Below are 230,686 nucleotides of genomic sequence, written 5' to 3'. Positions count from 1 at the left end.
GGCGACCGGGCACCGGAACGAGCGGACGCTGCGGCTGTACCGGGGCTGGGGCTACGAGCGGGTGGCGGTGGAGCGGGTCACGGGGAAGCGGTCCGTGGTGACGCTGGAGAAGGTGGCGGTGCCGGTGAAGGAGCCGGTGAACGCCTGAAGCTCAGGGCCGGGCCGCGCGGACTACGCGGGCCGGGCCGTGACGCCCCGCCGCAGCCACACCATCGCCGTCACCGGCAGGATCACCGGGATGAAGAGGTATCCCATCCCGTAGTCGGACCAGACCGTCGCGTCGGGGAAGGCCGACGGCGCGGCGAGGGTCCAGGTGCCGACGACGAGGACGCCGGCCAGCTCGGCGGCGCAGCACACCAGCGCCGCCTTGCGCGCGGCCGGGCCGCCGCGGACCAGGGAGTAGGTGATGAAGGCGTACACCACGGCGGCGATCGCCGACAGGACGTACGCCAAGGGGGCCCGGCCGAAGTCCATGAGCATCTGGACGACCGAGCGGGACGCCGCGGCCACGGTGAACACGCCGTAGAGCCAGACCAGCAGCCTTCCCGGCCCCTGGCCGAGGTCGAAGCCGGGCTTCTCGTCCGTCATGGGTCCGGACACGGTCAGCCTCCCCAGATGTCGTAGAGCCGTACTTCGAGCACGGCCAGGATGACGGCGCCCGCCGCCACGGTGGCCGAGCCCCAGCGGGTCCGCTCCGCGAGCGACATGAAGCCGGCGGCCGGGACGGCCGCGGCCGAGCCCAGCAGATAGGCGACGAAGATCGCGGTGCCCTGGGCGGGCCTGTCGCCGCCGCCGAGCCGGACGACCCCGACGGCGAGCTGGACCACGGCCAGCACGGACACCACGGCCATGCCGATGAAGTGCCAGTCCTTGGTCGGCTGGTCGCGCGAGAAGGCGAAGCCGCACCAGGCGGCCAGCGCGAGGGCGGCCAGACCGACCGCGAGCGTCAGCGCGTCGATCACCGTGGCCCCCGCGCGGCGCGGGCGTGCGGATGGGGCTTGACAAGCATGGGACGACTTTAATGGCCCGGCGCTCCCGCCCCGCGCGCGGCCCCGGCGCGGCGTGCGCGGGCGTGGCCTTGGCCACAGCGAGCCGGTCGGGCGACCGGTTCCGGGCCGGGCTTCCGGGCCTGTTCCCGCAGGCCGGAGCGGTGCCCCAAGATCATCGAGGGCGAGCGCCCGGTGTCCACGAGGTGATCATGGATGTCCGCTATTCGGACAGCCTTGGCCGGGCCGCACATCCGTCTGTTTTACTTTCCCGCATGACCACGACGAGCACCCGCACTCTTGCGACCGAGGCGATGACGACGCCCGGTGCTGCTCGTTGCATGTGTCGAATGTGTGACTGCTGAGGGCCCCCGTTCCGTGCCTCGCGCCCCGAAGCGAGACCCGTAGAGCCCCCGCCGCCGGTCCCCGACAGGACCCGACGGGTACGCTCCGCCCCCCGCGTCACCCTTGACCCCGAGAAGCCGCGCCACGCGCCGCCGGGGCTCACCGATGCCGCGTTCCGCAATGCATTCCCGTGCCGGCACACCACCGCCGCGCACTCGACAGTGACGGAAACCCCTGTGATCACCACTACGGGCCTGACAAAGGTCTACCGCTCACGCGGCCGCGAGGTCACCGCCCTCGACGGCGTCGACCTCCATGTGCGCGAGGGCGAGGTGTACGGCGTCGTCGGCCAGAGCGGCGCCGGCAAATCGACCCTCATCCGCTGCGTCAACCTCCTGGAGCGCCCCAGCTCCGGCACGGTCACCGTGAACGGCCGGGACCTCACGGCCCTCGCCGGACGCGGCCCCCGCGCCAACGCGGCGCTGCGCGAGGCACGCAGCCGCATCGGCATGGTCTTCCAGCACTTCAACCTGCTCTCCTCGCGCACCGTGCAGGCCAACATCGAGCTGCCGCTGGAGATCCTCGGCGTCTCCGGCAAGGAGCGCGAGCGCAAGGCACTCGAACTCCTCGACCTCGTCGGCCTCGCCGACAAGGCCAAGGCCTACCCCGCCCAGCTCTCCGGCGGCCAGAAGCAGCGCGTGGGCATCGCCCGCGCCCTGGCCGGCGACCCCAAGGTGCTGCTCTCCGACGAGTCGACGTCCGCGCTCGACCCGGAGACCACCCGCTCCATCCTCCAGCTGCTGCGCGACCTCAACCAGCAGCTCGGCCTGACCGTCCTCCTCATCACCCACGAGATGGACGTCGTCAAGACCATCTGCGACTCCGCGGCCCTCATGAAGGGCGGCCGCGTCGTGGAGTCCGGCACCGTCTCCGAACTGCTCGCCACCCCGGGCTCCGAGCTCGCCGCCGAGCTCTTCCCCGTCGGCGGCGAGCCCTCCGGCGCGGACCGCACCGTCGTGGACGTCACCTTCCACGGCGAGGCCGCGACCCAGCCCGTCATCTCGCAGCTGTCGCGCACGTACAACATCGACATCTCCATCCTGGGCGCCGCGATGGACACCGTCGCCGGCAAGCAGATCGGCCGCATGCGCATCGAGCTGCCCGGCCGCTTCGAGGAGAACGTCGTGCCCATCGGCTTCCTGCGCGAGCAGGGTCTCCAGGTCGACGTCGCCGACGTCGCGTATCCGGCGCCCGCGGACGCCGCGCTCCTCAAGGAAGGTGTCAAGTGAGCTGGGAAACGATGCGGCCACTGCTGTACAACAACTCGCTCGACACCCTGTTCATGGTGTGGTGGGCCACCTTCTACGCGGTCGTCGCCGGCGTACCGCTGGGCCTCCTGCTGATCCTCACCGACCGCGGCGGACTGCTCCAGAACGTCGTGGTGAACAAGGTCGTCGGCGCGATCGTGAACATCGGCCGCTCCTTCCCCTTCCTCATCCTGATGGTCGTGCTGATCCCCTTCACGCGCTTCCTCGTCAGCACCTCCATCGGCCCCTCGGGCGCGGTCGTCCCGCTCGCCATCGCCGCCATACCGTTCTTCGCGCGGCTGGTGGAGGCCGCGGTGCGCGAGGTCGACCACGGCCTCGTCGAAGCCGTCCAGTCGATGGGCGGCGGCACCTGGACCGTCGTGTTCAAGGTGCTCCTGCCGCAGGCGCTGCCCGCCCTCGTCGCGGCCGTCACGACCACCGTCATCACCCTGATCGGCTACTCCGCGATCGCCGGCGCCGTCGGCGGCGGCGGCCTCGGCAACCTCGCCTACACCTACGGCTTCCAGCAGTACGAGACCCGCCTGATGGTCGTCACCGTCGTCCTGCTGATCCTCCTGGTCACCCTCGTCCAGCTGCTCGGCGACCTGGTCGTCAAGCGCCTCGCCGGCCGCGGCAGCCGCTCCTCCGCCTCCGTACGCGTCGGCCTGCGCCGCCCGCGGACCGCCGGGGCACCCCAGGCCGGCCAGGCCCCCGTCACCGCGACCGAGGAGCCGGCCACCGCCCTGACCAAGACCCCCTGAGGCCCCGCGCCCCGGGACACCCACCTCACGAGCCCGGACCCTTTGCCGGGCGCACCACCTCGCGTGAACTCGTGTGATCAAGAAAGAGGCACTCTTCGTGCGCAACATCATCAAGATCTCCGCCGCCGTCGTGGCCGCCGCCACCCTCACCCTCGGCGCCACGGCCTGCAGCGCCCCCTCCGACACCTCCTCCTCCGGCAACAAGAAGAACGACGCGAGCTCCCCACTGGTCGTCGCCGCCAGCCCCACCCCGCACGGCGCCATCCTCAACTTCGTCAAGGACAAGCTGGCGGAGAAGGAGGGCCTCAAGCTGGAGGTGAAGGAGCTCAACGACTACACCCTGCCGAACCAGCTCACGGACAAGGGCGAGGTCGGCGCCAACTTCTTCCAGCACAAGCCCTTCCTCGACGAGTTCAACAAGAAGAACGGCACCCACATCGTGCCCGTCGTGAACGTCGCGATCGAGCCCCTCGGCCTCTACTCCAAGAAGCTCGACAAGCTCTCCGACCTGAAGCCGGGCGACACCGTCGCCGTCCCCAACGACCCCTCCAACCAGGGCCGCGCGCTCAAGCTGCTCGCCGACAACGGCGCCATCACCCTCAAGGCCGGCGCCGGCACCACCGCCAAGCTCGCCGACGTCGAGGACAAGAAGGGCCTCAAGCTCACCGAGCTGGAGGCGCCGCAGATCGCCCCCCGCCTCGCCGACGTCGACGCCGCGGTCATCAACGGCAACTTCGCCATCGGCGCCAAGCTCAAGCCCTCCGAGGACGCCCTCGCCCTGGAGAAGGCCGACGGCAACCCCTACGCCAACTTCCTCGCCGTGAAGCAGGGCAACGAGGACGACGAGCGCGTGAAGAAGCTCGCCAAGCTCCTCAACTCCGACGAGGTCAAGAAGTTCATCGAGGACAAGTACAAGGACGGCTCCGTCATCCCGGCCTTCGGCCCGGTCAAGAGCTGACACCCCGTCGGGCCGCCCCCGGGCCGGTCCGCCCGTACGGGCCCGGGCCCCGCCCCCGCGACATGCGGGCGCGGGGCCCGGGCGCTTGGCGCACCCACGCGCCCATGCTGCATGCTGGTGCACTCAGGAGCACCGGTCCCTCGGGCCCGGGTGCCCTCCCGATCCCGTCCAGACCGTTCCGAGCACCACCCGCCCCGGCGTTGGAGCAGCACATGACATCCACCTTCCCGGACATCTCCATCAGTACGGACCGGCTGGTGCTGCGCCCGTTCGAGGCCGAGGACATCCCCGCCCTCGCGGAGATGATGGGCGACGAGCTGGTCACCGCCTGGACCTCCGCACCGCACCCCTACACCACCGCACACGCCCGCGACTGGGCCCTGCGCGAGGCCCCCGCCGAGCGCACCCAGGGGCGCGGAATCGTCTTTGCGGTCACCGAGTTCCTCACCCACCGCCTCGTCGGCTGTGTGCACCTGCACCACACCGACTGGCGCACCCTCTCCGCCGAGATCGGCTACGTCGTCGCCCCCTGGGCCCGCGGCGAGGGCTACGCCTGCGAATCCGTCCTCGCCGTCGCCGAGTGGCTCTTCCGCGACCAGCGCTTCGAACGCCTCGAACTGCGCACCGCCGCCGACAACACCGCCTCCCAGCAGGTCGCCCAGAAGATCGGCTGCATCAGCGAGGGCGTCCTGCGGAACGCGTGGATAGCGCGCAGCCGCACCGAGGACGGCGGCTGGACCGAGATCCGCACCGACCTCATCGTCTGGAGCCTGCTGCCCGAGGACCTCGACGAGGCGCTCGAACAGCACACCGGCGGAACCGACTACGCCGGCGCCTTCCCCGACTGGCGCTGACCCGCCGCACCCCGCGCTCGCCCCCGGTCCGCACCGGCCGGGGTAGTCTCAGCCTGCCCGTACCCACCGAGGGCACCGACCCGCGACAAGCCCAGGAGAATGACGACGATGGCCGACCGGGTCACGGTGATCGGGTGGGACGGCTCGCCGCTGACGGACGCGGCCCGCTCCGCCCTCGCCGCCGCCACCCTCGTGGCCGGCGCGGCCCACCACCTGGCACTGCCCGAGATCCCGCCCACCGCCGAGCGGATCAGGCTCGGCAGCCTCGGCCTCGCCGCCCGCCGCATCGCCGGCCACCGCGGCGGCGCCGTGGTCCTCGCCGACGGCGACCCCGGCTTCTTCGGCGTCGTACGCACCCTGCGCGCCCCCGAACACGGCCTCGAGGTCGAGGTGGTGCCCGCCGTCTCCGCCGTCGCCGCCGCCTTCGCCCGCGCCGGCATGCCCTGGGACGACGCCCAGGTCGTCGTCGCCCACAGCCGCGACCTGCGCCGCGCCGTCAACGTCTGCCGCGCCCACACCAAGGTCGCCGTCCTCACCGCGCCCGGCGCCGGCCCCGCCGAACTGGCCCTCCTCCTCGGCCCCGTCCACCGCACCTTCGTCATCTGCGAGGAGCTCGGCACCGAGCGGGAACAGGTCACCGTCCTCACCTCCGACAAGGTCGCCGACCACAGCTGGCGCGACCCCAACGTCGTCATCGTCATCGGCGGCGCGGGCACCGGCGCCGCGGCGGGCGGCGGACAGCCCGCCGCCCAGGGCCGGGGCGCCGTCCGCACCCGGACCGGCGGCGGCTGGATCGCCGGCCGCGACCCCAACTACCCGCCAGCCGTCCGCGGCTGGGCCCTGCCCGCCGACGCCTACGGCGCCGGCCTCGGCGAGGGCGAGTCCGCCGAACTGAGGGCCGCGCAACTCGCCCGCCTCGGCCCGCGCGTCGGCGACCTCGTCTGGGACATCGGCTCCGGAGGTGGCGCCGCCGCCGTGGAGGCGGCCCGCTTCGGCGCCGCCGTCATCGCCGTCGACCGCGACGCCGACGCCTGCGCGCGCAGCACCGCCGTCGCCCGCCGCTTCGGCGTCCAGCTCCAGGTCGTCCACGGCACCGCGCCCCTGGTCCTGGAGGACCTCCCCGAGCCCGACGTCGTCCGCGTCGGCGGCGGCGGAGCCCCCGTGGTGGCCGCCTGCGCGGCCCGCCGCCCCGAGCGGATCGTCGCCCACGCGGCCACTCGTGACGACGCGGAAGCCATCGGCCGGGCACTCGCCGAAGGCGGCTACGCCGTCGAGTGCGCGCTGCTCCAGGCGGTGGAGCTGGACACCACCGCCTGGACCGAGCGCGAGCGGTCCGTGGCCTTCCTGCTGAGCGGGCGCCTCACCCACCTGTGACCTTGCTCCGCCGAGCGGGGGGTAGGCTGGCGGATCGTTGTACCGCCCCTCGGTGTCCGACACCACAGTCGTCAATGTCCCGAACGCACCCTCCTCTTGGCGGGAGCACGGCAAGGTAGGGGCGGGCGACGTGCAACGTGCCGCGAGGCATGGACGCTCGTTCTTGACTATGGGCGTGAGCGGTTGGAAGGAGCACTACCGATGGGCGAGGGGTACGCATGACCGACACCGGCCAGTTCCCGGGCGAGGGACAGCCGGAGAACGCAGGCGCGCTGCCCGGCCACCCGTTCCCCACGGACGCCGTAGCCCCTGCCGATCCGGGTGCCCCGGCCGCCTACACCTTCCACGACCACGTGGACGGCGGTGAGGCGGACGGTGCCGAGGAGGACGACCTGCTGCTGATGCCGGGCGCCCAGGGCGCCTGGATGGAGCAGCCGCCCGTCCAGGGCGGTACGCACGAGACGGGCGGCCGTGACACGGCGTCCGTCGACTACGGCGACGTCCGGACGCCCCCGCAGGCCCCGCCCGTGGCGCCCCGCCGCCCGCTGCACATGGGCCCGCCCGTGCCGGACCCCACCGGCGGCGTCGTCCGCTCCCTGGCCGACCGCGGCCCCGCGGCCCCGCACCCGGCCCCCGGCGCGCCCGTACAGCCGCCCGTGGCTCCGGTCCCGGGCCCCGGGTACCTCGACACCGTCCCCGGGGCCCCCGAGGCCGCGGAGGCGTCCGCGCCGCCGCGCCTGGGCGAGGTCCCGCAGCAGCAGCCGGGCACCTGGGACGCCCAGCCCCAGCAGGCCCCGATGGCGCCGCAGGCCGCCGTCGGGACGCCGGTCGCCGGGCCCGCCGACCACACGGCCGGATACGCGGCCGACCCCGCCGTGGCGTTCGTACCGCCGCAGGCCGTGGCGGCCGACCGGGACACGGCGCAGCCGATAGTCGCCGAGGACTCCGTGCCGGGGACCGCCGCGCCGGTGGCCCCGGAGCAGGTCGCCGTGGCGGCCCCCGCGGTGGAGGTCCCCGCCGCGGAGGTTCCGCGGACCGCGCCGGTGGAGCAGGCCCCGGCCGCCGCCACGGCGGAGGCCGTCGCGGCCCCCGTCGAGGCGGCCCCGGCCCCGGCCGTACCCGCGTCCGTGCCCGCCGCCACCGAGCCGCCGGCGCCCGCCGAGGCCGCGCAGCCCCAGGCCGCCGCTCCGGCGCCGGCCCCCGAGGCGGCTCCGGTCGCCGCGCCGCCCGTGGCGGAGCCGCAGCCTGTCGCCGATACCCCGGCCGTAGCCGATACCCCGGCCGTAGCCGATACCCCGGCCGTCGCCGGGACTCCGGCCGTTTCCGAGGCCCCCGCCGCCGAGCAGCCGCAGGCGCCCGCCGTGGTGAGCGCGCCGGCCGAGGCCGCGCAGGCGGCGCCCGCGCCGCCGGCGGACGGTACGCCGCAGGGCGCACCCGTGGCGGAAGCCGCCCCGGTGGAGCAGCCCCCGGTGGAGCGGCCGCAGACCGTCGCGGCCCCGGTGGCCGACGCCCCGGCACAGCCCACCGAGGCCGCCGAGGTGCCCCAGGCCGTGGCCGCGCCGATCGCCGACGCCGCCCCGCGGACGTCTCCCGCCGGGGAGGAACAGCCCGCACCGGCCGTGGACGTCCCGGTGGTACCGGACCCCGTCGTCGTGACCGGCGCGCCCGTGCCTCCCGCCGCCGTCGCGGCGCCGCAGGCGCAGCCCGCCGAGCAGCAGGCCGACATGACGGGGCAGCAGGCGGCCCCGGCCGAGCCCGTCGCGGCACCGCGGCACGCGGCGCCCGAGCAGGCACCCGAGGCCGAGGCGGCGCCGACGGCCGTCGCACCGGCCGGGACGCCGGTGGCGGAAGCCGCGCAGCAGCCGGTGACGCAGGCGGAGACAGCCGTGGAGGCACCCGAGGCCGTGGCGCCGACGCCGGTTGCGGAGCGGCCCGCGGAGCCGGTCCAGGCCGCCGTCACGGCCGTCACCACCCAGGTCCCGGTGGACGCGGCGCCGAGGGAGCAGACCCCGGTCGAGCCCGTAGCAGCGGTGACCGAACCTGCGGTCGTAGAGGCCGCTCCGGTGGCTGAGGTGGCTGAGGCGGCCCCGGCTCCGGAGCAGCCCGTCGCCGAAGCGCCGGTGGCGACTCCGGCCGAGCCTCAGGCAGCTGATCCTCAGGCAGCTGAGCCCCAGACAGCCGAGCCCCAGGCGGTGGACGCTCCGGAGCAGCCCGCTCCGGCAGCCCCGGCGGCGGAGGCCCCGGCGGTCGAGGCCGTGGCGCAGGAGCCGCTCCCCGAGGCCGTGGCGCCCGGGACGGTCCCGGCGGACGCCGCTGCGGCGGAGGTCGCCGGAGCGACGGCCGTGGAGGAGCCCGTAGCCCCGGCCGGGACGCTTGCCGATACCGCAGCCCAGCAGATCTCCGACGACCTGTCACAGGAGCAGCCCCCCGTGGCCGGTACGCCCGTGATCACTCCGGCGGAATCCGCGCCGCGGCCCACGTCCGGGGACGCCCCGGTGGAGCCCGCGCCCGCGACGGCCGACGTCCCGTCACAGGAGCGGCCGGCCGAGGCCGGTTCGTCGGAGGGAACCGTCACCGAGGCCGCGCCGCTGCCCGAGCAGCCGGTGTCGGTGGAGGCACCCGAGACGGAAGAGCCCGCGACCGTCGAGCCCGCCCAGGACAGCGCACCCGCGGCCGCCGAGTCCACGGAACCCGCTACGTCCGTGGAGCTGGAGCCGCAGCCGGAGCCGGCGGGCCCGGCGGCGGTCGGGTACGGCGACACCGAGCGCGACGCCGTGCACCGTGTGATGCGCGAGCGCCGGGACATCCGCAAGGGCTTCCGCCGCGACCCCATCCCGCACGAGGTGCTGCTGCGCGTCCTGGAGGCCGCGCACACCGCGCCCAGCGTCGGGCACTCCCAGCCCTGGGACTTCGTCGTCATCCGGTCCGCCGAGACCCGGCAGACGATGCACGAACTGGCCGCCCGGCAGCGCGACGCGTACGCGAAGTCGCTGCCCAAGGGGCGGGCGAAGCAGTTCAAGGAAATGAAGATCGAGGCGATCCTCGACACGCCCGTCAACATCGTCGTCACCGCCGACCCCACCCGGGGCGGCCGCCACACGCTCGGCCGGCACACCCAGCCGCAGATGGCCCCGTACTCCTCCGCGCTGGCGGTCGAGAATCTCTGGCTCGCCGCCCGCGCCGAGGGCCTCGGCGTCGGCTGGGTCAGCTTCTTCGACGAGCGCGAGATGGTCCGCGAGCTGGGCCTGCCCGAGCACCTGGAGGTCGTGGCCTACCTCTGCGTCGGCTACGTCGACGAGTTCCCGGACGAGCCCGAGCTGATGCAGGCCGGCTGGTCCAAGCGCCGGCCGCTGTCGTGGGTCGTGCACGAGGAGGAGTACGGCCGCCGCGCGCTGCCCGGCGAGGAGCCGCACGACCTGCTCTCCGAGACCCTGCGGGGCATCCGCCCGCTGGACGCCAAGGCGCTCGGCGAGGCGTGGGAGCGCCAGAAGCGGATGACCAAGCCGTCCGGCGCGCTCGGCATGCTGGAGATCATCTCCGCGCAGCTGTGCGGTCTGTCGCGCAAGTGCCCGCCGCCCGTCCCGGAGCCCGCCGCCGTGGCGATCTTCGCGGGTGACCACGGCGTGCACGCCCAGGGCGTCACCGCGTGGCCGCAGGAGGTCACGTCGCAGATGGTCGCCAACTTCCTGGGCGGCGGCGCCGTGTGCAACGCCTTCGCCGCACAGGTCGGCGCCGAGGTCTGCGTCGTGGACGTCGGCGTCGCGGGCGAGCTGCCCAGCACGCCCGGCCTGCTCCCGCGCAAGATCCGCCCCGGTACGAGCGACATCACCGCGGGCCCGGCGATGACCCGCGAGGAGGCGCTGCGCGCCGTCGAGGTGGGCATCGAGACCGCCCGCGACCTGGTCGCGGCGGGCAACAAGGCCCTGCTCACGGGCGAGATGGGCATCGCGAACACGACCGTGTCCGCCGCGCTCGTCGCCGTCTACACCGGGACCGACCCGGCCGAGATCACCGGCCGTGGCACCGGCATCAACGACGAGATGCACGCCCGGAAGATCGACGTCGTCCGGCGCGCCCTGGAGCTGCACCAGCCGGACCCGAAGGACCCGATCGGCGTCCTCGCCGCGATCGGCGGCCTGGAGCACGCGGCCCTCGTCGGCCTGATCCTCGGCGGCGCGTCGCTGCGCACGCCGGTGATCCTCGACGGCGTGAGCGCGGGCGCGGCGGCCCTGGTGGCGCGGGCCATCGCCCCCGAGGCGCTGGCGGCCTGCATCGCCGGGCACCGCAGCGCCGAGCCGGGCCACGTCGCGGCCCTCACCAAGCTGGGCCTCCGCCCGCTGGTCGACCTCGACCTGAGGCTGGGCGAGGGCACGGGCGCGCTGCTGGCCCTGCCGATCGTGCAGAGCGCCGCGCGCGCGATGCACGAGGTGGCGACGTTCGACTCGGCGGGAGTCACGGAGAAGGGCTGACGCCCGGTCCGTAGGCGGGGTGGTGCCGCGCCACGGCGGTGCACCACCCGCCTACGGACGGGTTGCGTACGGGTGCCGGCCACCTCCTCGGCGCGGGAGCCACCCGCTACCCTGGCGGCGCCGACGGACGGCCGGCGCTGACCGACTCACGTCGGACGTGCTCCGACGCGTGGCCGCGTGCTCACCGACGGCACGCGGCGGGGCCGGTCGCACGGGAGCACACGAGGTCACCATGACCGAGGACGTCGACGGCTCGGGGCGAGACGGGCCGTACGGGAGCACACTGCGCCGCCCGCCGCCCGCCGCCCGCCGCCCGCCGCCCGCCGCCACCCACCACGGCCGTGGCGGCGCCGACCACGCTGCTCGGGCTCACGGTGACGCTGCTCGGGCTCACGGTGACGCCGCTCGGGCTCACAGTGACTCCCGCGGCGGCGTGGCCGCGGATCGGGCGAGCTCGCTCCGGCTGCCCCTCCCGACCCGACCGCGGGCCCACCGTCACGCCGTCACGCCGTCACGACATGGCGAGGGGCCGCCCGTCCGACCTCGGCTTCGGACCCCCGAGCACCGGAGAGCGCATGGGACCCACCGGCAGGAGGGGGCGGGGCGGGACGGGCCCTGGGAGGGGCGTTGGGGGCACCCCCAGCGGTAGCTGGGGGAATGATTTGCGGCGGCTTGGGGGCTCGCCGGGCGCGTGACCTCACCCGCCGTAAATCATGCAGCCCCGGAAGGGCCCGTCCCGACCCGCCCCCGACCCGCCCGCGCACCGTAGGGTGTCCCCACCAGCGCATTCGCCCACGAGGAGACCCGCACCCCCATGGCCGAGCACAACGAATCCGCCGCCTACCCCGTCGGCCTGCGCCTCGCAGGCCGCCGCGTCGTCGTGCTAGGCGCAGGCCAGGTCGCCCAGCGCCGTCTCCCCGCCCTGCTCGCGGCCGGCGCGGACGTGCTGCTGATCTCCCCGTCCGCCACCCCCTCCGTCGAGGCGATGGCCGAGGCCGGCGAGCTCCGCTGGGAGCGCCGCCCCTACCGCGACGGCGACCTCACGGACGCCTGGTACGCCCTGATCTCCACCGACGACCCCGACGCCAACCGCGCCGCCTCCGCCGAGGCCGAAGCCCGCCGCGTCTGGGCCGTCCGCAGCGACGACGCCGCCGCGGCCTCCGCCTGGACCCCCGCGACCGGCCGCGTCGAGGGCGTCACCGTCGCCGTCCTCACCGGCTCCGACCCCCGCCGCTCCGCCGCCCTCCGCGACGCCGTCGTGGAAGGCCTGCGAGACGGCTCCCTGACCGCCCCGCACCACCGCGCCCGCGGCAAGGGCGTCTCCCTCGTGGGCGGCGGCCCCGGCGACCCCGACCTCATCACCGTGCGCGGCCGCCGCCTGCTCGCCGAGGCCGACGTCGTGATCGCCGACCGCCTCGGCCCCCGCGACCTGCTCGACGAGCTCCCGCCGCACGTCGAGGTCATCGACGCGGCGAAGATCCCGTACGGCCGCTACATGGCCCAGGAGGCCATCAACGAGGCCCTGATCGAGCACGCCAAGGCCGGCAAGGCCGTCGTCCGGCTCAAGGGCGGCGACCCCTACGTCTTCGGCCGCGGCATGGAGGAGGTCCAGGCCCTCGCAGAGCACGGCATCCCGTGCACCGTCGTCCCCGGCATCTCCAGCACCATCAGCGTGCCCGGCGCCGCCGGAATCCCCGTCACCCACCGCGGTGTGTCCCACGAGTTCACCGTCGTCAGCGGCCATGTCGCGCCCGACGACCCGCGGTCGCTCGTCGACTGGGAGGCCGTCGCCCGGATGCGCGGCACGCTCGTCCTGCTGATGTCGGTCGAGAACAGCGGCGCCATCGCCGCCGAGCTCGTCCGCCACGGCCGCGCCGCCGACACCCCTGTGGCCGTGATCCAGGAAGGCACCACCGCCGCCCAGCGCCGCGTCGACGCGACGCTCGCCACCCTCGGGGAGCGGATCGCGGCCGAGGGCATACGCCCGCCGGCCGTCATCGTGGTCGGCGACGTGGTCAAGGTGGGGACCGCAGGCCGCTGACCCGCGCCGGACCGCACTGAACCACTCCAGCCACCCCGGCCACCCGCCACCGCACGACCGCACCACACCGAGGACGACGAGAACCAGCATGGCCGAGCTCATCACCATCGAAGACCCCGACGACCCGCGCCTGCGCGACTACACCGGCCTGACCGACGTCGAGCTGCGCCGCCGCCGCGAGCCCGCTGAGGGGCTCTTCATCGCGGAGGGCGAGAAGGTCATCCGGCGCGCCCGCCAGGCCGGGTACGAGATGCGCTCCATGCTGCTGTCGGCCAAGTGGGTGGACACCATGCGGGACGTCATCGACGAGGTGCCCGCGCCGGTCTACGCGGTGAGCCCGGAGCTCGCCGAGCGGGTGACGGGCTATCACGTGCACCGCGGCGCCCTGGCCTCCATGCAGCGCAAGCCGCTCCCGGAACCGGCCGAGCTGCTCCGTGACGCCCGGCGCGTCGCCGTGATGGAGAAGGTCAACGACCACACCAACATCGGGGCGATCTTCCGCAGCGCCGCCGCCCTGGGCATGGACGCCGTCCTGCTCTCGCCGGACTGCGCGGACCCGCTCTACCGGCGGTCGGTGAAGGTGTCGATGGGCGCGGTGTTCTCGGTGCCGTGGGCGCGCCTGGAGACCTGGCCCCGGGACCTGGAGACCGTCCGGGAGGCGGGCTTCCGGATCCTCGCCCTCACCCCGGCCGAGGAGGCCCTGTCCCTGGACGACGTCGCGCCGCACCGGATGGAGCGGGTGGCCCTCATGCTCGGCGCGGAGGGCGACGGGCTGTCGGCGCGGGCCCTGCGGGCGGCGGACGACCTGGTCCGGATCCCGATGGCGCACGGGGTGGACTCGCTGAACGTGGGCGCGGCGGCGGCCGTGGCGTTCTACGCGGTGGCGACGGGACGGCCGACGGTCTGAGGGCTCAGAGCCCTCGGCCCAGGGCCACGGCGGACAGGGCTGCCGACCGGGCCGGACCGTACCGAGAAGGCTGGACGGCCCCGCCCGGAACGGCACGCTCCGCAGCGTCCTCGCCGACGACCGGACGCGTGCCGGACACGTCCACGGAGACCACCGGCACCCGGGAAATCTCACCCGCGCTGTGCGCGGGCCCCTGACACCCCTGCGCCACCGCGATCCCCAGCGCCACCAGCAGCGTCACCACCACGAACACCGTCAGCCGCTGCCGCAGCAGCCGCCGGTCCGGCCCCGGCCGCCGCGCGCCCGATCCCGTACGCGCGCCCGGACGTCCCTTGCCGCGGGCCGCGCCACCGACGGCACCGCCACGCGCCGCACCGCCACGCGCGGACCCGCCCGGGCGCCGGGCGCCGGGCGGCCGGCCCGTCGCGGGCCGCTGGGCCGGGGGCCGGGCCTGGTCGGGGTGGCGCCCGGGGGCCGGGGCCTGCGGACGCGGGGCGGGGGCCTGGAGGGTGCGCCGCTCGGTGCGCTGCTCCGCGTACTGCGCGGCACGCTGCCCCGACGGGCGGTCCGGCTGCCGGGCGACGGGGGGCCGGCTGTCCGGCAGCCCGTGCGCCTCGCGCGCCGCGATCTCCTTCAGCCGCAGGGACAGCTGGAGGGTGCTCGGCCGCTCCTCCGGATCCTTGGCGAGGCAGGCGTGCACCAGCGGCGCCAACGCGTCCGGTACGGCCATGAGCTGAGGTTCCTCGTGCACGACGCGGTAGAGCATGACCTCCGAACTGCCCTGACCGAACGGGGAGTCGGCCGTCGAGGCGTAGGCGAGGGTCGCGCCCAGCGCGAAGACGTCCGTCGCGGGCGTCACGGCCGCACCGCGCACCTGTTCGGGCGCGAGGAAGCCGGGGGAGCCGACCGCCGTGCCGACGTGGGTCAGAGTGCTCGCGCCGGTGGCCCAGGCGATACCGAAGTCGATGATCCGGGGGCCCTTGGGGGACAGCAGGATGTTCGACGGCTTGAGGTCGCGGTGCACGACCCCCGCGTCGTGCACCGCGAGCAGGCCTTCGGCCAACGCGGCCCCGATGGACGCGGTCTGAGCCGCCGACAGCGGCCCCTCCTCGTTCACCTTGTCGTGCAGCGAGGGACCCGGTACGTACTGGGTCGCGAACCAGGGGCGGTCCGCGTCGAGGTCGGCGGCCACCAGCCGCGCCGTACAGCCGCCGCGGATGCGCCGGGCCGCGGAGACCTCACGCGCGAAGCGCGAACGGAACTCCTGGTCCTCGGCCAGGTCCGGCCGGATCACCTTGAGCGCCACCCGCTGCCCGCGCCGGTCGGAGCCGAGGTACACCACACCCATGCCGCCCGCGCCGAGCCGGCGGTGGAGCCGGAACGAGCCGACGACTCGCGGGTCCTCGCGCCGGAGCCGCATCATCGCCATGTTCATCCCCGCTGCCCGGTCCGTCTGACGTGGCCCAGCTTACGGATTGACGGGCGGGCGCGCTGATAGGCCGCGCATGCGTCGGCGACCGGTTTGCCGGCGCGTGCGCGGAACGGTGACGGCCGGGTGCGCGGCGCCGGTTGCCGGGCCGCGGATGCCGGCCAGGGGGTCAAGGTGCCCTCCAGGCAGGGGGATTGGGTGTGGGGAGCGTCTCCGGCGGCCATGGATGCGGGAGGCGGAAGAGGCGTGTGAGGCCCGTGAAGCGCCGGGGGAGGGGGCCGGGGAGATGGGGATGATCTTGATGTGCGGGGGAGCGGCGGAAGTGAGCGAAGTCACCCGGGACGGCGGAAGTGTGCGGAGTGAGGGCTTCCGGGCCGACCCCTCCGGGAAGACCCCGGGGTCCCGGCCGTCCGTCTCCAACCAGAGGAGTAGCCGCCCCCGGATCCGCTCATCCTCGGGGAGGCCCGCGAGCGGTACGCACGCATGACGACCGGCTCGGTACCCCGCCCCTAATGTGGTGGAAGAGCGGCGGGTGGAGTACTCGTCCCCCGAGGTCAGACGCCCGCCGCTTGCACGGCACGACAGGGCGGCACAGGCACCGCGGGCACCACGGGCACAAGCGCGGCGCGGTCACGGGCGCCCGGGGCGCGACAGGCGCCCGGAGGCGCGACCGGACGGGAAAGGCGAGGAGAGGGACGATGGCGGACATCGCGGGGCGCACGGTGAGGGCGCGCGGCCGGCAGGCGGCGGACGCCTTCGGCACCGGCCCGTCCGGCACCCGTCACCCGCTCGTCGCCGCCGCCATGGTGCTGCCCCTCGCGGCGTTCCTCGCCGTGCTCTTCGGCGGCTGGGACGCCGTCGTCATCCAAGCGTCGTCCGTAGCCGGAATGCTGGGGCGCTGAGAGGCGCCCCGGGCCCGGGAGAGCGGCCCGGGCCGGGGACAGTCCCGGTGATCAACCCCGTGGGGACGGGGGTACGGCGGACGGCACGACGGGCCGGGTACCTGGGGAGGTACCCGGCCCGACGCGCGTCCGCACCCGGACCGGAGAGCTGGACGCCGGAGGGCACGGCCGCACGACACGTGGCAGACGGAACGCGGAAGACGGCACGCGGAAGCGGAAGGCGGAAGACGGAACGCAAAAGACGAAGGGCCGGAGCTCATAGCCCCGGCCCTCCGCCGATCATGTGCGCGATACTGGGATTGAACCAGTGACCTCTTCCGTGTCAGGGAAGCGCTCTCCCGCTGAGCTAATCGCGCGGGGAGATCCGTGAGGATCTCGGTGGACGATACTGGGATTGAACCAGTGACCTCTTCCGTGTCAGGGAAGCGCTCTCCCGCTGAGCTAATCGTCCGGGATCGCACCGCGTTTCCGCAGGTGCAGCGTGCGCGATACTGGGATTGAACCAGTGACCTCTTCCGTGTCAGGGAAGCGCTCTCCCGCTGAGCTAATCGCGCGGGAAGGTCCGTGAGGACCTTGGTGGACGATACTGGGATTGAACCAGTGACCTCTTCCGTGTCAGGGAAGCGCTCTCCCGCTGAGCTAATCGTCCTTGGAGGTGGAGACGGGATTTGAACCCGTGTAGACGGCTTTGCAGGCCGTTGCCTCGCCTCTCGGCCACTCCACCAGGAGTGAGGGGGTTCGGGAAGATCCCCCACAGCGAGCGGACGACGAGACTCGAACTCGCGACATCCACCTTGGCAAGGTGGTGCTCTACCAACTGAGCTACGTCCGCAGTGTCTGTCCGTTTCGCTTCCGCGTCCCGGCGACGTGTTGAACTCTAGCGGATTCCAGCGCCAGCTCAAATTCCGTTTCCGCAGCGTGCTGCCGTGATTGTCCGTCCCGGCCGCATCACCCGCCCCCGCCATAGACTCGATGACGTGCGCAAGCCCCCTCCGACGTTCCCCCCGACGTCCTCCCCGACGCTCCCGCCGATGGCCCGCTTCGGCGGCCTCCTCGCCACCGACCTGCGGGATGTCACCCGTGATCCGGCAGCCCTGGACTCCACGGGCTGGTGGGCGGTGGTCGCGGACTTCGAGGGACGGATGGTGTGCGCGCGCTTCGGTGACGTCCGCCCCGCACCGGCCCCCGCGGCCGTGCCCGGCCGCTGGCGCGGCCCCGCCCGCGAGGACTGGACCAGTTCCCTGGACCGGGACGCCTACACCGCGGGCGTACGGCGCATACGCGAGCACATCGCGGCCGGCGAGGTCTACCAGGCCAACCTCTGCCGGGTCCTCGGCGCGCCCCTGCCCCCCACCGGCACCGGCGCCCCCGCCGACATCGACGCCCTCACCGCCCTGCTGGCCCGCGGCAACCCCGCCCCCTACGCGGGCACCGTCCGTCTCCCCGCGCACGGCGTGGAGGTGGCCACCGCCTCACCCGAGCTCTACCTGCGCCGCACCGGCCGCGTCGTCGAGTCCGGACCGATCAAGGGCACCGGCCGCACCGAGGCGGACCTGCTGGAGAAGGACCACGCCGAGAACGTCATGATCGTGGACCTGGTCCGCAACGACCTCGGGCGTGTCTGCGCCACCGGTTCCGTGACCGTTCCCGCGCTCTGCGCCGTCGAACCCCACCCCGGCCTCGTCCACCTCGTCTCCACCGTGCGCGGCGAGCTCGCCCCCGGCGCCGGCTGGGCGGAGCTGTTCGCCGCCACCTTCCCGCCCGGCTCCGTCACCGGCGCACCCAAGACCAGCGCCCTGGAGATCATCGCCGCCCTGGAGACCGCGCCCCGCGGCCCGTACTGCGGCGGCGTCGGCTGGGTCGACGCCGACCGCGGCACCGGGGAACTCGCGGTCGGTATCCGCACCTTCTGGATCGACCGCGAGGCCGGCCCCGCGCCCGTCCTCAGATTCGGCACCGGAGCCGGGATCACCTGGGGCTCCGACCCGGAGCGCGAGTGGGCCGAGACGGAACTCAAGGCGGCCAGGCTGCTCGCGATAGCGTCGGGCACACATCAGCCGCTCGAAGGGACGAAACGGTGAAGATCTGGCTCAACGGCTCGCTCCGCGACCCCGACAGCGCCCGCGTCTCGGTCTTCGACCACGGGCTGACCGTCGGCGACGGCATCTTCGAGACCCTCAAGGCGCGGCACGGCAGGCCCTTCGCGCTCACCCGCCACCTCACCCGGCTCGCCACCTCCGCCCGGGGGCTCGGCCTGCCCGAGCCCGACCTCGACGAGGTGCGCCGGGCCTGCGCCGCCGTCCTCGACGCCAACCCCATGCCGCTCGGCCGGCTGCGCGTCACCTACACCGGCGGCCTCTCCCCGCTCGGCTCCGAGCGCGGCACCGCCGGCCCCACCCTCTGCGTCGCCCTCGCCCCGGCGGACCCCGCCCCCGACAGCACCGCCGTCGTCACCGTCCCCTGGACCCGCAACGAACGCGGCGCCCTCGCCGGCCTCAAGTCCACCTCCTACGGCGAGAACGTCATCGCCCTCGCCCGCGCCCGCGAGCGAGGCGCCACCGAGGCACTCCTCGCCAACACCACCGGCGCCCTCTGCGAAGGCACCGCCTCCAACGTCTTCGTGGTCCTCGACGGCGAGCTGCACACCCCGCCGCTCGCCTCCGGCTGCCTCGCCGGCATCACCCGCGCCCTCACGATCGAGTGGACCGGCGCCGCGGAGACCACCCTCCCCATGGACGTCCTCGACCGCGCCGAAGAGATCTTCCTGACCTCCTCCCTGCGCGACATCCAGGCCGTCCACCGCCTCGACGGACGCGAACTGCCCACCGCACCCGGCCCGGTGACCGCCAAGGCCATGCGGATCTTCGACGAGCAGTCGACGGCCGACCTCGATCCGTAAAGGGCGTGACGCGCGGCCGCGCGGCAGGTACAACACCAAGGTGACCACCACGCTGCGCCCCACCGCACCCGAACAGCGCACACCCGACGGAGGCCGGGCCCGCTCCTACGAGGTCTGCGTCAACAGCAGGCCCGTCGGCCGGATCGACCTCGCCACGGACGCCCGCTTCGGCTCCCGCGTCGGCCGGATCACCCACCTCCGGATAGACCCGCGCGACCGGCACCGCGGCCGGGGCACCGTCGCCGCGCTCGCCGCCGAGGAAGTGCTGCGCGGCTGGGGATGCGGCCGCGTCGAGATCTCCGTCGACGCGGGACGGGAGGTCGCCCTGGGCCTCGCCGGCGCCCTCGGCTACGTCGAGCGCAACCGCAATATGGCCAAGACGCTGACGGCCGCCCCCCGGCTGCCCGAGGGCACCGATGGGCGGCCGATGACCGCCGGCGAGTTCACCGCCTGGCAGCGGCACGCGAAAGAGGCGTACGCCCAGGACTGGATCGGCCGGGGCGTTCCGCCCGGGCAGGCCCACGCCAAGGCCGAAGCCGACCACCGGAGCGCCCTCCCCGACGGCCTGGAGACGCCCGGAGCGGTCCTGAGCGTCCTCACCCACGCCGGAGAGCCCGTCGGCACCCTCTGGGTCACCCTGCGCGCCTCCTCGGGCGCCGGCCCCGAGGCCCCGGGCGCGTACGTCTACGACATCGAGGTCGCCCAGGCCCACCGCGGCCACGGCCACGGACGGTCGCTGATGCTGCTGGCCGAGGGCCAGGCGCTGGCGGCGGGGACGACCCGGCTCGGCCTCAACGTCTTCGCCGGCAACACCCCGGCCCTGCGGCTCTACGAGTCACTGGGCTACCGGCCGACCGAGTTCCACCTCTACAAGCCGCTGATCTGACCGGCGGCCCGGCGCGCGGCCGTCAGCCCAGCAGACGGTCGGCGATCTCCTCGATCCGCTCCCGCAGCCCCGACTGGTCCTTGCTGCCGTCGAGCAGCTCCCCGCCGATCTCGTAGGTCGGGGTGCCCCGCACCCCGATCGCCTTGCCCTCGGCCTGGTCCGCGTCGACGACCAGCAGGTGCCTGCCGTCGACCAGCGCGGTGTCCACCTCCTCGGAGTCCAGCCCCAGCTCGGCGGCCACCGCGACGAGCAGCTCCTCGCCCCGCTCGGCCAGCTCCTCGGCCCGGCCCAGCACGGCCTCCGCGTACGGCCAGCCCTTGCCCTGCTCCGCGGCCTCCTCGGCGGCCTGCGCGGCGGCGTAGGAGTGCTTGTGCTTCTCCAGCGGGAAGTGCCGCAGCCGGATCTCCAGCCGGTCCCCGTAGCGGGCGCGCAGCGCGCGGAGGTCGTCGAGGGCGCTGCGGCAGTCGGTGCACTGGAGCTCGCACCAGACGTCGAGGGTGGCGCGGGCGGCGTCGGAATCGCTCATGGGGCCAGTCTCCCAGGCCCGGCGCCCGGCAGCCCCGGAGGGGACCGCCTCCGGGACGACCCGGAGATCTCCCTGAGGCCACCGCCCGGACCTGGCTGCCGGGGTACCGGCCGGTGCAGGATGGGAGAAGAGCCCCATTTCCGTACGGGAGCAGGAGAAGCCGGATGCTGACCACGATCATCTGCGCCGCGGTGACCGCGGCCGGCCTGGGCATCGCGGTGCTGACCGCCCGTCGCCGCCGCTACCGGGCCGCCACGCGCACCGCCGCCTACGCCCTGGTGCCCCTCGGGCTCCTCATGACCGGGATCCTCGACTGGATAGCCGGCCTGGTCCTCAAGCCCACCGTCTGGGCGGGCTTCGGGGTCCTGGCGCTCTCCGCCCTGCTGTTCACGGCGAGCAGGGTCGCCGAGCGGCGCGCCGTCGCGGCCACGGGCAGTGACGCCGTGGCCCCCGCCGCCTCCGCTCCGTCACTGGGCCCCGGCCGCCAGGCCACCGCCGCCCGCCCCGCCGCACGGAAATCCGGCGCGGGCGAGGACTTCTCCGACATCGAGGCAATTCTGAAAAAGCACGGAATATAAAACGAACCCGCTCACACGCCCGGCGCACTGCCGGGGCGTCAGCCCCGGGGGCGCGCTCCGCGCCCTCTCCCGCGCCTAATTCCGTACATTTATCGGGGCGCAGTACATTACCGGCCGCAGCGAATCACCGGTAGGGCCCGACCGGCCCCGACCAGTACCGCCCGACCGGCCCCCACCGGTGCCGCCCGGCCCGCCCCTCAGGGCGCCGCCGCGCCCTTGCGCCGCGCCCGGTACGCCGCCACGTGCAGCCGGTTCCCGCACGTACGCCCGTCGCAGTAGCGCCGCGAGCGGTTCCGTGAGAGGTCCACGAACGCCCGCCCGCAGTCCGGCGCCTCGCACCGCCGCAGCCGCTCCCGCTCACCCGCCACCACGAGGAAAGCCAGCGCCATCCCGCCGTCCGCCGCGAGGTGCTCGGCCACCGAGGCGCCCGGCGCGAAGTAGTGCACGTGCCAGTCGTAGCCGTCGTGGTCCGTCAGCCGGGGCGTCGTCCCCGCCGCCGCGACCATCGCGTTCAGCAGTTCCGCCGCGGCCGCCGTGTCCTTCGCGGCGAACACCTCGGTGAACCGGCCCCGTACGGCCCGTACGGCCGTGAGGTCCCGCTCCCGGAGGTCACCGACACCGCTGACGTCGTTGCGCTCGACGAAACCGCGCAGCGCGGCGAGGTCCGCCAGCTCCTCCCGGACCACGCCGTCCGGTCCGGGAGCCGCGGTGTTCACGAGATCGACGACGGCGTCGAGCGCGCACCGGGTGTCGTGGTTGATCAGCACGGTTCGTTCGCTCCCTGGCCGACTGGAGTGGCGCGGCAAGTGTTCGATCGGTTCGATCAGGGAGACGACTCTAGCGGCTCCGCAGCGCGACGGCGCCGTCGCCCGCGGTGGACCCGCGGCGACGGCGCCGCCGCGCCACGCCCTTCGTGCCGGTCGGCGCGCCCGACCCCCCGAGTGGGCGGGCGCGCCCGGTGTCACACCGTCCGGACTCAGCTCTCCGCGAGGATGTGCGAGAGCTCGGTGTCCAGATCGAAGTGACGGTGTTCGGTGCCCGGCGGCACCGCGGCGTCGGTCCGCTTCAGGAACGACTCCAGGGCCCGTGCCGGGGCCTCCAGCAGGGCCTCCCCCTCGGGGGAGCTCAGGGCGATGCACACGACGCCCTGACCGTGACTGCGGGACGGCCAGACACGGACGTCTCCGGTGCCGGTGGGCCGATGCAGGCCTTCGGCCAGCAGATCTCTGGCGAAGACCCACTCCACCGTCTCCTCGGCTCCGGTGTGGAAGGTGGCGTGAACGGCATACGGATCGGCCGTGTCGTACCGCAGGCCTGCGGGGACAGGCAGTGAGGATTCACTCGACACGACGAGGCGCAAGTGCAGCTCGCAGCTGACCGTGGTGTTCATAAGCGCCAGGGCCTTTCGCTCAGTGTGCGCTCGGGGATTCGCACGTCGGCGAAATCGACATGCCACCTACGGTGCCGTTGTAAACCCCTCTGACCGTTTTGAGACTCTTCGGATACCTCGTACGGCCCAGCCGCTCGCCCGCTAATACCGCCATTCCAGTGAGTTCCGGTTCGGTCCGGTAGGTTGGGGCGTATGAATGCGGAGAGTGACGAGCGGCGGCCCGACGCGAAGGCCGGGACCCCCGGGACCCCGGGCCCGGACGGAGGCGGCGCCCCCGCCGACGGGGACGGCGGCGGCACGGCGGACCCCGCCCTCGGATCGCGCGCGCCCCACTTCATCAAGCGCTCCCGGACCCTCCACGTCAGCTGGCAGGTCGGGGTCTTCGTCGTCGGCCTCGCCGTCGTCGTCGCCGGCATCATCATGCTGCCCCTGCCCGGCCCCGGCTGGCTGGTCATCTTCGGCGGCATGGCGATCTGGGCCACCGAATTCGTCTGGGCCCAGCTCGTCCTCCGCTGGACCAAGCGCAAGGTCACCGAAGCCGCCCAGCGCGCCCTCGACCCCGCCGTCCGGCGCCGCAACATCATCCTCACCACCGTCGGCCTGGTGATCGTCGCGGCCCTCGTCGGCGTCTACCTCTGGAAGTACGGCATGACCATGCCGTGGAACGCCGGCCGCTGACCGGTCCCCGCCATGGTTCGGGACACCGTCTGACATGCGGTAATGTTTGCGGTGCGCCCGGGCGATTAGCTCAGCGGGAGAGCGCTTCGTTCACACCGAAGAGGTCACTGGTTCGATCCCAGTATCGCCCACGTCGAAACCGGCGGTCCGTAAGGAACACCCCTTGCGGACCGCCGGTTTTTTGTGTGCCCTGAAGCCGTGACCGTCGAACCCCGCACCTCCCGGACCGGCCGCCACCACTACCGCTTCCGCAGCGAGTGGGACCTCGCCGTGGCCCCCGCCACCGTCTACGCCTGCCTCGGGGCCCCCGACGACTACCCGGCATGGTGGCCCCAGATACGCCAGGTCACCCGCACCGGCACCGGCCCGGACGCCCCGGAATCCGGCACCGCCCGCATCCGCTCCTTCCTTCCCTACGAGCTCACCGTCACCGTCCGCGCCGGCCGCCGGGACCCCGAGGCCCGCGTCCTGGAGGTCACCCTGACCGGCGACGTCGAGGGCTGGGCCCGCTGGACCGTCCTGCCCCGCCACCCCACCGGCACCCACCTCCGCTACGAACAGGCCGTCGAGGTCCACCGGCCCCTCCTCCGCCTCCTCGCCCTCCCCGCCCGCCCCCTCCTGCGCGCCAACCACACCTGGATGATGCGCGGCGCCCGGCGCGGACTCCGGGCCCGGCTGGCACCCCACGAGGAAGGAATTTGATGCGGCGGTGCCAGGGCCTGTATTGTTCAGTGCGTTGCCGGGGGAAACCCCGGGGACAGACCCGGGCGATTAGCTCAGCGGGAGAGCACTTCGTTCACACCGAAGGGGTCACTGGTTCGATCCCAGTATCGCCCACCCCGGCAAGGCCGGTCCGTCAGCAGACGGACCGGCCTTGCGCGTTCCACCCCAAGAACGCGAAAAGGAAGAACGACCGGCCGCCGCTCACCCCGCTCACCCGCTCACGCCGCCGCCGGCATCGCCGGCCGCAGCGGCCACGCCGGATCGCACGCCTCCTCCGTACCGTTCCGCGCGAACCACGCCTGGAGCCCCCGCGCCTGCGCCGCGTGCCACACCGCCTGCCGCGCGTGCAGCTCCGCCGGGCTCAGCCGCTCCAGCCGCTCCGCGAACCGGCGCCCCACCGCCCGGACGACCTCCAGCGCCGCCAGCGCGTCCGCACCCGCGTCGTGCGCCCCCGCCAGCTCCACCCCGTACTGCGCGCTCAGGTCCGAAAGCGTCCGCCGGCCCTTCCGGTACCGGTCCAGATGCTTGTCCAGCACCCAGGGGTCCAGCACGCACAGCGGAGCGGCCGCCAGATAATCCGCCAGCGTCGACGCCCGGTGCCGCCGCAACTCACGGTCCAGCAGCGTCAGATCGAACGGCGCGTTCATCACCACCAGGGGTATCCCACGCGCCGCGTGCCCCGCCAGCGCCCGCGCCACCTCCTCCATCACCGGCGCCGGCCACCGCCCCTGCCGCTGGAGGTGCTCGTCCGTCAGACCGTGTATCGCCGTCGCCCCCGGTGGCACCGGCACCCCCGGGTTCACCAGCCACCGCGTCGTGATCGGCTGCGCCCCCGCCGACGACTGCACCACCAGCGCCGCCGACACGATCCGGTCACGCTCGACGTCCACCCCGGTGGTCTCGGTGTCGAACGCGGTGAGCGGCCCCTCGAACCAGCACATGTCCCAACTCCTCGCGCTTGCCAGGGAACTGGCGTGATTCCGCCCTCCCGGCCAGGTGATACCCGGCCCGCGCACCCGGCGAACCGCCTTTGTTTGCAGTGGAGTTGCAAAGGAGACAACACATGTGTACGGACCGAAGGTCCTGACGCCCGGAGGGATTCGGACATGGCGTTCCCGCGCCCCGAACCGAGCGGGCTGCTGCCCGGGCGGACCGCCCCACCGCGCGGCGCGCTCGCCACCACCGCCTGCATGGAGACGCTCCAGGTCGGCTATCTGCACGCCGTCGCCGCCGCGGCGGGCTGCTCACTGGCCCAGCCGTTCCCCGACTACGGCATCGACTGGCACATCAGCCACACCGCCCCCGGCGGCCATGGCATCGACGACGAAGTCACCATCAAGGTGCAGCTCAAGAGCACCTACCAGCTCACCCCCGGCCCCACCGGGCCCACCTTCTCCTTCACCCTCGACAACGACCACCTGGCCAAGCTCGCCCGCACCCCCGTCTCGGTCCACAAGATCCTCGTCGTGATGATCGTCCCGCGCGCCCGCGACGACTGGCTGCGCGCCGGCCACGACCGCCTCGAACTGAGGCACTGCTGCTACTGGACCAACCTCGCAGGCCACCCCGTGACCGGCAGACGCAGGACCACCGTGCGGATCCCGACCGCACGCGTCTTCGACGACCGCGCGCTCTGCGAGATCATGACGCGGGTCGGAGCGGGAGGGAGACCCTGATGCACCGGCCGCCACACGAGCCCGTACGACCCGGCCGCACCCCCGCCCCCGAGCAGGCCGACCCCCTGGTCCTGGGCGCCCTGCTCGCCCGCCACGGCTGGCGGCGGCGCGGCGGGAGCCCCGGCACCTCCTACAGCCGCTGGACCCCGCCCGAAGGCGGCGGCACCAGCCTCCTCCTCCCCGCGAGCCGCTCCTTCCCCGACAGCGCCGACCTGCTCGCCGAAGCCCTCACCGCACTGGAGCGCAGCCCCGCCCCGTCGGCCCGCGACATCCTGCTGTCGCTGCGCGTGCCCGGCGACGAGATCCACTGGACCCGGGACGTACCCGAACCCGCCGTCCCGGCCGCTGCCTGGGCCGCCCAGGAACGCCTGCGGGCAGGCGCCCGCGCCCTGCTCCTGGCCGCCGCCCTCGCCGCCCACGACCGCGCCGGCTACCACGGGGCCCGCCACCGCCGCCCCGCCGAGGCGGTCCTCGACGGCCTCCTCGCCGGCCCCGCCCCCGGCGGCCGGGAGCTCACCGTCTTCCTGCCCGTGGGCCCCGGCGGCCCCGGACCGGAGCCCTCCGGCCGGACGGTCACCACCACCCTGCTGCGCGCCCTGTACGCCGCCCGCGACGCCACGGACCACCAGCGCGCGACAGGAGGCCGGGACGCCTTCGCGGCGGCGGTCGAGGACGGTGTCTGCCAGGAGCTCACCGAGGCCCTCGGCACCCTCCTCCGCGGCTCGGCGGGCATCCGCGTCACCCTGCACTGGTCCCCGGTCGCCGGCCCGCCCGAGGGCTTCGCCGCGCGTCCCGAGCCCGTGGAGTTCACCCCCGGCGACCTCCCCGCGCTCCGGGAGGCCGGCGCCCGCTACATACGCGACGAACCCTCGGTGCCCGTGCGGCTCACGGGCGCCGTGGTGCGCATGCGGCGGGACGACCCCGCCGGGCCCGGCGTGGTGCGGCTCCGGGTCCTCGACGGAGCGGAGGTCCCCCAGGTACGGGTCGCCCTCGGCGAGGACGACTACCGCATCGCGGGCCACGCCCACCTCGTCGGCGTCCCGGTCCGGGTCACCGGCCGGCTGGAGAGCCGGGCCGGCTTCCGGCGGCTGGCGGAGGCCTGCGACGTCACGCCCGTGCAGGTGGACGAGGCCGAGCGGGACCGCCTGCTGAAGTCGCTCCACGAGAACCTGGACCTCTTCCAGGACACCGGCGGCGACGACGGGTCCGACGGCTGACCCGGGACCTTGCCGAGGCCCCGCGCGGCGGCGCGTCCGGCGCCCGCCGGGAGCGCGACGCAACCGTTTCGCGACCAAGGGGCCGGGCTCGGTACGATTCAGGCGCGCGGCATCCGCCCGCGCGACCCCCTGAGTCAGGAGAGACCGGTGTCGGACGTCCGTGTGATCATCCATCGCGATTCCGAGCGGGAAGAGCGCGTGGTGACGACGGGCACTACTGCCGCCGACCTGTTCGCCGGGGAGCGCACCGTCGTGGCCGCACGCATCGCGGGCGAGCTCAAGGACCTCGCGTACGTCGTGCTCGACGGCGAGGAGGTCGAGCCGGTCGAGATCTCCTCCGAGGACGGCCTGAACATCCTGCGCCACTCGACGGCCCACGTCATGGCCCAGGCCGTGCAGGAGCTCTTCCCCGAGGCCAAGCTGGGCATCGGCCCGCCGGTCAAGGACGGCTTCTACTACGACTTCGACGTCGAGAAGCCCTTCCACCCCGATGACCTCAAGGCCATCGAGAAGCGGATGCAGGAGATCCAGAAGCGCGGGCAGAAGTTCTCCCGCCGCGTGGTGACCGACGAGGCGGCGCGCGAGGAGCTCGCCGACGAGCCCTACAAGCTGGAGCTCATCGGCCTCAAGGGCTCGGCCTCGCACGCCGACGGCGCGGACGTCGAGGTGGGCGCCGGCGAGCTGACCATCTACGACAACCTGGACCCGAAGACCGGCGAGACCTGCTGGTCGGACCTGTGCCGCGGCCCGCACCTGCCGACGACGCGGTTCATCCCGGCGTTCAAGCTCATGAGGAACGCGTCGGCCTACTGGCGCGGCAGCGAGAAGAACAAGCAGCTCCAGCGCATCTACGGCACCGCGTGGCCGACCAAGGACGAGCTGAAGGCGCACCTGGAGTTCCTGGCCGAGGCGGAGAAGCGCGACCACCGCCGCCTGGGCTCCGAGCTGGACCTCTTCTCCATCCCCGAGGAGATCGGTTCGGGTCTGGCGGTCTTTCACCCCAAGGGCGGCATTATCCGCCGGGTGATGGAGGACTACTCGCGCCGGCGTCACGAGGAGAGCGGCTACGAGTTCGTCTACACGCCGCACGCGACCAAGGGCAAGCTTTTCGAGAAGTCCGGCCACCTGGACTGGTACGCCGACGGCATGTACCCGCCCATGCAGCTCGACGAGGGCACGGACTATTACCTGAAGCCCATGAACTGCCCGATGCACAACCTGATCTTCGACGCGCGCGGGCGTTCGTACCGTGAGCTGCCGCTGCGTCTGTTCGAGTTCGGCACCGTGTACCGGTACGAGAAGTCGGGCGTCGTGCACGGCCTGACCCGTGCCCGTGGCTTCACGCAGGACGACGCGCACATCTACTGCACTCGCGAGCAGATGGCGGAGGAGCTCGACACGACGCTGACCTTCGTCCTCGACCTGCTGCGCGACTACGGTCTGAACGACTTCTACCTGGAGCTGTCCACCAAGGACCCGGAGAAGTTCGTCGGTTCCGACGAGGCGTGGGAAGAGGCCACCGAAACCCTGCGCAAGGTGGCCGAGAAGCAGGGCCTCGAACTGGTCGCCGACCCGGGCGGCGCCGCCTTCTACGGCCCGAAGATCTCGGTCCAGGCCAAGGACGCGATCGGCCGTACGTGGCAGATGTCGACCATTCAGCTCGACTTCAACCTGCCCGAGCGCTTCGACCTGGAGTACACCGGCGCCGACGGCACCAAGCAGCGCCCGGTCATGATCCACCGCGCCCTGTTCGGTTCGATCGAGCGGTTCTTCGCGGTCCTGCTGGAGCACTACGCGGGCGCGTTCCCGGCGTGGCTGGCCCCGGTCCAGGCGGTCGGCATCCCGATCGGCGACGCCCACGTCGACTACCTTCAGGAGTTCGCGGCCGACGCGAAGAAGAAGGGCCTGCGGGTCGAGGTCGACTCCTCGTCGGACCGTATGCAGAAGAAGATCAGGAACCACCAGAAGGCCAAGGTTCCGTTCATGATCATCGTTGGTGACGACGACATGGCGGCCGGCACGGTGTCCTTCCGCTACCGGGACGGGTCGCAGGAGAACGGGATCGCCCGTGACGAGGCGATCGCCAAGCTCGTCGATGTCGTGGAGCGTCGCGTCCAGGTGTGATCCGTTTCCCGCCTGTGCGGGGTTCCCGAGGGGCGGCCCATCAGGGCCGCCCCTCGGCGCATCCTCACCCACACGGGGAATATGCTGCTCACCATGACGACTGAGCCGGAGCAGCAGATCGGAGTCGGCGCACCGGACGCGTTCCAGCGCCTGTGGACGCCCCACCGGATGGCGTACATCCAGGGTGAGAACAAGCCCAGTGGCCCGGGTGCCGACGACGGCTGTCCGTTCTGTTCGATTCCGGCCAAGAGTGACGAGGACGGGCTGATCGTCGCCCGGGGCGAGCACGTCTACGCGGTGCTGAACCTCTATCCGTACAACGGCGGCCACCTCATGGTCGTCCCGTTCCGGCACGTCGCCGACTACACGGAGCTGGACGGGCCCGAGACGGCCGAGCTGGCGGACTTCACCAAGCGGGCCATGACCGCGCTCCGCAAGGCGTCCGGGGCGCACGGGTTCAACATCGGGATGAACCAGGGGCAGGCCGCCGGGGCCGGGATCGCCGCGCACCTCCACCAGCACATCGTTCCCCGCTGGGGCGGCGACACCAATTTCATGCCGGTGGTGGGCCACACCAAGGTGCTGCCCCAACTGCTCGCCGACACCCGCAAGATGCTCGCGGACGTCTGGCCCGGGGCGTAGCGGCCCCCTCCGCCCCCGCGTACGCGGGACACGCGTGAGACGAAAAAGGGCAAATATCCCCAAGCCTTAATAAAGAGCAGCTCTAATGGTGCGGTGACTTTCCTTCACCGCCGCACCGTGCTGCGCGCGGCCGCGGCCGGTGCCCTCGCCGGGGCGGGCGCCGTCGGCTGCGGCCGGTCCGATGGGGGCGAGGTCCGCGCGGCGGACCCGTCCGCGCGGGCGCCCGCGCCGCCCGGCGGGGCGGCCGCGTCCTCGCCCGTCTCCTCTCCTTCGGCTTCCCTTCCCCGGGTCTCCCGGGCGCCGGCCCCCTCGCTCGTGGGGCCCGTGGCCCCCGGTGCGTCCGCCCTGCCCCCGCTGCCGCCCCTGCTGCCCCCGCAGATCGAGTACGGGCCCCGCGAGGGATCCGCCGTAGCGCTCACCTTTCATGGGCAGGGTGACCCGAAGGGTGTCACCGCGCTGCTGGCCGAGGCCGAGCGGGCCGGGGCGCGGGTGACCGTGCTGGCGGTCGGTTCCTGGCTGGACGCCGAGCCGCGGATGGCGCGCCGGGTTCTCGACGGGGGGCACGAGCTGGGCAATCACACGATGCGCCATCTGGACATCTGCAAGATGGGTGAGCGTGCGGCCCGTGCCGAGATCGTCCAGTGTGCGGAGCGGCTGCGCGGGCTGACGGGCGGGATCGGCCGGTGGTTCCGGCCGTCGCGGGCCCGGCTCGCCACCGAGCGGGTGGTCCGGCTCGCGCGTCAGGCCGGTTATCCGCACGTCCTCTCGTACGACGTGGACTCCCTCGACCACACCGACCCGGGCGCGGAGGCGGTCCGGCGTACGGTGCTGGGCGCGGTGCGGCCGGGGTCGGTGGTGAGCCTGCACTTCGGGCACGCCGGCACGGTCGCCGCGCTGCCCGCGATCCTCGACGGCCTGCACCGGCGCGGTCTGCGCGCGGTGACGACAACGGAGCTGCTGACCCGATGAGCCAGTCCTCGATCCAGTCCTCCCGGTCCTCCCGAGACCGGCTGCCCGTGCGTTCCGGCCGGTCACGGCTGCGCCGGGTCCGCCGCGCCCTGTTGTTCGCCGCCGCGGGCGTCCTGCTGGCGTCCGGCTGCGGCGGTTCGGGTGACGACGCGGACGGCGGTACCGCCCGTGAGACCGGGACCCGTAAGGCAGGTGCCGCTCCGGCAGGCCTGCCGGGGATGCCGCCGCTGCTCGATCCGAACGACCTGTACGCGGCGGACCGGCCGAACGCCCTGTCGCCGGTGGTGAAGGGCTTCCCGTCGCGGGTGTACGTGCCCAACACCGAGTCGGACACGGTCAGTGTGATCGATCCGAAGACGTACAAGGTCATCGAGACGATCCCGGTGGGCAGGCAGCCGCAGCACGTGGTGCCGTCCTGGGATCTGAAGACGCTGTGGGTCAACAACGACCGGGGGCACACCCTCACGCCCATCGATCCGGCGACGGGCAAGGCGGGGAAGACGGTCGACGTCCACGATCCGTACAACCTCTACTTCACGCCGGACGGGAAGTACGCGGTGGTGATGGCGTCGATGGACCGGGAGCTGGTCTTCCGGGACGCGCACACCATGAAGCGGATGAAGACGGAGCCGGTGAACTGCAAGGGGGTGAACCACGCGGACTTCTCGCCGGACGGGAAGTACTTCATCGTCTCGTGCGAGTTCTCGGGGGAGCTGCTGAAGGTCGACACGGCGCGGATGAAGGTGATCGCCAAGCAGAAGCTGCCGTTCGAGGGGGCGATGCCGCAGGACGTGAAGATCTCCTCGGACGGTAAGACCTGGTACGTCGCGGACATGATGGCGGACGGGATCTGGGTGCTGGACGGGGACAAGTTCACCGAGCCGTCGCTGATGCGGACGGGGAAGGGCGCGCACGGGCTGTACGTCAGCCGGGACTCCCGGTCGATGTACATCTCCAACCGGGGTGAGGGTTCGGTGTCGGTGCTGGATCTGCCGAGCCGCAAGCTGGTGAAGAAGTGGGAGCTGCCGGACGGGGGGAGTCCGGACATGGGCGGGGTGTCGGCGGACGGCAAGGTGCTGTGGTTGTCGGGGCGGTACGACGGTGAGGTGTACGCCATCGACACCCGGGACGGGCATCAGATCGCGCGGATCCCGGTGGGGTCGGGGCCGCACGGGCTGGCGGTCTATCCGCAGCCGGGCCGGTACTCGCTGGGTCACACGGGGATCTTCAGGTGAGGTGAGTGACCGGCCGGAAGGGGCCGCCGTCCTGCGGGCGGCGGCCCCTTCCGGTGGCCGGTGGCCAGTAGCCGGTGTCCGGTCGTCCGACCCGGCCGGTCGTCGGGCGTTCCGGGCCGGTCGTCAGGCGTTGTAGACGTCTGCCTGGCCGGGCTTGGGGTCCTGGACGGCGCCGCTGAGGGACATCGCGCGGCCGGCGAAGCGCTCGGTGTTCACGCCGTTCTCGGCGAGGACGCGCAGGGCGGCCTCGTGGACGACGCGGAGGACGGGGGTGGTGGCGCGCAGGGCGTCGTCGGCCATGAAGCGGTGTCGCCAGGGCTTGTCGGCCCAGGCGTGGCGGAGGCCGAAGGGCTCGGGCAGGACGAGCTTGCCGCCCCAGTACTCCAGGAGGGGCGGGTACCAGGTGAGGGGGGCGCGGGCGGCGAGCCGGACGACCTCCTTGGCGGGGACGATCGACAGCTTGCGGGTCTTGGTCTCCCAGAACTTGACGGTCTTGGTGACGGTCTTGGTGCGGGGGGAGGGCTTGCCCATGAAGAGGCCGTGGACGGGGCCGAGGGCGTGGCCGGTGACCTCGATGCGCAGGGTCTTGTGGAGGACGGTGACGGTGATGAGGAGGGTGATGACCAGCTGGCCGTCCCAGAGGACGAACTGGACGCCGAGGTAGTGCCGGCTGCCGGCGCCGAACTGCTGTTCGTTGCAGATCTTCTGGAGCTCCGCGCCCCTTATCTGGAAGCCGTCGGTGCCCTCGGGGCGGGAGACGGCTCCGGCGCCCTCGCCGACGGGGGAGACGACCCAGTGCTCGACGGAGGGGGTGGGGAATCCTCCGGTGTGCAGGGGGCTGCGCTCCAGGAGGCGCAGCTGGTCGTGGATGGCGCGGACGACGTCCCAGCTGCGGAAGGGGTTGATCTCCTTGTCGGGGTCGGCGGGGACGAGCTCCTCGGCGAGCTGCCAGCTGCCCCAGCGGGTGCCCATGCCGAGGATGCCCTTGGGGCCGGCGTAGAAGGCGACGTTGCTGTGCTGTTCGGCGGCGAGCCGTTCCAGGGACTGGCGGAGCCGTTCGGCGGCGGTCTCGCCGGGGTTCTTGGGGACGGCTTCGGGGATCTTGGCGCCGATGCCGCCGCCGGAGAGGAGGCCGGTCCAGCGGTCGCGGAGGTCCTTGGCGGTGTTCTCGCAGACGTTCCTGGCCCAGACGCCGCCGATGAGGGGGGCGATGAGCATGGCCCGGAGGTAGAAGCCCCAGAAGCCGTGGAAGGGCAGTTTGACCATGAAGATCACGGCGAAGACGGCGAGGGCGGCGAGGAGGGCCATGCCGAGGGCGCCGGCCCGTTTGTTCTGTGCGCCGGCGAGGGAGCGGCGGAGCTGGAAGGCGCCCAGCCAGAGGAGCACGCCGGGGAGGAAGAGGAGGCCGCAGACGAGCATGATGACGGTGAGCCGGGTGTCACGCTGTTTGCGGATGCGGCTGGCCGCCAGACAGTGCTCGACGACGGGCTGGGGGTCGAGGCCGAAGGACTGGATCAGCGGCTTGCGGCCGCCGCCGAGGACCCGCAGCTGGACGGCGCGGGAGAACGCCTCGCCGAGGTTCGGCTCGAAGAGCGATATGCGGGGTGGCTTGACCTCGGAGGTGGCCCAGTCGGAGTTGGCCTTGAGGAGCTCGTCCACCGGGCCGTCGCGGTACGCGGCCGAGGCGAGTGCCTGGGTCGCCGCCGTCTGTCCCGAGGTGCCCGAGAGCGGGATCTGTGCGCCCGGGCTGAAGTCGAACGCGTCCCCTGCTGCCACCGCTGCCCCCAATGCCGCGCATGCCCGATCCTGCGGCCTGCCTGACGACGGCCGCCCGTGTCATACGTGTTGGTCCGCGTGCCCAGCGTATCCGTGCGGGGTACCGGCTGTCGCCGGAGATCGGAAAGCCGCCCGTCTCCTTCGAGTTGGGACGGGCGGCATGTGAACTATGCTCCGTTTTCCGGTAGTTCACGGAGGCGGTCGGCGACCTGGGCGGGCATCGGCTCGTGACGGGCGTAGTCCCGCGAGAACCGGCCGGTGCCGTGCGACAGGGAGCGGAGGTCCACCGCGTACCGGCCGATCTCGATCTCCGGGACCTCGGCCCGTACGAGGGTGCGGCCGGCGCCGGACTGCTCCGTGCCGACCACCCGGCCGCGCCGCCCGGAGAGGTCGCTCATCACCGGGCCGACGTAGGCGTCGGGAACCAGGACCCGGACCTCCGCGACGGGTTCGAGGAGGTGGATCCGGGTCTCGGCGGCGGCCTCGCGCAGGGCGAGGGCGCCCGCCGTCTGGAAGGCGGCGTCGGAGGAGTCCACCGAGTGCGCCTTGCCGTCGAGGAGCGTGACCCGCACGTCGACCAGGGGGTAGCCGGCGGCGACGCCGCGCGCCGCCTGGGCCCGGACGCCCTTCTCCACGGAGGGGATGAACTGCCGGGGCACCGCGCCGCCCACCACCTTGTCGACGAACTCGATGCCGGAGCCGCCGGGCAGCGGCTCGACCTCGATCTCGCAGATGGCGTACTGGCCGTGGCCGCCGGACTGCTTGACGTGCCGCCCGCGCCCGGCGGCCTTGGCGCCGAAGGTCTCGCGCAGCGACACCTTGTACGGCACGGCGTCGACGCGGACGCCGTAGCGGGTGCGCAGCCGTTCCAGGGCGACGTCGCGGTGCGCCTCGCCCAGGCACCACAGGACCACCTGGTGGGTCTGGGCGTTCTGCTCCAGGCGCATGGTGGGGTCCTCGGCGACCAGCCGGGCGAGGCCCTGCGAGAGCTTGTCCTCGTCCGCCTTGCTGTGTGCCTGGATGGCGACGGGCAGCAGGGGGTCGGGCATCTGCCACGGCTCCATCAGCAGGGGCTCGCCGCGGGCGGAGAGGGTGTCGCCGGTCTCGGCGCGGGTGAGCTTGGCGACACAGGCGATGTCGCCGGCGATGGCCTGGTTGAGCTGGCGCTGGTGTTTGCCGAAGGGCGAGGAGAGGGCACCGACGCGCTCGTCCACGTCGTGGTCCTCGTGGCCGCGGTCCTCCAGGCCGTGGCCGGAGACGTGCACGGTCTCGTCCGGGCGCAGGGTGCCGGAGAAGACCCGGACGAGGGAGATCCGGCCTACATAGGGGTCGGAGGAGGTTTTGATCACTTCCGCGGCCAGCGGGCCGGCCGGGTCGCAGGCCAGGGGTGCGCGGGGGCGGCCGTCGGGGGTGGTGACCGCCGGGACCGTCCGTTCGAGCGGGGTGGGGAAGCCGCCGGTGACCAGCTCCAGCAGCTCGACGGTGCCCAGCCCGTGCCGGGCGCCCTCCGCGGCGGGCGCGGCGGCCAGGACCGGGTGGAAGGTGCCGCGTGCCACGGCCCGCTCCAGGTCCTCGACGAGGGTCTTGACGTCGATCTCCTCGCCGCCGAGATAGCGGTCCATGAGGGTCTCGTCCTCGCTCTCGGCGATGATCCCCTCGATGAGCCGGTTGCGGGCCTCCTCGATCAGCGGCAGCTGGTCGGGGGAGGGCGGGTGCTCGGCGCGCTCGCCGGACGAGTAGTCGAAGACGCGCTGGGAGAGGAGGCCGATCAGGCCGGTCACGCCGCGGTGCCCGTCCGGGCCCTCGGGTCCGGGCAGCGGCAGGTAGAGCGGCAGCACGCTGTCGGGGGAGTCGCCGCCGAAGGCGGTGCGGCAGTTCTCCGTCATCTCGGAGAAGTCCGCGCGGGCCGCCTCCAGGTGGGTGATGACGATCGCGCGGGGCATGCCGACGGCCGCGCACTCCTCCCACACCATGCGGGTCGCGCCGCCGATGTTCTCGGCGCCCTCGGCCGCCGAGACCACGAAAAGGGCCGCGTCCGCGGCGCGCAGACCGGCCCTGAGCTCCCCGACGAAGTCGGCGTAGCCGGGGGTGTCCAAGAGATTGATCTTGATCCCGGCCCACTCCACGGGGACCAGGGAGAGCTGTACCGAGCGTTGCTGGCGGTGCTCCATCTCGTCGTAGTCGGACACCGCGCAGCCGTCCTCCACCCGGCCGGCGCGGTTGACCGCGCCCGTCGCCAGCGCCAGTGCCTCCACCAGCGTGGTCTTGCCGGAGCCGCTGTGGCCGACCAGCACCACGTTGCGTACGTGGCTCGGCCGGTCGGCCGACACTGCTCTGCCCGCGGCCCCTGGGTACGTGCCCGTCTTCTCGCCCATGTGCGCCTCCCGGTCGACACCTGCGGTCCTCCGAGCTTTCCACCGTCGTCACGCTGCGTCCATACGTCGCACACGGAGGCGGACCCGCGGTGGTGCCACCGGCGCACCGTCGGCGGCGCGCGGCCGGGTGCGCGCGCGGGGAGGCGGCGGCCGTGGGCGGGGTGCGAGCGGTGCGTGCGCGGGCGGCCCCGGCCGCCTGGCTACGATGGGCCAGCCGGTGGCCTTCCGACCACCCGGCCCGATTCGACCCTCCGGGAAGGCCATGCTGAACAAGTACGCGCGTGCGTTCTTCACGCGTGTTCTCACGCCGTTCGCCGCCCTGCTCATCCGCCTCGGCGTCAGCCCCGACGCGGTGACACTCATCGGTACCGGCGGTGTGATGGCGGGTGCGCTGGTCTTCTACCCCCAGGGGGAGTTCTTCTGGGGCACGGTCACCATCACCCTGTTCGTCTTCTCCGACCTGGTCGACGGCAACATGGCCCGCCAGCTCGGCCGCTCCAGCCGCTGGGGCGCGTTCCTCGACTCCACGCTCGACCGGGTCGCCGACGCGGCGATCTTCGGCGGGCTCGCCCTCTGGTACGCGGGGCGCGGTGACAGCCTCACCCTGTGCGCGGTGACGATCTTCTGCCTCGCCAGTGGCCAGGTGGTGTCGTACACCAAGGCGCGCGGTGAGGCCATCGGTCTTCCGGTCAATGTGAACGGCCTGGTCGAGCGGGCCGAGCGGCTTGTGATCTCGCTGGTGGCCTGTGGTTTCTCCGGGCTGCACAAGTTCGGGGTGCCGGGCATCCAGATCCTGCTGCCCATCGCCCTGTGGATCGTGGCGGTCGGCAGCCTGGTGACCATGGTCCAGCGTGTGGTGACCGTCCGCCGCGAGGCCGCCGAGGCCGACGCGGCGGCGAGCGGAGGCGGGGCCGGGTGAAGGAGAAGCTGACCGACGCGCTGTACGGGCTCGGCTGGGGCGCGGTGAAGAAGCTGCCCGAGCCGGTGGCCGCAAGGCTCGGACAGCGGATCGCCGACATCGCGTGGAAGCGGCGCGGCAAGGGCGTGCTGCGTCTGGAGGCCAATCTCGCGCGGGTGCTGCCCGACGCGGACCCCGGGCGGCTGGCCCGGCTCTCGCGGGCGGGCATGCGCTCGTACATGCGGTACTGGATGGAGTCCTTCCGGCTGCCGGCGTGGAGCCCGCAGCGGATCCGGGACGGTTTCACGCCGGAGGGCGTGCACCTTCTGGAGGAGAGCCTGGCCAGTGGGCGGGGCGTCATCGTGGCCCTGCCGCACATGGGCAACTACGACCTCGCGGGCGCCTGGGTCACCACCCGGCTGGGGGTGCCCTTCACGACCGTCGCCGAGCGGCTCAAGCCCGAGTCGCTCTACGACCGGTTCGTCGCCTACCGCGAGGGGCTCGGCATGGAGGTCCTGCCGCACGCCGGCGGCAGCGCGTTCGGCACCCTCGCCCGGCGGCTGCGGGCGGGCGGGCTGGTCTGCCTGGTGGCCGACCGCGACCTGTCGTCCTCGGGCGTCGAGGTGAAGTTCTTCGGTGAGGCGGCCAAGATGCCCGCCGGTCCCGCGATGCTGGCGGTACAGACCGGGGCGGCGTTGCTGCCCGTCACGCTCTGGTACGACAGTTCGCCGGTGATGCGGGGGCGGATCCACCCGCCCGTCGAGGTGCCGGAGACGGGCACCCGGCAGGAGAAGGCCGCCGCGATGACCCAGCGACTGGCCGACGCCTTCGCGGGGGGCATCGCCGAGCACCCGCAGGACTGGCACATGCTCCAGCGACTGTGGCTCGCGGACCTCCCGCAGGCCGGGGAGGGGACGCCGTGAGGATCGGGATCGTCTGTCCGTACTCGTGGGACGTGCCCGGCGGGGTGCAGTTCCACATCCGCGACTTGGCCGAGCACCTCATCCGGCTGGGCCACGAGGTGTCGGTGCTGGCGCCGGCGGACGACGAGACGCCGCTGCCGCCCTTCGTGGTCTCGGCGGGACGGGCCGTCCCGGTGCCGTACAACGGCTCGGTGGCGCGGCTGAACTTCGGCTTCCTGTCCGCCGCCCGGGTGCGGCGCTGGCTGCACGACGGCGACTTCGACGTCATCCACATCCACGAGCCGACCTCGCCCTCGCTGGGCCTGCTGACCTGCTGGGCGGCGCAGGGCCCGATCGTGGCGACCTTCCACACCTCCAACCCCCGCTCCCGGGCGATGATCGCGGCCTATCCGATCCTCCAGCCGGCGCTGGAGAAGATCAGCGCCCGGATCGCGGTGAGCGAGTACGCCCGCCGGACGCTGGTCGAGCACCTGGGCGGGGACGCCGTCGTCATCCCCAACGGCGTCGACGTGGACTTCTTCGCCCGCGCCGAACCCCGCAAGGAGTGGCAGGGCGGGGTCGAGGGCGGCACGATCGGCTTCATCGGCCGGATCGACGAGCCGCGCAAGGGGCTCCCGGTCCTGATGCGCGCCCTCCCGAAGATCCTCGCGGAGCGCCCCGGCACCCGGCTGCTGGTGGCCGGGCGCGGTGACGAGGAGGAGGCCGTCGCGAGCCTGCCCGCGGAGATGCGCGGGCGGGTGGAGTTCCTCGGCATGGTGAGCGACGAGGACAAGGCGCGGCTGCTGCGCAGCGTGGACGTGTACGTGGCGCCCAACACCGGGGGCGAGTCGTTCGGCATCATCCTCGTCGAGGCGATGTCGGCGGGCGCGCCCGTCCTCGCGAGCGACCTGGACGCGTTCGCGCAGGTCCTCGACAAGGGCGCGGCGGGCGAGCTGTTCGCCAACGAGGACGCGGACGCGCTGGCCGCGGCGGCGGTGGGCCTGCTGGGCAACCCGGACCGCCGCGCGGAACTGCGCGAGCGCGGCTCGGCGCACGTGCGCCGCTTCGACTGGTCGCGGGTCGGCGCGGACATCCTGGCGGTCTACGAGACGGTGACGGCGGGCGCGGCGTCGGTGGCCACGGACGAACGCCCGGGCTTCCGCGCGAGGTTCGGCCTGGCCCGGGACTGAGGCCGGCCGCCGGGGCTCGTACCGCCACGGTCCGGAAGCCCGCCGCACCCTTACGGCGGTCCGGAAGCCCGCCGCACCCTTACGGCGGTCCGGAAGCCCGCCGCACCCTTACGGCGGTCCGGAAGTCCGCCGCACCCTTACGGCGGCCCGTAGGCCCCCGGCACCGTCGCGGCGGCGGCAACGCGGTGAGCGGTAACGTGAGCTCGCGTGACCACATTGATCTGGATCGTCGTCGCGCTGGTCGTTATCGGCGTCTACCTGAGCTGGACCGCCGGCCGTCTCGACCGCCTGCACAGCCGCATCGACGCGGCGCGGGCCGCGCTCGACGCCCAGCTGCTGCGGCGCGCGTCGGTCGCGCAGGAGCTCGCCACCGCGGGGGTGCTCGACCCGGCCGCCTCGATCGTCCTCTACCAGGCCGCGCACGCCGCCCGGCAGACCGAGGAGGAGCACCGGGAGGTCGCCGAGAGCGAGCTGAGCCAGGCGCTGCGGGCCGTGTTCGCGGAGCCGCCGCAGGTCGAGGCGGTCCGGGAGGCGCCGGGCGGCGAGGAGTCGCTGACGGAGCTGGGGGAGGCCGTGCGCCGGGTGCCGATGGCGCGGCGGTTCCACAACGACGCGGTGCGGGCCGCGCGGGCGGTCCGCAAGCACCGGGTGGTGCGCTGGTTCCGGCTGGCGGGCCACGCGCCGTTCCCGCTGGCGTTCGAGATGGACGACGAGCCGCCGGTGGCGCTCGGGGACCGCACAAGCCACTGACCTCGAATTGGCTCTTTTTTCGCCCATCCGGCGGCGGATTGGATGACCGTGCAGCATCACCGCCCTTGATAGTGAGGTCACCACGTGTCCAGCACGGTCCCCAGCACGTCCACGAACCCCGAGACCGGCACCGCACGCGTCAAGCGCGGCATGGCCGAGCAGCTCAAGGGCGGCGTGATCATGGACGTCGTCACGCCGGAGGAAGCCAAGATCGCCGAGGACGCCGGCGCGGTCGCGGTCATGGCCCTGGAGCGCGTGCCCGCCGACATCCGCAAGGACGGCGGCGTGGCCCGGATGTCCGACCCGGACATGATCGACGGCATCATCAACGCCGTCTCCATCCCGGTCATGGCCAAGTCCCGCATCGGCCACTTCGTCGAGGCCCAGGTGCTCCAGTCCCTCGGTGTCGACTACATCGACGAGTCCGAGGTCCTCACCCCGGCCGACGAGGTCAACCACAGCGACAAGTGGGCCTTCACCACCCCCTTCGTCTGCGGTGCCACCAACCTGGGCGAGGCGCTCCGCCGCATCGCCGAGGGCGCGGCCATGATCCGCTCGAAGGGCGAGGCCGGTACCGGCAACGTCGTCGAGGCCGTGCGTCACCTGCGTCAGATCAAGGGCGAGATCGCCCGTCTGCGCGGCTACGACAACAACGAGCTGTTCGCCGCCGCCAAGGAGCTGCGCGCCCCGTACGAGCTCGTCAAGGAGGTCGCCGAGCTCGGCAAGCTGCCGGTCGTGCTGTTCTCCGCCGGTGGCGTCGCCACCCCGGCCGACGCCGCGCTGATGCGCCAGCTGGGCGCCGAGGGCGTCTTCGTCGGCTCCGGCATCTTCAAGTCCGGCGACCCGGCCAAGCGCGCCGCCGCCATCGTGAAGGCCACCACGTTCTACGACGACCCGAGCGTCATCGCGGACGTCTCCCGCAACCTGGGCGAGGCCATGGTCGGCATCAACTGCGACACCCTCCCCGAGTCGGAGCGCTACGCCAACCGCGGCTGGTAGTCCCCGCCCCGGATGTTCCGGTGGGCGGCCCGCTCCCAGGGGCCGCCCACCGTCCGTACACCGCGTCCCCGCCGTGATCCCGCCGTGAGAGGTACCCCGTGACAACCCCCGTCGACAGCCCGGTCATCGGCGTACTCGCCCTCCAGGGCGACGTCCGCGAGCACCTGATCGCCCTCGCGGCCGCCGGGGCCGTGGCCCGCCCGGTCCGCCGCCCCGAGGAGCTCACCGACCTCGACGGCCTGGTCATACCCGGCGGCGAGTCCACCACGATGTCCAAGCTGGCGGTCGCCTTCGGGATGCTGGAGCCGCTGCGCGAGCGGGTGCGGGCCGGGCTGCCGGTCTACGGCACCTGCGCCGGCATGATCATGGTCGCGGACAAGCTCCTGGACGGCCGGGAGGACCAGGAGACGCTCGGCGGCATCGACATGATCGTGCGCCGTAACGCCTTCGGGCGGCAGAACGAGTCCTTCGAGGCGGCCATCGAGGTCGCGGGGATCGAGGGCGGTCCCGTCGAGGGGGTCTTCATCCGCGCCCCCTGGGTGGAGTCGCTGGGCGCGCGGGCCCAGGTGCTGGCCACGTACGACGGCCACACCGTCGCCGTGCGGCAGGGGAACGTGCTGGCGACGTCCTTCCACCCGGAGCTGACGGGCGACCACCGGGTGCACGGACTGTTCGTCGACATGGTGCGCGCGGCGTAGCGGCGAGGTCCCGGTAGGATCTCAGTCGTTCGTTCAGAATTGGTTACGCGAAGGAGACAGGCGGATGTCCGGCCACTCTAAATGGGCTACGACGAAGCACAAGAAGGCCGTGATCGACGCCAAGCGCGGCAAGCTCTTCGCGAAGATGATCAAGAACATCGAGGTCGCGGCCCGGACCGGCGGTGCCGACCCGGCGGGTAACCCGACGCTGTTCGACGCCATCCAGAAGGCGAAGAAGAGCTCGGTCCCCAACAAGAACATCGACTCGGCGGTCAAGCGCGGCGCCGGCCTCGAGGCCGGTGGCGCCGACTACGAGACGATCATGTACGAGGGCTACGGCCCGAACGGTGTCGCGGTGCTCATCGAGTGCCTCACCGACAACCGCAACCGCGCCGCCTCCGACGTGCGCGTCGCCATGACCCGCAACGGCGGCTCGATGGCCGACCCGGGCTCGGTCTCGTACCTCTTCAACCGCAAGGGCGTCGTGATCGTCCCCAAGGGCGAGCTCACCGAGGACGACGTCCTCGGCGCGGTCCTGGACGCGGGCGCCGAGGAGGTCAACGACCTGGGCGAGACCTTCGAGGTGCTCAGCGAGGCCACGGACATGGTCGCGGTGCGCACCGCCCTCCAGGAGGCGGGCATCGACTACGACTCCGCCGAGGCCAACTTCGTCCCGACCATGCAGGTCGAGCTGGACGAGGACGGCGCGCGCAAGATCTTCAAGCTGATCGACGCGCTGGAGGACAGCGACGACGTGCAGAACGTCTTCGCCAACTTCGACGTCTCCGACGACGTGATGGCCAAGGTCGACGCGTAAGCGGCGATCCGCCACGGCTCTCCGGGGACACAGGCCGAGAACGGGCCGACGGGACACCGACCCGTCGGCCCGTCGGCATGATCGGGCGTTGTCGGTGGCAGCCGATAGTCTGCGGACGGACGACGGAGGAGGGGCGCGATGCGCGTGCTGGGCGTGGACCCGGGGCTGACCAGGTGCGGCGTCGGCGTGGTCGAGGGCGTCGCCGGGCGGCCGCTGCGGATGCTCGGCGTCGGCGTGGTCCGCACCCCGGCCGAGGCCGAGGTCGCCGACCGCCTCGTCCTGATCGAGCGCGGCATCGAGCGGTGGCTCGACGAACACCGCCCCGAGTTCGTCGCCGTGGAGCGCGTCTTCAGCCAGCACAACGTGAGCACGGTCATGGGCACCGCCCAGGCCAGCGCGGTCGCCATGCTCTGCGCCGCCCGCCGCGGGCTGCCCGTCGCCCTGCACACCCCCAGCGAGGTCAAGGCCGCCGTCACCGGCAGCGGCCGGGCCGACAAGGCACAGGTCGGCTCCATGGTCACCCGCCTGCTCCGGCTCGACGCGCCGCCGAAGCCGGCCGACGCGGCCGACGCCCTCGCCCTGGCCATCTGTCACATCTGGCGGGCCCCGGCGACCAACCGCCTCCAGCAGGCCGTCGCCGCCCACCGCCGCACCGCGCGTCCCCAGGACGCCACCGCACGAACCCTGAAGGGCAGCGCATGATCGCCTTTGTCTCCGGCCCGGTCGCGGCCCTCGCCCCGGACACCGCCGTCGTCGAGGTCGGCGGCGTCGGCATGGCCGTCCTGTGCACCCCGGACACCCTCTCCGCCCTCCGGGTCGGCGAGCACGCCAGGCTCGCCACGTCCCTCGTGGTGCGCGAGGACTCCCTCACCCTCTACGGCTTCGCCGACGACGACGAACGCCAGGTCTTCGAGCTGCTCCAGACGGCCAGCGGCGTCGGCCCCCGCCTCGCCCAGGCCATGCTGGCCGTGCACCGGCCGGACGCGCTGCGGCGCGCGGTCGCCACGGGCGACGAGAAGGCGCTCACGGCCGTGCCGGGCATCGGTAAGAAGGGGGCGCAGAAGCTGCTCCTGGAGCTGAAGGACCGGCTGGGCGCCCCCGTAGGGACCGGCGCGGCCCCCGCGCGCGCGGCTGCCGCCGCCGGCTGGCGCGACCAGCTGCACGCGGCGCTCGTCGGGCTGGGATACGCGGCCCGCGAGGCGGACGACGCGGTGGCGGCGGTGACGCCGCAGGCGGAAGAGGTCGTCGCGGGCGGCGGCACACCGCAGGTGGGGCAGCTGCTCCGGGCCGCGCTCCGGACCCTGAACCGCGCCCGCTGACGGTGGCCGCACCCGGTCCCACCCCCTCCCGGCCCGTGGCCCGGACGCCCGACGGGCCGACTCGTCGTCCGGACCGGGCCCGAATCCAGCCTGTCCGGCGTTCGAGGACACCGCGCGTCAGCGCGGAAAGGGGGCCCGGGGGCCCGCCCCCGGTTCCGGGAAGGGGCGGGTAGGGGAAAGCCCCGCCCCCGACCGACCCACCCGCACCCGACCCCGCTCCCCCGAGAGGCCCCCGTGAACTGGGACGACGACTCCGCCCCCACCACCACCGGTCCGTCCGCCGCCGGCGACCGCCTCGTCGGCGCCGCCGCCGACCGCGAGGAGCAGGCCGTCGAGGCCGCCCTGCGCCCCAAGGACCTGGAGGAGTTCGTCGGGCAGGAAAGGGTCCGCGAGCAGCTCGACCTGGTGCTCAAGGCCGCCCGGCAGCGCAACGCCACCGCCGACCACGTCCTGCTCTCCGGCGCTCCCGGCCTCGGTAAGACCACCCTCTCGATGATCATCGCGGCGGAGATGGGCGCGCCCATCCGCATCACCTCCGGCCCCGCCATCCAGCACGCCGGCGACCTGGCCGCGATCCTCTCCTCCCTCACCGAGGGCGAGGTCCTCTTCCTCGACGAGATCCACCGCATGTCCCGGCCCGCCGAGGAGATGCTGTACATGGCGATGGAGGACTTCCGCGTCGACGTGATCGTCGGCAAGGGCCCCGGCGCCACCGCGATCCCGCTGGAGCTGCCGCCCTTCACCCTCGTCGGCGCCACCACCCGGGCCGGCCTGCTGCCGCCCCCGCTGCGCGACCGCTTCGGCTTCACCGGGCACATGGAGTTCTACGCCCCCGCCGAGCTGGAGCGGGTCATCCACCGCTCGGCCCGCCTCCTCGACGTGGAGATAGACGCGGACGGCGCGGCCGAGATCGCGGGCCGCTCCCGGGGCACCCCCCGCATCGCCAACCGCCTGCTGCGCCGGGTGCGCGACTACGCCCAGGTCAAGGCCGACGGTCTGGTCACCCGGGAGGTCGCCGCCCAGGCCCTCGCGGTCTACGAGGTCGACACCCGCGGCCTCGACCGGCTGGACCGGGCCGTGCTCACCGCCCTGCTGAAGCTCTTCGGCGGCGGCCCCGTGGGCCTGTCCACACTGGCCGTCGCGGTGGGGGAGGAGCGCGAGACGGTCGAGGAGGTCGCCGAGCCGTTCCTGGTCCGGGAGGGTCTGCTGGCCCGGACGCCCAGGGGCCGGATCGCGACCCCGGCGGCCTGGAACCACCTCGGGATGGTGCCCCCGCAGCAGGCCGCGGGCGCCCCCGGCCAGCAGGGACTCTTCGGCGGCTGAACGGCGCGGGTACTGGTCCGGTCAGGAACCACGGTGCCATGCTGGGCGTTGTTCCATAGGCGCGGACTCGCTTAGACTCCGCCGATGCCCGTCCGTACAGACGCGGCATACCACCCCCGTAGACCAGGCCGCGCCCTCCCGTGGTCGTGCGAAGGAAACCCCGTCCCGTGAATATCATGACTCTCCTGCCGTTCATCGTGCTTATCGGGGCCATGTTCCTGATGACCCGGTCGGCCAAGAACAAGCAGCGCCAGGCGGCGCAGATGCGCGACCAGATGCAGCCGGGCACCGGCGTGCGGACGATCGGCGGTATGTACGCCACCGTCAAGGAGGTCAGCGACGACTCGGTCCTCCTCGAGGTCGCCCCGGGCGTCCACGCGATCTACGCGAAGAACGCCATCGGCGCCGTCCTGGAGGACGAGGAGTACAACCGCATCGTCCACGGGATCGAGCCGGACGAGTCCGACACCCCGGTCGTTCCGGACGACGCCTCCTCGCTGACCGAGGCCGCCGAGGGCGACGCCCCGGCCGAGAAGAAGATCGACCTCGGCAAGGACACGACCGCCGACTCCAAGGCCGGTGCCACGGACGCGGCTGCGAAGGCCGAGAAGACCGAGGACGCCAAGCGGGACGGCAAGCAGGACGGCGACGCCGACGCGAAGTAGCCCCTTCAGGGAACCGCGGAGCACTGCGTGAGCGGTGCGCCGCGGTTCCTTTACGGTCTAGGCTCCGGCGGGGGGCACGTCCCCACAAGACTTCGTGGCCGTCCGGCGAACACCCGACGCCGGGCGGTTGGACAGGGAGAAACGACAAGGTGGCAGCACCGAAGAAGGGCCGCAGGTCCCCGGGCGGCCAGGGCAGGCCGGGCCGTGTCCTGGTCCTGATCCTGATCGCCATGGTGGCGCTCACGGCGGGGATGTTCGCCTCCGGGCGCACCACTCCACGGCTGGGCATCGACCTCGCGGGTGGCACCAGCTTCACGCTGGAGGCCAAGAACGAGCCCGGCAAGCCCAATGCGATCAATCAGACCAATATGAACACGGCCGTGGGCATCATCGAGCGCCGTGTCAACGGTCTCGGTGTCTCCGAGGCCGAGGTCCAGACGCAGGGCGAGAACCACATCATCGTGAACATCCCCAAGGGGACGAACGCGAAGCAGGCCCGTGAGCAGGTCGGTACCACCGCCAAGCTGGGCTTCCGCCCGGTGCTGACCATCGCCGACGCCGCGGCCCCGGCGCCGAACCCGTCCCCCAGCTCCTCCGCCTCGGACAAGGACGGCAAGGACGGCAAGAACGGCGACAAGAGCAAGGACGACAAGACCAAGCCGTCCGGCTCCCCGTCCGCTTCGGCCTCCGCCTCCGCTTCCGCGAGCACCGCCCCCAAGGGCCGCGCCGTCTCCGACGCCCTGAAGGCCGACGGCACGCCGAGCCCGAACGCGACCGCCTCCCTCAAGGACGGTGCGAAGGACGACAAGGCCAAGGACGACAAGTCCAAGGACAAGGACGCCAAGAAGGACCCCACGCCGTCCCCGGCCGACATCGCCGCGCTCCAGAAGAAGCTCGAGGCTCTGGACTGCACCACCAAGGAGGGCATGGCCGCGGCGAGCAAGGCCGCCGCGAGCGCCCTCCCCACCGACACGATCGTCGCGTGCAAGCGCGACGGCTCGGCCAAGGAGATCCTCGGCCCGGTGGCCGTCGAGGGCACCGGCGTCACCGACGCCGACGCCGTCTTCGACAGCCAGCAGGGCAAGGGCTGGATCGTCCAGCTGAAGTTCGACTCCAGCGGCTCCAAGAAGTTCGCCGACATCACCGGCCAGCTGGCCACCAAGGCCCCGCCGCAGAACCAGTTCGCGATCGTCCTCGACGGTTCGGTCGTCTCCGACCCCTCGGTGTCCACCTCCATCGCGGGCGGCCAGGCGGAGATCTCCGGCGGCTTCACCCAGGAGAGCGCCCGCGACCTCGCGAACGTGCTGTCCTACGGCGCCCTGCCGCTGTCCTTCGACGTCGTCACCGAGCAGACGGTCACCGCCGCGCTCGGCGGTGAGCAGCTGCGCGCGGGTCTGCTGGCCGGCGCCATCGGCCTCATCCTGGTGATCATCTACCTGGTGGCGTACTACCGCGGTCTCGCGCTCGTCGCCCTCGCCAGCCTCCTGTGCTCGGCGATCCTCACCTACACGATCATGGTGCTGCTCGGCGAGGCCATCCAGTTCGCGCTGAACCTGCCGGCCGTCTGCGGTGCGATCGTCGCGATCGGCATCACGGCCGACTCCTTCATCGTCTACTTCGAACGCATCCGGGACGAGATCAGGGAGGGCCGCACCCTGCGTCCGGCCGTCGAGCGGGGCTGGCCGCGCGCCCGCCGCACGATCCTGGTCTCCGACTTCGTGTCCTTCCTCGCCGCCGCGGTGCTCTTCATCGTCACCGTCGGCAAGGTCCAGGGCTTCGCGTTCACGCTCGGTCTGACCACCCTCCTCGACGTGGTCGTGGTCTTCTTCTTCACGAAGCCGCTGATGACGCTCCTGGCCCGGCGGAAGTTCTTCGCCAGCGGCCACCCGTGGTCCGGGCTCGACCCCAAGCGGCTCGGCGCCCGCCCGCCGCTGCGGGCCCGCCGTCGCCCCTCCGCCCCCGTCGACCCCAAGGAGGCGTGAGATGTCCAAGCTCGGCAATCTCGGCGCCCGGCTCTACCGCGGCGAGGTCGGCTACGACTTCGTCGGCAAGCGGAAGATCTGGTACGGCATCTCGATCCTGATCACCATCACGGCCATCGTCGGCCTGGCGGTGCGCGGCCTCAACATGGGCATCGAGTTCTCCGGCGGTGCCGTCTTCACCACCCCGAAGACCTCCGTCTCGGCCACCCAGGCCCAGCACACGGCGGAGGAGGCATCCGGCCACACCGCCATCGTCCAGAAGCTCGGCGGCGGCTCGCTGCGCGTCCAGGTCAGTGAGCTCACCACCGAGCAGTCGCGGGAGACCCAGGAGGCGCTGGCCAAGAAGCTGGGCGTCTCCACGGACAAGGTCAACACCGACATCGTCGGTCCCAGCTGGGGTGACCAGATCGCCGACAAGGCCTGGACGGGCCTGGCGATCTTCATGATCCTCGTGGTGATCTATCTGGCGATCGCCTTCGAATGGCGGATGGCCATCGCCGCGCTGATCGCCCTGATCCACGACCTCACCATCACGGTCGGTGTGTACGCACTGGTCGGCTTCGAGGTCACCCCGGGCACGGTGATCGGTCTGCTGACCATCCTCGGCTACTCCCTCTACGACACCGTCGTCGTCTTCGACGGTCTGAAGGAGGGCGCGAAGGACATCACCAAGCAGACCCGCTTCACCTACAGCGAGATCGCCAACCGCAGCCTCAACGGCACCCTGGTGCGCTCCATCAACACCACCGTCGTGGCGCTGCTGCCGGTCGCCGGCCTGCTCTTCATCGGCGGCGGCTTCCTCGGCGCGGGCATGCTCAACGACATCTCGCTCGCCCTGTTCGTCGGCCTCGCGGCCGGCGCCTACTCCTCGATCTTCATCGCCACCCCGCTGGTCGCCGACCTCAAGGAGCGCGACCCGCAGATGAAGGCCCTGGCCAAGCGGGTGCGCGCCAAGCGCGCCGCCGCTGCCGCCAAGGGCGAGTCGATCGAGCAGGAGCCGCAGGACGCCGGGTTCGGCGACGAGCCGGAGGACGCGTCCCCGGCCGGTGTCGTCCCGCAGTCCGACACCCGTGGCCGCGGTGGCCGCGGCCGTCCGTCGGGCAAGCGCCGATGAGCGCCGTGGGCGTCGGCACCGCCGACGAGAAGCTGCGTGACCTGCTCCTGGCGCACATCCACGACGTGCCGGACTACCCGGAGCCGGGCGTGATGTTCAAGGACATCACCCCGCTGCTCGCCGACGCCAAGGCGTTCGCCGCGCTGACGGACGCCCTCGCCGGGCTGTGCGAGAAGTACGGCGCCACCAAGGTCGTCGGCCTGGAGGCCCGGGGCTTCATCCTGGGCGCCCCGGCGGCCGTCCGTGCCGGGCTCGGCTTCGTGCCCGTCCGCAAGGCCGGCAAGCTGCCCGGTGCCACCCTCGCCCAGGCGTACTCCCTGGAGTACGGCACCGCCGAGATCGAGATGCACGCCGACGCCGTGGGCGCCGGCGACCGGGTCCTGGTCATCGACGACGTCCTGGCCACCGGCGGCACCGCCGAGGCGTCCCTGCGGCTGATCCGCCGGGCCGGCGCCGAGGTCGCGGGCGTCGTCGTGCTGATGGAGCTCGGCTTCCTGCCCGGCCGCGCGCGGCTGGCCGAGGCGCTCGACGGGGCGCCGCTGGAGGCCCTGATCACCGTCTGAGCCGACGGCGCGGCACAGGGGGCGGGCCCGGGGGAGAACCCCGGGCCCGCCCCCTGCGTCGTACGGGGCACAGCCGGGCGCGCGGCGGTCGGCCGCCGTGGCTCGATACCATGGCAGTCCCGGACCTGATCGGGGGCCGGACCCCGCTTGAGGAGTGCTCTTGCCAGACGAGGCCCAGCCGCTCACCGCCGCACAGCAGGACAAGCCGTCTCCCGAGGCCGCGGCGGGCCCGGGCACGCCCCAGGGCCGCCCGCAGAGCGCCCCTGAGCCCCCGGACGCCCCAGGCGGCCCGGACCAGGCCGGCCGGACGCGCCCGGCCCCCACGACGGCCGCCGAGGCCCCTCTCCCGAACCTCTCGAACAGCCGCCCCGCGGAGAAGCCGGCCGGCGCCGCCCCGGCGGGCGTCTCACCCGTCCGGCCCACGCCGACGCCGGGCCCTTTGCCCCGCTCCGGCTCCTCCAGCCGCGTCCGGGCCCGACTCGCCCGCCTGGGCGTCCAGCGCTCCAGCCCGTACAACCCCGTGCTGGAGCCCCTGCTGCGGATCGTCCGCGGCAACGACCCCAAGGCCGACGCCGGCACCCTGCGCCAGATCGAGCGGGCCTACCAGGTCGCCGAGCGCTGGCACCGGGGCCAGAAGCGCAAGAGCGGCGATCCGTACATCACCCACCCCCTCGCGGTGACCACGATCCTCGCCGAGCTCGGCATGGATCCGGCCACCCTGATGGCCGGGCTGCTGCACGACACGGTCGAGGACACCGAGTACGGCCTGGACACCCTGCGCCGCGACTTCGGCGACCAGGTCGCCCTGCTGGTCGACGGCGTCACCAAGCTCGACCGCGTGCAGTTCGGCGAGGCCGCGCAGGCCGAGACCGTCCGCAAGATGGTCGTCGCCATGGCCAAGGACCCCCGGGTCCTGGTCATCAAGCTCGCCGACCGCCTGCACAACATGCGCACCATGCGCTACCTCAAGCGGGAGAAGCAGGAGAAGAAGGCCCGCGAGACGCTGGAGATCTACGCCCCGCTGGCGCACCGGCTGGGCATGAACACCATCAAGTGGGAGCTGGAGGACCTCGCCTTCGCGATCCTCTACCCCAAGATGTACGACGAGATCGTCCGCCTCGTCGCCGAGCGTGCCCCCAAGCGCGACGAGTACCTGGCCGTCGTCACCGACGAGGTCCAGGCCGACCTGCGCGCCGCCCGCATCAAGGCCACCGTCACCGGCCGCCCCAAGCACTACTACAGCGTCTACCAGAAGATGATCGTGCGAGGCCGCGACTTCGCCGAGATCTACGACCTGGTGGGCATCCGCGTCCTCGTCGACACCGTCCGCGACTGCTACGCGGCGCTCGGCACCGTCCACGCCCGGTGGAACCCGGTCCCGGGGCGGTTCAAGGACTACATCGCGATGCCCAAGTTCAACATGTACCAGTCGCTGCACACGACGGTCATAGGCCCCAGCGGCAAGCCCGTAGAGCTCCAGATCCGCACCTTCGACATGCACCGGCGCGCGGAGTACGGCATCGCCGCGCACTGGAAGTACAAGCAGGAGGCCGTCGCCGGCGCCTCCAAGATCCGCACCGACGTCCCGAAGAACGCCGGCAAGAACCAGGACACCGTCAATGACATGGCCTGGCTGCGGCAGCTCCTGGACTGGCAGAAGGAGACCGAGGACCCGGGCGAGTTCCTGGAGTCGCTGCGCTTCGACCTCTCGCGCAACGAGGTCTTCGTCTTCACGCCCAAGGGCGATGTCATAGCGCTGCCGGCCGGGGCCACCCCGGTCGACTTCGCCTACGCCGTCCACACCGAGGTCGGCCACCGCACCATAGGCGCCCGGGTGAACGGCCGCCTCGTCCCGCTGGAGTCCACGCTCGACAACGGCGACCTGGTCGAGGTCTTCACCTCCAAGGCGCCCGGCGCCGCCCCGTCCCGCGACTGGCTGGGCTTCGTCAAGTCGCCCCGCGCCCGCAACAAGATCCGCGCCTGGTTCTCCAAGGAGCGCCGCGACGAGGCCATCGAGCAGGGCAAGGACGCCATCGCGCGCGCCATGCGCAAGCAGAACCTGCCGATCCAGCGGATCCTCACCGGCGACTCGCTCGTCACCCTCGCGCACGAGATGCGCTATCCGGACATCTCCTCGCTCTACGCCGCGATCGGCGAGGGGCACGTCGCGGCGCAGGGCGTCGTCCAGAAGCTCGTCCAGGCCCTCGGCGGCGAGGACGCGGCGACGGAGGACATCGAGGAGGACGCCCCGATCCGGGCGCGCTCCAAGCGCCGCTCCAGCGCCGACCCCGGCGTGGTCGTCAAGGGCGTCGACGACGTGTGGGTGAAGCTCGCCCGCTGTTGCACCCCGGTGCCGGGCGACCCGATCATCGGCTTCGTCACCCGCGGCAGCGGCATCTCGGTGCACCGCGCCGACTGCGTCAACGTCGACTCGCTCTCGCAGCAGCCCGAGCGGATCATCGACGTCGAGTGGGCGCCCACCCAGTCGTCCGTCTTCCTGGTCGCCATCCAGGTGGAGGCGCTGGACCGGTCGCGGCTCCTGTCGGACGTCACCCGCGTCCTGTCCGACCAGCACGTCAACATCCTGTCGGCCGCCGTGCAGACCTCCCGGGACCGGGTGGCCACCTCGCGCTTCACGTTCGAGATGGGCGACCCCAAGCACCTGGGCCACGTCCTGAAGGCGGTGCGCGGCGTCGAGGGCGTCTACGACGTCTACCGCGTCACATCGGCACGCCGGCCCTGAGCATCGCTCCGGTCCACGCATGAGTAAGGGGCTCCGGCTGTTGCCGGAGCCCCTTACTCATGCGCACGGCCGACTTCAGCCGCCGAACTCCTCAAGGCCCTTCAGGGCCTGGTCCAGCAGGGCCTTGCGGCCCTCCAGCTCACGGGTGAGCTTGTCGGCCTTGGCGTCGTTGCCCGCGGCACGCGCCTTGTCGGCCTGCTCCTGGAGCTTGTCCACGGCCGCCTGGAGCTGCCCGGTCAGACCGGCCGCACGGGCCCGCGCCTCCGGGTTCGTCCGCCGCCACTCGGACTCCTCGGCCTCCTGGATGGCGCGCTCGACGGCGTGCATCCGGCCCTCGATCTTGGGCCGAGCGTCCCGCGGCACATGGCCGATGGCCTCCCAGCGCTCGTTGACCGAGCGGAACGCGGCCCGCGCCGCCTTCAGGTCCGTGACGGGGAGCAGCTTCTCGGCCTCGACGACCAGCTCCTCCTTCCGCGTCAGGTTGACCTGCTGCTCGGCGTCGCGCTCGGCGAACACCTCGCCGCGCGCCTGGAAGAAGACGTCCTGGGCGCCGCGGAAGCGGGTCCACAGGTCGTCCTCCGACTCGCGCTGCGCCCGGCCCGCGGCCTTCCACTCGGCCATCAGCTCGCGGTAGCGCGCGGCCGTCGGTCCCCAGTCCGTGGACCCGGAGAGCGACTCGGCCTCGGCGACCAGCTTCTCCTTGGCCTTACGGGCGTCCTCGCGCTGCGCGTCCAGCGACGCGAAGTGCGCCTTGCGCCGCTTGGAGAACGCCGAGCGGGCGTGCGAGAAGCGGTGCCACAGCTCGTCGTCCGCCTTGCGGTCGAGGCGCGGCAGGCCCTTCCAGGTGTCGACCAGGGCGCGCAACCGCTCACCCGCCGACCGCCACTGCTCGCTCGCCGCCAGCTCCTCGGCCTCGGCGACCAGCGCCTCCTTCGCCGTACGGGCCTCGTCGGACTGCTTGGCCTTGGCGGCCTTACGCTCCTCGCGGCGGGTCTCGACCGTGGCGACGAGCTGGTCGAGCCGCTTGCGCAGCGCGTCCAGATCGCCGACCGCGTGGTGCTCGTCCACCTGCGTGCGCAGGTGGTCGATCGCGGTCGTCGCGTCCTTGGCCGAAAGGTCGGTGGTCCTGACCCGGCGTTCGAGGAGGCCGATCTCGACGACCAGGCCCTCGTACTTGCGCTCGAAGTAAGCGAGGGCCTCCTCGGGGGAGCCCGCCTGCCACGAACCGACGACCTTCTCCCCGTCGGCGGTACGCACGTACACAGTCCCCGTCTCATCGACGCGGCCCCATGGGTCGCTGCTCACAGCGCCTCCTCCACATGATGCCGGGGCCGGTGCGCGGCCCCTCGGGCATCGTCCACAGTTGTTCCGGCAGGGCCGCGCCCTGGCCGGTCCGACGGCCTGATCGATTCGGGTGTCGATGGGTGCTTCGCAGCCGTCGGAGCAGGCACCCTACACAACGCCAACATAGGCGACCGGCGGCCCGGCTGTCCGTATCCCGCGCGACCGAAATTTCGCCGGGCGGGCACGTGGCGGACGGCCGGCGGCCGCCGGAACGGCGTCAGGACTTGGTCACCGACGCCTTGTTGACGACGACCGTCGCGTTCGGGGCGCCGTCGCCGCCGCCCTGCCGCTCACCCGCGGCGGCGATCTTCCGGAGCACCTTCATGCCCTCCGGTCCGACCTTTCCGAACGGGGTGAAGTTCGGCGCCAGCTTGCTGTCCTTGTAGACGAGGAAGAACTGGCTGCCGCCGGTGTCCGGCCCGGCGTTGGCCATCGCGAGCGTCCCGGCGGGGTACACCCCGTCCTTGACGGCGGGGTCCTTGAGGTTCTCGTCCTTGAGCCGGTAGCCGGGGTCGCCCATGCCGGTGCCCTTGGGGTCGCCGCACTGGAGCACGAAGATCTGGGATGGGTCCGTGGTCAGCCGGTGGCAGGTGGTGTGGTCGAAGTAACCCTGCCCGGAGAGGAAGTTGAAGGAGTTGACCGTGTGCGGGGCCTTGGCGGCGTCCAGCGTCAGGTCGATCGTGCCGCAGGTGGTGTCGAGCTTCGCCGCGTACGACGCCGAGGTGTCGACGGTCATCTCCGGCTCCGTCTTCCACGTCTTGGCGGCGGGCGTGCCCGGGGCGGCCTTCGCGCACGGGTCGGGGCCGCGGCTCGGCGTGACCGAAGGGGCCGCCGCGTCCGCGCTGTCCTTCTTGTCACCCTTGCCGGAATCGCCCGACAGTGCGCCCGTGGCGAACGCGGTAGCGCCCGCGGCCACCACCACGGCGAGACCGGCGGCGATCACCGCGTTGCGGCGGCGGGCCTTGCGGCGCGCCGCCTCCCGGCGCTCCTGCTGGCGCTCGAACTTCTCCCGGGCGAGCTGCCGCCGCCGCTGCTCGTTACTGACCACCGGGTGTCTCCTCGTGCCGTGTCGTCCAGATGGTGAGCCCGTGTTGCGTGTGTGCCCGTACCGTATACGGGTTCGCGGCGGCGGGAGTGCCGCCGGTAGGCTCTGTAGCGGCCGGGTTCCCCGCCGGGGGCCCGGTGATCCACTGCTGGATTCTCCGCTGGTCGATCTCTAAGGACGAACGTGCTCATTGCCGGGTTCCCCGCCGGGGCCTGGGGGACCAATTGCTATCTGGTCGCCCCTGCCGCCGGCGAGGAGTGCGTGATCATCGATCCGGGCCACCAGGCGGCCCAGGGCGTCGAGGACGCACTCGCGAAGCATCGGCTCAAGCCCGTCGCCGTCCTCGTCACCCACGGCCACATCGACCACGTCGCGTCGGTCGTCCCGCTGTGCGGCGCGCACGACATCCCGGCCTGGATCCACCCCGGGGACCGCTACATGCTGAGCGATCCCGAGAAGGCGCTGGGCCGCTCCCTGGGGGAGCGTCTGATGGGCGAGCTGACGGTGGGAGAGCCGGATGACCTCAAGGAGCTGTCCGACGGCACCCGTCTGGAGCTCGCGGGCATGGAGTTCACCGTCGCGCACGCGCCCGGCCATACCAAGGGGCTGGTGACCTTCAGGATGCCCGAGACCGCCGACGTCCCGTCGGTGCTCTTCTCGGGGGACTTCCTGTTCGCCGGCTCCATCGGACGCACCGATCTGCCCGGCGGCGATCACGCCGAGATGCTCCGGTCGCTGGCCCGCGTGGCCCTGCCGCTGGACGACTCGACCGTGGTGCTGTCCGGCCACGGCCCCCAGACGACCATCGGCCGCGAGCGCGCCACCAACCCGTTCCTGCGGGAGGTCGCCGACGCGCAGCGCGGCATCGGAAGCGGTTCTACCGCCGCTCCGCGACGAGGAATGTGACGATTTTTCCGTGAGTACGTTCAAGGCCCCCAAGGGCACCTACGACCTGACCCCGCCCGACTCCGCGATCTACCTCGCCGTGCGCGAGGCCATCGCCGCGCCGCTCAAGCGCTCCGGATACGGCTACATCGAGACGCCCGGCTTCGAGCAGGTCGAGCTGTTCTCCCGCGGCGTCGGCGAGTCCACCGACATCGTGTCCAAGGAGATGTACACCCTCACCACGCGCGGCGGCGACGAGCTCGCGCTGCGCCCCGAGGGCACCGCCTCCGTGCTGCGCGCGGCCCTGGAGGCCAACCTGCACAAGGCCGGCAACCTCCCGGTCAAGCTCTGGTACTCCGGCTCGTACTACCGCTACGAGCGCCCGCAGGCCGGCCGCTACCGCCACTTCTCGCAGGTGGGCGCCGAGGCCATCGGCGCCGAGGACCCGGCGCTGGACGCCGAGCTGATCATCCTGGCCGTCGACGCCTACAAGTCGCTCGGCCTGAGCGACTTCCGGCTGCTGCTCAACTCGCTGGGCGACAAGGAGTGCCGCCCGGCCTACCGGGAGGCCCTCCAGGGCTTCCTGCGCGGCCTCGACCTCGACGAGGACACCCGGCGCCGGATCGAGATCAACCCGCTGCGGGTCCTCGACGACAAGCGCGAGGCCGTCCAGAAGCAGCTCGTCGGCGCCCCGATGCTCCGCGACCACCTCTGCGAGGCCTGCAAGGCCTACCACGAGGAGGTCCGCGCGCTGCTGACCGCCGCCGGCGTCGACTTCGTGGACGACGAGAAGCTGGTCCGCGGCCTGGACTACTACACCCGCACCACCTTCGAGTTCGTCCACGGCGGCCTCGGCTCGCAGTCCGCGGTGGGCGGCGGCGGCCGCTACGACGGCCTCTCCGAGATGATCGGCGGCCCCGCGCTGCCGTCCGTCGGCTGGGCGCTCGGCGTCGACCGCACGGTCCTGGCGCTGAAGGCCGAGGGCATCGAGCTCGACCTGCCGGCCGCCACCCAGGTCTACGCGGTGCCGCTGGGCGAGGAGGCCCGCAAGACCCTCTTCGGCCTGGTGACGGAGCTGCGCCGGGCCGGGGTCGCCACGGACTTCGCCTTCGGTGGCAAGGGCCTGAAGAACGCCATGAAATCGGCCAATCGTTCCGGTGCCCGCTTCGCGCTCGTCGCGGGCGAGCGTGACCTCGCCGAGGGCGTGGTGCAGCTCAAGGACCTGGAGAGCGGTGAGCAGACCGCTGTCGCGTTCGACGCGGTGGTGAGCGAACTCCTCGCCCGGCAGGGCTGATTACCGGGCGCTTGGGGCAGAATGGGCGGCGACGACCGACTGATGGGATCAACGGCGCTATGACCACTTCGGCACTTGACCGCTCGGCGACCGACGGAGCGGAACGGGACGGCCCGGCCACGGGGCCCGTCGGCGGCAGCCGCGCGTTCGCACTGCTGCTGGTGATCACCGGCGCCATGGGGCTGCTCGCGGCCTGGGTCATCACGATCGACAAGAACAAGATCCTTGAGGCCAAGGTCGCGGGCAAGACCTACACCCCCGGGTGCAGCCTGAACCCCATCGTCTCCTGCGGCAACATCATGGAGAGCGAGCAGGCGCACGCCTTCGGGTTCCCCAACCCGATGCTGGGCCTGGTCTGCTACGGCGCGATCATCGCGATCGGGCTGGCGCTGCTCTCCGGCGCCCGCTTCGGCCGCTGGTACTGGCTGGGCATGGAGGCGGGCTGTCTCTTCGGCGTCGGCTTCGTGACCTGGCTCCAGTACCAGTCGCTGTACGTCATCGGCTCGCTCTGCCTGTGGTGCTGCCTGGCCTGGGTCGCCACGATCGTGATGTTCTGGTACGTCACCGTGCAGAACATCCGGCACGGCTTCCTCCCCGTCCGCGGGGCGGTGAAGAACGGCCTGCTGGAGTTCCACTGGGTGGTGCCGGTGCTGTGGATCGGCGTCATCGGGATGCTCGTCCTCACCAGGTGGTGGGACTTCTGGACGGGCGGCTCGGCCTGACCGCCCCCGCACTCCACTGACACGTCGACGCCGCCGGACATCCCTGTCCGGCGGCGTTGTCAGTGCGGTGGCATAGGGTTTTCGACGTGGAACCCGACCTGTTCACCGCCGCCGCGGAGGACCGCCAGGAGAAAGACCCGGCGAGCAGTCCTCTGGCCGTCCGCATGCGCCCGCGCACCCTCGACGAGGTCGTCGGCCAGGGGCACCTCCTCAAGCCGGGCAGCCCCCTGCGCCGCCTGGTCGGGGAGGGCAGCGGAGGGCCGGCCGGCCCGTCCTCGGTGATCCTCTGGGGCCCGCCCGGCATCGGCAAGACGACGCTCGCCTATGTCGTCAGCCAGGCCACCAACAAGCGCTTCGTGGAGCTGTCCGCGATCACCGCCGGGGTCAAGGAGGTGCGGGCCGTCATCGACGGCGCCCGCCGCGCCTCCGGGGGCTACGGCAAGGAGACCGTCCTCTTCCTCGACGAGATCCACCGCTTCAGCAAGGCCCAGCAGGACTCCCTGCTGCCCGCCGTCGAGAACCGCTGGGTCACGCTCATCGCGGCCACGACGGAGAACCCCTACTTCTCGATCATCTCCCCGCTGCTCTCCCGCTCCCTGCTGCTCACCCTCCAAGGGCTCACCGACGACGACCTGCGCGGCCTGCTGCGCCGCGCGCTCACCGACGAGCGCGGCCTCGGCGGCGCGGTCACGCTGTCCGAGGACGCCGAAGGGCATCTGCTGCGGATCGCCGGCGGCGACGCGCGCCGTGCCCTCACCGCCCTGGAGGCCGGTGCCGGTTCGGCCATCGCCAAGGGCGAGCCCGAGATCACCCTGGAGACCCTGGAGGACTCGGTCGACCGGGCCGCGGTGAAGTACGACCGCGACGGCGATCAGCATTACGACGTGGCCAGCGCCCTGATCAAGTCGATCCGCGGCTCGGACGTGGACGCCACGCTGCACTACCTCGCCCGGATGATCGAGGCGGGGGAGGACCCCAGGTTCATCGCGCGGCGGCTGATGATCTCGGCGAGCGAGGACATCGGCATGGCCGACCCCACCGCTCTGCAGACGGCGGTCGCCGGTGCCCAGGCCGTGGCGCTGATCGGCTTCCCGGAGGCCCGGATCGTGCTGGGCCAGGTGGCCGTGGCCCTCGCGCTCGCCCCCAAGTCCAACGCGGCGTACCTCGCGATCGACGCGGCCCTCGCGGACGTCCGCGCGGGTCTCGCGGGCCCGGTCCCCCCGCATCTGCGCGACGGGCACTACAAGGGCGCGGAGAAGCTGGGCCACGCCCAGGGCTATCTCTATCCGCACGACCTGCCCGGCGGCATCGCCGCGCAGCAGTACGCGCCGGACGCGATCCACGGCAAGCGTTACTACGAGCCGACGCGGTACGGCGCGGAGGCGCGGTACGCGGACGTGGCGGAGCGCGTCCGGGCCCGCCTGCGCGGTGAGCCCCCGCCGGGGCCGGGCGAGTGATCCGACGAGTGATCCGAGGGCCGCGCCCCGGGACTCCCGCCGCGCTTCGCGCGGTGTCCTCGGACGCCGGACGGGCTTGATCGAGCCCGGTCCGGGCGATCCGTGTTCAAGCCCGTCCGGCGTCCGAGGGCCGGGCCCGGGGCGTAGCCCCGGTGTGACGGGCCGCGCCTACCCCAGCGCCGCTTCGAACAGCGTGTGCATCGCCCTGCGCAACTGGGCGATGTCCCGCACCGGCTCCGGGAACTCGAACCGCGCGTCGAAGGTGCGGTCGGCCGCGCCCGTGCCCCCGCCCGTGCCCTCCGTGAAGCGGATCCGCAGGCCGAAGCGGTCCAGCGAGAGCGGCACCGCCCGGTGCTCGGCCGCCGAGCCGCGCTCGCCGAGCAGCGCGGACAGTCCGCGCACCTGGTCGCCGTGGGCCGAGTGCAGGTGCTGGAGGAGCTCCGCCTCGTGCGACACCAGCGGATCGGGCTCCGCCCGCGCGAAGTCGTCCGGCTCGACGCTCTCCGCGCCCCACAGGTCGTCCACACTGGTCTCGCCGACCTCCAGCCGCAGCATCATCCGGCCGGGCTCGGTGACCCCGGGGACACAGGTCAGCCAGCCGGAGATCCAGGCGCGGCCGCGGATCCGGTGGGGCACGGAGACCGGCGCGACGTCCGTGATCTCCAGCACGGCGGCCAGCTCGTCGTCCTGCGCGTGCGTGGCGGCCCGGACGGCCGGGGAATCGGCCGGGAAGACCAGGAAGATCTCGCCGTCGGGGCCCACGCTGCGCGCCTCGGGGGTCAGCTGGTCCACGCGCGTGGCGGCACCCCCGGCCAGCCCCGGGATGAGGAGCACGGCGGAGCATGTACTCTGTACGAGAGTTCGTGTGCGCTCGGCTGCTGACGGCATCCGCGCGATTTCAAGCCCGCTGGGACGCGGCAGACCATGAGCTGATCGGACCTCCGTCGAGTCGATGCGCTGTGCCGCGTCGACATTCTCGTCTGTGTTGTCTGTGGCGCGCGTGGTTTTCCCAGGGCGAGACATGCGATCTCCTTGAGTAAGGTGAGCCTAACCTAACCTACAACGGAGGTCTGGAGAACGTGCCTAACCAGTCGCGTCCCAAGGTCAAGAAGTCCCGTGCGCTCGGTATCGCGCTGACCCCGAAGGCTGTCAAGTACTTCGAGGCCCGCCCCTACCCGCCGGGTGAGCACGGCCGCGGCCGCAAGCAGAACTCGGACTACAAGGTCCGTCTGCTCGAGAAGCAGCGTCTGCGCGCCCAGTACGACATCAGCGAGCGCCAGATGGCCCGCGCCTACGACCGCGCCAAGAAGGCCGAGGGCAAGACGGGCGAGGCGCTGGTCGTCGAGCTCGAGCGCCGCCTCGACGCCCTGGTCCTGCGTTCGGGCATCGCCCGCACCATCTACCAGGCCCGTCAGATGGTCGTCCACGGCCACATCGAGGTCAACGGTGGCAAGGTCGACAAGCCGTCGTTCCGCGTCCGTCCCGACGACGTCGTGATGGTCCGCGAGCGCAGCCGCGCCAAGCACCCCTTCCAGGTCGCCATGGCCGGCGGCTACGCCGGTGAGGGCGAGACCCCGCGCTACCTGCAGGTCAACCTGCAGGCGCTGGCCTTCCGCCTGGACCGTGACCCGAACCGCAAGGAAATCCCGGTCATCTGCGACGAGCAGCTCGTCGTCGAGTACTACGCCCGCTGATCCTCGGAGCGCCCCCCGGCCGTAGCCGGGGGAGCGGCTCCCGCGAGATCGGTTCAGCCCGCCGTCTCCCCGGTCCCCGTGACCGGAGAGCCGGCGGGCCGGTGCGTTTCCGGGGACCGTGAGCGGGTGCGCGCGCCCGGCACCCTGCCCCGGTCCGGCAGGCTCTCGTGGTCCGGCCGGGGCCCGCGCAGCGCCCGCGCCGTCACCGCGTCAAGATCGAGCCGGGCCCCCTCTCGGACGTGGTTCTCGTACCGCCGGGCGCCCAGCCGGTCCCGCAGCCGCCGCTCGCACAGCGCGTGCGGACCGTTGAAGTACCGCGAGCCGAACAGCGGCAGCCCCACCGAGCGCCACAGCCGCCCCGCGGCCCCCTGGAGCACCGCGGCCTCCACCGCGTCGCCCTCGTGCGCCCCGCCGTCGCCCTCCAGGGTGATCAGCGCCAGCAGTTCCAGCGCCAGCACCGAACCCACCAGGTCGTGGAAGGCGTGGTCGATGGCCAGGCACTCCTCCAGCAGCGCCCGGGCCCGCACGCCGTCGCCGCCGCCGAACGCCGCGAACCCCAGCACGTACAGCGCGTAGGCCAGCGTCCAGCGCTCGCCGTGCTCCTCGCAGACGTCCCGCACCTCCTCGCACAGGCGCACCGCGTCCGCCAGGTCGCCCCGGAACGCCACCGCCATCGCCAGCTCCACCTTGCCCATCAGCACATTGCTGTTGAGCTCGCCGATCTCCTCGTAGCGGGCCAGCGCGCCGCGCAGCAGCGCCTCCGCCCGCGGCATGTCGTCCGAGACCAGCGCCAGACAGCCGGTGCGGTGCTCGGCGTAGGCCAGGGCGCGGGCGTTCCCGGTGCGCTCCGCGGTCCGGCGGCACTCGTCCAGCGCGGCGACCGCGCCGGCCGGGTCGCCCTGGAGCACCGCCACATAGCCGAGCACCCACAGCGCCTTCAGCCGGGTCTCCTCGGTGGCCGGATTGTCGGCGGGCACCGCCACGGCCCGGTCCAGCCAGTACCGGCCCTCCGCGAGCCGGCCGCAGCCCACCCAGCAGAACCACAGCGTCCCCGCCAGATACTGGCCGATGTGCGCCTCAGCGCTGTCCTGCAGGCTGTGCTCCATGGCGAGGCGCAGGTTCGGCAGCTCGGCGTCGACCATGGCCGCCACCTCCGCCTGCCGCGGGCTGAACCAGTCCAGCTCGCACCAGGTCGCGAGGCCCATGTACCAGTCGCGGTGCCGGCGCCGCATCCGCTCGGAGTCCGCCAGCGCGTCCAGCCAGCCCGCCCCGTACATCCGCACGCTGTCCAGCAGCCGGTAGCGCGGCCCCGGCGGGGTGTCCTCGCGGACCACCACGGACTGCGCCACCAGCTCCGCCAGGACGAGCGGGAGGTCCTCGGCGGGCAGCTCCGGGCCCGAGCAGACGTATTCCGCCGCCTCCAGGTCGAAGAGGCCCGCGAAGACCGTCAGCCGGGCCCACAGCAGCCGCTCGGCGGGCGTGCACAGCTCATGGCTCCAGCCGATGGTCGTGCGCAGCGTCTGGTGGCGCGGCAGCTCCCCGCGCGCGCCCCCGGTCAGCAGCCGGAAGCGGTCGTCCAGCCGCTCCAGCACCTGGGTCACCGACAGTGCGCCCAGCCGCGCCGCGGCCAGCTCCAGGGCCAGCGGGATGCCGTCGAGCCTGCGGCACAGCTCCGCCACGGCACCCGGCTCGGCGCGGGCGGACCGGGGCCGCAGCGAGGACGGCCAGGCCGCCGCCGCCCGGTCCTCGAACAGCGCGGCGGCCTCCGGCTCCGTCATCGGCCGCAGGGGGAAGACCTGCTCTCCCGCGATCTCCAGCGGCCGCCGGGACGTCACCAGGACCCGCAGCCGGGGTGCCCGCCGCAGCAGCTCGCGCACCAGCGGCGCGCACTCCTCCACGAGGTGCTCGCAGCCGTCGAGGACGAGCAGCAGGCGGCGGTCGGCGAGCTGCTTCAGCAGACAGGCGCGCGGCGGGCGGTCGGTGTGGTCGGTCAGGCCCAGCGCGCCGGCGATCGCGTGGTCCAGCAGCGCGGGGTCGGTGAGCGTCGACAGCTCCGCCAGCCACGCCCCGTCGCAGAAGCGATACTGCACCTCTCTCGCCACCCGGCCGGCCAGCCGCGTCTTGCCGACGCCGCCGACGCCCGTGACCGTCACCACCCGGGACCGCGCCAGCTCGTCCGCCAGCGCCGCCAGCTCCTCGGCGCGGCCGACGAAGCGGCCCGGCTCGGCCGGGAGGTTGCCCGGCGGGGCGAACCGGCCGGAACCAGGCGTCGCGCCGTGCGACGCCGAGCCCGGTCGCGGGGGGAACTGTGAGGACGGTGGGAACGCGGAGCCGGAGTGCGGTGACATGGCACACAGAGCGTACTGATGAGGATGCGCACCGTAAACTCCGGCTGGTGGGCACCGGTTCCGCCCCCGGCGGGGCGCCGTCAATGCGGTACGGGTGCCGAGGCCCGGCGCGATAAGGTCGTACCGGACGTCCAGGGACGTCCGCAGACGTCATTGAGCAAGCAGCAGGCAACCGACGACGACCAGCAGGGAGCGGTGCAGCGTGTCCGGTGGAGAGGTGGCCGGGATCCTCGTGGCCGTCTTCTGGGCGATCCTCGTGTCCTTCCTCGCCCTTGTGCTCGTGCGCCTCGCGCAGACGCTGAAGGCCGCCACCAAGCTGGTGGCCGACGTCTCCGAGCAGGCCGTCCCGCTCCTCGCCGACGCCTCCGCCACCGTCCGCTCCGCCCACACCCAGCTCGCCCGCGTCGACTCGATCGCCGCGGACGTCCAGGAGGTCACGGCGAACGCCTCCGCGCTCTCCTCGACCGTCTCCTCCGCCTTCGGCGGTCCGCTGGTCAAGGTCGCCGCGTTCGGGTACGGCGTGCGGCGCGCGATGGGCCGCAAGGCCGAGCCCGCCCCCGAGCGCTCCGCGTTCGTCGGCCGGACCGTCGACCGGACCCTGCCGTCCGCCCGGCGCGGCAGCCGCCGCGCCCGTGGGAAGGGTTGACCCCAGAAATGTTCCGCCGCACCTTTTGGTTCACCACCGGTGTCGCAGCCGGTGTCTGGGCCACCACCAAGGTCAACCGGAAGCTCGCCAAGCTCACCCCCGAGAGCCTCGCGCTCCAGGCCGCGGACCGCGCGGTCATCGCCGGCCGCCGGGTCAAGCTCTTCGCACTCGACGTACGCGACGGCATGGCGCACCGCGAGGAGGCGCTCAAGGACGCGCTCGGCCTCGGCACCGCGCCCGGCCCCGAGCACCACGAACTGCCCGAGCAGCGCCGCCTGGCCGCACTCGAACCGAACCACACCTACCACTTCACCCGGAAAGAGGACCACTGATGGAGTCGGCTGAAATCCGCCGCCGCTGGCTGCGCTTCTTCGAGGAGCGCGGGCACACCGTCGTGCCGTCGGCGTCGCTCATCGCGGACGACCCCACGCTGCTCCTGGTCCCCGCCGGCATGGTCCCCTTCAAGCCGTACTTCCTCGGCGAGGTCAAGCCGCCCTTCCCGCGCGCCACCAGCGTGCAGAAGTGCGTCCGCACCCCGGACATCGAAGAGGTCGGCAAGACCACCCGCCACGGCACGTTCTTCCAGATGTGCGGCAACTTCTCCTTCGGCGACTACTTCAAGGAAGGCGCCATCAAGCACGCCTGGGAGCTGCTCACCAGCTCCGTGGCGGACGGCGGCTACGGCCTGGAGCCGGAGAAGCTCTGGATCACCGTCTACCTCGACGACGACGAGGCCGAGCGGATCTGGCGCGACGTCATCGGCGTCCCCGCCGAGCGCATCCAGCGCCTGGGCAAGAAGGACAACTTCTGGTCCATGGGCGTCCCCGGCCCCTGCGGCCCGTGCTCCGAGATCAACTACGACCGCGGCCCCGAGTTCGGCGCCGAGGGCGGCCCCGCCGTCAACGACGAGCGGTACGTGGAGATCTGGAACCTGGTCTTCATGCAGTACGAGCGCGGCGCCGGCGAGGACAAGGAGAACTTCCCGATCCTCGGCGACCTGCCCAGCAAGAACATCGACACCGGCCTCGGCCTCGAGCGCCTCGCGATGATCCTGCAGGGCGTGCAGAACATGTACGAGACCGACACCCTGCGCGTCGTCATGGACAAGGCCACCGAGCTCACCGGCGTGCGCTACGGCGCCGCCCACGGCACGGACGTCTCGCTGCGCGTGGTCGCCGACCACATGCGCACCTCCGTCATGCTCATCGGCGACGGCGTCACCCCCGGCAACGAGGGCCGCGGCTACGTCCTGCGCCGCATCATGCGCCGCGCCGTGCGCAACATGCGCCTGCTCGGCGCCACCGGCCCGGTCGTGGCCGAGCTGGTCGACGTCGTCATCCGCACGATGGGCGAGCAGTACCCGGAGCTGGTGACCGACCGCAAGCGCATCGAGACCGTCGCGCTCGCCGAGGAGGCCGCCTTCCTCAAGGCCCTCAAGGGCGGCACCAACATCCTCGACACCGCCGTCACCGAGACCAAGGCCGCGGGCGGCACGGTCCTCGGCGGCGACAAGGCGTTCCTGCTCCACGACACCTGGGGCTTCCCGATCGACCTCACCCTGGAGATGGCCGCCGAGCAGGGCCTGTCCGTGGACGAGGACGGCTTCCGCCGCCTGATGAAGGAGCAGCGGGAGCGCGCCAAGGCCGACGCCAAGGCCAAGAAGACCGGCCACGCCGACCTGTCCGCCTACCGCGAGGTGGCCGACAGCGTCGGGGAGACCGTCTTCACCGGCTACACCGGCACGGAGAACGAGGCCACCGTCGTCGGCCTGCTGGTGGACGGCGTGCCCTCGCCCGCCGCCACCGAGGGCGACGAGGTCGAGGTCGTCCTGGACCGCACCCCCTTCTACGCCGAGGGCGGTGGCCAGCTCGCCGACCAGGGCCGCATCAAGCTCGACAGCGGTGCGGTGATCGAGGTCCGCGACGTCCAGAAGCCCGTCCCGGGAGTCAACGTCCACAAGGGCGTCGTCCAGGTCGGCGAGGTCACCGTCGGCGCCACCGCGTACGCCGTCATCGACGTCGCCCGCCGCCGGGCCATCGCCCGCGCCCACAGCGCCACCCACCTCACCCACCAAGCGCTGCGCGACGCCCTGGGCCCGACGGCCGCCCAGGCCGGTTCGGAGAACTCCCCGGGCCGCTTCCGCTTCGACTTCGGCTCCCCGGCCGCCGTCCCCGGCAGCGTCCTCACCGACGTCGAGCAGCGGATCAACGAGGTCCTCTCCCGCGAGCTGGAGGTCCACGCCGAGGTGATGAGCCTCGACGAGGCCAAGAAGGCCGGCGCCATCGCCGAGTTCGGCGAGAAGTACGGCGAGCGCGTCCGCGTCGTGACCATCGGCGACTTCTCCAAGGAGCTGTGCGGTGGCACGCACGTCGCCAACACCGCCCAGCTGGGCCTGGTGAAGCTGCTCGGCGAGTCCTCGATCGGCTCCGGCGTGCGCCGCGTCGAGGCCCTCGTCGGCGCCGACGCCTACAACTTCCTGGCCAAGGAGCACACGGTCGTCGCCCAGCTCCAGGAGCTGGTCAAGGGCCGTCCGGAGGAGCTCCCCGAGAAGATCTCGGGCATGCTCGCCAAGCTCAAGGACGCCGAGAAGGAGATCGAGCGGTTCCGCGCGGAGAAGGTCCTCCAGGCCGCCGCGGGTCTCGCCGAGGGCGCCAAGGACGTCAAGGGCGTGGCCCTGGCCGTCGGCCGGGTGCCGGACGGCACCGGCGCCGACGACCTGCGCAAGCTCGTCCTCGACGTGCGGAGCCGCATCAACGGCGGCCGTCCCGCCGTGGTCGCGCTGTTCACCGTGGCGGGCGGCCGCCCGCTGACGGTCATCGCCACCAACGACGCCGCCCGTGAGCGCGGCCTCAAGGCCGGCGACCTGGTCCGTACGGCCGCCAAGACCCTCGGCGGCGGTGGCGGCGGCAAGCCGGACGTCGCCCAGGGCGGCGGGCAGAACCCCGAGGCCGTCGACGAGGCCATGGCCGCCGTCGAGCGTCTCGTGGCGGAAGCGGCCTGATCGTGCGACGAGGCAGGCGTATCGCCGTGGACGTCGGGGACGCCCGGATCGGGGTCGCCTCGTGCGACCCCGACGGGATCCTCGCCACCCCGGTCGAGACCGTCCCGGGCCGTGACATCCCGCAGGCCCACAAGCGGCTCGTGGCGATCGTCGCGGAGTACGAGCCGGTCGAGGTCGTCGTCGGTCTGCCCCGCTCCCTCAAGGGGGGAGAGGGGCCGGCCGCGGCCAAGGTGCGGACCTTCGCCCGGGAGATGGCCCGGCGCATCGCGCCGGTGCCGGTCCGGCTGGTCGACGAGCGCATGACGACCGTCACAGCGACGCAGGGGCTCCGCGCCTCCGGGGTGTCCTCGAAGAAGGGGCGCTCGGTCGTTGACCAGGCGGCCGCCGTGGTGATCCTCCAGAACGCGCTGGAGATCGAGAAGGTCTCCGGGCGGCCTCCGGGCGAGGCCGTCGAAGTGGTCATCTGATCGCAATACGGTAACGTTCCGCGCGACATGGCAGCTGTCCGCGCGTCGTCCCGGTAGAACCGGACGATTCGGACTCGCGCTCACGAGAACGCGCCGGCTGCCGCTGTGCGGCTCTAGGGGATCGATGACTGAGTACGGCCGGGACTCCGGCTCCCACCCGTGGCACCCCGGGGACCCTCTGTACGGGGACCAGGGGTACGGCGGACAGCAGCAGCACCCGCAGTCGCAGCAGCAGTCCTCGTACGGCCAGCAGCACGGTCAGCAGCAGTACGACTGGGACCCCTCGCAGACCGCGGGGGGCCAGTACGGCCACCAGCAGGGCGGCCAGCAGCAGTACGGGCAGTCCGCCGGCGCCTACGCCGGCGGCGGCCCCGACTACTACGCGCAGCAGGACGCCTCCTACCCGCCGCACGCGCAGCCGCAGGTGCCGCAGCAGCACCAGGGTCAGCAGCAGGGGCAGCAGCAGGCGTACGAGCAGCAGCGGGCGCCCGAGCCCGAGCCGGCCGTGCGCTGGGAATCCGAGCCCGACGAGGAGAAGATCTCCCTCTTCGACGACGAACCGGCGGCCCCCCCGGCGCCCGCCGGTAGTTCCGGTGACGCCGCCGACGAGCCCCGCGACGGGTCCCGGCGGGACCGGCGCGGCAAGAAGCCCAAGAAGAAGAACAAGCGCCGCAGCGGTACGGCCTGCCTGGTCGTCGCCGTGGCGCTGGTGGGCGTGGTCGGTGGCGGCGGCTATCTCGCCTACGACTACTGGCAGACGCACTTCGGCGCCGCGCCGGACTACGACGGCGAGGGCACCGGCCAGGTGCAGGTCGAGATCCCCAAGGGGGCCGGCGTCGGCCAGATGGGCGAGGTCCTCCAGAAGGCGGGCGTCGTGAAGAGCGTCGGCGCCTTCACCGAGGCCGCCGGCAAGAACCCCAAGGGCGCGGCCATCCAGCCCGGCACGTACACCCTGCACAAGGAGATGTCGGGCAAGGCGGCCGTCGAGATGATGACCAACGCCGCGAACTTCCTCACCATCGCCGAGGGCCGCCGCGCCGTCCAGATCTACGCCGCCATCGACCAGAAGCTCGGCCTCCCGGAGGGCACGACCAAGGGCGTCGCGAATCGCGAGGCGAAGAACCTCGGGCTGCCGGACTGGGCGAACAGCGACCCGAAGATCCAGGATCCGCTGGAGGGCTTCCTCTTCCCCTCGCAGTACAGCGCGGGCAAGGGCACCAAGCCGGAGGCCGTCCTCAAGCAGATGGTGGCGCGGGCCAAGGAGACCTACGCCAAGCAGGACCTGGAGGGCAAGGCCAGGGAACTCGGCCTGAAGTCCCCGCTCCAGCTGATCACCGTGGCGAGCCTGGTCAACGCCGAGGGCAAGACGCACGACGACTTCCGCAAGATGTCGCGCGTCATCTACAACCGCCTCAAGCCCAGCAACACCCAGACGAACGGCAAGCTGGAGTTCGACTCGACGTACAACTACGCGACGAACCAGAGCAAGCTGAACATGAGCCAGGCGGCGATGCGCTCCCTGGACCACCCGTACAACACGTACTTCACCAAGAACAAGGGCCTGCCCCCGGGCCCCATCGGCAACCCCGGCGAAGAGGCGCTCAAGGCGGCCATGGACCCGGAGCCCGGTGACTGGTACTACTTCGTCTCCCTCGACGGGAAGACCACGACGTTCACCGCGACCTACGCGGAGCACCAGAAGCTCGCCGACGAGTTCGCCAGGAAGCAGAAGAACCAGGAATGAGTGACCTGAGGGAGCACCGCCGCCGGGCGGCCGTGCTCGGATCGCCGATCGCCCACTCCCTCTCCCCGGTCCTGCACCGCGCGGCCTACGCGGAGCTCGGCCTGGGGGAGTGGACGTACGACCGCTTCGAGGTCGACGAGGCGGCGCTGCCCGCCTTCCTGGACGGGCTGGACGGCAGCTGGGCCGGGCTCTCGCTGACCATGCCGCTCAAGCGGGCGGTGATCCCGCTGCTGGACGAGGTGCGGGAGACCGCCGGGTCCGTCGAGGCCGTCAACACCGTGGTGTTCACGCCGGACGGCCGCCGCGTCGGCGACAACACCGACATCCCGGGCATCGTGGCGGCGCTGCGCGAGCGCGGTGTCGGGTCGGTGCCCTCCGCCGCCGTCCTCGGCGCCGGGGCCACCGCCTCCTCCGCCCTCGCCGCCCTCGCCCGGATCTGCTCCGGCGAGGTCACCGCGTACGTCCGCAGCGAGGCACGGGCCGACGAGATGCGCCGGTGGGGCGAGCGCCTCGGCGTGTCCGTGCGCACCGCCGACTGGTCCCGCGCCGCCGAGGGCCTCGCCGCGCCGCTCGTGATCGCGACCACCCCGGCGGGCGCCACCGACGGCCTCGCCGGCGCCGTCCCGGACCGCCCCGGCACCCTCTTCGACGTGCTGTACGAGCCCTGGCCGACCCCGCTGGCCGCGGCCTGGTCCGAGCGCGGCGGAGCCGTCGTCGGCGGCCTCGACCTGCTCGTCCACCAGGCGGTGCTCCAGGTCGGCCTGATGACCGGCCGCGACACGTCGCCGCTGGCGGCCATGCGCGCCGCGGGCGAGGCGGCGCTGGCGGCCCGTGCCGCGGGCCGCGAGCTGACGGAGTAGCCGCTTCCGGCCGCTCCTATCTGACGCAGTAGGCCCGGCGGGCGGACCTGCGGCGGGGAACGCCCTCCCGGCATGGGAGGATCAGAGGCGGCGGGCCAGGGCCGCGCGCCCCCAGCTGCGCTGGGCGGCGCCCCCGCGGCGCGCCACTGCATGATCCGTGGTGCGAGTAGAGGAGTCCCGTTGAGCAGGTTGCGCTGGCTGACGGCCGGGGAGTCGCATGGTCCGGCACTGGTGGCGACGCTGGAGGGTCTCCCCGCCGGTGTGCCCGTCACCACCGACTTGGTGGCGGACGCCCTCGCCCGGCGCCGGCTCGGCTACGGCCGCGGCGCGCGGATGAAGTTCGAGCGCGACGAGGTCACCTTCCTCGGCGGGGTGCGCCACGGTCTCTCCCTGGGCTCCCCGATCGCGATCATGGTGGGCAACACCGAGTGGCCCAAGTGGGAGAAGGTCATGGCGGCCGACCCGGTCGACCCGGCCGAGCTCGCCACCATGGCCCGCAACGCCCCGCTGACCCGCCCGCGCCCCGGCCACGCCGACCTCGCGGGCATGCAGAAGTACGGTTTCGACGAGGCCCGCCCGATCCTGGAGCGCGCCTCCGCCCGCGAGACCGCCGCCCGCGTCGCCCTCGGCGCCGTCGCCCGCTCCTTCCTCAAGGAGACGGCCGGCATCGAGATCGTCTCCCACGTCGTGGAGCTGGCCGCCGCCAAGGCCCCGTACGGCGTCTACCCGAAGCCCTCCGACGTCGAGCGCCTGGACGCCGACCCGGTGCGCTGCCTGGACGAGGCCGCGAGCAAGGCGATGGTCGCCGAGATCGACCAGGCCCACAAGGACGGCGACACCCTCGGCGGCGTCGTCGAGGTCCTCGCCTACGGCGTGCCCGTCGGCCTCGGCTCGCACGTCCACTGGGACCGCCGTCTCGACGCGCGGCTGGCCGCCGCCCTGATGGGCATCCAGGCCATCAAGGGCGTCGAGGTCGGCGACGGCTTCGAGCTGGCCCGGGTGCCCGGTTCCAAGGCGCACGACGAGATCGTGGCCACCGACGAGGGCCTGCGCCGCACCTCCGGCCGCTCCGGCGGCACCGAGGGCGGTCTGACCACCGGTGAGCTGCTGCGCGTCCGGGCGGCCATGAAGCCCATCGCCACCGTGCCCCGCGCGCTCGCCACCGTCGACGTCACCACCGGTGAGGCCACCCAGGCCCACCACCAGCGCTCCGACGTCTGCGCGGTGCCCGCCGCGGGCATCGTCGCCGAGGCCATGGTCGCGCTGGTGCTGGCCGACGCGGTGACGGAGAAGTTCGGCGGCGACAGCGTCACCGAGACCCGCCGCAACGTCCAGGGCTACCTCGACAACCTGGCCATCAAGTGACCCCGCCCCTCGTCGTGCTGGTGGGCCCGCCGGGATCCGGCAAGTCCACCACCGGTGCCCTGCTCGCCCAGCGGCTGGGCACCGGTTACCGCGACACGGACGCCGACATCGAGCGGCGGGCCGGCAAGTCCATCCCGGAGATCTTCGTCGACGAGGGCGAGCCGCACTTCCGCGAGCTGGAGCGGCAGGCCGTCCGCGACGCCGTGGCCGAGCACCCCGGGGTGCTCGCCCTCGGCGGCGGCGCGATCATGGATGACGGCACCCGCGCCCTGCTCAAGGGCCTGCCGGTGGTCTTCCTCGACGTCGAGCTCGCCGACGCCGTGCGCCGGGTGGGCCTGGACGCCCCCCGCCCGCTCCTCGCGGTCAACCCGCGGCAGCGCTGGCGCGAACTGATGGCGGCGCGCCGCCCGCTGTACACCGAGGTCGCCCGCGCCACCGTCAGCACCGGCGACCGGACCCCGGCCGAGGTGGCCGACGCCGTGCTCGACGCGCTGGCCCTGCCCCGGGACCGTACCCCCGACACCCCGCAGTGAGGAACGCATGACCGACGCCCCCACCCGCATCCAGGTCGCCGGCAGCGCGGGCACCGCGCCGTACGAGGTCCTGGTCGGGCGCCAGCTGCTGGGCGAGCTGCCCGCACTGATCGGCACCCAGGCCAAGCGCGTGGCCGTGCTGCACCCCGAGGCGCTCGCCGAGACCGGGGAGGTGCTGCGCGCGGACCTGGCCGCACAGGGTTACGAGGCCATCGCGATCCAGCTCCCCAACGCGGAGGAGGCCAAGACCGTCGAGGTCGCGGCCTACTGCTGGAAGGCGCTCGGCCAGACCAGCTTCACCCGCACCGACGTGATCGTCGGCGTCGGCGGCGGCGCCACCACCGACGTGGCCGGCTTCGTCGCCGCGACCTGGCTGCGCGGGGTGCGCTGGATCGCCGTGCCCACCACCGTGCTGGCCATGGTCGACGCGGCCGTCGGCGGCAAGACCGGCATCAACACCGCCGAGGGCAAGAACCTCGTCGGCGCCTTCCACCCGCCGGCCGGGGTGCTGTGCGACCTGGCGGCGCTGGAGTCGCTCCCGGTGCACGACTACGTCAGCGGCCTCGCCGAGATCATCAAGGCCGGTTTCATCGCCGACCCGGCCATCCTCGACCTGATCGAGGCGGACCCGGAGGCGGCCCGTACGCCCGAGGGCCCGCACACCGCCGAGCTGATCGAGCGCGCGATCCGGGTCAAGGCCGAGGTTGTCTCCTCCGACCTCAAGGAGTCGGGCCTGCGGGAGATCCTCAACTACGGTCACACCCTCGCCCACGCCATCGAGAAGAACGAGCGCTACAACTGGCGGCACGGCGCGGCCGTCTCCGTCGGCATGGTCTTCGCCGCCGAGCTCGGCCGGATCGCCGGCCGGCTGGACGACGCGACCGCCGACCGGCACCGCGCGATCCTGGAGGCCGTGGGCCTGCCCGTCACCTACCGTGGCGACCAGTGGCCCAAGCTGGTCGAGAACATGAAGGTCGACAAGAAGTCCCGCGGCGACCGGCTGCGCTTCATCGTCCTCGACGGTCTCGCCAAGCCGACGGTCCTGGAGTCGCCGGACCCGGCGATGCTGCTGGCCGCGCACGCCGAGATCGCGGCGTGAGCGCCGTGGGCGAGCAGGCGCGGGCACGCAAGGTCCTCGTGCTCAACGGGCCGAACCTCGGCCGGCTCGGCTCCCGCGAGCCCGATGTGTACGGCGCGACCTCCTACGCGGGCCTGGTCGAGGAGTGCGCCCGGCTCGGCGAGGAGCTCGGCTTCGCCGTCGACGTCCGGGAGACCAACGACGAGGGCGAGCTGATCCGCTGGCTGCACGAGGCCGCCGACGGCTCCCTCCCGGTCGTCATCAACCCCGGCGCGTTCACGCACTACTCCTACGGGATGCGGGACGCGGCCGCGCAGCGCACGGCACCGCTGATCGAGGTGCACATCTCCAACCCGTACGCCCGGGAGGAGTTCCGCCACACGTCCGTGATCGCGGCGGTCGCGAGCGGGACGGTCGCGGGGTTCGGCATCGGTTCGTACCGCCTGGCGCTCCGCGCGCTCGCGGAGGAACTCGGCGGCTGACACGGGCGTTCCCACGACGGTGGTCGCGGGAACGGGCTCGGGTACGCTCCCGTCTGGCCGGGGGGTTGTTCTCCCCAGCCCCGCCCCTTCCCGTCCCGGGGCTCCGCCCCGGACCCCGGTCCTCAAGCTCCCCCGGCTACCTCCCCCAGCTACCGCTGGGGGTGCCCCCAGGAGGTGCCCCCGGACGGGCTGGAGAATCCAGCCCGTCCGGCGCTTGAGGACGCCGCGCGTCAGCGCGGAAAAGGGGGGCCCGGGGGCTTGCCCCCCGGTATCGGGAAGGGGCGGGTAGGGGAAAGCCCCGTACGCCACCACCCCCGCGCCCTGCCACCCGCCGCAAGAGACGGAGCCACCGGATGCAGCACCCCGTGGGACCGCCACCACCCCACACGCCCGGCCTCCTCGGTCACCCCCCGATGCCCCCCGCACCCCCCGCGGGGCCCACCGGCCACTTCACCCTGCCCGCACCCCCTCCCCTCCCCGCCGCCCCGGCCCTCCCGCAGCCCCCGCCCGTCGCCGACCCCGCGCACGCCCCCGTGGCCGTGCTCCTCATCGGGGCGGCCGGCGCGGGCAAGACGACCGTGGCCCGGCACTGGGCCGACACCCGCCGGGTGCCCACGGCCCACATCAGCCTCGACGACGTCCGCGAATGGGTGCGGTCCGGCTTCGCCGACCCGCGGTCCGGCTGGAACGACCACTCCGAGGCGCAGTACCGCCTCGCCCGCCGCACCTGCGGCTTCGCCGCCCGGAACTTCCTCGCCAACGGCATCTCCTGCATCCTCGACGACGCCGTCTTCCCCGACCGGCCCGTCGTCGGCCTCGGCGGCTGGAAGCGGCACGTCGGCCCCGGCCTGCTGCCCGTCGTCCTGCTGCCCGGCCTGGAGGTCGTCCTGGAGCGCAACGCCGAGCGCTCCGGCAACCGCCGCCTCAGTGACGAGGAGGTCGCCCGGATCCACGGCCGGATGGCCGGCTGGTACGGTTCCGGGCTGCCCATCATCGACAACTCCCAGCAGGACGTCGCCACCACCGGCCGCCTCCTCGACGACATCGTCGCCCGCGCCCTCGCCGCGCCGCCCGGCCCCGGCCGGTAGCCCGGCCCGCGCCCGGTCGGACGCGCTGGGACGGCCGGGCGTCCCGCCCCGCCGTACGCTCGGAGGCATGTCCGAGGTGTACGCGGCTCGCCGCGCGCGGCTGCGTGAGCGCTGCGAGGCGGCCGGGAGCGAGGCCGCCCTGGTGTCCGGCGACGCCAACGTCCGGTATCTGGCCGGTGGCGCCCCGCCGGGCGCCACGCTGCTCCTGGGGGCCGGTCAGGACCTCCTGTGCTGTGTCACGGACCCCTTCGGATACCGGGCGACCGACCACCCCGCGGAGGACGTACGGGTCCTGGTGCTGGCCGCGCCCGAGGCGGATCCGGCCGTCGCCGCCGCCGAGCGGGCCGTGGAGGCGGGCGTCGGCTCGCTGGCCGTCGAGGAACACCACCTCACCGTCGCCCGGCACCGTGCCCTGGGCTCGGTCGCGCCCGGATTGCGCCTGGACGACCTGGGCACGGCCGTGGAACAGCAGCGGCTGGTCAAGGACCCCGAGGAGATCTCCGCGCTGCGGATCGCGGCGGAGATCGCCGACCAGGCCCTCGGCGAGCTCCTGGAGTCCATCCTCGTCGGCCGCACCGAGCGCCATCTGGCGCTGGAGCTGGAGCGCCGGCTGGTGGACCACGGCGCGGCCGGTCCGGCCTTCCCGACCTCGGTGGGGGCCGGGCCGAACTCCGGCCTCGCCGGTCACACGCCCACCGACCGGCGGGTCGAGGAGGGCGATTTCCTCAGTGTCTGCCTGGGCGCCGACTACCGCGGTTACCGCAGCGAGATCGCCCGCACCTTCGTCATCGGCACCACCCCGGCGGACTGGCAGATCGAGCTGTACGACCAGGTCTTCGCGGCCCAGCGGGCCGGCCGGGAGGCCCTCGCGCCGGGCACCCCGTACCGCGATGTGGACCGCGCGGCGCGGGTCGTGCTGGAGGCCGCGGGGCACGGCGAGCGGCTCGGACCGGGCATCGGACACGGCGTGGGACTCGAAAACGACGAGGACCCTCGGCTGACGCCTTCGGCAATGGGTAAACTGGACGCTTGCGTGCCGGTCACCGTAGATCCGGGGGTTCACCTCCCGGGGCGCGGCGGGGTCCGGATCGATGACACGCTCGTCGTCCGCTCAGAAGCGGATGGCGGACCCGAGCTACTCACCATTACGACCAAAGAGCTGCTCGCGCTCTGACGGGCGCACCGCACTTTCTGGTTCCACCAGCCCAGGAGATACCGCAACCGTGGCATCCACGAACGACCTCAAGAACGGCATGGTGCTCAAGCTCGACGGGGGCCAGCTCTGGTCCGTCGTCGAGTTCCAGCACGTCAAGCCCGGCAAGGGCCCCGCCTTCGTCCGTACGAAGCTGAAGAACGTGCTCTCCGGCAAGGTCGTCGACAAGACCTTCAACGCGGGCGTGAAGGTCGAGACGGCCACCGTCGACAAGCGCGGCATGCAGTTCTCGTACATGGACGGCGAGTACTTCGTGTTCATGGACATGGACACGTACGACCAGCTGCACGTCGACCGCAAGACCGTCGGCGACGCCGCCAACTTCCTGCTCGAGGGCTTCGAGGCCGTCGTCGCGAAGCACGGTGACGAGGTGCTCTACGTCGAGCTGCCCGCCGCCGTCGAGCTCGTCATCGAGCACACCGAGCCGGGTGTCCAGGGCGACCGCTCCACCGGTGGCTCCAAGCCCGCCAAGCTGGAGACCGGCTTCGAGATCCAGGTCCCGCTCTTCATCACCACTGGTGAGAAGATCAAGGTCGACACTCGCACCGGTGATTACCTCGGTCGGGTGAACAGCTAACCGTGGCCGCTCGCAGCAAGGCCCGTAAGCGCGCCTTCCAGATCCTCTTCGAGGCCGATCAGCGCGGGATCACCGTGCAGAACGTCCTCGCCGACTGGATCCGGCACTCGCGGTCCGACGACCGGCAGCCGCCGGTCAATGAGTACACCATGCAGCTGGTCGAGGGGTACGCCGAGCACGTCGCCCGTATCGACGAGCTGATCGCCACCTACGCGGTCGACTGGGACCTGGACCGGATGCCGGTCGCGGACCGGAACATCGTGCGGCTCGGTGCCTACGAGCTGATCTGGGAGGACGGCACTCCGGACGCGGTCGCGATCGACGAGGCGGTGCAGCTCGCCAAGGAGTTCTCGACCGACGACTCGCCGGCCTTCGTCAACGGCCTGCTCGGCCGCTTCAAGGAGCTCAAGCCGAGTCTTCGCCGGGCATGACGAAACCGCCGTGGGGGGCGGGAAACCCAATGGGTTTCCCGCCCCCCACGGCGGTTCGTTTTTTAATGACCGGGACGGCTAGGCGTCCTCGTGCTGGACGGCGCGGCGCGCGTCGGCGTCCAGGACGCCCCAGCTGATCAGCTGCTCGGTGAGCACCGAAGGCGACTGGTCGTAGATCACGGCAAGAGTGCGGAGGTCGTCCTGGCGGATCGACAGGACCTTGCCGTTGTAATCGCCACGCTGGCTCTGGATGGTCGCCGCGTAACGCTGGAGCGGGCCCGCCTTCTCGGCCGGCACATGGGCCAGGCGCTCAAGGTCCAGGACCAGCTTCGGCGGCGGCTCGGCGGCCCCGCCGGGAGTGGTGCCCGGCAGCAGTTCCTGCACCGGAACGCCGTAGAAATCGGCCAGCTCGGCCAGGCGCTGGACGGTCACTGCACGGTCGCCGCGCTCGTACGAGCCCACTACGACGGCCTTCCAACGGCCCTGGGACTTCTCCTCGACGCCATGGAGGGAGAGGCCCTGCTGGGTGCGGATGGCGCGGAGCTTGGCCCCGAGCTGTTTGGCGTATTCGCTGGACATAAAGCTCCCCGGACGAAGACTGGTAACTCACTGTGAGGTTACGCAGCGTAATCTGACTTCGTCAAGCCGAATGGTCCACAGCATCCCCCGTCAGGGGCGATGGCGCCTGTTCAGCGCGGACCCTGGTAACGTGAAACCGTTAATCCGACGTCCTTTAAAGTCCGTCCCGTGAGGCGGAGAAGGAGGTCCGTTTCGTATGGACGCACACCGTGACGCAATCCCTCCGGGTTCCGTCTCCGCCCGTCCCGTGCTCGAAGCACCGGACATCGCCCGGGTCCTGACCCGTATCGCCCACGAGATCGTCGAACGCGCCAAGGGCGCCGACGACGTGGTGCTCCTCGGCATTCCCACGCGCGGCGTCTTCCTCGCCCGCCGGCTGGCCGCCAAGCTCGAAGAGATCACCGGCGGCACGATGCCGGTCGGCTCCCTCGACATCACCATGTACCGCGACGACCTGCGGCTGCGGCCCGCCCGCGCGCTGGCCCGCACCGAGATCCCCGGCGAGGGCGTCGACGGCCGTCTGGTGATCCTCGTCGACGACGTGCTCTTCTCCGGCCGCACGATCCGCGCCGCGCTCGACGCGCTGGGCGACATCGGCCGCCCGCGCGCCGTCCAGCTCGCCGTCCTCGTCGACCGGGGCCACCGCGAGCTCCCGATCCGCGCCGACTACGTCGGCAAGAACCTCCCCACGTCGCTGCGGGAGACGGTCAAGGTCCAGCTCACCGAGGAGGACGGCCGCGACAGCGTGCTCCTCGGCACGCGCGAGACCGCCCCGGCCGAGCAGTAGCAGCCCCCGCGGACCCGGTGCGCCCGGGCCCGTGAAGCCGCATGCCCGGCTGTTGCCCGTTCACATCCCCCCACACCTCCTCAACCACGGAGCAACCGGATGAAGCGCCACCTCATCTCGGCCGCCGACCTCACGCGCGACGACGCCGTCCTGATCCTCGACACCGCCGAGGAGATGGCCCGGGTCGCCGACCGGCCGATCAAGAAACTCCCGACCCTGCGCGGCCGCACCGTCGTCAACCTCTTCTTCGAGGACTCGACGCGCACCCGCATCTCCTTCGAGGCCGCCGCCAAGCGGCTCTCCGCCGACGTCATCAACTTCTCGGCCAAGGGCTCCTCGGTCTCCAAGGGCGAGTCGCTCAAGGACACCGCCCTGACGCTGGAGGCCATGGGCGCGGACGCCGTCGTCATCCGCCACCACGCCTCCGGCGCCCCCTACCGGCTCGCCAACTCCGGCTGGATCGACGGCGCGGTCGTCAACGCCGGCGACGGCACCCACGAGCACCCCACCCAGGCGCTGCTGGACGCCTTCACCATGCGCCGCCGCCTGGTGGGCCGCGACGCCGGCATCGGCCGCGACCTGTCCGGCCGCCGGATCACGATCGTCGGCGACGTCCTGCACAGCCGGGTGGCCCGCTCCAACGTCCACCTGCTGACCACCCTCGGCGCCGAGGTCACCCTGGTGGCCCCGCCCACCCTGGTGCCCGTCGGCGTCGAGACCTGGCCCTGCGAGGTCAGCTACGACCTGGACACCGTGCTCCCCAAGTCCGACGCCGTGATGATGCTGCGGGTGCAGCGCGAGCGGATGAACGCCGCCTTCTTCCCGACCGAGCGCGAGTACGCCCGCCGGTACGGCCTGGACGGCGACCGCATGGCGAAGATGCCCGAGCACGCGATCGTGATGCACCCCGGCCCGATGAACCGCGGCATGGAGATCACCGCCGAGGTCGCCGACTCCGACCGCTGCACGGCCGTGGAGCAGGTCGCCAACGGCGTCAGCACCCGGATGGCGGTCCTCTACCTGCTGCTCGGCGGCTCCGAGCCGGCCGTCACCACCACCAACGCCCGCACCGAGGAGAACAAGTAATGACCAAGATCCTGATCCGCGGTGCGAAGCTCCTCGGCGGCGAGCCCCAGGATGTCCTGATCGACGGCGAGACCATCGCCGCGGTCGGCACGGGTCTGAGCGCCGAGGGCGCCCAGGTCATCGAGGCCGACGGCAAGATCCTGCTGCCCGGCCTGGTCGACCTCCACACCCACCTGCGCGAGCCCGGCCGCGAGGACTCCGAGACCGTCCTCACCGGCACCCGCGCCGCCGCGAGCGGCGGCTTCACCGCCGTCTTCGCGATGGCCAACACCTTCCCGGTCGCCGACACCGCCGGCGTCGTCGAGCAGGTCTGGCGCCTGGGCAAGGAGTCCGGCTACTGCGACGTGCAGCCCATCGGCGCCGTCACCGTCGGCCTGGAGGGCAAGCAGCTCTCCGAGCTCGGCGCCATGCACGAGTCCGCAGCCGGCGTCACCGTCTTCTCGGACGACGGCAAGTGCGTCGACGACGCCGTGATCATGCGCCGCGCCCTGGAGTATGTGAAGGCCTTCGGCGGCGTCGTCGCCCAGCACGCCCAGGAGCCCCGCCTCACCGAGGGCGCCCAGATGAACGAGGGCGTCGTCTCCGCCGAGCTGGGCCTCGGCGGCTGGCCCGCCGTCGCCGAGGAGTCGATCATCGCCCGCGATGTCCTCCTCGCCGAGCACGTCGGCTCCCGGGTGCACATCTGCCACCTCTCCACGGCCGGCTCGGTCGAGATCGTCCGCTGGGCCAAGTCCCGCGGCATCGACGTCACCGCCGAGGTCACCCCGCACCACCTGCTGCTCACCGACGACCTGGTGCGCTCGTACAACCCCGTCTACAAGGTGAACCCGCCGCTGCGCACCGAGCGCGACGTGCTGGCGCTGCGCGAGGCGCTGGCCGACGGCACCATCGACATCGTCGCCACCGACCACGCCCCGCACCCGCACGAGGACAAGGACTGCGAGTGGGCCGCGGCCGCCATGGGCATGGTCGGCCTGGAGACCGCGCTCTCCGTCGTCCAGCACACGATGGTCGAGACCGGGCTGCTGGACTGGGCCGGCGTCGCCGACCGGATGTCCGCCACGCCCGCCCGCATCGGCAGCCTGTCCGGCCACGGCCGCCCCATCGCTCCCGGGGAGCCCGCCAACCTCACCCTGGTCGATTCGGCTTACCGTGGTGTCGTGGACCCCGCGGGCTTCGCCTCCCGCAGCCGTAACACCCCTTACGAGGGGCGTGAGCTGCCGGGTCGCGTCACCCACACCTTCCTGCGGGGCCGCGCGACGGTCGTGGACGGGAAACTGGCGTGACACCTCTGCACACTCTGACAACGCTCGCAGCTGAGGAGAAGTCCCAGCAGGTGACCGACTGGGCCGCACGCATCGGCTGGGTCGTGGGACTGCTGCTCTTCATCGCACTCGTCTACTGGCTGATGCGCGAGGGCTGGAAGTGGCGCGGCACGCTCCAGGGCGACCTGCCCGAGCTGCCCACCGCCCCCGAGGAGCCCGGCGAGACCACCCTGACGATGGCGGGCCGCTACCACGGCTCCACCACCGCCGGGCAGTGGCTCGACCGCATCGTGGCCCGTGGCCTCGGCACCCGCAGCCGGGCCGAGCTCACCCTGACGGACCAGGGCGTCGGCGTCGTACGGCCCGGCGCGGAGGACTTCTTCATCCCCGCCGCCGCGCTCCGCGGCGCCCGCCTCGACAAGGGCATCGCCGGCAAGGTCCTCGCCGAGGGCGGCCTGCTGGTGATCACCTGGGAGCACGGCGGCCGGGAGATCGACTCCGGCTTCCGCTCCGACCGCGCCGCCGAGCACGCGGCCTGGGCCCGGGCCCTCACCGCACAGCACCACTCGAACCGACACGACATGGAAGGCGCACGATGACGACCTCCACCAGGGGAGCCGCGCACGCTCCCGCCGTACTCGTCCTGGAGGACGGCCGGATGTTCCGCGGCCGCGCCTACGGGGCCGTGGGGGTGACCTTCGGCGAGGCGGTGTTCTCCACCGGCATGACCGGCTACCAGGAGACCCTGACCGACCCCTCGTACCACCGCCAGGTGGTCGTCATGACCGCCCCGCACGTCGGCAACACCGGCGTGAACGACGAGGACCCCGAGTCCCAGCGGATCTGGGTCGCCGGCTACGTCGTCCGCGACCCCGCCCGTATGCCCTCCAACTGGCGCTCGCGCCGCTCCCTCGACGAGGAGCTGGTCAAGCAGGGCGTCGTCGGTATCAGCGGCATCGACACCCGCGCGCTCACCCGCCACCTGCGCGAGCGCGGCGCCATGCGCGTCGGCATCTTCTCCGGCAACAGCCTGCCCGACGAGGGCACGATGCTCGCCGAGGTCCGCCAGGCCCCCGAGATGCAGGGCGCCGACCTCTCCGCCGAGGTCGCCACCAAGGAGACCTACGTGGTCCCCGCGATCGGCGAGAAGAAATTCACCGTCGCCGCGATCGACCTGGGCATCAAGGGCATGACCCCGCACCGGATGGCCGAGCGCGGCATCGAGGTGCACGTGCTGCCGGCCACGGCCACCGCCGAGGACGTCTACGCCGTCAACCCCGACGGCGTGTTCTTCTCCAACGGCCCGGGCGACCCGTCCACCGCCGACCACCCCGTCGCCGTCATGCGCGAGGTCCTCTCCCGCAGGACGCCGCTGTTCGGCATCTGCTTCGGCAACCAGATCCTCGGCCGCGCGCTCGGCTTCGGCACCTACAAGCTGAAGTACGGCCACCGCGGCATCAACCAGCCCGTGCAGGACCGTACGACCGGCAAGGTCGAGGTCACCGCGCACAACCACGGCTTCGCCGTCGACGCCCCGCTCGACGCGGCGACCGACACGCCCTACGGCCGGGTGGAGGTCTCCCACGTGTGTCTCAACGACAACGTGGTGGAGGGCCTCCAGCTGCTCGACCAGCCGGCTTTCAGCGTCCAGTACCACCCCGAAGCGGCGGCGGGCCCGCACGACGCCGCCTACCTGTTCGACCGCTTCGTGACCCTGATGGAGGGCCAGCGTGCCTAAGCGCACCGACATCCAGTCCGTTCTGGTCATCGGCTCCGGCCCGATCGTCATCGGCCAGGCCGCCGAGTTCGACTACTCCGGCACCCAGGCCTGCCGCGTCCTGAAGTCCGAGGGCCTGCGGGTCATCCTGGTCAACTCCAACCCGGCCACGATCATGACCGACCCGGAGATCGCCGACGCCACATACGTCGAGCCGATCACCCCGGAGTTCGTCGAGAAGATCATCGCCAAGGAGCGCCCCGACGCCCTCCTGCCCACCCTCGGCGGCCAGACCGCGCTCAACACCGCGATCTCCATGCACGAGAACGGCGTCCTGGAGAAGTACGGCGTCGAGCTGATCGGCGCCAACGTCGAGGCGATCCACAAGGGCGAGGACCGCGACCTGTTCAAGGGCGTCGTCGAGGCCGTCCACGCCAAGATCGGCCACGGCGAGTCCGCCCGCTCGGTCATCTGCCACACCATGGACGAGGTCCTCGCGGGCGTCGACACGCTCGGCGGCTACCCCGTCGTCGTCCGCCCCTCCTTCACCATGGGCGGCGCCGGCTCCGGCTTCGCCCACGATGAGGAGGAGCTGCGCCGCATCGCCGGCCAGGGCCTCACGCTCTCCCCGACCACCGAGGTGCTCCTGGAGGAGTCCATCCTCGGCTGGAAGGAGTACGAGCTGGAGCTGATGCGCGACCGCAACGACAACGTCGTGGTCGTCTGCTCCATCGAGAACTTCGACCCGATGGGCGTGCACACCGGTGACTCGATCACCGTCGCCCCGGCGATGACCCTCACCGACCGCGAGTACCAGCGGCTGCGCGACATCGGCATCGCGATCATCCGCGAGGTCGGCGTCGACACCGGCGGCTGCAACATCCAGTTCGCGGTGAACCCCGAGGACGGCCGGATCATCGTCATCGAGATGAACCCGCGCGTCTCCCGCTCCTCGGCGCTCGCCTCCAAGGCCACCGGCTTCCCGATCGCCAAGATCGCGGCCCGCCTCGCCGTCGGCTACACGCTGGACGAGATCCCCAACGACATCACCGAGAAGACCCCGGCCTCCTTCGAGCCCACGCTCGACTACGTCGTGGTCAAGGCCCCCCGCTTCGCCTTCGAGAAGTTCCCGGCCGCCGACGCCACCCTCACCACCACCATGAAGTCGGTGGGCGAGGCCATGGCCATCGGCCGCAACTTCACCGAGGCGCTCCAGAAGGCCCTGCGCTCGCTGGAGAAGAAGGGCTCGCAGTTCGACTTCGTCTCCACGCCCGGCGACAAGACGGAGCTGCTGGCGAAGGCCGTCGTCCCCACGGACGGCCGGATCAACACGGTCATGGCGGCCGTCCGCGCCGGCGCCACGCCCGAGGAGGTCTTCGACGCCACGAAGATCGACCCGTGGTTCGTCGACCAGCTCTTCCTGATCAACGAGATCGCCGAGGAGGTCCGCACCGCCGAGAAGCTGGAGCCGGGCATCCTCGCCGAGGCCAAGCGGCACGGCTTCTCCGACGCCCAGATCGCGGGCATCCGCGGCCTGCGCGAGGACGTCGTCCGCGAGGTCCGCCACGCCCTCGGCGTCCGCCCGGTCTACAAGACGGTCGACACCTGCGCCGCCGAGTTCGCCGCGAAGACCCCGTACTTCTACTCCTCCTACGACGAGGAGTCCGAGGTCGCGCCGCGCGAGAAGCCCGCGGTGATCATCCTGGGCTCGGGTCCGAACCGCATCGGCCAGGGCATCGAGTTCGACTACTCCTGCGTCCACGCCTCCTTCGCGCTCAGCGACGCGGGCTACGAGACCGTGATGGTCAACTGCAACCCCGAGACCGTCTCCACCGACTACGACACCTCCGACCGGCTCTACTTCGAGCCGCTCACCCTGGAGGACGTCCTGGAGATCGTCCACGCCGAGACCCTCGCCGGTCCCGTCGCGGGCGTCGTCGTCCAGCTCGGCGGCCAGACCCCGCTCGGCCTCGCCCAGGCGCTCAAGGACAACGGCGTGCCGATCGTCGGCACCTCGCCCGAGGCCATCGACCTCGCCGAGGAGCGCGGCGCCTTCGGCCGCGTGCTCACCGAGGCCGGCCTGCCCGCGCCGAAGTACGGCACGGCCTTCTCCTTCGACGAGGCCAAGGCCATCGCCACCGAGATCGGCTACCCGGTCATGGTCCGCCCGTCCTACGTGCTCGGCGGCCGCGGCATGGAGATCGTCTACGACGAGCCCTCCCTCGGCGGCTACCTGGAGCGGCACGCCGGCCTGATCTCCGAGCACCCGGTCCTCATCGACCGATTCCTCGACGACGCCATCGAGATCGACGTCGACGCGCTCTACGACGGCGAGGAGCTCTACCTCGGCGGCGTCATGGAGCACATCGAGGAAGCCGGCATCCACTCCGGCGACTCCGCCTGCGCGCTGCCCCCGATCACCCTCGGCGGCCACGACATCAAGCGGCTGCGCGCCTCCACCGAGGCCATCGCCAAGGGCGTCGGCGTCCGCGGACTGATCAACATCCAGTTCGCCATGGCCGGGGACATCCTCTACGTGCTGGAGGCCAACCCGCGCGCCTCCCGCACCGTCCCCTTCACCTCCAAGGCGACCGCCGTGCCGCTGGCCAAGGCCGCCGCCCGCATCTCGCTGGGCGCCACCGTCGCCGAGCTGCGCGCCGAGGGCATGCTGCCCCGGGAGGGCGACGGCGGCACCCTGCCGCTGGACGCGCCGATCTCCGTCAAGGAGGCCGTGATGCCGTGGTCGCGCTTCCGCGACGCCTCCGGCCGCGGCGTGGACACCGTCCTCGGCCCGGAGATGCGCTCCACCGGCGAGGTCATGGGCATCGACAACGTCTTCGGCACGGCGTACGCCAAGTCGCAGGCCGGCGCGTACGGCGCGCTGCCCACCAAGGGCCGCGCGTTCGTCTCCGTCGCCAACCGCGACAAGCGCTCGATGATCTTCCCGGCCCGTGAGCTGGTCGCCCACGGCTTCGAGCTGCTGGCCACCTCCGGCACCGCCGAGGTCCTCAAGCGCAACGGCATCAACGCCACCGTCGTGCGCAAGCAGAGCGAGGGCGAGGGCCCCAACGGCGAGAAGACCATCGTCCAGCTCATCCACGACGGCCAGGTCGACCTGATCGTCAACACCCCGTACGGCACCGGCGGCCGCCTCGACGGCTACGAGATCCGCACCGCCGCGGTCGCCCGCGCGGTCCCGTGCCTGACCACGGTCCAGGCGCTCGCCGCCGCCGTCCAGGGCATCGAGGCACTCACCCGCGGCGACGTCGGCGTCCGTTCCCTCCAGGAACACGCCGGAGCGCTCACCGCCGCCCGCGAGGCGTAGGGCACAGGAGGGGGACACCGACCGGTGTCCCCCTCTTCATGAGGCTCCCTCGCCGACTCCTCACCGCGCCCTCACGGGCCCCCTCCACGAGCCCGTACGGGCGCGCTCACGAGCCCTCACGGGCCCCTCGCCCGGGACCCGCCGCCCCCCTCGCAAGAAGGCTTGAAATGTACCGTCTCCTCTTCGATCTGCTCTTCAAGCGCATGGACCCGGAGAAGGCCCACCACCTGGCCTTCGGCTGGATCCGCGCCGCCGCCCGGGTGCCCGTCCTGCGCACCCTCGTCGCCGCCGTCCTGGCCCCCCGCCACAAGGCGCTGCGCACCGAGGCGCTCGGCCTGCGCATGCACGGCCCCTTCGGCCTCGCGGCGGGCTTCGACAAGAACGCCTCCGCCGTCGACGGCATGGCCATGCTGGGCTTCGACCACGTCGAGATCGGCACCGTCACCGCCCAGTCGCAGCCGGGCAACCCCAGGAAGCGCCTGTTCCGGCTCGTCGCCGACCGCGCGCTCATCAACCGCATGGGCTTCAACAACGACGGCTCCGCGGCCGTCGCCGAGCGCCTCGCGGCCCGTAAGGCTGCCTTCCGCACGACGGTCGGCGTCAACATCGGCAAGACCAAGGTGGTCCCCGAGGAGGAGGCCGTCGCCGACTACGTCACCTCCACCGAGCGGCTGGCCGCCCACGCCGACTACCTCGTCGTCAACGTCTCGTCGCCCAACACGCCCGGTCTGCGCGACCTCCAGGCCACCGAGGCGCTGCGCCCCCTGCTGACCGCCGTCCGCGAGGCCGCGGACCGCACGGTCACCTCGCGCCGCGTCCCGCTGCTGGTGAAGATCGCCCCCGACCTGGCCGACGAGGACGTCGACGCCGTCGCCGACCTCGCCGTCGAGCTGGGCCTGGACGGCATCATCGCCACCAACACCACCATCGCCCGCGAGGGCCTGGGTCTGAAGACCCCCGCGCGGACCGTCGAGGCCATCGGCGCCGGCGGCCTGTCCGGCGCGCCCCTCAAGGCCCGCTCGCTGGAGGTCATCGGCCGCCTGTACGCCCGTGTGGGCGACCGGATCACCCTCGTGGGCGTCGGGGGCGTCGAGACCGCGGACGACGTCTGGGAGCGCATCCTGGCGGGCGCCACGCTGGTCCAGGGCTACAGCGCCTTCATCTACGAGGGCCCCTTCTGGTGCCGCCGTATCCACCGCGGCCTCGCCGAGCGGCTGGCCGCGAGCCCGTACGCCACGTTGGCCGACGCGGTGGGTGCGGCGACGCGGCAGAAGACGGCCTGACGCCGTCGCCCAGGGTTGTGGGCAATCGTTCCGCGGGGCGGAACAGGTGGGCACAACCCGACCACGGACCGCACCCGACCCCCCTGACCTCCGGAGGAACTCCGTGACCACCCCCGCCGCCGAAAGCTTCGGCAGCCGCCTCCGCCGCGCCATGGACGAGCGCGGCCCCCTCTGCGTCGGCATCGACCCGCACGCCGCCCTCCTCGCCGACTGGGGCCTGTCCGACGACATCGCCGGCCTGGAGCGCTTCACGCGCACCGTCGTCGAGGCGCTCGCCGACCGGGTGGCCGTCCTCAAGCCGCAGTCCGCGTTCTTCGAGCGCTTCGGCTCGCGCGGCATCGCCGTCCTGGAGCGGGCCGTCGCCGACTCCCGGGAGGCCGGCGCGCTGGTCCTCATGGACGCCAAGCGCGGGGACATCGGCTCCACCATGGCCGCCTACGCCGCCACCTACCTGGACCCGGCCTCGCCGCTGTTCTCGGACGCCGTCACCGTCAGCCCCTACCTGGGCTACGGCTCGCTGCGCCCGGCGCTGGACCTGGCCCGCGAGAGCGGCACCGGCGTGTTCGTCCTCGCGCTGACCTCGAACCCCGAGGGCGCCGAGGTGCAGCACGCGGTGCGCGCCGGGGGAGCGAGCGTCGCGGCGACGATGCTGGACCACCTCCGGGCCGAGAACGCCGGGGAGAACGCCGCCGGGGCCATGGGCTCGTACGGCGCGGTCGTGGGCGCGACGCTGGGCGACACGCTCGGCGCGGCCGGGGCCGACCTGTCGATCGGCGGCCCGCTGCTGGCCCCCGGCATCGGCGCGCAGGGCGCGACCGCGGCCGACCTGCCGAAGGTCTTCGGCGCGGCCGTCCGCGACGTCGTCCCGAACGTCAGCCGCGGCGTGCTGCGGCACGGCCCGGACGCGGCCGCGCTGCGGGCGAGCGCCGCCCGGTTCGCGGACGAGGTCCGGGAAGCGGCGGACGCGGGCGGTCCCGGGGCACGCTGAAACGCCCCGCCGTCCGGCGCGGGCGGCGGGTACGGGCCGCGGAAGTCCCCGGTCGGTCCCGGGCGGGTCTCAGGCCGTCCGCGGGCCGGCCGCGGACGGGTCGCGGAGGGCTCTGCGGTGGGCTCCCGACAGTACCCGGCGGTACCCGGGACAAGATCTCGGACAAGAATTGTCGGTCATTATGTCCGGAAAGGTCCTGGTCGAGCGAGTCTGACCAGGACTTTTCGTCTGTTCTCGCTGACTGGAGCGGGATCGGCCGCTAGTCTCCGACGAGAGCGAACGTGCAAGCGCGTTGCTCGTTGCTCCGCAGGTGTGGGCCGACTAGGTTCCTCACCGGTCCGTTATCCGACAGTTCGATATCCGAGGTGACGTAGGCGTGGCTCTTCCGCCCCTTACCCCTGAACAGCGCGCAGCCGCGCTCGAAAAGGCCGCCGCGGCTCGCCGGGAGCGCGCCGAGGTCAAGAATCGGCTCAAGCACTCCGGCGCCTCGCTGCACGAGGTCATCGAGCAGGGCCAGAAGAATGAAGTCATCGGCAAGATGAAGGTCAGCGCACTCCTGGAGAGCCTTCCGGGTGTGGGCAAGGTCCGCGCCAAGCAGATCATGGAGCGGCTCGGCATCTCCGAGAGCCGCCGGGTGCGCGGGCTCGGCTCGAATCAGATCGCCTCCTTGGAGCGTGAGTTCGGCGGCAAGGCCGCCTGACGTTCCCAGGCACTCCCGGGAACCGGGATAATCACTGCATGAGTACTGCAGTCTCCCGGGGGACGTCCCCCGTACCCCCGGCCAGACAACCGCGGCTGACCGTGCTCTCCGGCCCCTCCGGGGTCGGTAAGAGCACGGTCGTCGCCCATATGCGCAAGGCCCACCCCGAGGTGTGGCTCTCGGTATCGGCCACCACCCGCAAGCCGCGCCCCGGCGAGCGGGAAGGTGTCCAGTACTTCTTCGTGGACGACGGCGAATTCGACAAGCTCGTCGCCAACGGTGAGCTGCTGGAGTGGGCGGAGTTCGCCGGCAACCGCTACGGCACGCCGCGCCAGGCGGTCCTCGACCGCCTGGAGGCCGGTGAGCCCGTGCTGCTGGAGATCGACCTCCAGGGCGCCCGGCAGGTCCGAGAGTCCATGCCGGACGCCCAGCTGGTCTTCCTCGCGCCCCCGAGCTGGGACGAGCTGGTCCGCCGGCTCACCGGCCGGGGCACCGAGTCGCCCGAGGTCATCGAGCGCCGACTGGCCGCCGCGAAGGTCGAGCTGGCGGCCGAGTCGGAGTTCGATGTGACGTTGGTCAACACCTCCGTCGAGGACGTCGCGCGCGAGCTGCTAGCCTTGCTGCGTTGAACTGGGGATATCACCCCGAAGTTCCTGATCTCCACCCCCATCGGAAGGCAGACAGTGTCCTCTTCCATCACCGCGCCCGAGGGCATCATCAACCCTCCGATCGATGAGCTCCTCGAGGCCACCGACTCGAAGTACAGCCTGGTGATCTACGCCGCCAAGCGCGCCCGTCAGATCAACGCCTACTACTCGCAGCTCGGCGAGGGCCTGCTGGAGTACGTCGGTCCGCTGGTGGACACCCACGTCCACGAGAAGCCGCTCTCCATCGCGCTCCGTGAGATCAACGCCGGTCTGCTGACCTCCGAGGCCATCGAGGCCCCGGCCCAGTAGCAGCCGTTCGGTTCCTCACCGCCACAGGCCCGGCAGGGCCCCTCCCGCGTCTCGTCGGGGGGAGCGCCTGCCGGGCCTGTGGTGTGTCATGGGACCGTACGGTCGTACGTACGCACGAGATGGCGGGGAGAAGCCAAACGATGGACAAGCCCAAGGTCGTCCTGGGGGTCAGCGGCGGGATCGCCGCCTACAAGGCGTGCGAGCTGCTGCGCCGCCTCACCGAGTCGGGGCACTCCGTACGGGTGGTCCCGACCGCCGCGTCGCTGCACTTCGTCGGCGAGGCGACCTGGTCGGCGCTGTCCGGGCAGCCGGCCGCCACCCAGGTGTGGGACTCCGTCCACGAGGTGCCGCACGTGCGGATCGGGCAGGAGGCCGATCTCGTCGTCGTCGCGCCCGCCACCGCCGACATGCTGGCCAAGGCCGCGCACGGGCTCGCCGACGACCTGCTGACCAACACCCTCCTCACCGCCCGCTGCCCGGTCGTCTTCGCGCCCGCCATGCACACCGAGATGTGGGAGAACCAGGCCACCCAGGAGAACGTGGCGACCCTGCGGCGCCGCGGCGCGATCGTGATCGAGCCCGCCGTCGGCCGGCTGACGGGCGTCGACACCGGCAAGGGGCGGCTGCCGGACCCCGAGGCGATCTTCGAGGTCTGCCGCCGGGTACTGGCCCGCGGTGCCGAGGGGCAGGCCATGGACCTCGCGGGCCGCCATGTGGTCGTCAGCGCGGGCGGCACCCGGGAGCCCCTGGACCCGGTGCGCTTCCTGGGCAACCGCTCCTCGGGCAAGCAGGGCTACGCCCTGGCCCGTACGGCCGTGGCGCGCGGGGCCAGGGTGACGCTCGTCGCCGCCAACAGCGAGCTGCCCGACCCCGCCGGGGCCGATGTGGTGCGGGTGGGGACGGCGACGCAGATGCGGGAGGCGGTGCTCAAGGCCGCCGCCGACGCCGACGCCGTGGTGATGGCGGCCGCCGTCGCCGACTTCCGTCCGGCCTCCTACGCCTCCGGCAAGATCAAGAAGCGGGACGGGCAGGACCCGGAACCGGTCGTTCTGGTGCGCAATCCGGACATCCTCGCGGAACTCTCCGCGGAACGTCCCCGTCCGGGCCAGATCGTGGTGGGCTTCGCCGCGGAGACGGACGACGTCCTCGCCAACGGCCGGGCCAAGCTCGCGCGCAAGGGCTGCGACCTCCTCGTGGTGAACGAGGTCGGGGAGCGGAAGACCTTCGGCGCCGAGCGGAGCGAGGCCGTCGTGCTGGCGCCGGACGGCTCCGAGACCCCGGTGCCCTTCGGTCCCAAGGAGGGCCTCGCCGACATCGTCTGGGATCTTGTGGCGGACCGTCTCTCCTGAGGCTCCAGGGGCTCCGGAGACGGAGGGTGTCGCAGGTCACTCCACCGGTGAAGGCCAACCGGATGCCCCAACCACGAGAACGCCGGATAAACTGGCTCAGGATCCGCGTCGAGCGCAGCTCTCGAACCGGGTCCTGCAAATGATCAGCCAGCAGCCGCTGCAACCCCAGGGAGCGATGTGTCCCGCCGCCTGTTCACCTCGGAATCTGTGACCGAGGGTCACCCCGACAAGATCGCTGACCAGATCAGCGACACCATTCTCGACGCCCTTCTCCGGGAGGACCCGACCTCCCGTGTCGCCGTCGAGACCCTGATCACCACCGGCCTGGTGCACGTGGCCGGAGAGGTGACGACGAAGGCGTACGCGCCGATCGCCACCCTCGTGCGCAACAAGATCCTCGAGATCGGCTACGACTCCTCCAAGAAGGGCTTCGACGGCGCCTCCTGCGGCGTCTCGGTGTCCATCGGCGGCCAGTCCGCCGACATCGCGCAGGGCGTCGACACCGCGTACGAGAGCCGTGTCGAGGGTGACGAGGACGAGCTCGACAAGCAGGGCGCCGGCGACCAGGGCCTGATGTTCGGCTACGCCTGCGACGAGACCCCCGAGCTGATGCCGCTGCCGATCCACCTGGCGCACCGGCTCTCCCGCCGCCTGTCGGAGGTCCGCAAGAACGGGACCATCCCCTACCTGCGCCCCGACGGCAAGACCCAGGTCACCATCGAGTACGACGGCAACAAGGCCGTGCGCCTGGACACCGTCGTCGTCTCCTCCCAGCACGCGTCCGACATCGACCTGGACTCGCTGCTGGCACCCGACATCCGCGAGTTCGTCGTCGAGCACGTCCTCAAGGAGCTCGTCGAGGACGGCATCAAGCTCGACACCGACGGCTACCGCCTCCTGGTGAACCCGACCGGCCGCTTCGAGATCGGCGGCCCGATGGGCGACGCCGGCCTCACCGGCCGCAAGATCATCATCGACACCTACGGCGGCATGGCCCGCCACGGCGGCGGTGCCTTCTCCGGCAAGGACCCGTCCAAGGTCGACCGCTCGGCCGCGTACGCCATGCGCTGGGTCGCGAAGAACGTCGTCGCCGCGGGCCTGGCCGCTCGCTGCGAGGTCCAGGTCGCCTACGCCATCGGCAAGGCCGAGCCCGTCGGTCTCTTCGTCGAGACCTTCGGCACCAACACGGTCGAGACCGAGAAGATCGAGAACGCCATCGCCGAGGTCTTCGACCTCCGCCCGGCCGCGATCATCCGCGACCTGGACCTGCTCCGCCCGATCTACGCCCAGACCGCGGCGTACGGCCACTTCGGCCGCGAGCTCCCCGACTTCACCTGGGAGCGCACGGACCGGGTCGACGCCCTGAAGAAGGCCGCGGGCCTCTAAGCCCCGGCTCGACCACGCTGTGCCAGGTACGGCCCCGGACCGCGGAATCGGTTCGGGGCCGTACGCGTACCCGCCGGGCCCCTCCGCCCGGTGCGCCCGCCCCGGCCGAGCGCCGTCCGCTGTCAGTGCGGTCTGCTAAGACTGGAGCTGTGAGCAGCGAGAACGGGCGGTCGGGGGCGGGGGAGCCGCCCGAGGCGGCGGAGCGAGGGGGGGAGCAGCTCGCGTTCATCCGGGAGACGGTGCGCAAGGCGAAGGTGCCGCGGGCGAAGCCGCGGACGTGGCGTGGCGCGGCGCTGGCCGGGTCCCTGCCCGTGGCCCGGGTGCTGGTCGACAAGGGCCCCGTCCACCTCGACCAGCTGTGGGAATACGCCGTGCCGGCCGAGCTCGACGCCGCCGCCCAGCCGGGCACGCGGGTCCGGGTCCGCTTCGGCGCGGGCGCCCGCAATGTGCGTGAGGGGCGCCGGGAGGGCGGCGGCCTCCTCGACGGATACATCGTCGAGCGGGTGGCCGAAGCCGAGTACCGGGGGCCGCTGGCGGCGCTGGCCCAGGTCCTGTCTCCCGAGCCCGTGCTCACCCCCGCCCTGTACGAGCTGTGCCGCTCCGTCGCCGACCGCTACGCGGGCTCGCTCGCGGACGTCCTCCAGCTGGCGGTGCCGCCCAGGCACGCCCGTATCGAGGCCGAGCCGTCCCCCGAACCGCTGTCACCGCCGGCCCGGCCCGGACCGGGCACGTGGTCCCGCTATCCCACGGGCCCGGCCTTCCTGGACGCCGTCTCCCGGGGTGACTCGCCGCGTGCCGTGTGGACGGCCCTGCCGGGCCCGCACTGGCCGCAGGAGCTGGCCCGGGCCGCCGGCACCGCCCTCGCGGCGGAGCGCGGCGCACTGCTCGTCCTGCCGGACGGCCGGGCCGCCGCCCGGGTCGACGCCGAGCTGACCGCGCTGCTCGGCGAGGGGCGCCATGTCCTCCTGACCGCCGATCTCGGCCCCGAGGAGCGCTACCGCCGCTGGCTGGCGGTCAGCCGGGGTTCCGTGCGGGTCGTCGTCGGGACCCGGGCCGCCATGTTCGCGCCGGTGCGCGCCCTCGGCCTCGTCGCGATCTGGGACGACGGCGACGGGAGCCACAGCGCCCAGAACGCCCCGCACCCGCACGCCCGCGAGGTGCTGATGTCCCGGGCGGCCCACGAGAAGGCCGCGTTCCTGCTGGGCGGCTTCGGCTGCACGGTCGAGGCGGCCCAGCTGGTGAACACCGGCTGGGCCCTGCCGCTGGCCGCCGACCGCGACCGGGTCAGGGCGACGGCCCCGATGATCCGGACCGTCGGCGACGGCGACGAGGCGCGGGACGAGGCCGCCCGCGCCGCTCGGCTTCCCACGCTCGCCTGGCAGACCGCCCGGGAGGCCCTCAAACACGGCCCGGTGCTGGTGCAGGTGCCGCGCCGGGGGTACGTCCCCCGGCTGGCGTGCGAGCGGTGCCGCGAGCCGGCGCGCTGCACGACGTGCGTCGGCCCCTTGGAGGCGCTGGAGGGCGACGGCGGTCTGCGGTGCGGCTGGTGCGGCCGGGGACAGCCGGAGTGGCACTGCGCCGAGTGCGGCGGGAGGCGGCTGCGCGCCCGGATCGTGGGAGCCGGGCGCACCGCGGAGGAGCTGGGGCGGGCCTTCCCGTCGGTGCCCGTGCGCACCTCCGGCCGTGACCACATCCTCGACCGCGTTCCCGACCGCCCGGCACTCATCGTGTCCACGCCCGGGGCCGAGCCGGTCGCCGAGGGGGGGTACGCGGCGGCCCTGCTCCTCGACGGCTGGGCCCTGCTCGGCTTTCCCGACCTGCGGGCGGACGAGGAGGCGCTGCGCCGCTGGCTGGACGCGGCGGCGCTGGTGCGGAGCCAGGCCGAGGGCGGCACCGTGGTGATCGTCGCCGAGCCGACGCTCCGTCCGGTGCAGGCCCTCGTCCGGTGGGACCCCGCCGGGCACGCCGTGCGCGAGCTCGCCGACCGCGCGGAGCTGGGCTTTCCGCCCGTGTCGCGGATGGCCGCCGTCTCGGGTCCGCCGGAAGCCGTGGCCCAGTTCCTCGCGGCGGCCGAGCTGCCGGCGGACGCCGAGGTGCTCGGCCCGGTGCCCATGTCCGTCACGGCACCGGGCCGGCCGCGCCGACCGGGTGAGGCACCGCCGGGGGAGCGGTGGGACCGCGCCCTGCTGAGGGTCCGTCCCGGGCGGGGCGGCGCGCTGGCCTCGGCGCTCAAGACCGCCCAGGCCGCCCGGCTGGCGGGCCGGGACGGTGAGCCGGTGTCGCTGAGGATCGATCCGCTCAACATCGGCTGAGCCGGGGGACGTCTCCCGGGCGCCGGATGCCTGGCGGCGCTCCCGTACGCGCCCGGCCGGTGGCCACTCCGTACGCCCCCGGCCGGTTCCGGCCGCTCGGTGGGGCGGCGGCGCCTTCGCCGGGTGGCGTGGACCGGGCCCGGCGCGGGGCGCCGGAGACGGAGCCCGGTCGCGCGCCGCCGGACCGGGAGGGCTCGTCACGCGTCGCCGCGGCAGTGGGATCCCAGGGTCGGCGGGGTCACCGGCCCACACCCGCCCGGCGGCGCGGCGCCCGCTCAGCCGTTGCGCGGGCCCGGGAAGGCCGGCGGCCTCGGCTCGTCGCGGTGGGGGGCCACGCTCTGGACCGGGACCGCGCGGGCCGCGGGGACGACCGGCACGGCCGCCGGCTCGGCGGTGCGGACCGCCTCCGCGGGCTCGGGCGTGCTCTGGCCGTTGGACCGGCGGGCGCCGTAACGGCGGTGCACCGCCTGCTTGGTGACCCCCAGCGCCGAACCCACCGCGTCCCACGAGAAGCCCAGCGAGCGGTCGAAGTCGACCGCGGCCGTCACCAGCGTCTCGACGCTGTCCCGCAGCTCCTGCGCCAGCCGTACGGTCGGCGCGGGGGCCCGCCCGTAGACGACGAAGCCGGCGGACGGGCCGGTGCGCCGCGGGCGGTAGACGTTGCCCAGCTGAGCGGTGAGGGTGCGCAGGGCGTCCACCTGCCTGCGGACCCGCTCGATGTCCCGGACCAGGAGATGCAGGCTGGCCCGTGCCTGGGCGTCGTGGGTTGCGTGGTCGGCCATGAAGTAGCCTCTCGGACCGGCGGGGTAAAAGGACTAAAAAAGGCGAGAGTTGACAAGGAACGGAAGCGGGCCGCTGCCGCGGCCCGTTCAGGTCAATCTCTCTTGACCACAACGCGCCACGGCCCGCCGGGTCACGGTATGGGGGCGCACATCCGCCGGAATGGGGCGCGTGAGTGCCCGTACGCCCCCTGAGGGAGCGGGCCCCTAGACTGGTGGGCTGTTCCACTCGGCGCTCGAGGAGAGGTAGTTCGCCACCCATGAGGCTCGTCTTCGCAGGCACCCCCGAGGTCGCCGTTCCCGCCCTCGACGCCCTGATCGCCTCGGAGCGGCACGAGGTCGTCGCCGTCGTCACCCGGCCCGACGCCCCCGCCGGGCGCGGCCGCCGGCTGGTCGCCAGCCCCGTCGCCCAGCGCGCCGAGGAGGCCGGCATCGAGGTGCTCAAGCCCGTCCGGCCGCGTGAGCCGGACTTCCTCGCCCGGCTGGCGGAGATCGCCCCCGACTGCTGCCCGGTCGTCGCCTACGGCGCGCTGCTGCCCAAGGCGGCCCTGGAGGTCCCCGCGCGCGGCTGGGTCAACCTCCACTTCTCGCTGCTGCCCGCCTGGCGCGGTGCCGCGCCCGTCCAGCACGCGATCCTGGCCGGTGACGAGGTCACCGGCGCCTCCACCTTCCTGATCGAGGAGGGCCTGGACTCCGGCCCGGTCTACGGCGTGCTCACCGAGCACGTACGCCCCACCGACACCAGTGGTGATCTGCTCACCCGGCTCGCCTTCGCGGGCGCCGGGCTGCTCTCCGCGACGATGGACGGCATCGAGGACGGCACCCTGAAGGCCGTTCCGCAGCCGGCCGACGGCGTCTCCCTCGCCCCGAAGATCAATGTCGAGGACGCCCGGCTGGACTGGTCCGCGCCCGCCCTGCGGGTGGACCGCGTGGTGCGCGGCTGCGCACCGGCGCCCGGCGCGTGGACGCTCTTCCGCGGTGAGCGGCTCAAGGTGATGGCCGTCGCCCCCGACCCCGCCCGCACCGACCTCGCCCCCGGCGCCGTGGCCGCCGGAAAGAACTCCGTGCACGTCGGCACCGGGTCGCACGCGGTGGAACTGCTCTGGGTCCAGCCGCAGGGCAAGAAGCCGATGAAGGCGGCCGACTGGGCGCGCGGCGTCCGCGTCACCGAGGGCGAGCGGCTCGGCGCGGCGTAGCCCGCGACGGCGGTCTTCGCGACGGCGGTCTTCGCGACGGCCGCCTCCGGCGCGGGACGGCGGGCCGCTCCGGGACGGGTGCCGCGCCCCGTCGGCGGGTGACCGGCCTCCTGCGACGGACGCATGGCTTCCCACGACGGACGCATGGCCTCCGGTCACGGACGTACTGCCGCCCGTGACGGGCATGTGGCCCTCCATGGCGGGCGTGTGACGTCTCGCGAAGGGCGGGTGCCCCGCCGAGGACGGGGCGGCGGCCCCGCCGCGCCCCTCCGCCACGGCGTGGCCCCGTCCCCGGCCACCCGTCACGGCGCGACCCCGGTCGCCGGGGGACGCGCCCCGCCCCGCCCGGCGTACGCTTGACCTCTTCACCACCCCAGCTCCGGAGCACCTTTCGTGAACGATCGCGCCCATCGCCGCCCCGCAAAGCCCTACCGCCGGCCCAAGAAGGACCCGGTACGGATCCTCGCCTTCGAGGCGCTGCGGGCCGTCGACGAGCGCGACGCCTACGCGAACCTCGTGCTGCCCCCGTTGCTGCGCAAGGCCCGTGAGCAGGAGGGCTTCGAGGCACGCGACGCCGCCCTCGCCACCGAGCTCGTCTACGGCACGCTGCGCCGCCAGGGGACGTACGACGCGATCATCGCCTCCTGCGTCGACCGGCCGCTGCGCGAGGTCGACCCGCCGGTGCTGGACGTGCTGAGCCTCGGCGCCCACCAGCTGCTCGGCACCCGCATCCCGCCGCACGCGGCGGTGTCCGCCAGCGTCGAGCTGGCCCGGGTCGTGCTGGGCGACGGCCGCGCGAAGTTCGTCAACGCCGTGCTGCGGAAGATCACGGCGCACGACCTCGACGGCTGGCTGGAGCGGGTCGCCCCGCCCTACGAGGACGACCCCGAGGAGCACCTCGCCGTCGTCCACTCCCACCCGCGCTGGATCGTCTCGGCCCTGTGGGACGCGCTCGGCGGCGGCCGGGCCGGCATCGAGGACCTGCTGGACGCCGACAACGAACGCCCCGAGGTGACGCTCGTCGCCCGCCCCGGACGCGCCACGACCGAGGAGCTGCTCGCGGCGGTCGGCGAGGACTCCGGCCTGCCCGGCCGCTGGTCGCCGCACGCCGTGCGGCTCGCCGAGGGCGGCGAGCCCGGCGCGCTGGAGGCCGTGCGCGAGGGCCGGGCCGGCGTCCAGGACGAGGGCAGCCAGCTGGTCGCGCTGGCCCTCGCGGCCGTGCCCCTGGAGGGGACGGACACGCGCTGGCTGGACGGCTGCGCGGGCCCCGGCGGCAAGGCCGCCCTGCTGGGCGCGCTCGCCGCGCGGCGCGGCGCCGCCCTGCTGGCCTCCGAGAAGCAGCCGCACCGCGCCCGCCTCGTCGAGCGCGCCCTGGCCGGCAACCCCGGCCCGTACCAGGTGATCGCCGCCGACGGCACGCGCCCGCCGTGGCGCGAGGGCACCTTCGACCGGGTCCTGATGGACGTGCCCTGCACCGGCCTGGGCGCCCTGCGCCGCCGCCCCGAGGCGCGCTGGCGGCGCCGGCCCGAGGACCTGGCGGGCTTCGCGCCGCTCCAGCGCGACCTGCTGCGGGAGGCGCTGCGCGCCGTACGGGTCGGCGGCGTCGTCGGCTACGCGACGTGCTCGCCGCACCCCGCGGAGACGAAGGCCGTCGTGACGGACGTCCTCAAGCGGGACGGCGTGAGCGCGGAGTGGATCGACGCGCGCCCGTACATGCAGGGCGTCCCGGCGCTCGGGGACGGCCCCGACGTGCAGCTGTGGCCGCACCTGCACGGCACGGACGCGATGTACCTGGCGCTGCTGCGCCGCACGGCGTAAGTTCCCCCGGCCCGCCCCTACCCGCCCCGGGAAGGGGCGGGTAGGGGAAAGAACCCCTCGCATGGCAGGCTTAAGGACATGGCCGTGCAGATCAACCCCAGCATCCTCTCCGCCGACTTCGCCCGCCTCGCCGACGAGGCGCAGGCGGTCAAGGGCGCCGACTGGCTCCACGTCGACGTGATGGACAACCATTTCGTCCCCAACCTCACGCTCGGCGTGCCGGTCGTCGAGTCGCTGAGCCGGGCCACGGACATCCCGCTGGACTGCCACCTGATGATCGAGGACCCGGATCGCTGGGCCCCGCAGTTCGTCGAGGCCGGCGCGGGTTCCGTGACCTTCCACGCGGAGGCGGCCGCCGCCCCCGTGCGGCTGGCGCGGGAGATCCGGGCCAAGGGGGCGCGGGCGTCGATGGCGCTCAAGCCCGCGACGCCGATCGAGCCGTTCGAGGACCTGCTGCCCGAGCTGGACATGCTGCTGATCATGACGGTCGAGCCCGGCTTCGGCGGCCAGGCGTTCCTCGACATCATGCTCCCCAAGATCCGCCGCACCCGTGAGCTGATCTCGCGCCACGGTCTGGAGCTGTGGCTCCAGGTCGACGGCGGGGTGTCGGCGGAGACCGTGGAGCGCTGCGCGGAGGCGGGGGCGGACGTCTTCGTGGCCGGATCCGCCGTCTACGGTACGGAGGACCCGGCGGCCGCCGTACGCTCCCTGCGCGCGCAGGCGGAGCGGGCCACGGCCGGTGCGTCCTGGGCCTGCGCCCACTGACGTGGCCCCCGGCGCTCGCCCGAAATGCTGAGGGCGAAGGTCAAGGGCTGATCAAGGACCGCCGTTTCTGACAGGATGACGGTCGAGTCCAGAAGCTTGAACACAGGAGTGAGGAGACCGTGGTGTCGACGGGCCGTTCAGCCACGCCGATGGGGCCCGCAGAGCTGGTGCAGGCGGCGGCGATGGCCCGCCGTTTCTATCTCGAGGGCAAGTCGAAGATCCAGATCGCCGAGGAGTTCGGCGTGAGCCGCTTCAAGGTGGCCCGAGTGCTGGAGACGGCGCTCGAGCGCGATCTGGTGCGGATCGAGATCCGGGTCCCGGCCGAGCTGGACGCGGAGCGCTCCGACGCGCTGCGCGCCCGCTACGGCCTGCGGCACGCGGTCGTCGTGGAGTCCCCGGCCGACGCCGCGGACGACGCCCCCGACCCCGAGAACCTCGGTGAGGTGGCGGCGGACCTGCTCGGCGAGCTGGTGCACGAGGGCGACGTCCTCGGCCTGGCCTGGGGCCGCTCCACCATCCACATGGCGGCGGCCCTGCACCGGCTGCCGCCGTGCACGGTCGTCCAGCTCACCGGGGTCTACGACGCGGGCACCGCCGAGCGCGGCTCGGTGGAGGCGGTGCGCCGGGCGGCGCAGGTCTCCGGCGGCGAGGCGCATCCGATCTACGCCCCGATGCTGCTGCCCGACTCCGCGACGGCCGCCGCCCTGCGCGGCCAGACGGGCATCGCGCGGGCCTTCGACTACTTCGACAAGGTCACCGTCGCCGCCGTCTCCATCGGCTCCTGGGCGCCGGGCATCTCGACCGTCTACGACATGCTCACCGACGAGGAGCGCGAGCAGTACGCCTCCCTCGGCGCCGCCGCCGAGATGTCGGCCCACCTCTTCGACGCCGACGGACGCCGCATCGGCCGTGATCTGGGCGAGCGCTGCATCACCGTCGAGGCGGACCGGCTGCGGCGCATACCGGAGGTCGTCGCCATCGCCGGCGGCTCCCGCAAGGCGGCCGCGATCGGCGCGGTGCTGCGCTCCGGGCTGGTCACCAGCCTGGTCACGGACACCGCCGCGGCCGACTACCTGCTGCTGGAGACGGGCCCCGGACCGCGTCCGGCCCTGGACCGGGCGGACCCGGACGGCGCGTAGCCGGTCGTCCGGGGTCCGGCACGGCCGGACCGGTTGCCCAGGTCGACCTGATTTCGGACGATCCGACCAGGGCGTTCCGCCGGTCCTGGAGGTTCGGCCCGGGCCGCGCACCCCGGCTGTCATGGGAGAATGAAGTACGTGCTTTTCCCTCGGCATGCCTTGTCGGGGGTCACCTCCGAACGACTGGGATGTTCAGCACGTGCGTTTCCTCAATGACCAGAAGCCGCCGTACGACCTGACGTACGACGATGTGTTCATGGTGCCGAGCCGCTCCGCGGTCGGCTCCCGCCAGGGTGTGGACCTCTCCGCCCCCGACGGGACGGGCACCACCATTCCGCTCGTGGTCGCGAACATGACCGCGATCGCCGGCCGCCGGATGGCGGAGACGGTCGCCCGCCGCGGTGGCCTCGTCGTCATCCCTCAGGACATTCCGATCGAGGTCGTCACCGAGGTCATCTCCTGGGTCAAGAGCCGTCACCACGTGCTCGACACCCCCATCGTGCTCGCCCCGACGCAGACCGTCGCCGACGCGCTCTCGCTGCTGCCCAAGCGGGCGCACGGCGCCGGCGTCGTGGTCGACGAGGACCAGCGCCCGGTCGGCATCGTCACCGAGCACGACCTGACCGGTGTGGACCGCTTCACCCAGCTGTCCGAGGTCATGTCCAAGGAGCTGCTGCTCCTCGACGCCGACATCGACCCGCGCGAGGCGTTCAACCAGCTGGACGCCGCCCACCGCAAGCTCGCCCCCGCGGTCGGCAAGGACGGCCGTCTGGCCGGCATCCTGACCCGCAAGGGCGCCCTGCGCGCCACGCTCTACACCCCCGCCACCGACGCGGACGGCAAGCTGCGCATCGCCGCCGCCGTCGGCATCAACGGCGACGTGGCCGGCAAGGCCAAGGCCCTGCTGGCGGCCGGCGCCGACACGATCGTCGTGGACACCGCGCACGGCCACCAGGAGTCGATGATCTCCGCGATCAAGGCCGTGCGGGCCCTCGACCCGCAGGTCCCGATCGTCGCGGGCAACATCGTCGCCGCCGAGGGCGTGCGCGACCTCATCGAGGCCGGCGCGGACATCATCAAGGTCGGTGTGGGCCCCGGCGCCATGTGCACCACCCGCATGATGACCGGTGTGGGCCGCCCGCAGTTCTCCGCCGTCCTGGAGTGCGCCGCCGAGGCGAAGAAGTTCGGCAAGCACGTCTGGGCCGACGGCGGTGTCCGGCACCCCCGTGACGTCGCCATGGCGCTCGCCGCCGGCGCGTCCAACGTCATGGTCGGCTCCTGGTTCGCCGGTACGTACGAGTCCCCGGGCGACCTCCAGCAGACCGCCGACGGGCGGCTGTACAAGGAGAGCTTCGGCATGGCCTCGGCCCGTGCCGTGCGCAACCGCACCAGCGAGGAGTCGGCCTACGACCGGGCCCGCAAGGGTCTGTTCGAGGAGGGCATCTCCACCTCGCGGATGTTCCTCGACCCGTCCCGTCCGGGCGTCGAGGACCTGATCGACTCGATCATCGCGGGTGTCCGTTCCTCCTGCACCTACGCCGGCGCCGGCTCCCTGGAGGAGTTCGCCGAGCGTGCCGTCGTCGGCGTCCAGAGCGCCGCCGGTTACGCCGAGGGCAAGCCGCTGCACGCCAGCTGGCAGTAGTCCCGCACAGCCCGGCAAGGGGCGTGGTCCGATCCGGACCGCGCCCCTTTTCGCGTTCCCGGGGGGGCCGTGCGGTGGCGGTGGGAGCGCGGCGCGGGCGGAGTGATCTGGACCACGGTATTCCGCCCACATGTACCGATTCATGATGTGAGATGCAACGATTGGCTGTGAATGCCCCCCATGCGCAATGATCGAACGGCCATGCGCAAGAATGGTGCATTACGAGCGCGGCCTCTCAGCTCATAAGGTCTGCGCAGTACGTGGAGTGGCGGATACCGCTTGCTCGGCGATTCCCCCTCTGCCTCGGGTCGGCTCCCCCCTGCCCACAGCACCCCCCTGAGGGCGTCCCGCCGTCGGTCATCCCCCTCGACAGGCATCGACGAATGGAGCCACCCCAGTGTTGGACAACGGCACAGCGCCCCCCGCCACGGACGACGAGAAGCCGTCGTCCCCGCGGCCGGCCGCCGGCTTCGTGACCGGTGTCATGCGACGCAAGCCGGTCGAGCGCCTGGTCGCCGAGGGCGGCCAGGGCGAGGGCGGCACGCTGCGGCGCTCGCTCGGCATGTGGCAGCTCACGATGATCAGCATCGGGGCGACCCTCGGCACCGGCATCTTCGTGGTGCTCGGCGAGGCCGTGCCGAAGGCGGGCCCGGCCGTCGTCATCTCCTTCGTCATCGCCGGCCTCACGGCGCTGTTCTCGGCCCTGTCCTACGCGGAGCTGGCCGGCACCATCCCGGTCTCCGGATCCTCGTACTCCTACGCCTACGCGACCCTCGGCGAGATCGTCGCCTGGGTCTGCGGCTGGTGCCTGATCCTGGAGTACGGCGTCTCGGTCGCGGCCGTCGCGGTCGGCTGGGGCGAGTACCTCAACGAGCTGCTCGACGGCACCATCGGGGTCACCATCCCGGCCGCGCTGGCCAACCCGCCCGGCACCGACGGCGGCATCTTCAACCTGCCCGCGCTGCTCGTCGTCCTGCTCTGCATGGCCTTCCTGCTGGGCGGGGCCAAGGAGAGCGCCCGCGCCAACACGATCATGGTCGGTGTGAAGATCGCGGCCCTGCTGCTCTTCTGCGCCGTCGCCTTCCTGGGCATCCGCGCCGGCAACTACGCCCCGTTCATGCCGCTCGGCCTCGGCGGCGTCAGCGCCGCGGGCGCCAGCCTCTTCTTCTCCTACATCGGCTTCGACGCCGCCTCCACGGCGGGCGAGGAGGCCAAGGACCCGAAGAAGGACCTGCCCAAGGCGATCATGCTGTCGCTGCTCATCGTCACCGCCCTCTACGTCCTGGTCGCGGCGGTCGCCGTCGGCGCCATGCCGTGGGGCGACTTCGAGGGCTCCGAGGCGGCCCTCGCCGGGATCATGAAGGACGTCACCGGCCAGAGCTTCTGGGCCGTCCTCCTCGCCGCCGGCGCCGTCATCGCCATCGCCAGCGTCGTCCTGACCGTCCTCTACGGCCAGACCCGCATCCTCTTCGCGATGTCCCGCGACGGGCTCGTCCCCAAGACCTTCTCCAAGGTCCACGCCAAGACCGGCGTGCCGCGCGCCAACACCGTGATCGTCTCGGTGTTCTGCGGCGTCCTCGCCGCGGCCGTGCCCCTGGGCGAGCTGGCCAACGCCACCAGCATCGGCACGCTCTTCGCCTTCGCCCTGGTCAACGTGGCCGTCATCGTCCTCTTCTTCACCCGCCCCGAGATGCACCGCAGCTTCAAGGTGCCGCTCTCCGGCCTCCGGGTCGGCGGCCTCCCGCTCGCCCCGATCTTCCCGGCCATCGGCTTCGGGCTGTGCGTGTACATGATGCTCAGCCTGCCCGGCACGACCTGGCGGTATTTCGGCGGGTGGATGCTGGTCGGTCTTGTGATCTACTTCATGTACGGGAAGAGCCGCTCGCGGCTGTCCCGGGAAGACCAGCAGGTATCTCTAGAGAAGTGATCCACCCGCAGTGCGACTGAACGATCTGGACGAACGCATCGTCCACGCCCTCGCCGAGGACGCCCGCCGCTCCTACGCCGACATCGGCACCGAGGTCGGTCTGTCCGCGCCCGCCGTCAAGCGGCGCGTGGACAGGCTGCGGGCCGAGGGCGCCATCACCGGGTTCACCGTCCGGGTGGACCCGGCGGCGCTCGGCTGGGAGACCGAGGGGTTCATCGAGATCTACTGCCGCCGGAACACCTCGCCCGAGGCGATCCACCGCGGCCTGTCGCGCTACCCGGAGGTGGCGTCCGCCTCGACCGTCACCGGCGAGGCGGACGCCATCGTCCAGGTCTTCGCCTCCGACATGCGCCACTTCGAGCGCGTACTGGAGCGCATCGCGGGGGAGCCCTTCGTCGAGCGGACCAAGTCCGTGCTGGTGCTCTCCCCGCTGCTGCGCCGCTTCAGCTCCGGCGCCCCCTCCTGAGCCGGAGCGGCCGCCGGGCAGCGCCCGGAAACCGCTTCCCCACGCCCACGTACGCGGGAGACGATCGGGCCATGAGCGCCATGAGCACGCGATGAGCACGTCATGAGCAGAAGCCCCGGCGAGAGCCCCGCGGGCCCGGCCGGCCCCCTCGGCGGGGCCGGCGCCGCCCGCCTCGACCTGAACCTGCTGATCGCCCTCGACGCCCTGCTCGCCGAGGAGAGCGTCACCGCCGCCGCGGACCGGCTGGGCCTCTCCGGCCCCGCCATGAGCCGCACCCTCGGCCGCATCCGCCAGGCCCTGGGCGACCCCGTGCTCGTACGCGCCGGCCGGCACATGGTGCCCACGCCGCGCGCCCTCGCCCTGCGCCCCCGGGTCCGGCGGGTCCTCGACGACGCCCGCGGCCTCTTCACCGCCGAGGCGGAGGCCGACCCGGCCACCCTGACGCGCACCTTCACCCTCAGCGCGCACGACAGCAGCATCCTGGCCTTCGGCGCGGCACTACTGGGCCGGGCCCGCGACGAGGCCCCCGGCGTCACCCTGCGCTTCCTCGCCGAAGGGCCCGGCGGTCCGGCGCCGCTGCGCGACGGGGTGATCGACCTGGAGGTCGGGGTCATCGACCGCCAGGAGCCCGAGATCCGCGTCGAGACCCTGTTCCAGGACCGCATGGTCGGCGTGGCCCGCGCCGGGCACCCGCTGCTCACCGGCACCGTCACCCCGCGCCGCTACGCCGCCGCGGGCCATCTCGTCGACTCCCGGCGCGGCCGGCTGTCCGGCCCGGTCGACGAGGCGCTCGCCGCGCACGGGCTGCGCCGCCGGGTCGTCGGCAGCGTCCCCACCTTCGCCGCCGCGCTTCATGTGCTCGGCGCGACCGACGCCGTCGGATGCGCCCCCGGCCGGCTCGGCGCCCCGGCCGTCGCGGCGCTCGGCCTGCGCACCTTCGAGATCCCGGTGGACCTCCCGCCGCTCACCGTCGCCATGGCCTGGCACCCCCGTCACGACGCCGACAGCGGCCACCGCTGGCTGCGCGGCCTGGTCCGGGACGCGGTGGGCGAGTACGGCGCGCCGGAGGCGGCTCCGACCCCCGCGCAATGAATCGCACGGAAGAAGCCGAAAGGCGCAACGAATCGTCCACCCACACGCAACAGAGGCGCCTTGTCGGGCCGGGAGCGCAAACCGTAGCGTCAAGGCGTCTTAACGAACGCGCTCGTTCACGAGCACGGCAGGTGGAAAGAGGCCGTATGACGCCGCTGCGTACCGCGCTGTACCAAGGCCCCGCCGGCGTTCCCGCCTCCACCGCCGACAGCCTCGCCTCGCTCGCCGCCGCCGTCCGCCGGGCCGCCGCCGCGGGGGCCCGGCTGCTCCTCACCAACGAGCTGTACCTCACGGGCTACGCCCTCGGCCCCGCGGTCCGGGACCTCGCCGAGCCCGCAGACGGGCCGGGCGCCCGCGCGGTGGCCCGGATCGCCGCCGAGCACGGTCTGGCCATCGGCTACGGCTACCCCGAGCGCGACGGCGGTGACGGAGACGGCGGCGCGATCTTCAACTCCCTCCAGCTCATCGGGCCCGACGGGACGAGCCTCGCGAACTACCGCAAGACGCATCTCTTCGGGGAGTACGAGACCACGTACTTCACCCCGGGCTCCGAGCCGATCGTCCAGGCCGAGCTCGACGGCGTCCGCCTCGGCCTGCTGATCTGCTACGACATCGAGTTCCCCGAGCCCGTCCGCGCGCACGCCCTGGCCGGCACCGAGCTGCTGCTCGCCCCGACCGCGCTGATGCGCCCGTACGAGATCGTCCCGCAGACGATCGTCCCGGCCCGTGCGTGGGAGAGCCAGCTCTACCTGGCCTATGCCAACCGCTGCGGCACCGAAGGGGACTTCTCCTTCGCCGGGCTCAGCTGCCTAGCCGCCCCCGACGGGACCGTACGGGCCCGGGCCGGCGCGGGCGAGGACCTGATCGTCGCCGATGTCGATCCGGCGCTGCTGAAGGCGTCCCGGGCCGAGAACACCTACCTGGACGACCGCCGGCCGGAGCTCTACGGCTCCCTCATCTGACACCCCCTGTCCGACCTCCGACCCTCGTCCGACACCCCTGTCCGACACCCCCGCCGAGGCGACGCAGCGCAGCGAAGCCCCGTGATGCCGTCTTTCAGAGCCGCCCCCCATTCCGCAGGAGAGTTCAGCCGATGACGTCCATGGTGCCCACCGCCGCCCACGACGAGCAGTCGGAGCCGGCCCTGCCGCCGATCACGATGTTCGGCCCGGACTTCCCCTTCCCGTACGACGACTTCCTGGCTCACCCCGCCGGCCTCGGCCAGATACCCGCGACCGAGCACGGCACCGAGGTCGCGGTCATCGGTGGCGGCCTGTCGGGCATCATCGCCGCGTACGAGCTGATGAAGATGGGCCTCAAGCCCGTCGTCTACGAGGCGGACCGGATCGGCGGCCGGCTGCGCACCGTCGGCTTCGAGGGCTGTGACCCCTCGCTCACCGCCGAGATGGGCGCCATGCGCTTCCCGCCCAGCTCCACCGCCCTCCAGTACTACATCGACCTGGTGGGCCTGGAGACCAAGCCCTTCCCCAACCCGCTGGCCCCCGACACCCCGTCGACCGTCGTCGACCTCAAGGGCGAGTCGCACTACGCCAAGTCCCTCGACGACCTGCCCGCGGTCTACCGCGAGGTCGCGGACGCGTGGAGCGCCTGTCTGGAGGAGGGCGCCGACTTCACGGACATGAACCGCGCCCTGCGCGAGCGCGATGTGCCGCGCATCCGGGAGATCTGGGCGAAGCTCGTCGAGAAGCTCGACAACCAGACCTTCTACGGCTACCTCTGCGAGTCGGAGGCGTTCAAGTCCTTCCGGCACCGGGAGATCTTCGGCCAGGTCGGCTTCGGCACCGGCGGCTGGGACACCGACTTCCCCAACTCCATCCTGGAGATCCTGCGCGTCGTCTACACCGAGGCCGACGACCACCACCGCGGCATCGTCGGCGGCAGCCAGCAGCTCCCGCTGCGGCTGTGGGAGCGCGAGCCGGGCAAGCTCGTCCACTGGGCACCGGGCACCTCCCTCTCCTCGCTGCACGACGGCGAGCCCCGCCCCGCCGTCACCCGGCTGCACCGCACGGCGGGCAACCACATCACCGTCACCGACGCCGACGGCGACATCCGCACCTACCGCGCGGCGATCTTCACCGCGCAGTCCTGGATGCTCCTGTCGAAGATCGCGTGCGACGACTCGCTCTTCCCCATCGACCACTGGACGGCGATGGAGCGCACCCACTACATGGAGTCCTCCAAGCTGTTCGTGCCGGTGGACCGGCCTTTCTGGCTGGACAAGGCCGTCGACGACGAAGGAAACGAGACCGGCCGCGACGTCATGTCGATGACGCTCACCGACCGGATGACGCGCGGCACCTACCTCCTGGACGACGGCCCCGACAAGCCGGCCGTCATCTGCCTCTCCTACACCTGGTGCGACGACAGCCTCAAGTGGCTGCCGCTGTCGGCGAACGAGCGCATGGAGGTCATGCTCAAGTCGCTCGGCGAGATCTACCCCAAGGTCGACATCCGCCGCCACATCATCGGCAACCCGGTCACGGTCTCCTGGGAGAACGAGCCCTACTTCATGGGCGCCTTCAAGGCCAACCTCCCGGGCCACTACCGCTACCAGCGGCGTCTGTTCACCCACTTCATGCAGGACCGGCTGCCGGAGGACAAGCGCGGCCTGTTCCTCGCGGGTGACGACATCTCCTGGACGGCCGGCTGGGCCGAGGGCGCCGTGCAGACCGCGCTCAACGCCGTGTGGGGTGTGATGCATCAGTTCGGCGGCGGGACCGACGCCACCAACCCGGGCCCGGGCGACGTCTACGACGAGATCGCGCCGGTGGAGCTCCCGGAGGACTGAGCCGCGCGCGAAGTCCCCTGTGAGGGCCCCGTCCTCCCGCTCCGGGAGACGGGGCTCTCATCCCAGCGGGGTGAGCAGACACCGGCCGACCAGCCCGACGCCGGAGTCCAGCCGGTCGGTGAGCTCCTCCGCCACATCGGGCAGCGTCCGCACCGCCCACAGCGCGCGGAACGACGCCCAGGCCGCGCCGCGGGCCGCGTCCAGGCTCCAGGCGCCCACCAGGTGCGTCAGCGGGTCGGCGACGTCCAGGACGTCCGGCCCCGGCATCAGCTCCTCGCGGATCCGCCCCTCCATGGCGGCCAGCAGCCCGCCGATCCGGTCGAAGTCGCCCTCCAGCGCCGTCGGTTCCGTGCCCAGCGCCCGGCAGGTGTCGGTCAGGGCCAGCGCGAGGTCGTGCCCGATGTGGGCGTTGATCCCGGCCAGCGCGAACTGGAGCGGCCGCACGGCGGGGTGGCCCCGCAGCTGGAACAGCGGCCGCCAGCAGGCGGGTGCCCGGCCGCCCGTGGCGACGCTGTCGACGGCGGCCAGATAGCGCCCGGCGAACCGGACGTCCAGCTCGGCCGCCGCCGGGCCGTCGGCGAATCCGCCGGCCCGCATCCGCCGCCCGATCTCCTCCGTGACCGCCAGATACACCCGGTTGAAGACGGCCACGCCGTCCCTCGGCGGCAGTGCCGCCTCCAGCCCCCGCATCCGCGCCAGCACCTCCGGGACACCGGTGGGTGCGACGGGCTTCCCCCATGTCATCGTCATACACACAGAGTGACATGCATGTACGGAGCGTAGGGGCTTCCCTCGGTCGGACCGCCCGAACGGGTGAACGGACCTGAGGAACGCGGGGAGTTGGGAGAGGGGTGGCGTCAGGCCCGGCCGCGCGCGGGGGCGTCGCCGCCGTCGTTCCCGTCGCCGTCCGCGCCGTTCCCCTCGCCGGCGGCCACCGGGTCGTAGCTGCTCGTGCCCTCGTCCAGCAGGGGCTCCTGCGTCTTGAGGTGGGCCGGGGCCAGGGCGCGCAGGACGTGGTAGCCGGAGAGGACCACGATCGTGCCGAGCGCGATGCCGCTGAGCTCGAAGTTGCTGCTGACCTTCAGGCTGACGCCGCCGATGCCGATGATGACGCCCGCCGCGACCGGCACCAGGTTCAGCGGATTGCGCAGGTCGACCTTGTTGTGCACCCAGATCTGGGCGCCCAGCAGGCCGATCATGCCGTAGAGGATCACGGTGATCCCGCCCAGCACACCGCCCGGGATCGCGGCGACCACGGCGCCGAACTTGGGGCACACGCCGAAGAGGAGGGCGAAGACGGCCGCGGCCCAGTAGGCGGCCGTGGAGTAGACCCGGGTGGCGGCCATCACGCCGATGTTCTCGGAGTACGTGGTGTTGGCCGGCCCGCCGACCGCCGTCGAGAGCATCGTCGCCGCGCCGTCCGCGGAGATCGCGGTGCCCAGCTGGTCGTCCAGCCGGTCGCCCGTCATCTCCCCGACGGCCTTCACATGGCCGGCGTTCTCGGCGATCAGCGCGATCACCACCGGCAGCGCCACCAGGATCGCCGACCAGCTGAAGCTCGGCGCGTGCAGCGAGGGGAGGCCGATCCAGTCGGCCTTGGAGACCCCGGAGAGGTCCAGACGCCAGTGGTCCACGGCCTCGGTCCCGCCGTTCACCGAGTGGATCTTCCCGAAGACCCGGTCGAGGCACCAGGAGAGCGCGTAGCCGAAGACCAGGCCGAGGAAGATCGCGACGCGGGACCAGAAACCGCGCAGGCACACCACGGCGAGGCCGGTGAAGAGCATCGTCAGCAGGGCCGTCCACTGGTCCTGCGGCCAGTACGTACGCGCCGTGACCGGTGCCAGGTTGAAACCGATCAGCATCACCACGGCACCGGTGACCACCGGCGGCATCGCCGCGTGGATGATCCGGGCGCCGAACTTCCGCACCACCAGACCGGCCGCGAACAGCGCCGCGCCGACCACGAGGATCGCGCCGGTGACGGCCGCGCTGCCGCCGCCCTGGGCCCGGATGATCGCGGCCACCCCGACGAAGGAGAGGCTGCACCCGAGGTAGCTGGGCACCCTCCCGCGCGTCGCCAGCAGGAAGAGCATGGTCGCGACGCCCGACATCATGATCGCGAGGTTGGGGTCCAGCCCCATGAGTACCGGGGCGACGAAAGACGCCCCGAACATCGCGACCACGTGCTGGGCGCCGAGGCCCGCCGTCCGTGGCCAGGAGAGCCGTTCGTCCGGTCTGACGACGGCCCCGGGTGCGGGGGTGCGCCCGTCGCCGTGCAGGGTCCAGCGCACGCCGAGGCCCATGACTGCTCCTGATGTTCGTGGTGGGGGATTCGCATCATGCTAAGCCGCGGCGGGCGATGCTCCGCGCCGTCCGGGCGGGATGGCGGCGCCCGGCGCGCTGCTGCAATCGGCGCAATTGATGGTCCGTACGACTGTATGACCCGGACCTCGGGATGTTCCGGCCCGCTCGCACGGTATGCGTCCGTTGTCCGACTTCCTGCAACCAGGAGACTAGATATGCGCAAGCTCGTCGGCCGTACCGCGGCCGCCGCCGTCCTCGCCGCCGCCGCCATCGTCCCGATGTCGGGAGTGGCCCAGGCCACCCCCGTGACCCCGGCGGTCCAGGCGTGGGGCCACGACCACGACGGTGACCGCGACCGCGACCACCACCACGGCCACGACCACGGCCGTCACCACGACCGTGACGGTGACTGCGACGGCCACGGCTGGGGCGGACACCGTCACCACGACGGCCACGGCTGGGGCGGCGGCCACGGCTGGGGCGGCGGCCACCACAAGGACTGTGACGACTGGGGCTGGGGTGGCGGCCGTCACCACGGTGGTGGCTGGGGCTGGGACGACGACGGCTGCGGCCGTCACCACCACGGCGGTGGCTGGGGCTGGGGCAACCACGGCTTCGGCGGCCTCGGCGGTCTCTTCGGCATCCTCTAGCCGGCGCTCCCAGGCCGGATGATCCGGGCCGTACGGCGGACCCCCAGTGGGGCCGCCGTACGGCCCGTTCCGTACCCTGCCGCCCCCTTCCCGTGCGCTACGCGTCCGGCGTCCGGGACGGGGCCGCCCCGTCGGTGGCGGCCGCGCGCGTACGCGCCGGGACCCGCAGCACTCCGGCCCCGGCCACCAGCCCCGCCGCCAGCGCCGTGACCAGACCGAATGACATCACCAGCGAGCCGGCGGCGGCGATCTGGCCGATCACGGCCGGGGCGATCAGCGACGAGGTATAGGTGATCGTCGCGACGCCCGCGATCGCCTGGCTCGGCGCCGGACCGCGGCGTCCGGCCGCCGCGAAGGCCAGCGGTACGACCACGGCGACGCCCAGCCCGATGAGGGCGAACCCCCCGACGGCCGGCCCCGGCCCGGTCGCCAGGACCACCAGCAGCCCGCCGGCGGTGGCCAGCGCGCCGCCCGCCCGTACCGTCCGCACCGGCCCGAACCGCCGGACCACCGCGTCGCCCGCGAACCGGGCGGCGGCCATGGTGCAGGAGAACGCCGTGGTGCAGGCCGCCGCGAGTCCCGGCCCGGTGCCGATGACATCGCGGAGGTAGACCGCCGACCAGTCCAGGCTCGCTCCCTCGGCGAACACCGCGCAGAAGGCCACCGCCCCGATGGCCAGCGCGGAGCGCGGCGGCAGCGCGAACCGGGGCGGCGGGTGCTCCCCGGCGGCCGGCGGCGGGTCCAGGACGTGCCGGCAGGCGAGCACGCCGACGACGGCGAGCACGAGGGCCGCGAGCCCGAGGTGGATCCGGGCGTCGAGGCCGGTGTGCGCGGCGACCGTGCCCGCGGCCGAGCCGGCGAGCGCCCCCGCGCTCCACATCCCGTGCAGCCCCGACATGATCGACCGGCCCAGCCGCTCCTCCGTCTCCACCCCGAGCGCGTTCATGGCCACGTCCGCCGTCCCGGACGTGGCCCCGTACACGGCCAGCGCGACGCAGAGGGCGGGCAGGCCGGGGGAGAGCGCGGGCAGCGCGACGGAAGCGCACCACAGGACGAGCAGTCCGCGCAGCGCGGCCCGCGCGCCGAAGCGGTGCCCGATCCGGCCGGCCAGCGGCATCGCGCAGCAGGCGCCGATCGCGGGGCAGGCGAGGGCGAGGCCGAGCGCGCCCGCGCCGAGGTCCAAGTGGCTCTGGATCCAGGGGATCCGGGTGGCGAAGCTCCCGCTCACCGCGCCGTGCACGGCGAAGACGGCGGCCACCGCGCGTCTCGCCCGGCGCAGCCGGAGGTCCGGGGGAGCCGTGCGGTCCGTTCGCTTCGCTCTGGTGGCCATGGACGGGCATCCTTCCGGACGGGGTCCGCGCGGGTCGAGCCCACGACGGACCCCGCGGGGTCACCGCGTCACCCGGTCGTGGGCGACGCGGTGGGTGGGGCGGCCCGCTCAGCAGGCGCCGAGGTCCTGCCACACCCCCCATTCGCCGGTGGTTCCGGGCTCGTCGCCCTGGGTCCACCACCGGGCCTTCCAGGAGTGCGACTTCCAGGAGACGGTGGCGCCGCCGTTGTACACGCCCGCCTTGTCCCAGGACGGGGCCGTGCAGGCGCCGCCGGTCGGGGTCGGGGTGGGCGTGCCCGTCGGGGTGCCGGTCGGGGTCGGTGTGGCGCCGCCCGGCTCGACCACGGTCGTGCCGCGCGTCAGGTCGCCGGCGAGGGCGTACGTCTTCCCGCCGAAGCCGACGGTCCAGTTGGAGGGCGTCGACGTCGGCAGGTAGTAGACGAAGTCGAGGTCGGCCGAGGCGCCGGGGGCGAGCGGCTGGGAGGCCGGCAGCTTCACCGAGACGCGGTGGTAGTCGCCCTTGAGGCCGCCGATGTTGTTGCCCGCCGTGTGGTCGCTGCGGACGACCTTCAGCCCCCAGCCCGATTGGTCCTTGGCGTTGCCCGGTGCGGAATTCGCGTAGTCGAACTGGAATTCCGCGCCGCCGGGGATGGTGGACTTGGTCCTGTTGGTGAAGTGGATCTTCGGGTTGATGGGGTAGTTGCTGTCGCCCAGCGCGAAGTTGGTGAGGCTGACGTCGATGTCGATCGCCTGTGCGGGGAGTTCGGTGGTGGCCCGCCGGGCGCCGTAGGCGGGGGCCGCCTTGAACGCGTCGTACATCGTGGAGGTGAGCGTGGTGCCGGGTTCGTACTGGCCCTTGGCGGCGTTGTAGCCGTAGTCGCCCGCCAGTTCCCAGACCATCGTGCCGCCGAGCCCCTTGTCGACGACGTACTGGGCCTTGGCCTTCACGGACTGCTCGTCCTCGGTGGAGAGGAAGACCTTCTTCTCGGCGTTCCAGAGCCAGGGGGCGACCAGGGTGGCGTCGTACTTGCGGGCGTAGGTGCCGGTCAGCTTGGTGCCGGCCGGGAAGCCGTATTTCGTGGCGTAGTCCCCGACGACGCCCTTCTCCAGGTTCTTGGCGTGCCACATGGGGTTCGAACCGGCGGGGGACTCCTTGCCGGCGTCGTCCTTGTCGTGCCAGAGGTTGTCGATGCCGACGGCGCCGTCACCGCAGGTGGTCAGGCCCGAGCCGGCCGGGCAGGTGGTGGTCTTCGCGGTGCCCCACAGGCCGTCGGTGCCGCCGGTGACGTTCTTCCAGCCGCGCGAGTAGTAGGGCAGGCCCAGGTTGATCCGCCCGGGCGGCAGGGCGCCCCGGAAGTAGTGGTACGACCAGTCGCCGTTGAGATAGCCGGTGCCGCCGTACTGCGCGGTGGTGTAGACGCCCCATTTGGCCAGCTCGGCGTCCTTCCCGTCGTCGTACAGCGCGGCGTTCGGCCCCACGAACTCGTTCCAGGCGCCGTGCAGGTCGTACGACATCACATTGACGTAGTCCAGGTATTTCGTCGTCTGGTACGTCTCCATGCCGCGCAGCAGATAGCCGGAGGAGGGGGCGGCGACGGAGAGGAGGTAGTGCTTGCCGTCCGCCGCGCCCGCGCGGTCCAGTTTCTCGCGGAGGGTCTTCATCAGTGCCGCGTACCCCTTGTTGAGGCCGCCGCGCCGGGCGTTGGCGAGTGCCCAGTCCTTGGGGTTCCCGGCGTCCTTCATCGACGTCGGGTATTCGTAGTCGATGTCGAGTCCGTTGAATCCGTATTTCTTGACGAACGCGACGGCGGAGTCGGCGAAGGTGTCGATCCCGGCCTGGTTCACCGAGCCGTCGGCGTTGGTCGCGGTCTTGTAGAAGCCGCCGGAGTCGACGCGCTTGCCGTTCTCGTCGATATAGCCGCCGGTCTCGGCCCAGCCGCCCACCGAGACGAGGGTCTTCACCCGGGGGTGCTGCTTCTTGAATTTGTTCAGCAGGTTGAAGTGGCCCTTGTAGGGCAGGTCCGGGTCCATCTCGGTGCCCTGGACGCCCGGCCAGGTCATGCCGGTCGCGGGGTTGTCCGCGCTGTCCTTGCCGACGGAGATCCTGTCGTCCGGGCCGACGTGCGCGAAGGCGTAGTTGAGGTGGGTGACCTTGTCCCAGGGGATGTCGGAGGCGAGGTAGGCGGGGGTGCCGTCCTTGCCGGTGCGCCAGCCCGTGAAGTAGCCGATGACGCGGCGCTGGTGGTCGGCGCCCATCTTCTCGCGGCCGGCGGCGTCGTAGACGGAACAGTAGGGGACGTCGACGCCCGGTGTGGTGTAGAGGCCGTCGGGGCGACAGGCGGACTGGTCCTCGGCGTGCGAGGCGGTCGCGGAGAGCGTGCCGACGAGCAGCCCGGCCAGGGCGGTGCCGACGGCGGCGAGGGTGAGGCCGCGGCGGGACCCGCGGGCGGGTCTCGCGGGCGGGTGGTCGACGGGTCTGTTTCCGGCCAGCATGATCGGGTTCCTCCAGGTGGGGGGTCGGTCGAGCGATGCGGGGGGTGCGTGCGTCGTGCCATGGCCCGGGTTCGCGCCAACCGCGGGCCGTACTCCTCGGAGGTGTGGCAGAGGTTAAAAGGACTAGACCAGTGCGTCAATAGGTACGGACCAAAGTTCGAGTCGCGGTCTTCGGACAGGGGCCCTCCGGCCGCACCACCCGGCCCGTGCGCCCCCGGCGGCCCGCGTGGCGCCGGCCCGGCGGACCCTTTGATTCCGCCGGGCGGCTCCCCGGACCCTCGGGTTTCGGCCGCCGCACTCCGTCACATCACCGTGGACACCGCGCCGCCCCTCGGCGTACGCTCGGAGGCGCCTTACCAGTAGCGTCCCGGCGGTTTTCAAGGAACGTGCAGGTCAGGCGCCATGTAGCATGAATTGAGATCCATTTACGCAGCGCACTCCGGGGTCGGTGAAAGTCCGAACCGGCGGTTACAGTCCGCGACCCGTCCGCAGCCAGCGGTCGGTTGACCAGGTGAAATTCCTGGACCGACGGTTAAAGTCCGGATGGGAGGCAGTGCGCGGCGGGTATGTGACGGCACACCGTTCCACAGGTGGCGGCCGCCCCGTGAGGGGTGGGCTCCCTCCTCGGCCGATTCCGGGCCACCGGTGTCCTCGTCGTCGGCGTACCCGTCTCTTCGTCGTCCCGTACGACAGCCCCGGAGTCCGTGCCCGAAGAGGCAGGAGGACCCGGTGGCCACCCAAGAGGGCACCGTCGAAGCAGAAGCGATGCGGCGTGCGATCGCGCTCGCCGCTCGTGCCCTCGGCTCCACCAGCCCCAACCCCGTCGTGGGCTGCGTCCTGCTCGACGCGCAGGGCCGCCCGGCGGGCGAGGGCTGGCACCACCGCGCGGGCACCCCGCACGCCGAGGTGAACGCCCTGCGCGCCGCGGCCGAGGCCGGCCACGACATCCGCGGTGGCACCGCCGTCGTCACCCTCGAACCCTGCAACCACACCGGTCGCACGGGCCCCTGTGCCCAGGCCCTCATCGCCGCCGGTGTCGGCCGGGTCGTCTACGCCGTCGCCGACCCCACCCCCGACGCCACCGGCGGCGCCGCCACGCTGGCCGCCGCCGGCGTGGACGTCGAGGGCGGGCTGCTCGCCGCCGAGGCGGCGGCCGGCAACGCCGCCTGGCTCACCTCGGCCGCCCTCGGCCGCCCCTTCGTGCTGTGGAAGTACGCCGCCACCCTCGACGGGCGCAGCGCCGCCGCCGACGGCACCAGCCGCTGGATCTCCTCCGCGGAGTCCCGCGCCGACGTCCACCGGCTGCGCGCCGAGGCCGACGCCGTCGTCGTCGGCTCCGGCACCCTGCGCGCCGACGACCCGCACCTGGCCGTGCGCGGCCCCCTCCTCGGCGAGGGGACCGTCACCCAGCCGCTGCGCGTCGTCGTCGACACCCACGCCTCCGTCCGGCCCGGCGCCCGGGTCCTCGACGACGCGGCGCCCACCCTGATCGCCGTCGGCGAGCACGCCGACACCGCCCACCTGACCGGCGCCGACGTCGTCCGGCTGCCCCGGAACGGCACCGGCCTCGACATCACCGCCCTGCTCGCCGAGCTCCACGGGCGCGGGGTCCGCTCCGTCCTGCTGGAGGGCGGCCCCACCCTCGCCGGCGCGTTCGTCGCCGCCGGCGCCGTCGACCGCGTCGTCGGCTATCTCGCCCCCGCCCTGCTCGGCGCGGGCCCCACGGCCCTCGGCGACGCCGGCGTCGCCACGCTCGCGAAGGCGCCCCGCCTGGCCGTCACCGACGTCACCCGGCTCGGCCCCGACCTGCGGATCACCGCGGTCCCCACCACTGCCACCACCGCTCCTGAGGAGAACTGAACGTGTTCACCGGAATCGTCGAAGAACTGGGCGAGGTCGTCTCCGTCGACAGCCGTGGCGACTCCTCGCTGTTCCGGCTCCGCGGCCCGCTGGTCACCGAGGGCGCCAAGCACGGTGACTCCATCGCCGTCAACGGCGTCTGTCTGACGGTCGTCGAGACCGCGGACGGGGAGTTCACGGCGGACGTGATGGCCGAGTCCCTCAAGCGCTCCAGCCTCGGGGCGCTCGTCCCCGGCTCCCGCGTCAACCTCGAACGCCCCATGGCGCTCGGCGGACGCCTCGGCGGCCACCTCGTCCAGGGCCACGTCGACGGCACCGGCACCATCCTGGAGCGGGTGCCCGGCGAGCACTGGGAGATCGTGAAGATCGCCCTCCCGGCCGCGCTGCGCCGCTACGTCGTGGACAAGGGCTCCATCACCGTCGACGGCATCAGCCTGACCGTCGTCGAGGCCGGCCGGGACTTCTTCACCGTCAGCCTCATCCCCACCACGCTCCAGCTGACCACCCTCGGGGTGAAGCGGGTCGGCGACCCGGTCAACCTCGAGGTCGACGTCCTCGCCAAGTACGTCGAGCGGCTGCTCGCCGACGGCGCCGTCCGGGGCACCGGGGAGCCGGTCGCATGAGCGCCCTGAACTGGCTCAACAGCGAGGCGTTCGCCGCCTTCGGGCAGCACGTCATCTGGTCCGACATGATCGGGAACAGTGTCGGCCTGGCCGCCCTGGCCCTCGGCTGGCGGCGCTCCATATGGACCTGGCCCACGCAGTTCCTCTCCGGCCTGATCCTCGTCGCCGCCTACGCCTCCGCGCACCTCAGCGGCGGCATCGGCAAGCAGCTCCTGGTCATCGGCGTCGCGCTGTGGGGCTGGCGGCAGTGGCACCGCGGCCGGCGCGAGGCGCAGGACGGCTCGATCGCCGTCCGCTTCGCCACCTGGCGTGAGCGCCTCACCCTGCTCGTGGGCACCGCCGTCGGCACCCTCGCCGTCGGCGCCCTGTTCACGGCCGTGCCGGAGCTGTCCTGGAACCCCTGGCCGGACGCCTACATCTTCGTCGGCACGCTCGCCGCGATGGTCGCCCAGGCGCGCGGCCTCGTCGAGTTCTGGTTCGCCTGGCTGCTCGTGGACGTCGTCGGCGTCCCCCTCGCCTTCAGCAGCGGACTGGCCTTCTCCGGCCTCGTCTACGTCATCTATCTCGCCCTCGTCCTGTGGGGCCTGCGCGACTGGTGGCTGCGCTCCCGTTCGGGCACGCAGCAGCCGGCACTGGAAGGAGCAGCGGCATGACCGCCCTGCCGACCTGGTACGACACCGACGACCTGACCCTCGACCCGATCGAGCGCGCCATCGCCGACATCGCGGCCGGCCGGCCCGTCGTCGTCGTGGACGACGAGGACCGGGAGAACGAGGGCGACCTCGTCGTCGCCGCCGAGAAGGTCACCACCGAGATCGTGGCCTTCATGATGAGCGAGTGCCGCGGCCTGATCTGCGTGCCGCTGGAGGAGCCGGACATCACCCGGCTCGACCTGCCGCAGATGGTCGAGCACAACACCGAGTCGATGCGCACCGCCTTCACCGTCTCGGTCGACGCCACCCGCGCCCACGGCACCGGCACCGGCATCTCCGCCGCCGACCGCGCCACCACCATCCGGCTGCTCGCCGACCCCACCACGGCCCCCGGCGACTTCGTCCGCCCCGGCCATGTCTTCCCGCTGCGCGCCAAGCCCGGCGGGGTGCTCGTCCGCGACGGCCACACCGAGGCCGGCGTGGACCTCGCCCGGCTCGCCGGGCTGCGGCCCGCCGCCGCGATCGTGGAGATCGCGGGCGAGGACGGCGCGATGCTGCGGCTGCCCGAGCTGATCCCCTTCGCCCGGAAGCACGGCCTGTCGATCATCTCCATCGAGGATCTGATCGCCTACCGCCGCTCGGCCGAGCCCACCGTCCGCCGCGAGGCCGCCACCCGGCTGCCCACCGCCTTCGGCGACTTCCGCGCCCACGGCTACCGCTCGACGGTGGACGGCGTGGAGCACATCGCGCTGGTGGCAGGCGACCTCGGCGACGGCGAGGACGTCCTGGTGCGCGTCCACTCCGAGTGCCTGACCGGCGACGTCTTCGCCTCCCAGCGCTGCGACTGCGGCCCGCAGCTGCACGCCTCCCTGGAGCGGATCGCCACCGAGGGGCGCGGTGTCGTCCTCTACCTCCGGGGCCACGAGGGCCGCGGCATCGGTCTGCTGCCCAAGCTGCGCGCCTACGAGCTTCAGGAGGAGGGCCGCGACACGCTGGACGCCAACCTCGAACTCGGCCTCCCCGCGGACGGCCGCGACTACGCCGCCGGCGCGCAGATCCTCGCCGACCTCGGCGTCCGCTCGCTGCGGCTGATGACCAACAACCCCGACAAGACCGCCGCCCTCACCCGGCACGGGCTCGAGGTCACCGGCCGGGAGCCGATGCCGGTGCAGGCGGGCGAGCACAACCTCCGCTATCTGCGCACCAAGCGCGACCGGATGGGCCACGACCTGCCCTGGCTCGACGCCGACCCGGTGTCGCCCTGCGCCAACCAGTGAGAAACCCCTGATCCACCCGATCCACCCGAACCCCCTGCGAAGATCCCGCAGGCGAACCACCCGAGGAGAAACGTGAGCGGCAAGGGCGCCCCCGAGCTGAGTGTGCGGAACTGCCAGGACCTGCGTGTGGCCGTGATCGCCGCGCAGTGGCACGAGAAGGTGATGGACGGCCTCGTCGACGGCGCCCTGCGGGCCCTGCACGACATCGGCATCGACGAGCCGACCCTGCTCCGCGTTCCCGGCAGCTGGGAGCTGCCGGTCGTGGCCAAGGTCCTGGCCGGCCGGGGCTACGACGCGATCGTCGCCCTCGGCGTCGTCATCCGCGGCGGCACCCCGCACTTCGAGTACGTGTGCCAGGGCGTGACCCAGGGGCTCACCCAGGTCTCCACCGACACCGGTGTCCCCGTCGGCTTCGGCGTCCTGACGTGCGACACCGAGGAGCAGGCCCTGGACCGCGCCGGACTGGAGGGTTCCCACGAGGACAAGGGCCACGAGGCCGTCACCGCCGCCCTCGCCACGGCCGTCATCCTGCGCTCCGTGTCGGAGCCCTGGCACTGACCCGGGGGCCGGACCCCGTAGGGTAGGACCACCATGTCCAAGAAGACGTTCGAGGAGCTGTTCACCGAGCTCCAGCAGAAGGCCGCCTCCGGCGACCCCACCACCTCCCGCACCGCCGAACTGGTGGACAAGGGGGTGCACGCCATCGGCAAGAAGGTGGTCGAGGAGGCCGCCGAGGTGTGGATGGCCGCCGAGTACGAGGGCGCCGACGCCACCGCCGAGGAGATCTCCCAGCTCCTCTACCACGTTCAGGTGATGATGGTCGCCCGGGGGATCTCCCTCGACGACGTATACGCTCATCTGTAGCCCGTAGGGCGATTCGCACCCCGCGAAACGCCCCACGGACCGCATTTGACGCACCCGCATCACAGACGACACGCATTACACATAAAGGAAGAAGCAAACCTCATGCTGCGCATCGCCGTTCCCAACAAGGGTTCTCTCTCCGAGCCTGCGTCGGCGATGCTCCATGAGGCCGGCTACCGCCAGCGCAAGGACCGCAGGGAACTGGTCCTCGTCGACTCGGCCAACGATGTCGAGTTCTTCTTCCTGCGCCCGCGCGACATCGCGGTGTACGTCGGCTCCGGCAAGCTCGACATCGGCATCACCGGCCGCGACCTGCTGCTGGACTCCGGCTCCCAGGCCGAGGAGATCATGCAGCTCGGCTTCGCCGGGTCGACCTTCCGCTACGCCACCCGGCCGGGCACCGCGAAGGACGTCGGCGACTTCGGCGGCATGACCATCGCCACCTCCTTCTCCGGCCTGGTCACCAAGCACCTCGCCGACCACGGCGTCGACGCCTCCGTCGTCCACCTCGACGGCGCCGTCGAGACGGCCATCCAGCTCGGCGTCGCCGAGATCATCGCGGATGTCGTCGAGACCGGCACCACGCTGCGCAACGCCGGCCTGGAGATCATCGGCGAGCCCATCCTGGAGTCCGAGGCCGTCGTCATCCGCCGCGCCGGCGCCCCCCTCGACGACCCCAAGGTCCAGCAGTTCCTCCGCCGGATGCAGGGCGTCCTCGTCGCCCGGCGCTACGTGATGATGGACTACGACATCCGTGTCGAGCACGTCGAGCGCGCCGTCTCCCTCACCCCCGGCCTGGAATCGCCCACCGTCTCCCCGCTGCACCACGAGGGCTGGGTCGCCGTCCGCTCGATGGTCCCCGCCCAGGACGCCCAGCGGATCATGGACGAGCTGTACGAGCTGGGCGCGCGCGCCATCCTCACCACCGGCATCCACGCCTGCCGCCTCTGACGGCCCGAAGGAACGTACGACGTGTCCACCCCGCCCCCGGCCGGCCTGCCCCAGCTGCCCGTCACCTTCCGGCCCACCCGTACCCGGATCGTGCTGCTGTCCCTCGGCGCCGCGCTCTTCACCGTGCTCACGGTGATGTCCCTGACGCTCTCCACCCTCACGGGCGGGGACCGGGCCACCTTCATCGGCACCGGGCTGCTGTTCTTCGCGGCGCTCGCGGTGCTCAGCCGCCCCAAGGTCGTCGCCTCCGAGGAGGGCGTCACCGTGGTGAACCTGGCGACGACCCGGCGGCTGGCCTGGGCCCAGGTCGTCCGGGTCAACCTGCGCGCCGGTGACGCCTGGGTCCACCTCGACCTCTCCGACGGCACCAGCCTGCCGGCCATGGGCATCCAGCCGGGCGTCGCCAAGCAGCAGGCCATCGCCGACGCCCGCGCGCTGCGCGCGCTCGCCGAGGCGCACGGCACCGGAAGCTCCACGACCTGAGGCTCCCGCCCGCCCCCGGGCGGCACCTCCTTGATTACTCTGGTGCCACGGGCACACATCGTGCCCCGCCCCGCACCGCAGCGGCCACGGTTCAGCACGGCCGCGCGGGGCACCTGCGAACCGAGGAGTGACTCCCTCCGGCAATGGACGGATCGTCCTGCAGTACCCGCGCCGCCGCCCACCGTGACGAGGCGGCGGCATGAGTGTCACCGTGTCCCTGCTGCTTCTCGCGGCAGCCCTGCTCCTCATCCTGGCGAACGGCTTCTTCGTCGCCGCCGAGTTCGGCCTGGTGACCGTCGAGAAGCCGGAGGCCGAACGGGCCGCGGCCGACGGCGACCGCCGCGCCCGCACCGTCGTCGCCTCCCTGCGCGAGCTCTCCTTCCAGCTCTCGGGCACCCAACTCGGCATCACCATCACCTCCTTGGTGGTCGGCATGCTCGCCGAGCCCGCCCTGGGCCACCTGCTCACCGGCCCGCTGGCCGGCGCGGGCGTCCCCGACGGCGCCGCCCCCGGCGTCGCCGTGGTCACCGGCATGCTGGTCGCCTCGGCCGTCCAGATGGTCGTCGGCGAGCTCGTGCCCAAGAACTGGGCGGTCTCCCGGCCCCTCCAGGTCGCGCGCTTCGTCGCCGGCCCCCAGCACGCCTTCGCCCACCTCTTCCGCCCCGTGATCACCGCGCTGAACGCGGTGGCCAACCGGCTGGTGCGGGCCATGGGCGTCGAGCCCGCCGAGGAGCTGGCCTCCGCCCGCACCCCCGGCGAACTCGTCTCCCTCGCCCGGCACTCGGCCCGGGCCGGCGCCCTGGAGCAGGACACCGCCGACCTGTTCGTACGGACCCTCTCGCTCGGCGAGCTGACCGCGCAGCACGTGATGACCCCGCGGGTGAAGGTCAGCGCCCTCCAGTCGTCCGCGACCGCCGAGGACGTCCTCAACCTCACCCGGGCCACCGGTCTCTCCCGTTTCCCGGTCTACCACGAGCGCCTGGACGAGATCGTCGGCATGGTCCACCTCAAGGCGGCCCTCGCGGTCCCCGGCCCCGACCGGCTGCGCACGCCCGTCGGCCGGATTGCCGTCGCCCCCATGCTCGTCCCCGGGACGCTGCCCGTGCAGCCGCTGCTGGAACAGCTGCGCAGCGGGCAGCCGATAGCCGTCGTCGTCGACGAATACGGCGGCACGGCCGGGGTGGTGACCCTGGAGGACATCGTCGAGGAGCTCGTCGGCGAGGTCCGCGACGAGCACGACGCCCTGGACGCCGGGCGGCCCGAACTGGCCCCCGTCGCCTGCGAGGACGGCCGGTCCGTCTGGGACGCCGACGGCGGCTGCCGGGTCGACGCCCTGCGCCGCATAGGACTGGAGGCGCCCGACGGCCCGTACGAGACCGTGGCCGGGCTCGTCGCCGACCTCCTCGGCCGCATCCCCGTGCCCGGCGACACCGCCGAACTGCCCGGCTGGCGGCTCTCGGTGCGCCGGGTGGGCCACCACCGCGCCGAGCGGGTGCGGTTCGCCCGTACGGCCCCTCTCGTCGCCGCGGGCGTCGGTGCGGGTGCGGGCGCGGCGGGCCGGGGGGACGCGCGATGAGCTTCCTGCAACTCCTCTTCGCCCTCGTGCTGGTGCTCGCCAACGGCTTCTTCGTCGGCGCCGAGTTCGCGCTCGTCTCCGTACGCCGCAGCCAGATCGAACCCCGGGCCGCCGAGGGCTCGGGCCGCGCCCGCACCGTCCTGACCGGGCTGGAGAACCTGCCGCAGATGATGGCGGCGGCTCAGTTCGGCATCACCGTCTGCTCCCTGACCCTCGGCGCGGTGGCCGAGCCGACCGTGGCCCGGCTGCTGGAGCCCGTCTTCCACGCGGTGGGGCTGCCGGCCGGGCTGATCCACCCCCTGGGCTATGTGATCGCCCTGGCACTCGTGGTCTTCCTGCACCTGGTCATCGGCGAGATGGTGCCGAAGAACCTGGCGATGTCGGCCCCCGACCGGGCGGCGCTCTGGCTCGGCCCCGGCCTGGTCGCCTTCGCCCGGCTCTGCCGGCCGGTCACCGCGCTGCTCGGCGCCTGCGCGCACGGTGTGCTCCGGCTGTTCCGCGTCGAGCCCAAGGACGAGGTGGAGGCCGTCTTCACCAGCGAGCAGCTCAACCGCCTGGTGGCGGACTCCCGTCAGGCCGGGCTGCTGGAGCGGGCCGAGCAGGAGCGCCTGGAGGACGCCCTGGAGCTGGGCAGCCGCCCGGTCACGGACGTCCTCCTGGACCCCGCCACCCTGGTCACCGTAGACCCGTCCGTCACCCCTCGGCAGGTCGAGGAACTGACGGTACGGACCGGCTACTCCCGCTTCCCGGTGGCCGGCCCCGGCGGCGTCATCATGGGCTACCTCCATGTGAAGGACGTCCTGGACCTGGAGGACCGCGAGCGCGCCGTCCCGCAGCACATCTGGCGCCGCGTGGAGACCCTCCGGGCCGAACTGCCCCTGGACGACGCCCTCACCGTGATGCGGAGGGCCGCCGCGCACCTGGCGGCCGTCGCGGACGGGACCGGGCGGGTGCTGGGGCTCGTGGCGCTGGAGGACGTGCTGGAGATGCTGGTGGGCGAGGTGAGGGACCCTTCGCACCGGGTGGTCCCCACGGTCAGGGTCGCGGATCCCCGGCTGCCTCGGGAGGAGGCGTTGGCGGGCTGAGCGGTCCGGCCGTGCCGGCGTGCGGGTGGCCTTTCCCCTACCCGCCCCTTCCCGAATGTCCTCAAGCGCCGGACGGGCTGATTCAGCCCGCCCGGCGCTTGAGCCCGGGTTCGTCCTACGCCGGGTCCTGGGGATCGCGGGACCCGGGCCGCGGTGAGTTCCAGCCCGGCCCGGACAGCACCTCGCCGTACGCCTGCATCAGATCCGGCAGCCGCAGCGTCGCCAGGTCGTCCCGCGACAGCTCGCCCGGATACCCCGACAGCCGCAGATCGCGGTACGCGCAGCTCTTCTCGTACAGAGTGCGCAGGAAGCGGCCGTTGCCCAGCTCGTCGATCCAGCCCTGCTCGACCACGTGCCCGCTGATGCTGCGCAGCTCCTCCAGCGCCTCGTCGTCCCAGCGGTCGCCGTTCTCGCCGGCGAGCACCTCGCCGATGCTGGTGAGTTCGGCGGGGCGGTAGCTGGGGAAGTCCACCCGGGTGGTGAAGCGGGAGCCCAGACCGGGGTTGGTGGCGAGCAGGCGGTCCATGCCCTCGGGGTAGCCGGCCAGGATCACCACCAGCCGGTCGCGGTTGTCCTCCGCGCGCTTGAGCAGGACCTGGAGGGCCTCGTCGCCGTAGGCGTCGCCCTTGCTGTAGCCGGAGTTGGAGAGGCTGTACGCCTCGTCGACGAAGAGCACCCCGCCGAGCGCGGAGTCGATCAGCTCATTGGCCTTCACCGCCGTCTGGCCCAGGAACTCACCCACCAGGTCGGCCCGCTGGGCCTCCACCAGATGGTCGCCGCCGAGCAGCCCGAGGGCGTAGAAGACCCGGCCGAGGATCCGCGCGACCGTGGTCTTCCCTGTGCCCGAGGGGCCGGAGAAGACGAAGTGGCGCTTGGGGGGCTGTACGGGCAGTCCCTGGCCGGCCCTCAGCCGTGCCATGTGCAGCTGCGCCGACAGCGCCCGCACCTGCCGCTTCACCGGCTCCAGGCCCACCATCCGCTCCAGCTCCGAGAGCGCCTTGGCCAGCAGCACGGGGTCGGAGGGGCCCGGCGACGGCTGCTCGGGCGGGGTTTGCGCGGGGACGCGGGCCTTGCGGCGCAGGTCGTCGCCGTCGGCCTGCGGGGAGCCGGTGGGCACCGGGTCCGTGCCGGTCAGAACGCCCCGGCCGTCGAGGGAGCCCGGTGTCGCGGCCGGATCGGGATCCGCCGCCGTGGTGTCGCCGGAGGGCGCGGGCTCCTGGCCGGGCGGGCCGCCGAGCGGCACCGGGGCGAGGCCCAGGTGGTCCTCCAGGCCGTCCCCGTCGGCGATGGCGGTGAGCCGGGCCGAGGTGTCCATGAAGGAGGGGTCCACCCGGTGGACCGCCCGGTAGAGGGGGAGGGCCGCGGCGCTGCGCCCGGTGCCCTCGTGGGCGCGGGCCAGCCAGTAGCGCAGCTCCTTGCGCTGCGGCTGCTCGCTGCGGCAGCGCATCAGGGCGGCGGCCAGCAGCGGTTCGGCCTGCCCGTACATCTCCAGCCGGACCCGGGCCATGCCGCCGAACAGCCCCGCCTCGATGCCGAGCAGGGGGTCGTCCAGCAGCGGCTCGGTGTGGCGTACGAGCTGCTCCCAGTCCTTCACCAGATAGGCGCGGCAGGCGTGCAGGAAGCGGGCCTGGAGGTCGGTCTCGACGGGCGGGCAGCCGGCCAGCGCCCGGTCCAGCTCCGGCACATGGCGGCCGTCGAGCCAGTGCGAGGCGTGGGCGAGCAGGAGGTCGCGGCCGCTCTCCAGGACGGGCTGCACCCACCAGCCGAGCCAGTACCAGGAATTGAGGGTCCGCCGGTGGCGGGCGCGCTGCTCTCCGAAGCGGTCCCGGTGGCGGTACATGCGCAGCAGCGCGGTCGTGGTGTCGGCGCGCAGCGCGTGCAGACCGAGCCAGGCGTCCGCCATCCCCGGGTCGACCCGGACCGCCGCGCGGAACTCCTCCTCGGCCTGTGCGTACGCGCCCATGGTGTAGGCGTCGACGGCGCGCAGCCAGGCGAGATCGGCCGGGGCGGGTGGGCCCTGCATGCCGAAATCCATCACGTCCCCCACAAACCGTGCCCCCGTAGCGTGCTGCCGGGCTCGTGCCTGACCCGCTTTTTGAACCGCTGTGCTGTGGACGGGAGTTGACCAGTGTGCTCGGCGCACCCGCCGATGGGTGCACCGCTCGCATCGTACCTGCGTGGTCGGCGTGGGCCGAAGGGTGCCGCACCGCTGTTCACGGCGGAAACGCGATCCCCGCGGGGTCGGTTCGGGGGCCGGGGGGTGGTAACCCTGGGTGAGGAGGGCCCGGGAGCAAAGCGCTCATACGGGAAAGGGGTGAGGGGAACGAAGCCCCCGATCACGGGGGAACAACCGGGGGCTTCGCGTCCACAAGCGGCCTTCACCGGCCGCACAATGAGAACGTAAGTCCTGTACGCCCCCTCGGTCAAGCGGAGTTGGCGCACTCGGCGGGGATCCGGCGGTGGGGTGCCTCCGACCTGCGGCTGTGTGAGGGCTGTGTGACGGTGGGCGGTCACCGACAGTGAGGGTGAGGGGTGTTCAGGGCAGTTGCCGCGGCCCCGGCAGCACCTCGTACCCCTCTTCGCCCTGAAGAATCAGCAGTTCGGCGTACGGGCGCGTCGGGTCCACGGTGAAATGTTCGAACTCCGCTCGCTTCCAGCCGTCCCAGAATTCGGTCAGGCCGGGCCCGTCGCGGAGTTGACCCCTTTCCCAGGAGCGCTCGTACGCCAACTCCATCCACAGCAGGCACGCCAGATGGGGCCTCAGCGCCCGGCGGCCCGCGCCGACGCCCTCGACGAGCACCACGGGGGCGGCGGGCAGCTCGCGCTCCTCCTCGAACCGCCGTGCCACCCAGTCGTAGGCGCGGTAGCGGGCGGCCTCGCCGCGCGCGAAGGGCGTGAGGACCCCTTCGGCCATCCGCCCGACCCAGCCGAACAGCTCCTCGTGCGTCGCGAGGTCGTCCAGATGGAGGACGGGCGCGCCGCCCAGCGCCGCCGCCAGCCGGGCGCAGAAGGTCGACTTCCCCGAGCCGGCGTGCCCGTCGACGGCCACGAGCCGCACCGGCCCGAGGGACGGCGGCAGCGCCCGCAGCCGCCGGGCGAGGGCCGGCAGCGGGTCCGGTGGAGGATCCAGGGGGAACCGGGCGGAAGCGGGGCGGGGCTCGTTCACCGGATCACCCTATGGCCGGTACGGCGGGCGCCCGGTATTGGGGACGCGCCGTACGGGGAATCAGTGGCTCGCACCTGAACCCGTACGCGTACCCGTGCGCGTACCCGAGCCGTTCGCGTATCCGACCCCGTACGTGGAACGCGTACGCGTATCCGGGGTCGCACGCGGACCCGAATCCGAACCTTTGGCCGCACCGCACCCGTCGACCGACTGGGGGATCACCGCCATGACCAGCAGACCCACACCCCGCCGCACCGTACTCGCCGCGGCCCTCGGGGCCGCGGCGGCGGGCGGCGTCACCGCCGCCCCCGCGCTCGCCTTCGCCGCCTCGCCGCCGCCCACGTCACCGTCCTCCTCTTCCGGTCCCGCGGATCCCGCCGGATCCCCTTCCGCCGGCTCCTCGTCCCCCGCGGCCGCGCCCGGCGGGCGCCCCGCCGTCGACGACCGCGCCTGGACCACCGCCGCCGACTGGCGCCAGGGCAGCGCCCACGGCACCCGTGTCCGTACGGGCGAGCGCCCCGGCCTGACCGTCGCCCGCCCCGTCGGCACCCTCGACTACACCGACCCGCACACCCGCACCACCACCGCCTGGGAGTACGCCACCTGGACCAGCCCCGTCCACCGGCCGTCCGTCCCCGCGAGCGAGGTCATCGCCTCCTGGAACGCCCATGCCCCCGCGGGCACCTGGCTCCAGGTGGAGCTGCGCGGCACCTACACCGACCGCGCGACGACCCCCTGGTACGTCATGGGCCGGTGGACCGCGGGGGACGCGACCGGCGACATCCGGCGCACGTCCGTCGACGGGCAGGGCGACGGGAAGAGCAGCGTCTCCACCGACACGCTGGCCGTCGACAACCCCGCGACCGGCCTGCGGCTCGCCTCCTACGAGCTGCGCCTGACGCTGTACCGCAGGCCCGGGTCCGGGCTGACCCCGACGGTGTGGCGGCTCGGCGCCATGGGGTCCGACGTCCCCGACCGCTTCACCGTGCCCGCCTCGGTGCCGGGGTCCGGTGCCGGGCGCGAGCTGAAGGTGCCGCGCTTCTCGCAGGAGATCCACAAGGGGCGGTACCCGGAGTACGACAACGGCGGCGAGGCGTGGTGCAGCCCGACGTCCTCGCAGATGGTCATCGAGTACTGGGGCCGCAGGGTCACGCCCGAGGACCTCGCCTGGGTCGACCCGGCCTTCGAGGACCCCCAGGTCTGCCACGCGGCCCGGCACACCTACGACTACCAGTACAAGGGCTGCGGCAACTGGCCGTTCAACGCCGCCTACGCCGCGACGTACCGCGAACTCCAGGCCCTGGTCACACGGCTGGGCTCGCTGAACGACGTCGAGCGGCTCGTCCGGGCGAAGATCCCCGTCATCACCTCCCAGTCGTTCCTCGCCGAGGAACTCGACGGAGCCGGCTACGGCACGGCCGGTCACCTCATGTGTCTCATCGGGTTCACCCGCGATGGTGACGTCGTGGCCAACGACCCGGCGAGCCCGACGGACGCGGCGGTCCGGCGCGTCTACAAACGCCGCCAGTTCGAGAACATCTGGCTCAGGACCAAGCGCTACAACGCGCAGGGACAGGTCAGGAGCGGCACGGGAGGCGTCTGTTACCTCTACTTCCCCGTCGACCCCGCTCCGGAGCAGGCGCGCGCGCTGAAGGAGCTCCGGCTGCGCTGACCGTCCGGACGTCCGAGCGTCCGCACACCGGCCGTCCGCCCGTCGGGGTGGGCGGCCGAGGGGAGTGCGGGAGAGACGCATATCACGGGGGAAAGCGGTTTCAGTGTGCCCCGGGTGACGCACCCGCAGCGGATGGACACGAGTGAGCGACCGCATGCGGACCGTTGATTTCCGCTTGCACCTTCCATTCGAACGAACGATCAGTAGCCTCTGCTCCAATGCCCGCGCGATGAGCTGGAGCGACAGAGTGATCGAGCGTCCTACCTGGGCCCCTCCGGGCATCGACATCTCGGTGCCGAGCGTGTCCCGTATCTACGACTACTTCCTGGGTGGTTCGCACAATTTCGAGGCCGACCGGGAGGCCGGGCGCCGGGCCATGGTCGCCTTCCCGGGCCTGCCGAAGATCATGCAGGCGAACCGGGCCTTCCTGCGGCGCGCCGTGCGCTACGCCGTCGGACAGGGCGTCACCCAGTTCCTCGACATCGGCTCCGGCATCCCGACCTTCGGCAACGTCCACGAGATCGCGCGCGCCGCGGACCCCGCCACGCGCGTCGTCTACGTCGACCACGACCCGGTCGCCGTCGCGCACAGCCGGGCCGTCCTGGACGGCGACCCCCGTGCCGCCGTCGTGGCCGCGGACCTGCGGGACCCGCGGTCCGTCCTGGCCAGCCGCGAGGTCGCGGGCCTGCTGGACCTGGACCGGCCGGTGGCCCTGCTGCTCGTAGCCGTGCTGCACTTCACCCGGGACGGGGACGACCCCTGGGGCGCCGTCGCCCAGCTGCGCGAGGCGCTCGCCCCGGGCAGCCTGCTGGTCCTCACCCACGCGTCGACCGACTCCGGCCCGATGAAGCCGGAGGAGGGCGAGGCCGTGGAGGGCGTCTACCGCAGGGCGGGCTCGCCGCTGCACATGCGCCCGCGCGCCGAGGTGGCCCGCTTCTTCGACGGCTTCGAGATGGTGGAGCCGGGCCTGGTGTCCATGCCGTCCTGGCGCCCCGACCCGGTCACCGGGGGGCGGGGCGCGCCACCGGCCCCGGACGACGATCCCGCCATGCACGTGGGGTTCGCCGGCGTGGGGCGCAAGCCGTGACCCGCCCGTCGGGAGGCGGCAGGCCGGGCGGACCGGGGGACGGAACGTCCCGCCGGGTTACCTTAGGTCCTGCCAGGACGGAAGTCGCCGGGCACCTTGTGGGGGACAAGGCGCCGGGCGGGGCAACAGACGGAACGACAAGCGGAACCGGAAACGGAACCGCGGGTGGAACCGGGGTCGGGGTCGGGGTGGGAATCGGAAGCGGGGCGCCCGCTATGGGCGCCGCGGTGGGCAGGATCGCCGGGTTCTGCGTGCGGGACGGGCAGACGCATGCCCGGGCACGGGAATCGGCCGGCGGTGACGGCATCGATGACGGCATCGGTGAGGGTGGCGACGGCGCCGACGGGACGGGGGCGGCCGGATCGGCTGGTACGGCCGGGGTGGTCGGGTCGGTCGGGTCGGCCGGGTCGGTCAGTACGGCCGAAGCGGCCGGGGCAGCCGGAGTGGCCGGGGCGGCCGGAGCGGCCGGGACAGTCGGCGCGGCCGGAGCGGCCGGGACCGCCGTCACGGCCGAGACCAAGGGGCCGGAGCCGGGCGGCTCCGGCGCGTGCGGAGTCGAGCCGTGCGGAGTCGAGCCGTGCGGGCGCGAGCGGAGCGGCCCGGGGGAGCCCCTGCCGGGGCCGGGCGCCCGGCGCCGTCCCGGTGCGGGCTCCGGTGACGGCCCGCGGCGGTTCGCCGCGCTGTGGAACCGGGTGATCTACCCGGCCACCGCGACGCCCCTGACCCGCGACGAGTTCGAGCATCACCTCGTCCCGCTCGCCGAGCGGCTCGCCGCCGCGCTGCGCACCCCCGACTTCGACCCCGGACCCGCCGCCGAGGTCGGCGCCGCGCTCGTCACCGCGCACTGCACCGACCCCGACACCCTGCCGCTGATCCTCGACGCCGTCGACGCCCACCTCCTCGCGTGCTGCCCGCCCGGCGACGGCGGCCTCGCCCCGGAGGAGGCCCGCGCCCGCTGCGCGCGGCTCCAGCACGCCGTCGCCGCGGGTTTCGCCCGCGCCCTGCGCGAGCGCACCCTCGCCGAGCAGGAGGCGCTCTCCCGCGCCGCGCTCGCCGCGCAGGCGGAGACCGAGCGGGCCCTGCACACCAGCGAGGCCCGGTTCCGGGCGGTGTTCGAGGGGGCGGCCATCGGCGTCGGCATCGCCGACGTCGACGGCCGCATCATGGACGTCAACGACGCCCTGACCCAGATGTTCGGCAGCGTGGCCCACGAGGTGACGGGCCGGAACGTGGGCGAGATGGTCCACCCCGACGACGCGCCCGGCATGTGGGGCCTCTACCGCGAGCTCGTCCGCGGCGACCGCGACTACTACCGCGTCGAGAAGCCGTACTACCGCAGCGACGGCAGCGTCCTGTGGACCGACCTGACGGTGTCCCTGCTGCGCGACGCCCACGGGCGGCCCCAGTACCAGCTGGCGCTGATGGAGGACATCACCGAGCGCCGGCTCCTCCACGAGCAGCTGCGCTACGAGGCCACCCACGACGCCCTCACCGGCCTGCCCAACCGCACCCTCTTCTTCGAGGCCCTCGACAGGGCGCTCGACACGGCCGGGGAGGGCCCCGCCCGCTTCGGCCTGTGCTACCTCGACCTCGACGGCTTCAAGGCCGTCAACGACAGCCTCGGCCACGCCGTGGGCGACCAGCTGCTCGTCGCCGTCGCCGAGCGGCTGCGCTCCTGCGCCACCGCGCCGGAGCAGCTCGTCGCCCGCCTGGGCGGTGACGAGTTCGTGGCCCTGCTCACCGGCCCGTCCGCGCCCAGCGACGCCACCGCGCTCGCCCGCCGGATGCTCGCCGCGCTGGCCGACCCCGTCCGGCTCGAGGGCCGCGACCTGTCCGTACGGGCCAGCATCGGCATCGTCGACGGGACCGCGGGCGGACGCGACGCGGCCGAGGTGCTGCGCAGCGCCGACATCACGATGTACCGGGCCAAGGCGGCCGGCGGCAACCGCTACGAGCTCGCCGACGCCGACTGCGACGCCCGCGCCATCGCCCGGCACAGCCTGACCAACGGGCTGCCCGCGGCGCTGGAGAACGGCGAGTTCTTCATCGAGTACCAGCCGCTGGTCCGGCTCACCGACGGCAGCGTGCGGGGCGCCGAGGCGCTCGTACGCTGGCTGCACCCCGTGCACGGAGTGCTCGGCCCCGACCAGTTCATCCCGCTCGCCGAGAGCACGGGCCTGATCGTGCCGCTCGGCCGCTGGGTGCTGGAGGAGGCGGCCCGGCAGGCCCGCGCCTGGCGCAGCGAGGGCAAGTGCCGGGCCCCGATGCGGGTCAACGTCAACCTCTCGCCGTCCCAGCTGCGCTACCCCTCGCTCGTCGCCGAGACCGTCGCCGTCCTGGAGAACGCCGGCCTGCCGCCGTCCGCCCTCTGCCTGGAGGTCACCGAGAACGCGCTGATCGGTGCCGACGAGGAGGAGCTGCGCCCGCTGCGGCAGCTCGCCGACATGGGCGTGGACATCGCCCTCGACGACTTCGGAACCGGCTACTCCAACCTCTCCTACCTGCGCCGGCTGCCCGTCAGCACGCTCAAGCTCGACCGCTCCTTCACCCGGGGCATGCAGTGCTCGCCCGCCGACCCCGTCGATGTGAAGATCGTCGAGGGGATCGTGTCCCTCGCCCACACCCTCGACCTGTCCGTGACGGTCGAGGGCGTGGAGACGGGCACGCAGGCGGAACACCTGCGGGGGCTCGGCTGCGACACGGCGCAGGGCTGGTACTACGCCCGGCCGGGGCCGCCGGAGCGGCTGTGCGCGCTGGTGTCGGCGGACGCGTCGCCGTGAGACGGGCCCCCGGGCCCGAGGCGGCGGGTCTCGTCGTCCGTGAGCAGGCGTGAGCGGACCAGGAAGCGCACCCCCTCGGGGGCTTCGAGGGAGAAGCCGCTGCCGCGCCCGGGGACCACGTCCACCGTGAGGTGGGTGTGGCACCAGCGTTCGAACTGGTCGGCCGACATCCAGAACCCGACCGGTTCGGCCACGCCGTCGACCCCGAGCTCGGCGAGCAGCACGTCGGAGGCGCCCGTACGGAACTCGCCGTACGGGTAGCACATGGGCGAACTGCCGTCGCAGCAGCCGCCGGACTGGTGGAACATCAGGGGGCCGTGCTCCGCGCGCAGCCGCCGCACGAGCTCGGCGGCGCGCGGGGTGAGGGCGACGCGCGGGCTCTGCCGCGTGCCGCTCCGCGGAGTCGTGGGGCGGGTGTTCCGTGGGCTCATGATCCGGCCTCCGGCTGGTCGCTGTCCGCTGTCCGCTGTCCGCTGTCCGTTGGTCCTTGTCCGCCGGCCCTTGCACCCGGGGTGCACAGCCTGCCGGGGACGGCCGCCCACCGCCAGAGGAAGCGCGCACCGCGCGGGCGGCGGCTCGTGAACACCCTCGCGAAGAAGGGGTGTTCGCCGTCACTCGCTCCCTTCCGGCAGAAGTGGGGATCTCCAGCATGACCGGACCCACCCACAGGCCCGCCCGCGCCCCCACGACGACGACGCGACGGGCCGGCTCTCCGTTCCGGAAGGTGCCCGATGAACCTCCTGCTGCAGGTCTTACCCATAGCCGCCCCCACCCTCGGCTGGGTCACCCACGCGCTCGTCCTCGCCCGTCGGCTCCGTACCGCCCGCACCGACCCGCTGACGGGCCTGATGCGCCGTGAGGAGTTCACCTCCCGCGCGCGACGGGCGATCAGGCACCCGGACGCCGCGGTGCTGCTCCTGGACCTCAACGGCTTCAAGCAGATCAACGACACCCATGGCCACGCGGTGGGCGACCAGGTCATCGCGGCGGTCGGCCGGCGCCTGTCGGTCTGGTGCCGGGAGCGGGGCGGGTTCGCGGCGCGGCTGGGCGGTGACGAGTTCACCGCCGTCGTCCGGCTCGCCCCGGACGCGGACCCCGACGCCGAGTTGACGTACGGGCTCTCGGCCCGGCTCTCCGCGCCGCTCGACACCGACGCGGCGACGCTCTCCCCGCGGGCCTCGATCGGCCTCTGTCGCGTCGGCCACCGCCCCGGCGCCGGGCTCCCGGAGCTGCTGCGGGGCGCGGACGAGGCGATGTACACGGCCAAGCGGCTCGGCCAGCACTGGCGCCCGGCCGGTCCCGTGGACGTCTACGCCACCACCAACGGCCGGCGCGCGGGCCGGCCGGGCACCCACCTGATCCTGCTGCCCGCGGTGCGACGGAAGGCCTCGTGACACGGGAGGCGGCCTAGAGAAGCCGTGCGTACCGGATGTACCGGACATGCCGTGCGCACCGGACGGCACCTCATGAAATCGGACGCACGGGATGTATAGGACGCGCCGGGTCCGCGCCCCGTCCCGGCGGAGGGAGGCGCGCGGGTCCGGTTCCCGTTCCCGCCCCTGCCGTCACGGCCGTTCGCTCCTGTGCGTAGCACACCCGTAGCCCTTTGTAGTATCCGCAGGCAGGGGGCGCGAGAGCGCGCGTAAAGGGCAACTGGCCTATGCGAAGGCGACGAATGCTCCGTGCGCTCCCCAGTGCTTCATCCGAACGCATGCAGCCGTGGTGTGTTCGACGTGGAGTGGGGATGCTCCGGGCAGACCCGGCCGCCGCCGGGAAACCGGCAGGTCCGGGAGGGCCCGGGGGACGGGAGAGGGGCGAGCCGCCATGGGCGAGGTGTCCGGTTCGTTCGGCCCTGTCGTTCCGGATCACGACGCGGGTGGATGAGCGGCGGTGCGGACGGGCGGTGTGTCGGAGGAGGGCTCGGGGAGGTGGGGCACGGCCGCGGCCGTGCCGTACGCCCCCGGCCGCGGAAGACTGCCGTCCGCGCGGTGCCGTGCCGACGCGCGGTCGCGGGGCCGGGGCGCGTTCCCCGGCGGGTCCCGCAGGACGACAGCTTCGTATCGCTTCCCCACGGGAGAGCTTTTGAACAGGGCAACGCCGCACGGCCGCTCGTACCCCTGTTTCTGCGCATTGCCGGCGATCAACGAGGAACCAAGACCATGAACCCCCCAATGACCATTGCCGACCTGCACGACATAGTCCTGTCCTACCCCGAGTCCTGGAACCGTCCGCCCGACCCGCATCCCGTACCCGACCCCGAGCTGGAGGTGCACCGCTGGCTCGACCGGCTCGCGCTGGTCACCTCGGCCGAGGAACACCTGAAGTACGGCACGATCCTGAGGTCCGACCTCTTCGCCCGGCACAGCTACCCCCTCGCCCAGCCGGACCGTCAGACCACCATCGCCAGGCTCCTGGCGCTGTGGGCCCTCCACGACGACCGGATAGAAGGACGCGGCACGGCCGAGGGGGAGGCGGAGCGGATCGGGAGGGCGGTCCGGGGCACGCCGGACCCGCCCGACGGACCGGGCGCGGACCGGTACGTCCACGCCTGGTGGGAGCTGGGCCGGGAGTTCCGGCGGGCGGGGATGGGCGAGCGCTGGCTCCGGAGGTTCGGGGCCAACCTCACCGCCTGGTACCGCTCCACGAACGACGAGGCCGCGATGGTGAGGTCGCGGGGCCGGTACCCCGGCAGCGACGCGTACCTCGCCGTGCGGCTCCGCACCGCCGGCCAGCAGGTCTGGCTCGACCTCCTCCAGTACGCGTACGGCAGGGAGCTGTCCCCGGCGGAGCACGGCAGGGAGGTCCGGACCGCGTACCGCCTGGCCGAGACGCTGTACGTCCACTTCAACGACCTCTACGGGATGGAGAAGGACGCGAACGACGGCCTGCCGAACCTCGTCCCCCTGCTCGCCCGCGAGCAGGGCGTCAGCGAGATCGAGGCGTGCCGGGAGGTCGCCCGCAGGCACGCCGGGACCCTGGGGGACGTCTGCGCCCTGAGCCACCGCGTCTGCGCGCGCGTCCCGTCCCTGGCCTGGTGGTTCGAGGCGTTCCAGCATCTGCTCGTGGGCATCACGCGCGCGCACGAGCTGTCGCCGCGCTATGCGCCGGTGCAGGTGACGGAGGACGGCAGCGCGGTGCGGGTGCGGCTGGCGTGTCGGCGGAGCCAGGAGGGGGAGGAGCGGGTGCGGTCATTCGCGCAGGTGGAGCAGGGCGTCATGTGACGTGGGGGAAACGAGGGGGGGCTCGATGAGGAAGTGCCGGGAAAGGAACGGCGAGGGCGATGTGAGGGGGACGGGGACGGGATCGGGGCCGGGGGCGGAGACGGACACGGACACGGACACGGGCCGGGGGGCCGGTTGCGAGTCCGGGCGGGGGAGCGAGGCCCGGCGGGGGAGCGAAGGCGGCGAGGGCCGTGAGGCGGGGCGCGAAGCGGGGCTCCGTACCGGCCGGGAGTCCGACCGCGGGACCGGGCCGGAGAGCGGCAGGTCGGGGGGCCCGGCCGGTGCGCCGCCTCCGGGGCCGCCTCCTGTCCCGTCCCCGGGGCCGCCTCCCGTCCCGTCCCCGGGGACAGTTCCGGTGCCGTCGGCCGCGCCTTCGGTGCCGGGCGCGTGGCCGGTGGCGGGCCACGCGCTGTCGATGATGCGGAACCCGCTCGACTTCGTCACGTCGCTGGCCGCGCACGGCGACGTCGTACGAATCCGGCTGGGGCCCCTGCCCGTGCACGCGATCACCCACCCGGAACTGGTGCGGCGCGTCCTCGTCGACGACGCCCGGCACTTCGAGCGGGGCCGGCTCTTCGAGAAGGCGGCGCTGTTCTTCGGCGGCGGTGTGGGGACGGTGTCGGGCGCGGCGCACGTCCAGCAGCGCCGTACGCTCCAGCCCGCCTTCCAGCGGGGGAAGCTGGCGGACTACACCCCCTTGGTGCGGGAGGCCGTGGAGGAGACGGTGGCGCGGTGGAGGCCGGGCCAGGTGCTGCCGGTGACGGACGTGATGAACGACCTCTCGTTCGCGATGCTGACCAACACCCTCTTCACGGTGGGGTTCACGCGCGAGGCGGCCGCGGCGGTGCAGCGCAGCGTCCCGGTCCTGCTGCGGGGCGCGATGGTCCGGACGATCCTGCCGGAGTGGTGGACGCGGCTGCCCACCCCGGGCAACCGCCGCTTCACGCGGGCGATCGACGACATGGGCGCGGCGGTGGACGGGGCGATCGCGGCGTACCGGGAGGAGGGGAAGGACCACGGGGACCTGCTGTCGATGCTGCTGACCCTGCGAGACGAGAACGGCGCGAGGCTGACGGACCGACAGGTCCACGACCAGGTGATCAATTTCGCGATAGCGGGCATCGAGACGACCGGCGCGACGCTGGCGTGGCTCTTCCACGAGCTGGGGCGGGACCCGGAGACGGAGGCCCGGGTGCACGAGGAGCTGGACACCGTCCTGGGCGGCCGCCCGCCGCGCCACGAGGACCTGCCGGCCCTGGAGTTCACCGGCAGGGTCGTCATGGAGGTGCTGCGCCTGTACGCGGTGTGGATGTTCACCCGGCGTACGCTCGCGCCGATCCGCCTGGGGGACGTCGTGATACCCGCGGGCGGGGAGGTGCTCTACAGCCCGTACGCCCTCCACCACGACCCCCGCTGGTTCCCCGACCCGGACGCCTTCGATCCGGACCGCTGGCTCCCGGCCAGGGCGGCCGCCCTGCCGAAGGGCGCCTTCATCCCCTTCGGCGCGGGCGCCCACCAGTGCATGGGCAACACCTACGCCTTCACGGAGGCCCTGGTGGCGGCGGCCGTGGTCTGCGGGCGCTGGCGCCTGTGCCCGATCCCCGGCACCCGCGTCCGCAGGACGGCGACGATAGACGTCCACCCCGACCACCTGCCGATGACCGCGGAACCCCGCGAGGCGGCGGTACGGTGACCGGCGGCGCCGGAGTTCATTCGTTGTAGTGGTTCCAGTACTGGTCCGGCCGGTTCCCGCAGGGCCACTGGCTCAGCCCGGTGCCCTGCTGCGTACTCCCACCCGGCACGGCCGGGTACTGGGCGCTGTTGACGTGAAGGGGAGGACGGCGGCGCGAAGTCGGTGAGTTACCACCCCGCGCCGCCTGGGCGATCCGTTCCTCGGTCGGCCAACCGGTCGGCCGACCGGTGCCGGAGCGGCGCCGCTAGAAGAAGCCCAGCTTCTTCGGGGAGTACGAGACCAGCAGGTTCTTCGTCTGCTGGTAGTGGCTCAGCATCATTTGGTGGCCCTCGCGGCCTATTCCCGACTGCTTGTAGCCGCCGAAGGCCGCGTGGGCCGGGTAGGCGTGGTAGCAGTTGGTCCAGACGCGGCCCGCCTGGATGGTTCGGCCGGCTCGGTAGGCCGTGGTGCCGTTGCGGGTCCAGACGCCGGCGCCCAGGCCGTAGAGGGTGTCGTTGGCCAGGGTCATCGCGTCGTCGAAGTCCTTGAAGGAGGTGACGGCGACGACGGGGCCGAAGATCTCCTCCTGGAAGACGCGCATGCGGTTGTCGCCCTCGAGGATCGTGGGCTCGACGTAGTAGCCGCCCTTGAGGTCGCCGCCGAGGTCGGCCCGGGCGCCGCCGGTGAGGACGCGGGCGCCCTCCTGCCGGCCCAGATCCAGGTAGGAGAGGATCTTCTCCAGCTGGTCGTTGGAGGACTGGGCGCCGATCATCGTGGCGGTGTCCAGGGGGTGGCCCGGGACGATCGCCTCCGTGCGGGCCGTGGCCGCCTCCAGGAACGGGGTGTAGTGGCCGCGCTGGATCAGCGCGCGGGACGGACAGGTGCAGACCTCGCCCTGGTTGAGGGCGAACATCGTGAAGCCTTCGAGGGCCTTGTCGAGGAAGTCGTCGTCGGCCGCCGAGACGTCGTCGAAGAAGATGTTCGGGCTCTTGCCGCCCAGCTCCAGCGTCACCGGCTTCAGGTTCTCGGACGCGTACTGCATGATCAGGCGGCCCGTCGTGGTCTCGCCCGTGAAGGCGATCTTGGCCACGCGCGGGCTGGAGGCCAGCGGCTTGCCGGCCTCCACGCCGAAGCCGTTGACGATGTTCACCACGCCCGGCGGCAGCAGGTCCGCCACCAGCTCCATCCACACGTGGATCGACGCCGGGGTCTGCTCGGCGGGCTTGAGCACCACCGCGTTCCCCGCCGCCAGGGCCGGGGCCAGCTTCCACGAGGCCATCAGGAGGGGGAAGTTCCACGGGATGATCTGGGCCACTACGCCCAGCGGCTCGTGGAAGTGGTACGCCACCGTGTCCTCGTCCAGCTCGGAGAGGCTGCCCTCCTGGGCCCGGAGCGCGCCCGCGAAGTAGCGGAAGTGGTCGACGGCCAGCGGGATGTCGGCGGCCAGCGTCTCGCGGACCGGCTTGCCGTTCTCCCAGGACTCCGCCACGGCCAGCGCCGTCAGGTTCTCCTCCATGCGGTCGGCGATCCGGTTCAGCACCGCCGCCCGGTCCGCCGGCGAGGTGCGGCCCCAAGCCGGCGCCGCCGCGTGCGCCGCGTCCAGCGCGCGCTCGACGTCCTCCGCCGTGCCCCGCGCGACCTCCGTGAACGGCTGCCCGTTCACCGGTGTCGGGTTCTCGAAGTACCGGCCCTTGACCGGCGGTACGTACGCGCCGCCGATCCAGTGGTCGTACCGCGCCCGGTACGAGACGACCGCGTCGGAGGAGCCGGGGTCGGCATAGCGGGTCATGAGAGGACCACCCTTCTTCTTCCCTTTCCCTGCCGCCCGCTCCCGCGCGGGCGGCGACCGGGAGGAAGCTAGCCCCGGCGAGGTTGCGCGGACGTTGCCCGCGTGCCCGACATGGGTATTCCCGGCCGGCGTGGGTGTTCCCGGTGGATCCGGCGCGGATGCCCCTACGCGTAGGGTGCGGGCCCCGTTCGTACCCCCGCCCCGTACGCCTCCCGCAGCCGCACCGCCTCCCCCGCCACCGCTCCCCGCTGCGGCGCGCTCATCGGCAGTGCCGCCAGCAGCCGCTCCCACACCTCCAGGTCCTCCCCGCCCCACGGGGTGTCGGCCCACAGCTGGAGCGCCCCCGCGTCGCCGGAGCCCAGCACCGCCCGCCGCAGCAGGCCCTCCAGCCGGCGCCGCATCCGGCACACACCCGGCGCCTCCGACGACGGCAGCAGCGGGCCGCCGTACGACCGCACCGCCCCGCGCGGGCTGTCCTCCGTCAGCTCGCGCCCCACCGCGGCGAAGTCCGTCTCCACCGGCGCGCACAGCCGGTACGGGCGCGAGCCCAGCAGCGGGCCCACCAGCCGCCTCAGCCGTGACAGCTCCGCCCGCAGCGTCACCGGCCCCACCGGCCGGTCCCCGTACAGCCCCGCCATCAGCTGGTCGCCCGTCAGGCCCTCCGGGTGGTCCGCCAGCAGGACCAGGATCTCGCTGTGGCGGCGCCCCAGCCGCAGGCGGCGCCCGTCCAGGGTCAGCAGCGCCTCGTCGCGCCCCAGCGCCGCCAGCCCGTCGCGCGCCGGCCCCCGGGCAGCCGCCAGCTCCGCCTCCGCGGCCCGCGCCGTCGCCCTGACCAGAGCCAGGCTGTGCGGCCCCGCCAGGTGGTCGCCGCCGGTGAGGTCCACCGCGCCCAGCAGCCGGCCCGTCCGGGGGTCGCGCACCGGGGCCGCCGCGCACGACCACGACTGGACCAGCCGGTTGTAGTGCTCCGTGGCGAAGATCTGCACGGGGTGGCCCAGCGCCAGCGCCGTGCCCGGCGCGTTCGTGCCCGCGTGCCGCTCGTCCCAGCGGGCCCCCGCGACGAAATTCATCCGCTCCGCGCCCCTGCGCATCCCCGCGGGCCCCTCCACCCACAGCAGCCGCCCCGCCGCGTCGCAGACCGCCAGCAGGTGCGCCCCGTCCTCGGCGACGGAACCGAGCAACTCGCGGAAGAGCGGCAGCACCGCCGCCAGCGGGTGGTCCCGGCGGTGGCTCTCCAGCTCCGCGTCCGCCAGCTCCAGCGGCGCGACGAACTCCGGCCCCGGCAGCGCCGCCGCCGAACGCCGCCACGAGTCGGCCACGACCGCGCGCACCCGCGGGTCCACCACCCCGCCGGCCCCGCCGCCGTCCCCTCCCGTCACGAACGCCGTGTGCGCCCCCCGGACCGTACGGCACCGCTCGGCGGGACCCTCCCCGCACGCCATCGCCAGCCACGGGTTGACCACCGTGCCTCCCTCCCCACCCTCGTGTGCCACCGGTCACCCGCCCAAGGGCGGCACGCGCGGCCGTACTTGCGGTACGGGCGCCGGGGCTTGCGGGCGCACCCTCCCCGCCACGACTCTTCCTTTACCCATCGGACACGAACGGAAGACCGGAAGAAAAACATGCCCAAAGTTCTCGTCGATGTACTCGAACGCACCCTCGCCGCCTACCTCACCACCTTCCTCGGCCTCCTCCTCGCCGACGGCTTCGACCTGACCGACGTGTCCGCGCTCAAGGCCGCCGCCATCGCCGCCGTCCCCGCCGCGCTCTCCGTGATCAAGGGCGCGATAGGCACCCGCTTCGGCGACAGGACGAGCGCCGCCTGGCTGCCCGGCAGGAAGTCGTCCGGCGGGACCGGGGGGAAGGGGACCGGGAAGAGGACGTCCGGGACGAGTGCGGCGTCCGCGAAGAAGGCCGCCGGGGCGAAGACCCCGGCGAAGAAGACGCCCGCGGGGAGGACGCCCGCGAAGAAGACGACCACGAGGAAGGCGGCTGCGAAGGACGCCAGGAAGGCACCCGTGAAGGACGCCGAGACGGCACCCGTGAAGGACGCGCAGACGCCGCCCGCCGCGAAGGCCCCCGCCAAGAAGACCTCCTCCCCGGCACCCACGGAGGAGACGCCGCAATAACCCCTCGCCCGGCCTCCTGCCCCCGCTCCCGCCCGCCCCGGAAGCGGAAGCACGGACCGCGCCCCCGGAGCCCAGGCCCCTGAGCGGAGGACGCGCGTTCACACGGGGTGTGCGGAACGCACCCGCGCGGACCCCCGCGCACACGTTCCCGCGCCGGGCCGCCACGCGGTTGACTCGGCTACGCGAGTCCCACTGGAGCGACGGGACCCGGGCCGCCGGTCCTTCCCCCGAGCCGGTGGCCCACCGCCTCGTACCGCCGGGCGGACGGTACGGGGCGGTTCCGTGCGCCCGAGCGGGCGGACGTTCGGGCGTCAGTACGCCCCCCGCCGTCGCTCCGCGCGAGGCGGGTGCAACGATGTCCCCGTCATGAGCGCAGGGCAGTCGCCGTACCAGGGACCCCGGACGCTGCGAGCCGCGATGTTCGCAGTGGTCTGTGTGCTGCTCGCTGCCCTGGGCCACGCGGTCATGTCGGGGACGACCGTCCCCTGGTGGGCCGTCGTCGTGGCGCTGTCCGGCACGGGCAGCGCGGCGTGGTTCCTCGCCGGGCGCGAACGCGGTCCGCTGCTCATCACGCTCGCCACGGTCGGCGCCCAGACCGCCCTGCACCACTTCTTCGCCCTCGCGCAGAACGTCGCCGCCAACGCGGCGCGCGCGGCACGCCTGGGCCTGGACGGTGACTTCCCCCTCCCCGGCGGCATGAGCGGCATGAGCGGCATGGGTGGGATGGGGGACATGGGTGGGATGGGGAACATGGGGGGTGGCGGGCATTCCATGTCCGCCATGCCCATGTCACCGGATATGGCCGGCATGCCCATGGATCACTCCATGGGCATGGCCGGTATGTCCGGTCACGACATGTCCATGCACGCCGGCCACGGCGCCCTCGCCATGTGGTCCGCCCACGTCGTCGTCGCCCTGATCTGCGGCATCTGGCTCGCCGGTGGCGAACAGGCCGCCTTCCGGCTCGGCCGTACCCTGCGCACCCGGCTCTTCGCGCCCCTGCTCGTCCTCTTCCGGGACGTCCCCACGCGCCAGGGCCCGCCGCGCATCCGCGCCGACCGCACGCGCGCGGCGCAGCGGCTGCGGCAGCTGCTCTACGCCCACGTCCTCGCCACCCGTGGTCCACCGGCCCGCCCCGTCGCCGCCGCCGTCTGACGGGCACCCGTCCGCCGGCTGACGGCGACCGACCTGGCCGAACCACGTCACCGGGACGCCGCCCTCCCACGCGCAGGGCCGGACGCCCGGATTCCAGGAAGGACCCACGGCGATGACCCCTGCCCGCACGCAGGACGCGCCACGACGGCACACCCCGCCGCCGGCCCCCGCAGCAGCACCGGCCCCCGCCCCGGCCGCCTCAGCCGAGGCCCGCCGTCAGCAGCTTGAGCCGGCGCGCCCGCTCACCCCAGCCACGGCACTCGGCGCAGCTCAGCAGATGGGTGTCGAGCACCGGACCGGACACGCCCGGCGGCGGCTCCTCCCCGTCGAGGCGGGCGGACAAGGCGGTACGGAACTCACGGCAATGCACCCCGCCATCGTCCCCGGCGCCACCGGCGCCCCACGCACCACCCCCCTCACCACAGCCCCCGCATCCGTCCTCGCGTCCGTCCGCACGGCGCCCCGCATGACCGTTCTCGCGGGAGGCCGCCGTGCGTGACGACGAGACGGTGACCGCCTGGGCGCTCGCCGCCCGTGGCGGGGACGCCGACGCCGTGGAGCACTTCATCCGCGCCACCCAGCACGACGTCCGGCGGTACGTGGCCCGGCTCAGCAACGATCCGCAGGGTGCGGACGACCTCGTGCAGGAGACCTACCTGCGCGCGCTGCGCTCGCTGCCGCGTTTCGAGGGCCGCTCGTCCGCCCGTACGTGGCTGCTGACCATCGCCCGCCGCACGGTCGTGGACCGGCTCCGATTCAACGCCGCCCGGCCCCGCCTCTCCGACACGGACGACTGGCAGTCGGCCGCCGAGCGGACCCAGTCCGCCGAGCTGCCCGGCTTCGACGAGGGCGTGGCCCTGTCGCAGCTGCTCGACCGGCTGCCCTACGAGCGGCGCGAGGCATTCGTCCTCACCCAGCTCCTGGGCCTGCCCTACGCGGAGGCCGCGGTCGTCGCGGGCTGCCCGGTCGGCACCGTACGGTCGCGGGTGGCGCGGGCGCGCGAGGCGCTGATCGTCCAGCTGGAGACGGCGGAGCGGGCCGCCGCGGGCGGCGCCGTCCCGAGAATGCCCGTGATGGCGGGGGCGCGGGCGGCTGCGGCTTAGCCGTACGAGGCCGTGACCTTCGCGGGTCGGGCCCGGTCCCGTAGGCGGGTCGGGTCCGGTCCGGTCCTGTGCGTGGCCTCCGGGCCGGGCGTCGGAACCGGCCGTCGGCCTCGGGCGCCCGCCCGTCCTCGTAGGACGGGTTGGTTCCGGCCTTGTGCGTCCGGCTACGCCTCCGGGCGTCGGCCTCGACCTCGTATGCCCGGCCCCGCCCCGGGGGCTCGGGCTCCGGCCGACGTCCAGCCGCGCTCCCGGTGTCAGGTCCCGGCCCCGGCGTCGGACCTCGCCCCCGTGCGTCGGACCTCGTACCCGTACGACGCCCCCGGTCCCGGACGTCCGACGCCGCCCCGTACCCCGCACGCCGGCCCCGTACCCCGCACGCCGGCCCCGTACCCCGTACGCCGGCCCCGTACGCCGGAACGCCGGGCAGGCCGCCTCACGTGGTCCGCCCGGCGTTCCGGCGTCGAACGCGTCGGCCGTCGTCCGCGAGAGGGACTGCCCGGTCGCTCCGCCCCGCCTACTTCCCCGCGGCGGTCCCGCCGCTCCCCGGCCGTACGACCAGCGCCTCCACCCGGACCGCGCCGCTCTCGCGGAACCGCAGCGTCACCGGCAGCCGCTCGCCCAGCCGCAGCCGGGGCGGGCGTACCACCATCACGTCCAGGCCGTGCGGCGACATCTCCACCGTTCCGCCCGCGGGCACGGGCACGGACGGGACCATGCGCATGGAGCCCGCGCCCCGCTCGACCACGGTGCGGCTCAGCATCGTGCCACCGGCGTCCGGGACCTCGACGTCCACGAGCTCGTCGGCCACGTCGCCCGTGTTGCGGATGCGGAAGAACGCCGCCGTGTCGTCCTCGCCGAAGGGGAGCAGCACGCGCGCGTCGTCGACCGTCACGGCCGCCGGGCGAGCCGCCGCCCCGGACAGCGTCCAGGCGCCCAGGCCGCCGAGCGTGACGGCCGAGGCGAGCAGCGGGACGAGGGCGGCGCGGGCGGCCCCGGCCAGGCGGGCGGTCCGGCCGCCGGAACGGAGGCCGGTGGCGGTAGCAGGGGCGGTAGCAGGGGCGGTGGCGGCGTCCGTGGCGGTCGCGGCGACCGAAGCCGCGCCCCCGCCCGTACCCGCGCCCCCGCCCGTACCCGCGCCCCCATCCGTTTCCGTGCCCCTACCTGTACCCGCGCCCCCACCCGTCCCCGTACGGCCGTCCGTCCCGCCGCCCGCGGAATGGTCCTTCTTCATGCGTCACCCCGGCTGTCGTCGTCGGTCTTCAGGTGCGTCCCCACGGGTGTGGGCCGGGGCCGGTCGCCCGTCGTCTCCTCGCCCCGGCGCGGGGCCGGTGCCGTGCCCGTCGCCGCGGCCGGTCGCACGCCCGCGCGCGGCCCCCGCGCCCCGGGCCCTCGACGGTCGCCGCGTCCGCCGCCCCGTCCGCCGCCGGTGCCTCCCAGCCCCGACCGCCTCGGCTGCCACCCCCTCAGCCGCAGGCTGTTCGCCACGACCAGGACCGAGCTCACCGACATCGCCGCCGCGGCGACCATCGGGCTCAGCAGGCCCACCGCCGCCAGCGGCAGGGTGACCAGGTTGTAACCGAAGGCCCAGGCCAGATTGGCGCGGACCGTCGCCGACGTCCGCCGGGCCAGGCGGACCGCGTCCGCCAGGGCGCCCATGTCCTCGCGGACCAGCGTCACGTCCGCCGCGCCGATGGCCGCGTCCGTGCCGCCGCCCATCGCGATGCCCAGGTCCGCGCCGGCCAGCGCCGCCGTGTCGTTGACGCCGTCGCCGATGACCGCGACCCGGCGGCCCGCCGCGCGCAGCTCGCGGACGAGCTCCGCCTTGTCCTCGGGCGTGGCGCGCGCGTGCACCTCCTCGATGCCCAGCTCCGCCGCGACGGCCCGCGCCGCGCCCTCGCCGTCGCCCGTGGCGAGCACCGGGCGCAGTCCGAGCCGCTTGAGGTGGTCGACCGCGCGGTACGAGCCGGGGCGCACGGTGTCGCCCAGGGCGATCACCGCCTCCGGCGTACCCGCCACCCGGACCACCACCGCGGTCCGCCCGTCCCGCTCGGCCGCGCGCACCGCGTCGTCGAGCGCGGCCGGCAGCCCGCCCGGCCGGGGCCGCTGTCCGGCGGGCCGCTTCGGCTTCCGGTGCCCCTTCGCGGGGACGGCCCGGCCTTCCGGCCGTACGACCTCCACCGGCAGGTCACCCACCCGCCCGGCGACGCCCTTGCCCGGCGTCGCCACGAAGTCCGTGACCTCCGGCAAGGCGCCCGTACCGGACTCCTCCGCGTAGGCCAGGACCGCCCGGCCGACCGGGTGCTCCGAACCCCGCTCGACCGCCGCGGCCAGCCGCAGGACCTCGTCCGCGCCCCGCCCGCCGGTGCGGAACGTCACGCCCGTCACCGTCATCGAACCCGTCGTCAGCGTGCCGGTCTTGTCCAGGACGACGGTGTCCACGCGGCGCAGCCCCTCCAGCGCCTGCGGGCCCTTGACCAGAATGCCGAGGCCCGCGCCCCGGCCCGTCGCGGCCAGCAGCGCCGTGGGGGTCGCGAGGCCGAGCGCGCACGGGCAGGCGACCACGAGCACCGCGACGGCGGCCGTGACCGCGGCCTGCGGGGCGGCGCCCGCGCCGAGCCAGAAGCCGAGGACCGTGACGGCCACGGCCAGCACCGCCGGGACGAACACCCCGGCGACCGCGTCGGCGACCCGCTGCGCCTTCGCCTTGCCCGCCTGCGCGTCCTCCACCAGCCGGGCGATCCGGGCGAGCCGGGTGTCGGCGCCGACGGCTTCCGCCCGCACCTCCAGCAGGCCGCCGGAGTTGACGGCACCGCCCACCACGGCCGAGCCGGGGCCCGTCTCGACGGGCGCGCTCTCGCCCGTCACCAGGGACATGTCCAGGGCCGAGCTGCCCGCGACGACCGTGCCGTCGGTCGCGACCCGCTCACCGGGGCGTACGACGAAGTGGTCGCCGACCCGCAGCCGCTCGATCGGCACCCGGTGCTCGGCCCCGTCCCGCCGCACGACGACGTCCTTCGCGGCGAGCGAGGCGAGGGCCCGCAGCGCCGACCCGGTGCCGCGCCGCGCCCGCGCCTCCAGCGACCGCCCGACCAGCACGAACAGCGGGACGCCGACGACCGCTTCGAGGTACACGTCCGCCGTGTCGCCGCCCATGGAACCCAGGGTCGGGACCAGCGTGAACGGCATCCGCATGTCCGGATCACCGGCGCCGCCGAGGAACAGGGCGTACGCCGACCACGCGTAGGAGGCCACGACGCCCAGCGAGACCAGCGTGTCCATGGTCGCGGCGGCGTGCCGCAGCCCGCGCAGCGCCTTGGCGTGGAACGGCCACGCGCCCCACACGGCCACCGGTGTCGCCAGGGCGAAGCACAGCCACTGCCAGTTGCGGAACTGGAGGCCGGGGACCATGGACAGGACCAGCACGGGCACCGACAGCAGGGCCGTGACCAGCAGCCGGGTCATGGCCGACGGTTCCGCCGGGCCGTCCGCCCCGCTCTCCGGTGCCCCGTCCGCCCGCTCCGCGGCGGCCGGCGGCGCGGGCAGCGACGCGGTGAAGCCCGCGCCCTCCACCACGGCCATCAGCTCCGCCGGGGTCACCGCGGCGGGGTGGCTGACGCGGGCCCGGCCGGTGGCGAGGTTGACGCTCGCGCTCACGCCGTCCAGCCGGCCGAGCTTCTTCTCCACCCGGTTCACGCACGCCGCGCAGGTCATCCCGCCGACGATCAGCTCCGTCGTCCCCGACGCCGAGGCGTCCGGCACGGTGTCCGTCGCGGCGGCCCCGCCGGGCCCGTCCGTCGAGGTGGTCATCGGGTCACCTTCCCGGCGGCCGGAGCGCCCATGCCGTGCATGCCCCTCATCCCGCCCATCCCGCCCATGCCGTCCATCCCGTCCATGCCGCCCTTGTCCCCCGAACCGCCTCCCGGCCCCGAACCGCCGCCGGAGCCACCGGTGCGGTGTATGCCGGGGAAGGCGGGCCCGGCCGCCGACCCGGCCGCGTACGCGACACCGAAGAGGGCGGCCAGCAACAGGACGAAGCCGAGCAGGGTTCCGTACGCGCGGGACGGCCCGAGGCGGGCCGGACTGAGGAGGTGACGAGCGGTCATCGCCGCATCGTGACACGTCACGGACCGCGGCGGCCCGCATGCGACGGGCTCCCGGCGCGTGAGGATCATCCCTTTCGTCCCCGGGAACCAGCGGGCCCGACGGGCCGACTACCCAAGGATCAGGCGGCCCCCGCGCCGCCGCCGCGGCTCCTTCCGCGGGACGGCCGGCCACCGTCACCGGGCCCCCGCGAAGAGCCTGGAAGTCCCCGCGAAGAGCCGGGAACTCGCCCCGCCCTCCGTCCGACTTCTCAGGGGTCCACGACTTCGCGAGGAGCACCCACCGTGTCGCTGCCCGACCCGATCCCCCTGTACGGACCCGAGTACAAGCGGGATCCCTATCCGCTGTACGCGCGCCTGCGCGCCGCCGGCCCGATCCACCGGGTGCTCTTCCCCAGCGGGGTCACCGCGTGGCTGGTCACCGGGCACGCCGCCGCGCAGCGGACCCTCGCCGACCCCCGGCTCGGCAAGAACCACTCCCGGGGCAACGACCGCTGGCGCGAGCGCGCCTCGATCATGCCCGAGCCTCAGCACTCCCAGCTCCAGGTGCACCTCCTGCACCAGGACCCGCCCAAGCACACGGCCATGCGCCGCCTGGTCACGGACGCCTTCGCGCCGCGCCGGGTGGAGGCCCTGCGGCCCCGCTTCCAGGAGATGGCGGACGCGCTCGTCGACGCCATGCCCGAGGACGCGGACACGGCGGACCTCGTCGCCTGCTTCGCCGCCCGCTTCCCCTTCCAGGTCCTCGCCGAGGTCATCGGGCTGTCCCCGTGCCTCGCCGCCCGCTTCCGGCGCGAGTGGGGCAAGGTCGTGGCCCCCGTCGGCCCCACCGACCCCGGGCGCCCCGCCTACGAGGCGCTGCTGAGGGAGCTCCAGACGTATATCGCCGAGGTGGTCGCCGACCCCGGTGACGGGCTCCTCGGCGGCCTGGTCGCCGCCCGTGACGCGGGCGAGCTGACGCGGGAGGAGCTGGACTCCATGATCTTCCAGCTGCTGGTGGCCGGCCAGGAGCCCGTCACCAACCAGATCACCACCGCCATGGTCGCGCTGCTCCGCCACCCCGACGTGCTGGACCGGCTGCGCGCCGAGCCCGCGCTGATGCCGGCCGCGGTCGAGGAACTGATGCGCCTCGACGGCGCCTTCGAGCTGACGACCTGGCGCTTCCTCGCCGAGGACGCGGACCTGCACGGCACCCGGGTGCCCGCCGGCGACTCCGTGATCGTCTCGCTGTGCGCCGCCAACCGCGACCCCGAGCGCTTCCCCGACCCCGACACCCTCGACCTCGACCGGGCCCAGGGTTCGCACCTGTCCTTCGGGCACGGCGTCCACTTCTGCCCCGGTGCCGCCCTCGCCCGTATCGAACTCCAGGTCGCCCTCGGCACCTTGACCGGCCGGCTGCCGGGGATCCGCCTCGCGGTCCCCGACGAGGAGCTGCCCTGGATCCCCGCCGTCCTCGGCCGGGGCGTGGGCGAACTGCCCGTCGCCTTCGACCGGCCCGTCTGCCCCCGCCCCCGTGGATGAGTGCCCCATGCCGACGCTTTCCGTAAGCCCCGCCCTTTCCGTAGGCCCCGCCCTTGCCGCGGACCCCGCTCTTTCCGCGGGCACCGCTCGTCACACGGGTACGGACCTCCCCCTGGGCACCGCCCTTGCCGGGCCCCTCCCGCCCGTGGAGACGGCGCCCCTCATACAAACCCCCTCGTCCGCCGCGGCCACGGTCGAGGCCCGGGTGCTGAGCCTCCTCCTGCCGTACCACCGCACGAGCGGCCCGGCCTCCCCGGACCCCGCCGACCACCCGGAGCAGCTGCGCCAGATACGGCAGTTCACGGAGGCCGGCGAGCCCGTCGTCCTCACCCTGCCCGGCTTCCCCTGCAAGTCCCCGAACCCGGCCAAGGTGCTCGGCCACCTCCCCGACGAGGGCGAGCGGCTCTCCCTGGGCTTCCTCGACCGCCTCTGCGCGCGCGTCGGCGAGGTCTACGAGCCCGGGGCGCGCATGCTCATCTGCTCCGACGGGCACATCTTCGGCGACCTCATCCGGGTGCCCGACCCGCTGATCGACGCGTACGGGGACGCCCTGCGCGCCCTCATCCGCAGCGAGGGGCTGACCCGGCTCGACACCTTCGACATGCGCGACGTCCACGGCGACCTCGACCACGACACCAAGCGGCGCCTGGTCACCGACGCCTACGCGCCCTCCGTGCCCAGCCTGCGCGAACTGGCCCGCACCGACGAGGAGACCGCCCGCCTCTACCGCGGCATCACCCGCTTCCTCGTCGAGGACACGGCGGACTTCACGGGCACCCGCTCCGCCCTCCAGCGCGAGTGCCGCACCCGCGCCTACGGCGTCATCGCACGCAGCCGCGCCTGGGGCGACCTGATCGCCCACCACCACCCCAGGTCCGTACGCCTGTCGATCCACCCGCAGCGGCCGGGCTCCGAGAAGTTCGGCATCCGCCTGCTGGACGCGGCGGACGCGTGGGCCACGCCATGGCACACGGTGGTACTGCGGGGGCGCGGGGGAGCGGCGCGGCTGATGCGGCGCGAGGACGCGGAGCGCTTGGGGCGGCTCGTCCTGCGCGACGGACGTCCCAGCCACTACGAGGAGGTCTGAGGACCCGAAAAAGACGCCGGACGGGCTGGAAACCAGCCCGTCCGGCGTTTGAGGACACCGCGCGCAAATGGGGGTCCGAGGGCGTCGGCCCCCGATCACGGGAAGGGGCGGGCCTGGGGAACCACCGCCGCATCGGACCCCGCACCCGCGTCCGCCACCCCCCGGTGGTCGAACGCGATCAGCGGATCCCCCGTCAGCGGATGCTCCACCACCGCCGCCCGCACCCCGAACACCTCCGCCAGGAGCTCCGGCGTCAGCACCTCCCGCGGCGTGCCCGAAGCCACCACCGCCCCCTCGTGCAGCACGTGCAGCCGGTCGCACAGCGACGCCGCCGCGTTGAGGTCGTGCAGCGAGAGCAGGGTCGTACGACGCTGCTCCCGCAGCAGGGCCAGCAGCTCCACCTGGTGCCGTACGTCCAGGTGGTTCGTCGGCTCGTCGAGCACCAGGACCTTCGGGTCCTGGGCCAGGGCCCGCGCCAGCAGCACCCGCTGCCGCTCGCCGCCCGACAGGGTGGAGAAGCGGCGGGCACCCGCGCCGGCCATGCCGACCCGGGCCAGGGCCGTCGCCACGATGTCCACGTCCGCGCGGTCCTCGCCCGCGAACGCCCGCTTGTAGGGCGTGCGGCCCATCGCGACGACCGCCCGCACCGACAGCTCGAAGTCGCTGCCGCGCTCCTGCGGCAGCGCCGCCACCCGCCGGGCCGTCTCGGCCGCGGTCAGCGACCGGATGTCGGTGTCCCCGATCAGCACCCGCCCCGCGTGCGGGCGCAGATAGCGGTAGACGGTCCGCAGCACGGTCGACTTGCCGCTGCCGTTCGGCCCGATCAGCCCGGCGATCTCCCCGTCCTCGGCGACCAGGTGGACGCCGGACACCACCGTCCGGCCGGACAGCGTGACGTCGAGCTCCTCGACGGCGATCCGCATCCCTCTATCCCCTCTCCAGGCGGCGGTCCAGCAGGTACAGCAGGGTCGGCGCGCCGATCAGCGCGGTGACCACGCCGACCGGGAGTTCCTGGTCCGGCAGGGCCGTACGGGCCACGAGGTCGACGACGACGAGCAGGACGGCGCCGAACAGGGCGGCCACCGGCAGCAGCCGGCGGTGGTCACCGCCCACCACCATCCGGCAGACGTGCGGCACCATCAGCCCCACGAAACCGATCGCCCCCGACACCGACACCAGGACACCGGTGAGCACGCTCGTCACGACGAACAGCTCACGCCGCAGGCGCACCACGTCGATGCCCAGCCCGGCCGCCGTCTCGTCGCCCATCAGCAGCGCGTCGAGGGCGCGGGCCCGGGCCAGCAGCGCCACCAGACCGAGCGCCACCGCCACCACGGGCAGCGTCAGCGTCGCCCACTGGGCCCCGCCCAGCGAGCCCATCAGCCAGAACAGCACCCCGTGCGTCTGCTGGTCGTCCCCGGCCTGGAGCACCAGATAGTGGGTGAACCCGGACAGGAACTGCCCGATGCCCACCCCCGACAGCACCAGCCGCAGCGGCGAGAACCCACCGCCGCGCCGCGCCATCGCCCACACCAGCGCGAACGAGGCCAGCGCCCCGGCGAACGCCGCCGAGGACAGGCCCAGCCCCAGCGCGCCGCCGGCCCCCGCCCCCAGCACGATCGCCGCGACCGCGCCGAGCGACGCCCCGCTGGAGATGCCCAGCAGGTACGGGTCGGCCAGCGGATTGCGGACGAGGGCCTGGACGGCCGTGCCGACCAGGCCCAGGCCCGCGCCCACCACGGCCGCCAGCAGCGCCCGCGGCACCCGCAGCTGCCAGACGATCAGGTCCTGGGTGCCCGGCACCGGGTCCTGCCCGGACACGCCCCGGGCCACCGCCGACCACACGTCGCCCAGCGGTACGTCCGACGAGCCCAGGCACACCGAGGCGACCAGCGCGGCCACCAGGGCCACGCCGAGCACGGCGCCGGCCCAGCCCGCCCGTACGCCAGGCTCCCGCTCCCGCCCCTCGGCGGCCGCAGTGAGCGCCGTCATCTACTTGACCCGGTCCGGGTACAGCGTGTGCGCGATCTCCCGCACCGTGTCGGCGCTGCGCACCCCGCCGATCGTGGTCCGCTGCGACGTGATGCGCAGGAAGCGGCCCTCCTGGACGGCCTTGAGGTCCTTGGTCGCCGGGAAGTTCCTCAGGAACTCCGCGGCGTCGTCGAACGCCTTGCGGTCGGCCTCCTCGCTGCCCCGGCCGCGGACGGCCAGCTGGATCCAGTCCGGGTTCTTGGCGACGACGTCCTCCCAGCCGACGGGCTTGAAGTCGCCGTCGCAGTCCGCGAAGACGTTCCGCGCGCCGGCCTGGGTGAGGATCCCGTTGGCGACCTGCCGGTTGCACACGGCCATCGGCTGCTTGGTGCTCGCGTCGTAGTCGAAGAGGAAGTAGGAGGGCCGCTTGTCCTCGGGGACGTCCTTGAGGGCGTCGCGCACCGCGCCCGTCTTCTTCCGCATCTCCTGGACCAGCTCCCGCGCGCGGGCGGAGGTCCCGGTCACCTTGCCGAGCTCCTCGATGTCCGCCTCGACGCCCGACAGGTCGGTCCGCGCGGACTTGCCCATCGCGGCGCACGCCGTCGACTTCAGGTAGACGTGCTTGATCCCGGCGGTCTCGAACTCCTTGGCCGTCGGGGCGTCGCCCGCCTTGCCCATGTTCTTCATCGACGAGAACGAGTCGATGTAGAGGTCGGCGCCCGAGCCGAGCAGCTTCTCCTTGGGGATGACCATCTTGCCGAGCACCGGCACCTTCGCCGCCCGGTCCGACATGTCCTGCGGCAGGGTGCCCTTGCCGGGCGGGAAACCCGTGCCGATGACCTTGTCGCCCGCGCCCAGCCACATCAGCAGCTCCAGGGCGGCGGCGTTACTGGTGACGATCTTCTTCGGCGGCGCGTCGAAAGTGGTCTTCGCCCCCATGCAGTCGGCGACGCTCACCGGGAAGCCGGCCCGCGCGGCCCCCGCGCCGTCGTCGGTCGTCTCCGCCTTGCCGCCACCGGCGCCACAGGCCGTCGTCGACAGGGCCACAGCCGCCAGCACACCGCACCACGCACGAGGGCGCATCAGGAACTCTCCAGAAAATCGGGATCAGCGCGGACCCGCCCGTGCGGGTCCGGATCAGGTAGTCGGACCGCGTCGCCGCCGGGTTCCCGCGTGTCGCGAAGAACCCCGGCGTACGCTGCCCCGGACGCCCCACCGAGACACCCTGCCGTGGACCGGGCCGTGGCCCGGGCCGCGCGACGGACGAAGGAGACCGGCATGGCGGACCAGCTCCGGGAGATGCCCACCGACTGGCGGCGCGCCCTCGCGATCGTCGCCCACCCCGACGACCTCGAGTACGGTGCCTCCGCGGCCGTGGCGACCTGGCTCGACGACGGCCGCGAGTGCGTGTATCTGCTGGCCAGCCTCGGCGAGGCGGGCATCGACACCCTCACGCCCGCCGAGGCCGGCCCGCTGCGCGAGCGGGAGCAGCGGGCCGGCGCCGCCGCCGTCGGCGTCCGCACCGTGGAGTTCCTCGGCCACCCCGACGGCGTCATCGAGTACGGGACCGCCCTGCGCCGCGACTTCGCGGCCGCGATCCGCCGCCACCGCCCCGAACTGGTGCTGACCCTCAACCACCACGACACCTGGTCCTGGGGCGACAGCGTCTTCTGGAACACCCCCGACCACCGCAACGTCGGCCGAGCCACCCTCGACGCGGTCGGCGACGCCGGCAACCGCTGGATCTTCCCCGAGCTGGTCGAGGACGGCCTCGTGCCCTGGGACGGGGTGCGGTACGTGGCGGTCGCGGGCTCCCCGAACCCCACCCACGCGGTCGACGCGGGCGCGGGCCTGGAGCGGGCCGTCGCGTCCCTGCTCTGTCACCGCACCTATATCGAGGCGCTGACGAAGGAGGAGCCGGAAGGCTACTGCCGGCGTTTCCTGGAGGGGGCCATGAGCGCCGTGTCGGAGCGCTTCGGCGGCCGGCGGGGCGTCGCGTTCGAGCTGTTCACCCGCTGACCGGGGCCGTTCCCCCGCGGATCCGGGCCGTTCATCCGGCGGTCCGGACCGGCTACCTGCCGATCGGGGCCGTTCTTCCACCGGCCCGGTCGTCCACCTCCGGTCCGGACCGTTCTTCCGGCCTGTCCCGGCCGTTCACCCTCCGGTCCGGACCGTTCTCCCGCCGGCCCCGGCCCTTCAGCCGGCGCCGACCACCGCCCGTTCCATCACCAGCACCGCCGCGTCGTCCTGCAGCCGCCCGCCGGTGTGCGCGTCGAGATCGGCGCGCAGCCGTTCCAGCAGCTCCGGCGTCGACAGGCCGGCCCAGGCGCCCAGCCGCTCGGCCAGCGGATAGAACCCGCCGTCCGGGGCCCGCGCCTCGGTCACCCCGTCCGTGCAGGCCAGCACCCGGCACTCGGCCGGCAGCGTCAGCCGCCGCCCGGTCCGCCGCGCCGGCGCCAGGTCCCCGAGGCCCAGCGGCAGCCCGGGGTCGGCCGCCTCCAGCTCCCGCACGTCGCCGTCCGGACCGATCAGGAACGGCGCCAGGTGCCCGCAGTCCACGAAGACCACCGGCACCTTGCCGTCGTCGCCGGGCGCGCCCGGCCCCCCTTCCTCGGTGCCGAAGACCAGCGCCGTCACGAACTCCTCCGAGGCGCGCATCACCAGGCTTTCCGGGGAGGAGCCCGGGACGCCGTCCGGGTGCGCGCTGCTCTGGTAGGCCCTCGACCGGTGGTAGCGGTGGAGCCCCTGCTCCATCGCCTCCACCCCGCTCTCCAGGTCCCGCCGGTGGTAGGCCGCCTCCCGGAACGCCGTCAGCACCGCGGCACCCGCCCCCAGCGTGCCGAGCCCCTTGCCCCGTACGTCACCGATCAGCACGCGGGTCCCGTACGGGGTGTCCACCACCTCGTAGATGTCGCCGCCGATCAGCGCCTCCCGCTGCGAGGAGACGTAGAAGCCGTCGACGACCACCCCGCCCGTACGCAGCGGCAGCGGCCGCAGCAGCGCCCGCTGCGCCGCCTCGCCGGTCGCCCGCACCCGTTCCAGCAGGGCCTCCGCGTCCCGCCGCAGCCGCGCCACCGCGATGCTCGCGGTCACCATCAGGGCGTTGCCCACGAACGAGCTGACGCGGTTCAGGGGCACCGCGTCGGCGAGGATGCCGTGGTGGGCGACCATCAGGCAGAAGTCGAGGACGCCGATGAACACCGTCTGCCGGAAGGTGCACACCATGGCGGCCGTCAGCGGCGCGAGCGCCGCGAAGACGTTCAGCCGGAGGTTGGCCGGTGTGATCAGATCGATGATCACCACGACCGTGAGATAGGCAAGGACGAGCGCGAAGGGCAGTCTGCGCGACGACACCGTGGCGGGACCTCCACGCCGGAAATGGGGCTGCATAGGGCATTTCGCCGATCACAGACTTCCATGACAGATCCGCCCCGTCCAACCCCGCGATCTTGCAGGCCCGGTGTGTCTCAGAGCTTCCGGTACGTCCGGGCGTCGTCCGTCGCCGCGAGCACCGCCGCCATGTCGCCCCCCGCCGACGCTGTGACCAGCGCGGTCACCGCTCCCTCGACGAACGGGGCGTCAGCGATGCGCACATCGGCGGCACCGAGGGTGCCCTCGGTGAGCAGCGCCTTGACGGTCAGTACCGCGCTTCCCATGTCGCACAGCACCACCACGCCTTTCCCCTGGTCCGCCTCCGCGACCGCCCTGCGCACCAGTTCGGCACTGGTGCCCACGCCGCCGTCCGGCAGCCCGCCCGCCGCCGCGGCCGGTGCCGGGTCGCCCGTACCGACCAGCGCGCGGGCGAGCGCGGCCGTGGCGGCGGCCACCTCACGGCTGTGCGAGACGAGGACCACGCCCACCCGCCCGGCGGGCGGCTCCGTCTCGGTCACGGCCTCCGGCCCGGCCGCCTCCGCCACCGGCCCCACCGCGCACAACTCCGGGTCCGTGGCCTCGTACAGCGCCGTGACCAGCAGCGCGGAGGAGGTGGCGCCGGGGTCCTGGTGGCCGACGCTGCGCTCGCCGAGATAGCTGGCCCGGCCGCGCCGCGCCCGCATCGGCACCGTCGCCGCCGCGCCCTCCCGGGCGGCCCGCGCCGCCGCGTCCAGGGCCTCCGTCACCTCACCCCGCTCCAGGGCGGCGGCGTACGCGTCGGAGGCGGGCTGGAGGGCGTCGACCATCGTCTTGTCCCCGGGCGCGGAGTCCCCGAGCCGCCGTACGCTCGCCACCGCCGCGGCCAGCGCCCGGCCCAGCGTCTCCGGCGCGACCACGGGGTCGTCGCCCAGGATCTTGCCCATGCGTCGCAGCACCGTGCCGTAGAGGGGCCCGGACGCGCCGCCGACGGTGTTGGTGAGGTGCGCGCCGACGGCCGTCAGCAGGGCGCCGGGGGTGGTCCCGCCGTCCGCGGCGGCGGCGGTCACGGACTCGGCCGAGGTGAAGCCGCGCTTGAGGTTGGCGCCGTGGTCGGCGTCCCCGATGGCGGCGTCGAGGTCGGTCAGCCGGGCCGCCTCCGCGACGATCACGCGCGTGGCGCGGTCGAGGAAGCGGAGGAAGAAGGCCAGATCGAGCGGGACGGTCATGTGCGGTGGCTCCCTGTCGCTGGTACGGGCTTTCGGCCCGGCCCAGCGTAGTGCGGCCGTTCCCGGGCGTCCCGGGGGTCCCGGGTGCCTCAGGAAGTGCCTCAGGAACCTCCCCGGGCGTTCAGTGTCAGCCGGTCGGCGACGATGAGGTCCGAGGTGACCAGGGCCTGTTCGGCGGTGACGTCCGTCATGAAGACGAAGGGCGGCACGACCGGCGGCACCGGCAGCCCGTCGGGGGAGAAGGTCACGCAGAGCAGCCCTTCCAGACAGCCGCTGAACCGGGTGAGGTAGAGCGTGACCCGCCCGCTCAGCTCCAGCGTGTCGGCGCCGAGCGCCAGTTCGGCCCCGCCGCCGTCGCGCGTCGTCAGCCGGTAGTCGGCCAAGGACGCCGCCCGCATGGTGAGGACCATGACCTTCAGCGGCCCGGCCGCCGTGGGCACTCGGGTGACCCCGGCGAACGCGAAGCCGTGCGGGGCGAACAGCGTCGTACGGACGGTCGGTGGGGCGGCCGCCGCCCGGACGTCGTCGCCGCCCCGCGGCGCGGCCTCCGCGCGGTGCGCGGCCGGCGTGCCGACCGCGGCCAGCAGGACGACGGGCAGGACGGCGGCGAGCGCCTTCGGGCCGCCGCCGGGCGCGCGGCCCGGCGCGCCGGGGCCCTCCACGGGCGGCTCGTCCGGAGGGCGCGCCGCGGGCGTCCAGCCGAACCCCATCGCGCTGCCCGCGATGCCCAGCGCCATCCCGACGAGGAACCCGCCGAGGTTCGTCGCCGCGAAGGACAGCACGGACAGGATCAGGGCGTTGAGGCTCACGTACCGCCGGGCGGCGGGCGCGTACCAGAGGAACAGTCCGGCGACGATCAGCGCCAGCCCGATCCCGATCGCCGCCAGGCCGCCGAGCCCCAGGCTGACCAGCACGGTCACGGGCGACAGGGGGACGGCGAGCAGCTCCGCGCCGCCGAGCACGAGCAGCAGCCCGGCCCAGAAGGGCCGGGTGCGCCGCCAGCTCCGGAACGTCCGCCGCGCGTCCGGCCACGCCGGGACCCGGACGCCGGGGAGCGCCCGGCGGGTCAGAAGCACTTCTCGCCGTCCAGGCTCACACCCAGCCGCAGCCCCCGGAGCCGGAAGTTCCCTCCGGTCGCCGACCAGGCGTGCGAGCGCACCCCGGCGACCGTGATGTCCCCGGCCTGGAGCCCGAACGCGCCCGGCTCGCCCTTCACCCCCGGCACCTGGTCGAGCGTGGACGCGTCCCGTCCGATCTGCGCCGTGCCGAAGCGCGCGTCACCGACCAGGTCCTCGCCGTCGATGATCAGATTGCTGGCGGTGACGTCGCCCGCGGCGCCGCCGGCCGTGAGCTTGAACGTGACGTTCCCCAGCGGCGTCCGTACGCTCGCCGCCTGGCAGATGTCGCTGAGCGTCGCGTCCCCGATCCCCAGCAGCGCGACCGGGTGCCCCTTGCCGTCCACGGAACGGTCCGTGTGCACGTAAGAGGACAGGCCCTTGCTCGTCAGCTTTCCGGAGGAGACCTGGAAGTTGGTGCCCGACACCGCGAAGGAGGCGGCCAGCGCGCCCTGGGCCATCACCACCGCCATCGCGCCCACCGCGAGCACGGCGGGGGCGGCGACCAGGGCCGACTTCCGCCAGGCGGTCCGGCCTTCCGGAAGGCCCCCGCCGGACCCGCTGCCCGATCCGCCGCCCGTTTCTCTGTCCGGTGCTCTGTCCGATCCGCTCACCGCGTCCTCCCGCAGGGAAGTGAGTGGTGTGGCTTCTGCCATACTCCGGACGTCCGTTGTGGTTGAGGCTAGGGCCGAATTTGAACAATAGTCAACAGCGCGGAACGGAGCGCTCCCGGTCACGTCGCGCCGAACTCATCGCCATCGGGCGGAAGTTGTTCGCCGACACGTCCTACGACGCCCTGTCCATGGATGACATCGCCCGGCACGCGGGCGTCGCCAAGGGCCTGATCTACTACTACTTCACCAGCAAGCGCGGCTACTACCTCGCGATCATCGAGGACTCCGTCGCCGAGCTGGTCCTGCGCGCGGGCGCCACCCACGACCTGCCGCCCGCCGCCCGTGTCGAGCACACCGTCGACGGCTACCTCCGCTACGCCCAGCACCACCAGGCCGCCTACCGGGCGATCGTCACGGGCGGCGTCGGCTTCGACGCGGAGGTCATGGCGATCCGCGAGGGCGTCCGCGAGCGGCTCCTGGTCACGATCGCCCAGGGCGCCTGGGGGCGCCCGGACCTTCCGCCGGTCGCCCGCACGGCGCTGATCGGCTGGCTGTCGAGCGTGGAGGGGGTGACCCTGGACTGGCTGAGCCACCAGGGGGGCCGTGAGGCGCTGTCGCGGGAGACGGTGCGCTCGCTGCTGGTGCGGGGGCTGGGTGACACGCTGCGGCTGATCGAGGACTACGAGCCGACGTGCCCGGCGCCGTCGCGGTCGCCGTGACAGGGGGTCCTGGAGGTTCCCCCCGGGGCGCGGGCGCTGGCATAGTCGTACCGCTCTGGACCCAGTCGGACCGTCACGCCCCACGGGACCCGGGAGGCCGCCTCATGCGCCGCATCCGCACGCGCCGTTTCCTCATGGCCGGTTCGGCTCTCTGTCTGGCCGCCGCTCTCCTCGGCACGGCACCGGCACCGGCCGCCGCCGTGCCGCCCCCGATCCCGGTGATCTTCGTGCACGGCCGCAACGCCGACCCCGGGGTGTGGGACGGGATGGTGGCGGACTTCCTCGCGGCCGGGTATCCGTCCGACCGGCTCTACGCCTGGGCGTACGACACGGCCGCGTCGACGAACGAGACCCTCTCGGGCCTCTTCGCCGCCCGGGTCCAGGAGATCCTCTCCCGCACGGGAGCCCGGCGAGTCGACGTCGTCACCCACAGCCTGGGCGCCCTGCCGACCCGCTGGTACGTGAAGTTCGGCGGCGGCGAGGGCGAGGTGGCGCACTGGGTCTCGCTGGCCGGCCCCAACCACGGTACGGACCTGGCGTACCTCTGCGCCCTGTGGGACCAGGGGTGCAAGGACATGACCCCCGGCTCGTACGTCCTGCGCCGGCTCAACTCCGGGGACGAGACACCGGGGACCACGCGGTACGCGACGTGGTGGTCGTCCTGCGACGAGCAGATCGCGCCGGTGGAGAGCACCCGGCTGGAAGGCGCGCGCAACACCCGGGTGCCGGGGTGCCCGAAACACAACGAGCTGCTGAACGACGCGGGGGTCTCGCGGGAGGTGCGCGCCTTCGTGGGGAGCTAGGGACGGGCGGACGGCGGCCGCCGGGATCCCTTCCCGGCGGCCGCCGCCCGGTGTGCCCCGGCGGACGCTCCGGGGTGCGCGAGCGCTGTGTCCCGTGGGACACCAGCGGAGGTGGGTCAGTTGATGGACTTGATCAGCTCGCCGTCGGCGGTGTCACCGCCCAGCTCCCAGAAGAACGTCCCACCCAGGCCCTGCTGGTTCTTGTACGCCATCTTCCCCGCGATCGTCGCCGGGGTGTCGTAGCTCCACCAGTCACTGCCGCACTTGGCGTAGGCCGTACCGCCCACCGTACCGTTCGCCGGGCACTTCGACTTGAGGATCCGGTAGTCCTCGAAGCCCTTCTCGGTGGAGCCCGCGGCGGGGCCGGTCGCCGTACCGCCCGGGGCGGACTGGGTCACGCCGGTCCAGCCCCGGCCGTAGAAGCCGATGCCCAGCAGGAGCTTGGACGACGGGACGCCGAGGGACTTGAGCTTCTGGATGGTGGCATCGCTGTTGTAGCCGGCCTTGGGTATGCCGCTGTACGAGGTGAGCGGGGAGTGCGGAGCGGTGGGACCCTTCGCGTCCCAGGCGCCGAAGTAGTCGTAGGTCATGGGGTTGTACCAGTCGACGTAGCGCGCCGCCCCCGCGTAGTCCACGGCGTCGATCTTGCCGCCGGCCGAGGCGTCCGCGGTGATCGCGGCGGTGACCAGGTTCTTGGAGCCGAACTTCGACCGCAGCGCGGCCATCATGTCGCGGAAGGCGGTGCGGCCGCTGGTGTCGCAGGTCAGACCGCAGGCGTTGGGGTACTCCCAGTCGATGTCGATGCCGTCGAAGACATCGGCCCAGCGCGGGTCCTCCACCAGCTTGTAACAGGACTCGGCGAACGCGGCGGGGTTCTTGGCGGCCTCGCCGAAGCCGCCGGACCAGGTCCAGCCGCCGAAGGACCAGACGACCTTGAGGTCGGGGTGCAGCTTCTTCAGCTTCCGCAGCTGGTTGAAGTTGCCGCGCAGGGCGCCGTTGTCCCAGGTGTCGGCCTTGCCGTCGACGCTGCCTGCCGCGTCGTAGGCCTTGTCGTAGTCGGCGTAGGAGTCGCCTATGGCGCACTTGCCGCCGGTCACGTTTCCGAACGCGTAGTTGATGTGGGTGAGCTTGGCGGCCGAGCCGGAGGTCTCGATGTTCTTGACGTGGTAATTGCGGCTGTAGACGCCCCAGTTGGTGAAGTAGCCGACGACGCGGTGACCGGCGGCGGTCTCGTCGGAGGCCGATGCGGGGGTCGACGCGGGGGCGGGGGCCGGCGCGGGCGCCGCGCTCGCGGGACCGGCCGAGGCGGCGCCCGTGAAGAGGGTCGTGGCGAGCATCGCGGTGCCGGCGGCGAAGGCCGCGAAGAGGGTGCGGGCGCGCCCGGGGGAGCGCTCGGAGGACTGGCCGCGGGGGGCGTCGAGGTGCGGTCGGTGCATGGTTTCTCCTCGCCGGGTGGGGGAGTTGAAGAGAGATGGGGGGTGACCTGCACTCATGCTTGGCATGAACGCGCTTAACGGTGGGGAAACCGTAGAAGGACTAGACCAGTACGGTCAATGGTTCGGACCAATCCCGTTCACTGATCCGTCAGAAGGCCGAAACGTCCTCGTCAGGGGCTTGGGGGCAGTTGTCAACCGGTGACTCCGAGCCGCCGATCAGGCATACTCCAACCCGCCACAGCCGCAGGTGATCCGGTGCCGTGACCCGGCGAGCGATCATGGCTGCGGCACCACGTCGGCGGCGCCACACCCTTGCGCGCCCGTCGTCGCAGCGCCCGACAGGGAGGAGAGCGCCGCCATGACAGACCACGGCCCGCAGCCGGTGGAGCGTCAGCTGCCCACCGAGGAGTCACGGGACCTGATCGCGCTCGTGCGCGACCTGGTGCAGCGCGAGATCGAGCCGCGCGCCGCCGAGGAGGAGGACGCCGGCCACTTCCCCCGCGAGGTCTTCCGGCTGCTCTCCGCCGCGGGGCTGCTCGCCCTTCCGTACGCCGAGGAGCACGGCGGCGGCGACCAGCCGTACGAGGTCTACCTCCAGGTCCTGGAGGAGCTCGCGGCGGCCCGGCTCACCGTCGGCCTCGGGGTCAGCGTGCACACCCTGGCCTGCCACGCCCTCGCCGGATACGGCACCAAGGAGCAGCAGGCGGAGCACCTCCCGGCGATGCTCGGCGGCGGCCTGCTCGGCGCCTACTGCCTCTCCGAGCCGTCCGCCGGCTCCGACGCCGCCTCGCTGCGCACCCGCGCCACCCGCGACGGCGACACCTGGACCCTCGAGGGCACCAAGGCGTGGATCACCCACGGCGGCATCGCGGACTTCTACACCGTCCTCGCCCGCACCGGCGGCGAGGGCGCCCACGGCATCACCGCCTTCCTCGTCCCCGGCGACGCGCCGGGCCTCACGGCGGCCCCGCCGGAGCGGAAGATGGGGATGAAGGGCTCGCCCACGGCCCAGCTGCACTTCGACGGCGTCCAGGTGTCCGACGCGCGCCGCCTCGGCGAGGAGGGGCAGGGCTTCGCGATCGCGCTGTCCGCCCTGGACTCCGGTCGGCTCGGCATCTCCGCCTGCGCCGTCGGCATCGCCCAGGCCGCCCTGGACGAGGCGCTGGCCTTCCTCGCCGGGCGCCGGCAGTTCGGCCGGCCGCTCGCGGACTTCCAGGGACTCCGCTTTATGCTCGCGGACCTGGCGACGCAGATCGAGGCGGGCCGCTCCCTCTACCTGGCCGCGGCCCGGCTGCGCGACGCGGGCCTGCCCTTCGCCAAGCAGGCGGCCATGGCCAAGCTCTTCTGCACCGACGCGGCGATGCGCGTGACCACCGACGCCGTCCAGCTGCTCGGCGGCTACGGCTACACCGCGGACTTCCCCGTCGAGCGCTATATGCGCGAGGCCAAGGTGCTCCAGATCGTCGAGGGCACCAACCAGATCCAGCGGATGGTCGTCGCCCGCCACCTCGCGGGACCCGAGTCCCGCTGAGCGGCGGTGCGCAAGGGTGGAGCAGCCCGCTCCACCCGATCGGGTGACGGCCGCCCCGCACCGGGGCGCCGGTGGCGTCCGCGCGGGACGATGCCCGTATGAACACCGGTCGGAGCACGCCCCCTCTGGTCAGGTGCCCCCACTGCCGTCAGCCGATGTGGTGGGACGTCACATATCCGTACGCCCCGCTGTGGTACTGCCCGGCCTGCGTCCACCCCCCGGAGCGGCGGCGCAGCGCGTACGCCGCGCCGCCCCGGTGCCCCGAGGGGTGCGCGAGTGCCGTGATCCAGACCGGTGACGACGGCAGCAGGCAGTTCGTCTGCCACCGCAAATGAGCGCTCCCGGATACGGGGACCGGGCGCGGGTGCCGGGCAGGATCGGGCACGGGTCGGGCGAGGACCGGTCATGGGCCGGTCATGGGCCCGTCATGGGGCGGCCGTGGGGCCGGGCGCGGCGTCAGGCGCGGCGCCGCATCCCCGGGACACGGAGCGGGCGGGAGCCGGGGCCGCCGATGTGCGAGAAGGGCTGGGTGCGCCAGTCGAGGCTCTCCGGCAGCGTCAGCAGCAGGGCCGCGTCGAGCTCCTGGGAGTCCAGCGACTCCGTCACCGGGGCGGCCTCCTCCACGGCGCGGCCGGATCCGGCGCAGACCGTGAGCCCGAAGGGGTTCCACGGCGATGGGCACTGCGCGTGCTCGGGGAGCACGTCCTCGTCCGCGAGCAGTGCGATCGGGCGCGCGCAGTCCGGGCACGTCACCCGGAACATCGCGGTGATGTCATAAGGCTCGTACAGGCTGCCGTCGCCCTCATTGAGGCGTTCCAGGCTGGGCATATTCTTTCTCCCCCTCGGATGGGCCGGCCAGGCACCTCGGCCTCGGCCACAGCAAGCACTTCCCTCGTCGCGTGTCAGGTAATCGCCCGACCCGGTAGGACACGGGTGCATAGGCGTGTTGTTCATCACATGGTCCGCGCGGGCGTCCGGGCCGTCGACTGTGCCGGGCGGCCCCTGACCCAGTAGGTTGATCCGCGTGGAGGAGCTGGACAGAGAAATCGTGGAACTGCTCGTCAAGGACGGGCGGATGAGCTACACCGACCTGGGGAAGGCCACCGGCCTGTCCACCTCGGCGGTGCACCAGCGCGTGCGCCGGCTCGAACAGCGCGGTGTCATCCGCGGATACGCGGCCGTGGTCGACCCCGAGGCCGTCGGGCTGCCCCTGACCGCGTTCATCTCGGTGAAGCCCTTCGACCCCAGCGCCCCCGACGACATCGCGGACCGGCTCGCCGAGATCCCCGAGATCGAGGCGTGCCACAGCGTCGCGGGCGACGAGAACTACATCCTCAAGGTCCGGGTGGCCACGCCGCTGGAGCTGGAGCACCTGCTGGCGCACATCCGGTCGCTGGCCGGCGTGTCGACGCGGACGACGATCGTCCTGTCCACGCCGTACGAGGCGCGGCCGCCCCGCGTGGGGTGACCCGGACCCGCCACGGGTACCCGGGCCGGGGCCCGCGCGGAAGGCGGGCGGGCCCGGTCCGCCCCGCCCCGGTGACGGGAAGCGGCCGCGCGGGGGTCAGACTGAAGCCATGAGTGAGCGCCCTGACATGCCCCGCCACGAAGCCCGAACCGTCCTGCTGCGCAACGGCACCGTCCACAGCCCCGCCGACCCCTTCGCCACCGCGATGGTCGTCGAGCGCGGCGGCGTCGCCTGGGTCGGCTCCGAAGGCGCGGCGGACTCCTTCGCCGACGGCGTGGACGAGGTCGTGGACCTCGACGGCGCGCTCGTCACCCCGGCGTTCACCGACGCACATGTGCACACCACCGCCACCGGTCTCGCCCTCACCGGCCTGGACCTCACCGGCGTCCCCACCCTCGCCGACGCCCTGGCACGGGTACGGGCCCACGCGGCCGCCCGGCCCGCCGACCGGGTGCTCCTCGGCCACGGCTGGGACGCCAGCGCCTGGCCCGAGCACCGGCCCCCGTCCCGCCGCGAGCTCGACGAGGCCACCGGCGGCCGCCCGCTCTACCTCACCCGCGCCGACGTCCACTCCGCCGTCGTCACCACCGCCCTGATCGACCTGGTCCCCGCCGTCTCCGGGCTGCCCGGGCACGTCCTGGACGCCCCGCTGACCGGCGACGCCCACCACGCCGTGCGGGCCGCCGCGTACGCCGGCCTCACCCCCGGCCAGCGCGCCGAGGCGCAGACCGCGGCCCTCGACCGGGCCGCCTCGCTCGGCATCGGCTCCCTGCACGAGTGCGCCGGACCGCAGATCTCCGGCACCGAAGACCTCACCGCGCTGCTGGCCCTGGCGGCCGGCCGCCCCGGCCCCCGCGTCGTCGGCTACTGGGCCGAGGCCGTCGCGTCCGCGAACGACGCGAGCCGGATCCGGGAACTCGGCGCGATCGGCGCGGCCGGCGACCTCTTCGTCGACGGCTCCCTCGGCTCGCACACCGCCTGCCTCCACGAGCCCTACGCCGACGGCCCGCACGCCGGTCACACCGGCACCGCCCACCTCGACGCCGCCGCCGTCGCCGCGCACGTCACCGCCTGCACCGAGGCGGGTCTCCAGGCCGGCTTCCACGCCATCGGCGACGCCGCCCTCACCGCCGTCGTCGAGGGCGTACGGGCCGCCGCGGAGACGCTCGGGCTCGCCCGCGTCCGCGCCGCCCGGCACCGCGTCGAGCACGCCGAGATGCTCACCCCCGAGCACATCGCCGCCTTCGCCGAGCTCGCCCTCACCGCCTCCGTCCAGCCCGCCTTCGACGCCGCCTGGGGCGGTGACGACGCCCTCTACGCCCAGCGCCTGGGCGTGGACCGGGCCCGCACCCTCAACCCGTACGCGGCCCTGCTGCGCGCCGGCGTGCCGCTGGCCCTCGGCTCGGACAGCCCGGTCACCCCGCTCGACCCGTGGGGCACCGTCCGTGCCGCCGCCTTCCACCGCACCCCCGAGCACCGGATCTCGGTCCGGGCCGCCTTCACCGCCCACACCCGCGGCGGCTGGCGGGCGATCGGCCGGGACGACGCGGGTGTCCTGGTGCCCGGCGCCCCCGCCGACTACGCGGTCTGGGAGTCCGGCGACCTCGTCGTACAGGTGCCGGACCACCGTGTCGCCAGCTGGTCGACGGACCCGCGCTCCGGCACGCCCGGCCTGCCCGACCTCACGCCCGGCACCCCGCTCCCGGTGTGCCTCCGCACCGTCGTGGGCGGCCGCACCGTGTACACGGCGCACGGGCGTCCGAACGAGTGAGACGGCGCGCGCCGCGTACCGCCGAACGACGTGCCGTCGGCCTGTCGCCGCGCGTGATCATTCGCCGTACTGACCTGCTGATTTATGGCATATGCCCAGGTCGTGGAGGTGTTGACAGGGTGCGGTCGACGGCGGGTAGGTTCGGCGTCGTCCACCACAGGACGTCCGGCCGGGGAACCTCCACACAGTCGTCGAACGCCGCTGGGCCATGGGGCGGTGCGCCGGAGAGGCGCTCCGCCACTGGCAGCCAGGTCCAGCGCACGGGGGCGAGGGAAGGTTCCGCCAGGCCGGCAGGTGCGACCCGGGTGGGGCCCGGACGTTCAGTAGACAACGGCTCTAGGCCGACCCGCAGCCAGCGGGTCCCAGGTCGGCCCGAAGGACGCCGGGCCCCCATTCGACGCCCCGCGCGCGGGGGCGCCTTTACCCGAGCCCAGCCTCCGGGGGGTCCCCGGAGCGTTGTACGGTCGGCTCATCACCGCTCAGCTTCAGGAAGGCGCGACCGTGCCCCCGGGTCCCGAAACCACCGCCGACGACACGTCCGCGCCCGTCGGTGAGGCGGCGCCCGACGCCCCGCGCCCCCCGCGTCCCTCCCGCACGGTCCGGCTCGGCCGGCTCGCGCGCCGTGAGGCGCCCCGGACCGGGCTCGCGGTGCTCGCGGGCCTCGCGCTCGCGCTGTCCTTCCCGCCGTACGACCTGTGGCCGCTGTCGGTCGTCGCCGTGGCGGCCCTGGCCCTGCTCACGCGCGGGCGCACCTTCCGGCAGGGTGCCTGGACGGGCTTCGCGTTCGGGCTGCCGTTCTTCTTCGTCCTGCTGCGCTGGCTGCGGGTGGTCGGCTACGACGCCGTGGCCGGCCTCTCCGTCATCGAAGCCCTCTTCCTCGCCGTGCTCGGCGCGGGCCTGGCCCTCGTCTCCCGGCTGCCCGGGTGGCCGCTGTGGGGCGGGTGCCTGTGGGTGGCCGAGGAGCTGGCCCGGGACCGGCTGCCGTTCGGCGGCTTCCCCTGGGGGCGGCTGGCCTTCGCCAACACCGCCTCGCCCTTCACCCCGCTCGCCGCCCTCGGCGGCGCCCCGCTGGTCACCTTCGCCGTCGCCCTCGCGGGCGGCCTCCTCGCCTTCGCGCCGGCGGCCCTGGCCGGGGCGCGCGTGTCCGCCGCCCGGGAGGCCGGGACCGACGCCCCTGAAGCCCCCGGCACCTCCGGCCCGGCCGGCCGCGGCCCCGGCGTCGTCCGGGCGGCGCTGCCCGGTGTGGAGGCCCTGGCGCTGGCCGCCGCCGTGGTGCTCGCCGGATACGCCGTGCCCGTCCCCACGAAGGCGGACGACACGGTCGACGTCGCGCTGGTCCAGGGCAACGTCCAGAACCCGGGCATGGACTTCCTGGGCCGCCCGATGATGATCCTCGACAACCACGTCGAGGCCACCCTCGCGCTGGCGAAGGACATCAAGGAGGGCCGCGCCCGCAAGCCCGACCTGGTGATCTGGCCGGAGAACTCCTCCGACCTGGACCCCTTCCGCTACGGGCAGGCGTACGCCCGCATCGAGGAGGCCGTCAAGGCGGTCGGCGTACCGGTCCTCGTCGGCGCCCTCGTCGACCACGCCGGCAAGAGCGGCTACGTCGACAACAACGGCATCGTCTGGGACCCGAGGACGGGGCCCGGCGCCTCCTACACCAAGCAGCACCCGGTGCCCTTCGGCGAGTACGTGCCCTTCCGGGACCAGCTCAGCAAGGTCATCACCCGCCTCCAGCGTGTCCAGCGCGACTTCTACCCCGGCGACCACACCGGGGTGCTCCAGATCGGGCCGGCCCGGCTCGGGGACGTCATCTGCTTCGAGGTGGCCTACGACGAGATCGTCCGCGACACCGTGAAGGCGGGCGCGCGCGCCCTGGTCGTCCAGACGAACAACGCCACGTACGGTCGCACCGGCCAGCCCGAGCAGCAGCTCGCGATGTCCCGGCTGCGGGCCGTCGAGCACGGCCGGGCCGTGGTGACGGTGGCCACCAGCGGTATCAGCGCGGTGGTCGCGCCCGACGGCGAGGTGCTCCGGCGGAGCGAGGAATTCACCCGGGACGTCATCGAGGCGCGCATCCCACTGAGGGACGGCACCACCGTCGCCGACCGCGTGGGTGCGGGACCCGAATGGGCGCTCGCTATGGTGGGCCTTCTGTCCTGCGCGGCCGCATCCCTGATCGGCCGTCGGGCACGTAGGGACGAGCCGAAGAAGAAGGGGCAGCAGTGAACGACGGTGGTCAGCGGAGATACGGTCCGCTCGGCAGGACCTTGGTGATCATTCCGACCTACAACGAGGCGGAGAACATCAAGTCCATCGTCGCCCGGGTGCGGTCGGCGGTACCGGAGGCGCACGTCCTGGTCGCGGACGACAACAGCCCCGACGGCACCGGCAAGCTGGCCGACGAGCTGGCGGGTGACGACGCTCACGTCAAGGTGCTGCACCGCAAGGGCAAGGAGGGGCTCGGCGCCGCCTATCTGGCCGGCTTCCGCTGGGGCCTCGACAACGACTACGGCGTCCTCGTGGAGATGGACGCCGACGGCTCCCACCAGCCCGAGGAGCTGCCGCGGCTGCTCACCGCCCTCAAGGGCGCGGACCTGGTGCTGGGCTCCCGCTGGGTGCCCGGCGGCCGGGTGGTGAACTGGCCGAAGTCCCGCGAGATCCTCTCCCGGGGCGGCTCGACCTACTCCCGGCTGCTGCTGGACGTGCCGATCCGCGATGTCACCGGCGGTTTCCGGGCGTTCCGCCGGGAGACCCTGGAGGGCCTGGGCATGGAGGAGGTCGCCTCGCAGGGCTACTGCTTCCAGGTCGACCTCGCCTGGCGCGCGGTCAAGGCGGGCTTCCACGTGGTGGAGGTGCCCATCACCTTCGTCGAGCGGGAGCTGGGCGACAGCAAGATGAGCCGGGACATCGTCGCGGAGGCGCTGTGGCGGGTCACGTCGTGGGGCGTCGGCTCGCGGGTCGGCAAGGTCCTCGGCAACAAGTAGCCGCGCGGGGGCCGTAAGCGGCCCATAAGTGCCGGGCCCGGGTTCCGCCGTGGTCCAGGCACACTTGAGGCATGACCTTCGGAGTACCCCAGCAGCCCTCCCAGCAGCCCTCGGACGGCCGGCCGCCCCGGCGCGGCGGACGAGCCCGCAAGCTCGTCCCGCTGGGCGTGGCGGCCTGGGCCGTGCTGGAGATCTGGCTGCTGGTCCTGGTCGCCGACGCGGCGGGTGGGCTGACCGTCCTCGCCCTGCTCGTCGGCGGTGTGATCGCCGGATCCTATGTGATCAAGCGGGCCGGGCGGCGCGCCTGGAAGCGGCTGACCGTCTCGCTCCAGCCCGGCGGCGCCGTGTCCGAGCCGACGCCGGGGAGCGGCGGCAACGGCCTGACGATGCTCGGCGGACTGCTGATCATCCTGCCGGGCCTGCTCTCCGACGCCGCCGGTCTGCTCTGCCTGTTCCCGCCGACCCGCGCGCTGCTGCGCAAGGGCCTGGAGCGGCGCCTGGGCCGTCCGGCGGCTCCCGGCACCCTCGGGGACGCCTTCCAGCAGGCGCGGATGAGCCGGCCGGACGGCAAGGTCGTCCAGGGCGAGGTCATCCGGGACGACCAGCCGCCGGCGCCGCGTCAGGACGGGCCCCAGCTGCCCCGCTGAGGCCGTCCCGGCGGGACGGCGAGGTTTCCGGGCCCGGCGGGGGCCCGGAAGGCGCGGAAGGGGCATACAGGGCGCGAGGCCGCCCGGCCGCGCGGCGGGGTCTTGCCCCCCCCGTGCGGGACCTGTCCGGTACAGCCGTGCCGGACGTGTCCGGTGCGGCCTTCCGCCGCGCCCCGTGCGGCCTTCGCAGCCCCCCGCCGGGGGCCGCCCCCTGGACGCAGAGCCGCGAGAAGGCGCGTGCCCGCGGCACAAAGGGCCCGGGGCCACTGCTCAGCGCAGTGGCCCCGGGCCCTTGATCGTGCTTCTCAGTGCCGCTCTCAGGCGGACTTGCGGTTGTCCCGCGGATGCACGGCGATGTTCATGGCACCGGAGCGCAGGACGGCCAGCCGCTCGGCCAGCACCTCCTCCAGCTCCTCGCGGGTACGCCGCTCCATGAGCATGTCCCAGTGCGTACGCGCGGGCTTGCCCTTCTTCTCCTCAGGACCATCGCCGTCCACCAGGAGTGCCACGGCGCCGCACGCCTTGCACTCCCACTCCGGCGGAATCTCCGCCTCTACCGAGAACGGCATCTCAAATCGATGCCCGTTCGGGCATGCGTACTCCACCGCCTGGCGCGGGGCCAGATCGATGCCGCGGTCGGTCTCGTAGCTGGTAACCACAAGTCGCGTGCCGCGGAGAGCTCGCTCACTCATGAATCGTGCCTCCCGGGCTTGGTCGCCCACAGGACAGGTGTCGCTGTCGTCGTCATCCGGTCAACGTCCGGTCGGCGGTGAAGATTCCCGTTTCAGGGACATGCGTCGCCCGTCGTGCCGCCCCTTGTTGTACCCACCAGCGCCCGTTTTGTCACATCTGGCAACGGATGTCACCCTGCGTTTCTGTCCGTTTAGCGCGCAGTAACGGTCCATCCGGTGGGTCGAAGGCGTACACTACCGGCCCGCCACCCGGGTGCCTAAACCAGGTCCGGAACTTCGCGCGCCGTGACCGCCGGGGGCGTGCCGCCGGTGGCCGCCGCAGGTGCCGGAGCGGGCGCCTCCGCGGCTGCCGTGGCGGGTGCCGCGCCGGGCCCCGCGGGCGTGGCCGGGGGCTCCGCCGGCGCGAAGGCGCGCAGGAAGAACTGCGACAGCGGGCCGATGGCCAGCGCGTACAGCACCGTGCCGGCGCCCACCGTGCCGCCGAGGGCGAACCCGGTCGCCAGCACCGCCACCTCGATGCACGTCCGGACCAGCCGCACCGAGCGCCCCGTCCGCCGGTGCAGACCCGTCATCAGGCCGTCGCGCGGCCCCGCGCCGAACCGCGCCGAGATGTAGAGCCCCGTCGCCACCGCGCACAGCGCGATCGCGAAGACCAGCAGCGGGATCCGCGCCCACAGCGAGCCCGGCGCCGGTACCAGGAACAAGGTGGCGTCCATGGCCGGGCCGATCACCAGCACGTTGGAGACCGTGCCCAGCCCCGGCCGCTGCCGCAGCGGGATCCACAGCAGCAGCACCGCCGCGCCGATGACGACCGAGGCGGTGCCGATCGACAGGCCGGTGTGGCGCGCCACACCCTGGTTCAGGACGTCCCACGGCGCCAGCCCGAGCCCCGCCCGCAGCTGGAGCGCCGCGCTCACCCCGTACAGCCACAGCCCGACGTACAGCCGAAGCAGCCGGCCGGTCGGGCCCGGCCCCCCTGATGTGGTCAACGGAATCTCCCCTGCTGGTCGTGCGTGCCGGCCGCGCGGCCGGTCCGGTGGTGACGGGTGTGGCATGGGAGTGCCGTTCGCGGCCCCGGGGGCGGCGAACGGCACGGATGTGCGGCATGACGGGCGGCGCCGGCCGACGTCATGGAGCAGGCCAGTGGTGCAAGTGGCCTGCTCCATGACAGTCTGTGGACTGGATCGGGTAGTGATCCATGGCCAATCCCGGGAAGGTGGACCGGAAGCATGACTCAGTGGACTTCTTCGGTGGGGGCGCAGAAGCTCGCGCGCCTCCTCGGATCCCAGGGCGGTGGGCACGGTGTCGTCACCCCGTTCGGTGGCCGCCGGTCACCCGCCTACCGCTCCCTCGCGGACGGCATCCGGCTGCTCGTCCTCGAAGGCCGTGTCCCCGTCGCGGCGCGCCTGCCCGCCGAGCGCGAGCTCGCGGCCGCCCTGGCCGTCAGCCGCACCACCGTCGCCGCGGCCTACGAGGCGCTGCGCGGCGAGGGCTTCCTCGAGTCCCGGCGCGGCTCCGGCAGCTGGACCTCGGTGCCCGCCGGGAACCCGCTGCCCACCAGGGGCCTCGACCCGCTGCCCCCGGAGGCCGTCGGCTCCGTCATCGACCTCGGGTGCGCCGCGCTGCCCGCCCCCGAGCCGTGGCTGACCCGCGCCTTCCAGGGTGCCCTGGAGGAGCTGCCGCCCTACGCCCACACCCACGGCGACTACCCGGCCGGCCTGCCCTCCCTGCGCCAGGCCCTGGCCGACCGCTACACCGCCCGGGGCATCCCGACGATGCCCGAGCAGATCATGGTCACCACCGGCGCCATGGGCGGCGTCGCCGCCATCTGCCGGCTGATGGCCGGGCGCGGCGAGCGGGTCGCCGTCGAGTCGCCCTCGTACGCCAACGTCCTCCAGCTCATGCGCGAGGCGGGCACCCGGCTGGTGCCCGTCGCGATGGGTGACCGGCTGACCGGCTGGGACCTGCCCGCCTGGCGCCAGGTGCTCCGGGACGCCGCGCCCCGCATGGCCTATGTGATCGCCGACTTCCACAACCCGACCGGAGCGCTGGCCTCCGAGGAGCAGCGCCGGGACCTGGTCGAGGCGGCCCGCGCGGCGGGCACCGTGCTCATCGCCGACGAGACGATGACCGACCTCCTGCTCGACGACGAGGTCGACATGCCCCGCCCGGTCTGCGCCTTCGACCCGGCGGGCAGCGCCGTCGTCACGGTCGGCTCCGCCAGCAAGTCCTTCTGGGCCGGGCTGCGGATCGGCTGGGTGCGGGCCGCGCCCGACATCATCCGCACCCTCGTCGCCGCCCGCGCCTACGCCGACCTGGGCACGCCCGTCGTGGAACAGCTCGCCGTGACCTGGCTGCTGACCACCGACGGCTGGGACGCCGCCGTCGACATACGGCGTGCCACGTCGCGGGAGAACCGGGCCGCGGTCGTCGACGCGGTCCGGCGCCACCTGCCCGACTGGGAGTTCACCGTGCCGCACGGCGGCCTGACGCTGTGGGTGCGCACCGGCGGCCTGTCGGGGTCGCGGATCGCCGAGGCGGGGGAGCGGCTGGGGGTGCGGGTGCCGTCCGGGCCGAGGTTCGGTGTGGACGGGGCCTTCGAGGGGTACGTCCGGCTGCCGTTCACCGTCTCCGGGGCGGTGGCGGAACAGGCCGCGAGCCGGCTGGCCGAGGCCGCCCGCCTGGTGGCGAGCGGCGCGACCGCCGCGGTCGAGGCGCCGCGCACCTACGTGGCCTGAAGCCGCGCGGGGCCGCCGCCCGCACCGCCCGGGTGCCGGACGTCCGGATACCCGCCCGCGGGGGCCGCGCCGTCCGGGTGCCCGCCCGCCGGGTACGAGCTGTCCGGGTACGCGCCGTCCGGGTGTCCGCCCGCCGGCTGCTCCCCGTCCGGATGCCCGGCGCCCGGCCGCGCGCCGTACGCGTGCTCGTCGCCCGGGCCGCCGAACGGGTACCCCGCCCCGGCGGGCGGGCCCTGCGGTTCCGTCGCGTACGGCACCGGGACGCACGGCTCGGGCAGCAGCTCCAGCACCGCCCGGCGTTCGTACTCGGACGTGTCCTGGGCGTACGGGTCCGGGGTCGCGGGCACCTGGACGCGGAGGACGGGTCCCGAGCCCAGCCGGGCGTAGCCGCGGCCCGGCGGCACGTCCGGGGGCGGCGTGGTGGGCGGCGGCGCGCCGAGCGCGGTGCGCACCTGCCCGGGTGTGACCGCGCCGAGCACCACCCGGGCCCGGGTCTGGGCGAGGACCGGCTCGATGATCAGCCCGGCGTTGTCGAGGTGTTCGGCCACCGCGACCGTGACGTTCGCGACCCTCCCGTGGCGCAGCGGCACCTGGAGGAACTCCTGGGGGTCGGGCCGGCCCTCGCCGGCGGCCAGGTGGCTGAGCGCGCTGGGCCGGTCGACGAGGATCCACAGCGGCCGGCGGACGTCCTCCGGCACCGGGCGGCCCTGCTGCCGGGCGTGGTGGGCGGTGAGGATGCGCCGTTCCGTCTCATGGCAGGCCCACTCCAGGGTGGCCAGGGCGCCGGCGGGCGAGGACTCCACGGCCAGCACGCCCTCCCGGCCGAGCAGGCAGGAGTACTCGCCCGTGCCGCTGCCGTCGATCAGCAGCACGTCCCCGTGCGGGAGGGCCTGGAGGGCCACCGAGCGCAGCAGGGTCGTGGTGCCGGCGGCGGGCCGGCCGAGGGCCAGCAGGTGCGGCTCCGTGGAGCGCTGCCCGGTGCGCCAGACGACGGGCGGGACGTCCCGGGTCCCGGTGTCGTCGGTCACCGGCAGGGTGCGCTGGACGGAGCACGGGTCGGTGAAGCCGAGCACGGCCTCGCCGGGCACGGTCACGAACCGCTGCGCGCGGATGTCGGTGGGCAGCGGGGCCAGCGCGCTCAGGGTGAGGTGGTTGTCCTCCTCCTCCCAGTCGAAACGGTACTCCCGCCCGCGCCCCGCCTTGAGCCGGAGCAACTGCTCCACCTTGGCCCGGGATTCGGGCTCGCCGTCGGTGAAGTAGGCGGGGTAGCGCAGCTGGAGGGAGACCAGCCGGCCGAGGTGGTCGAACTCGTACTCCGTGAACGCCCGCCGCCAGTCGCCTCCGTGGGCGTACAGCGGTTCCGGGTCCTCCGGCACGGTGAGGTACGGCACCAGGGACTCGTACACCGTCCGCAGGCGCGCGTGACAGCTCTCCTCGTCGACGGTGTCCGCCGCGGCCGCGGCCCCGCGGTCCCGGCCGGCCCAGGCGGCCGCCGCCATCAGGACGACCGCGCTCAGCGTCGGCCCGTAGGGCAGCAGGGCCACGATGACCACGCACGAGGCCGCCAGCAGCAGGGTGGGGCCGCGCCGGTCCCTGGGCGTCCGCGCCCAGCGCCGCAGCCCGCCCGTGCCCAGGGCGTGCAGTCCGCGGCCGATGGTGAGGAGCGGGTGGAGCATGTCCGCCGCGTTGTCGGCCGCGGTACGGGCGAACTCCCGGCCGCGCGCGAGGGAGGCGCCGTCGCTCAGGCTGCTGGGAAGAGCTCGCCGGCCCACGTCGGTCTCCTGGTGTCGGTACGGAGGGCGGTGGTGGTCTCGGAGGCGCTGCCGGCGGCGGTGCCGGTGGCGGCGGTCAGAACTTGAGGCCGCCCAGGAGGCCCGCGAGGCTCGCGCTGCCCGCCTTGATGCTGGGGGCGATGGCCGTGGTGGAGAGGTAGAAGCCGAAGAGGGCGCACACGATGCCGTGGGAGGCCTTCAGACCGTCCTTGCGGAAGAACAGGAAGGCGACGACACCGAACAGCATGACGCCGGAGATGGACAGGATCATGACGTTCTCCTGGAGGTCGGGGTGGTCGGGACGGTCACCGCGAGTTCCTCAAGCCTCACAGAAAGTACTAATTCGGCAAAAGCGGACTTAGGTTGCTCCCCGCCCCGCCCTGCTTGATCACCAACGGTGGGGGTGCCGGGGAGAGAGGGGGTGAGGCCCGGGAACACGGCGCGAAAGGCGCTCCGCGGTGATCACCACGGAGCGCACCCCGGCACCGTCGTGCCCCGGCGGGCGGGCCCGGGATTCACCCGGACGGCCGCGTCCGGCCCCGCCGGGCCGGGCCCGTGCCCCCGGCCGGGCGGGCGACGCGCGCCGGTGGTGCCCATGATCCCCGTGTGACCGGGCGTACGTAGGGTAGGGCAGCACTCACGTGACGACCGCAGCCAGGCGCTGAACCCGGAGGACCGCACACCATGACCGAGCAGACCCCCGAGACCGAGCCCGCACACGACCCCGAGGTGCTCCAGCTCGCGGCCAAGGTCTTCGACCTGGCGCGACACGGTGACACCGACACCCTCGCGGCCTACGTGGACGCGGGCGTTCCGGTGAACCTCACCAACGACAGGGGGGATTCGCTCATCATGCTGGCCGCCTACCACGGCCACCTCGACGCCGTCCTGGCCCTGCTCCAGCGCGACGCCGACCCCAACCGCGCCAACGACCGGGGCCAGACACCGCTGGCCGGTGCCGTCTTCAAGGGCGAGGACGAGATCGTCCGCACCCTGCTCGCGCACGGCGCCGACCCGGCGGCCGGCAGCCCCTCGGCGGTCGAGGCCGCCGGAGTCTTCGGCCGCCAGGACCTCCTGGAGCTCTTCCGGGGCGAGTGACCCCTCGCGGCCGGCCCTCTCCCGTCCCGCCCTTCGCGCGGCCGGTCCGGGACGGGAGGGGCGGCCGGAACCCGCCCGCTCGGTGGGGCGAACGGGGTGCCGCCCCGACTCCGTGGCCCGCGTCCCCGGGGGCGGCGGCGCACCGGCATATGAGGGAGCGTCACTCCTGGCGGGGGCGCGCCGGCCGGGCCCTGTCCGGGGCCGGCCCACCGCCCTCACGCGGGCCGCGCGGGCGGCCGATCGCCGTGCGCACACGGCGTCATGAGGCCCGTACCGGACGGTTATTAAGTTCTTCTTAGAACCGCCCGCTATCAACTCCCCATGCACTCCTTCACTTCCCGCCGCACCGTCCGCGCCGCCGCCGTGGCACTCGCGGTCACCTTCCCGTGCGTCACCCTCACCACGTCCGCCCACGCCGTGCCGCGCCCCGCGCAGACCGCCCGCGTGCACGGCCACCTGGTGGACATCCCGGTCCGGGGCGGCACCGCCACCGTCGACACCGCGACCCTGCGCGTGACCGCCCGTACCGGCTCCGGAACCGTGGTGGAGCTCTCCGCCCCCGCCGCCGGGGCGCCCGGCGCCCCCGGTCCGGTGACCACCACCCGGGACGGCGCCCGCTGGTCGTACCCGGCCGGGGGCCTGACCGTCACCGCCCGCGCCGACCACGGCCGGCTGCTGGTCACCGTCAAGGCGACCGGCGCCGCCGACCGCACCCTCGCCTGGCCCGTCACCGGCACCGACCGGGCCTCCTCCGCGGTGCAGCTCCCACGCGGCGAAGGGCTCTCCCTGCCCGTGGCCGACCCCTTCTGGAACTCCGCCGACGCCCAGCTCACCGGCGCCGACCTGCCCATGGAGTCGGCCCTGTCCATGCCGCTGTGGGGATACACCCTCGGCGCCCGTACCGGCGCGAGCTATCTCGTGCCCACCGACATCGGCACCTCGCTGCGGCTGACGTCCGACGGCGGACGGCTGCGCACCACCGCCACCCACCGCTTCTCCCGCGCCGAGGGCACCACGGAGTACACCGTCGCCCTCGGCCTCACCGACGGCTCACCCGTCGCCCCCGCCGTCGACTACCGCGCCTGGCTGAAGGAGAACGGGCAGCTCGGCAGCCTCCGCCGCAAGGCCGACGCCAACCCGGCCACCAAGAAGCTGCTCGGCGCCTTCCACGCCTACCTGTGGGGCGACGCCCGCACCGCCGACGGCGTCCGCAAGCTGCGCGCGCTCGGCGTGGACCGCATGTGGCTCGGCTACGACGCCGACGACAAGCCCATGGACGCCGCCGCCGTCACCGCCGCCAAGAAGGCCGGCTACCTCGTCGGCCCGTACGACTCCTTCGCCAACGGGCAGGACCCGAAGACCTCCGACGCCCCCACCTCCGTCTGGCCGGACAAGGTCCACCCCGACTTCTGCGTCGGGCGCGCCGACGGCTCGCCCGAGCCCGGCTTCCACGACCGCGGCTGCTACCTCAGCTCCGAGGCGTTCGAGAAGGCCGAACCGGCCCACCACTACCTCGCCGACCGCACCCGGAAGATGACCGCCAACGGCGCCGACAGCTACTTCCTCGACGTCGACGCCGCCGGAGAGCTCTTCCGCGACCACAGCGCCGCCCACCCCATGGACAAGGCCCGCGACCGCGCCAACCGCCTCGCCCGTATGAAGCGCCTCACCGACCAGGGCCTCGTGCTCGGCTCCGAGTCCGCGGGAGCGTGGTCCAACCAGGTGCTCGCCTTCGACCACGGCTCCGGCACCCCGGTCGCCGACGGCCTGTGGAAGGCCCAGAAGGACAAGGAGAAGTGGGGCGGCTACGCCCCCGCCAAGGCCCCCGGGATCTTCTTCAAGCCCGCCGAGCTCCCCGAGGCCGTGGCCAAGGCGATGTACGACCCCGCGTACCGCGTCCCGCTCTACGAGACCGCGCTGCACGACTCCGTCGTCAACACCGAGCGCTGGGAGCTGTCCTACGACAAGCTGCCCCGCCGGAAGACCACCCGCGCCCTGCTGGCGATGCTTTACAACACCCCGCTCAACTTCGTCCTCGACGGCGACTCCCTCGACCGGCGGGGCGGCGAGCTGGCCGCGCTCCAGAAGTACTTCAAGCCCCTGCACGAGGCCGCGGGCACCGAGCCGATGACGGACTTCCGCACCCTTACCCCCGACCGCGCCGTCCAGCGGACCGTGTTCGGCGACGGCGTCCTCACGGTCACCGCGAACTTCGGCACCACCGCCCACGACGGGTTGCCGGCCGGCTGCGTCGACGCCCGGCTGCGGGGCGACGGCAAGCCGCGCCGCCTCTGCCCGGACACCGTGAACACCGACGGCTGACCCCCGGGCCGGACGGGCTCAGCCGGGCCCGTCCGGCGACGGCGCGCCCGCCCGCGCGGGCAGCGCGGCCTCCACCGCGGCCACCGTGTCCGCCTCCGCCGCCGCCTTGTCCTCCCGGTACCGCAGCACGCGCGCGAACCGCAGCGTGACCCCCGCCGGGTACCGGGAGGACCGCTGCACCCCGTCGTAGGCGATCTCCACGACCAACTCCGGCCGCACCCGCACCACGACCCCGTCGTCATCGACCGCCAGCTCCCGCAGCCGCCCCGTCTGCCACTCCAGCAGCGCGTCGGTCAGCCCCTTGAACGTCTTGCCGAGCATCGTGAACGAGCCGTCCTCGCACCGCGCGCCCAGATGCAGGTTGGACAGCTTCCCGGTCCGCCGCCCGTGCCCCCACTCCGCGGCCAGCACCACCAGGTCCAGGGTGTGCACCGGCTTCACCTTCAGCCAGGCCGCGCCCCGCCGGCCCGCGCTGTACGGCGCGTCCAGCGCCTTCACCACCACGCCCTCGTGGCCGCGCCGCAGCACCTCCTCCGCGAACCCCCGCGCCGCCGCCCGGGAGCCCGGGTCCGCCGGGTCGGTCACCGTCAGCCGGCGTACGCGCAGCGGTTCCGGCACCGCGCGCGCCAGCTCCGCGTGGCGCTCCGTGACCGGCAGCTCCAGGAGATCGCGGCCGTCCACCGCCAGCAGGTCGAAGAAGACCGGCGACAGCGGTACCGCCGCGGCCGCCCCCGCCACGTCCCGCCGGGAGCCGACCCGCCCCGCCGTCTCCTGGAACGGGCGCGGCCGGCCCTCCCCGTCCAGCGCGATCACCTCGCCGTCCAGCACCGCGGACGTCACCGGCAGCTCCCGCGCCACCCGGGCGAGCTCGGGCAGCCGCTCGGTGATCTCCTCCAGGGTCCGGGTCCAGATCCGCACCACGTCGCCGTTCCGGTGCACCTGCACCCGGATGCCGTCGAGCTTCTCCTCCACCGCGCAGGGACCGAGCCGGTCGAGGGCCTCCTCGACGTCCCCGGCGGTGTGCGCCAGCATCGGCAGCACCGGCCGCCCCACCTCCAGCCGGAAGCCGGCCAGCGCCGCGGGGCCGCGCGCCAGCAGCTCCCGCGCCACGGCCCCCGGCGACCCGCCGAGCATCACCGCCCGCCGCACGGCGGCGGGGTCCGCCCCGGAGGCCCGCGCGAGCCCCTCGACGGCCAGGGCGTCCAGGGCGCCCTGCCGCAGTTCCCCGCCGAGCAGCGCGCGCAGGAACCGCTGCTCCTCCGCGGTGGCCGCGCCCAGCAGCGCGGCCACCCGCCGCCCGCGTTCCGTCCGCGCGCCCTTGCCGGCCACAGCGGCGATCGAGTCGAGGGCCCGGTCCACCTCACGGACGGTCAGTGTCGGGACGGCCGCGGGCGCCGGGGCCTCGCGCAGGACGCTCCAGCCGACGCCCACCCGGCCCTGCGGCAGCCGTCCGGCCAGATAGGTGAGGGCGACCGGCGCCTCCTCGGGGTCCGCCGTCCGGAAGAGACCGGCCAGCAGGCCGGTCTTCTCCGACCGCGAGCGCGTCGCGGCGACCTCGGCGGACACACGGGCGACCTCGGCCAGGAGCATGCACTCATCGTGCTACGGCCCCGCCCGCCGCGCAGAGCGGGCGGGGCCGCCCGCGCTCAGCGGGCCAGCCGGTCCCAGAACGCGCAGTGGTGCGCGGCGGCCGCGTCCACCGGCTTGATCCCGCCCGCGCCGGGCGCCAGCGACAGCACCGTCGCCGCGCCCCCGAAGCGGGGCCAGCCGGGCGCGCCCGGGGAGTTCGGGTCACCGGAGGCCGCGAACCGGGTCCAGTAGCCGGTCATGCGGTCCGCCAGCGCCCGCTGCTCCGGGGAGAACCGCGGCTCGGTGTCCATGGGGAACAGATAGGGCAGCTCGAAGCCGTGCGCCGCCCCGTAGGGGTAGCCCTCCACCGCCGGCAGCTCCGGCAGCCGCGGCGCGTTCGTGTCGGCGAACAGATAGGCGTACGTGGGCACGCGCGCGGCCAGCGCCCGGTCCGCCCGCAGCGCGCCGCACGTGAACGAGACGTCGGACATCACGGCGCCCCAGGCCAGCCCCGGCGAGGGGTAGGACGCCAGCGGGTAGCGCGCCTCGACGGCCCCCGCCGACATGCCGAAGGAGCGGACCAGCCGGGCCCGGTACTCGCGCGCGTCACGGATCGGGTGCGTCGACTGGGTCAGGGCGAGGAAGAGCCGCATCTCGTCCCTCGTGGTGCCCTGCACGACCGGGACGCGGTGGAAACGGCCCTTCTCCAGGGCCCGGTCGGGGCGCAGCGGCAGTCCGCCGCCACCGTAGGAGACCAGGGAGAACGTCTGCATCAGCTCGGGCGTCACCAGCTTGTCGGTGCCCAGGGCGCGCAGGCAGTCGAGCGTCCCGCCCGGCCGCGCGCAGCCGAGCGTGGTGGCCGCCGCGGTGCCCGCGGCCTCCGTCCGGCTCCGCGGCACGAACGGCTCGTAGCGCGGCAGGGTGGGGAGGATGGCGCCGGGCGGGAACGCGGTCATGCAGGAGCCGCTCTGCAGCGCCGCCCGGTGGAAGAGCCCGGCGGAGTCCGGCGAGGCGAGCTGCGCGCAGGTGCTCAGCGACCCCGCGGACTCGCCGAACAGCGTCACCCGGCCCGGGTCCCCGCCGAAGCGGGCCGCGTTGGCCTTCACCCAGCGCAGCGCCGCCCGCTGGTCGGCCAGGCCGAAGTTGGTCGCGCCGCGCAGCTCCGGGTGGCCGAAGAAGCCGAGGACGCCCAGCCGGTAGTTGAGCGTGACGACGACGGTGTCGCCCTGGACGGCGAGCTGCTCGGCCCGGTACGGGGAGCCCGCGCCGAACATGAAGCCGCCGCCGTGCACCCACACCATGACCGGCCGCGCCCGGCCCTTCGCCCGGCCGGACGGGGCCGTGACGTTCAGCGTGAGACAGTCCTCCGAGCCGGTCGCCGGACCGGACCCGAGCGGCGGGAACTGCGGACACTGCGGCCCGGGCGCCCCCGCGTCGCGCACCTCGCGCCAGGGCGGCGCCGGCTGCGGGTCGCGCCAGCGCAGCGGCCCGGTCGGCGGCGCGGCGAAGGGAATCCCCTCGAAGGTGTCGTACGCGCCGTGGGCCCGGCCGCGCACCGGCCCGTGGTCGGTGGTGACGACGGGTCTGTCGTCACCCGGCCCGTGCGCGGCCGGCCTGCCGGGCGCGGGGGCGCCCGCCGCCGGCGCGGTGACGGTGGCGGTGAGGAGGGAGGCGAGCGCGAGGGCCAGCGCGCACAGCGCGCCGCCCCGGCGTCGTGACGGACGGGGTTCCGGCATGATGACGTCCTTCGGCGGCCGGGGGCCCACGGGTGGGCCCGAGCGACCGGGTACGTACCCCGGACCCCTTGTGATCACCTGTTCGCGGAACGTCCGTGCGGGGCGGGTGTCACCAGGTCACCGGCATCGACCGCGGGCCGCGGACCAGCATCTGCGTCTTCCAGACGATGTCCCCGGCCGGCCGGAGCCCGGGCATCTTCCGTACCAGCGCCCGCAGGGCCTCCTGGAGCTCCACCCGGGCCAGCTGGGCGCCCAGGCAGTGGTGCACGCCGTGCCCGAACCCCAGGTGCTGATTGGCCTCCCGGGTGACGTCCAGCCGGTCCGGCGCGGTGAAGCGCAGCGCGTCGCGGTTGGCGGCGCCCACGGCCACCAGGACGGGTTCGCCCGCCCGCACCAGCGTGCCGCCGACCTCGACGTCCTCCGTCGCGTAGCGCGGGAAGGCCGCGCCCGCGCCGAGCGGTACGAAGCGCAGCAGCTCCTCGACCGCGCCCGCGATCAGGCCGGGGTCGGCGCGCAGCCGGTCGAACTGGTCGGGGTGGTCCAGCAAGGTGCACAGGAAGTTGGGGATCTGGGTCGCGGTGGTCTCGTGGCCGGCCACGAGGATGCCGACGCACAGGTCGACCAGCTCCTTCTCGGAGAGCCGGTCGCCGGTGTCGCGCGCCTCGATCAGCGCGGTCATCAGGTCCTCGGCCGGGCGCCGCCGGTGCTCCGCGACGAGCTCCGCCATATAGGCGCGCAGCTCGTCCTGATTGGCCGTGAACTCCTCGGTGGTCATGGAGCTCGTCGACAGCGAGGCGTCGCTCCACTCCCGGAAGAGGTGCCGGTCCTCCTCCGGCACCCCGAGCAGCCGGCAGATCACGGCCACGGGCACGGGCAGCGCGAAGTCCTCCACCAGGTCCGCCGGCGGCCCCACCGCCACCAGCTCGTCCAGCAGCCGCTCGGCCAGCTCCCGGATGCCCGGCCGCAGCCGCTCCACGCGGTGCACGGTGAACGCCTTGGTCGCGAGGGTCCGCAGCCGCGCGTGGTCGGGCGGGTCCATGCTCAGCAGGCCGCCCTCGCGGCGGCCGGGCGACTGGCGCGGGGCGTCGTGGTCGGCCTCCGCGGCGCGGCTGAAGCGCCGGTCGCCGAGGACGAAGCGGGCGTCGGCGTAGCGCGTGACGAGCCAGGCGGGCTCGCCGTACGCCATCCGGACGCGCAGCAGGCCCTCGGCGTCGCGCGCCCGCTCGTACAGCTCCGACAGGGCCAGCCCGGTGGGCTCGTTGAACGGGTAGGCGGCGGGTTCGGCGTGCGTGGTGGTCATCCGTGCCCCTTCTTCAGGTTCTCCAGGCTCTTCCGGTTCTTCCTGCGTCCTCTTGCGCCCTCACACCTCCTCACGCCGGTGTGAGGATCCGCGCACTCACCGTAGGCGCACATGGGTGTGGTGGCCACGGACTTTCCGGAATCGGGGACTACGCCTCCGCCTCCCGGGCCCGTCCCGCACTGTCGCTGATCCTGACCAGCACCGCCACCAGCAGCCAGTTGGCGACCAGGGACGAGCCGCCCTTGGCCAGGAAGGGCAGGGCCTTGCCGGTCAGCGGGATGAGTCCCATGACGCCGCCGCCCACCACGAACACCTGGAACGCCAGCGCCGCCGAGAGCCCTACCGCCAGCAGCTTGCCGAAGGGGTCGCGCGAGTGCAGTGCCGCGCTCATCCCGCGCTGCACCAGCAGTCCGTAGAGAAGCAGCACCACCATCGTGCCCGCCAGCCCCATCTCCTCGCCGACGGTGGTGAGGATGAAGTCACTGCGGCCGGCGAAGCCGATCAGCTCGGGGTGGCCCTGGCCCAGCCCGGTGCCCGTCACCCCGCCGCTGCCGAAGCCGAAGAGGGCGTTCGCGAGCTGCTCGGAGCCGGTGCCCGGGGGCTGCCGGTCCTTGGGCAGATAGACCGCGAAGGGGTGCAGCCAGGCGGCGATGCGCCCCTTGACATGCGGCTCGACGGAGCCCACCACGGTCGCCCCGGCGGCCGCCATCACCACGCCGACCAGCACCCAGCTGGTCCGCTCGGTGGCCGTGTAGAGCATCACCACGAACAGCCCGAAGAAGATCAGCGAGGTGCCCAGGTCCCGCTCGAGGACCAGCACCAGCAGGCTCAGCACCCACACCCCGAGGAGCGGGCCCAGCTGCCGGCCCGGTGGCAGCCGGACGCCGAACACCTTGCGCCCGGTCAGGGCCAGCGCGTCCCGGTGGGTCACCAGATAGCCCGCGAAGAACACGGCGATCATGGTCTTGACGAACTCGCCCGGCTGGAAGGACAGCGGCCCCACGAAGATCCACCGCTTGGCGCCGTAGGTGTCGCCGGGGAAGAAGGCCGGTGCCATCAGCAGCACCAGCGCCACCGCCATCAGTACGTAGATGCAGCGCTGGAGCCGCCGGTGGTCGCGCAGCACGACGAGCACGCCCACGCACACGCCCACCCCGATCACCGTCCACAGCAGCTGGTTCGGCGCGGTGGACTCGGAGCCCTTGAAGCGCTCGGCGTACGCGGAGTCGAGCCGGTACAGCAGCACCAGGCCCAGCCCGGACAGCAGGACGGCCAGGGGGAGGATCAGCGGATCGGCGTAGGGGGCGTAGCGGCGGGCCACGAGATGCGGCACCAGGGCCAGGCACGTCATGGCCGCCGCGAACCCGGCGAACCCGTCCGGGAAACCGCCCGCCACGGACAGTCCGGTGTACGCGTAGCCGAAACAGCTGATCAGGACGGCCATGCCGAGCAGCAGCGCCTCCCGGCCGCGCCGCCGGGACACCGGCGGGCGCCCCGTGCTCGCCGCGCTCCGGTCACTGCCTTCGAGTTGCACGGAATCCACGGTCACACCGGTCAATGTTGGGCAACCCGGGCTGAAGAAAACCTGAACTTTCTGAAGGGATCTTCAGGAACAGGGTGTTCCGGACACGGTGGCGAGAGACGGCAGGGGAAGCGGAGGGGTCACGCGCCGCGCGCTTCCGCCGGGCCCGCCGGAAGCCGCGCCACCAGGAGCGCGCCCCCGCCGGGCGCCGCCGAGGCGGTCAGCGTCCCGCCGTGCGCGTGCGCGATCTCCCGGGCGATGGCGAGCCCCAGCCCGCTGCCACCGCGCTCCCGGTCCCGCGCGGCGTCCAGCCGGACGAACCGCTCGAAGACCCGCTCCCGCTCGCCCGCCGGGATCCCCGGACCGTCGTCGGCCACCTCCAGCACGGCGGACCCGTCCCGGGCGTACGCGCGCACCGTCACCCGGGACGCGGCGTGCCGCACCGCGTTGTCGACCAGATTGGCCGCCAGCCGCTCCAGCTGACCCGCCCGGCCCCGCAGCGGCACCGGCGCGTCCGCCTCGGCCACGACCCGCACCCGGGCGCCGGGCCGCCGCGCGGCCTCCTCGGCGGCCAGCAGCGCCAGGTCCACCGGCTCCCCGGGCGCGGCCGGCGCCCGCGCGTCCAGCCGGGCCAGGAGCAGCAGGTCGGCGGCGACCCCCTGGAGCCGCACGGTGTCGTCCAGCGCGGCCCGCACCGCCTCCCGCCCCGGGCCGCCGGGCGCGGTCAGCGCGACCTCCAGCTGCGAGCGGACCGCCGCCACGGGGTTGCGGAGCTCGTGCGAGGCGTCGGCGACGAACTGCCGCTGCCGCCCCACGGCCTGCTCCAGCCGGTCCAGGGTCGCGTTGACCGTGCGCGCCAGCAGCGCCACCTCGTCACCGCCCGCGGGCTCCGGGACCCGCCGGTCCAGCGCGCTCGCGGTCACGGCCGCCAGCTCCGTACGGATCGTGGTCACCGGTCGCAGCGCCAGCCCCGTCACCGCCCAGGCGATGGCGGCGGCCAGGGCGACCAGCGGGGGCGCCGCGGCGAGCAGGCCCAGGCCCACGGCGTGCGTCGCGTCGTCCACGTCGTTGAGGACGGTCAGCGCGTAGACGTAGCGCTCCCCGCCCCGGCCGGGCGGCGCCGAGCGCACCACGACCAGGTCGCCCCGCTGGCCCGCGTACCGGGCCAGCGCCGAGGCCGTGTCGCCGCCGCCCTCCGGGCGCAGCCCGGCGAACTCCCGGGCGAGCGGCTCGGCGGACGGGCGCGTGGTGGCGATCACCTCGCCGCGCGCGCCGAGGACGAGGACGACGTCGACGCCGTCCCGGGGCGCGGGCAGCAGGGCGGGCAGCGGCCCCGCGTCCGCCCGCGCCGCCACCTCGCGGGCCGCCAGCTCGGTGCGCCCATGGGCGTTGTCCAGCAGATTGGCGCTGAGCACGCTGTACAGCCAGGTGCCCCCGACCCCGAGGACCAGGGCCATCGCGAGCGCGGCCGCGGCGGCGCTCCGCCCGCGGACCGAACGCGGCGGCCGCAGCGGGCCGGCCACCGTCAGCCGCCGTCCGGCGCGAGGCGGTAGCCCGTGCCGTGGACGGTCACCAGGGCCCGGCGGCCGAAGGGGACGTCGATCTTCCGGCGCAGCGAGGAGACATAGACCTCGACGATGTTCGGGTCCGTGCCGGCGGGGGAGTCCCACACCTCGTCGAGGATGTCCCGCTTGGCCACCGCCCGCCCCGCGTTCTCCATCAGGTACCGCAGCACCGAGAGCTCCCGCGCGGTCAGCTCGATCTCCCGGCCGCCGCGCCGGCACACCCGCGCCGCCGGGTCCAGGACCAGATCGCCCGCGGCGAGCGGACGCGCGCCGTCCGGGCCCCGGCGGCGGCCCAGCGCCCGCAGCCGCGCGGTCAGCACCACGAACGAGAACGGCTTGGACAGATAGTCGTCCGCGCCCGCGTCGAGGCCCTCCGCCTCGTCGTACTCGCCGTCCTTGGCGGTCAGCATCAGCACCGGTGTCCACGGGTCCAGACGGCGCAGCCGCCGGCAGATCTCGTGTCCGCTCGGCCCCGGCAGCATCACGTCCAGCACGATCACGTCGTACGCGCCGGTGAGCGCCGCCTCCAGGCCGCGGTGGCCGTCGTGGACGGCCTCGGCCCAGTGCCCCTCGGCGGCCAGGCCCCGGCGGAGCGAATCGGCGAGCCCGGTCTCGTCCTCGACAATCAGTATGCGCACGCCCTAAGCGTCACATACCGCATGTGCCGGACCCCTCCGGCCCCGGCGCCCCGTACCGCCCCGTACCGGACGTGACGCCTCGCACACACGGTGGAATGGCCGTAACCGCCCGACATCGCCCCGAGTTGACCTGAGGACGAAGGCCGCGACCCCCCGGCGGCCGCACCACAGGACGGAGCAGTGGTACATCCATGAGCAAACGCCAGAAGGGCCGCCGCCACCGCAGGGTCAACCGCACCCCGCGGCCCGTCGGCCGGGCCCGCCCGGCCGCCCCGCAGCCCGCCGCACGCCCGTCGGCCGCGCCGCATCCCGCGGTCGCGCCGTCCGCCGCCCCCGACCTCGGCCGGCACGCCGCCCGCACCTGGGAGAGCCTGCGGGAGCTCGGCGCGGCCGGGGCGTCCCTCGACGAGCTGGCCGCGGCGGCGGGCTATCAGGCGCGGACGGTCCTCAAGCACGTCACCGGGCTCGCCGGGCACGGGCTGGCGGAGCTGCGCGACGACCGCTGGTACGCCCGGGACACCGCGGACGCGCTCACCGGCTAGCCCGGCCGCGCGGCCCCGGTCGCCGCGTGACCCCGCCGCGCCGCCTCACTCGCGCTGCGTCGCCCCGCCGCTCTCCCGCCGCCCGCGCGCGAGAGCGGCGAGCAGCGCCTCATGACGGGCCAGCGCCTCGGCCGCGCGCTCCAGAGAGCGGGCGGCCCTTTCCGCGCGCTCCGCGTGGGAGGCGATCCGCCGGCGCAGGACGGTCCCCTCCACGCCGGGCAGCGTCACCCCGTCGGCGCTCGCCCGCAGCCGGCCGGCCTCCTCCCGCAGCCGCTCCGCCTGCGCCCGTACGGGCCGTGACCAGGGCGCGGTCCCGCGGTTCCGCCGCGCCCCCATCAGCCGATCCCCCCGGGCCGCAGCATCCGCCAGGGCGCGAAGGCGTTGCGCACCCCCTCCAGCGAGGGCGCGAGCTCCGGATGGTGGCGCCGCAGCACTTCCACCATCCCGGTGCGGTCGATCCACTCCAGTCCCTCCGGTGTGTAGACCTCCGGCCGGTAGTCGGAGGTGAAGAAGCGGTCGCTCTTCAGTCGCCGCGACGCCATCAGCACAAAGATCCGGAACGCCGTGTCGCTGAACGCGAACCCGCGCGGCCGCGGCTCGGCGTACATCCCGACCATGGTGTCCACCCGGTCCAGCCGGTCGTCGTAGACCTCCCGCAGCTCGGCCGCCAGTGCCACGTCCCCGCCGGTCAGCTCCTCGAAGCCGGTCAGCGGCGGGCGGTGCAGCGCGGCCCGGAACGCGGTGTAGCGGGGCACGCCGCGCTCCCGGTCGCGCAGGACGTCCACCGTCCCGAGGTCCATGTGCTCCCCGGAGATCCGGGCGAGATCGCGCAGACAGTCGGGGTGGTTGTGCAGGGTGATGTCACCGGGGTTCATGACGCCGAACGAGTAGAACAGGTCCGACCAGCCCCAGCGGTCCACCGCCTCCCGGGTGGCCAGCGCCTGGAGCGCGTCGAAGTCCGTACGCTCGACGAGCGCGCCCGTGCGGTGCGAGCGGACCTCGTACTCGTCGCGGATCAGCGGGTGCAGCCGGTAGGAGGTGACGAACTCCTCCGTCATGGAGAACGGGGCCGTGTGGTGGTCGGTGGGGGAGCCCAGGATGCCGAAGAGCGCCTCCCCCTTGCCGAACCTGCCCACCTTCCGCCGCAGCCGGGCGGGGAGCACCCCGTACCAGTTGATGTGCATGGCCGCCCGCGTCACCGGGTGCGCGATCACCGCCGGCGTCCACTCCACCGTATGGATCTTGGCCATCACGGCGGTGTTGACCAGCCGGGCGGTGTGGAAGAGGCGCTCGTCGTCCCAGGTCGGGTGGGCCGCGGCGATCCGGTCGCAGATCGCGTTGTGCTCCTTGGCGAAGAGCGTGTGCAGCAGCGACAGCCCCACCCAGTAGTTGTCGTTGAACCCCGTGAGGTCGATGCCGGAGAGCCCGGGCCGGGTCTCGTCCGGCAGCCGGCCGCCCTCGACGGCCAGCCTGCCGCGCTCCCCGGTGCGCAGCGCCCGGCACCGCTCCTCGTCCGATCCGTAGATCTGCGAGCCGTCCCACCAGTGGGTGACCGTGTTCTCGTACGTCGGCGGGCGGGTGGGGTCGGTGTGGGCGACCGGGTCGGGGCGGGAGCGGCGCACCGTCATCGGGCAGCGCGGCCAGTCGTCGTCCGGCTCCAGCGGTACGTCGAGCGGCTCGTCGGCCCTGTTGTCGCCGTGGCTGAACCAGCCGTGGTTCTGGAACTGGATCCAGGCGGCGGCCAGCATGTTGAGGGTCGGCGCGGGCCGGAAGCCGGAGCGGCGGGCCAGCAGCCGCCGGCTCACCTCGCGGGGGCTCGGGGAGTACAGCCCCTTCTCCTCCTCTTCCGGGAAGGTCTCCGGCAGGGCGCAGTTGCGGTCGAACCGGGTGCCGGCGCGGCCCATGTCGACGTCTTCCGGGTCGTAACCGGAGCCGTCGTAGCCGCGGTAGGGCAGCAGCCGGGGGCTCGGCCGGCGCGGGCGCTCACCGCCGGCGCCGTACGTGTCGTGCAGATTGTGCGCGCGCAGCAGCTCCCGCTGTCGCCTGATCTCCAGGATCGCGAGCGGGAGGGGCAGGGAGTGCCACTCGCGGCGGGGGCGCGGTACGGGCGTCATCGATAGCTCTCCATCGGGGGTGCTCGGTCGGCGGGGCGGGACGTCAGCGGTCGTGGAGCCGCAGCACGAAGGTCTCCTCGACATGGCCGCGGAACGGCGCGAGCAGGTCGTCCACCCGGTCACGCGCCTCCGGGACGACCTTGTCGAGGCTCTGCGCGTACACGTCGACGTTGTGGCACTGCGGGAAGTCGTGGGTGGGGTCCACCCAGGTGAACTCCAGCCAGTCGGCGGGCACGGGGAAGACCGAGGCAGGGCTGCGGCCCTCCAGGTTGGGCACCACGTCGTGCTCGTTGACGAGACTGACGACCTTGGTGCGCGGATCGCGCGGGCGCTTGAAGTCGATGGGGGAGCCCACCGCGACGACGCGCGCCAGCCGCCACCGGTCGTTGACCTCGCCGAGCTCCGTCAGGTTCATGGCCGCGATGCCGCCCTGGCTGTGCCCGACCAGCGCGATCTCCGCGCCGTCCGGAACGGTCAGGGCGAGCGCCTTGCGGACGGCCCGGGTGTACGGCGAGTCGTTGCGGCCGACCGCGGTGACCGCCCCGACCAGGTCCTGCGGGGTGGGGTTGCGTGGCAGCCCGAGCGCCATGCCGGGCAGCAGGACCACGTAACGGGTGACGCCGTCCGGGGCCTTGACCCGCTGGACGATCATCCGGCCGTCGTTGCCGATGGCCGCGAGGTTGCGCAGGTGCCCGGTGACGCCGCCGCCGTTGTCGAAGCCGGCCAGCAGCTCGGGGTCCAGCGGCTCGGCCACGGCCCGGCCGGCCCCGCGGTCCCAGCGCGCCCAGGCGCCGAGCCGGGTGCCCAGCAGCGGGTCGCCGTCCGCGCGGGTGCCCTGGACGATGTGCCACGCCGCCTCGTCGTTGAAGGGGTTCTCGTCCACCAGCGCGTTCCACGCCAGGACCTCGGCCAGGCACGGCGCGAGCGCGGCCAGCGTCCGCGCGCCGCCCCACGCCCGGACGTTCTCCCGGAGGATCCGCAGGGCCAGCAGCTGCTTGTCCGCCTCGACGGCGATGAGCATCCGCCGGACCGGACCCTCCTCGACGAACTCCGGGTGCCGTGCCGCGCACAGCCGGATGCGCAGCTTCAGCGCGGTCACCGCCACGTCCACGGCCAGGCTCGCGCGGCTGGTGAGCACACCGCCCAGCCGGGCCGCCCGGGCGGCCCCCCTGCCGTCCGGCGCGTACCCCAGCCCGGCGGGCGCGACGAGCGTACGGGCCAGCTCGTACAGCGCCCGCGCGCCGCGCCGGGGCGACCGGCCGAGCGAACCGAGCAGCGCCGGATCGGCGGCGACGGCGGTCAGCACGCGCCCGACGTCCCGGATCGCCCCGGCGGTCCCGCTCAGGGACCGGGCGACGGCGGCGAGGTCCTCGCCGGAGGGGCGGTGCGGGGTGCCCGTGCCGGTGCGGGGCGAGGGTACGTACGGTCCGGCGCCGGGCGGGGCGGCCTCGTCACCGGGTCCGGTGTCGGCGGCTTCGGTCTCGGCGGCTTCGGCGCCCAGGGAGCCGGTGCCGGCGGGCTCGGCCTCGCCGGACCGGGCCTCTACGGGCCCGGACTCCCCGACGGGCCCGACGGAGGCCGGGCACTCCGCGGTCACCTCGGAAACCTCCGGGGCACCCGACGCCTCCGAGGCTTCCGGCTCCTCCTGGGGGTCCGACACCCCGGGGGTTTCCGGTGCCTCCGCCTCCTCGGTGGCCTCCGGGGCCTCCACCGCGTCCGGCCGGGCCGGTCCGTCCTCCGGGGCCGCCGGGACCGGCGTGGCCTCGCCCTCGTCCCGCCCGTCCGGCACTTCGAGCACGTCCGCCACAGTCGGCGTCTCCGACGCCCCGGGCGCCTTTGCCGGCGTACCGCTGTCGGTCGTCATGTCCCCTCCACGGGCCGGGTCGGGCGGATGCCGATGCGCAGCCGCGCCGTGTCGAAGGCGTACGGAAGTGGTCGTTCGGGGCTCAGCCGGATGCCGGCGGCGGCCAGTTCGCCACCGCGCAGCAGTTCGGCGACGAAGCCCGTGGCCAGCTGGAGGCCCAGCTCCGTGCCGCTGCACTGGGCCTCGCCCCGGCTGAAGGGGCTGACGGCCCAGTCGGCCTCCGCGGTGCCGTCGAGCCACTTCTCGGGGGCGAACCGGTGCGCGTAGTCGATCCGTTCGCCGTCGCGGGCGTGGAAGCCCGCCGGCACCAGCACGTTGACCCCGCCCGGCGCCACCGCGCCGCGCCAGCGCGTCTCCGCGGTCGTGCGCCGCATCAGGCTGGGTACGGGCGGCCACAGCCGGGCCGCCTCCTGCACACACGCCCGTACGTACGGCATCTGCATGTAGCCGGCCACCGTACGGGCACCGTGCGCCCGGTCCGCCGCCTCGATCTCCGCGACCGCCCGCCGGTACTGCCGGGGGTGCGTCGCGAGGAGGGTGAGCGCCTGCACGGACGCCGAGTGCACCGCGCTCAGCGCCATGAACCAGTGCGTGACCTGGCACTCGGGAGCGGTCTCCGGCCCCCTCGGGGCCCCGGTGAACAGCCCGGCCAGGCTCCGCGGATCGGCCTCGGCCAGATAGCGCGCCTGCCGCTGCATCATGCGCCGCCGCGCCCGCCGGGTGGCGGCGGCGCGCCAGCGGCGGGCCCCCAGCCAGTTGGCCTCCGCGAGGAGCTCGGCCAGCAGCCGGGAGAACTCCACGTCGTCGGCCGCGGCCTCGCCCAGGAAGCAGCGCCGCCCCACGCGTTCGAAGCGCTCCCGGAGGGCGTCCGGGCCGAGCCCGGCCACCGACCGGGGGCCCAGCAGCGCGGCGGCCTCCTCGCCGGCCACCCTCAGGAAGTGGTCCGCGAGGCGGTGCACGGGGCAGCCGGCGTCGAGCACGGCGTCGTTGAACGCCCGGCGGACCGCGCGCTGCCGGCCGTGCGAGGCGACCAGCCCGTCGGGCTGGACGGACGCGAAGCCGGACACCTTCTCCCAGGTGTCGACCGCGTAGACGTCCACCGGCCCGGCCAGCACCTGCCGGACGTCCTCCGGGTCCAGCACTAGCAGGGTGGGCCCGGAGGTGCCGCGCACCACGACCGGGCCCCGCCCGTGCCGGCGCCGCAGCCGGCGCAGCGTCTCCGCGCCGCGCCGCCCGGCGTCCGCCCGCGCGACGAGCGAGCCGAGGCGCGGCCGTAGCCGGAAGACGCCCTTGAGGTACTGGGGAAGGAAATAGGCGAGGGTGAGCCGGAGGTTCTCGCCCGCCGACGCCGTGGGCAGCTCCGCGCCGGGGCCGGTGTCGTCGCTCCCGGTGCGCCCGGAGTCCCCGGGCGCGCTGCGCAGAAGGCTCATGCCAGCACCTTCCCGGGGTTGAGGAGCCCCTCGGGGTCGAGCAGCCGCTTGAGGTCCCGCTGCAACCGCAGGCTCCGGGGCGGCAGTTCGCGGGCCAGCCAGTCGCGCTTGAGGGTGCCGACGCCGTGCTCGCCGGTGATCGTGCCGCCCAGCTCCAGGCCGGCGGCCATGATGGCGTCGTACGCCTCCTTGGCCCGCCGGACGGCGTCGGGGTCGGAGCGGTCGAAGACGACCGTGGGGTGCAGATTGCCGTCCCCGGCGTGGCCGACGGTGGAGATGTAGAGGCCGTACTCGTCGGCGATCAGCTCGATCCGGTCGATCAGTTCGGCCAGCCGGTCGCGGGGCACCGCGACGTCCTCGATGAACGCCGTCACCTCGCCGGGCAGCGTCGCCGCCCGGGCCTTGAGCGCGGGGAGCACCATCCGGCGGGCCTCCAGGACCTCGGCGGACTCCTCCTCACCGGCCGCCGCGGTGACGGACAGGGCCTTGGCGTCCCGGCAGAGGGCCGCCATCGCGTGGACGTCCGCGGCGGCGTCGGGCGCGTCGCTCGCCACGATCAGGGTCGCCGCGCCGCCGTCGGCGAACAGCGGGTGGCCCAGCGCGGAGATCGCCTCGGTGGTGGTGCGGTCCAGCAGTTCCAGGGCGGACGGGACGTGCCCGGCGCGGACGATCGCCGCCACGGCCTCGCCGGCGTCCGACGCGGACGGGAACCGGGCCAGCAGCGCGCGGGCGGGCGGTCTCGGCGGCCGCAGGGCCAGGGTGGCCTCGACGATGACGCCCAGGGTGCCCTCGGAGCCGACGAACAGCCGGGTGAGGTCGTATCCGGCGACGCCCTTGACCGTGCGCCGTCCGACGCGCAGCACCTCGCCGTCGGCCAGGACGACGGTCAGTCCGAGCACGTAGTCGGCGGTGACCCCGTACTTCACGCAGCACAGCCCGCCCGCGCCGGTGGCGATGTTCCCGCCGATCGTGCAGACCTCCCAGGAGGCCGGGTCCGGCGGGTAGCACAGGCCCCGCTCGGCGACGGCGGCGGCGAGGTCGGCGGTGACGACGCCGGGCTCGCAGCGCACCAGGCGGTTCGCCGGGTCGATCTCCAGGATCCGGTTCATCCGGACCATGGAGAGCACCACACAGCCGTCCACGGCGTCGGCGGCGCCGGCGAGGCCCGTACGCGCGCCCTGGGGCACGACGGGCACGCCGTGCGCGCGGGCCGCGCGGATCACCTCCCGCACCTGCTCCACGGTCCCGGGGCGGACCACCGCCAAGGGTCTGCCGGCCTCGCCGAACGGGGCGGAATCACGGCTGTGCAGGTCGAGTTGGTCGTCCGCGGTCAGCACGGCCCCGTCGGGCAGCGCCTCCCGCAGGGCCGCGAGCAGCGGCTTCTCGACGGATACGGTCATGGGCGACTCCAGAACAGCGGCAGGGGGGATCGAACGGGGGCGGGAGGAACGCGCGACGGGACCACGGCGCGGCCGTCGCGGTGGCACGGGTGGGGCGCGTGCCTCAGAGTGTCGGGGGCACGGTCGTGACCGGTGCCTCGATGAGGACCGGTCCGTCCGTCGCGGCCGTGGCCTCGGCGACCAGCCGCGCGAGGTGGGCCGCGTCCGTGGCCCGGTGCGCGGTCACGCCGAAGCCACGGGCGAGCGCGCACAGGTCGAGGCCCGGGAGGTCCAGGCCGGGCACGCCGGGTGTGTCCTCGAAGCGGCCGAACCATTTGAGGATCGCGTATTCGCCGTTCGCCGGGACGACGAAGGTGACGGGCGCGCGATAGGCCGCGGCCGTCCACAGCGCGGTGATCGCGTACTGCGCGGAGCCGTCGCCGACCAGGGCCACCACCGGCCGTTCCGGCCGTCCCAGCTGCGCGCCCACGGCCGCCGCGAGCCCGAAGCCGAGGCCGCCGCCGGCCGTGGTGAGGAAGGAGCAGGGGCGGCCGATCCGCACGACCTCACGGAAGATCTGGACGTTGGAGGGCGACTCGTTGACCCAGAGGGTGTCCGGGGGCGCGGCGCCCGCCACGGCGGTGAGCGCCGTACGGGCGGACATGGGCTCGGTGTCCGGTTCCCCGGCGGGCGCGGCCGGACGCGTCGCGCCGGAGGTGTCGGCCGGTCCGCCGTCGCCGGGTTCCTCCTTCTTGTCGAGGAGTTCGGTGAGCCGTTCCAGCGTGGGCCGCAGGCCCGCTACCAGGGCGTCGCCGACCGGTGCGCGCGCCGCCTCGCCGGGATCGCTGGTCAGCAGCACCAGTTCGGCGCCCTCGGGCAGGACGGGGCCGGGCACGTAGGGGTAGTAGCGGAAGACCGGCGCTCCGACGACGAGGACCAGGTCATGGCCGTCCAGGGTGGCGGCCAGCGGGGCCAGCGCGGGCGGGAGCACACCGCGGTAGAGCCGGTGGTCCTCCGGGAAGCCGACGCGCCCCTCGATCGGCGAGGCCCATACGGGCAGCCCGCGGCGCTCCGCGAGCGCTACCGCCGCGTCCCAGGCGCCCTCGGCGTCCACCGAACCGCCCGTGACCATGACGGGGTTCGCCGCGGCGGCGAGCCGGGCGGCCAGGGCCTCGACCGCCGGTCCGGCCGCCGCCGTCTCGTCGGTGACCCGGCGCCGGGCCGCGTGCCGCGCGGCGGCCGCTCCGGCCTCGTCGAGCTCCACGTCGAAGTCGTCCATGGGCAGGGAGAGGAACACCGGTCCCCGGGGAGCGGTTTCGGCCAGGTGGAAGGCGCGGGCGAGGGCGGCGGGCACGTCCTGGGGGCGGGGTGGTTCGTAGGCCCACTTGACGGCGGGGCGGGGCAGGGTCGTGGCGTCCACGTTGGTGAGCAGCGCCTCCATGGTCATCATGGCCCGCACCTGCTGCCCCGCCGTGATCACCATGGGGGTGTGGTTCGCCGCCGCGTTGACGACGGCGCCCATGGCGTTGCCGACGCCCGGTGCCGTGTGCAGGTTGACCAGCGCCGTCGTCCCGGTCGCCTGCGCGTGGCCGTCCGCCATGCCGACGGCCACGGCCTCCTGGAGCCCGAGGACGTAGCGGAAGTCGTCGGGGAAGTCCCGGAGGAACGGGAGTTCCGTGGAACCCGGGTTGCCGAAGACGGTCGTCACCCCGCGGGCCCGTAGCAGCTCGAACACGGCATCGCGGACGGTCGTCATGCCTGGCACCTCTTGGGGTCGGAGTGATGAAGAGGGAGCGAAGGGAAGCGGAGAGGGGAGCATTGCCCATTACCGTCCGGCGGAGTCATCAATTCCGAAGATCGCCCTAGTTTTCATCCCCAGGGGTGAAGGAGGCGCGCGGGGTTTCCGGGGGCCTCCGCGCACGGGCCGGCCCCGCCACCCGGAGGCCGGGCGGCGGGGCCTGGAAAGGGCCGGGAACGGCCGGGAACTGCTGGGAACGACGGAAATCGGCCTGGGCCTCGCGTGCGCACCGAGTGCGGAGGCGGAGCGGGCGAGAGGCTCTCCTTTCGCTCACTCGGCGCTGCCGCCCCGCTGCTCAGCGTCGCGCTCGCGTGAGCCCCATGCCCGCCAGGGCCAGGGCGACCAGACAGGCCACCACGCCCACGACGACGTTGCTGACGACGGCGCGGGTGGCGAAACCGCCGCCGGCGACGATCCAGGGGGCCACGATCGTCCACGCGCCCAGGGCCAGGGCGGCCCAGCTCATCGCGTGCGTGCGCTCGTACGCCGGACCGAAGCCGCTGACCAGGCAGGCGAACGCGACGCCCACGATCAGGTTGTTGACGGCCAGGGTGGTCGAGCCGCTGAAGCCCACGATCCATGCCGAGGCGGCCAGGTAGACGCCACAGAGGAGTGCGAGTGCTTCGACGGCCTGGGCGACGGGGGTCGCCGTGGTCTCTTCGGAGTGGGCGCGGAGCGCCACGATGTCCGGGTGCTGGTCTATCCGGGGCGACGTCGGGGCGGTCACGTCAGCCACCTTCTTTCAGTGTCAGTTCGGACCTGCCTGCATTTTATCCTTCTTGCCCCTTTTTGCCACTCGAATGGAGGGAGTTCGACCCCGTCATATCTGGCTATATCCGATGTGGTGGTCGCCGGTTTCAAGACGTCACCCTGAGGAAACCCGGACGTCGCTTTCCGGACGCACGACCCGTCCGCGCGGTCGGGGGACCAGGGAAGCACCAGGAAAGGAAACCGTCGTGGACCAGCTCAAGGGGCACAGCGACCGGAAGCAGGGCCGGGGTGAGGGCCTGGAGGAGACCGCGCGGGTCCGTCGCGCCGTACCGCGTGAGACGCCCGAGACCACCAACGAGGAGGCCGATCCGGAGTCGCACATCATCCGCGGTGTCGACTGACCGCTGCGGACCGGGCGGCCGGGTGGTCCAGGCGGCCCGGGTGCCCAGTACGGGTCCGCCGCCGGCGAGGGGCGCGGCGGCGGGCCCGTGCCGGGCGGAGGGGCGGCGCGTTCAGGCCCGTACGGGCACGAACCGCACCGGCGTGCCGGGCACGGCCTGGGCCGCCGCGGCCAGCGCGGCCTCCGGCACCACGCCGATGACGGGATAGCCGCCCGTCGTCGGATGGTCGGCGAGGAAGACGACGGGGCGGCCGTCGGGCGGCACCTGGACGGCGCCGAGCACCATGCCCTCGCTGGGGAGTTCACCGTCCTCGACCCGGGTCAGGGACGGCCCGTCCGTGCGCAGGCCGATGCGGTTGCTCGCCGACGACACCGTGAATCCGCCACGGGCCAGCACGCGCGGCGCGTCGTCCGCGAACCAGTCGTCGCGCGGGCCGAGGACGAGGGGCAGCACCAGCCCGGTGACGGGCGGTGCGGGCCAGGGGAACGCGTCGGCGCCGGTCGACGGACCCCGGGGCGCGCCCAACGGCAGGGTGTGCCCCGCCGCGAGGGGCTCGGGGCCCAGCCCCGACAGCAGGTCCCGGGAACGGCTGCCGAGCACCGGCGGCACGGCGACGCCGCCCGCGAAGGCCACATAGCTGCGCAAGCCCCCGGTGGCCCGGCCGACGTCGAGCACCGACCCCGCCGGCACCCGCACCGCCGCGCCCCAGGCGACCGGACGCCCGTCGATCCGCACCGGGCAGGGCGCGCCCGTCACGGCGGCGGTCACCGCGGTGTCGGGGCGCACGGCACACCCGTCGAGGGTGGTCTCCAGCGTGGCGAGGTCCGCCGGATTGCCGGTCAGGCGGTTGGCGAGCCGGTGCGCGGGCCCGTCCAGCGCGCCGGAGCGCCCCACGCCGAGGTGCGCGTGGCCGGGCCGCCCCAGGTCCTGGACGGTCGTCAGGGCCCCGGCCCGGACGACCGAGAGCCCGCTCATCCGCACACCTCGAACCGCACCCGGGTCCCCGGCGCGAGCAGCGCCGCGGGCTCCCGTCCGGTGTCCCACAGGACCGCGTCCGTACGCCCGATCAGCTGCCAGCCGCCGGGCGAGGAGCGCGGGTAGACGCCGGTGTACGGGCCGGCCAGGCCCACCGATCCGGCCGGGACGGCGGTGCGCGGGGTGGCCCGGCGCGGCACGCGCAGCCGCTCCGGCAGGCCCGTCAGATAGCCGAAGCCGGGCGCGAAGCCGCAGAAGGCCACCCGGAATTCGAGCCCGGAGTGGATCCGCGCGACCTCGTCCCCGTCGACGCCCCACAGCGCCGCGACCTCGGCGAGGTCGGGGCCGTCGTAGCGGACCGGCAGCACGACCGGCTCGCCGTCGGCCGTGGCGAGCGGCGGCACGGGCCGGCCCGCGAGGTCCGCGGCGAGCGCGCCGGGGTCGTCCAGCCCGTCCAGCAGCACGGTGCGGGCGGCGGGCACGATCTCGCGCACGGGCGGCAGCTCACCGGCGGCGCGGCGGCGCAGCAGCTCGGCGTGGAGGGCCTGCGCCCGCTCGGCGGTGTCCACCTCCACCAGCAGGGCGTGCCGCCCGACCGGCAGGACGCGCGGCTCCGCGGCGGCGCTCACGCGAACGCCTCCACCCGGACGCCCGCGGCCTCCAGCGCGGCCCGGACCCGCCGGGCCAGGCCGGCGGCGCCGGGGGTGTCGCCGTGCAGGCACAGCGAGCGGGCGCGGACGGTGACGTCCTCGCCGGTGAGGGCGGTGACGGACGCGTCCCTGGCCATCCGCACCGAGCGGGCGACGACCTCCTCGGGGTCGAGGACGACGGCGCCGGGCGTGCGGCGGGGGACGAGCGTGCCGGCGGCGGTGTACGCGCGGTCGGCGAACGCCTCGGTGACCACCGGGAGTCCGGCCCGCTCCGCCGCCTCGTGCAGCCGCGAGCCCGGCAGGCCCAGCACCGGCAGCGCGCCGCCCGAGCGCAGCACCCCGGCCACGACGGCCGCCGCCTGTTCGGCGTCGGTGACGGTGCGGTTGTAGAGCGCGCCGTGCGGCTTCACATAGGTGACGTCCGTACCGGCCGCCCGCGCGAACACCCGGAGCGCGCCCACCTGATAGGTGATCTCGTCGGCGAGCTCGTCCGGCGGCACGTCCATCGCGCGCCGGCCGAATCCGGCCAGGTCGCGGTAGGAGACCTGGGCGCCGACGCGAACCCCGAGCTCGGCGGCGCGCTCGCACACCCGCCGCATGGTGGAGGGGTCGCCGGCGTGGAAGCCGCAGGCCACGTTCGCGCTCGTGACGACCGACAGCAGGGCGTCGTCGTCGGTCAGCCGCCAGCGGCCGAAGCCCTCGCCGAGGTCGGCGTTGAGGTCGAGCGCGCCGCCCGGTGCCGTGGTGGCGGGCGTGGTTCCTGTCGTCGGTCCGGTCATGAGGAGGTCTCCCGCATGGCGTCGAGGATGAGCTGTCGGGCGTCGTCCAGATAGCTGAGGAGCTCCGCCTCGGCGCGGCCGTGCTCGCCCCGCTCCAGCAGCCCGGCGAGGGCACGGTTGCGCGGCAGGAACGGCTCGTGGAAGCGGCGCGGCGAGGGCATCGCGTGGAAGGCCAGGCGCAGTTCGGCCAGCAGCCGGTCCATGGCGGAGTCGATGCGGGGGCTGCCGGCGAGCGCGGCGAGCGCCCGGTGGAAGCGCAGGTCGGCCGAGCCCACCTCGCGCCAGTCGCCCCGGGCGGCGGCGCGTTCGCCCCGGTCCACGGCCTCGGCGACCGCCCGGCGCAGCGGCCACGCCGCCCGCTCCGCGGCCCGGACGCCCGCGGTCTCCAGGGCCGCGCGCACCCGGTAGACGTCCGTGACGTCCGCGGGCTCCAGGACCCGGACGAAGACGCCGCGGTTGAGCCGGTGCACGACGAGACTCTCGTGGATCAGCAGCCGGAACGCCTCGCGCAGGGTGTTGCGCGAGACGCCGAGATCCCGGCCGAGCGCCTCCTCCGAGAGCTGGGTGCCGGGCGGCAGTCCGCCGCTCTGGATGCGGTCGCGGAGCTGGTCGGCCACCCGCTGCGCGGTGGACAGTGCCATGGCATCCCCTCGGGAGCGGCGGTAGGGACGCCGGAGGGACGGGACCCCCGGCGATCAAGGGCGGGTCAAGGAAGTCAAAGGCGGATCATGAGCGATCAAGGGCGATACGGAATCGTAAGTCAAGCCTCTTGAGGATTGTTGAACAATATCTTAGCCTCCTCGCCAAGTCGCTTCACTCGTCCGAGTGGGGTCCGGGATCCCGGAAGGCGGAGCGCGTGATCGTTCTCCTGGGCGTCCTCGTGGTCGTGCTCGGCTTCGCCACGAGACGCAATCCTCTGCTGGTGGTCGGCGCCGCCGGCATCGTCACCGGCCTGCTCGGCGGGCTCTCGCCGCAGCGCGTCCTGGCCGCCTTCGGCACGGGCTTCGCTTCCAGCCGGGCCGTGACGATCTTCGTCATCACCCTCCCCGTCATCGGCCTCCTGGAGCGCCACGGCCTCCAGGAACAGGCCCGCCGGATCGTCACCCGCTTCGCGGGGCTCACGGCCGGCCGCTTCCTCGCCCTCTACCTCCTGCTGCGCCAGATCGCCGCCGCGGTCGGCCTGAACAACGTCTTCGGCCACGCCCAGACCGTACGGCCGCTGGCCGCGCCCATGGCCGAGGGCGCCGCCGAACGCCGCCTCGGCCCGCTGCCGGAGAAGGCGCGCGAGAAGGTGCGCTCGTTCGCCGCCAGCGCCGACAACGTCGGGCTCTTCTTCGGCGAGGACGTCTTCCTGGCCGTCGGCTCGATCCTGCTCATCACCGGTTTCGTCAACACCACTTACCAGACGCATCTCGAACCGCTGGACCTCGCGCTGTGGGCGATACCCACCGCCCTGTGCGCGCTCGCCGTCCACGGCTGGCGGCTGCTGCGCCTGGACCGCACCCTGGAGCGCGCGGTGGCGGCCGACCGCGAGGAGGCCGTCAAGTGATCAAGGCGGAGTGGTTCTACTGGCTCGTCGGCCTCATCTTCCTGGTCATGGCCGTCCAGATGCTGCGTGACCGCACCAACCCCAAGCGGTACGGCACCGCGGCCTTCTGGGGGCTGCTCGGCCTCGGCTTCGTCTACGGCACCTGGGTCGCGGACAAGTCGGCCCCCGCGGAACCGCTCGGCGCCGCCGTCCTCGCCATGGTCTGCCTCGCCGGCTTCGGCTTCACCGGCCGCGGCCGGGGCACCGCCGCCACCCCCGAGCAGCGTGAGGCGAGCGCCGCCCGCTGGGGCGGCCGCCTCTTCGTCCCCGCGCTCACCATCCCGGTGGTCGCCCTGCTCTGCGCCGTCGGCGTGAAGCGGCTCTCGGTGGGCGGCGAACCCGTCCTCCAGAAGGGCAGCGAGACCATCCTGGGCCTCGGCATCGGTGCCGTCGTCGCGCTCGTCGTCGGCATGGTGATGCTGCGCGAGAAGAAGCTCTCCGCGCCCCTGCACGCCGGACGCTCGATGCTGGAGTCGATGGGATGGGCCATGCTGCTGCCGCAGCTGCTCGCCACCCTCGGCACGATCTTCTCCGTCTCCGGCGTCGGCGAACAGGTCCGCCGGATCACCACGGCGGTCCTCCCCGACCACTCCCTCTACGTCGCCGTGGCCGTCTACTGCGTCGGGATGTTCCTCTTCACCGTCGTCATGGGCAACGGCTTCGCGGCCTTCCCCGTGATGACCGCCGCCGTCGGCTGGCCCGTCCTCGTGGTGCAGGAGCACGGCAGCGCGCCGGCCGTCCTCGCCATCGGCATGCTGGCCGGCTTCTGCGGCACCCTGGTGACCCCCATGGCCGCCAACTTCAACGTCGTGCCCGCGGCCCTGCTGGAGCTCAAGGACCAGTACGGGCCGATCAAGGCCCAACTGCCCACCGCCGTCGCCCTGCTCGGCTGCAACATCGTGATCATGGCCCTGTTCGCCTTCTGAGCCCCCTCCACACCCCCCTTGGGAGCGCCCGTGCCCCGCGTCCTGCTGACCGGCTTCGAACCCTTCGGCGGAGAGAGCGTCAACCCCTCCTGGCAGGCCGTCCGCGAGGTCGCGAGCCGGCCACCGGCGGGCGTCGAGATCGTCGGCGTCCAGCTGCCCTGCGTCTTCGGCGGCGCCCTCGACGCGCTGCGCGCCGCCGTCGCGGACACCGACCCCGACGTCGTGCTCTGCGTCGGCCAGGCCGGCGGCCGTCCCGACCTCACGGTCGAACGCGTGGCCGTCAACATCGACGACGCCGTCATCCCCGACAACGCCGGCGCCCGGCCCGTCGACGAGCCCGTCGTCCCCGGCGGTCCCGCCGCCTACTTCGCCGCGTTGCCGGTCAAGCGCTGTGTCGCCGCCGTCCGGGAGGCGGGCCTGCCCGCGTCCGTCTCGCAGACCGCCGGCACCTTCGTCTGCAACCACGTCTTCTACGGGCTGATGCACCTCGCCGCCACCGAACGCCCCGGCCTGCGGGGCGGGTTCGTGCACGTGCCGTACGCCCCCGAGCAGGTCACCGGCCGGGCCCTGCCGTCACTCCCCGTGGCCACCGTCGCCGAAGGGCTGCGTGTGATCGCGGTCACCGCGGCCGGGCGTACGGACGACCTTCACGTGACAGGCGGCGCCACACACTAGGACGTGACGGACATTCCGCCCGTGCCGTTTCGTCCGTTGTCGGGGTGACCGCCTACTCTGTGCGACGTGACTTCTCCAGCCCCGGCGACCGTTCCGCCCCAGCTCAACGGCTTCTCGCGCCCTGCCCCGGGCCCGGCCGCCGACGAGGGCCTGGCCCGGCGGCTGCGCGCGCTGGCCTGCACCGCGCCGCTGCACGACCTGGACGCCCGCAAGGCCAACCTCGCGGGGGAGTACGGCGTCTACGCCATGGCCGAGGTGGCCCTCGCCGCCATCGACCTCGTCACGCTCAACATGGACTTCGACACCGGCGCCGACCACGAGCAGATAGTGGCCCGGCTCCAGCCGCGCGTCGCGGCCCAGGCACCGGAGCGCCCGCACGCCGAGCACGAGCGCGTCGCCCGCTGGGTCCTGGAGAACCTCATCAACGTCGGCAGCGTCGACCGAGGCTTCCGCGCCGTCTACGGCACCTTCGGGGCCGACGGCGCCTACGTCCGGCGCGACTACGACTTCAAACTCGTCGAGGAGGTGCCCGGCCCGGGCGGCGCGATCTTCCTGCGCACCACGGACGAGGCCGTCAACGTCCTCGTCGGCGCCCTCGACACCGACGTCACCAGCGCCCAGATCGCCGCCGAGGTGAAGCTGGAGGTCCTCATCAGCCGGGGCCGCCTCGCCGACGCCCAGCTCGCCGCCGAGCAGGCCCGCTACCGCACCGTGCAGTACGCGGAGACCCTCCGCAAGACCCTCGACGCCACCCGCCGCAACGTCCGCGCGGTCGACTGGCTGCGCACCGTCCCCGACATGATCGCCGAAGCGCTCGACCACGTCGCCGACCGCTACCGCCACGAGAACGCGATCCTCACCAACATCCGCAAGGCGCGCGACGAGGCCGAGGAGCCGGAGCACAAGCGCCGCGCCGCCGAGCTCGTCGACATCGTCAAGGACTGCATCCGCCGCCACACGCAGCTCCAGTCCCGGCTGCTGGAGGCCGGCCCGCTTTTCCGCGCCGAACAGGACCGGCAGGCCTTCGCCCCCACCACCGCCTCCGCCGGCCTCGACCTCTACGGACAGCTCCTCGCCCCGCTGCTGCCGCTGCCCGTCGAGCAGGCCGGCCGGGTCACGGACGCCTTCTTCGCCCACGGCACGGGCCTGCGCACGCCCACCTCCGTCCGGGTCACCGACCTCGTCGACATGCTGCTCACACCGCCGGCCGAGCGGGACCACCTCGGTGCGGAGATGCCCGAGCCGGACCTCATCACCACCCCCGACGACAGCCGGTTCAGCGAGGAGCAGCTCGCGAGCGCCATGGAGCTCCTCACGCTCCCGGCCGACGCGCCCCGCCGCCTCTCCGGCCTCCTCGCCGAGGCCCGCCTCCGCGACCCCGAACTGCCCTACCTGGTCGCCCTGCTGGCCGTGCACGCCGCGAGCCCCGCGGTCGGCACCGCCTACCGCCAGGGCGAGCGGTCCCTGCTGTTCGCCGTCGACGACGGAACGGTCCTCGACGACCCGGAGTTCGGCGGCGCCGACCTCGTCGTCGGCACGGCCCTGCTGGACGCGGCCGGCATGGCCGCGGACCGCCAGGAGGCGGTGTGACCCCCCGGGCCGGCCCTCCCGCGGCGCGCCCCCCTCTTCCTGTTCCCCGGGGTCCGGGGGCCCGCCCCCGGTTCCGGGAAGGGGCGGGTGAGGGGAAGCACCCCCGCCGCCACGTCGCGCGACCACCCGCGGCCCCGACCGCCGGTGCCGGCCGACCCCCACGCCACGCACACCCCCAGCAGGAGCATCAACCGTGACTGAGTACGACGCCGAGGCCCCGGCCGACGAGCCCGGCACCGGTGAGACCGGCGAACCCCGAGCGACGAGCGGGAACGTCACGCCCGCCGACGCCGCCGACGCCGCCCGCCTCATCGCCTTCGGCCTCCAGCCCAAGCTGCTGCCCGCCCGCGACGCGGAGTACGCCGAGCTGCTGCGCCGCTACCGAGACGACCCCGCGTTCGCCCGCCTCGCCGACGCCGTCGCCGCCGGTCTCGGGCTGATCGTCCTGGAGGTCTCCACCCGCGCCGGCATGGCCGTCACCGCCGCCGAGGACTCCGTCTTCGCCGTCCGCATGGGCGACTACGCCCGCCGCGCCACCGCCGACTCCGCCGACCGCTTCCTGCACGGCCTCGCCCACCTCGCCGTCGCCGCCCTGTCCTTCCCCCGCCCGGAGGACCTCGCCGACGACGGATACATCGGCCGCATCACGGTCAACGGCGTCGACGCGTTCGTCCGCCAGGCCTGCCGCCGCCTGGAGGAGAAGGCCGCCGAACAGGGCGAGAACACCGACCCGACGACGGACGCCCCCGGCCTGGAGGCCGCCTGGCGGGTCTACGCGCGCCGCAGCGCGACCGGCGCCACCAAGGACGCCCGCCGCCTCGCCGGCTCCACCACCGGCATCATCGCCAAGGCCGTCGCCTTCCTCGTCGACTCCGGCTTCCTCCAGCGCACCGGCGACGACGCCGGCGGCGCCTACCGCACCACCGCCCGCTACCAGCTCCAGGTCCGCGACATGGCCGGCACCGCCGCCATGACCGAGCTGCTGGAGCTCGGCGTGGTGACCGTCGGCGCCGGCGGCGCCACCCTGCTGCCGCCGGACGACGCCGACGCCCTCGACCTGGTCGCCGACGCCGGCCTGCCGTTCTTCGAAAACCAGCACAGCCCCGCCTCCTGACCACCGCCCGTCACGACAACGAGAGTCCGCCATGTACGAGCTGTCCCGGGTCCGCCTCTACTCCATCGGGCCCGCCGGTGCGCGCTACGCCGACACCGTGCTCGACCTGCGAGGGGTCGGCGCGCCCGTGCCCACCCCCGCGCCCGCGCAGGCGGAGTTCTTCGAGGACGAGCCCACCGGCCCGCCGCGCCGCCCCGCGCCCGCCGGCGTGCTCTTCCTGGAGAACGGCGGCGGCAAGTCCGTCCTCCTCAAGCTGATCTTCTCGGTCATGCTGCCCGGCCACCGCAACACCCTGGGCGGCGCCAGCTCCGGCGTGCTCCGCAAGTTCCTCCTCGCCGACGACTGCGGCCACGTCGCCCTGGAGTGGCAGCACGTCCTCACCGGCGAGTCCGTCGTCGTCGGCAAGGTCAGCGAGTGGCGCGGCCGCCAGGTCTCCAACGACCCGCGGAAGTTCGCCGAGGCCTGGTACTCCTTCCGCCCCGGCCCCGGCATGAGCCTGGACTCGCTGCCCGTCGCCGAGTCCACCGCGATGCGCCCGGCCGCCGACGGCGCCTCCGGCGCGCGCGGCCGCCGCCGCACCATGAAGGGCTTCCGCGACGTCCTCACCGAGGCGGGCAGGGCCTACCCCAACCTGGACGTGGTGTGGGAGGAGATCCACGAGCGCTGGAACGAACACCTCGGCGAGCTCGGCCTGGACCCCGAACTCTTCCGCTACCAGCGCGAGATGAACGCCGACGAGGGCGAGGCCGCCGGCCTCTTCGCCGTCAAGAACGACTCCGACTTCACCGACCTCCTGCTGCGCGCCGTCACCGACACCCGGGACACCGACGGCCTCGCCGACCTCGTCCACGGCTTCGCCCACAAGCTGGGCCGCCGCGCCGAGCTGACCGCCGAGCGGGACTTCACCGCCGGCTCCCTCGACCTGCTCTCCCGCATCGCCGAGGCCGCCGTCACCCGCGACCGGACCCGCGGCGTGCACGCCGGCGCCGAGCGCCGCACCCGGACCCTCGCGGGCCGGCTCTCCGCCCGCGCCGCCGAGGAGCGCGGCCGGGCCGGGGAGCTCGCCGAGCGGGTCGCCGGCGCCGCCCACGCCGTCACCGACGCCGAGTCCGGGCGCGGCCGCAGCGCCCTCGTCGCCGCCGAGATCGCCTTCCGGCACGCCTCCCTGGCCCTCACCGCCGCCGAGCGGGCCGCCGCCGCACAGCGCCGCGAGCTCATCGAGGCCCGTACGCTGCACTCCGCCTGGCAGGCGGCCGAGACCGTGCTCCGGCACCGCGCCGCCGCCGACCGCTCCGCCCGGGTGGCCGCCGCTATCCGCGAGGCCGAGCGCGACGCCGCCCCCGCGCTCGCCGCCCGCGCCGCGGCCGCCACCGCGCTCGTCCGCGCCCTCAACACCAAGGCCGAGGAGGGCGAGCGGCTCGCCAACGAGGAGGAGGAGCGCTCCGCCGCCCTCCAGGAGGCCGGCGAGGCCGCGCACCGCGACGCGACCGCCGCCGCCACCGAGGCCCAGCGCGCCCGCAGCGAGGCCGGCCACCTGCGCCAGCGCCTCGCCGAGGTCGAGCAGGAGACCGCCGAGGCCGTCCGCGCCGGCTGGCTCGACGACACCGCGCCCGACGCCGACCCGGCCCGTGCCGCGCTCGCCGCCAGCGACGCCGAGAAGCCCGCCGTCGCCGCCTACGAAGCGGCCCGCGAGAGCGCCCGCGAGAGCGCCGCCCGCGCCAAGGAGGCCGCCGCCGCCCTGGCCCGCACGGAGCTGTCCGCCGCCCGCGCCGCCGACGCCGCCACCGCCGCCGAGGCCGCCCACGACGCCGAGCACCGGGCCGCCGTGTCCATCGGCGCCGAGCAGCGCCTCGTCGAACTCCTGGGCCTGCCCCAGCCGACGGCCGCCGGCCAGGTCCCCGGCCCCCGCTCCGGCCCGGACGCCCCGCCCGCTCCCGCCGGTGACGACGCCGCCGGCGTCCCCGGCGCCCGCCGCACCCTCGAGGGCCCGCTCACCGCCGAGGAGCTCGACCGCGGTGCCGACGCGCTGCGCGAGATGCTCGACCGCAGCGTCGCCGCCTCCGAGCGGCAGATGTTCGACCTCCAGACCGCCGCCGCCGACGACTCCCGCATCCTCGGCGCCCTCGGCGACGGCGGACTGCTGCCGCCCAGCGCCGACGTCCTGGCCGCCGTCGAATACCTCGGCGAGCACGGCATCCCCGCCCTGCCCGGCTGGCGCTACCTCGCCCAGGCCGTCGACCCGGCCCGCCACGCCACCGTCCTCGCCGCCCGCCCCGAACTCGTCGACGGCGTCGTCATCACCGACGCCGACTCGCACGCCCGGGCCCGCGAGGTCCTCGGCGCGGCCTCCCTGCTGCCCCGCTCCGCCGTGGCCGTCGGCACCGCCGCGGCCCTCCTCGAACCCGCCCCGGCGGCGGACGGCGGCGAGTCCGGCGTCTTCCTCGTACCGCCGAACCCCGCGATGCACGACGAGCGCGCCGCCGACGACGAGCGCCAGGCCCTGCGGGCCCGCGCCACCGCCCGCGACGAGGAGATCCGCGCCATAGCGGCACGCCTGGCCGGCGACCGGACGCTCGCCGCCCGGCTCTCGTCCTGGCGCGCCGGCTGCCCCGCCGGCCGCCTCGCCGAGCTGGCCGCCGAGGCCGAGCGGGCCCGCACGGCCGCGGACACCGCCCAGGAGGAGCTGGCCGGGCTGCGCACCGCCCTCGCCGAGGCCGAGGAGACCGCCGCCGAGGCCGCCCGCGTCCGCGACGAGCGCCAGGAGGTCGCCGCCCGCGCCCGCCGTGTCGCCGACGCCCTCGCCGGGCTCGCCTACCGGCTCCGCGAGCGCGCCTCCTGGCAGTCCCGGCTCCGGGAGCTCGCCGAGGAGGGCGCCGAGGCCGAGGAGCGCGCCGCCGTCCTCGTGGACCGCGCCCGCGCCGCCGACGAGGACCGCCGCGCCGCCCAGCGCGCCGCCGACGACGCCCGCCGCACGGCCCGCGCGCTGCGCGCCGAGCGCGCCGAGATCGCCGGTGCCCCCGACGACGTCGCCGCCCCGGAGAGCATGGAGACGGCGGGCGCCTCCCTGCCCGCCCTGCGCGAGGCGTACCGCGCCGCCTCGCAGCTCTACGAGAAGGTCGGCGTCGGCGCCGACCTCCGCGCCGAGCAGGCCCGCGCCGAGAGCGACGAGAGCGCGGCCCTCGCCGAGCTCGACCGCCTCACCAACAAGGTCCGGGTCCGCGCCGCCCAGCTCCTGGAGGGCACCGACGGCTCCGACGGCCCGTCCCGCCAGGCCGCCGCGGCCCGTGCCGAGGCGCTCGTCCAGATGCTGGAGAGCCGCGCCTCCACCGCCAGCGAGCAGCTCGGCCGGCTGCGCGGCGAGGCCGAGCGGCTCGCCCCCACCGACGGCGACGCCCACACCGAGCTCCCCGAGGACATGGCGCCCGCCGACGCCGACGGCGCCAAGGAGCTCCTGCGCGCCGCCACCGCCGAACTCGCCGCCCGCGACGACGCCCTGGAGACCGCCCGCCGGGCCCACGCCGACCTGCTGCGCGCCCACCGGTCCGCCGAGGACGCGGCCACCGGATTCGACGACACCGCGGCCCTCCTGCGCGACCTGCTCCGCGACAACACCCCGGAGGAGAACGGCGAGAGCCCCGAGCCCTACACCGGCTCGCTGGAGGAGGCCCGGCAGACGGCCGCCGAGGCCCGCCGCTCCCTGCGCGGCTGCGCCGGCGAGCTGTCGGCGGCCGAGGCGTCGGTCCGCGAGGCGAGCGACGTCCTCGTCCGCCACGCCAACTCCACCCGCTACGAGCAGGTCCGCACCCCCGCCCGCCAGCAGATCCGCGAACTGCCCGCCGCCGCCCTGCCGGAGCACGCCATCGCCTGGGCCGAGGCGTTCGCCCCCCGCCTGCGGGTGCTCACCGACGAGCTGGAGCAGCTGGAGCGCAACCGCGACAGCATCGTCGACCGGCTGCGCGGACTGGTCGAGTCCTCCCTCACCACCCTGCGCTCCGCGCAGCGGCTCTCCCGCCTCCCCGAGGGCCTGGGGGAGTGGTCGGGCCAGGAGTTCCTGCGCATCCGCTTCGAGGACCCGGACCAGGCCACCCTCACCGAGCGGCTCGGCGAGGTCATCGACGAGGCCACCCGCTCGGCCGTCAAGAAGAACTCCGACCTGCGCCGCGACGGCATGTCGCTGCTGCTGCGCGGCGTCCAGGCGGCGCTCCAGCCGCGCGGCGTCGCCGTCGAGATCCTCAAGCCGGACGCCGTGCTGCGCGCCGAGCGCGTCCCCGTCCGCCAGATGGGCGACGTGTTCTCCGGCGGCCAGCTGCTCACCGCCGCCATCGCGCTGTACTGCACCATGGCCGCGCTGCGCAGCAACGACCGGGGCCGCGACAAGCAGCGGCACGCGGGCACCCTGTTCCTGGACAACCCGATCGGCCGTGCGAACGCCACCTACCTGCTGGAGCTCCAGCGGGCCGTCGCCGACGCCCTGGGCGTCCAGCTGCTCTACACCACCGGCCTCTTCGACACCACGGCCCTCGCGGAGTTCCCGCTGGTCATCCGGCTGCGCAACGACGCGGACCTGCGGGCGGGCCTGAAGTACATCAGCGTCGAGGAGCACCTGCGGCCGGGCCTGCCGCAGGAGCAGGACCCGGACGCGGAGCCGGTGCACGGCCAGATCACGGCGACCCGGATGTTCAAGCGGCCGGCGGACGAGCCGGCCGGGAGCGGGCCACAGGATCGGGAGCCGGTGCCGGCCGAGGCGTAGCGGCTCACTCACCCGAGGCGGTCCAGCCGGGCGGCGACGCCCGGCTGTTCCGCGTAGCGCCCGCGCAGCAGCTCCTCCAGAGCGGCCCGCAGCCGCCGCAGCCCGTCGAGCCGGCCGCCCGCGCGGTGCATGGCCTCGTCGATCGCCAGCAGCTCGGCGGCCGGCACCTCGCTGACGTACGTACGGAGTTCGGCGAGGTCCAGCCGCCGGTTGAAGTCGTGCACCCCGTCCCGCCACCGGTGCAGCAGGGTGAGCAGCTCCTCGTGGCCCGGCTCGGAGAACACCCCGGAGACCAGCGCGGCGTCCGTCGCGGACTGCACCAGGCGCGGATGCACCCGCGCCCGGGGCGCCCGGGGGTCCAGCGGCGCGAACCCGGCGCCCGTGAGCAGCTCGGTGTTCTTCACCAGCTCGTCGGCGAGGGAGTGCAGCGCCTGGGCGCGCCGCTCCCGGGCGGCCGCCCGCCGCTCCGCGTAGACGCCGGTGACGGCCGCGACGAGCGCGAGCCCGGAGGCGGCGGGCTCGAAGTGGCTGTCCGCGTCGTCGGCGACGGTCACCCACCACACGCAGATCCCGAGCGCGGTGAGCAGGCAGGCGAGGGTGACGGCGGCGAAGAACTGCCGGCTGAGCCGGCTCAGGAGCCTCGTCGGGAGGCCCGTGGGACGGGACACGGTACGGACGCGCCGTCAGTCGCGGAACGGATTCGGCCCGGTGGCCGGGCCCGGCACCGCCTCACCGCCCTGGAGGAGCAGCAGCGCCAGGCCGAACGCCGGCCGGTCGAAGGCCGTGTGCCCCACCTCGTGGGTCTCGCCCGCCTTGGACACCCGGGCGTCGACCAGCATCTTCGCGAGGCCCGCGCGGGTGTACTTCCGGCTGAGGTAGAGGCGGATGGTGTCCTGGTCGGGGAAGAGCACCGTGCTGCGGTCCGGCAGCGTCAGCTCCAGGGTGCCCCCGGTGCGGTTGCGGTAGACCACCCTGACCAGCAGGGCCCGGTCGTCCTCCACCAGTCCCTCGCAGGTGAGGCTGTTGAGGTCGATCTGGAGGTCGGTGTACTGCATCAGCGCGCTGGTGACGAACTCACGGAAGCGCGGGCTGTTCTCGTACTCCTGCGCGGCGGCGCGGGCCGCCTGCTCGTCCTGCCCGGCCGTGCTCGCGACCTCCAGCAGGAAGCGGTCCTGCGGGCGCAGCAGCTTCTCGGCCAGCAGCGTCAGCAACGGGGTGTCGCTGTCGAAATTGGCCAGGGTGTTGCCGAGCAGCGAATAGACCACCGGCTCGTCGCCCACCACCCGGCGGACCAGGGTGCTCAGCCGGTCGAGATTGGCGGGCAGCGAGAAGTCCAGCTGCACCGGCAGCACGTCGGCGGGTGGCACGTGCAGGTGCTCCAGCGCCTCGCGCTGGCCGAGCCGCAGCATCTCGGCGCTGACGTCCACCGGGATGTAGTACCCCGTTCTGCCCTGGCGGTCGAGGTACCTCAGCAGGGCCTGGTCCTTCTGGCCCGTGCCCGGGCCCAGGCTCACGTAGTGCAGCGGCCCGGCCGGCAGCCGGTCCGCCACGGCGCGCAGCCGGCGGCTGAAGGAGCCGATGCTCTCCCGCATCACCGGGTAGTACAGGTCGTTGCAGGCGTGGGCCCACGCCACCGTCGACTCCAGGCCCCAGTAGGAGAAGCCGGAGGTGATGAGCTTGCCGGAGCCCGACGGATCCGGCTCGCGCCGCAGCCCCGCGGTCACCTGGGCGAGCTTGCCCGACTGTTCCTCACCGACCAGGACCACCGTCCAGCCGGTGTCCCGGAGGATCCCCGGGATGCGCTGTACCGCCTGGTCACGCTCCGCCATCCGTGCCGCCCCCCTCGCCAGCCGACCCCCGTGCGACGGCGTGCGCCCGCCCAGCCGTCGAAGGCGTACGCCCGTCAACCGTCGAACCTACCCGGCGGCCGAGGATCAGGGGAAGCGTGGGCGACGGGCCCGCCGCACCGCGCGCGCGGTGCTGCTGGGCACCGAGACCACACCATGGCGCTGGCGCCACACCTGCCGGGTCACCCAGACGTCCAGCACCGCCCAGGTGGCGGCCACCACGCTCGCCACGGTGCCGAGCAGCGCCGGCAGCGCGAGCCAGGACCCGGCGCACGCGAACAGCGTCGAGATCATCGCCTGGACCAGCGTCACCGAGATGATGAGCACCGCGCGCACCGCGGCCGAACGCACCGGATCCGGCATCCGGTGCCGCCGGGCGGGCTCCTCGACCCACAGCGACCGGGTCCGGTACGACGGGACGTCCGGCGGGACAGCGCCGTGGTTCCGGTCCAAGTCGGCTCACCTCCCCCTCGTCCCCCGCGCCGGCCGCACCGCACGCCGGCTCCCTCCTGAATGAGCGTGCCACCCCTTCCGATAGTTCCCACGGGCGGGGAATTCCAGCCATACGGAGGCAGGAGGACAAGGGGATCGCCGTACTGGTCTTCGAGTCTCGTACCACGCAGTAGTAGGCTCACGCCGCATTGTTGTCGGGAACACCATCCCCGCACACCGGGGTCGACGTTGGGGAGGCCATGCGCGTTCGCGGCAAGTCGATCCGCCGCAAGATCGTGGCGCTGCTGCTCGTGCCGATGGTGTCCCTGACCGGGCTGTGGGCCTTCGCCACCGTGCTCACCGGCCGTGAGGCGGCCCAGCTGCTCTCCGTCGCCGAGGTCTGGCGCAAGGTCGGCTTCCCCGCCGAGGAGATGGTCCGCGCCCTCCAGAAGGAACGCCGCCAAGCCCTGGTCTACCTCGCCGACACCCGCCGCACGGACGCCCTGGCGGCCCTGAATGAGCGTCAGGCCGCCACCGACCGGATGGTGACCTCCTTCCGTTCCCGCGCCCGCGACCATGTGCGCGAGGACATGAACGCCGCGTCCGGCGCCCGGTTCGCCCGCGTCGAGAAGAGCCTCGACGACCTGGCGGGCCTGCGCCGCAAGGTCGAGGGCGACACCATCGGCCGCCACGGCGCCTTCCAGGCGTACAGCGAGCTCGTCGAGCCCTACTACGCCTTCCTCGCCAGCCTCAGCGCCCTCCAGGACGCGGAGATGGACAAGCAGGGCCGCGCCCTCGTCGGCATCGCCCGCGCCCGCGAGGCGCTCTCCCGCGAGGACGCCCTCCTCGCCGCCGCGCTCGCCGGCGGCACCCTGAGCCGCCAGGACCTGCGCGCCGTCTCCGACCGCGTCGCCGAACGCCGGATCCTCCACAGCACCAACGCCACCCTGCTGCCGCTCGCCGACCAGAACGCCTTCGAGGACTACTGGCGCGGCTCCACCGCCCGGGCGCTGCGCGCCGCCGAGGACGCCGTGATCCTCGCCGGCCCCGGCCGGCCACCGCACTCCGTCGACGCCCGCCGCTGGCAGGCCGTCGCCGGCCCCGTCCTCGACGACCTCGCCCGGCTCGGCAGCGAGGCCGGCGACCGCTACACCGAACGCGTGGAGCCCATCGCCGTCGGCGTCCTCACCAAGGCCGCCGTCGCCGGCGTCCTCGGCCTCGTCGCCCTCGTCACCTCGCTCGTCATCTCCTTCCGGGTCGGCCGCGGCCTGGTGCGCGACCTGCGCGCGCTCCGCAAGGAGGCCCACGAGGCGTCGGGCGTACGGCTGCCCGGGGTGATGCGCCGCCTCGCCGCCGGGGAGCGCGTCGACATCGACGCCGAGGCGCCCCTGCGCCCGCACGGCGCCGACGAGCTCGGGCAGGTCGGCAAGGCCCTCGACACCCTCCAGCGGGCCGCCGTCGAAGCCGCCGTCAAACAGGCCGACATGCGCCGCGGCGTCTCCGACGTCTTCGTCAACCTCGCCCGCCGCAGCCAGGTCCTCCTCCACCGTCAGCTGGCCCTCCTCGACACCATGGAACGCCGTACCGAGGACACCGAGGAGCTCGCCGACCTCTTCCGCCTCGACCACCTCACCACCCGTATGCGCCGCCACGCCGAGGGGCTCGTGATCCTCTCCGGCGCCGCGCCCGCCCGCCAGTGGCGCAAGCCGATCCGCCTGATGGACGTCGTCCGCGGCGCCGTTGCCGAGGTCGAGGCGTACGAGCGGATCGAGGTGCGCCGGCTCCCCCGGCTGGCCGTGCTCGGCCCGGCCGTCGGCGACCTCACCCACCTCCTCGCCGAACTCCTGGAGAACGCCACCGTCTTCTCCCCGCCGCACACCGGGGTCCAGGTCGTCGGCGAGCGGGTGCCCAACGGCTTCACCCTGGAGATCCACGACCGTGGCCTCGGCATGCCGCCCGACGCCCTGCTGGAGGCCAACCTCCGGCTCGCCGAGACCCCCGAGTTCGAGCTCTCCGACACCGACCGGCTGGGCCTCTTCGTCGTCAGCCGGCTCGCCCAGCGCCACGGCGTGCGCGTCTCCCTCCAGCCCTCCCCGTACGGCGGCACCACGGCCGTCGTCCTCATCCCCCTGGCACTGCTCACCGACGGCCCCACCGCCGGCCGCCCGGCCGGGGAGGAGGACACCGGCGAGCGGGCCGTCCCCGCGCGCCCCGGCCCGCTCTCCCCGCTGTCGGCGCTCCTGGACCCGGTCCGCCTCCCCGCGCGGGCACCCGGGTCCTGCCCGTTCGAGAGCCGGCCGGACGAGGACGGAGCGCCGGAGCACCACCAGGCGGGCGACGGCCCCCTGCCCCTGCCGCGCCGCCGGCCCCCGGTCCTCGTCTCCGACCGGGGGCGCCGGGTCGGCACCCACGAGCGGCCCGGCGACGCCGACGCGGGGGAGGAGCGCACGCCCACGGGCGGGCTGCCCCGGCGCGTGCGGCAGGCGAGCCTCGCACCGCAGCTGAAGGACGACCCGGCCGGGCCGGAGGCCGGGCGCGCCGCCCGGCCGGACGCCGGCGCGGACCCCGGGCGCGACGCCGACGAGGTGCGGGCCAGGATGGCCTCCCTCCAGCGCGGCTGGCAGCGCGGCCGGGAGGAGAATGAGGCCGCGCCACCGGACGCGACGCCGGATACGGCGCGCGGACCGGGGAGCGACGCCGCGCGCCGCGCGGTGCCGGTGAGACCACCGGTAAGACCACCGAGAAGTACAGCACCAGGAACCACATCTGAGGGGGACGGTCAATGACCGCACCGAAGGCCGCGATACGCACCGTCGTCACACGCGCCGGGACCGAAGCGGGCGAGAAGGGGCCCACGGGCGAGCTCAGCTGGCTCCTCGACGAACTCGTCGAGCGCGTCGGCAGCATCCGCAAGGCACTCGTCCTCTCCGGCGACGGGCTGCCGAAGGGGACCTCGAAGGACCTCTCCCGCGAGGACGGCGAACACCTGGCCGCCGTCGCCTCCGGGTTCCACAGCCTCGCCAAGGGCGTGGGGCGGCACTTCGACGCCGGGCAGGTCCGCCAGACCGTCGTCGAGCTGGACGAGGCGTTCCTGTTCGTCACCGCCGCCGGTGACGGCAGCTGTCTGGCCGTGCTCGCGGACGCCGACTCCGACATCGGGCTGATCGCCTACGAGATGACGCTGCTCGTCAAGCGGGTGGGCGCGCACCTGGCCACCGCTCCGCGGACCGGCGTGGCCGCCGACGGGTGACGGCCGGCATGACCGGAGACGGCGGCGGGCCCGCCCCGCCCTCCTGGGCGCTGCCCGGCGGGCCGGAGGCGGGCGACCCGGCCGGGGGCGGGCCGGTGGCGGGCGGGACCGAGGCGCGCTGGTACGACGACGCGGCCGGCCCGGTCGTCCGCCCGTACGCGATGACCCGCGGCCGTACCCGCAGCGCGGCCGAGGGCGCGCTCGACCTGATCGCGGTCGTCATCGCCGACGAGGGCTTCACTGGCCGGGCCGGGGACGCGCACGCCGTCGCCGACCGCGCCCTCTCCCCGGAGCACCTCGACATCGTCGACCTCACCCGCGACGAGCACCGGTCCATCGCCGAACTGGCCGCCGGCCTGGACCTCCCGGTCGGCGTGGTGCGCGTCCTCGTCGGGGACCTGCTGTCCGCCGGGCTCGTGCGCGTCTCCCGTCCGGTGCCCCCGGCGGAACTGCCGGACGAAAGCATTCTGCGCGAGGTGATCGACGGGCTCCGGGCGCTCTGAGCCGCCCGGAGCGGGCCCCGTGCCACCGGGTCCGCTCCAGGCGGGTGGCACGGGGCACCCCGAAGGGGCTTGTCGTGGCCATGGTCTTTACGGAACGATCACCACCGCGGGCGACGGCGCTACGCCGGCCCGCCGGAAGGGGAAGGAGGGCCACCACGGTGTTCGGACGTGCGGGCCACGGACGCGGACGGGCCACGCCCGACCCGCTGGCGCTCAAACTCCTGGTGGCCGGGGGCTTCGGCGTGGGCAAGACCACCCTGGTCGGCGCGGTGAGCGAGATCAGGCCACTGCGCACCGAGGAACTCCTCACCGAGGCGGGCCGCCCGGTCGACGACACCTCGGGCGTCGAGGCCAAGCGCACCACCACCGTCGCCATGGACTTCGGCCGCATCACCCTCCGCGAGGACCTCGTCCTCTACCTCTTCGGCACCCCCGGCCAGGACCGCTTCTGGTTCCTGTGGGACGAACTCGCCCGCGGCGCCCTCGGCGCGGTCGTCCTCGCCGACACCCGGCGCCTCGCCGACTGCTTCGCCGCCGTCGACTACTTCGAGCGCCGCGGCATCGCCTTCACCCTCGCCGTCAACTGCTTCGACGGCGCCGACCGCTACCCCGAGGACGCCGTCCGCGACGCCCTGGACCTGGACGCCGGGGTGCCGGTCGTCCTGTGCGACGCGCGCGACCGGGAGTCCGTCAAGCGGGTCCTGGTCTCGGTGGTGGAACACGCGATAGCCACGGGGGCGGCGGGCCGCCGCACGGCGTAGGACCGGGGGGTCGGGGGCGGAGCCCCCGGTTTCGGGAAGGGGCGGGGTCGGGGAAAGGCCCCGCGCAGCGGCACCCCACCCGCGTCACTCCTCCACCCACCCGAAACTCCGCTCCACCGCCCGACGCCACCGCCCGTACCCCGCGGCCCGCTCCGCCGCCCCCATCCGCGGCGTCCACTCGGCGTCCCGCCGCCACTGCGCCCGCAGCTCGTCCTGGTCCCGCCAGACGCCCGTCGCCAGCCCCGCCGCGTACGCCGCGCCCAGGCACGTCGTCTCCGCCACGACCGGCCGGATCACCGGCACGCCCAGCACATCGGCCTGATGCTGCATCAGCAGCCCGTTGGCGGTCATCCCGCCGTCCACCTTGAGCGACGTGAGCCGGACGCCGGAGTCCTGGTGCATCGCGTCCACCACCTCGCGGGTCTGCCAGCTCGTCGCCTCCAGCACCGCCCGGGCCAGATGCGCCTTGGTGACGTAGCCGGTCAGCCCGGCGATGACACCGCGCGCGTCGGCGCGCCAGTACGGGGCGTACAGCCCGGAGAACGCGGGGACCACGTAGGCGCCGCCGTTGTCCGGCACGCTCGCCGCCAGCGGCTCGATCTCCCCGGCTGAGCGGATGAGCCCGAGCTGATCGCGGAACCACTGCACCAGAGCGCCCGTGACCGCGATCGAGCCCTCCAGGCAGTACACCGGCGGCTCGCCGCCCAGCCGGTAGCCGACCGTCGTCAGCAGCCCGTGCTCGGACGGCACCGGCCGGCCGCCGGTGTTCAGGAGCAGGAAACTGCCGGTGCCGTACGTGTTCTTGGCCTCGCCCGGCCGGTAGCAGGTCTGCCCGAAGACCGCCGCCTGCTGGTCGCCGAGCGCGCCGGCCACCGGCACCCCGGCGAGCGGGCCCGTCGCCGTCCCGTACACCTCGGCGGAGGAACGTATCTCCGGAAGAACGGCCTCCGGAATATCCATCGCCCGTAAGGCGGCACGGTCCCACTGGAGGGTCTCCAGGTCCATCAGCAGGGTCCGCGCGGCGTTCGTCACGTCCGTCACGTGCGCCCCGCCGTCCGGACCGCCCGTGAGGTTCCAGATCAGCCAGGAGTCGACGGTGCCGAACGCGATCTCACCGTGCTCGGCCCGCCGGCGCAGCCCCGGCACGTGCTCCAGCAGCCAGGTCACCTTGGGGCCGGAGAAGTAGCTCGCCAGCGGCAGCCCCGTCGTCGTCCGGAAGCGGTCCGGCCCGTCCTGCCCGCCCAGCTCCCGGCAGAGCGCGTCGGTCCGGGTGTCCTGCCAGACGACGGCGTTGTGCACCGGCTTGCCCGTGGCGCGGTCCCACAGGACCGCCGTCTCCCGCTGGTTGGTGATGCCGAGCGCGCTCAGCTCGTCGGCCCGTACCCCCGCCGCCGCGAGCGCGCCCGCCACCACGGCCCGCACCTTCGTCCAGATCTCGGCGGCGTCGTGCTCCACCCAGCCCGGCTTGGGAAAGATCTGCCGGTGCTCGCGCCGGTCCACGCCCACGACCGCGCCGTACCGGTCGAAGACGAAGCAGCGGCTGGAGGTGGTGCCCTGGTCGATCGCGGCGACGTACGAGCCCGTCATGGCGTCTCCTGACCTAGGAACGGCTGCTGAGGGGGCACCGCGCAGTGTTCTGCCGCCCCCGGAGGCCGTCAAGGCCGGTCGCGCCGGCGCGCCTCAGCGCACGGGGAAGTCGAAGTAGGTGTCACGGAACGGCTCGTCGCGGAGGGTGTAGTGCCACCACTCCTCCTTCAGATTGACGAAACCCGCCTCCTCCAGCGTCGACTTCAGCAGCAGCCGGTTCGCCCGCCGCCGCCCGTCGATCCGCGGGTCGAGCGTGTGCGACAGCGTGTCGAAGCAGTCGAACCCGGTCCCCATGTCGACCGAGTTGTCGGGGAAACGCTCCGCCCGCGGCGCGTAGCACGGCACCAGCGGCTCCCCGGGGAAGTACGGGCGGGTCGGCCACGCCGGCAGCCGCACCAGGGTCACGTCCAGGGTGCTGCCCCTGCTGTGCCCGGACTTCTCGGCGATGTAGCCGTCCAGGAACAGCCGCGACTTGTCGACCCGCGGATAGAACTCCGCCTTCATGCGCTCGTCGTCGAGGTCCTTCGCCCATTCCACGAAGTCGTCCACCGCGCGCTGCGGCCGGTAGCAGTCGTAGACCTTGAGGGTGTAGCCCTTACGGAGAAGCGCGCGCTGCGCCCTGTGCAGCGCCTCGGCGGCCGGCCGGGTCAGCAGGCACACCGGGCGGCGGTAGCCGTCGATCCGGTGACCGGTGAAATTGTGCCGGGTGAAATAGCGCATCTCCTGGAGGATCGTCGGATCGACGTCCGTAAGGGCGACGAACTCCTTCGGAGGGAGCGGCTCACGTGCCGCGTGCGCGGCGGGGGCGGGTGCGGCGGACACGGCGAGGAGCGCGGCCAGCGGTAAGGCGAGCGCGCGCAGGACTGCGGAGAGTCTGGACATGGGCATCCTGATACCAGCCCGGCGGTGGCTGCGGAAGAGCCCGGCCGGCTCCGCTCCGGCCACCGGCCCGTCTCACGAGGCGCCCTCGCCACCACGGACCCGCACGGGATAGCCCACCTCCCGCGCACCCTCCTGCTCCACCGTCACCACCCCGTCCCGCAGTCGCGTCGTGAAGCGCACCACCTCCGGCGACTCCCGGCCCTCGCCCCCGTCCGGAATCAGCACCCCGCCCCCCGTACGCCCCGCGGCGGGCGCCCACACGTCCAGCTCCAGCCGCCCGCCGGCACCCGCCACCGGCACCACCGAACCCGCCCGCGCCAGCACCGGGATCCGCGACAGCGGAGCGTCCAGCAGCACCTGCCCCGGACCCTCGTGCGCCCGGCCCGTCGCCGTGTCGTACCACCGCCCGCGCGGCAGCCGCACCGCGCGCCGGTCCGTGCCCTGCTCCAGCACCGGCGCCACCAGCAGCGAGTCACCCAGCAGGAACGCGTCCTCGCAGTCCCGCAGCACCCGGTCCTCCGGCGACCGCCACCACACCGGCCGGACGTACGGCGCGCCCGTGCGCCGCGCCAGGTGCGAGAGCGTCACGAAGTACGGCAGCAGCCGCTCCCGCTCCCGCAGCGCGGCCCCCGCGTGCTCCAGGGTCTCCGCACCGAACTCCCACGGCTCCCGCCGCCCCGCGAAGTGCGCCGCGTGCGTACGGAACAGCGGCAGATACGCGCCCAGCTGGAACCAGCGCAGATACAGCTCGGGCGACGGCGACCCCGTGAACCCCCCGATGTCCGGACCGGAATACGGCACCCCGCACAGCCCCAGGCCGAGCACCAGCGCCAGCGACGCCCGCAGCCCCGGCCACCCGGTGGCCACGTCGCCCGACCATGTGCCGCCGTAGCGCTGCATGCCCGCCCAGCCCGACCGGGAGAACAGGAACGGCCGCTCCCCGGGCCGCAGGGCGCGCAGCCCCTCGAACCCGGCCCGTGCCATCGCCAGCCCGTAGACGTTGTGCGCCTCCCGGTGGTCACCGCCGCGGCCCTCCAGGGCGTGCCGGGCCGACCGGGGGAGCGTCGGCTCGCCGAACGCGGTGAACGACACCGGCTCGTTCATGTCGTGCCAGAACCCCGCGAAGCCCTGCGCCAGCCGCTCCGCGTACAGCCCGCCCCACCACGCGCGCACCGCCGGATCGGTGAAGTCCGGGAAGACCGACTCCCCGGGCCACACCTCGCCCCGCACCGCCCGCCCCCGGCCGTCCCGTACGAACGCCCCCGCCTCCGCGCCGCTGTCGTACACCGCCAGCCCCGGCTCGGCCTTCACCGCCGGGTCCACGATGGACACCAGCCGCACCCCGAGCTCCCGCAGCTCGGCCGCCAGCCCCGGCAGATCGGGAAAGCGCTCCCGGTCCACCGTGAACACGCGGTGCCCCCGGTAGTGGTCGATGTCCAGGTGCAGCGCGGACAGCGGAAGCCCGCGCTCCACGTACCCCGCGACCACCCGCCGCACCTCGGCCTCGCTGCCGAACCCCCAGCGCGCGTGATGGTGGCCCAGCGCCCAGGCGGGCGGCAGCGCCGCGGCCCCCGTCAGCGCCGCCCAGCCGTGCAGCACGCGCGCGGGCGTGCCCACGAACACCCAGGAGCGCAGCGGCCCGCCGTCCATCCGCAGCTCGCAGCGGCCCGGCCGGTCGTGCCCCGAACCCGCGCCCTCCTCGCCCTCCCGCAGCGTCACCCGGCCGTCCCAGGAGTTGTCGTGGAAGGCCAGGTGCGTGCCCGCGTCGGCCACCACCAGCTGCACCGGCATCGTGATGTACAGCGGATCGTCCCCGGGCTCGAAGGCGCCGCCCGGGTCGGTGTTCCACAGCCGGTACGTCCCATCCCTCAGCCGGGGGCCCGCCGCCCTGCCGCCCAGCCCGAAGAACCGCGCGTCCGGCAGCACCTCCGACCGCTGCGTCCACCGCGACGAGGGGCCCGGACCGGTGGCCTCCACGTCCGCCGGCGCGTCCACCGGCTCCCACCAGCGCGGTGGCAGGTCGCGCCGCAGCAGCACCCCGCCGGGCGTCCGCACCTCCACGGAGCCGTGCCGGCCCACGACCACCAGCACCCGCTCCGACACCACCCGCCAGCCGCCGTCCTTGTCCGGCTCCAGCACGGCGCGCTCGTCCGCCTCCGGGACCGGCCCGCCCAGGGCGTACGAGGGCTCCGGCCCGGCGCCGTCCCAGCCGCAGAACACCGCGCCGCCCGCCGCCACCCGCACCCGCAGCGAGGACCGCGCGAAGCGCACCACCCCGCCGCCCGGAGCCGGTTCGGCGCCCAGCGCCGCGCCGGGCACCCGCGCCCGCTCCGCCCCCTGCCGGGGCAGCCCCGCGGCGTCCAGACACCTCCGCCGCCAGGCCGTCCGCACGGACCGCAGCCCCCGCGCCGTCCCGACCGTTCCCATTAACCGCCGCAGATCACGTGCATCCATGCTGATCAGCCTGCCACCGCCGCCCGGGGGCGCGGGGTCCGTTCAACTGTCGTTCACCCCGCCGGGAACCCGGGATCCCCCGAGGGTTATCCACAGGGCTGGTGCGGGAGTCGATCACGTGGCATCGTCCTGTCAGCCGCGTCCGCGCGAACCCCGCCGGTGCGCGGCGCGACGCCCACGACGCGTAACAGCCGGGAGCAGCCAGATGACCACCGCACCGCAGCCCGCCACCCAGCCGGAACCCCTGTGGACCCCCGGCGAGGACCGCGTCGCCCGCGCACAGGTCACCCGCTTCCACGCCTGGGCCGCCGAGCGGCACGGCGCCCCGGCCCCCCTCCCCGGTGACCCCGCCGCGAGCTACGCCGCGCTGCACCGCTGGTCCGTGGAGCGCCTCCCCGACTTCTGGCGGGCCGTCGCCGCCTGGTGCGACGTGCGCTTCTCCACCCCGGCCCCGCAGGTGCTCGCCGACCCCGCCATGCCCGGCGCCCGCTGGTTCCCCGGCGCCACGCTCAATTACGCCGAGCACGCCCTGCGCGCCGCCGAGGACCCCGCCCGCGCCGACGGCCCCGCCCTGCTGTACGTCGACGAGACCCATGAGCCGGTCCCCGTCAGCTGGTCCGCGCTCCGCGCCCAGGTCGGTTCCCTCGCCGCCGAGCTGCGCCGCCTCGGCGTCCGCCCCGGCGACCGCGTCAGTGCCTATCTGCCCAACGTCCCGCAGGCCGTCGTCGCCCTGCTCGCCACCGCCGCGGTCGGCGCCGTATGGACCTCCTGCGCCCCCGACTTCGGCGCCCGCAGCGTCCTGGACCGCTTCCAGCAGGTGGAGCCCGTCGTCCTGTTCGCCGTCGACGGCTACCGCTACGGCGGCAAGCGCCACGACCGCGCGGACACCGTGGCCGAGCTGCGCGCGGGCCTGCCGACCGTGCGCGCGGTCGTGCACGTCCCGCTCCTGGGCACCCCGGCCCCCGAGGGCGCCCTGGAGTGGGAGGCCCTCACCTCGTCCGGGGCCGAGCCGGTCTTCGAGCAGGTCCCCTTCGACCACCCCCTGTGGGTGCTCTACTCCTCGGGCACCACGGGCCTGCCCAAGGCCATCGTGCAGTCCCAGGGCGGCATCCTCCTGGAGCACCTCAAGCAGCTCGCCCTGCACTGCGACCTCGGCCCCGAGGACCGCTTCTTCTGGTACACCTCGACCGGCTGGATGATGTGGAACTTCCTCGTCTCCGGCCTCCTGGTCGGCTCGACGGTCGTCCTCTACGACGGCAGCCCCGGCCATCCCGACACCGCCGCCCAGTGGCGCGTCGCCGAGCGCACCGGCGCCACCCTCTTCGGCACCTCCGCCGCGTATGTGATGGCCTGTCGCAAGGCGGAGGTCCACCCCGGCCGCGACTTCGACCTCTCCCGCGTCAAGTGCGTCGCCACCACGGGCTCGCCACTGCCGCCCGACGGCTTCCGCTGGCTCCACGACGAGGTCGCCGAGGACATGTGGATCGCCTCCGTCAGCGGCGGCACCGACGTGTGCAGCTGCTTCGCCGGCGCCGTGCCCACCCTGCCCGTGCACATCGGCGAGCTCCAGGCGCCCTGCCTGGGCACGGACCTCCAGGCCTGGGACGCCCAGGGCAAGCCCGTCACCGACGAGGTCGGCGAGCTGATCGTGGCCAACCCCATGCCGTCCATGCCGATCCGCTTCTGGAACGACCCCGACGGCTCCCGCTACCGCGACAGCTACTTCGAGATGTTCCCCGGCGTCTGGCGCCACGGCGACTGGATCACCCTCACCTCCCGCGGCAGCGTCGTGATCCACGGCCGCTCCGACTCCACCCTCAACCGCCAGGGAGTCCGCATGGGCTCCGCGGACATCTACGAGGCCGTCGAGCGCCTCCCCGAGATCCGCGAGTCCCTCGTCATCGGCGTCGAAGAGCCCGACGGCGGATACTGGATGCCCCTCTTCGTCCACCTCACCCCGGGCGCCACCCTCGACGACGCCCTGCTCGACCGCATCAAGAGCACCATCCGTACCCAGCTCTCACCCCGCCACGTCCCCGACGAGGTCATCGAGGTGCCCGCCGTTCCGCACACCCTGACCGGCAAGCGCATCGAGGTCCCCGTCAAGCGCCTCCTCCAGGGCACACCGATGGAGAAGGCCGTCAACCCCGGCTCGGTCGACGACGCCGGCCTGCTGAGCTTCTACGAGGAGCTGGGCCGGTCGCGCGGCTGACCGCGCGCCCGCCTCACCCGCCGTACGTCGCCTGGCGCTCGCCCAGCATCCCGGCGAAGTCCGCCGCCAGGCGTACGGCCTCCTCCGGCAGCAGGTCCGTCGTCGTGATCCGCACCCCGGGCGCGGTGCCGGTCCGGAACCGTGCCCCGGCCGCCACCCACCAGCCCGACGACCGCAGGCCGTTGACGACCGCGGCCTCGTCGCACACCGGCACCCAGATGTTCAGCCCGCTGGCGCCGTGCGCGTCGAGGCCGTGCCGGGCCAGCTCCCGCAGCAGCGTCTCCCGGCGCAGCGCGTAGGCGTCGCGCGCCCGGGCCACGAGGGCCCGGGCCCCGGGGTCCGCCAGCAGCCCGGCCACCGCGTCCTGGAGCGCGTGGCTCACCCAGCCGGAGGTCAGCAGCAGCCGCCCGTCGTGCCGGGCCAGCGTGATCGCGTCGCACGCCATCGCCGCCCACCGCAGATCCGAGTCCAGGTACTTGGTGACGGTGCGGATCTGGGCCCAGCGGCCCGGCCCGCCGGCCGCCACGCTGTGCAGCGGCACGCCCGCGATCTCCGACGCGTGGTCGTTCTCGATCACCAGCACGTCCGGCGCCTCCGCGAGCACGGCCACCAGGGCGTCCCGTCGCCGGGCCGAGAAGGCGCCGCCGTACGGGTTCTGCGACCGCGGGCTGAAGATCACCGCCCGCACCCCCGCCCGTAGCGCGGCCCGCAGCGACTCCGGCCGGATCCCCTCGTCGTCCACCACCACCGGCACGGACCGCAGCCCCAGCGCCGGTACGAGGTCCAGCAGGTGGTGGTAGCCGGGGTCCTCCATCGCCACCCCGTCGCCCGGCCGGAGCTCGACGGAGAGCAGCCGCGCCACGCAGTCGAGCCCGCTGTGCGCGAACGTCACATGCGACGACGGCACGCCGTCCCGCTCGTACCAGGCGCGGACCAGCTCCTCGAGCCGCGCGAGCCGTGGCGACGAGCGGTGCGAGCGCGACCCCGCCGCCGCCCGGGCCGAGGGCAGCCTGCTGGGCAGGAACGTCCGGTCGGGATGGCCGCCGGAGAGGTCGCGCAGCCCCTGGGGGACCTTCGGCGGTCGCCGGGAGGCCACCGCCGGAGCCTCGGCGACGACCGTCCCGCCGCGCCCCCGGGTGAGCACGATGCCCCGCCCGCGCAGCTCCTTGTACGTGGCCGCGACGGTGCCCGGGCTCACCCCCAGGCGCTCGGCCAGCACCCGTACGGGCGGCAGGGCGCTGCCCGGCGGCAGTGCGCCCTCGGCCACTCCGCGCTCGATGGACGCGGCGATCCCCTTGGCGTTCGTACCAGTGAACTCATATTGTGTCACCACAGATCTGAGTATGTATCAGTACAAAAGATCGGTCAAGGTCAAGGGGAACCAGATGCGTATACCGGGGGGAGCGGACGGACGCCGTCTGCTGGCCATCAGCTTCGTCGACCGGGTCGGCTCCGGACTCTGGGGGGCGACCGCCGTCCTCTACTTCACCTACGTCGCCGGACTCGGCACCGCCGAGATCGGCTTCCTGCTCGGCGCCTCCGGAGCCGCCGGCATCGCCGGCCCACCCCTCGGCGGCCTGCTCGCCGACCGCGTCCCCCTACGACCGCTCCTGGCCGCCGTCCAGGCCGTGCGAGCCCTCGCCTCCCTCTCCCTCCTCACCACCACGGACCTGCGCCTCCTCCTCGCCATCGCCGCCGTCGGCAGCCTCGGCGACCGCGCCTCCTCCGTCCTCACCAAGCTGTACGCGACCCGGGTCGCCGACGCCGAGCGCGCCCGCTACCAGGCGATCAACCGCACCGCCGCCAACCTCGGCTGGTCCGTCGGAGGACTCGCGGCGGCCGGCGCGCTCACCGCCGGCAGCGCCACCGTCTACCGCGGCCTGCTCATCGGCGACGCCCTCTCCTTCGTCCTCGCCGCCGTCCTCACCCTGCGCTGCGGCGAACCCCCCTCACCCGCACGCCTCGTCACCACGTCCGAGACGGCACGGTGCCCCGAGGCGGCCGGGCCCCCGGCCGGCACCTCGGCCGACAGCCCGGCCGGAACCTCTGCCGGGCCATCCGCCGACACCCCGGCGGCGACCACGGAACCCGCGGCGGAACCCGCGTCCAACCCGTGGCGCGACCGCCGCTACCTCGCCTACACCGCCACCGAGACCGCCCTCTTCCTCGACGACTCCGTCTTCCGGGTCGGCCTGCCGCTGTGGGCCGTGAAGGCCACCTCCGCACCGCACCAGCTCGTCCCGCTCCTGCTCGTCCTCAACAGCGTCCTCGTGGTCTGCTTCCAGGTCCCCTTCGCACGCTTCGGCACCACCCCCCGCGCCGCCCGCACGACACTCCTTCCCCTGGCCGCCGTCTTCCTGACGGGCGGCATCGCCCTCGCCGTCTCGGCCGCGGACTCGCCCTGGATCGCCTCGACCGGCCTCACCCTCGCCGCCACCGCCTTCACCGTCGCCGAGATGCTGCACGCCACCGCCTCCTGGGAACTGTCCGTCGCCCTCGCCCCGCCCACGGCTCAAGGCGCCTACCTCGGCGTGCACGGCCTCGGCCAGGCCGTCCAGCGCAGCGTCGGACCACTCGCGGTGACCGCCGCCATCACCACCGGCCCACTCGGCTGGATCGCGTTCGGCGCCGGACTCGCCGCGATGTGCTGCGCCCAGCACCGCCTGGTGCGCGACCGCGGGGACAGGGCGTTGTCAGTGCCCTCGGTTACGGTGAGTGAGCACTGATCGTCCGTGCCGATGGGGGAGTCATGGCGCATCACAGGAACGGCGGCAAGCGACAGATGACGGCGCGGCGGGTACTGCGCCGCGAAGTGCCCAGCACCGTGGCCGTGCTGGCCGACGAGGCGGACTTCACCGCCATGAGCAGATACACGACCTTCGTCTTCGACGACCACGCCACCTACCTGCGGCAGATGGAGGGGCTGCTGCGGACCCTCGCCCGCCAGGGCACGCACACGAGCGTCGCCCTCTTCGACCCCGTGGGCTACGAGGAGTTCTGCGCGGACTCCCACGTCGACCCCGACAGCCCCGCCAGCCGCACCCGCTACACGGCGGAGGTCGCCGCGGCGGCCACCAAAATCACCTATGAGGGGCAGCCGATGGGCAGGCTGCTGCCCCAGCTCATCGACGCGACGGAACAGCAGGCCACCTGGGAGTACGCCTCCTCCCTCCTCACCGCCGGCGGCGACTGCGCCTCCTGCGGCGAGGACATCGGACGGGCCGCCTTCGCCCGCGCCACCCGGGCGCTGCGCCGCCTCGTCCGGGCCGTGGGTCCGGGCAGCCACCACCTGGTGTGCAGCGTCTCTGCCGAGGGCGATGTCCCGCTCGTCGCGGTGCTGCACGCCGAACACCGCGACGACGGCCTGTTGCACCTGGGGGAGGCCGCCGCTCTGGTCTTCTGCACGGTGCTGGCGGCCGGTATCGCCGCGGACCGCCCCGGCGGCGTCGTGCTGCGCACCACGCTGCCGGGCCGCCGCGACACCGTCCGGGGATGGACCGTACGGGACGGCCGGCTGAGGCCCCTCACGGAGGCCGAGGTCTTCGCCGCCTACTGCACCGACGCCCGCACGGGCGAGCCCGTGCCCCCGGAGCCCGGCGTCGACTACCGCGGGGGCCTGCCGCTGCCCGAAGAAGAGGACACGGGAGAAGAGGGCGCGGAAGAAGACGCACGAGCGGAAGAAGAAGCAGCAGAAGAAGAAGAAACGGAAGGGGAAGCGGAAGGCGGAGGAAAGGTCTGAGAACGCGAAAGGTGCCCCGCCTTCCGGCGGGGCACCCCTCACGTCATCCGGTCACGTCACACCGACGCGGCCCGCCGGCTCACTCGCCGGACAGCACCGCCTGCGCGGCCAGACGGGCCTCCTCGGCCGTGTCCGTGGCACGCGCCGCGGCGGCGGCGCGCTCGCACTGGGCGAGCGTGTGCTTGGCCAGGGTCGCGCGCACATAAGGAATCGACGCGGCGCCCATGGACAGGCTGGTGACGCCCAGTCCGGTCAGCACACAGGCCAGCAGCGGGTCCGAAGCGGCCTCACCGCAGACGCCGCAGCTCTTGCCCTCGGCCTTGGCGGCCTCGGCGGAAGCGGCGACCAGGTCGAGCAGCGCCGGCTGCCACGGGTCCTGGAGACGGGACACCGCACCGACCTGACGGTCGGCGGCGAAGGTGTACTGCGCCAGGTCGTTGGTGCCCAGCGAGAGGAACTCGACCTCCTGGAGGATCGAGCGCGCCCGCAGCGCGGCGGAGGGGATCTCCACCATCGCGCCGAACTTGGCCTGGAGACCGGCCTCACGGCACGCGTCCGCGAACGCCTTGGCGTCCGTGCGGTCCGCCACCATCGGGGCCATGACCTCGAGGTAGACCGGCAGCCCCTCGGCGGCCTTGGCCAGCGCGACCAGCTGCGTGCGCAGCACGTCCGGGTGGTCCAGCAGGGTGCGCAGACCGCGCACGCCGAGCGCCGGGTTCGGCTCGTCGGCCGGCGTCAGGAAGTCGAGCGGCTTGTCCGCGCCCGCGTCCAGCACGCGCACCACCACACGGCCCTCGGGGAACGCCTCCAGGACCTTGCGGTAGGCCTCGACCTGCTTGGCCTCCGAGGGCGCCTTCTTGCTGTCGTCCAGGAAGAGGAACTCGGTGCGGAACAGACCGACGCCCTCGGCGCCCGCCTCGACCGCGGCCGGCACGTCCGCCGGGCCACCGACGTTCGCGAGCAGCGGCACCTTGTGCCCGTCGGACGTCGCACCCGGGCCGGACGACGCGGCGAGCGCGGCCTTGCGCGCCTCGGCGGCCTTCGTCAGCTCGGCGCGCTTCTCGGCGCTCGGGTCGACGAAGATGTCGCCCGTGCTGCCGTCGACGGCCACGACCGTGCCCTCGGCCAGCTCACCGGCGCCGGGCAGCGCCACGACGGCGGGCACTCCGAGCGCACGGGCGAGGATGGCGCTGTGGCTGGTCGGCCCGCCCTCCTCGGTGACGAAACCGAGCACCAGCGTCGGGTCGAGCAGCGCGGTGTCGGCGGGCGCCAGGTCCCGCGCGATCAGCACATACGGCTCGTCGCTGTCCGGCACGCCCGGCATCGGCACGCCCAGCAGGCGCGCGACGATACGGTTCCGCACGTCGTCCAGGTCGGCCACCCGGCCGGCCAGGTACTCGCCGGCGTTGGCCAGCAGCGCGCGGTAGGCGGCGAAGGCGTCGTACACCGCGCGCTCGGCGGTGCTGCCGACGGTGATGCGCCGTTCGACGTCGGCCATGAGCTCCGGGTCCTGCGCCATCATGGCCTGGGCCTCGAGCACGTGCTGGGCCTCGCCACCGGCCAGGTTGCCGCGCGCGATGAGGTCCGATGCCACAGCTTCCACGGCCTGGCGGGCGCGCCCCTGTTCGCGCGGCGCCTCATCGGCCGGAATCTGCTTGGCCGGCGGCTCCAGAACCGCCGTGCCCATGTGCCGCACCTCGCCGATCGCCACACCGTGGCTCACGCCGACGCCTCGCAGCGTTGTCTCCATTTCACCCGTCTCCGTTGAAGCGGCGGACCCGGCCGCCGCGATGGAATGTCCTACGTTCCGCCCCGCTCCGCGCTTCCTGTCATGGCGGGTGGGGGGTGTGCGGCCTACCGCCAGCTGAAGAGCGTGTCCCCGGCCTTGACGTCGTCGGCCTCGAGGACGTCACCGAGCGAGTCGGCGGTGGCCTCCAGTGCGACGACGGGGCAGATCGGCGACTTGCCGGCGGCCTCGACGGCGACCGGGTTCCAGCGCACGACCTCCTGGCCGCGCGTGACGGTGTCGCCCTTGTTGACGAGCAGCTCGAAGCCCTCGCCGTTGAGCTGGACGGTGTCGATGCCGAGGTGCGTCAGCACACCGTGGCCCTCGCCGTCGACGACGACGAAGGCGTGGGGGTGCAGCGAGACGATGACACCGTCGACGGGCGAGACCGCCGCGTGCGGCTCGCGCACGGGGTCAATAGCGGTACCGGGGCCCACCATCGAGCCGGAGAAGACCGGGTCGGGCACTGCCGCGAGTCCGATGGCACGTCCGGCGAGCGGGGACGACACGGTGGTCATGGGAAGCCTCCCAGGGGTGAAGATTCATCACGCGCCGTCACTGCCTGTCCTGGACGGCGCACTGGCCAGAAGCGTATGTCATAGGAACTGAGGGTTCCGCACGCGCGAGGGCCACCCGGCGGAGCTCCGGGAGCCCTTGGCGGACGGCGTGAGGGCTGCTTAATCGATTTGCCTCGCCCCGCCGGGAGCTGTACTGTCGGATCCCTGCCCACGACCGAGGCCCGCAGTCAACTGCTGGCGAGGCGCGGGCGGCACACTCACTACTACGGGGTCGCCCCTGACGGGGTCATATTTCGCTGTGCCGAAATATGACGTCGATCGGCTCGATTAGGAGCCGGCAGGGAAAGCCGCTAAAGTAGTGAACACCCCGCCGACAGGGGATCGGAAACAAAATTCCAGCCGGGAACGGCACGGAAAAGGATCTGATAGAGTCGGAACACGAAATACCGAAGGGAAGCGCCCGGAGGAAAGCCCGAGAGGGTGAGTACAAAGGAAGCGTCCGTTCCTTGAGAACTCAACAGCGTGCCAAAAGTCAACGCCAGACTATAAAATACCCCGTCTCCGGCCTTCTGGT

Annotated in this window: 195 protein-coding genes, 8 tRNA genes, 4 pseudogenes and 1 riboswitch (1 of these 208 cut by a window edge); of the genes and pseudogenes, 131 read left to right on the top strand and 76 right to left on the bottom strand. The window is 73.7% G+C overall.

The window, feature by feature from the left end:
- A pseudogene (locus LUZ64_RS09410) lies at positions 1–148 on the top strand (GNAT family N-acetyltransferase); its annotated part reaches 377 nt to the left of the window's first position; the annotation flags it as partial.
- Between the two features lie 23 nt (positions 149–171).
- Here LUZ64_RS09410 and LUZ64_RS09405 read toward each other — a convergent pair.
- Together LUZ64_RS09405 and LUZ64_RS09400 are read right to left on the bottom strand one after the other, a co-directional pair.
- On the bottom strand, positions 172–588 hold the full coding sequence (locus LUZ64_RS09405; protein WP_095581947.1) for a hypothetical protein: 417 nt from the start codon (positions 586–588) through the stop codon (positions 172–174).
- 14 nt (positions 589–602) lie between these two features.
- Positions 603–962, bottom strand: a complete 360-nt coding sequence (locus LUZ64_RS09400; RefSeq protein WP_095581937.1) for a hypothetical protein — start codon at positions 960–962, stop codon at positions 603–605.
- A 605-nt stretch (positions 963–1,567) separates the two neighbouring features.
- On the opposite strand from LUZ64_RS09400, the gene LUZ64_RS09395 reads away from it, so the two are divergent.
- The 8 genes from LUZ64_RS09395 to LUZ64_RS09360 all read left to right on the top strand — a co-directional run bounded on the left by LUZ64_RS09395 (position 1,568) and on the right by LUZ64_RS09360 (position 14,002).
- On the top strand, positions 1,568–2,620 hold the full coding sequence (locus tag LUZ64_RS09395) for a methionine ABC transporter ATP-binding protein (RefSeq protein WP_232390224.1): 1,053 nt from the start codon (positions 1,568–1,570) through the stop codon (positions 2,618–2,620).
- Positions 2,617–3,399 carry a methionine ABC transporter permease gene (locus LUZ64_RS09390; protein ID WP_095581939.1) on the top strand — a complete coding sequence of 261 codons (783 nt, stop codon included), beginning with the start codon at positions 2,617–2,619 and terminating at the stop codon, positions 3,397–3,399. Before LUZ64_RS09395 ends, LUZ64_RS09390 begins: the two co-directional genes overlap by 4 nt.
- A gap of 97 nt (positions 3,400–3,496) precedes the next feature.
- Positions 3,497–4,357 (top strand): MetQ/NlpA family ABC transporter substrate-binding protein, encoded by an 861-nt coding sequence (locus tag LUZ64_RS09385; RefSeq protein ID WP_170116775.1) that lies wholly within the window; start codon positions 3,497–3,499, stop codon positions 4,355–4,357.
- Positions 4,358–4,569: 212 nt separating this feature from the next.
- Positions 4,570–5,211: a GNAT family N-acetyltransferase gene (locus tag LUZ64_RS09380; protein WP_095581941.1), complete on the top strand. Its 642-nt coding sequence runs from the start codon at positions 4,570–4,572 to the stop codon at positions 5,209–5,211.
- A gap of 108 nt (positions 5,212–5,319) precedes the next feature.
- Positions 5,320–6,585, top strand: coding sequence for a precorrin-6y C5,15-methyltransferase (decarboxylating) subunit CbiE (cbiE, locus tag LUZ64_RS09375; protein ID WP_095581942.1), 1,266 nt, complete (start codon positions 5,320–5,322; stop codon positions 6,583–6,585).
- Positions 6,586–6,803: 218 nt separating this feature from the next.
- Complete coding sequence (gene cobT, locus LUZ64_RS09370; RefSeq protein ID WP_232390223.1) at positions 6,804–11,054, top strand: nicotinate-nucleotide--dimethylbenzimidazole phosphoribosyltransferase; 4,251 nt, start codon at positions 6,804–6,806, stop codon at positions 11,052–11,054.
- 814 nt (positions 11,055–11,868) lie between these two features.
- Positions 11,869–13,095 carry a uroporphyrinogen-III C-methyltransferase gene (gene cobA, locus LUZ64_RS09365; RefSeq protein WP_095581312.1) on the top strand — a complete coding sequence of 409 codons (1,227 nt, stop codon included), beginning with the start codon at positions 11,869–11,871 and terminating at the stop codon, positions 13,093–13,095.
- Positions 13,096–13,183: 88 nt separating this feature from the next.
- Positions 13,184–14,002: a TrmH family RNA methyltransferase gene (locus LUZ64_RS09360; RefSeq protein ID WP_095581313.1), complete on the top strand. Its 819-nt coding sequence runs from the start codon at positions 13,184–13,186 to the stop codon at positions 14,000–14,002.
- A 4-nt stretch (positions 14,003–14,006) separates the two neighbouring features.
- On the opposite strand, the gene LUZ64_RS09355 is transcribed toward LUZ64_RS09360, so the two are convergent.
- The gene (locus LUZ64_RS09355; RefSeq protein ID WP_232390222.1) at positions 14,007–15,431 is read right to left on the bottom strand and encodes a serine/threonine-protein kinase; all 1,425 of its coding nucleotides are present in this window, start codon (positions 15,429–15,431) and stop codon (positions 14,007–14,009) included.
- A gap of 698 nt (positions 15,432–16,129) precedes the next feature.
- Here LUZ64_RS09355 and LUZ64_RS09350 point away from each other — a divergent pair.
- Entirely contained in the window at positions 16,130–16,333 is a 204-nt protein-coding gene (locus tag LUZ64_RS09350) for a hypothetical protein (protein ID WP_095584155.1), read from the top strand.
- A 284-nt stretch (positions 16,334–16,617) separates the two neighbouring features.
- Here LUZ64_RS09350 and LUZ64_RS09345 read toward each other — a convergent pair.
- The 6 genes from LUZ64_RS09345 to LUZ64_RS09320 all read right to left on the bottom strand — a co-directional run bounded on the left by LUZ64_RS09345 (position 16,618) and on the right by LUZ64_RS09320 (position 17,165).
- Positions 16,618–16,689, bottom strand: a tRNA-Val gene (locus LUZ64_RS09345).
- A gap of 23 nt (positions 16,690–16,712) precedes the next feature.
- Positions 16,713–16,784: transfer RNA gene (locus LUZ64_RS09340), tRNA-Val, on the bottom strand.
- A 31-nt stretch (positions 16,785–16,815) separates the two neighbouring features.
- Positions 16,816–16,887, bottom strand: a tRNA-Val gene (locus LUZ64_RS09335).
- A 20-nt stretch (positions 16,888–16,907) separates the two neighbouring features.
- Positions 16,908–16,982 (bottom strand) — tRNA-Val (locus LUZ64_RS09330).
- 1 nt (position 16,983) lies between these two features.
- Positions 16,984–17,057 (bottom strand) — tRNA-Cys (locus tag LUZ64_RS09325).
- A gap of 35 nt (positions 17,058–17,092) precedes the next feature.
- A tRNA-Gly gene (locus LUZ64_RS09320) sits at positions 17,093–17,165 on the bottom strand.
- 199 nt (positions 17,166–17,364) lie between these two features.
- Between LUZ64_RS09320 and LUZ64_RS09315 the strand changes: the two genes are divergently transcribed.
- Genes LUZ64_RS09315 through LUZ64_RS09305 form a run of 3 tightly spaced genes read left to right on the top strand, consistent with a single transcriptional unit; the run spans position 17,365 to position 20,118 of the window.
- Positions 17,365–18,414 carry a chorismate-binding protein gene (locus LUZ64_RS09315; RefSeq protein ID WP_095584154.1) on the top strand — a complete coding sequence of 350 codons (1,050 nt, stop codon included), beginning with the start codon at positions 17,365–17,367 and terminating at the stop codon, positions 18,412–18,414.
- Positions 18,411–19,232 (top strand): aminotransferase class IV, encoded by an 822-nt coding sequence (locus tag LUZ64_RS09310; protein ID WP_095584153.1) that lies wholly within the window; start codon positions 18,411–18,413, stop codon positions 19,230–19,232. The genes LUZ64_RS09315 and LUZ64_RS09310 overlap by 4 nt, the downstream gene beginning before the upstream one ends.
- A 40-nt stretch (positions 19,233–19,272) precedes the next feature.
- A complete protein-coding gene (locus LUZ64_RS09305; RefSeq protein WP_095584152.1) occupies positions 19,273–20,118 on the top strand; it encodes a GNAT family N-acetyltransferase in 846 nt (281 codons plus the stop codon).
- 22 nt (positions 20,119–20,140) lie between these two features.
- Here the strand turns inward: LUZ64_RS09305 and LUZ64_RS09300 are convergent, their stop codons facing one another.
- Positions 20,141–20,644, bottom strand: a complete 504-nt coding sequence (locus LUZ64_RS09300) for a DsbA family protein (RefSeq protein ID WP_095584151.1) — start codon at positions 20,642–20,644, stop codon at positions 20,141–20,143.
- A gap of 164 nt (positions 20,645–20,808) precedes the next feature.
- Between LUZ64_RS09300 and LUZ64_RS09295 the strand changes: the two genes are divergently transcribed.
- Entirely contained in the window at positions 20,809–21,222 is a 414-nt protein-coding gene (locus tag LUZ64_RS09295; RefSeq protein WP_095584150.1) for a hypothetical protein, read from the top strand.
- 197 nt (positions 21,223–21,419) lie between these two features.
- On the opposite strand, the gene LUZ64_RS09290 is transcribed toward LUZ64_RS09295, so the two are convergent.
- Both LUZ64_RS09290 and LUZ64_RS09285 read right to left on the bottom strand, forming a co-directional pair.
- Entirely contained in the window at positions 21,420–21,989 is a 570-nt protein-coding gene (locus LUZ64_RS09290) for a CGNR zinc finger domain-containing protein (protein WP_095584148.1), read from the bottom strand.
- Between the two features lie 209 nt (positions 21,990–22,198).
- Entirely contained in the window at positions 22,199–22,612 is a 414-nt protein-coding gene (locus tag LUZ64_RS09285) for an SsgA family sporulation/cell division regulator (protein ID WP_003959770.1), read from the bottom strand.
- A gap of 192 nt (positions 22,613–22,804) precedes the next feature.
- Here LUZ64_RS09285 and LUZ64_RS09280 point away from each other — a divergent pair, with 192 nt between their 5' ends.
- From LUZ64_RS09280 to LUZ64_RS09265, 4 genes are all read left to right on the top strand, one after another.
- Entirely contained in the window at positions 22,805–23,290 is a 486-nt protein-coding gene (locus LUZ64_RS09280; protein ID WP_095584147.1) for a TIGR02611 family protein, read from the top strand.
- Between the two features lie 59 nt (positions 23,291–23,349).
- Positions 23,350–23,421 (top strand) — tRNA-Val (locus LUZ64_RS09275).
- A 67-nt stretch (positions 23,422–23,488) separates the two neighbouring features.
- Positions 23,489–23,992, top strand: coding sequence for an SRPBCC family protein (locus LUZ64_RS09270; RefSeq protein ID WP_232390221.1), 504 nt, complete (start codon positions 23,489–23,491; stop codon positions 23,990–23,992).
- A 63-nt stretch (positions 23,993–24,055) separates the two neighbouring features.
- Positions 24,056–24,127, top strand: a tRNA-Val gene (locus LUZ64_RS09265).
- 104 nt (positions 24,128–24,231) lie between these two features.
- On the opposite strand, the gene LUZ64_RS09260 is transcribed toward LUZ64_RS09265, so the two are convergent.
- Positions 24,232–24,954 (bottom strand): exonuclease domain-containing protein, encoded by a 723-nt coding sequence (locus LUZ64_RS09260; RefSeq protein WP_095581077.1) that lies wholly within the window; start codon positions 24,952–24,954, stop codon positions 24,232–24,234.
- Between the two features lie 165 nt (positions 24,955–25,119).
- Here LUZ64_RS09260 and LUZ64_RS09255 point away from each other — a divergent pair, with 165 nt between their 5' ends.
- From LUZ64_RS09255 to LUZ64_RS09230, 6 genes are all read left to right on the top strand, one after another.
- The gene (locus LUZ64_RS09255; RefSeq protein WP_095581078.1) at positions 25,120–25,689 is read left to right on the top strand and encodes a DUF4365 domain-containing protein; all 570 of its coding nucleotides are present in this window, start codon (positions 25,120–25,122) and stop codon (positions 25,687–25,689) included.
- Positions 25,689–26,906 (top strand): hypothetical protein, encoded by a 1,218-nt coding sequence (locus LUZ64_RS09250; RefSeq protein ID WP_095581079.1) that lies wholly within the window; start codon positions 25,689–25,691, stop codon positions 26,904–26,906. The genes LUZ64_RS09255 and LUZ64_RS09250 overlap by 1 nt, the downstream gene beginning before the upstream one ends.
- Positions 26,907–27,053: 147 nt before the next feature.
- A complete protein-coding gene (thrS, locus tag LUZ64_RS09245; protein WP_095581080.1) occupies positions 27,054–29,030 on the top strand; it encodes a threonine--tRNA ligase in 1,977 nt (658 codons plus the stop codon).
- Between the two features lie 81 nt (positions 29,031–29,111).
- Entirely contained in the window at positions 29,112–29,672 is a 561-nt protein-coding gene (locus LUZ64_RS09240) for an HIT family protein (protein WP_095581081.1), read from the top strand.
- 93 nt (positions 29,673–29,765) lie between these two features.
- Entirely contained in the window at positions 29,766–30,641 is an 876-nt protein-coding gene (locus LUZ64_RS09235; protein ID WP_232390220.1) for a polysaccharide deacetylase family protein, read from the top strand.
- A complete protein-coding gene (locus LUZ64_RS09230; protein ID WP_211305081.1) occupies positions 30,638–31,876 on the top strand; it encodes a YncE family protein in 1,239 nt (412 codons plus the stop codon). Before LUZ64_RS09235 ends, LUZ64_RS09230 begins: the two co-directional genes overlap by 4 nt.
- A 123-nt stretch (positions 31,877–31,999) precedes the next feature.
- Here the strand turns inward: LUZ64_RS09230 and LUZ64_RS09225 are convergent, their stop codons facing one another.
- The gene (locus LUZ64_RS09225) at positions 32,000–33,652 is read right to left on the bottom strand and encodes an AbeC-like domain-containing protein (protein ID WP_095582525.1); all 1,653 of its coding nucleotides are present in this window, start codon (positions 33,650–33,652) and stop codon (positions 32,000–32,002) included.
- 167 nt (positions 33,653–33,819) lie between these two features.
- Positions 33,820–36,027, bottom strand: coding sequence for an elongation factor G-like protein EF-G2 (locus LUZ64_RS09220; protein ID WP_095582524.1), 2,208 nt, complete (start codon positions 36,025–36,027; stop codon positions 33,820–33,822).
- A 262-nt stretch (positions 36,028–36,289) separates the two neighbouring features.
- Between LUZ64_RS09220 and pgsA the strand changes: the two genes are divergently transcribed.
- The 15 genes from pgsA (at position 36,290) to LUZ64_RS09145 (ending at position 51,990) form a co-directional block, all read left to right on the top strand.
- Positions 36,290–36,946, top strand: a complete 657-nt coding sequence (gene pgsA, locus LUZ64_RS09215; RefSeq protein ID WP_095582523.1) for a phosphatidylinositol phosphate synthase — start codon at positions 36,290–36,292, stop codon at positions 36,944–36,946.
- Positions 36,943–37,848 carry a phosphatidylinositol mannoside acyltransferase gene (locus LUZ64_RS09210; RefSeq protein ID WP_095582522.1) on the top strand — a complete coding sequence of 302 codons (906 nt, stop codon included), beginning with the start codon at positions 36,943–36,945 and terminating at the stop codon, positions 37,846–37,848. The genes pgsA and LUZ64_RS09210 overlap by 4 nt, the downstream gene beginning before the upstream one ends.
- Positions 37,845–39,017, top strand: coding sequence for a glycosyltransferase family 4 protein (locus LUZ64_RS09205; RefSeq protein WP_095582521.1), 1,173 nt, complete (start codon positions 37,845–37,847; stop codon positions 39,015–39,017). The genes LUZ64_RS09210 and LUZ64_RS09205 overlap by 4 nt, the downstream gene beginning before the upstream one ends.
- 207 nt (positions 39,018–39,224) lie before the next feature.
- Positions 39,225–39,767, top strand: a complete 543-nt coding sequence (locus LUZ64_RS09200; RefSeq protein WP_095582520.1) for a LemA family protein — start codon at positions 39,225–39,227, stop codon at positions 39,765–39,767.
- Between the two features lie 84 nt (positions 39,768–39,851).
- Positions 39,852–40,766 carry a pyridoxal 5'-phosphate synthase lyase subunit PdxS gene (pdxS, locus tag LUZ64_RS09195; protein WP_095582519.1) on the top strand — a complete coding sequence of 305 codons (915 nt, stop codon included), beginning with the start codon at positions 39,852–39,854 and terminating at the stop codon, positions 40,764–40,766.
- Between the two features lie 98 nt (positions 40,767–40,864).
- Entirely contained in the window at positions 40,865–41,464 is a 600-nt protein-coding gene (pdxT, locus tag LUZ64_RS09190; protein WP_095582518.1) for a pyridoxal 5'-phosphate synthase glutaminase subunit PdxT, read from the top strand.
- A gap of 64 nt (positions 41,465–41,528) precedes the next feature.
- Entirely contained in the window at positions 41,529–42,281 is a 753-nt protein-coding gene (locus tag LUZ64_RS09185) for a YebC/PmpR family DNA-binding transcriptional regulator (protein WP_087928950.1), read from the top strand.
- A 138-nt stretch (positions 42,282–42,419) separates the two neighbouring features.
- Positions 42,420–42,983: a crossover junction endodeoxyribonuclease RuvC gene (gene ruvC / locus LUZ64_RS09180; RefSeq protein ID WP_095582517.1), complete on the top strand. Its 564-nt coding sequence runs from the start codon at positions 42,420–42,422 to the stop codon at positions 42,981–42,983.
- Positions 42,980–43,600: a Holliday junction branch migration protein RuvA gene (gene ruvA / locus LUZ64_RS09175; protein ID WP_095582516.1), complete on the top strand. Its 621-nt coding sequence runs from the start codon at positions 42,980–42,982 to the stop codon at positions 43,598–43,600. Before ruvC ends, ruvA begins: the two co-directional genes overlap by 4 nt.
- A 234-nt stretch (positions 43,601–43,834) precedes the next feature.
- Positions 43,835–44,923, top strand: coding sequence for a Holliday junction branch migration DNA helicase RuvB (ruvB, locus tag LUZ64_RS09170; RefSeq protein ID WP_095583864.1), 1,089 nt, complete (start codon positions 43,835–43,837; stop codon positions 44,921–44,923).
- 167 nt (positions 44,924–45,090) lie between these two features.
- Positions 45,091–45,588: a preprotein translocase subunit YajC gene (gene yajC / locus LUZ64_RS09165; protein WP_095583863.1), complete on the top strand. Its 498-nt coding sequence runs from the start codon at positions 45,091–45,093 to the stop codon at positions 45,586–45,588.
- Between the two features lie 149 nt (positions 45,589–45,737).
- A complete protein-coding gene (secD, locus tag LUZ64_RS09160; protein WP_095583862.1) occupies positions 45,738–47,570 on the top strand; it encodes a protein translocase subunit SecD in 1,833 nt (610 codons plus the stop codon).
- 1 nt (position 47,571) lies between these two features.
- Complete coding sequence (gene secF / locus LUZ64_RS09155) at positions 47,572–48,684, top strand: protein translocase subunit SecF (RefSeq protein WP_095583861.1); 1,113 nt, start codon at positions 47,572–47,574, stop codon at positions 48,682–48,684.
- Positions 48,681–49,247 (top strand): adenine phosphoribosyltransferase, encoded by a 567-nt coding sequence (locus LUZ64_RS09150; RefSeq protein WP_095583860.1) that lies wholly within the window; start codon positions 48,681–48,683, stop codon positions 49,245–49,247. The genes secF and LUZ64_RS09150 overlap by 4 nt, the downstream gene beginning before the upstream one ends.
- A 160-nt stretch (positions 49,248–49,407) precedes the next feature.
- Positions 49,408–51,990 carry a RelA/SpoT family protein gene (locus LUZ64_RS09145; protein WP_095583859.1) on the top strand — a complete coding sequence of 861 codons (2,583 nt, stop codon included), beginning with the start codon at positions 49,408–49,410 and terminating at the stop codon, positions 51,988–51,990.
- Between the two features lie 75 nt (positions 51,991–52,065).
- Here LUZ64_RS09145 and LUZ64_RS09140 read toward each other — a convergent pair whose 3' ends face one another.
- Positions 52,066–53,295: a DUF349 domain-containing protein gene (locus LUZ64_RS09140; protein WP_095583858.1), complete on the bottom strand. Its 1,230-nt coding sequence runs from the start codon at positions 53,293–53,295 to the stop codon at positions 52,066–52,068.
- Positions 53,296–53,551: 256 nt separating this feature from the next.
- Positions 53,552–54,382 carry a peptidylprolyl isomerase gene (locus LUZ64_RS09135; protein ID WP_095583857.1) on the bottom strand — a complete coding sequence of 277 codons (831 nt, stop codon included), beginning with the start codon at positions 54,380–54,382 and terminating at the stop codon, positions 53,552–53,554.
- Positions 54,383–54,562: 180 nt separating this feature from the next.
- Between LUZ64_RS09135 and LUZ64_RS09130 the strand changes: the two genes are divergently transcribed.
- From LUZ64_RS09130 to LUZ64_RS09115, 4 genes are all read left to right on the top strand, one after another.
- Positions 54,563–55,285, top strand: coding sequence for an MBL fold metallo-hydrolase (locus LUZ64_RS09130; protein ID WP_095583856.1), 723 nt, complete (start codon positions 54,563–54,565; stop codon positions 55,283–55,285).
- A 10-nt stretch (positions 55,286–55,295) separates the two neighbouring features.
- Positions 55,296–56,558, top strand: a complete 1,263-nt coding sequence (gene hisS / locus LUZ64_RS09125) for a histidine--tRNA ligase (RefSeq protein ID WP_095583855.1) — start codon at positions 55,296–55,298, stop codon at positions 56,556–56,558.
- Between the two features lie 59 nt (positions 56,559–56,617).
- Positions 56,618–57,280, top strand: coding sequence for a vitamin K epoxide reductase family protein (locus tag LUZ64_RS09120; RefSeq protein ID WP_095583854.1), 663 nt, complete (start codon positions 56,618–56,620; stop codon positions 57,278–57,280).
- Positions 57,281–57,366: 86 nt separating this feature from the next.
- On the top strand, positions 57,367–58,737 hold the full coding sequence (locus tag LUZ64_RS09115; protein ID WP_095583853.1) for a replication-associated recombination protein A: 1,371 nt from the start codon (positions 57,367–57,369) through the stop codon (positions 58,735–58,737).
- Positions 58,738–58,905: 168 nt separating this feature from the next.
- On the opposite strand, the gene LUZ64_RS09110 is transcribed toward LUZ64_RS09115, so the two are convergent.
- Positions 58,906–59,625 (bottom strand): DUF2470 domain-containing protein, encoded by a 720-nt coding sequence (locus tag LUZ64_RS09110; RefSeq protein ID WP_095583852.1) that lies wholly within the window; start codon positions 59,623–59,625, stop codon positions 58,906–58,908.
- A 191-nt stretch (positions 59,626–59,816) separates the two neighbouring features.
- Between LUZ64_RS09110 and rpsD the strand changes: the two genes are divergently transcribed.
- Complete coding sequence (rpsD, locus tag LUZ64_RS09105; protein WP_087928965.1) at positions 59,817–60,431, top strand: 30S ribosomal protein S4; 615 nt, start codon at positions 59,817–59,819, stop codon at positions 60,429–60,431.
- Positions 60,432–60,484: 53 nt separating this feature from the next.
- On the opposite strand, the gene LUZ64_RS09100 is transcribed toward rpsD, so the two are convergent.
- Positions 60,485–62,779, bottom strand: coding sequence for an ATP-binding protein (locus LUZ64_RS09100; RefSeq protein ID WP_107426688.1), 2,295 nt, complete (start codon positions 62,777–62,779; stop codon positions 60,485–60,487).
- Between the two features lie 202 nt (positions 62,780–62,981).
- On the opposite strand from LUZ64_RS09100, the gene LUZ64_RS09095 reads away from it, so the two are divergent.
- From LUZ64_RS09095 to nusB, 14 genes and pseudogenes are all read left to right on the top strand, one after another.
- Positions 62,982–63,425, top strand: a complete 444-nt coding sequence (locus LUZ64_RS09095) for a DUF948 domain-containing protein (protein ID WP_232390219.1) — start codon at positions 62,982–62,984, stop codon at positions 63,423–63,425.
- Positions 63,426–63,433: 8 nt separating this feature from the next.
- Positions 63,434–63,757, top strand: coding sequence for a DUF6167 family protein (locus tag LUZ64_RS09090; protein WP_095583850.1), 324 nt, complete (start codon positions 63,434–63,436; stop codon positions 63,755–63,757).
- The gene (alaS, locus tag LUZ64_RS09085) at positions 63,757–66,426 is read left to right on the top strand and encodes an alanine--tRNA ligase (RefSeq protein ID WP_095583849.1); all 2,670 of its coding nucleotides are present in this window, start codon (positions 63,757–63,759) and stop codon (positions 66,424–66,426) included. Before LUZ64_RS09090 ends, alaS begins: the two co-directional genes overlap by 1 nt.
- Before the next feature lie 2 nt (positions 66,427–66,428).
- Positions 66,429–66,893: a Holliday junction resolvase RuvX gene (ruvX, locus tag LUZ64_RS09080; protein ID WP_087928969.1), complete on the top strand. Its 465-nt coding sequence runs from the start codon at positions 66,429–66,431 to the stop codon at positions 66,891–66,893.
- Between the two features lie 124 nt (positions 66,894–67,017).
- Positions 67,018–68,637, top strand: a complete 1,620-nt coding sequence (gene mltG, locus LUZ64_RS09075; RefSeq protein WP_095583848.1) for an endolytic transglycosylase MltG — start codon at positions 67,018–67,020, stop codon at positions 68,635–68,637.
- Positions 68,634–69,497: a shikimate dehydrogenase gene (locus LUZ64_RS09070; RefSeq protein ID WP_095583847.1), complete on the top strand. Its 864-nt coding sequence runs from the start codon at positions 68,634–68,636 to the stop codon at positions 69,495–69,497. Before mltG ends, LUZ64_RS09070 begins: the two co-directional genes overlap by 4 nt.
- Positions 69,498–69,677: 180 nt before the next feature.
- The gene (gene aroC / locus LUZ64_RS09065; protein ID WP_095583846.1) at positions 69,678–70,862 is read left to right on the top strand and encodes a chorismate synthase; all 1,185 of its coding nucleotides are present in this window, start codon (positions 69,678–69,680) and stop codon (positions 70,860–70,862) included.
- Positions 70,859–71,395, top strand: a complete 537-nt coding sequence (locus tag LUZ64_RS09060; RefSeq protein WP_095583845.1) for a shikimate kinase — start codon at positions 70,859–70,861, stop codon at positions 71,393–71,395. The genes aroC and LUZ64_RS09060 overlap by 4 nt, the downstream gene beginning before the upstream one ends.
- Positions 71,396–71,402: 7 nt before the next feature.
- Positions 71,403–72,494: a 3-dehydroquinate synthase gene (aroB, locus tag LUZ64_RS09055; RefSeq protein ID WP_095583844.1), complete on the top strand. Its 1,092-nt coding sequence runs from the start codon at positions 71,403–71,405 to the stop codon at positions 72,492–72,494.
- Positions 72,495–72,499: 5 nt separating this feature from the next.
- A complete protein-coding gene (gene aroQ, locus LUZ64_RS09050) occupies positions 72,500–72,955 on the top strand; it encodes a type II 3-dehydroquinate dehydratase (protein WP_095583865.1) in 456 nt (151 codons plus the stop codon).
- A 269-nt stretch (positions 72,956–73,224) separates the two neighbouring features.
- Positions 73,225–74,043 (top strand): annotated as a pseudogene (locus LUZ64_RS09045) (AAA family ATPase); the annotation flags it as partial.
- Between the two features lie 67 nt (positions 74,044–74,110).
- Entirely contained in the window at positions 74,111–75,217 is a 1,107-nt protein-coding gene (locus LUZ64_RS09040) for a M24 family metallopeptidase (RefSeq protein WP_095580822.1), read from the top strand.
- A gap of 49 nt (positions 75,218–75,266) precedes the next feature.
- Complete coding sequence (efp, locus tag LUZ64_RS09035; protein ID WP_095580821.1) at positions 75,267–75,833, top strand: elongation factor P; 567 nt, start codon at positions 75,267–75,269, stop codon at positions 75,831–75,833.
- A gap of 2 nt (positions 75,834–75,835) precedes the next feature.
- Entirely contained in the window at positions 75,836–76,264 is a 429-nt protein-coding gene (gene nusB / locus LUZ64_RS09030) for a transcription antitermination factor NusB (RefSeq protein WP_087928977.1), read from the top strand.
- Positions 76,265–76,342: 78 nt separating this feature from the next.
- Here nusB and bldD read toward each other — a convergent pair whose 3' ends face one another.
- Positions 76,343–76,843 carry a transcriptional regulator BldD gene (gene bldD, locus LUZ64_RS09025; RefSeq protein WP_004948690.1) on the bottom strand — a complete coding sequence of 167 codons (501 nt, stop codon included), beginning with the start codon at positions 76,841–76,843 and terminating at the stop codon, positions 76,343–76,345.
- A gap of 196 nt (positions 76,844–77,039) precedes the next feature.
- On the opposite strand from bldD, the gene pyrR reads away from it, so the two are divergent.
- The 14 genes from pyrR to LUZ64_RS08955 all read left to right on the top strand — a co-directional run bounded on the left by pyrR (position 77,040) and on the right by LUZ64_RS08955 (position 93,997).
- The gene (pyrR, locus tag LUZ64_RS09020) at positions 77,040–77,630 is read left to right on the top strand and encodes a bifunctional pyr operon transcriptional regulator/uracil phosphoribosyltransferase PyrR (protein WP_095580820.1); all 591 of its coding nucleotides are present in this window, start codon (positions 77,040–77,042) and stop codon (positions 77,628–77,630) included.
- 99 nt (positions 77,631–77,729) lie between these two features.
- Complete coding sequence (locus LUZ64_RS09015) at positions 77,730–78,716, top strand: aspartate carbamoyltransferase catalytic subunit (protein WP_095580819.1); 987 nt, start codon at positions 77,730–77,732, stop codon at positions 78,714–78,716.
- On the top strand, positions 78,716–80,002 hold the full coding sequence (locus LUZ64_RS09010) for a dihydroorotase (protein WP_095580817.1): 1,287 nt from the start codon (positions 78,716–78,718) through the stop codon (positions 80,000–80,002). Before LUZ64_RS09015 ends, LUZ64_RS09010 begins: the two co-directional genes overlap by 1 nt.
- Positions 79,999–80,580 (top strand): PH-like domain-containing protein, encoded by a 582-nt coding sequence (locus tag LUZ64_RS09005; RefSeq protein ID WP_095580815.1) that lies wholly within the window; start codon positions 79,999–80,001, stop codon positions 80,578–80,580. The genes LUZ64_RS09010 and LUZ64_RS09005 overlap by 4 nt, the downstream gene beginning before the upstream one ends.
- Positions 80,577–81,719: a glutamine-hydrolyzing carbamoyl-phosphate synthase small subunit gene (gene carA, locus LUZ64_RS09000; RefSeq protein WP_095580813.1), complete on the top strand. Its 1,143-nt coding sequence runs from the start codon at positions 80,577–80,579 to the stop codon at positions 81,717–81,719. Before LUZ64_RS09005 ends, carA begins: the two co-directional genes overlap by 4 nt.
- Positions 81,712–85,023 carry a carbamoyl-phosphate synthase large subunit gene (gene carB / locus LUZ64_RS08995; RefSeq protein ID WP_095580811.1) on the top strand — a complete coding sequence of 1,104 codons (3,312 nt, stop codon included), beginning with the start codon at positions 81,712–81,714 and terminating at the stop codon, positions 85,021–85,023. The genes carA and carB overlap by 8 nt, the downstream gene beginning before the upstream one ends.
- A 167-nt stretch (positions 85,024–85,190) precedes the next feature.
- Entirely contained in the window at positions 85,191–86,306 is a 1,116-nt protein-coding gene (locus LUZ64_RS08990; RefSeq protein WP_095580809.1) for a quinone-dependent dihydroorotate dehydrogenase, read from the top strand.
- 103 nt (positions 86,307–86,409) lie between these two features.
- Positions 86,410–87,294 carry an orotidine-5'-phosphate decarboxylase gene (pyrF, locus tag LUZ64_RS08985; protein ID WP_095580807.1) on the top strand — a complete coding sequence of 295 codons (885 nt, stop codon included), beginning with the start codon at positions 86,410–86,412 and terminating at the stop codon, positions 87,292–87,294.
- Positions 87,295–87,670: 376 nt separating this feature from the next.
- Entirely contained in the window at positions 87,671–87,994 is a 324-nt protein-coding gene (locus LUZ64_RS08980) for an integration host factor (protein WP_087928986.1), read from the top strand.
- Positions 87,995–88,032: 38 nt separating this feature from the next.
- Entirely contained in the window at positions 88,033–88,623 is a 591-nt protein-coding gene (gene gmk, locus LUZ64_RS08975; RefSeq protein ID WP_095580805.1) for a guanylate kinase, read from the top strand.
- A gap of 54 nt (positions 88,624–88,677) precedes the next feature.
- Positions 88,678–88,950: a DNA-directed RNA polymerase subunit omega gene (rpoZ, locus tag LUZ64_RS08970; RefSeq protein WP_004948662.1), complete on the top strand. Its 273-nt coding sequence runs from the start codon at positions 88,678–88,680 to the stop codon at positions 88,948–88,950.
- A 140-nt stretch (positions 88,951–89,090) separates the two neighbouring features.
- On the top strand, positions 89,091–90,299 hold the full coding sequence (gene coaBC / locus LUZ64_RS08965; protein WP_211304984.1) for a bifunctional phosphopantothenoylcysteine decarboxylase/phosphopantothenate--cysteine ligase CoaBC: 1,209 nt from the start codon (positions 89,091–89,093) through the stop codon (positions 90,297–90,299).
- A gap of 177 nt (positions 90,300–90,476) precedes the next feature.
- The gene (gene metK / locus LUZ64_RS08960) at positions 90,477–91,685 is read left to right on the top strand and encodes a methionine adenosyltransferase (RefSeq protein WP_087928989.1); all 1,209 of its coding nucleotides are present in this window, start codon (positions 90,477–90,479) and stop codon (positions 91,683–91,685) included.
- A 149-nt stretch (positions 91,686–91,834) separates the two neighbouring features.
- Entirely contained in the window at positions 91,835–93,997 is a 2,163-nt protein-coding gene (locus tag LUZ64_RS08955; RefSeq protein WP_095580802.1) for a primosomal protein N', read from the top strand.
- Between the two features lie 275 nt (positions 93,998–94,272).
- Here LUZ64_RS08955 and LUZ64_RS08950 read toward each other — a convergent pair whose 3' ends face one another.
- Positions 94,273–94,779 (bottom strand): hypothetical protein, encoded by a 507-nt coding sequence (locus LUZ64_RS08950; protein ID WP_095580800.1) that lies wholly within the window; start codon positions 94,777–94,779, stop codon positions 94,273–94,275.
- A 257-nt stretch (positions 94,780–95,036) separates the two neighbouring features.
- On the opposite strand from LUZ64_RS08950, the gene fmt reads away from it, so the two are divergent.
- From fmt to LUZ64_RS08900, 10 genes are all read left to right on the top strand, one after another.
- A complete protein-coding gene (fmt, locus tag LUZ64_RS08945; RefSeq protein WP_095580798.1) occupies positions 95,037–95,972 on the top strand; it encodes a methionyl-tRNA formyltransferase in 936 nt (311 codons plus the stop codon).
- 393 nt (positions 95,973–96,365) lie between these two features.
- A complete protein-coding gene (locus tag LUZ64_RS08940; RefSeq protein ID WP_095580795.1) occupies positions 96,366–97,790 on the top strand; it encodes an RsmB/NOP family class I SAM-dependent RNA methyltransferase in 1,425 nt (474 codons plus the stop codon).
- A gap of 78 nt (positions 97,791–97,868) precedes the next feature.
- Positions 97,869–98,555 (top strand): ribulose-phosphate 3-epimerase, encoded by a 687-nt coding sequence (rpe, locus tag LUZ64_RS08935; protein ID WP_095580793.1) that lies wholly within the window; start codon positions 97,869–97,871, stop codon positions 98,553–98,555.
- 149 nt (positions 98,556–98,704) lie between these two features.
- Positions 98,705–99,694: a sugar-binding transcriptional regulator gene (locus LUZ64_RS08930; protein WP_211304983.1), complete on the top strand. Its 990-nt coding sequence runs from the start codon at positions 98,705–98,707 to the stop codon at positions 99,692–99,694.
- 154 nt (positions 99,695–99,848) lie between these two features.
- Complete coding sequence (locus LUZ64_RS08925) at positions 99,849–101,336, top strand: GuaB1 family IMP dehydrogenase-related protein (RefSeq protein ID WP_095580791.1); 1,488 nt, start codon at positions 99,849–99,851, stop codon at positions 101,334–101,336.
- Between the two features lie 397 nt (positions 101,337–101,733).
- A complete protein-coding gene (locus tag LUZ64_RS08920; RefSeq protein WP_170116711.1) occupies positions 101,734–103,263 on the top strand; it encodes an amino acid permease in 1,530 nt (509 codons plus the stop codon).
- 10 nt (positions 103,264–103,273) lie between these two features.
- Positions 103,274–103,729, top strand: a complete 456-nt coding sequence (locus LUZ64_RS08915) for an Lrp/AsnC family transcriptional regulator (RefSeq protein WP_095580789.1) — start codon at positions 103,274–103,276, stop codon at positions 103,727–103,729.
- A 102-nt stretch (positions 103,730–103,831) separates the two neighbouring features.
- Positions 103,832–104,821, top strand: coding sequence for a LysR family transcriptional regulator (locus tag LUZ64_RS08910; protein ID WP_095580787.1), 990 nt, complete (start codon positions 103,832–103,834; stop codon positions 104,819–104,821).
- 146 nt (positions 104,822–104,967) lie between these two features.
- Positions 104,968–105,783, top strand: a complete 816-nt coding sequence (locus LUZ64_RS08905; protein WP_095580785.1) for a carbon-nitrogen hydrolase family protein — start codon at positions 104,968–104,970, stop codon at positions 105,781–105,783.
- Between the two features lie 131 nt (positions 105,784–105,914).
- Complete coding sequence (locus tag LUZ64_RS08900; RefSeq protein ID WP_095580783.1) at positions 105,915–107,630, top strand: flavin monoamine oxidase family protein; 1,716 nt, start codon at positions 105,915–105,917, stop codon at positions 107,628–107,630.
- A 57-nt stretch (positions 107,631–107,687) separates the two neighbouring features.
- Here LUZ64_RS08900 and LUZ64_RS08895 read toward each other — a convergent pair whose 3' ends face one another.
- The gene (locus tag LUZ64_RS08895; RefSeq protein ID WP_095580781.1) at positions 107,688–108,380 is read right to left on the bottom strand and encodes a DUF5995 family protein; all 693 of its coding nucleotides are present in this window, start codon (positions 108,378–108,380) and stop codon (positions 107,688–107,690) included.
- A 107-nt stretch (positions 108,381–108,487) separates the two neighbouring features.
- Positions 108,488–109,933, bottom strand: coding sequence for a uracil-xanthine permease family protein (locus LUZ64_RS08890; RefSeq protein ID WP_095580779.1), 1,446 nt, complete (start codon positions 109,931–109,933; stop codon positions 108,488–108,490).
- A gap of 216 nt (positions 109,934–110,149) precedes the next feature.
- On the opposite strand from LUZ64_RS08890, the gene LUZ64_RS08885 reads away from it, so the two are divergent.
- Positions 110,150–110,584, top strand: a complete 435-nt coding sequence (locus LUZ64_RS08885; protein ID WP_095580777.1) for a hypothetical protein — start codon at positions 110,150–110,152, stop codon at positions 110,582–110,584.
- Positions 110,585–110,681: 97 nt separating this feature from the next.
- On the opposite strand, the gene LUZ64_RS08880 is transcribed toward LUZ64_RS08885, so the two are convergent.
- Positions 110,682–111,914 carry an MFS transporter gene (locus tag LUZ64_RS08880; RefSeq protein ID WP_095580775.1) on the bottom strand — a complete coding sequence of 411 codons (1,233 nt, stop codon included), beginning with the start codon at positions 111,912–111,914 and terminating at the stop codon, positions 110,682–110,684.
- 108 nt (positions 111,915–112,022) lie between these two features.
- The gene (locus LUZ64_RS08875; RefSeq protein ID WP_095580773.1) at positions 112,023–114,407 is read right to left on the bottom strand and encodes a chitinase C-terminal domain-containing protein; all 2,385 of its coding nucleotides are present in this window, start codon (positions 114,405–114,407) and stop codon (positions 112,023–112,025) included.
- Between the two features lie 430 nt (positions 114,408–114,837).
- Positions 114,838–114,968: riboswitch (FMN riboswitch) on the top strand.
- Between the two features lie 204 nt (positions 114,969–115,172).
- Between LUZ64_RS08875 and ribD the strand changes: the two genes are divergently transcribed.
- The 10 genes from ribD (at position 115,173) to LUZ64_RS08825 (ending at position 123,779) form a co-directional block, all read left to right on the top strand.
- Positions 115,173–116,267: a bifunctional diaminohydroxyphosphoribosylaminopyrimidine deaminase/5-amino-6-(5-phosphoribosylamino)uracil reductase RibD gene (ribD, locus tag LUZ64_RS08870; protein WP_095580828.1), complete on the top strand. Its 1,095-nt coding sequence runs from the start codon at positions 115,173–115,175 to the stop codon at positions 116,265–116,267.
- Positions 116,268–116,269: 2 nt separating this feature from the next.
- Complete coding sequence (locus tag LUZ64_RS08865; RefSeq protein WP_095580771.1) at positions 116,270–116,890, top strand: riboflavin synthase; 621 nt, start codon at positions 116,270–116,272, stop codon at positions 116,888–116,890.
- Complete coding sequence (locus tag LUZ64_RS08860; protein WP_095580769.1) at positions 116,887–117,543, top strand: nicotinamide mononucleotide transporter family protein; 657 nt, start codon at positions 116,887–116,889, stop codon at positions 117,541–117,543. Before LUZ64_RS08865 ends, LUZ64_RS08860 begins: the two co-directional genes overlap by 4 nt.
- On the top strand, positions 117,540–118,820 hold the full coding sequence (locus tag LUZ64_RS08855) for a bifunctional 3,4-dihydroxy-2-butanone-4-phosphate synthase/GTP cyclohydrolase II (RefSeq protein WP_095580767.1): 1,281 nt from the start codon (positions 117,540–117,542) through the stop codon (positions 118,818–118,820). Before LUZ64_RS08860 ends, LUZ64_RS08855 begins: the two co-directional genes overlap by 4 nt.
- A 72-nt stretch (positions 118,821–118,892) precedes the next feature.
- The gene (gene ribH, locus LUZ64_RS08850) at positions 118,893–119,378 is read left to right on the top strand and encodes a 6,7-dimethyl-8-ribityllumazine synthase (RefSeq protein ID WP_095580765.1); all 486 of its coding nucleotides are present in this window, start codon (positions 118,893–118,895) and stop codon (positions 119,376–119,378) included.
- A gap of 33 nt (positions 119,379–119,411) precedes the next feature.
- The gene (locus tag LUZ64_RS08845; RefSeq protein ID WP_095580763.1) at positions 119,412–119,684 is read left to right on the top strand and encodes a phosphoribosyl-ATP diphosphatase; all 273 of its coding nucleotides are present in this window, start codon (positions 119,412–119,414) and stop codon (positions 119,682–119,684) included.
- 102 nt (positions 119,685–119,786) lie between these two features.
- Positions 119,787–120,635, top strand: coding sequence for an ATP phosphoribosyltransferase (gene hisG, locus LUZ64_RS08840; RefSeq protein WP_087929012.1), 849 nt, complete (start codon positions 119,787–119,789; stop codon positions 120,633–120,635).
- A 21-nt stretch (positions 120,636–120,656) separates the two neighbouring features.
- Complete coding sequence (locus LUZ64_RS08835) at positions 120,657–121,118, top strand: PH domain-containing protein (RefSeq protein ID WP_095580761.1); 462 nt, start codon at positions 120,657–120,659, stop codon at positions 121,116–121,118.
- A 199-nt stretch (positions 121,119–121,317) separates the two neighbouring features.
- Positions 121,318–122,694, top strand: a complete 1,377-nt coding sequence (locus tag LUZ64_RS08830) for a hemolysin family protein (protein WP_095580759.1) — start codon at positions 121,318–121,320, stop codon at positions 122,692–122,694.
- A complete protein-coding gene (locus LUZ64_RS08825; RefSeq protein WP_095580758.1) occupies positions 122,691–123,779 on the top strand; it encodes a hemolysin family protein in 1,089 nt (362 codons plus the stop codon). The genes LUZ64_RS08830 and LUZ64_RS08825 overlap by 4 nt, the downstream gene beginning before the upstream one ends.
- A 115-nt stretch (positions 123,780–123,894) precedes the next feature.
- Here LUZ64_RS08825 and LUZ64_RS08820 read toward each other — a convergent pair whose 3' ends face one another.
- Together LUZ64_RS08820 and LUZ64_RS08815 are read right to left on the bottom strand one after the other, a co-directional pair.
- Positions 123,895–125,814 (bottom strand): AAA family ATPase, encoded by a 1,920-nt coding sequence (locus LUZ64_RS08820; protein ID WP_095580827.1) that lies wholly within the window; start codon positions 125,812–125,814, stop codon positions 123,895–123,897.
- Between the two features lie 501 nt (positions 125,815–126,315).
- Positions 126,316–126,945 carry a uridine kinase family protein gene (locus tag LUZ64_RS08815; protein WP_372472005.1) on the bottom strand — a complete coding sequence of 210 codons (630 nt, stop codon included), beginning with the start codon at positions 126,943–126,945 and terminating at the stop codon, positions 126,316–126,318.
- Between the two features lie 226 nt (positions 126,946–127,171).
- On the opposite strand from LUZ64_RS08815, the gene LUZ64_RS08810 reads away from it, so the two are divergent.
- From LUZ64_RS08810 to LUZ64_RS08800, 3 genes are all read left to right on the top strand, one after another.
- Complete coding sequence (locus tag LUZ64_RS08810) at positions 127,172–128,617, top strand: C39 family peptidase (RefSeq protein ID WP_095580825.1); 1,446 nt, start codon at positions 127,172–127,174, stop codon at positions 128,615–128,617.
- Positions 128,618–128,867: 250 nt separating this feature from the next.
- Positions 128,868–129,704: an SAM-dependent methyltransferase gene (locus tag LUZ64_RS08805; RefSeq protein WP_095580824.1), complete on the top strand. Its 837-nt coding sequence runs from the start codon at positions 128,868–128,870 to the stop codon at positions 129,702–129,704.
- A 215-nt stretch (positions 129,705–129,919) separates the two neighbouring features.
- Positions 129,920–132,484 (top strand): putative bifunctional diguanylate cyclase/phosphodiesterase, encoded by a 2,565-nt coding sequence (locus tag LUZ64_RS08800; protein ID WP_232390217.1) that lies wholly within the window; start codon positions 129,920–129,922, stop codon positions 132,482–132,484.
- Here LUZ64_RS08800 and LUZ64_RS08795 read toward each other — a convergent pair.
- Complete coding sequence (locus tag LUZ64_RS08795; RefSeq protein ID WP_095580756.1) at positions 132,421–132,915, bottom strand: DUF779 domain-containing protein; 495 nt, start codon at positions 132,913–132,915, stop codon at positions 132,421–132,423. The two genes, LUZ64_RS08800 and LUZ64_RS08795, sit on opposite strands and share 64 nt — an antisense overlap.
- Before the next feature lie 300 nt (positions 132,916–133,215).
- Between LUZ64_RS08795 and LUZ64_RS08790 the strand changes: the two genes are divergently transcribed.
- The 3 genes from LUZ64_RS08790 to LUZ64_RS08780 all read left to right on the top strand — a co-directional run bounded on the left by LUZ64_RS08790 (position 133,216) and on the right by LUZ64_RS08780 (position 137,398).
- On the top strand, positions 133,216–133,878 hold the full coding sequence (locus LUZ64_RS08790; RefSeq protein WP_095580754.1) for a GGDEF domain-containing protein: 663 nt from the start codon (positions 133,216–133,218) through the stop codon (positions 133,876–133,878).
- A gap of 765 nt (positions 133,879–134,643) precedes the next feature.
- Positions 134,644–135,705, top strand: a complete 1,062-nt coding sequence (locus LUZ64_RS08785; protein WP_143593078.1) for a terpene synthase family protein — start codon at positions 134,644–134,646, stop codon at positions 135,703–135,705.
- A 355-nt stretch (positions 135,706–136,060) separates the two neighbouring features.
- Positions 136,061–137,398, top strand: a complete 1,338-nt coding sequence (locus LUZ64_RS08780; protein ID WP_095581227.1) for a cytochrome P450 — start codon at positions 136,061–136,063, stop codon at positions 137,396–137,398.
- A 244-nt stretch (positions 137,399–137,642) separates the two neighbouring features.
- On the opposite strand, the gene exaC is transcribed toward LUZ64_RS08780, so the two are convergent.
- Both exaC and LUZ64_RS08770 read right to left on the bottom strand, forming a co-directional pair.
- Positions 137,643–139,166 carry an acetaldehyde dehydrogenase ExaC gene (exaC, locus tag LUZ64_RS08775; protein ID WP_095581228.1) on the bottom strand — a complete coding sequence of 508 codons (1,524 nt, stop codon included), beginning with the start codon at positions 139,164–139,166 and terminating at the stop codon, positions 137,643–137,645.
- 164 nt (positions 139,167–139,330) lie between these two features.
- On the bottom strand, positions 139,331–140,629 hold the full coding sequence (locus LUZ64_RS08770) for a helix-turn-helix domain-containing protein (protein ID WP_232390216.1): 1,299 nt from the start codon (positions 140,627–140,629) through the stop codon (positions 139,331–139,333).
- Positions 140,630–140,788: 159 nt separating this feature from the next.
- On the opposite strand from LUZ64_RS08770, the gene LUZ64_RS08765 reads away from it, so the two are divergent.
- Together LUZ64_RS08765 and LUZ64_RS08760 are read left to right on the top strand one after the other, a co-directional pair.
- Positions 140,789–141,295: a holin gene (locus LUZ64_RS08765; protein WP_095581444.1), complete on the top strand. Its 507-nt coding sequence runs from the start codon at positions 140,789–140,791 to the stop codon at positions 141,293–141,295.
- A 366-nt stretch (positions 141,296–141,661) separates the two neighbouring features.
- Positions 141,662–142,450 carry a hypothetical protein gene (locus tag LUZ64_RS08760; protein WP_232390215.1) on the top strand — a complete coding sequence of 263 codons (789 nt, stop codon included), beginning with the start codon at positions 141,662–141,664 and terminating at the stop codon, positions 142,448–142,450.
- A 199-nt stretch (positions 142,451–142,649) separates the two neighbouring features.
- Here the strand turns inward: LUZ64_RS08760 and LUZ64_RS37475 are convergent, their stop codons facing one another.
- A complete protein-coding gene (locus LUZ64_RS37475) occupies positions 142,650–142,793 on the bottom strand; it encodes a zf-HC2 domain-containing protein (protein ID WP_232390214.1) in 144 nt (47 codons plus the stop codon).
- 148 nt (positions 142,794–142,941) lie between these two features.
- Between LUZ64_RS37475 and LUZ64_RS08750 the strand changes: the two genes are divergently transcribed.
- Entirely contained in the window at positions 142,942–143,553 is a 612-nt protein-coding gene (locus LUZ64_RS08750; RefSeq protein WP_095583278.1) for a sigma-70 family RNA polymerase sigma factor, read from the top strand.
- A gap of 514 nt (positions 143,554–144,067) precedes the next feature.
- Here the strand turns inward: LUZ64_RS08750 and LUZ64_RS08745 are convergent.
- The 3 genes from LUZ64_RS08745 to LUZ64_RS08735 are packed head-to-tail and all read right to left on the bottom strand — an operon-like array spanning position 144,068 to position 147,656.
- Entirely contained in the window at positions 144,068–144,784 is a 717-nt protein-coding gene (locus LUZ64_RS08745) for a copper chaperone PCu(A)C (protein ID WP_232390213.1), read from the bottom strand.
- Positions 144,781–147,360 (bottom strand): heavy metal translocating P-type ATPase, encoded by a 2,580-nt coding sequence (locus LUZ64_RS08740; RefSeq protein WP_095580748.1) that lies wholly within the window; start codon positions 147,358–147,360, stop codon positions 144,781–144,783. The genes LUZ64_RS08745 and LUZ64_RS08740 overlap by 4 nt, the downstream gene beginning before the upstream one ends.
- Complete coding sequence (locus tag LUZ64_RS08735; RefSeq protein ID WP_232390212.1) at positions 147,357–147,656, bottom strand: hypothetical protein; 300 nt, start codon at positions 147,654–147,656, stop codon at positions 147,357–147,359. The genes LUZ64_RS08740 and LUZ64_RS08735 overlap by 4 nt, the downstream gene beginning before the upstream one ends.
- A 282-nt stretch (positions 147,657–147,938) precedes the next feature.
- Between LUZ64_RS08735 and LUZ64_RS08730 the strand changes: the two genes are divergently transcribed.
- Positions 147,939–149,174: a cytochrome P450 family protein gene (locus LUZ64_RS08730; protein WP_095582292.1), complete on the top strand. Its 1,236-nt coding sequence runs from the start codon at positions 147,939–147,941 to the stop codon at positions 149,172–149,174.
- Between the two features lie 145 nt (positions 149,175–149,319).
- Positions 149,320–150,261 carry an L-tyrosine/L-tryptophan isonitrile synthase family protein gene (locus tag LUZ64_RS08725; RefSeq protein ID WP_232390211.1) on the top strand — a complete coding sequence of 314 codons (942 nt, stop codon included), beginning with the start codon at positions 149,320–149,322 and terminating at the stop codon, positions 150,259–150,261.
- 95 nt (positions 150,262–150,356) lie between these two features.
- Here the strand turns inward: LUZ64_RS08725 and LUZ64_RS08720 are convergent, their stop codons facing one another.
- The 3 genes from LUZ64_RS08720 to LUZ64_RS08710 are packed head-to-tail and all read right to left on the bottom strand — an operon-like array spanning position 150,357 to position 153,315.
- Entirely contained in the window at positions 150,357–151,184 is an 828-nt protein-coding gene (locus LUZ64_RS08720) for an ABC transporter ATP-binding protein (RefSeq protein ID WP_095582290.1), read from the bottom strand.
- Positions 151,185–151,188: 4 nt separating this feature from the next.
- Entirely contained in the window at positions 151,189–152,253 is a 1,065-nt protein-coding gene (locus tag LUZ64_RS08715; protein ID WP_095582289.1) for a FecCD family ABC transporter permease, read from the bottom strand.
- Complete coding sequence (locus tag LUZ64_RS08710) at positions 152,254–153,315, bottom strand: ABC transporter substrate-binding protein (protein WP_095582288.1); 1,062 nt, start codon at positions 153,313–153,315, stop codon at positions 152,254–152,256.
- A gap of 195 nt (positions 153,316–153,510) precedes the next feature.
- Between LUZ64_RS08710 and LUZ64_RS08705 the strand changes: the two genes are divergently transcribed.
- On the top strand, positions 153,511–154,251 hold the full coding sequence (locus LUZ64_RS08705; protein ID WP_095582298.1) for a PIG-L deacetylase family protein: 741 nt from the start codon (positions 153,511–153,513) through the stop codon (positions 154,249–154,251).
- 177 nt (positions 154,252–154,428) lie between these two features.
- Here the strand turns inward: LUZ64_RS08705 and LUZ64_RS08700 are convergent, their stop codons facing one another.
- From LUZ64_RS08700 to LUZ64_RS08680, 5 genes and pseudogenes are all read right to left on the bottom strand, one after another.
- Complete coding sequence (locus LUZ64_RS08700; RefSeq protein ID WP_170116803.1) at positions 154,429–155,586, bottom strand: PP2C family protein-serine/threonine phosphatase; 1,158 nt, start codon at positions 155,584–155,586, stop codon at positions 154,429–154,431.
- A 113-nt stretch (positions 155,587–155,699) separates the two neighbouring features.
- Positions 155,700–156,086, bottom strand: coding sequence for a PTS-dependent dihydroxyacetone kinase phosphotransferase subunit DhaM (locus LUZ64_RS08695; protein WP_267897183.1), 387 nt, complete (start codon positions 156,084–156,086; stop codon positions 155,700–155,702).
- Positions 156,087–156,179: 93 nt separating this feature from the next.
- Positions 156,180–156,809: pseudogene (gene dhaL / locus LUZ64_RS08690) on the bottom strand (dihydroxyacetone kinase subunit DhaL); the annotation flags it as partial.
- Positions 156,810–156,910: 101 nt separating this feature from the next.
- A complete protein-coding gene (locus LUZ64_RS08685) occupies positions 156,911–157,885 on the bottom strand; it encodes a DUF6114 domain-containing protein (RefSeq protein WP_095582286.1) in 975 nt (324 codons plus the stop codon).
- The gene (locus tag LUZ64_RS08680) at positions 157,876–158,397 is read right to left on the bottom strand and encodes a DUF6230 family protein (protein ID WP_232390230.1); all 522 of its coding nucleotides are present in this window, start codon (positions 158,395–158,397) and stop codon (positions 157,876–157,878) included. Before LUZ64_RS08680 ends, LUZ64_RS08685 begins: the two co-directional genes overlap by 10 nt.
- Positions 158,398–158,618: 221 nt before the next feature.
- Here LUZ64_RS08680 and LUZ64_RS08675 point away from each other — a divergent pair, with 221 nt between their 5' ends.
- Together LUZ64_RS08675 and LUZ64_RS08670 are read left to right on the top strand one after the other, a co-directional pair.
- Positions 158,619–159,257: a TetR/AcrR family transcriptional regulator gene (locus LUZ64_RS08675; protein WP_095582285.1), complete on the top strand. Its 639-nt coding sequence runs from the start codon at positions 158,619–158,621 to the stop codon at positions 159,255–159,257.
- A 104-nt stretch (positions 159,258–159,361) separates the two neighbouring features.
- Positions 159,362–160,060: an esterase/lipase family protein gene (locus LUZ64_RS08670; RefSeq protein WP_095582284.1), complete on the top strand. Its 699-nt coding sequence runs from the start codon at positions 159,362–159,364 to the stop codon at positions 160,058–160,060.
- Positions 160,061–160,176: 116 nt separating this feature from the next.
- Here LUZ64_RS08670 and LUZ64_RS08665 read toward each other — a convergent pair whose 3' ends face one another.
- Entirely contained in the window at positions 160,177–161,496 is a 1,320-nt protein-coding gene (locus tag LUZ64_RS08665) for a glycoside hydrolase family 18 protein (protein ID WP_232390210.1), read from the bottom strand.
- Between the two features lie 358 nt (positions 161,497–161,854).
- Here LUZ64_RS08665 and LUZ64_RS08660 point away from each other — a divergent pair, with 358 nt between their 5' ends.
- Positions 161,855–163,027, top strand: coding sequence for an acyl-CoA dehydrogenase family protein (locus LUZ64_RS08660; RefSeq protein WP_095582283.1), 1,173 nt, complete (start codon positions 161,855–161,857; stop codon positions 163,025–163,027).
- Between the two features lie 148 nt (positions 163,028–163,175).
- Here LUZ64_RS08660 and LUZ64_RS08655 read toward each other — a convergent pair whose 3' ends face one another.
- Both LUZ64_RS08655 and LUZ64_RS08650 read right to left on the bottom strand, forming a co-directional pair.
- Positions 163,176–163,358 (bottom strand): hypothetical protein, encoded by a 183-nt coding sequence (locus LUZ64_RS08655; RefSeq protein WP_095582282.1) that lies wholly within the window; start codon positions 163,356–163,358, stop codon positions 163,176–163,178.
- A 125-nt stretch (positions 163,359–163,483) separates the two neighbouring features.
- The gene (locus LUZ64_RS08650) at positions 163,484–163,855 is read right to left on the bottom strand and encodes a hypothetical protein (protein ID WP_095582281.1); all 372 of its coding nucleotides are present in this window, start codon (positions 163,853–163,855) and stop codon (positions 163,484–163,486) included.
- 196 nt (positions 163,856–164,051) lie between these two features.
- On the opposite strand from LUZ64_RS08650, the gene LUZ64_RS08645 reads away from it, so the two are divergent.
- From LUZ64_RS08645 to fxsA, 5 genes are all read left to right on the top strand, one after another.
- Positions 164,052–164,495, top strand: a complete 444-nt coding sequence (locus tag LUZ64_RS08645; protein WP_087929064.1) for an Lrp/AsnC family transcriptional regulator — start codon at positions 164,052–164,054, stop codon at positions 164,493–164,495.
- A gap of 109 nt (positions 164,496–164,604) precedes the next feature.
- Positions 164,605–166,266: an amidohydrolase gene (locus LUZ64_RS08640; RefSeq protein ID WP_095582280.1), complete on the top strand. Its 1,662-nt coding sequence runs from the start codon at positions 164,605–164,607 to the stop codon at positions 166,264–166,266.
- Between the two features lie 501 nt (positions 166,267–166,767).
- The gene (lnt, locus tag LUZ64_RS08635) at positions 166,768–168,498 is read left to right on the top strand and encodes an apolipoprotein N-acyltransferase (protein ID WP_095582279.1); all 1,731 of its coding nucleotides are present in this window, start codon (positions 166,768–166,770) and stop codon (positions 168,496–168,498) included.
- Positions 168,495–169,256 (top strand): polyprenol monophosphomannose synthase, encoded by a 762-nt coding sequence (locus LUZ64_RS08630; RefSeq protein WP_095582278.1) that lies wholly within the window; start codon positions 168,495–168,497, stop codon positions 169,254–169,256. Before lnt ends, LUZ64_RS08630 begins: the two co-directional genes overlap by 4 nt.
- 71 nt (positions 169,257–169,327) lie before the next feature.
- Positions 169,328–169,903, top strand: a complete 576-nt coding sequence (fxsA, locus tag LUZ64_RS08625) for an FxsA family membrane protein (RefSeq protein ID WP_095582277.1) — start codon at positions 169,328–169,330, stop codon at positions 169,901–169,903.
- Between the two features lie 317 nt (positions 169,904–170,220).
- Here the strand turns inward: fxsA and LUZ64_RS08620 are convergent, their stop codons facing one another.
- Complete coding sequence (locus LUZ64_RS08620; protein WP_087929069.1) at positions 170,221–170,595, bottom strand: RNA polymerase-binding protein RbpA; 375 nt, start codon at positions 170,593–170,595, stop codon at positions 170,221–170,223.
- Positions 170,596–170,852: 257 nt separating this feature from the next.
- Positions 170,853–171,650, bottom strand: coding sequence for a membrane protein YczE (gene yczE, locus LUZ64_RS08615; RefSeq protein ID WP_443728950.1), 798 nt, complete (start codon positions 171,648–171,650; stop codon positions 170,853–170,855).
- Between the two features lie 174 nt (positions 171,651–171,824).
- On the opposite strand from yczE, the gene LUZ64_RS08610 reads away from it, so the two are divergent.
- Positions 171,825–173,333 carry an SCO1417 family PLP biosynthesis transcription factor gene (locus LUZ64_RS08610; RefSeq protein WP_095582276.1) on the top strand — a complete coding sequence of 503 codons (1,509 nt, stop codon included), beginning with the start codon at positions 171,825–171,827 and terminating at the stop codon, positions 173,331–173,333.
- Here LUZ64_RS08610 and LUZ64_RS08605 read toward each other — a convergent pair.
- Together LUZ64_RS08605 and LUZ64_RS08600 are read right to left on the bottom strand one after the other, a co-directional pair.
- Entirely contained in the window at positions 173,321–175,105 is a 1,785-nt protein-coding gene (locus LUZ64_RS08605) for a hypothetical protein (protein ID WP_095582275.1), read from the bottom strand. The two genes, LUZ64_RS08610 and LUZ64_RS08605, sit on opposite strands and share 13 nt — an antisense overlap.
- 76 nt (positions 175,106–175,181) lie before the next feature.
- On the bottom strand, positions 175,182–175,376 hold the full coding sequence (locus tag LUZ64_RS08600) for a hypothetical protein (RefSeq protein ID WP_087929071.1): 195 nt from the start codon (positions 175,374–175,376) through the stop codon (positions 175,182–175,184).
- 413 nt (positions 175,377–175,789) lie between these two features.
- Between LUZ64_RS08600 and LUZ64_RS08595 the strand changes: the two genes are divergently transcribed.
- On the top strand, positions 175,790–176,203 hold the full coding sequence (locus tag LUZ64_RS08595) for an ankyrin repeat domain-containing protein (protein ID WP_095582274.1): 414 nt from the start codon (positions 175,790–175,792) through the stop codon (positions 176,201–176,203).
- Between the two features lie 321 nt (positions 176,204–176,524).
- Positions 176,525–178,525 carry a glycoside hydrolase gene (locus LUZ64_RS08590; protein ID WP_095582273.1) on the top strand — a complete coding sequence of 667 codons (2,001 nt, stop codon included), beginning with the start codon at positions 176,525–176,527 and terminating at the stop codon, positions 178,523–178,525.
- Between the two features lie 18 nt (positions 178,526–178,543).
- Here the strand turns inward: LUZ64_RS08590 and LUZ64_RS08585 are convergent, their stop codons facing one another.
- The 6 genes from LUZ64_RS08585 to LUZ64_RS08560 form a co-directional block, all read right to left on the bottom strand.
- Positions 178,544–180,115 carry an ATP-dependent DNA ligase gene (locus tag LUZ64_RS08585; RefSeq protein ID WP_095582272.1) on the bottom strand — a complete coding sequence of 524 codons (1,572 nt, stop codon included), beginning with the start codon at positions 180,113–180,115 and terminating at the stop codon, positions 178,544–178,546.
- Between the two features lie 56 nt (positions 180,116–180,171).
- Positions 180,172–181,830 carry a carboxylesterase/lipase family protein gene (locus tag LUZ64_RS08580; protein WP_095582271.1) on the bottom strand — a complete coding sequence of 553 codons (1,659 nt, stop codon included), beginning with the start codon at positions 181,828–181,830 and terminating at the stop codon, positions 180,172–180,174.
- Between the two features lie 109 nt (positions 181,831–181,939).
- Entirely contained in the window at positions 181,940–183,130 is a 1,191-nt protein-coding gene (locus LUZ64_RS08575) for a cytochrome P450 (protein WP_095582270.1), read from the bottom strand.
- A 148-nt stretch (positions 183,131–183,278) separates the two neighbouring features.
- Positions 183,279–184,574, bottom strand: coding sequence for an FtsW/RodA/SpoVE family cell cycle protein (locus LUZ64_RS08570; RefSeq protein ID WP_095582295.1), 1,296 nt, complete (start codon positions 184,572–184,574; stop codon positions 183,279–183,281).
- A gap of 218 nt (positions 184,575–184,792) precedes the next feature.
- Positions 184,793–186,175 (bottom strand): sensor histidine kinase, encoded by a 1,383-nt coding sequence (locus LUZ64_RS08565; RefSeq protein WP_232390208.1) that lies wholly within the window; start codon positions 186,173–186,175, stop codon positions 184,793–184,795.
- Positions 186,176–186,177: 2 nt separating this feature from the next.
- Positions 186,178–186,855 carry a response regulator transcription factor gene (locus LUZ64_RS08560; protein WP_095582269.1) on the bottom strand — a complete coding sequence of 226 codons (678 nt, stop codon included), beginning with the start codon at positions 186,853–186,855 and terminating at the stop codon, positions 186,178–186,180.
- Positions 186,856–187,046: 191 nt separating this feature from the next.
- On the opposite strand from LUZ64_RS08560, the gene LUZ64_RS08555 reads away from it, so the two are divergent.
- Positions 187,047–187,397: a hypothetical protein gene (locus LUZ64_RS08555; protein ID WP_232390207.1), complete on the top strand. Its 351-nt coding sequence runs from the start codon at positions 187,047–187,049 to the stop codon at positions 187,395–187,397.
- A gap of 45 nt (positions 187,398–187,442) precedes the next feature.
- Here LUZ64_RS08555 and LUZ64_RS08550 read toward each other — a convergent pair whose 3' ends face one another.
- From LUZ64_RS08550 to LUZ64_RS08520, 7 genes are all read right to left on the bottom strand, one after another.
- Positions 187,443–187,733 (bottom strand): hypothetical protein, encoded by a 291-nt coding sequence (locus LUZ64_RS08550; RefSeq protein ID WP_095578378.1) that lies wholly within the window; start codon positions 187,731–187,733, stop codon positions 187,443–187,445.
- On the bottom strand, positions 187,733–189,511 hold the full coding sequence (locus LUZ64_RS08545) for a peroxidase family protein (protein ID WP_095578377.1): 1,779 nt from the start codon (positions 189,509–189,511) through the stop codon (positions 187,733–187,735). The genes LUZ64_RS08550 and LUZ64_RS08545 overlap by 1 nt, the downstream gene beginning before the upstream one ends.
- A gap of 43 nt (positions 189,512–189,554) precedes the next feature.
- On the bottom strand, positions 189,555–191,375 hold the full coding sequence (locus tag LUZ64_RS08540) for a hypothetical protein (protein ID WP_232390206.1): 1,821 nt from the start codon (positions 191,373–191,375) through the stop codon (positions 189,555–189,557).
- On the bottom strand, positions 191,372–192,805 hold the full coding sequence (locus LUZ64_RS08535) for a cytochrome P450 (protein WP_095578376.1): 1,434 nt from the start codon (positions 192,803–192,805) through the stop codon (positions 191,372–191,374). Before LUZ64_RS08535 ends, LUZ64_RS08540 begins: the two co-directional genes overlap by 4 nt.
- Positions 192,802–194,205 (bottom strand): FAD-binding oxidoreductase, encoded by a 1,404-nt coding sequence (locus LUZ64_RS08530; RefSeq protein ID WP_095578375.1) that lies wholly within the window; start codon positions 194,203–194,205, stop codon positions 192,802–192,804. Before LUZ64_RS08530 ends, LUZ64_RS08535 begins: the two co-directional genes overlap by 4 nt.
- 103 nt (positions 194,206–194,308) lie before the next feature.
- A complete protein-coding gene (mdlC, locus tag LUZ64_RS08525) occupies positions 194,309–195,940 on the bottom strand; it encodes a benzoylformate decarboxylase (RefSeq protein WP_232390205.1) in 1,632 nt (543 codons plus the stop codon).
- 337 nt (positions 195,941–196,277) lie between these two features.
- Positions 196,278–196,709: an SPW repeat protein gene (locus LUZ64_RS08520; protein WP_095581311.1), complete on the bottom strand. Its 432-nt coding sequence runs from the start codon at positions 196,707–196,709 to the stop codon at positions 196,278–196,280.
- 229 nt (positions 196,710–196,938) lie between these two features.
- On the opposite strand from LUZ64_RS08520, the gene LUZ64_RS08515 reads away from it, so the two are divergent.
- Entirely contained in the window at positions 196,939–197,094 is a 156-nt protein-coding gene (locus LUZ64_RS08515) for a hypothetical protein (RefSeq protein ID WP_170116745.1), read from the top strand.
- A 111-nt stretch (positions 197,095–197,205) separates the two neighbouring features.
- On the opposite strand, the gene LUZ64_RS08510 is transcribed toward LUZ64_RS08515, so the two are convergent.
- Genes LUZ64_RS08510 through LUZ64_RS08495 form a run of 4 tightly spaced genes read right to left on the bottom strand, consistent with a single transcriptional unit; the run spans position 197,206 to position 200,139 of the window.
- Positions 197,206–198,069 carry a 5-oxoprolinase subunit C family protein gene (locus LUZ64_RS08510; RefSeq protein WP_095581310.1) on the bottom strand — a complete coding sequence of 288 codons (864 nt, stop codon included), beginning with the start codon at positions 198,067–198,069 and terminating at the stop codon, positions 197,206–197,208.
- Positions 198,066–198,698 carry a 5-oxoprolinase subunit B family protein gene (locus tag LUZ64_RS08505; protein ID WP_095581309.1) on the bottom strand — a complete coding sequence of 211 codons (633 nt, stop codon included), beginning with the start codon at positions 198,696–198,698 and terminating at the stop codon, positions 198,066–198,068. Before LUZ64_RS08505 ends, LUZ64_RS08510 begins: the two co-directional genes overlap by 4 nt.
- On the bottom strand, positions 198,695–199,498 hold the full coding sequence (locus tag LUZ64_RS08500) for a LamB/YcsF family protein (protein ID WP_095581308.1): 804 nt from the start codon (positions 199,496–199,498) through the stop codon (positions 198,695–198,697). The genes LUZ64_RS08505 and LUZ64_RS08500 overlap by 4 nt, the downstream gene beginning before the upstream one ends.
- Positions 199,495–200,139, bottom strand: a complete 645-nt coding sequence (locus LUZ64_RS08495; RefSeq protein ID WP_095581307.1) for a GntR family transcriptional regulator — start codon at positions 200,137–200,139, stop codon at positions 199,495–199,497. The genes LUZ64_RS08500 and LUZ64_RS08495 overlap by 4 nt, the downstream gene beginning before the upstream one ends.
- Positions 200,140–200,354: 215 nt before the next feature.
- Between LUZ64_RS08495 and LUZ64_RS08490 the strand changes: the two genes are divergently transcribed.
- The 6 genes from LUZ64_RS08490 (at position 200,355) to LUZ64_RS08465 (ending at position 210,141) form a co-directional block, all read left to right on the top strand.
- Entirely contained in the window at positions 200,355–201,047 is a 693-nt protein-coding gene (locus LUZ64_RS08490) for a DUF969 domain-containing protein (protein WP_095581306.1), read from the top strand.
- Positions 201,044–202,012, top strand: coding sequence for a DUF979 domain-containing protein (locus LUZ64_RS08485; RefSeq protein ID WP_095581305.1), 969 nt, complete (start codon positions 201,044–201,046; stop codon positions 202,010–202,012). The genes LUZ64_RS08490 and LUZ64_RS08485 overlap by 4 nt, the downstream gene beginning before the upstream one ends.
- 30 nt (positions 202,013–202,042) lie before the next feature.
- Positions 202,043–202,687 carry a pyroglutamyl-peptidase I gene (pcp, locus tag LUZ64_RS08480; protein ID WP_095581304.1) on the top strand — a complete coding sequence of 215 codons (645 nt, stop codon included), beginning with the start codon at positions 202,043–202,045 and terminating at the stop codon, positions 202,685–202,687.
- A gap of 66 nt (positions 202,688–202,753) precedes the next feature.
- On the top strand, positions 202,754–204,277 hold the full coding sequence (locus LUZ64_RS08475; protein ID WP_095581303.1) for a hypothetical protein: 1,524 nt from the start codon (positions 202,754–202,756) through the stop codon (positions 204,275–204,277).
- A 193-nt stretch (positions 204,278–204,470) separates the two neighbouring features.
- Positions 204,471–205,391 carry a hypothetical protein gene (locus LUZ64_RS08470; RefSeq protein WP_095581302.1) on the top strand — a complete coding sequence of 307 codons (921 nt, stop codon included), beginning with the start codon at positions 204,471–204,473 and terminating at the stop codon, positions 205,389–205,391.
- Between the two features lie 31 nt (positions 205,392–205,422).
- Positions 205,423–210,141 carry a coiled-coil domain-containing protein gene (locus LUZ64_RS08465; RefSeq protein ID WP_232390204.1) on the top strand — a complete coding sequence of 1,573 codons (4,719 nt, stop codon included), beginning with the start codon at positions 205,423–205,425 and terminating at the stop codon, positions 210,139–210,141.
- Between the two features lie 8 nt (positions 210,142–210,149).
- Here LUZ64_RS08465 and LUZ64_RS08460 read toward each other — a convergent pair whose 3' ends face one another.
- The 3 genes and pseudogenes from LUZ64_RS08460 to LUZ64_RS08450 all read right to left on the bottom strand — a co-directional run.
- The gene (locus tag LUZ64_RS08460; RefSeq protein ID WP_095584927.1) at positions 210,150–210,809 is read right to left on the bottom strand and encodes a hypothetical protein; all 660 of its coding nucleotides are present in this window, start codon (positions 210,807–210,809) and stop codon (positions 210,150–210,152) included.
- A gap of 15 nt (positions 210,810–210,824) precedes the next feature.
- Positions 210,825–211,970, bottom strand: coding sequence for an L-histidine N(alpha)-methyltransferase (locus LUZ64_RS08455; protein ID WP_095584926.1), 1,146 nt, complete (start codon positions 211,968–211,970; stop codon positions 210,825–210,827).
- A gap of 120 nt (positions 211,971–212,090) precedes the next feature.
- Positions 212,091–212,441: pseudogene (locus LUZ64_RS08450) on the bottom strand (hypothetical protein); the annotation flags it as partial.
- A gap of 239 nt (positions 212,442–212,680) precedes the next feature.
- Between LUZ64_RS08450 and LUZ64_RS08445 the strand changes: the two are divergent.
- The 4 genes from LUZ64_RS08445 to LUZ64_RS08430 all read left to right on the top strand — a co-directional run bounded on the left by LUZ64_RS08445 (position 212,681) and on the right by LUZ64_RS08430 (position 216,934).
- On the top strand, positions 212,681–215,206 hold the full coding sequence (locus tag LUZ64_RS08445) for a sensor histidine kinase (RefSeq protein ID WP_095584924.1): 2,526 nt from the start codon (positions 212,681–212,683) through the stop codon (positions 215,204–215,206).
- Positions 215,203–215,670, top strand: a complete 468-nt coding sequence (locus LUZ64_RS08440; RefSeq protein ID WP_087929102.1) for a roadblock/LC7 domain-containing protein — start codon at positions 215,203–215,205, stop codon at positions 215,668–215,670. The genes LUZ64_RS08445 and LUZ64_RS08440 overlap by 4 nt, the downstream gene beginning before the upstream one ends.
- Positions 215,671–215,678: 8 nt before the next feature.
- Positions 215,679–216,173 carry a DUF742 domain-containing protein gene (locus LUZ64_RS08435; protein ID WP_095584929.1) on the top strand — a complete coding sequence of 165 codons (495 nt, stop codon included), beginning with the start codon at positions 215,679–215,681 and terminating at the stop codon, positions 216,171–216,173.
- A gap of 158 nt (positions 216,174–216,331) precedes the next feature.
- Positions 216,332–216,934: a GTP-binding protein gene (locus LUZ64_RS08430; protein ID WP_232390203.1), complete on the top strand. Its 603-nt coding sequence runs from the start codon at positions 216,332–216,334 to the stop codon at positions 216,932–216,934.
- 84 nt (positions 216,935–217,018) lie between these two features.
- On the opposite strand, the gene glpK is transcribed toward LUZ64_RS08430, so the two are convergent.
- The 3 genes from glpK to LUZ64_RS08415 all read right to left on the bottom strand — a co-directional run bounded on the left by glpK (position 217,019) and on the right by LUZ64_RS08415 (position 221,857).
- Complete coding sequence (glpK, locus tag LUZ64_RS08425) at positions 217,019–218,521, bottom strand: glycerol kinase GlpK (protein ID WP_095584872.1); 1,503 nt, start codon at positions 218,519–218,521, stop codon at positions 217,019–217,021.
- 93 nt (positions 218,522–218,614) lie between these two features.
- The gene (locus tag LUZ64_RS08420) at positions 218,615–219,403 is read right to left on the bottom strand and encodes a M15 family metallopeptidase (protein WP_095584873.1); all 789 of its coding nucleotides are present in this window, start codon (positions 219,401–219,403) and stop codon (positions 218,615–218,617) included.
- Positions 219,404–219,475: 72 nt separating this feature from the next.
- Positions 219,476–221,857 carry a glycoside hydrolase family 31 protein gene (locus LUZ64_RS08415; RefSeq protein WP_232390202.1) on the bottom strand — a complete coding sequence of 794 codons (2,382 nt, stop codon included), beginning with the start codon at positions 221,855–221,857 and terminating at the stop codon, positions 219,476–219,478.
- A gap of 205 nt (positions 221,858–222,062) precedes the next feature.
- Between LUZ64_RS08415 and LUZ64_RS08410 the strand changes: the two genes are divergently transcribed.
- Positions 222,063–224,069, top strand: coding sequence for an acetoacetate--CoA ligase (locus LUZ64_RS08410; RefSeq protein ID WP_095582935.1), 2,007 nt, complete (start codon positions 222,063–222,065; stop codon positions 224,067–224,069).
- 13 nt (positions 224,070–224,082) lie between these two features.
- Here LUZ64_RS08410 and LUZ64_RS08405 read toward each other — a convergent pair whose 3' ends face one another.
- Positions 224,083–225,402: a GntR family transcriptional regulator gene (locus tag LUZ64_RS08405; protein ID WP_095582933.1), complete on the bottom strand. Its 1,320-nt coding sequence runs from the start codon at positions 225,400–225,402 to the stop codon at positions 224,083–224,085.
- Between the two features lie 52 nt (positions 225,403–225,454).
- Between LUZ64_RS08405 and LUZ64_RS08400 the strand changes: the two genes are divergently transcribed.
- Both LUZ64_RS08400 and LUZ64_RS08395 read left to right on the top strand, forming a co-directional pair.
- The gene (locus LUZ64_RS08400) at positions 225,455–226,795 is read left to right on the top strand and encodes an MFS transporter (RefSeq protein WP_232390201.1); all 1,341 of its coding nucleotides are present in this window, start codon (positions 225,455–225,457) and stop codon (positions 226,793–226,795) included.
- A gap of 23 nt (positions 226,796–226,818) precedes the next feature.
- Positions 226,819–227,808: a DUF8829 domain-containing protein gene (locus tag LUZ64_RS08395; protein ID WP_232390200.1), complete on the top strand. Its 990-nt coding sequence runs from the start codon at positions 226,819–226,821 to the stop codon at positions 227,806–227,808.
- A gap of 79 nt (positions 227,809–227,887) precedes the next feature.
- Here LUZ64_RS08395 and ptsP read toward each other — a convergent pair whose 3' ends face one another.
- The 3 genes from ptsP to LUZ64_RS08380 all read right to left on the bottom strand — a co-directional run.
- Positions 227,888–229,558, bottom strand: coding sequence for a phosphoenolpyruvate--protein phosphotransferase (gene ptsP / locus LUZ64_RS08390; protein ID WP_095582931.1), 1,671 nt, complete (start codon positions 229,556–229,558; stop codon positions 227,888–227,890).
- Between the two features lie 104 nt (positions 229,559–229,662).
- Positions 229,663–230,112: a PTS sugar transporter subunit IIA gene (locus LUZ64_RS08385; RefSeq protein WP_095582929.1), complete on the bottom strand. Its 450-nt coding sequence runs from the start codon at positions 230,110–230,112 to the stop codon at positions 229,663–229,665.
- A gap of 350 nt (positions 230,113–230,462) precedes the next feature.
- Positions 230,463–230,686 (bottom strand): hypothetical protein (locus LUZ64_RS08380; RefSeq protein WP_211305096.1); only part of this gene is annotated, 224 nt, incomplete at its 5' end.

Source organism: Streptomyces albireticuli (assembly GCF_021228125.1).
In the GTDB taxonomy this organism is placed as follows: domain Bacteria; phylum Actinomycetota; class Actinomycetes; order Streptomycetales; family Streptomycetaceae; genus Streptomyces; species Streptomyces albireticuli.
This window is presented reverse-complemented; position numbering and strand designations above follow the sequence as displayed.

Coding starts and splice junctions, on each gene's coding strand:
- LUZ64_RS09405 (WP_095581947.1), bottom strand. CDS start 588: ATGACGGACGAGAAGCCCGGCTTCGACCTCGGCCAGGGGCCGGGAAGG.
- LUZ64_RS09380 (WP_095581941.1), top strand. CDS start 4,570: ATGACATCCACCTTCCCGGACATCTCCATCAGTACGGACCGGCTGGTG.
- cbiE (WP_095581942.1), top strand. CDS start 5,320: ATGGCCGACCGGGTCACGGTGATCGGGTGGGACGGCTCGCCGCTGACG.
- cobT (WP_232390223.1), top strand. CDS start 6,804: ATGACCGACACCGGCCAGTTCCCGGGCGAGGGACAGCCGGAGAACGCA.
- cobA (WP_095581312.1), top strand. CDS start 11,869: ATGGCCGAGCACAACGAATCCGCCGCCTACCCCGTCGGCCTGCGCCTC.
- LUZ64_RS09360 (WP_095581313.1), top strand. CDS start 13,184: ATGGCCGAGCTCATCACCATCGAAGACCCCGACGACCCGCGCCTGCGC.
- LUZ64_RS09355 (WP_232390222.1), bottom strand. CDS start 15,431: ATGGCGATGATGCGGCTCCGGCGCGAGGACCCGCGAGTCGTCGGCTCG.
- LUZ64_RS09350 (WP_095584155.1), top strand. CDS start 16,130: ATGGCGGACATCGCGGGGCGCACGGTGAGGGCGCGCGGCCGGCAGGCG.
- LUZ64_RS09315 (WP_095584154.1), top strand. CDS start 17,365: ATGGCCCGCTTCGGCGGCCTCCTCGCCACCGACCTGCGGGATGTCACC.
- LUZ64_RS09300 (WP_095584151.1), bottom strand. CDS start 20,644: ATGAGCGATTCCGACGCCGCCCGCGCCACCCTCGACGTCTGGTGCGAG.
- LUZ64_RS09295 (WP_095584150.1), top strand. CDS start 20,809: ATGCTGACCACGATCATCTGCGCCGCGGTGACCGCGGCCGGCCTGGGC.
- LUZ64_RS09285 (WP_003959770.1), bottom strand. CDS start 22,612: ATGAACACCACGGTCAGCTGCGAGCTGCACTTGCGCCTCGTCGTGTCG.
- LUZ64_RS09280 (WP_095584147.1), top strand. CDS start 22,805: ATGAATGCGGAGAGTGACGAGCGGCGGCCCGACGCGAAGGCCGGGACC.
- LUZ64_RS09260 (WP_095581077.1), bottom strand. CDS start 24,954: ATGTGCTGGTTCGAGGGGCCGCTCACCGCGTTCGACACCGAGACCACC.
- LUZ64_RS09255 (WP_095581078.1), top strand. CDS start 25,120: ATGGCGTTCCCGCGCCCCGAACCGAGCGGGCTGCTGCCCGGGCGGACC.
- LUZ64_RS09250 (WP_095581079.1), top strand. CDS start 25,689: ATGCACCGGCCGCCACACGAGCCCGTACGACCCGGCCGCACCCCCGCC.
- LUZ64_RS09240 (WP_095581081.1), top strand. CDS start 29,112: ATGCTGCTCACCATGACGACTGAGCCGGAGCAGCAGATCGGAGTCGGC.
- LUZ64_RS09230 (WP_211305081.1), top strand. CDS start 30,638: ATGAGCCAGTCCTCGATCCAGTCCTCCCGGTCCTCCCGAGACCGGCTG.
- LUZ64_RS09220 (WP_095582524.1), bottom strand. CDS start 36,027: ATGGGCGAGAAGACGGGCACGTACCCAGGGGCCGCGGGCAGAGCAGTG.
- pgsA (WP_095582523.1), top strand. CDS start 36,290: ATGCTGAACAAGTACGCGCGTGCGTTCTTCACGCGTGTTCTCACGCCG.
- LUZ64_RS09185 (WP_087928950.1), top strand. CDS start 41,529: ATGTCCGGCCACTCTAAATGGGCTACGACGAAGCACAAGAAGGCCGTG.
- ruvC (WP_095582517.1), top strand. CDS start 42,420: ATGCGCGTGCTGGGCGTGGACCCGGGGCTGACCAGGTGCGGCGTCGGC.
- ruvA (WP_095582516.1), top strand. CDS start 42,980: ATGATCGCCTTTGTCTCCGGCCCGGTCGCGGCCCTCGCCCCGGACACC.
- secF (WP_095583861.1), top strand. CDS start 47,572: ATGTCCAAGCTCGGCAATCTCGGCGCCCGGCTCTACCGCGGCGAGGTC.
- LUZ64_RS09150 (WP_095583860.1), top strand. CDS start 48,681: ATGAGCGCCGTGGGCGTCGGCACCGCCGACGAGAAGCTGCGTGACCTG.
- LUZ64_RS09120 (WP_095583854.1), top strand. CDS start 56,618: ATGACCACTTCGGCACTTGACCGCTCGGCGACCGACGGAGCGGAACGG.
- LUZ64_RS09110 (WP_095583852.1), bottom strand. CDS start 59,625: ATGCCGTCAGCAGCCGAGCGCACACGAACTCTCGTACAGAGTACATGC.
- LUZ64_RS09100 (WP_107426688.1), bottom strand. CDS start 62,779: ATGTCACCGCACTCCGGCTCCGCGTTCCCACCGTCCTCACAGTTCCCC.
- LUZ64_RS09090 (WP_095583850.1), top strand. CDS start 63,434: ATGTTCCGCCGCACCTTTTGGTTCACCACCGGTGTCGCAGCCGGTGTC.
- alaS (WP_095583849.1), top strand. CDS start 63,757: ATGGAGTCGGCTGAAATCCGCCGCCGCTGGCTGCGCTTCTTCGAGGAG.
- mltG (WP_095583848.1), top strand. CDS start 67,018: ATGACTGAGTACGGCCGGGACTCCGGCTCCCACCCGTGGCACCCCGGG.
- LUZ64_RS09070 (WP_095583847.1), top strand. CDS start 68,634: ATGAGTGACCTGAGGGAGCACCGCCGCCGGGCGGCCGTGCTCGGATCG.
- aroB (WP_095583844.1), top strand. CDS start 71,403: ATGACCGACGCCCCCACCCGCATCCAGGTCGCCGGCAGCGCGGGCACC.
- LUZ64_RS09040 (WP_095580822.1), top strand. CDS start 74,111: ATGTCCGAGGTGTACGCGGCTCGCCGCGCGCGGCTGCGTGAGCGCTGC.
- bldD (WP_004948690.1), bottom strand. CDS start 76,843: ATGTCCAGCGAATACGCCAAACAGCTCGGGGCCAAGCTCCGCGCCATC.
- pyrR (WP_095580820.1), top strand. CDS start 77,040: ATGGACGCACACCGTGACGCAATCCCTCCGGGTTCCGTCTCCGCCCGT.
- LUZ64_RS09015 (WP_095580819.1), top strand. CDS start 77,730: ATGAAGCGCCACCTCATCTCGGCCGCCGACCTCACGCGCGACGACGCC.
- LUZ64_RS09010 (WP_095580817.1), top strand. CDS start 78,716: ATGACCAAGATCCTGATCCGCGGTGCGAAGCTCCTCGGCGGCGAGCCC.
- carA (WP_095580813.1), top strand. CDS start 80,577: ATGACGACCTCCACCAGGGGAGCCGCGCACGCTCCCGCCGTACTCGTC.
- LUZ64_RS08990 (WP_095580809.1), top strand. CDS start 85,191: ATGTACCGTCTCCTCTTCGATCTGCTCTTCAAGCGCATGGACCCGGAG.
- gmk (WP_095580805.1), top strand. CDS start 88,033: ATGAGTACTGCAGTCTCCCGGGGGACGTCCCCCGTACCCCCGGCCAGA.
- coaBC (WP_211304984.1), top strand. CDS start 89,091: ATGGACAAGCCCAAGGTCGTCCTGGGGGTCAGCGGCGGGATCGCCGCC.
- LUZ64_RS08950 (WP_095580800.1), bottom strand. CDS start 94,779: ATGGCCGACCACGCAACCCACGACGCCCAGGCACGGGCCAGCCTGCAT.
- fmt (WP_095580798.1), top strand. CDS start 95,037: ATGAGGCTCGTCTTCGCAGGCACCCCCGAGGTCGCCGTTCCCGCCCTC.
- rpe (WP_095580793.1), top strand. CDS start 97,869: ATGGCCGTGCAGATCAACCCCAGCATCCTCTCCGCCGACTTCGCCCGC.
- LUZ64_RS08930 (WP_211304983.1), top strand. CDS start 98,705: ATGGGGCCCGCAGAGCTGGTGCAGGCGGCGGCGATGGCCCGCCGTTTC.
- LUZ64_RS08925 (WP_095580791.1), top strand. CDS start 99,849: ATGCCTTGTCGGGGGTCACCTCCGAACGACTGGGATGTTCAGCACGTG.
- LUZ64_RS08910 (WP_095580787.1), top strand. CDS start 103,832: ATGAGCAGAAGCCCCGGCGAGAGCCCCGCGGGCCCGGCCGGCCCCCTC.
- LUZ64_RS08905 (WP_095580785.1), top strand. CDS start 104,968: ATGACGCCGCTGCGTACCGCGCTGTACCAAGGCCCCGCCGGCGTTCCC.
- LUZ64_RS08900 (WP_095580783.1), top strand. CDS start 105,915: ATGACGTCCATGGTGCCCACCGCCGCCCACGACGAGCAGTCGGAGCCG.
- LUZ64_RS08895 (WP_095580781.1), bottom strand. CDS start 108,380: ATGACGATGACATGGGGGAAGCCCGTCGCACCCACCGGTGTCCCGGAG.
- LUZ64_RS08890 (WP_095580779.1), bottom strand. CDS start 109,933: ATGGGCCTCGGCGTGCGCTGGACCCTGCACGGCGACGGGCGCACCCCC.
- LUZ64_RS08885 (WP_095580777.1), top strand. CDS start 110,150: ATGCGCAAGCTCGTCGGCCGTACCGCGGCCGCCGCCGTCCTCGCCGCC.
- LUZ64_RS08880 (WP_095580775.1), bottom strand. CDS start 111,914: ATGGCCACCAGAGCGAAGCGAACGGACCGCACGGCTCCCCCGGACCTC.
- LUZ64_RS08875 (WP_095580773.1), bottom strand. CDS start 114,407: ATGCTGGCCGGAAACAGACCCGTCGACCACCCGCCCGCGAGACCCGCC.
- ribD (WP_095580828.1), top strand. CDS start 115,173: ATGCGGCGTGCGATCGCGCTCGCCGCTCGTGCCCTCGGCTCCACCAGC.
- LUZ64_RS08860 (WP_095580769.1), top strand. CDS start 116,887: ATGAGCGCCCTGAACTGGCTCAACAGCGAGGCGTTCGCCGCCTTCGGG.
- LUZ64_RS08855 (WP_095580767.1), top strand. CDS start 117,540: ATGACCGCCCTGCCGACCTGGTACGACACCGACGACCTGACCCTCGAC.
- LUZ64_RS08845 (WP_095580763.1), top strand. CDS start 119,412: ATGTCCAAGAAGACGTTCGAGGAGCTGTTCACCGAGCTCCAGCAGAAG.
- hisG (WP_087929012.1), top strand. CDS start 119,787: ATGCTGCGCATCGCCGTTCCCAACAAGGGTTCTCTCTCCGAGCCTGCG.
- LUZ64_RS08830 (WP_095580759.1), top strand. CDS start 121,318: ATGAGTGTCACCGTGTCCCTGCTGCTTCTCGCGGCAGCCCTGCTCCTC.
- LUZ64_RS08825 (WP_095580758.1), top strand. CDS start 122,691: ATGAGCTTCCTGCAACTCCTCTTCGCCCTCGTGCTGGTGCTCGCCAAC.
- LUZ64_RS08820 (WP_095580827.1), bottom strand. CDS start 125,814: ATGGATTTCGGCATGCAGGGCCCACCCGCCCCGGCCGATCTCGCCTGG.
- LUZ64_RS08810 (WP_095580825.1), top strand. CDS start 127,172: ATGACCAGCAGACCCACACCCCGCCGCACCGTACTCGCCGCGGCCCTC.
- LUZ64_RS08800 (WP_232390217.1), top strand. CDS start 129,920: ATGGGCGCCGCGGTGGGCAGGATCGCCGGGTTCTGCGTGCGGGACGGG.
- LUZ64_RS08795 (WP_095580756.1), bottom strand. CDS start 132,915: ATGAGCCCACGGAACACCCGCCCCACGACTCCGCGGAGCGGCACGCGG.
- LUZ64_RS08790 (WP_095580754.1), top strand. CDS start 133,216: ATGAACCTCCTGCTGCAGGTCTTACCCATAGCCGCCCCCACCCTCGGC.
- LUZ64_RS08785 (WP_143593078.1), top strand. CDS start 134,644: ATGAACCCCCCAATGACCATTGCCGACCTGCACGACATAGTCCTGTCC.
- exaC (WP_095581228.1), bottom strand. CDS start 139,166: ATGACCCGCTATGCCGACCCCGGCTCCTCCGACGCGGTCGTCTCGTAC.
- LUZ64_RS08765 (WP_095581444.1), top strand. CDS start 140,789: ATGCCCAAAGTTCTCGTCGATGTACTCGAACGCACCCTCGCCGCCTAC.
- LUZ64_RS08760 (WP_232390215.1), top strand. CDS start 141,662: ATGAGCGCAGGGCAGTCGCCGTACCAGGGACCCCGGACGCTGCGAGCC.
- LUZ64_RS08745 (WP_232390213.1), bottom strand. CDS start 144,784: ATGAAGAAGGACCATTCCGCGGGCGGCGGGACGGACGGCCGTACGGGG.
- LUZ64_RS08740 (WP_095580748.1), bottom strand. CDS start 147,360: ATGACCACCTCGACGGACGGGCCCGGCGGGGCCGCCGCGACGGACACC.
- LUZ64_RS08735 (WP_232390212.1), bottom strand. CDS start 147,656: ATGACCGCTCGTCACCTCCTCAGTCCGGCCCGCCTCGGGCCGTCCCGC.
- LUZ64_RS08720 (WP_095582290.1), bottom strand. CDS start 151,184: ATGCGGATCGCCGTCGAGGAGCTCGACGTCACGCTGTCCGGCCGGACG.
- LUZ64_RS08715 (WP_095582289.1), bottom strand. CDS start 152,253: ATGACGGCGCTCACTGCGGCCGCCGAGGGGCGGGAGCGGGAGCCTGGC.
- LUZ64_RS08710 (WP_095582288.1), bottom strand. CDS start 153,315: ATGCGCCCTCGTGCGTGGTGCGGTGTGCTGGCGGCTGTGGCCCTGTCG.
- LUZ64_RS08705 (WP_095582298.1), top strand. CDS start 153,511: ATGGCGGACCAGCTCCGGGAGATGCCCACCGACTGGCGGCGCGCCCTC.
- LUZ64_RS08680 (WP_232390230.1), bottom strand. CDS start 158,397: ATGGCGGTGGTGATGGCCCAGGGCGCGCTGGCCGCCTCCTTCGCGGTG.
- LUZ64_RS08670 (WP_095582284.1), top strand. CDS start 159,362: ATGCGCCGCATCCGCACGCGCCGTTTCCTCATGGCCGGTTCGGCTCTC.
- LUZ64_RS08665 (WP_232390210.1), bottom strand. CDS start 161,496: ATGCACCGACCGCACCTCGACGCCCCCCGCGGCCAGTCCTCCGAGCGC.
- LUZ64_RS08660 (WP_095582283.1), top strand. CDS start 161,855: ATGACAGACCACGGCCCGCAGCCGGTGGAGCGTCAGCTGCCCACCGAG.
- LUZ64_RS08650 (WP_095582281.1), bottom strand. CDS start 163,855: ATGCCCAGCCTGGAACGCCTCAATGAGGGCGACGGCAGCCTGTACGAG.
- LUZ64_RS08640 (WP_095582280.1), top strand. CDS start 164,605: ATGAGTGAGCGCCCTGACATGCCCCGCCACGAAGCCCGAACCGTCCTG.
- fxsA (WP_095582277.1), top strand. CDS start 169,328: ATGACCTTCGGAGTACCCCAGCAGCCCTCCCAGCAGCCCTCGGACGGC.
- LUZ64_RS08620 (WP_087929069.1), bottom strand. CDS start 170,595: ATGAGTGAGCGAGCTCTCCGCGGCACGCGACTTGTGGTTACCAGCTAC.
- yczE (WP_443728950.1), bottom strand. CDS start 171,650: ATGCCACACCCGTCACCACCGGACCGGCCGCGCGGCCGGCACGCACGA.
- LUZ64_RS08610 (WP_095582276.1), top strand. CDS start 171,825: ATGACTCAGTGGACTTCTTCGGTGGGGGCGCAGAAGCTCGCGCGCCTC.
- LUZ64_RS08600 (WP_087929071.1), bottom strand. CDS start 175,376: ATGATCCTGTCCATCTCCGGCGTCATGCTGTTCGGTGTCGTCGCCTTC.
- LUZ64_RS08595 (WP_095582274.1), top strand. CDS start 175,790: ATGACCGAGCAGACCCCCGAGACCGAGCCCGCACACGACCCCGAGGTG.
- LUZ64_RS08590 (WP_095582273.1), top strand. CDS start 176,525: ATGCACTCCTTCACTTCCCGCCGCACCGTCCGCGCCGCCGCCGTGGCA.
- LUZ64_RS08585 (WP_095582272.1), bottom strand. CDS start 180,115: ATGCTCCTGGCCGAGGTCGCCCGTGTGTCCGCCGAGGTCGCCGCGACG.
- LUZ64_RS08580 (WP_095582271.1), bottom strand. CDS start 181,830: ATGCCGGAACCCCGTCCGTCACGACGCCGGGGCGGCGCGCTGTGCGCG.
- LUZ64_RS08575 (WP_095582270.1), bottom strand. CDS start 183,130: ATGACCACCACGCACGCCGAACCCGCCGCCTACCCGTTCAACGAGCCC.
- LUZ64_RS08570 (WP_095582295.1), bottom strand. CDS start 184,574: ATGGCCGTCCTGATCAGCTGTTTCGGCTACGCGTACACCGGACTGTCC.
- LUZ64_RS08555 (WP_232390207.1), top strand. CDS start 187,047: ATGAGCAAACGCCAGAAGGGCCGCCGCCACCGCAGGGTCAACCGCACC.
- LUZ64_RS08550 (WP_095578378.1), bottom strand. CDS start 187,733: ATGGGGGCGCGGCGGAACCGCGGGACCGCGCCCTGGTCACGGCCCGTA.
- LUZ64_RS08545 (WP_095578377.1), bottom strand. CDS start 189,511: ATGACGCCCGTACCGCGCCCCCGCCGCGAGTGGCACTCCCTGCCCCTC.
- LUZ64_RS08540 (WP_232390206.1), bottom strand. CDS start 191,375: ATGACGACCGACAGCGGTACGCCGGCAAAGGCGCCCGGGGCGTCGGAG.
- LUZ64_RS08535 (WP_095578376.1), bottom strand. CDS start 192,805: ATGAGCCTTCTGCGCAGCGCGCCCGGGGACTCCGGGCGCACCGGGAGC.
- LUZ64_RS08530 (WP_095578375.1), bottom strand. CDS start 194,205: ATGACCGTATCCGTCGAGAAGCCGCTGCTCGCGGCCCTGCGGGAGGCG.
- mdlC (WP_232390205.1), bottom strand. CDS start 195,940: ATGACGACCGTCCGCGATGCCGTGTTCGAGCTGCTACGGGCCCGCGGG.
- LUZ64_RS08510 (WP_095581310.1), bottom strand. CDS start 198,069: ATGAGCGGGCTCTCGGTCGTCCGGGCCGGGGCCCTGACGACCGTCCAG.
- LUZ64_RS08500 (WP_095581308.1), bottom strand. CDS start 199,498: ATGACCGGACCGACGACAGGAACCACGCCCGCCACCACGGCACCGGGC.
- LUZ64_RS08495 (WP_095581307.1), bottom strand. CDS start 200,139: ATGGCACTGTCCACCGCGCAGCGGGTGGCCGACCAGCTCCGCGACCGC.
- LUZ64_RS08465 (WP_232390204.1), top strand. CDS start 205,423: ATGTACGAGCTGTCCCGGGTCCGCCTCTACTCCATCGGGCCCGCCGGT.
- LUZ64_RS08455 (WP_095584926.1), bottom strand. CDS start 211,970: ATGGCGGAGCGTGACCAGGCGGTACAGCGCATCCCGGGGATCCTCCGG.
- LUZ64_RS08445 (WP_095584924.1), top strand. CDS start 212,681: ATGCGCGTTCGCGGCAAGTCGATCCGCCGCAAGATCGTGGCGCTGCTG.
- LUZ64_RS08440 (WP_087929102.1), top strand. CDS start 215,203: ATGACCGCACCGAAGGCCGCGATACGCACCGTCGTCACACGCGCCGGG.
- LUZ64_RS08435 (WP_095584929.1), top strand. CDS start 215,679: ATGACCGGAGACGGCGGCGGGCCCGCCCCGCCCTCCTGGGCGCTGCCC.
- glpK (WP_095584872.1), bottom strand. CDS start 218,521: ATGACGGGCTCGTACGTCGCCGCGATCGACCAGGGCACCACCTCCAGC.
- LUZ64_RS08420 (WP_095584873.1), bottom strand. CDS start 219,403: ATGTCCAGACTCTCCGCAGTCCTGCGCGCGCTCGCCTTACCGCTGGCC.
- LUZ64_RS08415 (WP_232390202.1), bottom strand. CDS start 221,857: ATGGATGCACGTGATCTGCGGCGGTTAATGGGAACGGTCGGGACGGCG.
- LUZ64_RS08410 (WP_095582935.1), top strand. CDS start 222,063: ATGACCACCGCACCGCAGCCCGCCACCCAGCCGGAACCCCTGTGGACC.
- LUZ64_RS08400 (WP_232390201.1), top strand. CDS start 225,455: ATGCGTATACCGGGGGGAGCGGACGGACGCCGTCTGCTGGCCATCAGC.
- LUZ64_RS08395 (WP_232390200.1), top strand. CDS start 226,819: ATGGCGCATCACAGGAACGGCGGCAAGCGACAGATGACGGCGCGGCGG.
- ptsP (WP_095582931.1), bottom strand. CDS start 229,558: ATGGAGACAACGCTGCGAGGCGTCGGCGTGAGCCACGGTGTGGCGATC.
- LUZ64_RS08385 (WP_095582929.1), bottom strand. CDS start 230,112: ATGACCACCGTGTCGTCCCCGCTCGCCGGACGTGCCATCGGACTCGCG.